Source organism: Pseudomonas sp. LBUM1648 (genome assembly GCF_059716145.1).
This window is the reverse complement of record NZ_CP166808.1, coordinates 3,590,775-3,821,460: the sequence shown is the minus strand read 5'-3', so window position 1 is coordinate 3,821,460 and position 230,686 is coordinate 3,590,775. Positions and strand designations below refer to the sequence as shown.

Annotated in this window: 199 protein-coding genes, 3 pseudogenes and 2 riboswitches (2 of these 204 only partly in view); of the genes and pseudogenes, 111 read left to right on the top strand and 91 right to left on the bottom strand. The window is 59.6% G+C overall.

Annotation, left to right across the window (positions count from 1 at the left end; translation table 11 throughout):
• On the bottom strand, positions 1–394 hold the 5' portion of the coding sequence (locus ACA043_RS17340; RefSeq protein ID WP_489881259.1) for a CAP domain-containing protein. It extends 458 nt beyond the left edge of the window; only the first 394 of its 852 coding nucleotides appear in the window; the start codon lies at positions 392–394; the stop codon falls past the left edge of the window.
• 199 nt (positions 395–593) lie between these two features.
• Between ACA043_RS17340 and ACA043_RS17335 the strand changes: the two genes are divergently transcribed.
• The gene (locus tag ACA043_RS17335; protein WP_497614426.1) at positions 594–1,214 is read left to right on the top strand and encodes a cell wall hydrolase; all 621 of its coding nucleotides are present in this window, start codon (positions 594–596) and stop codon (positions 1,212–1,214) included.
• On the opposite strand, the gene ACA043_RS17330 is transcribed toward ACA043_RS17335, so the two are convergent.
• Positions 1,211–2,098, bottom strand: a complete 888-nt coding sequence (locus ACA043_RS17330) for a LysR family transcriptional regulator (RefSeq protein WP_497657522.1) — start codon at positions 2,096–2,098, stop codon at positions 1,211–1,213. The two genes, ACA043_RS17335 and ACA043_RS17330, sit on opposite strands and share 4 nt — an antisense overlap.
• A 103-nt stretch (positions 2,099–2,201) precedes the next feature.
• Here ACA043_RS17330 and ACA043_RS17325 point away from each other — a divergent pair, with 103 nt between their 5' ends.
• A complete protein-coding gene (locus ACA043_RS17325) occupies positions 2,202–3,614 on the top strand; it encodes an MFS transporter (RefSeq protein WP_497657521.1) in 1,413 nt (470 codons plus the stop codon).
• 119 nt (positions 3,615–3,733) lie between these two features.
• Here ACA043_RS17325 and ACA043_RS17320 read toward each other — a convergent pair whose 3' ends face one another.
• The 3 genes from ACA043_RS17320 to ACA043_RS17310 are packed head-to-tail and all read right to left on the bottom strand — an operon-like array spanning position 3,734 to position 6,078.
• Positions 3,734–5,140, bottom strand: coding sequence for a heavy metal sensor histidine kinase (locus ACA043_RS17320; protein WP_497657520.1), 1,407 nt, complete (start codon positions 5,138–5,140; stop codon positions 3,734–3,736).
• Positions 5,137–5,808 (bottom strand): heavy metal response regulator transcription factor, encoded by a 672-nt coding sequence (locus ACA043_RS17315; RefSeq protein ID WP_187680525.1) that lies wholly within the window; start codon positions 5,806–5,808, stop codon positions 5,137–5,139. Before ACA043_RS17315 ends, ACA043_RS17320 begins: the two co-directional genes overlap by 4 nt.
• A gap of 12 nt (positions 5,809–5,820) precedes the next feature.
• Positions 5,821–6,078, bottom strand: coding sequence for a DUF2790 domain-containing protein (locus ACA043_RS17310; RefSeq protein ID WP_401269444.1), 258 nt, complete (start codon positions 6,076–6,078; stop codon positions 5,821–5,823).
• 448 nt (positions 6,079–6,526) lie between these two features.
• On the opposite strand from ACA043_RS17310, the gene ACA043_RS17305 reads away from it, so the two are divergent.
• A complete protein-coding gene (locus ACA043_RS17305) occupies positions 6,527–7,498 on the top strand; it encodes an IS110 family RNA-guided transposase (protein WP_497657519.1) in 972 nt (323 codons plus the stop codon).
• 34 nt (positions 7,499–7,532) lie between these two features.
• Here ACA043_RS17305 and ACA043_RS17300 read toward each other — a convergent pair whose 3' ends face one another.
• Positions 7,533–8,246, bottom strand: a complete 714-nt coding sequence (locus ACA043_RS17300; protein ID WP_187680527.1) for a murein L,D-transpeptidase catalytic domain family protein — start codon at positions 8,244–8,246, stop codon at positions 7,533–7,535.
• Between the two features lie 152 nt (positions 8,247–8,398).
• On the opposite strand from ACA043_RS17300, the gene ACA043_RS17295 reads away from it, so the two are divergent.
• The gene (locus ACA043_RS17295; protein WP_497657518.1) at positions 8,399–10,015 is read left to right on the top strand and encodes a L,D-transpeptidase family protein; all 1,617 of its coding nucleotides are present in this window, start codon (positions 8,399–8,401) and stop codon (positions 10,013–10,015) included.
• Positions 10,016–10,018: 3 nt separating this feature from the next.
• On the opposite strand, the gene ACA043_RS17290 is transcribed toward ACA043_RS17295, so the two are convergent.
• Positions 10,019–10,534, bottom strand: a complete 516-nt coding sequence (locus ACA043_RS17290) for an HvfX family Cu-binding RiPP maturation protein (protein ID WP_497657517.1) — start codon at positions 10,532–10,534, stop codon at positions 10,019–10,021.
• 198 nt (positions 10,535–10,732) lie between these two features.
• On the opposite strand from ACA043_RS17290, the gene ACA043_RS17285 reads away from it, so the two are divergent.
• From ACA043_RS17285 to ACA043_RS17275, 3 genes are all read left to right on the top strand, one after another.
• Entirely contained in the window at positions 10,733–11,617 is an 885-nt protein-coding gene (locus ACA043_RS17285) for a LysR substrate-binding domain-containing protein (RefSeq protein ID WP_497657516.1), read from the top strand.
• 99 nt (positions 11,618–11,716) lie between these two features.
• Entirely contained in the window at positions 11,717–12,832 is a 1,116-nt protein-coding gene (gene aguA / locus ACA043_RS17280; protein WP_497657515.1) for an agmatine deiminase, read from the top strand.
• Between the two features lie 2 nt (positions 12,833–12,834).
• A complete protein-coding gene (locus ACA043_RS17275) occupies positions 12,835–13,932 on the top strand; it encodes an extracellular solute-binding protein (protein WP_497657514.1) in 1,098 nt (365 codons plus the stop codon).
• Between the two features lie 99 nt (positions 13,933–14,031).
• Here the strand turns inward: ACA043_RS17275 and ACA043_RS17270 are convergent, their stop codons facing one another.
• The 3 genes from ACA043_RS17270 to ACA043_RS17260 are packed head-to-tail and all read right to left on the bottom strand — an operon-like array spanning position 14,032 to position 16,563.
• Positions 14,032–14,649, bottom strand: a complete 618-nt coding sequence (locus tag ACA043_RS17270; RefSeq protein ID WP_497657513.1) for a DNA-3-methyladenine glycosylase family protein — start codon at positions 14,647–14,649, stop codon at positions 14,032–14,034.
• Position 14,650: 1 nt separating this feature from the next.
• Positions 14,651–15,448, bottom strand: a complete 798-nt coding sequence (locus tag ACA043_RS17265; RefSeq protein WP_497657512.1) for an isocitrate lyase/PEP mutase family protein — start codon at positions 15,446–15,448, stop codon at positions 14,651–14,653.
• A gap of 32 nt (positions 15,449–15,480) precedes the next feature.
• The gene (locus ACA043_RS17260; protein ID WP_497657511.1) at positions 15,481–16,563 is read right to left on the bottom strand and encodes a bifunctional transcriptional activator/DNA repair enzyme AdaA; all 1,083 of its coding nucleotides are present in this window, start codon (positions 16,561–16,563) and stop codon (positions 15,481–15,483) included.
• Between the two features lie 109 nt (positions 16,564–16,672).
• Between ACA043_RS17260 and ACA043_RS17255 the strand changes: the two genes are divergently transcribed.
• From ACA043_RS17255 to ACA043_RS17235, 5 genes are all read left to right on the top strand, one after another.
• The gene (locus ACA043_RS17255) at positions 16,673–17,116 is read left to right on the top strand and encodes a VOC family protein (RefSeq protein WP_489881247.1); all 444 of its coding nucleotides are present in this window, start codon (positions 16,673–16,675) and stop codon (positions 17,114–17,116) included.
• Between the two features lie 130 nt (positions 17,117–17,246).
• On the top strand, positions 17,247–17,861 hold the full coding sequence (locus ACA043_RS17250; RefSeq protein WP_497657510.1) for a biliverdin-producing heme oxygenase: 615 nt from the start codon (positions 17,247–17,249) through the stop codon (positions 17,859–17,861).
• Positions 17,858–20,095: an ATP-binding protein gene (locus tag ACA043_RS17245; RefSeq protein ID WP_497657509.1), complete on the top strand. Its 2,238-nt coding sequence runs from the start codon at positions 17,858–17,860 to the stop codon at positions 20,093–20,095. The genes ACA043_RS17250 and ACA043_RS17245 overlap by 4 nt, the downstream gene beginning before the upstream one ends.
• A 147-nt stretch (positions 20,096–20,242) precedes the next feature.
• A complete protein-coding gene (locus ACA043_RS17240; RefSeq protein ID WP_497657508.1) occupies positions 20,243–20,830 on the top strand; it encodes a LysE family translocator in 588 nt (195 codons plus the stop codon).
• Between the two features lie 162 nt (positions 20,831–20,992).
• The gene (locus ACA043_RS17235) at positions 20,993–22,738 is read left to right on the top strand and encodes an immunoglobulin-like domain-containing protein (protein ID WP_497657507.1); all 1,746 of its coding nucleotides are present in this window, start codon (positions 20,993–20,995) and stop codon (positions 22,736–22,738) included.
• A 99-nt stretch (positions 22,739–22,837) separates the two neighbouring features.
• Here ACA043_RS17235 and ACA043_RS17230 read toward each other — a convergent pair whose 3' ends face one another.
• From ACA043_RS17230 to ACA043_RS17220, 3 genes are all read right to left on the bottom strand, one after another.
• On the bottom strand, positions 22,838–23,671 hold the full coding sequence (locus tag ACA043_RS17230) for a helix-turn-helix transcriptional regulator (RefSeq protein WP_489881242.1): 834 nt from the start codon (positions 23,669–23,671) through the stop codon (positions 22,838–22,840).
• A 62-nt stretch (positions 23,672–23,733) separates the two neighbouring features.
• Complete coding sequence (locus ACA043_RS17225; protein ID WP_401269475.1) at positions 23,734–24,402, bottom strand: class I SAM-dependent methyltransferase; 669 nt, start codon at positions 24,400–24,402, stop codon at positions 23,734–23,736.
• A 114-nt stretch (positions 24,403–24,516) separates the two neighbouring features.
• Complete coding sequence (locus ACA043_RS17220) at positions 24,517–24,882, bottom strand: DUF6124 family protein (protein ID WP_497657506.1); 366 nt, start codon at positions 24,880–24,882, stop codon at positions 24,517–24,519.
• Between the two features lie 401 nt (positions 24,883–25,283).
• Between ACA043_RS17220 and ACA043_RS17215 the strand changes: the two genes are divergently transcribed.
• A complete protein-coding gene (locus ACA043_RS17215) occupies positions 25,284–25,676 on the top strand; it encodes a GFA family protein (protein ID WP_497657505.1) in 393 nt (130 codons plus the stop codon).
• Positions 25,677–25,800: 124 nt separating this feature from the next.
• Here ACA043_RS17215 and ACA043_RS17210 read toward each other — a convergent pair whose 3' ends face one another.
• The gene (locus ACA043_RS17210) at positions 25,801–26,631 is read right to left on the bottom strand and encodes an alpha/beta fold hydrolase (RefSeq protein ID WP_401269483.1); all 831 of its coding nucleotides are present in this window, start codon (positions 26,629–26,631) and stop codon (positions 25,801–25,803) included.
• A 242-nt stretch (positions 26,632–26,873) separates the two neighbouring features.
• Here ACA043_RS17210 and ACA043_RS17205 point away from each other — a divergent pair, with 242 nt between their 5' ends.
• The 4 genes from ACA043_RS17205 (at position 26,874) to ACA043_RS17190 (ending at position 31,119) form a co-directional block, all read left to right on the top strand.
• Positions 26,874–27,329 carry a (2Fe-2S)-binding protein gene (locus tag ACA043_RS17205; protein ID WP_003224136.1) on the top strand — a complete coding sequence of 152 codons (456 nt, stop codon included), beginning with the start codon at positions 26,874–26,876 and terminating at the stop codon, positions 27,327–27,329.
• Between the two features lie 20 nt (positions 27,330–27,349).
• A complete protein-coding gene (locus ACA043_RS17200; protein ID WP_497657504.1) occupies positions 27,350–29,512 on the top strand; it encodes a xanthine dehydrogenase family protein molybdopterin-binding subunit in 2,163 nt (720 codons plus the stop codon).
• Position 29,513: 1 nt separating this feature from the next.
• A complete protein-coding gene (locus ACA043_RS17195) occupies positions 29,514–30,092 on the top strand; it encodes a hypothetical protein (protein WP_489881237.1) in 579 nt (192 codons plus the stop codon).
• 61 nt (positions 30,093–30,153) lie between these two features.
• Complete coding sequence (locus ACA043_RS17190; protein ID WP_497657503.1) at positions 30,154–31,119, top strand: sensor domain-containing diguanylate cyclase; 966 nt, start codon at positions 30,154–30,156, stop codon at positions 31,117–31,119.
• Positions 31,120–31,140: 21 nt separating this feature from the next.
• Here the strand turns inward: ACA043_RS17190 and ACA043_RS17185 are convergent, their stop codons facing one another.
• The 9 genes from ACA043_RS17185 to gloB form a co-directional block, all read right to left on the bottom strand.
• Positions 31,141–34,527: a hypothetical protein gene (locus ACA043_RS17185; protein ID WP_497657502.1), complete on the bottom strand. Its 3,387-nt coding sequence runs from the start codon at positions 34,525–34,527 to the stop codon at positions 31,141–31,143.
• A 206-nt stretch (positions 34,528–34,733) separates the two neighbouring features.
• Positions 34,734–35,528, bottom strand: a complete 795-nt coding sequence (gene fabI, locus ACA043_RS17180) for an enoyl-ACP reductase FabI (protein ID WP_095059904.1) — start codon at positions 35,526–35,528, stop codon at positions 34,734–34,736.
• A gap of 19 nt (positions 35,529–35,547) precedes the next feature.
• Positions 35,548–37,158, bottom strand: coding sequence for an ABC transporter ATP-binding protein (locus tag ACA043_RS17175; RefSeq protein ID WP_187678660.1), 1,611 nt, complete (start codon positions 37,156–37,158; stop codon positions 35,548–35,550).
• Position 37,159: 1 nt separating this feature from the next.
• Positions 37,160–38,179 carry an ABC transporter permease gene (locus tag ACA043_RS17170; protein ID WP_497657501.1) on the bottom strand — a complete coding sequence of 340 codons (1,020 nt, stop codon included), beginning with the start codon at positions 38,177–38,179 and terminating at the stop codon, positions 37,160–37,162.
• A gap of 1 nt (position 38,180) precedes the next feature.
• A complete protein-coding gene (locus ACA043_RS17165) occupies positions 38,181–39,254 on the bottom strand; it encodes a microcin C ABC transporter permease YejB (protein WP_095190979.1) in 1,074 nt (357 codons plus the stop codon).
• Positions 39,255–39,258: 4 nt separating this feature from the next.
• Positions 39,259–41,100 (bottom strand): extracellular solute-binding protein, encoded by a 1,842-nt coding sequence (locus ACA043_RS17160; protein ID WP_489881234.1) that lies wholly within the window; start codon positions 41,098–41,100, stop codon positions 39,259–39,261.
• Positions 41,097–42,929, bottom strand: a complete 1,833-nt coding sequence (locus ACA043_RS17155) for an extracellular solute-binding protein (RefSeq protein WP_305438356.1) — start codon at positions 42,927–42,929, stop codon at positions 41,097–41,099. Before ACA043_RS17155 ends, ACA043_RS17160 begins: the two co-directional genes overlap by 4 nt.
• A 202-nt stretch (positions 42,930–43,131) precedes the next feature.
• Positions 43,132–44,595 carry a LysM peptidoglycan-binding domain-containing protein gene (locus ACA043_RS17150; RefSeq protein ID WP_497657500.1) on the bottom strand — a complete coding sequence of 488 codons (1,464 nt, stop codon included), beginning with the start codon at positions 44,593–44,595 and terminating at the stop codon, positions 43,132–43,134.
• A 99-nt stretch (positions 44,596–44,694) separates the two neighbouring features.
• On the bottom strand, positions 44,695–45,462 hold the full coding sequence (gene gloB, locus ACA043_RS17145; protein WP_497657499.1) for a hydroxyacylglutathione hydrolase: 768 nt from the start codon (positions 45,460–45,462) through the stop codon (positions 44,695–44,697).
• A 66-nt stretch (positions 45,463–45,528) separates the two neighbouring features.
• Here gloB and ACA043_RS17140 point away from each other — a divergent pair, with 66 nt between their 5' ends.
• Both ACA043_RS17140 and rnhA read left to right on the top strand, forming a co-directional pair.
• Entirely contained in the window at positions 45,529–46,287 is a 759-nt protein-coding gene (locus ACA043_RS17140) for a class I SAM-dependent methyltransferase (protein ID WP_187678654.1), read from the top strand.
• Between the two features lie 92 nt (positions 46,288–46,379).
• Complete coding sequence (rnhA, locus tag ACA043_RS17135) at positions 46,380–46,841, top strand: ribonuclease HI (RefSeq protein ID WP_187678653.1); 462 nt, start codon at positions 46,380–46,382, stop codon at positions 46,839–46,841.
• A gap of 36 nt (positions 46,842–46,877) precedes the next feature.
• Here the strand turns inward: rnhA and ACA043_RS17130 are convergent, their stop codons facing one another.
• Together ACA043_RS17130 and ACA043_RS17125 are read right to left on the bottom strand one after the other, a co-directional pair.
• Positions 46,878–47,858, bottom strand: a complete 981-nt coding sequence (locus tag ACA043_RS17130) for a TerC family protein (protein ID WP_187678652.1) — start codon at positions 47,856–47,858, stop codon at positions 46,878–46,880.
• A gap of 172 nt (positions 47,859–48,030) precedes the next feature.
• Entirely contained in the window at positions 48,031–48,819 is a 789-nt protein-coding gene (locus tag ACA043_RS17125; RefSeq protein ID WP_187678651.1) for an AraC family transcriptional regulator, read from the bottom strand.
• An 84-nt stretch (positions 48,820–48,903) separates the two neighbouring features.
• Between ACA043_RS17125 and ACA043_RS17120 the strand changes: the two genes are divergently transcribed.
• Together ACA043_RS17120 and ppk2 are read left to right on the top strand one after the other, a co-directional pair.
• Positions 48,904–49,902 (top strand): bile acid:sodium symporter family protein, encoded by a 999-nt coding sequence (locus ACA043_RS17120; protein ID WP_497657498.1) that lies wholly within the window; start codon positions 48,904–48,906, stop codon positions 49,900–49,902.
• Between the two features lie 93 nt (positions 49,903–49,995).
• Positions 49,996–50,829: a polyphosphate kinase 2 gene (gene ppk2, locus ACA043_RS17115; RefSeq protein WP_187678649.1), complete on the top strand. Its 834-nt coding sequence runs from the start codon at positions 49,996–49,998 to the stop codon at positions 50,827–50,829.
• A gap of 135 nt (positions 50,830–50,964) precedes the next feature.
• On the opposite strand, the gene ACA043_RS17110 is transcribed toward ppk2, so the two are convergent.
• On the bottom strand, positions 50,965–51,573 hold the full coding sequence (locus ACA043_RS17110) for a LuxR C-terminal-related transcriptional regulator (protein WP_497657497.1): 609 nt from the start codon (positions 51,571–51,573) through the stop codon (positions 50,965–50,967).
• A gap of 113 nt (positions 51,574–51,686) precedes the next feature.
• Between ACA043_RS17110 and ACA043_RS17105 the strand changes: the two genes are divergently transcribed.
• On the top strand, positions 51,687–53,312 hold the full coding sequence (locus ACA043_RS17105; protein ID WP_497657496.1) for an ATP-binding response regulator: 1,626 nt from the start codon (positions 51,687–51,689) through the stop codon (positions 53,310–53,312).
• Position 53,313: 1 nt separating this feature from the next.
• Here the strand turns inward: ACA043_RS17105 and yecR are convergent, their stop codons facing one another.
• From yecR to ACA043_RS17070, 7 genes are all read right to left on the bottom strand, one after another.
• Positions 53,314–53,622 (bottom strand): YecR family lipoprotein, encoded by a 309-nt coding sequence (gene yecR / locus ACA043_RS17100; protein ID WP_187678647.1) that lies wholly within the window; start codon positions 53,620–53,622, stop codon positions 53,314–53,316.
• Positions 53,623–53,655: 33 nt separating this feature from the next.
• On the bottom strand, positions 53,656–53,970 hold the full coding sequence (locus tag ACA043_RS17095) for a hypothetical protein (protein ID WP_497657495.1): 315 nt from the start codon (positions 53,968–53,970) through the stop codon (positions 53,656–53,658).
• Between the two features lie 194 nt (positions 53,971–54,164).
• Positions 54,165–54,812, bottom strand: a complete 648-nt coding sequence (locus tag ACA043_RS17090; protein ID WP_497657494.1) for a hypothetical protein — start codon at positions 54,810–54,812, stop codon at positions 54,165–54,167.
• Between the two features lie 567 nt (positions 54,813–55,379).
• The gene (locus ACA043_RS17085; protein ID WP_401266994.1) at positions 55,380–56,552 is read right to left on the bottom strand and encodes a cystathionine gamma-synthase; all 1,173 of its coding nucleotides are present in this window, start codon (positions 56,550–56,552) and stop codon (positions 55,380–55,382) included.
• Positions 56,549–57,925: a pyridoxal-phosphate dependent enzyme gene (locus ACA043_RS17080; protein WP_497657493.1), complete on the bottom strand. Its 1,377-nt coding sequence runs from the start codon at positions 57,923–57,925 to the stop codon at positions 56,549–56,551. Before ACA043_RS17080 ends, ACA043_RS17085 begins: the two co-directional genes overlap by 4 nt.
• Positions 57,926–58,140: 215 nt before the next feature.
• Complete coding sequence (locus ACA043_RS17075; RefSeq protein WP_187678642.1) at positions 58,141–59,076, bottom strand: Ppx/GppA family phosphatase; 936 nt, start codon at positions 59,074–59,076, stop codon at positions 58,141–58,143.
• Between the two features lie 253 nt (positions 59,077–59,329).
• Positions 59,330–60,232 (bottom strand): LysR substrate-binding domain-containing protein, encoded by a 903-nt coding sequence (locus ACA043_RS17070; RefSeq protein ID WP_489881328.1) that lies wholly within the window; start codon positions 60,230–60,232, stop codon positions 59,330–59,332.
• A 142-nt stretch (positions 60,233–60,374) separates the two neighbouring features.
• On the opposite strand from ACA043_RS17070, the gene ACA043_RS17065 reads away from it, so the two are divergent.
• From ACA043_RS17065 to map, 12 genes are all read left to right on the top strand, one after another.
• A complete protein-coding gene (locus ACA043_RS17065; RefSeq protein ID WP_497657492.1) occupies positions 60,375–61,505 on the top strand; it encodes an MFS transporter in 1,131 nt (376 codons plus the stop codon).
• Between the two features lie 355 nt (positions 61,506–61,860).
• Positions 61,861–62,805 carry a phosphoenolpyruvate mutase gene (gene aepX, locus ACA043_RS17060; protein ID WP_497657491.1) on the top strand — a complete coding sequence of 315 codons (945 nt, stop codon included), beginning with the start codon at positions 61,861–61,863 and terminating at the stop codon, positions 62,803–62,805.
• On the top strand, positions 62,805–64,004 hold the full coding sequence (locus ACA043_RS17055; protein WP_497657490.1) for a pyridoxal phosphate-dependent aminotransferase: 1,200 nt from the start codon (positions 62,805–62,807) through the stop codon (positions 64,002–64,004). Before aepX ends, ACA043_RS17055 begins: the two co-directional genes overlap by 1 nt.
• A 13-nt stretch (positions 64,005–64,017) precedes the next feature.
• Positions 64,018–64,803, top strand: coding sequence for a phosphocholine cytidylyltransferase family protein (locus ACA043_RS17050; RefSeq protein ID WP_489881324.1), 786 nt, complete (start codon positions 64,018–64,020; stop codon positions 64,801–64,803).
• A gap of 8 nt (positions 64,804–64,811) precedes the next feature.
• Entirely contained in the window at positions 64,812–65,504 is a 693-nt protein-coding gene (locus ACA043_RS17045) for a YidC/Oxa1 family membrane protein insertase (protein WP_489881323.1), read from the top strand.
• A complete protein-coding gene (locus ACA043_RS17040; protein ID WP_497657489.1) occupies positions 65,497–67,341 on the top strand; it encodes a sulfatase-like hydrolase/transferase in 1,845 nt (614 codons plus the stop codon). The genes ACA043_RS17045 and ACA043_RS17040 overlap by 8 nt, the downstream gene beginning before the upstream one ends.
• Complete coding sequence (locus ACA043_RS17035) at positions 67,338–68,645, top strand: CDP-glycerol glycerophosphotransferase family protein (RefSeq protein WP_489881321.1); 1,308 nt, start codon at positions 67,338–67,340, stop codon at positions 68,643–68,645. Before ACA043_RS17040 ends, ACA043_RS17035 begins: the two co-directional genes overlap by 4 nt.
• 11 nt (positions 68,646–68,656) lie before the next feature.
• Entirely contained in the window at positions 68,657–69,298 is a 642-nt protein-coding gene (locus ACA043_RS17030) for a site-2 protease family protein (RefSeq protein WP_497657488.1), read from the top strand.
• Positions 69,291–69,899, top strand: a complete 609-nt coding sequence (locus tag ACA043_RS17025) for a LysE family translocator (RefSeq protein ID WP_497657487.1) — start codon at positions 69,291–69,293, stop codon at positions 69,897–69,899. Before ACA043_RS17030 ends, ACA043_RS17025 begins: the two co-directional genes overlap by 8 nt.
• A gap of 30 nt (positions 69,900–69,929) precedes the next feature.
• Positions 69,930–70,214: a helix-turn-helix domain-containing protein gene (locus ACA043_RS17020; RefSeq protein WP_497657486.1), complete on the top strand. Its 285-nt coding sequence runs from the start codon at positions 69,930–69,932 to the stop codon at positions 70,212–70,214.
• Positions 70,215–70,322: 108 nt separating this feature from the next.
• Complete coding sequence (locus tag ACA043_RS17015; protein WP_007918027.1) at positions 70,323–70,550, top strand: ParD-like family protein; 228 nt, start codon at positions 70,323–70,325, stop codon at positions 70,548–70,550.
• Positions 70,547–71,338, top strand: coding sequence for a type I methionyl aminopeptidase (gene map / locus ACA043_RS17010; RefSeq protein ID WP_497657485.1), 792 nt, complete (start codon positions 70,547–70,549; stop codon positions 71,336–71,338). The genes ACA043_RS17015 and map overlap by 4 nt, the downstream gene beginning before the upstream one ends.
• A 216-nt stretch (positions 71,339–71,554) precedes the next feature.
• On the opposite strand, the gene ACA043_RS17005 is transcribed toward map, so the two are convergent.
• The 5 genes from ACA043_RS17005 to ribBA form a co-directional block, all read right to left on the bottom strand.
• A complete protein-coding gene (locus tag ACA043_RS17005; RefSeq protein ID WP_187678633.1) occupies positions 71,555–72,709 on the bottom strand; it encodes an ABC transporter ATP-binding protein in 1,155 nt (384 codons plus the stop codon).
• 17 nt (positions 72,710–72,726) lie between these two features.
• On the bottom strand, positions 72,727–73,536 hold the full coding sequence (locus ACA043_RS17000) for an ABC transporter permease (RefSeq protein WP_007918021.1): 810 nt from the start codon (positions 73,534–73,536) through the stop codon (positions 72,727–72,729).
• 6 nt (positions 73,537–73,542) lie between these two features.
• A complete protein-coding gene (locus ACA043_RS16995) occupies positions 73,543–74,490 on the bottom strand; it encodes an ABC transporter permease (RefSeq protein WP_489881337.1) in 948 nt (315 codons plus the stop codon).
• A complete protein-coding gene (locus tag ACA043_RS16990; protein WP_401267023.1) occupies positions 74,487–75,512 on the bottom strand; it encodes an ABC transporter substrate-binding protein in 1,026 nt (341 codons plus the stop codon). Before ACA043_RS16990 ends, ACA043_RS16995 begins: the two co-directional genes overlap by 4 nt.
• 358 nt (positions 75,513–75,870) lie before the next feature.
• On the bottom strand, positions 75,871–76,980 hold the full coding sequence (gene ribBA, locus ACA043_RS16985; protein WP_401267025.1) for a bifunctional 3,4-dihydroxy-2-butanone-4-phosphate synthase/GTP cyclohydrolase II: 1,110 nt from the start codon (positions 76,978–76,980) through the stop codon (positions 75,871–75,873).
• Between the two features lie 68 nt (positions 76,981–77,048).
• On the opposite strand from ribBA, the gene ACA043_RS16980 reads away from it, so the two are divergent.
• Entirely contained in the window at positions 77,049–77,342 is a 294-nt protein-coding gene (locus tag ACA043_RS16980; protein WP_187678630.1) for a DUF1330 domain-containing protein, read from the top strand.
• Here ACA043_RS16980 and ACA043_RS16975 read toward each other — a convergent pair whose 3' ends face one another.
• From ACA043_RS16975 to ACA043_RS16945, 7 genes are all read right to left on the bottom strand, one after another.
• Positions 77,343–77,906 carry an NUDIX hydrolase gene (locus tag ACA043_RS16975; RefSeq protein WP_187678629.1) on the bottom strand — a complete coding sequence of 188 codons (564 nt, stop codon included), beginning with the start codon at positions 77,904–77,906 and terminating at the stop codon, positions 77,343–77,345.
• Between the two features lies 1 nt (position 77,907).
• Positions 77,908–78,660: a GntR family transcriptional regulator gene (locus ACA043_RS16970; RefSeq protein ID WP_187678628.1), complete on the bottom strand. Its 753-nt coding sequence runs from the start codon at positions 78,658–78,660 to the stop codon at positions 77,908–77,910.
• A 58-nt stretch (positions 78,661–78,718) separates the two neighbouring features.
• Positions 78,719–79,108, bottom strand: coding sequence for a carboxymuconolactone decarboxylase family protein (locus ACA043_RS16965; protein ID WP_095125671.1), 390 nt, complete (start codon positions 79,106–79,108; stop codon positions 78,719–78,721).
• Between the two features lie 124 nt (positions 79,109–79,232).
• The gene (locus ACA043_RS16960) at positions 79,233–79,718 is read right to left on the bottom strand and encodes a flavin reductase family protein (RefSeq protein WP_401267036.1); all 486 of its coding nucleotides are present in this window, start codon (positions 79,716–79,718) and stop codon (positions 79,233–79,235) included.
• Positions 79,719–79,730: 12 nt separating this feature from the next.
• Positions 79,731–81,212, bottom strand: coding sequence for an aldehyde dehydrogenase (locus tag ACA043_RS16955; protein ID WP_497657484.1), 1,482 nt, complete (start codon positions 81,210–81,212; stop codon positions 79,731–79,733).
• Positions 81,209–82,042 (bottom strand): alpha/beta fold hydrolase, encoded by an 834-nt coding sequence (locus tag ACA043_RS16950; RefSeq protein ID WP_401267039.1) that lies wholly within the window; start codon positions 82,040–82,042, stop codon positions 81,209–81,211. The genes ACA043_RS16955 and ACA043_RS16950 overlap by 4 nt, the downstream gene beginning before the upstream one ends.
• A gap of 31 nt (positions 82,043–82,073) precedes the next feature.
• Positions 82,074–82,664, bottom strand: coding sequence for an amino acid synthesis family protein (locus tag ACA043_RS16945; RefSeq protein WP_401267042.1), 591 nt, complete (start codon positions 82,662–82,664; stop codon positions 82,074–82,076).
• Positions 82,665–83,125: 461 nt separating this feature from the next.
• Between ACA043_RS16945 and ACA043_RS16940 the strand changes: the two genes are divergently transcribed.
• Positions 83,126–84,169 (top strand): WD40/YVTN/BNR-like repeat-containing protein, encoded by a 1,044-nt coding sequence (locus ACA043_RS16940; protein WP_401267044.1) that lies wholly within the window; start codon positions 83,126–83,128, stop codon positions 84,167–84,169.
• Complete coding sequence (locus ACA043_RS16935; protein WP_187678623.1) at positions 84,166–86,550, top strand: efflux RND transporter permease subunit; 2,385 nt, start codon at positions 84,166–84,168, stop codon at positions 86,548–86,550. Before ACA043_RS16940 ends, ACA043_RS16935 begins: the two co-directional genes overlap by 4 nt.
• Before the next feature lie 76 nt (positions 86,551–86,626).
• Here the strand turns inward: ACA043_RS16935 and ACA043_RS16930 are convergent, their stop codons facing one another.
• Together ACA043_RS16930 and ACA043_RS16925 are read right to left on the bottom strand one after the other, a co-directional pair.
• A complete protein-coding gene (locus tag ACA043_RS16930) occupies positions 86,627–87,346 on the bottom strand; it encodes a FadR/GntR family transcriptional regulator (RefSeq protein WP_016984384.1) in 720 nt (239 codons plus the stop codon).
• Between the two features lie 187 nt (positions 87,347–87,533).
• The gene (locus ACA043_RS16925) at positions 87,534–89,270 is read right to left on the bottom strand and encodes an IlvD/Edd family dehydratase (protein WP_187678622.1); all 1,737 of its coding nucleotides are present in this window, start codon (positions 89,268–89,270) and stop codon (positions 87,534–87,536) included.
• Positions 89,271–89,464: 194 nt separating this feature from the next.
• Here ACA043_RS16925 and ACA043_RS16920 point away from each other — a divergent pair, with 194 nt between their 5' ends.
• From ACA043_RS16920 to ACA043_RS16885, 8 genes are all read left to right on the top strand, one after another.
• Entirely contained in the window at positions 89,465–90,787 is a 1,323-nt protein-coding gene (locus ACA043_RS16920) for an MFS transporter (RefSeq protein WP_497614351.1), read from the top strand.
• Between the two features lie 53 nt (positions 90,788–90,840).
• On the top strand, positions 90,841–91,833 hold the full coding sequence (gene araD1, locus ACA043_RS16915; RefSeq protein ID WP_497657483.1) for an AraD1 family protein: 993 nt from the start codon (positions 90,841–90,843) through the stop codon (positions 91,831–91,833).
• A gap of 9 nt (positions 91,834–91,842) precedes the next feature.
• Complete coding sequence (locus ACA043_RS16910) at positions 91,843–93,423, top strand: aldehyde dehydrogenase (NADP(+)) (RefSeq protein WP_497657482.1); 1,581 nt, start codon at positions 91,843–91,845, stop codon at positions 93,421–93,423.
• Positions 93,424–93,590: 167 nt separating this feature from the next.
• Positions 93,591–93,881 carry a DUF5629 family protein gene (locus tag ACA043_RS16905; RefSeq protein ID WP_401267059.1) on the top strand — a complete coding sequence of 97 codons (291 nt, stop codon included), beginning with the start codon at positions 93,591–93,593 and terminating at the stop codon, positions 93,879–93,881.
• Entirely contained in the window at positions 93,868–95,043 is a 1,176-nt protein-coding gene (locus ACA043_RS16900; protein WP_401267062.1) for a lactonase family protein, read from the top strand. Before ACA043_RS16905 ends, ACA043_RS16900 begins: the two co-directional genes overlap by 14 nt.
• A gap of 156 nt (positions 95,044–95,199) precedes the next feature.
• A complete protein-coding gene (locus ACA043_RS16895; RefSeq protein ID WP_435036303.1) occupies positions 95,200–95,379 on the top strand; it encodes a hypothetical protein in 180 nt (59 codons plus the stop codon).
• A 253-nt stretch (positions 95,380–95,632) separates the two neighbouring features.
• Complete coding sequence (locus ACA043_RS16890) at positions 95,633–95,845, top strand: hypothetical protein (protein ID WP_187678616.1); 213 nt, start codon at positions 95,633–95,635, stop codon at positions 95,843–95,845.
• Positions 95,842–96,099 carry a hypothetical protein gene (locus ACA043_RS16885; protein ID WP_497657481.1) on the top strand — a complete coding sequence of 86 codons (258 nt, stop codon included), beginning with the start codon at positions 95,842–95,844 and terminating at the stop codon, positions 96,097–96,099. Before ACA043_RS16890 ends, ACA043_RS16885 begins: the two co-directional genes overlap by 4 nt.
• A gap of 176 nt (positions 96,100–96,275) precedes the next feature.
• On the opposite strand, the gene ACA043_RS16880 is transcribed toward ACA043_RS16885, so the two are convergent.
• Genes ACA043_RS16880 through ACA043_RS16870 form a run of 3 tightly spaced genes read right to left on the bottom strand, consistent with a single transcriptional unit; the run spans position 96,276 to position 101,739 of the window.
• Positions 96,276–96,860 carry a glutathione S-transferase gene (locus ACA043_RS16880; protein WP_497657480.1) on the bottom strand — a complete coding sequence of 195 codons (585 nt, stop codon included), beginning with the start codon at positions 96,858–96,860 and terminating at the stop codon, positions 96,276–96,278.
• A complete protein-coding gene (locus tag ACA043_RS16875) occupies positions 96,857–100,498 on the bottom strand; it encodes an SbcC/MukB-like Walker B domain-containing protein (RefSeq protein ID WP_497657479.1) in 3,642 nt (1,213 codons plus the stop codon). The genes ACA043_RS16880 and ACA043_RS16875 overlap by 4 nt, the downstream gene beginning before the upstream one ends.
• Positions 100,495–101,739, bottom strand: coding sequence for an exonuclease SbcCD subunit D C-terminal domain-containing protein (locus ACA043_RS16870; protein ID WP_497657478.1), 1,245 nt, complete (start codon positions 101,737–101,739; stop codon positions 100,495–100,497). Before ACA043_RS16870 ends, ACA043_RS16875 begins: the two co-directional genes overlap by 4 nt.
• Positions 101,740–102,193: 454 nt before the next feature.
• Between ACA043_RS16870 and ACA043_RS16865 the strand changes: the two genes are divergently transcribed.
• Together ACA043_RS16865 and ACA043_RS16860 are read left to right on the top strand one after the other, a co-directional pair.
• On the top strand, positions 102,194–102,667 hold the full coding sequence (locus ACA043_RS16865; protein WP_489881309.1) for a PM0498 family protein: 474 nt from the start codon (positions 102,194–102,196) through the stop codon (positions 102,665–102,667).
• Positions 102,668–102,716: 49 nt separating this feature from the next.
• Complete coding sequence (locus ACA043_RS16860; protein ID WP_497657477.1) at positions 102,717–103,064, top strand: DUF7957 family protein; 348 nt, start codon at positions 102,717–102,719, stop codon at positions 103,062–103,064.
• Between the two features lie 81 nt (positions 103,065–103,145).
• Here ACA043_RS16860 and ACA043_RS16855 read toward each other — a convergent pair whose 3' ends face one another.
• The 9 genes from ACA043_RS16855 to ACA043_RS16815 all read right to left on the bottom strand — a co-directional run bounded on the left by ACA043_RS16855 (position 103,146) and on the right by ACA043_RS16815 (position 114,033).
• Complete coding sequence (locus ACA043_RS16855) at positions 103,146–104,783, bottom strand: BatD family protein (protein ID WP_497657476.1); 1,638 nt, start codon at positions 104,781–104,783, stop codon at positions 103,146–103,148.
• Positions 104,780–106,516, bottom strand: a complete 1,737-nt coding sequence (locus ACA043_RS16850; protein WP_489879413.1) for a vWA domain-containing protein — start codon at positions 106,514–106,516, stop codon at positions 104,780–104,782. The genes ACA043_RS16855 and ACA043_RS16850 overlap by 4 nt, the downstream gene beginning before the upstream one ends.
• Complete coding sequence (locus ACA043_RS16845; protein ID WP_497657475.1) at positions 106,513–107,592, bottom strand: vWA domain-containing protein; 1,080 nt, start codon at positions 107,590–107,592, stop codon at positions 106,513–106,515. Before ACA043_RS16845 ends, ACA043_RS16850 begins: the two co-directional genes overlap by 4 nt.
• On the bottom strand, positions 107,585–108,082 hold the full coding sequence (locus ACA043_RS16840) for a DUF4381 domain-containing protein (RefSeq protein ID WP_187678608.1): 498 nt from the start codon (positions 108,080–108,082) through the stop codon (positions 107,585–107,587). Before ACA043_RS16840 ends, ACA043_RS16845 begins: the two co-directional genes overlap by 8 nt.
• Positions 108,079–109,023, bottom strand: a complete 945-nt coding sequence (locus tag ACA043_RS16835) for a DUF58 domain-containing protein (RefSeq protein WP_497657474.1) — start codon at positions 109,021–109,023, stop codon at positions 108,079–108,081. The genes ACA043_RS16840 and ACA043_RS16835 overlap by 4 nt, the downstream gene beginning before the upstream one ends.
• Positions 109,024–109,028: 5 nt before the next feature.
• Positions 109,029–109,988, bottom strand: coding sequence for an AAA family ATPase (locus ACA043_RS16830; RefSeq protein ID WP_003218556.1), 960 nt, complete (start codon positions 109,986–109,988; stop codon positions 109,029–109,031).
• Between the two features lie 214 nt (positions 109,989–110,202).
• Positions 110,203–111,912, bottom strand: coding sequence for an ATP-binding cassette domain-containing protein (locus ACA043_RS16825; RefSeq protein ID WP_497657473.1), 1,710 nt, complete (start codon positions 111,910–111,912; stop codon positions 110,203–110,205).
• Between the two features lie 26 nt (positions 111,913–111,938).
• A complete protein-coding gene (locus ACA043_RS16820) occupies positions 111,939–113,132 on the bottom strand; it encodes a YcaO-like family protein (RefSeq protein WP_497657472.1) in 1,194 nt (397 codons plus the stop codon).
• A 544-nt stretch (positions 113,133–113,676) separates the two neighbouring features.
• Complete coding sequence (locus ACA043_RS16815; protein WP_401267098.1) at positions 113,677–114,033, bottom strand: hypothetical protein; 357 nt, start codon at positions 114,031–114,033, stop codon at positions 113,677–113,679.
• On the opposite strand from ACA043_RS16815, the gene ACA043_RS16810 reads away from it, so the two are divergent.
• The 3 genes from ACA043_RS16810 (at position 114,032) to ACA043_RS16800 (ending at position 121,165) form a co-directional block, all read left to right on the top strand.
• Positions 114,032–114,181, top strand: a complete 150-nt coding sequence (locus tag ACA043_RS16810; RefSeq protein ID WP_497657471.1) for a hypothetical protein — start codon at positions 114,032–114,034, stop codon at positions 114,179–114,181. The genes ACA043_RS16815 and ACA043_RS16810 overlap by 2 nt on opposite strands.
• Positions 114,182–114,394: 213 nt before the next feature.
• Positions 114,395–115,789, top strand: a complete 1,395-nt coding sequence (locus tag ACA043_RS16805) for a hypothetical protein (RefSeq protein WP_497657470.1) — start codon at positions 114,395–114,397, stop codon at positions 115,787–115,789.
• 480 nt (positions 115,790–116,269) lie between these two features.
• Positions 116,270–121,165 carry an NAD-glutamate dehydrogenase gene (locus tag ACA043_RS16800; RefSeq protein ID WP_497657469.1) on the top strand — a complete coding sequence of 1,632 codons (4,896 nt, stop codon included), beginning with the start codon at positions 116,270–116,272 and terminating at the stop codon, positions 121,163–121,165.
• Between the two features lie 174 nt (positions 121,166–121,339).
• On the opposite strand, the gene ACA043_RS16795 is transcribed toward ACA043_RS16800, so the two are convergent.
• The 4 genes from ACA043_RS16795 to pdxR form a co-directional block, all read right to left on the bottom strand.
• The gene (locus tag ACA043_RS16795; protein WP_497657468.1) at positions 121,340–122,053 is read right to left on the bottom strand and encodes an ATPase; all 714 of its coding nucleotides are present in this window, start codon (positions 122,051–122,053) and stop codon (positions 121,340–121,342) included.
• A 237-nt stretch (positions 122,054–122,290) separates the two neighbouring features.
• Positions 122,291–122,692, bottom strand: a complete 402-nt coding sequence (locus ACA043_RS16790; RefSeq protein WP_497657467.1) for a cupin domain-containing protein — start codon at positions 122,690–122,692, stop codon at positions 122,291–122,293.
• Positions 122,693–122,832: 140 nt separating this feature from the next.
• Entirely contained in the window at positions 122,833–123,126 is a 294-nt protein-coding gene (locus ACA043_RS16785) for a putative quinol monooxygenase (RefSeq protein WP_401266946.1), read from the bottom strand.
• Between the two features lie 123 nt (positions 123,127–123,249).
• Entirely contained in the window at positions 123,250–124,683 is a 1,434-nt protein-coding gene (gene pdxR, locus ACA043_RS16780; RefSeq protein ID WP_497657466.1) for a MocR-like pyridoxine biosynthesis transcription factor PdxR, read from the bottom strand.
• Between the two features lie 314 nt (positions 124,684–124,997).
• On the opposite strand from pdxR, the gene ACA043_RS16775 reads away from it, so the two are divergent.
• On the top strand, positions 124,998–125,438 hold the full coding sequence (locus ACA043_RS16775; protein WP_497657465.1) for a carboxymuconolactone decarboxylase family protein: 441 nt from the start codon (positions 124,998–125,000) through the stop codon (positions 125,436–125,438).
• Positions 125,439–125,650: 212 nt separating this feature from the next.
• Here ACA043_RS16775 and ACA043_RS16770 read toward each other — a convergent pair whose 3' ends face one another.
• Entirely contained in the window at positions 125,651–125,995 is a 345-nt protein-coding gene (locus tag ACA043_RS16770) for a hypothetical protein (RefSeq protein WP_497657464.1), read from the bottom strand.
• 207 nt (positions 125,996–126,202) lie between these two features.
• On the opposite strand from ACA043_RS16770, the gene ACA043_RS16765 reads away from it, so the two are divergent.
• Genes ACA043_RS16765 through ACA043_RS16755 form a run of 3 tightly spaced genes read left to right on the top strand, consistent with a single transcriptional unit; the run spans position 126,203 to position 128,387 of the window.
• Complete coding sequence (locus ACA043_RS16765; RefSeq protein WP_497659660.1) at positions 126,203–126,868, top strand: secretin and TonB N-terminal domain-containing protein; 666 nt, start codon at positions 126,203–126,205, stop codon at positions 126,866–126,868.
• Positions 126,865–127,416, top strand: coding sequence for an RNA polymerase sigma factor (locus ACA043_RS16760; protein ID WP_187678595.1), 552 nt, complete (start codon positions 126,865–126,867; stop codon positions 127,414–127,416). Before ACA043_RS16765 ends, ACA043_RS16760 begins: the two co-directional genes overlap by 4 nt.
• A 32-nt stretch (positions 127,417–127,448) precedes the next feature.
• Positions 127,449–128,387, top strand: coding sequence for a FecR family protein (locus ACA043_RS16755; RefSeq protein WP_497657463.1), 939 nt, complete (start codon positions 127,449–127,451; stop codon positions 128,385–128,387).
• 495 nt (positions 128,388–128,882) lie between these two features.
• On the opposite strand, the gene ACA043_RS16750 is transcribed toward ACA043_RS16755, so the two are convergent.
• Both ACA043_RS16750 and gspH read right to left on the bottom strand, forming a co-directional pair.
• Positions 128,883–129,491: a type II secretion system protein GspJ gene (locus ACA043_RS16750; RefSeq protein WP_497657462.1), complete on the bottom strand. Its 609-nt coding sequence runs from the start codon at positions 129,489–129,491 to the stop codon at positions 128,883–128,885.
• Entirely contained in the window at positions 129,488–129,934 is a 447-nt protein-coding gene (gene gspH / locus ACA043_RS16745) for a type II secretion system minor pseudopilin GspH (RefSeq protein ID WP_187678592.1), read from the bottom strand. Before gspH ends, ACA043_RS16750 begins: the two co-directional genes overlap by 4 nt.
• A 120-nt stretch (positions 129,935–130,054) precedes the next feature.
• Between gspH and ACA043_RS16740 the strand changes: the two genes are divergently transcribed.
• The 3 genes from ACA043_RS16740 to ACA043_RS16730 all read left to right on the top strand — a co-directional run bounded on the left by ACA043_RS16740 (position 130,055) and on the right by ACA043_RS16730 (position 132,411).
• On the top strand, positions 130,055–130,486 hold the full coding sequence (locus ACA043_RS16740) for a type II secretion system protein N (protein WP_497657461.1): 432 nt from the start codon (positions 130,055–130,057) through the stop codon (positions 130,484–130,486).
• A gap of 409 nt (positions 130,487–130,895) precedes the next feature.
• Positions 130,896–131,783 (top strand): hypothetical protein, encoded by an 888-nt coding sequence (locus tag ACA043_RS16735; protein WP_497657460.1) that lies wholly within the window; start codon positions 130,896–130,898, stop codon positions 131,781–131,783.
• Positions 131,773–132,411 (top strand): hypothetical protein, encoded by a 639-nt coding sequence (locus tag ACA043_RS16730; protein ID WP_497657459.1) that lies wholly within the window; start codon positions 131,773–131,775, stop codon positions 132,409–132,411. Before ACA043_RS16735 ends, ACA043_RS16730 begins: the two co-directional genes overlap by 11 nt.
• Before the next feature lie 319 nt (positions 132,412–132,730).
• On the opposite strand, the gene ACA043_RS16725 is transcribed toward ACA043_RS16730, so the two are convergent.
• Complete coding sequence (locus tag ACA043_RS16725) at positions 132,731–133,714, bottom strand: DUF3644 domain-containing protein (protein WP_497657458.1); 984 nt, start codon at positions 133,712–133,714, stop codon at positions 132,731–132,733.
• Positions 133,715–134,259: 545 nt separating this feature from the next.
• Between ACA043_RS16725 and ACA043_RS16720 the strand changes: the two are divergent.
• The 6 genes and pseudogenes from ACA043_RS16720 to ACA043_RS16695 all read left to right on the top strand — a co-directional run.
• Positions 134,260–135,030, top strand: a pseudogene (locus tag ACA043_RS16720) (hypothetical protein); the annotation flags it as partial.
• A 63-nt stretch (positions 135,031–135,093) separates the two neighbouring features.
• Positions 135,094–136,256 (top strand): IS3 family transposase gene (locus ACA043_RS16715; RefSeq protein WP_497659659.1). Its coding sequence is split into 2 segments (ribosomal slippage): positions 135,094–135,349 and positions 135,349–136,256, totalling 1,164 coding nucleotides; the frame shifts between segments, so codons are not numbered across the junction.
• Positions 136,257–136,646, top strand: a pseudogene (locus tag ACA043_RS16710) (hypothetical protein); the annotation flags it as partial.
• Complete coding sequence (locus tag ACA043_RS16705) at positions 136,643–137,026, top strand: hypothetical protein (protein WP_401266916.1); 384 nt, start codon at positions 136,643–136,645, stop codon at positions 137,024–137,026. The pseudogene ACA043_RS16710 and the gene ACA043_RS16705, both read left to right, overlap by 4 nt.
• Positions 137,027–137,103: 77 nt before the next feature.
• Entirely contained in the window at positions 137,104–137,391 is a 288-nt protein-coding gene (locus ACA043_RS16700; protein ID WP_497657457.1) for a hypothetical protein, read from the top strand.
• Positions 137,392–137,855: 464 nt separating this feature from the next.
• A complete protein-coding gene (locus tag ACA043_RS16695) occupies positions 137,856–138,215 on the top strand; it encodes a DUF6124 family protein (RefSeq protein WP_497657456.1) in 360 nt (119 codons plus the stop codon).
• Between the two features lie 384 nt (positions 138,216–138,599).
• Here ACA043_RS16695 and ACA043_RS16690 read toward each other — a convergent pair whose 3' ends face one another.
• A complete protein-coding gene (locus ACA043_RS16690; RefSeq protein ID WP_497657455.1) occupies positions 138,600–139,628 on the bottom strand; it encodes a hypothetical protein in 1,029 nt (342 codons plus the stop codon).
• A 536-nt stretch (positions 139,629–140,164) separates the two neighbouring features.
• On the opposite strand from ACA043_RS16690, the gene ACA043_RS16685 reads away from it, so the two are divergent.
• Positions 140,165–140,524, top strand: a complete 360-nt coding sequence (locus ACA043_RS16685; RefSeq protein ID WP_497657454.1) for a DUF6124 family protein — start codon at positions 140,165–140,167, stop codon at positions 140,522–140,524.
• 180 nt (positions 140,525–140,704) lie between these two features.
• Here the strand turns inward: ACA043_RS16685 and ACA043_RS16680 are convergent, their stop codons facing one another.
• Complete coding sequence (locus ACA043_RS16680; RefSeq protein WP_497657453.1) at positions 140,705–141,646, bottom strand: aromatic alcohol reductase; 942 nt, start codon at positions 141,644–141,646, stop codon at positions 140,705–140,707.
• 96 nt (positions 141,647–141,742) lie between these two features.
• On the opposite strand from ACA043_RS16680, the gene ACA043_RS16675 reads away from it, so the two are divergent.
• Positions 141,743–142,216 (top strand): winged helix-turn-helix transcriptional regulator, encoded by a 474-nt coding sequence (locus ACA043_RS16675; RefSeq protein ID WP_497657452.1) that lies wholly within the window; start codon positions 141,743–141,745, stop codon positions 142,214–142,216.
• Positions 142,195–142,347 (top strand): annotated as a pseudogene (locus tag ACA043_RS16670) (transposase domain-containing protein); the annotation flags it as partial. The gene ACA043_RS16675 and the pseudogene ACA043_RS16670, both read left to right, overlap by 22 nt.
• Before the next feature lie 38 nt (positions 142,348–142,385).
• On the opposite strand, the gene ACA043_RS16665 reads toward ACA043_RS16670, so the two are convergent.
• A complete protein-coding gene (locus ACA043_RS16665) occupies positions 142,386–142,868 on the bottom strand; it encodes a GNAT family N-acetyltransferase (protein WP_497657451.1) in 483 nt (160 codons plus the stop codon).
• A 508-nt stretch (positions 142,869–143,376) separates the two neighbouring features.
• Between ACA043_RS16665 and ACA043_RS16660 the strand changes: the two genes are divergently transcribed.
• A complete protein-coding gene (locus ACA043_RS16660; protein ID WP_497657450.1) occupies positions 143,377–143,736 on the top strand; it encodes a DUF6124 family protein in 360 nt (119 codons plus the stop codon).
• A gap of 157 nt (positions 143,737–143,893) precedes the next feature.
• On the opposite strand, the gene ACA043_RS16655 is transcribed toward ACA043_RS16660, so the two are convergent.
• From ACA043_RS16655 to gspI, 3 genes are all read right to left on the bottom strand, one after another.
• The gene (locus ACA043_RS16655) at positions 143,894–144,283 is read right to left on the bottom strand and encodes a hypothetical protein (RefSeq protein ID WP_497657449.1); all 390 of its coding nucleotides are present in this window, start codon (positions 144,281–144,283) and stop codon (positions 143,894–143,896) included.
• Between the two features lie 67 nt (positions 144,284–144,350).
• Entirely contained in the window at positions 144,351–145,634 is a 1,284-nt protein-coding gene (locus ACA043_RS16650; RefSeq protein WP_497657448.1) for a hypothetical protein, read from the bottom strand.
• 111 nt (positions 145,635–145,745) lie between these two features.
• Positions 145,746–146,123: a type II secretion system minor pseudopilin GspI gene (gspI, locus tag ACA043_RS16645; RefSeq protein ID WP_497657447.1), complete on the bottom strand. Its 378-nt coding sequence runs from the start codon at positions 146,121–146,123 to the stop codon at positions 145,746–145,748.
• 148 nt (positions 146,124–146,271) lie between these two features.
• Here gspI and gspG point away from each other — a divergent pair, with 148 nt between their 5' ends.
• The 9 genes from gspG to ACA043_RS16600 all read left to right on the top strand — a co-directional run bounded on the left by gspG (position 146,272) and on the right by ACA043_RS16600 (position 168,772).
• A complete protein-coding gene (gspG, locus tag ACA043_RS16640; RefSeq protein WP_497657446.1) occupies positions 146,272–146,730 on the top strand; it encodes a type II secretion system major pseudopilin GspG in 459 nt (152 codons plus the stop codon).
• Between the two features lie 8 nt (positions 146,731–146,738).
• Positions 146,739–147,695 carry a type II secretion system minor pseudopilin GspK gene (gene gspK / locus ACA043_RS16635; protein ID WP_497657445.1) on the top strand — a complete coding sequence of 319 codons (957 nt, stop codon included), beginning with the start codon at positions 146,739–146,741 and terminating at the stop codon, positions 147,693–147,695.
• A complete protein-coding gene (gspL, locus tag ACA043_RS16630; RefSeq protein ID WP_497657444.1) occupies positions 147,692–148,870 on the top strand; it encodes a type II secretion system protein GspL in 1,179 nt (392 codons plus the stop codon). The genes gspK and gspL overlap by 4 nt, the downstream gene beginning before the upstream one ends.
• Positions 148,863–149,411, top strand: a complete 549-nt coding sequence (gspM, locus tag ACA043_RS16625) for a type II secretion system protein GspM (protein WP_497657443.1) — start codon at positions 148,863–148,865, stop codon at positions 149,409–149,411. Before gspL ends, gspM begins: the two co-directional genes overlap by 8 nt.
• Positions 149,408–151,786 (top strand): type II secretion system secretin GspD, encoded by a 2,379-nt coding sequence (gspD, locus tag ACA043_RS16620; RefSeq protein ID WP_497657442.1) that lies wholly within the window; start codon positions 149,408–149,410, stop codon positions 151,784–151,786. Before gspM ends, gspD begins: the two co-directional genes overlap by 4 nt.
• Before the next feature lie 220 nt (positions 151,787–152,006).
• Positions 152,007–153,413 (top strand): type II secretion system ATPase GspE, encoded by a 1,407-nt coding sequence (gspE, locus tag ACA043_RS16615; RefSeq protein WP_497614272.1) that lies wholly within the window; start codon positions 152,007–152,009, stop codon positions 153,411–153,413.
• On the top strand, positions 153,413–154,624 hold the full coding sequence (gene gspF, locus ACA043_RS16610) for a type II secretion system inner membrane protein GspF (RefSeq protein ID WP_489879448.1): 1,212 nt from the start codon (positions 153,413–153,415) through the stop codon (positions 154,622–154,624). The genes gspE and gspF overlap by 1 nt, the downstream gene beginning before the upstream one ends.
• 384 nt (positions 154,625–155,008) lie before the next feature.
• Positions 155,009–156,112, top strand: a complete 1,104-nt coding sequence (locus ACA043_RS16605) for a substrate-binding domain-containing protein (RefSeq protein WP_497657441.1) — start codon at positions 155,009–155,011, stop codon at positions 156,110–156,112.
• Positions 156,113–156,286: 174 nt separating this feature from the next.
• Positions 156,287–168,772: a filamentous hemagglutinin family protein gene (locus ACA043_RS16600; RefSeq protein ID WP_497657440.1), complete on the top strand. Its 12,486-nt coding sequence runs from the start codon at positions 156,287–156,289 to the stop codon at positions 168,770–168,772.
• 153 nt (positions 168,773–168,925) lie between these two features.
• Here the strand turns inward: ACA043_RS16600 and ACA043_RS16595 are convergent, their stop codons facing one another.
• Entirely contained in the window at positions 168,926–169,873 is a 948-nt protein-coding gene (locus ACA043_RS16595; RefSeq protein WP_497657439.1) for a SphA family protein, read from the bottom strand.
• Positions 169,874–170,084: 211 nt separating this feature from the next.
• Between ACA043_RS16595 and ACA043_RS16590 the strand changes: the two genes are divergently transcribed.
• The 11 genes from ACA043_RS16590 (at position 170,085) to ACA043_RS16540 (ending at position 180,830) form a co-directional block, all read left to right on the top strand.
• Positions 170,085–171,125 (top strand): AraC family transcriptional regulator, encoded by a 1,041-nt coding sequence (locus ACA043_RS16590; protein WP_497657438.1) that lies wholly within the window; start codon positions 170,085–170,087, stop codon positions 171,123–171,125.
• Positions 171,126–171,356: 231 nt separating this feature from the next.
• Positions 171,357–172,244 (top strand): Dyp-type peroxidase, encoded by an 888-nt coding sequence (locus ACA043_RS16585; protein WP_497657437.1) that lies wholly within the window; start codon positions 171,357–171,359, stop codon positions 172,242–172,244.
• Between the two features lie 12 nt (positions 172,245–172,256).
• Positions 172,257–173,225 (top strand): Gfo/Idh/MocA family protein, encoded by a 969-nt coding sequence (locus tag ACA043_RS16580; protein ID WP_497657436.1) that lies wholly within the window; start codon positions 172,257–172,259, stop codon positions 173,223–173,225.
• A gap of 220 nt (positions 173,226–173,445) precedes the next feature.
• Entirely contained in the window at positions 173,446–174,198 is a 753-nt protein-coding gene (locus tag ACA043_RS16575; protein ID WP_016774450.1) for a GntR family transcriptional regulator, read from the top strand.
• A complete protein-coding gene (locus ACA043_RS16570) occupies positions 174,195–175,925 on the top strand; it encodes a fumarate reductase/succinate dehydrogenase flavoprotein subunit (protein WP_497657435.1) in 1,731 nt (576 codons plus the stop codon). The genes ACA043_RS16575 and ACA043_RS16570 overlap by 4 nt, the downstream gene beginning before the upstream one ends.
• 26 nt (positions 175,926–175,951) lie before the next feature.
• Entirely contained in the window at positions 175,952–176,197 is a 246-nt protein-coding gene (locus tag ACA043_RS16565) for a 4Fe-4S dicluster domain-containing protein (RefSeq protein WP_003225615.1), read from the top strand.
• A gap of 122 nt (positions 176,198–176,319) precedes the next feature.
• Positions 176,320–177,744 carry an ABC transporter substrate-binding protein gene (locus ACA043_RS16560; RefSeq protein WP_497657434.1) on the top strand — a complete coding sequence of 475 codons (1,425 nt, stop codon included), beginning with the start codon at positions 176,320–176,322 and terminating at the stop codon, positions 177,742–177,744.
• 218 nt (positions 177,745–177,962) lie between these two features.
• Positions 177,963–178,748, top strand: coding sequence for an ABC transporter permease (locus ACA043_RS16555; RefSeq protein ID WP_489879456.1), 786 nt, complete (start codon positions 177,963–177,965; stop codon positions 178,746–178,748).
• Positions 178,748–179,596 (top strand): ABC transporter ATP-binding protein, encoded by an 849-nt coding sequence (locus tag ACA043_RS16550; RefSeq protein WP_497657433.1) that lies wholly within the window; start codon positions 178,748–178,750, stop codon positions 179,594–179,596. The genes ACA043_RS16555 and ACA043_RS16550 overlap by 1 nt, the downstream gene beginning before the upstream one ends.
• Positions 179,593–180,555, top strand: coding sequence for a HEAT repeat domain-containing protein (locus tag ACA043_RS16545; protein WP_497657432.1), 963 nt, complete (start codon positions 179,593–179,595; stop codon positions 180,553–180,555). Before ACA043_RS16550 ends, ACA043_RS16545 begins: the two co-directional genes overlap by 4 nt.
• Positions 180,552–180,830, top strand: a complete 279-nt coding sequence (locus ACA043_RS16540) for a DUF971 domain-containing protein (RefSeq protein WP_401266846.1) — start codon at positions 180,552–180,554, stop codon at positions 180,828–180,830. Before ACA043_RS16545 ends, ACA043_RS16540 begins: the two co-directional genes overlap by 4 nt.
• Positions 180,831–180,864: 34 nt before the next feature.
• Here the strand turns inward: ACA043_RS16540 and ACA043_RS16535 are convergent, their stop codons facing one another.
• Positions 180,865–181,602, bottom strand: a complete 738-nt coding sequence (locus ACA043_RS16535; RefSeq protein ID WP_497657431.1) for a TorF family putative porin — start codon at positions 181,600–181,602, stop codon at positions 180,865–180,867.
• A gap of 147 nt (positions 181,603–181,749) precedes the next feature.
• Positions 181,750–183,492, bottom strand: coding sequence for an amidohydrolase (locus ACA043_RS16530; protein WP_497657430.1), 1,743 nt, complete (start codon positions 183,490–183,492; stop codon positions 181,750–181,752).
• Between the two features lie 103 nt (positions 183,493–183,595).
• On the opposite strand from ACA043_RS16530, the gene ACA043_RS16525 reads away from it, so the two are divergent.
• The 12 genes from ACA043_RS16525 to ACA043_RS16470 all read left to right on the top strand — a co-directional run bounded on the left by ACA043_RS16525 (position 183,596) and on the right by ACA043_RS16470 (position 198,396).
• Entirely contained in the window at positions 183,596–184,513 is a 918-nt protein-coding gene (locus ACA043_RS16525) for a LysR family transcriptional regulator (RefSeq protein WP_497614251.1), read from the top strand.
• A gap of 38 nt (positions 184,514–184,551) precedes the next feature.
• Positions 184,552–185,169: a transcriptional repressor LexA gene (gene lexA / locus ACA043_RS16520; protein WP_187679794.1), complete on the top strand. Its 618-nt coding sequence runs from the start codon at positions 184,552–184,554 to the stop codon at positions 185,167–185,169.
• Positions 185,169–185,786 carry a translesion DNA synthesis-associated protein ImuA gene (gene imuA / locus ACA043_RS16515; protein WP_150705610.1) on the top strand — a complete coding sequence of 206 codons (618 nt, stop codon included), beginning with the start codon at positions 185,169–185,171 and terminating at the stop codon, positions 185,784–185,786. The genes lexA and imuA overlap by 1 nt, the downstream gene beginning before the upstream one ends.
• Before the next feature lie 7 nt (positions 185,787–185,793).
• Positions 185,794–187,209, top strand: a complete 1,416-nt coding sequence (locus tag ACA043_RS16510) for a Y-family DNA polymerase (protein ID WP_497657429.1) — start codon at positions 185,794–185,796, stop codon at positions 187,207–187,209.
• Positions 187,206–190,283 carry an error-prone DNA polymerase gene (locus ACA043_RS16505; RefSeq protein WP_497657428.1) on the top strand — a complete coding sequence of 1,026 codons (3,078 nt, stop codon included), beginning with the start codon at positions 187,206–187,208 and terminating at the stop codon, positions 190,281–190,283. Before ACA043_RS16510 ends, ACA043_RS16505 begins: the two co-directional genes overlap by 4 nt.
• A gap of 169 nt (positions 190,284–190,452) precedes the next feature.
• On the top strand, positions 190,453–191,139 hold the full coding sequence (locus ACA043_RS16500; RefSeq protein WP_161986630.1) for a CsgG/HfaB family protein: 687 nt from the start codon (positions 190,453–190,455) through the stop codon (positions 191,137–191,139).
• 29 nt (positions 191,140–191,168) lie between these two features.
• Complete coding sequence (locus ACA043_RS16495; RefSeq protein WP_489879464.1) at positions 191,169–191,537, top strand: DUF4810 domain-containing protein; 369 nt, start codon at positions 191,169–191,171, stop codon at positions 191,535–191,537.
• Entirely contained in the window at positions 191,534–192,193 is a 660-nt protein-coding gene (locus ACA043_RS16490; RefSeq protein WP_489879465.1) for a DUF799 domain-containing protein, read from the top strand. Before ACA043_RS16495 ends, ACA043_RS16490 begins: the two co-directional genes overlap by 4 nt.
• Before the next feature lie 213 nt (positions 192,194–192,406).
• Positions 192,407–193,096 carry a GntR family transcriptional regulator gene (locus tag ACA043_RS16485; protein WP_187679800.1) on the top strand — a complete coding sequence of 230 codons (690 nt, stop codon included), beginning with the start codon at positions 192,407–192,409 and terminating at the stop codon, positions 193,094–193,096.
• A gap of 134 nt (positions 193,097–193,230) precedes the next feature.
• Positions 193,231–195,342: a hybrid sensor histidine kinase/response regulator gene (locus ACA043_RS16480; RefSeq protein WP_497657427.1), complete on the top strand. Its 2,112-nt coding sequence runs from the start codon at positions 193,231–193,233 to the stop codon at positions 195,340–195,342.
• A 29-nt stretch (positions 195,343–195,371) separates the two neighbouring features.
• Entirely contained in the window at positions 195,372–198,005 is a 2,634-nt protein-coding gene (locus ACA043_RS16475) for an excinuclease ABC subunit UvrA (RefSeq protein WP_497657426.1), read from the top strand.
• 121 nt (positions 198,006–198,126) lie between these two features.
• Entirely contained in the window at positions 198,127–198,396 is a 270-nt protein-coding gene (locus ACA043_RS16470; RefSeq protein ID WP_497657425.1) for a hypothetical protein, read from the top strand.
• Between the two features lie 63 nt (positions 198,397–198,459).
• Here the strand turns inward: ACA043_RS16470 and ACA043_RS16465 are convergent, their stop codons facing one another.
• Positions 198,460–198,981 carry a DUF4142 domain-containing protein gene (locus ACA043_RS16465; protein WP_187679804.1) on the bottom strand — a complete coding sequence of 174 codons (522 nt, stop codon included), beginning with the start codon at positions 198,979–198,981 and terminating at the stop codon, positions 198,460–198,462.
• A 206-nt stretch (positions 198,982–199,187) separates the two neighbouring features.
• On the opposite strand from ACA043_RS16465, the gene ACA043_RS16460 reads away from it, so the two are divergent.
• Together ACA043_RS16460 and ACA043_RS16455 are read left to right on the top strand one after the other, a co-directional pair.
• Positions 199,188–199,430, top strand: a complete 243-nt coding sequence (locus ACA043_RS16460; protein WP_187679805.1) for a DUF465 domain-containing protein — start codon at positions 199,188–199,190, stop codon at positions 199,428–199,430.
• Between the two features lie 109 nt (positions 199,431–199,539).
• On the top strand, positions 199,540–199,704 hold the full coding sequence (locus ACA043_RS16455; protein ID WP_187679806.1) for a hypothetical protein: 165 nt from the start codon (positions 199,540–199,542) through the stop codon (positions 199,702–199,704).
• 62 nt (positions 199,705–199,766) lie between these two features.
• Here the strand turns inward: ACA043_RS16455 and ACA043_RS16450 are convergent, their stop codons facing one another.
• From ACA043_RS16450 to ACA043_RS16425, 6 genes are all read right to left on the bottom strand, one after another.
• The gene (locus ACA043_RS16450) at positions 199,767–200,843 is read right to left on the bottom strand and encodes an SMP-30/gluconolactonase/LRE family protein (protein WP_497657424.1); all 1,077 of its coding nucleotides are present in this window, start codon (positions 200,841–200,843) and stop codon (positions 199,767–199,769) included.
• Complete coding sequence (locus ACA043_RS16445; protein ID WP_497657423.1) at positions 200,840–201,985, bottom strand: sterol desaturase/SRPBCC family protein; 1,146 nt, start codon at positions 201,983–201,985, stop codon at positions 200,840–200,842. Before ACA043_RS16445 ends, ACA043_RS16450 begins: the two co-directional genes overlap by 4 nt.
• Before the next feature lie 112 nt (positions 201,986–202,097).
• Positions 202,098–202,961 carry a LysR family transcriptional regulator gene (locus ACA043_RS16440; RefSeq protein ID WP_187679828.1) on the bottom strand — a complete coding sequence of 288 codons (864 nt, stop codon included), beginning with the start codon at positions 202,959–202,961 and terminating at the stop codon, positions 202,098–202,100.
• A gap of 239 nt (positions 202,962–203,200) precedes the next feature.
• A complete protein-coding gene (locus tag ACA043_RS16435; protein WP_497657422.1) occupies positions 203,201–204,919 on the bottom strand; it encodes a hydrogenase maturation protein in 1,719 nt (572 codons plus the stop codon).
• A 195-nt stretch (positions 204,920–205,114) separates the two neighbouring features.
• Entirely contained in the window at positions 205,115–205,429 is a 315-nt protein-coding gene (locus tag ACA043_RS16430) for an SCP2 sterol-binding domain-containing protein (RefSeq protein ID WP_103302367.1), read from the bottom strand.
• A 64-nt stretch (positions 205,430–205,493) separates the two neighbouring features.
• Entirely contained in the window at positions 205,494–206,204 is a 711-nt protein-coding gene (locus ACA043_RS16425; RefSeq protein ID WP_497657421.1) for a histidine phosphatase family protein, read from the bottom strand.
• Between the two features lie 204 nt (positions 206,205–206,408).
• On the opposite strand from ACA043_RS16425, the gene sohB reads away from it, so the two are divergent.
• Positions 206,409–207,440, top strand: coding sequence for a protease SohB (gene sohB, locus ACA043_RS16420; protein ID WP_497614226.1), 1,032 nt, complete (start codon positions 206,409–206,411; stop codon positions 207,438–207,440).
• A gap of 64 nt (positions 207,441–207,504) precedes the next feature.
• Here the strand turns inward: sohB and ACA043_RS16415 are convergent, their stop codons facing one another.
• Positions 207,505–207,999: a DUF934 domain-containing protein gene (locus ACA043_RS16415; RefSeq protein ID WP_187679813.1), complete on the bottom strand. Its 495-nt coding sequence runs from the start codon at positions 207,997–207,999 to the stop codon at positions 207,505–207,507.
• A complete protein-coding gene (locus ACA043_RS16410; RefSeq protein WP_187679814.1) occupies positions 207,983–209,641 on the bottom strand; it encodes a nitrite/sulfite reductase in 1,659 nt (552 codons plus the stop codon). Before ACA043_RS16410 ends, ACA043_RS16415 begins: the two co-directional genes overlap by 17 nt.
• A gap of 523 nt (positions 209,642–210,164) precedes the next feature.
• Between ACA043_RS16410 and ACA043_RS16405 the strand changes: the two genes are divergently transcribed.
• Positions 210,165–211,238 (top strand): ABC transporter substrate-binding protein, encoded by a 1,074-nt coding sequence (locus ACA043_RS16405; RefSeq protein WP_497657420.1) that lies wholly within the window; start codon positions 210,165–210,167, stop codon positions 211,236–211,238.
• A 6-nt stretch (positions 211,239–211,244) separates the two neighbouring features.
• Here ACA043_RS16405 and ACA043_RS16400 read toward each other — a convergent pair whose 3' ends face one another.
• Both ACA043_RS16400 and metH read right to left on the bottom strand, forming a co-directional pair.
• Complete coding sequence (locus ACA043_RS16400) at positions 211,245–211,463, bottom strand: DUF2970 domain-containing protein (RefSeq protein ID WP_401266795.1); 219 nt, start codon at positions 211,461–211,463, stop codon at positions 211,245–211,247.
• A gap of 126 nt (positions 211,464–211,589) precedes the next feature.
• Positions 211,590–215,300, bottom strand: coding sequence for a methionine synthase (gene metH / locus ACA043_RS16395; RefSeq protein WP_497657419.1), 3,711 nt, complete (start codon positions 215,298–215,300; stop codon positions 211,590–211,592).
• Between the two features lie 156 nt (positions 215,301–215,456).
• Here metH and ACA043_RS16390 point away from each other — a divergent pair, with 156 nt between their 5' ends.
• From ACA043_RS16390 to nfuA, 3 genes are all read left to right on the top strand, one after another.
• Positions 215,457–217,739, top strand: a complete 2,283-nt coding sequence (locus ACA043_RS16390) for a fatty acid cis/trans isomerase (RefSeq protein WP_497657418.1) — start codon at positions 215,457–215,459, stop codon at positions 217,737–217,739.
• Positions 217,740–217,832: 93 nt separating this feature from the next.
• On the top strand, positions 217,833–218,834 hold the full coding sequence (locus ACA043_RS16385) for an acyltransferase family protein (protein ID WP_497657417.1): 1,002 nt from the start codon (positions 217,833–217,835) through the stop codon (positions 218,832–218,834).
• A gap of 92 nt (positions 218,835–218,926) precedes the next feature.
• Complete coding sequence (gene nfuA / locus ACA043_RS16380; RefSeq protein WP_003225494.1) at positions 218,927–219,511, top strand: Fe-S biogenesis protein NfuA; 585 nt, start codon at positions 218,927–218,929, stop codon at positions 219,509–219,511.
• A 208-nt stretch (positions 219,512–219,719) separates the two neighbouring features.
• On the opposite strand, the gene cobM is transcribed toward nfuA, so the two are convergent.
• The 4 genes from cobM to ACA043_RS16360 form a co-directional block, all read right to left on the bottom strand.
• Positions 219,720–220,466, bottom strand: a complete 747-nt coding sequence (gene cobM, locus ACA043_RS16375) for a precorrin-4 C(11)-methyltransferase (protein WP_489879480.1) — start codon at positions 220,464–220,466, stop codon at positions 219,720–219,722.
• Positions 220,467–220,546: 80 nt separating this feature from the next.
• Positions 220,547–220,960, bottom strand: a complete 414-nt coding sequence (locus tag ACA043_RS16370; protein ID WP_401263825.1) for a cobalamin biosynthesis protein — start codon at positions 220,958–220,960, stop codon at positions 220,547–220,549.
• Positions 220,957–221,658, bottom strand: a complete 702-nt coding sequence (locus ACA043_RS16365) for a CbtA family protein (RefSeq protein WP_489879481.1) — start codon at positions 221,656–221,658, stop codon at positions 220,957–220,959. The genes ACA043_RS16370 and ACA043_RS16365 overlap by 4 nt, the downstream gene beginning before the upstream one ends.
• 11 nt (positions 221,659–221,669) lie before the next feature.
• Positions 221,670–221,867 carry a CbtB domain-containing protein gene (locus ACA043_RS16360; protein WP_187679823.1) on the bottom strand — a complete coding sequence of 66 codons (198 nt, stop codon included), beginning with the start codon at positions 221,865–221,867 and terminating at the stop codon, positions 221,670–221,672.
• A gap of 121 nt (positions 221,868–221,988) precedes the next feature.
• Positions 221,989–222,211: riboswitch (cobalamin riboswitch) on the bottom strand.
• Between the two features lie 911 nt (positions 222,212–223,122).
• Positions 223,123–223,338, top strand: a riboswitch (cobalamin riboswitch).
• A 99-nt stretch (positions 223,339–223,437) separates the two neighbouring features.
• Here ACA043_RS16360 and cobW point away from each other — a divergent pair.
• The 5 genes from cobW to ACA043_RS16335 form a co-directional block, all read left to right on the top strand.
• Positions 223,438–224,508 carry a cobalamin biosynthesis protein CobW gene (cobW, locus tag ACA043_RS16355; protein WP_489879482.1) on the top strand — a complete coding sequence of 357 codons (1,071 nt, stop codon included), beginning with the start codon at positions 223,438–223,440 and terminating at the stop codon, positions 224,506–224,508.
• A gap of 3 nt (positions 224,509–224,511) precedes the next feature.
• Complete coding sequence (cobN, locus tag ACA043_RS16350) at positions 224,512–228,360, top strand: cobaltochelatase subunit CobN (protein ID WP_497657416.1); 3,849 nt, start codon at positions 224,512–224,514, stop codon at positions 228,358–228,360.
• 240 nt (positions 228,361–228,600) lie between these two features.
• Entirely contained in the window at positions 228,601–229,605 is a 1,005-nt protein-coding gene (locus ACA043_RS16345; protein WP_187679826.1) for a magnesium chelatase ATPase subunit I, read from the top strand.
• A 20-nt stretch (positions 229,606–229,625) separates the two neighbouring features.
• A complete protein-coding gene (locus ACA043_RS16340) occupies positions 229,626–230,279 on the top strand; it encodes a vWA domain-containing protein (RefSeq protein WP_497657415.1) in 654 nt (217 codons plus the stop codon).
• A 151-nt stretch (positions 230,280–230,430) separates the two neighbouring features.
• Positions 230,431–230,686: the start of a phospholipase D-like domain-containing protein gene (locus ACA043_RS16335; RefSeq protein WP_497657414.1), read on the top strand. Its footprint extends 1,391 nt past the window's final position; only the first 256 of its 1,647 coding nucleotides appear in the window; it begins with the start codon at positions 230,431–230,433; its stop codon lies off the right edge, out of view.

The following is a 230,686-nucleotide window of genomic DNA, read 5'->3' as shown; positions in this document are numbered from 1 at the left end:
CAACGCGCCAATCACGATCAGCGCGGCTGACACCGACATCGACGAACTGCGGATCGAGCACCACCTGACAGAAACTTTCTTGAATCGCCTGCATCGCCGACGCCGCATCGCGCGGGCCGTTGAGGGTGATCGCCTGTACGTTGACCATCGGGTAACTGGCGCTGGCCATGGCTTGCTGCAAATTGACAGCCCCACTGGCCGGTAGCCGCAGTCGCGGATCGGCCGACAGCGGTGGCAGTTCGCTGGATGCCTGAGCACCGCAACGTTGCGGTTCGCTGCGGTACTTGTTGATCGATTCGATCAGTTGCGACTCGTCGCTGGCCATGGTCGAGGCGGCAAAGGCCAGGCCGGCGGACAACGCGGCAAAGCGCAAAACGGATGGCATGAAGCGCATGGAGATCTCCCTTGAGCTGAATGCGCCCATGATGCGCGAAACGCCCCCGGTGGGTGCAATGTCTTTTTCTTGATTTGGCGGATTTTTCAGCGGAACGTTACCCGCGATTTTGCCGTCTACACTCAGCCAAGACCCCGGGATGCGGGCGTCTCCCCTACGTAACACCTTGCCCGACTCGGGCCCTGCCGGAAGAGCTGACATGGCATTGAAATGGTTGATTGGATGCGTTGCGTTAACCCTGTTGGCCGGCACTGCCATGGCCACCGATCAAACGCCGATCAAGGCAAAAGCCGAAGAGAAAGCCCAGGTGCTGGAAGAGAAAGCGGCGGACAAAGTCAGCGCGGCACCGGCGCCTAAATCCGAAGCCATCACCCCGACCGAAGTGCAAGCGGTGGACCCGGCAGGCGCCGCACCGCTGGATGATCCAATCACCTGTCTGGCGCGCAGTATCTACTGGGAAGCCAAAGGCAGGGACACACCGGAGATGGAAGCCGTGGCCAGCGTGGTAATGAATCGCCTCGGCCATGAAGGTTTTCCCGACACCGTTTGCGCCGTGGTCAAGCAAGGCTCGGAAACCAAAAGCTGCCAGTTTTCCTGGTGGTGTGACGGGCGTCCGGATCAGGTCAAAGAAGATGCCGAATACGCGCTGGCCAAGGAAATCGCCGGCAAGGCGTTGAACCGTCAGCTCAAGGATCGCACCAACGGCGCGTTGTATTTCCATGACCGCAACGTGCATCCGAGTTGGGCCAAGGAATACCGGAAAACCGCCGAGACGAAAAAATTCCTGTTCTACAAACCCGCTGGCGGTGACGCGCGTTAGGCACAGACTTCCCGCACGCAACTGCGCAACCAGCGGTGTGCCGGGTCGGCGTCCATGCGCGGATGCCAGAGCATGGACACACTGATTGGTGGCATCTGGAAGGGCAAGGCAAAACTGTGCAGGCCGGTGCGCAGTTTGCTGGTGTGACGTTCCGGCACAGTGGCAATCAGGTCTGATTCACGGACCAAAGTCAGTGCCGCTGAAAATCCGCCGAATGAAGTGACAATGTCCCGCGTCAGGCCCAAGGCGAGTAACGCTTCATCGACCGGGCCGCTGCTGCGTCCGCGTCGTGAAATGAGAATGTGCTGGCCGCCGGCAAAGCGCTTGGCGCTGATCTTGCCCGAACCCAATGGATGCCCCTCACGTACCACCCCGATCCAGTGATCTTCAAACAGGATGCGGCTGTGCAGCGTCGGGTCGGTGCTGTCGTCGACCACACCAGTCTCCAGATCCACCCGGCCTTCGCGCAGCGGCGTGCTGTCCTTGTCGGCTTTCTGCACAAAGCGCAGGCGCACGCCGGGCGCTTCTTGCGCGATGCGGGCGAGCAGGGCAGCGGCGAAGGTTTCGACAAAACCGTCGGTGTTGCGCAGGGTGAACGTGCGCTGCAACTGGCCGGGATCAAGCACTTCGGCGGGACGCAAGACCGCCTCGGCGTCCTGCACCAGATGACTGACCCGCTCGCGCAACTCCAGCGCGCGCGGGGTCGGCACCAGGCCACGACCGGCGCGCACCAGCAACGGATCGCCGGTGGTTTCGCGCAGACGGGCCAGAGCACGGCTCATGGCTGACGGGCTCAGGCGCAGGCATTTGGCGGCGCGGGCGACACTGCCTTCACGCAGCAGCACGTCGAGGGTGATCAGCAGGTTCAGATCCGGTGCAGTCATGATATGGCGTTCTGTGCAGGTATTAAGTGCAAAGCATGCGTCTTGCGCCTTGTATTGTCGAGGCTCAGGCTACGACACATTAACTTTGCACAGTGAATGCGCCATGCCTCGACCACCCCTGAACACCACAGCCCGCTGGGCCCTGACCAGTCTGGCGCTGTCGATGTTGATGCCGTCGCTGGACACCAGCATTGCCAACGCCGGGTTGCCGATACTGGCGGCGGCGTTTGAGGCGACGTTTCCACAGGTGCAGTGGATCGTTCTGGCCTACTTGCTGGCGATCACCACGTTGATTGTCAGTGTCGGGCGTTTAGGGGATGGCCTCGGGCGGCGGCGATTGCTGTTGATCGGCATTGGCATTTTTACTGCCGCGTCGTTGGCCTGCGCGCTGGCCCCGGGGCTGGGCTGGCTGATCGGCGCACGGGCGGTGCAAGGCCTTGGCGCGGCGATCATGTTCGCCTTGACGGTGGCGCTGGTGGCCGATGCGGTGCCCAAGTCCCGGGCGGGCAGTGCGATGGGGTTGTTGGCGACCATGTCGGCCACCGGCACCAGCCTCGGCCCGTCGCTGGGCGGGTTGTTGATGACGCATGCCGGCTGGCATTCGATTTTTCTGCTCAACGTGCCGTTGGGCTTGCTCAATGCGTGGCTGGTGTATCGCTATCTGCCGGCGGATCGGCCAGTCCGGGTGCGTATTGCGTTTGATTATTTCGGCACCGGGTTATTGATGCTGACGCTGGCGGCCTATGCGCTGGCGATGACCCTTGACGGATTCACCCCGGCGTTGCTGCTGATCAGCCTGTGCGGCGCGGGATTGTTCATTGCGGTCGAGATGAAGACCAAGGCACCGCTGATTCGCTTGTCACTGTTCGCCGACCTGCGTCTGAGTGGCAGTCTGGCGCTGACGCTGCTGGTGACGACGGTCATGATGACCACGCTGGTGGTTGGGCCGTTTTACCTGAGCCGAGGGTTGGGCCTGACCAGCACGGTGGTCGGATTGGTGTTGTCGGTCGGGCCTTTGTTGGCGGCGTTCGGCGGCGTACCGGCCGGGCGCTTGGTGGATCGCTTCGGCGCGCGGAGAGTGGTGCCCGGCGCGTTGCTCGGGATGGTCGGCGGTTGTGGCTTGTTGGCGCTGTTGCCGATGAGTTTCGGCCTGCCTGCGTACCTGCTGCCGATGACGGTGATCGCCGCTGGTTATGCGTTGTTCCAGGCAGCCAACAATACCGGTTTGATGGCTGGGGTCAGCCAGGATCAGCGCGGCGTGGTGTCGGCACTGCTCGGGTTGGCGCGCAATCTGGGCTTGATCACCGGGGCGGCGGCGATGGGCGCGGTGTTTGCCGTGGCCACCGGCGATCCGACCCAAGCCCCGGCTGCCGTTATTGCCACTGGGTTGCACATCACCTTCGGCGTCGCCACGGCCCTGATGGTCATGGCCCTGATCATCAGCCGAGCGCAGATCAACTGTAGGAGCGAGCCTGCTCGCGACAGCGGCGGCACAGTCAAAATCTCAGGTGACTGACCCACCACCACTTTCTGTAGGAGCTGCGGCACGCTGCGATCTTTTGATTGCAAAGATCAGGATCAAAAGATCGCAGCCTCGTTTCACTCGACAGCTCCTACAGGGACTTGTGGTGGATGTCAGCCCCGGGATTCGCGGGCGGGGAAAAACAGTTCGAAGCACGTCTCGCCATCGACGCTGCTCACAGCATAACGACCGTGATGCAACTGCATGATCGTCGCAACGATCGACAGGCCCAGCCCGTTCGATTGCGCAGAGCGCTCGCGAGACGGGTCAACGCGGTAGAAACGTTCGAACAGTCGCGCCAGATGTTCCGGCGCAATCGTCACGCCCCGGTTGCGCACCCGCAGATAACTGCCGTCAGCCTCGGCAAACGCCTCGACCTGTACCGTCGAATCCGCCGCGCCGTACTTGATCGCATTGGCGCACAGATTGGCCAGCGCCCGGCGCAGCAACATCGGCTCGGCCCAGATCACGCCGCTGCCTCGCGCCTCGATGCACACGCCGACATCCGCCGCCAAGCCTTCAAAATAATCGGCGATGCGCTGCATCTCATCGGCCGCGTCCAGCTCCTGACGTTGATTCAAGGCACTGGCCGGATCGGTGCGCGCCAGAAACAGCATGTTGTCGAGCATGCGCGTCAGCCGCTCAAGCTCCTCGACATTGGAGGCGAGCAACTGCTGATACGCCTCGACGCTGCGGTTCTGATGCAGCGCGACCTGAGTCTCGCCGAGCAGGTTATTGATCGGTGTGCGCAGTTCATGGGCCATGTCGGTGGACACCTGGCTCAACTGCGCAAAGCCCTTGGCGAGGCGGTCGAGCATGGCGTTGAACGCCTCGATCATCGGCTGCAACTCTCGCGGTGCGCCATGGCTGCCGAGACGCTCACCGAGGTTGCCGACGCCGATACCGTGGGCGTGGTTGGCCAAGCGCCGCAACGGTAACAGTCCGCGATACACCAGCAGACAGCCAATCACCGCCAACATCAGCGCCGCCAGCGACGCGAAGCCATAAACACTCAAACGATAATTGGCGAGCATCGCCGTGCGCTCGCTCATCAGGCGCCCGGACTGTACTTGCAGATTGCCCAGATCGCCGGAATCGATGCTTGCCGCCACGGCCGAAAACGGCACGCCGTTGACGTCGGGCAGATGCTGCACATCGTTCAGCGACAGCGGCCGGTCAATCGGCACCGCCGGCAAATTTGGCGTGGCCAGGTTGCCGGGATTGACCACCAACAGCGGCGGCTGGCCTGGCGCGCCGATGGTCAGCAGCGCTTCGTGGTTGCCGAGCATGTTCTGGAACAGCGCCGGTTTGTTCTTGATCAGCTCAAGGGTGTTGCTGTCGTTGAGGAAACTGCGCAACTGATCGACGCGACTGACCAGCGCCGTGTCGTCGCGCCGGATGAGTTGTTCTTCAAGCTCGCTGTACAGCGCCGCGCCGAGCCCGGCCAGTGAGGCAAAGGCGAGCAGGGCAAACACCAGTGCCAGGCGCAGGGTCAGGGAATACGGGCGATTCGTGCTCATGGCTGAGTATCGAAGCGGTAGCCGATCCCGCGCACGCTGTGGATCAGCTTGAGCTGGAACGGGTCGTCGATCTTCGCCCGCAAGCGGCGCACGGCGACGTCGACCACGTTGGTATCACTGTCGAAATTCATGTCCCACACCCGTGAAGCGATCAGTGAGCGCGCGAGCACTTGCCCGGTGTGGCTGGCGAACAGTTGCAGCAGGGCGAACTCCTTGTTGGTCAAGGTGATCCGCACCCCGGCGCGGGTCACGCGGCGCTTGAGCACGTCTATCTGCAGATCGGCCACTTGCAGTTGTTCGTCTTCATGAATCGGCCCGCGTCGGGTCAGGGTGCGCAGGCGCGCCACCAGTTCGGCGAAGGAAAACGGCTTGATCAGGTAATCGTCGGCGCCCAGTTCCAGGCCCTTGACCCGGTCGGCAATGTCATCGCGGGCGGTGAGGAAGAGCACCGGCGTGTCGGCTTCCTTGCGCAGCCGGCGCAGGACTTCCCAGCCATCCATTTTCGGCATCATCACATCCAGCACGATCACGTCGAAGCTGTGCTCCAGCGCCAGATGCAGTCCGTCGGCGCCATCCCGGGCCAGGCTTACGCTGTAGCCCAGTTCCTGCAAACCGTTGAGCAGATAATTGCCGGCCTTGGGTTCGTCTTCGACAACCAGAATATTCATGGGCGATCAGTCTCAATGGTCGTTGGTGCAGCCGGTGCCTTGTACTTGATAGTCCAGCACATGTTCACGGCCCTGATGATCGAGGTAGTTCAGTTGCGCCGGAATCACGCCGCAGGCCTGTGAAATATCGGTGCTGGACAGTACTTTGTCGACATCCAGGTGCACGAAGAAGCCGGTTTTGTCATGAATCACGGCGGTGGCAGGCGTATCGGCGGCGAATACTGAACCGGTGGCGAGGAGGGCGGAGAAGGCGAGGATCAGGGTTTTCATGATGAGTCACTCAGTGGCTGAAGTTGATCGGCATTGGCGCCGGGACAACGTCAGGCTACCGAGCGATCCGCACGGCAAACCGACAACTGAATGACAAAGTTGTAATGAAACGAATTGCACAACGTCACCCCTGTAGGAGCTGCCGAAGGCTGCGATCTTTTGATTTTTTCAAAAAAAACAGATCAATAGATCGCAGCCTTCGGCAGCTCCTTGTATCTCGACTATCGCTCCGTCAGGAGCGATAGTTCTCGACTGATCATCGAGGGAGGGACTTGGAAGCCGTGCAGCTCCTTAGGCTTTTTGCCTGTGATGTAGATCGTGCTCCAGCCCTCCACACTCACTCGTATAGTTCGAACGGTATCTTGGGCCCGTCTCTGGCGAGAGCCCGCATTCGCAAGGTTGGACAGAGTGCAGTGATGATCGAAAACGGATTAATGGAGAAACGGTCATGTCCAATTTCGTCGGCGTCGATGTCGCTAAAAACACCTTTGATATCGCTACTCACCTGCCAAACGGCAAGCACAAAACCAAAGCCAAACTGGCTAACGACTCAAAAGGTTTCAAAGAGTTTGACGCCTGGTTGAACAAGCAGGTCGAGCCTACAGCCCTGATCGTGATGGAAGCCACCAGCGTTTATCACCTGGAACTTGCCGAGTTCGTCTACAACAAGGGTTACCGGGTCTGCGTCGTCAATCCGGCTACGACCCACGCTTACGCCGACAGCGAGCTGCGCCGGATAAAAACCGACAAAAGCGACGCCAAATTGATCGCTGACTTTGCTCGGGAAAAGGCTGAAAAGCTTCAGCTTTGGGCTCCGGAGCCGCTGAAATATCGTCAGCTAAAGGCGATGGTACGTCGCTTGGATGACCTTCAGGAAATGGAGCAAATGGAGCTCAATCGCCTGGATGTGTCCGACGAAAAGGTCAAAGACTCGATCAACTCTGTGCTGCGTCACATCGAGAAAGAGATCGTTGAAACTCACAAAGCAATCAAAAAACACATCGACGATGATCCAGACATGCGCCAAATGCGCGACTTGATCGTGACCATCGACGGTATCGGCCAGAAAACCCTTGAGCGGCTGCTGGCCGAGTTGGGCGACCTGCGTAAATATGACGACCCTCGCAAGCTGGTCGCTGCCGCCGGGTTGAACCCAAAGCTGCAGGACTCGGGAAAATTCAAAGGCAGAACAGTGATTTCGAGGATCGGATCGGCTCGCGTTCGGGCGGGTCTATACATGCCTGGGTTGGTTGCACTGAAGCACAACAAGGCAATCATCGCCATGAAGGACCGCTTGAAGGCCAACGGCAAGGCCCCCAAGCAAATCATCTGTGCAGCGATGCGCAAACTCCTACATTTTGTCTACGCCGTTCTTAAATCGGGCCAACCATTTGACCCGAAAATTGCCCTTGCCCGATGAGGGGCAAGACGGTATCTACAGGGTTTTGCGGTGTTTAGCTGGCGTGAGTACTCAAAATGCTCGCCACCTGCTGCGGCTGGCAATTGAGGTACGGCGACTTTTTCAGCCAGCGCTGATCCGGGTACCACGAAAACATGAACTGGCCGTCCTTGAGTTTGTCGATCACCTGCTTGGCAATCTGCGGCCGAACCGCCGGGCAACCCTGACTGCGGCCGATGCGACCCTGACGTTTGCTCCACAACGGATTCACATAGTCGGCGGCGTGGATGACGATGGCGCGGTCGCGGGCCATGTCGTTGAAGCCCGGTTCCAGGCCGTCCATGCGCAACGAATAACCGTGGGTGCCGCTGTAGCTTTCCTGAGTGCGGAACAGGCCGAGGCTGGACTGATAACTGCCTTCGACATTGGAAAACTGCGTGGCGAAGTTTTCACCGGAATTGGAGCCGTGGGCGACCAGATCGCGCAGCACCAGTTTTTTTCGGTTGAGGTCGAAAATCCACAGTCGGCGCTCAGTGGACGGTTGCGAATAATCGATGATTGCCAGGTGGCGGGACGGTTTGGCGCCGTTGTTGACCGCACATTGCATGGCGCTCAAGGCACCTTTCAGCGCTTGGGCATTGAGTTCTGGCGCGGCGTGCGCGAGGCTGGTGAACAAAACCGGCGATGGTTTGCCGGCGGCGAAAGCTGGGCTGGTCACGGCGACAAGGGTCACGGTGCTCAGCAGAAGTCGGCGCAAAAACGTCAACATTTATAAAGTGTCCTCAGCTTGCTACTTATTTGGCACTTTGGCTCCTGACGTCCAGTCGTAACCTGCAGGCCGGAAGATTCGAGCCTGACTGTTCAGCGCACCTGATGTAAGGTTGGCCATCATCTGGATGGCCATGGATTGGAGTAAAGCAGTTGTTCAAAAAGTACGCATGCTACTTGAGCATTTGTTTGCTCGCTGCGCCGTTTGTCGCTTGTGCCGATGAGCCGCTGCCACCCTTGCAGACGCTGCCGACGCCACCGGCCGAAATGCCGGTCGAGCCGCAAAGCCCTTTGCAGGCCGTGATGATCGGTCTGCGACAGTCATGCCCGGCGATTGCAACGCAGCTCAATGGCCCGGCGCTGGAACAGTTAAAAGGCTTCTACCAACAGCAGGACTGGATGCCGGTGTGGGCCAGTGAGTCGGGACGATTGCAGGCGTTACAGGGGCAATTGCAGTTGTTGGCCGACGATGGCCTCAGCCCAAAACGCTATCCGGTCGCCACCACTGCACCGCAGGACGGCGAGTTGTGCGCTGACATCGACATCAGCCGCTATTACCTGCAAGCGCTGCAGGATCTGCATTACGGCCGTCTGCTGCAATCGCACTTCGAACCGCTGTGGCACGCCGACGAAGCGCCGCGTGACCGTCAGGCGGAATTGTTGTCGATTGCCGTACCGGGCATGCATGACATTCCGGCGGCGTTCGATCTCGCCCGGCCGCGTTTGACGCAATACCAGAATCTGCGTCAGCTCTATGCCGCGCAAAGGATCAAAGCCTTGCCGCAATGGCAGTCGGTCGGCAACGGCCCGCTGCTGCGCCCGTCCATGGAAGACAAACGCGTGCCGGAACTGGCGCTGCGTCTGCACAGCGAAGGCTATCTGACCGATTACATCGCCACGCCCGGCAATGCCTACGAAGGCTTGCTGGTGGAGGCGGTGAAAAGCTTCCAGGCCAACCATTCGTTGCAGGCTGACGGTGTGGTCGGGCCGGGCACGATTGCCGAACTGAACATAAGCCCGCTGACCCGTCGCGACCAACTGCGGGTCAACCTCGAACGTTTCCGTTGGATGGCCCAGGACATGGAGCCTGATGGGCTGCTGGTCAACGTCGCTGCGGCCGAGCTGATGCTGTATCAGGGCGGCCAGCCAGTCTGGCAGACACGCACCCAGGTTGGCCGTGCCGAGCGCCAGACACCGTTGCTCAAATCCCGCGTCACGCGTCTGACCCTGAACCCGACGTGGACGGTGCCGCCGACCATCTGGAAGGAAGACAAACTGCCGGAGATTCGCAAGGACCAGACCTTCCTCAGCCGCCAGAACCTGCAAGTGCTCGATGCCAACGGCCAGCCGCTGGCCGCTGCGGACATCGACTGGGACAATCCCGGCAATATTCTCCTGCGTCAGGACGCCGGGCCGCGCAATCCGTTGGGGCAGATGGTCATTCGCTTTCCCAATCCGTTCTCGGTGTACCTGCATGACACGCCGAGCAAGGCGCTGTTCGACAAGGGGCCTCGGGCATTCAGCTCCGGTTGTGTGCGGGTCGAGCACCCGATGCAACTGCGCGATCTGCTGCTCACACCGGCGGAAAAGGCCCGCACCGAGACCTTGCTCGCGACCGGCACCACCCATGAATTCCGCTTGTCGGCGCCGGTGCCGATCCTGATGACCTACTGGACCGCGCAAGTCGACAACGCCGGCCACGTGCGCTACGCGCCGGACATCTACAGCCGTGACAACGCGTTGTTGGTTGGGCTGGATCGCGCGCATTGAGTCTCAGCGGGTGCTTCGCTTCCAGAACACCCGCGCCAGCCAGGCATCGACACTCAACTTGCCGGCCCCGGCGAAGACCAGCGGCACCAAAGCGGCCAGGTAAATCGCCGGCAGCTTGAAGTTGCCGAAGCCCTTGTTGGTGATCGCATAACCCTGCGCCAGCTCGCTCAACGACGACCAGTCGGCGGGCCAATGCACGGCGGCGGTGGCAACGACAGTCACCACGATCAGCGCGATGGCCGAAATTCGTGTGCCGAAGCCAATCAGAATCGCCAAGGCACAAATCAGCTCGGCCCACATCGACAGTTCCCAGTTCAGCGTCGCCGGCAGGTGGTCGAAGGGAAACGGGAAGCGCTCCTGAATGTCTTCGAACCAGTTCTGGCCGTTGAATTTCTCCAGCCCCGACTCGAAAAATTCCCAGGCGATAAACAGGCGCAAAGTCAGCGGCGCGAGCCAGGTGCCGGCACGGTCGAGGTTCAGGTGCAAGCCTTTGAAGGCGGCGGAAAGGGTCGAGGTCATGGCAGTTCTCCGGTGGATTTTGGAAGTTGAATCGACCGGTGCATTTGAGCCTTGGGGTGTATCGGTGATGTGTCGTCGGGGTGGGGAATTGTGCGGTGGGTGTGTCTGCGGTGGGGCGATATACAGTGCGATACAGTCTGCACGCTGGACGCGCATCACCTGTCCGGTCAGCATGGCCGAAAAAACGGATCAAACCCCATGCGACGACTCCCCTCACTGGCCGCCCTGCGTACCTTCGAATGCGCCGCCCGCCATGCGCATTTCGGCCGGGCGGCGGCCGAGCTGTGTGTCACCGACAGCGCCGTCAGCCATCAGATCCGCCAGCTCGAAGAACAGCTCGGCGTCTCACTGTTCATCCGCGAAGGCCGGCAGATTCGCCCGACCATCGCCGCCGGGCGTCTGATGCAAAGCCTGCAACAGGCCTTTGAACTGATCGGCGATGCTTGCGATGAACTGCGCGACCCGTCTTCGCTGGCGGTACTGCGCCTGGCCGTCACCGCTGAGCTTTCGCAGAAGTGGTTGATGAGTCGCCTCAGCGATTTTTACGCGCGCTATCCGCACATCACTTTACACCTCTACGAACAACCCATCGACGCCAGCGCGCCGGGCGAGGATATCGATCTGGCGATCACCTACGGCACCGGCCCGGTGGACAGCAGCGCCTATTTCGTTCGCCCTTTGCCTGCGTTGCAATTCTTCCCGGTGTGCAGCCCCGGACTGTTCAACCAAGGCACCCTGAAAACCCCTAAGGATCTCGCGCGCCACTGCCTGCTGCACGACGATCAGGACGGCAAGACCTGGACCGCGTGGCTGACCAGCCATGCCGGCGATCAGCGTCCGCAACGTCAGTTGTATTTCGCCCACGCCGGGTTGGCGCTGGAGGCGGCGGCGCAAGGGCAGGGTGTGGCGATGGGCGACAATCTTACTGCCCAGGAAGATTTGCAGAACGGTCGGCTGGTGCGGCCATTCACTTCCAGCATGACGGCGCTGGGCCAATACGCGCTGGTTTGCGAACGGGTGCGACTGGAGCGTCCGGCAGTGGCGCAGATGCTTGAATGGTTCAACGATCAACTGGCTGATTGATGAGTTGAATTCAACTGTTCCGCAATAATCATCGTTGGCGGGCGTGCTGCGGACGACCTTAGCCTGTGGTCATTCCCATCCCGAAGACGAGGTTTGACCATGGCACGTTTGCTCGACTCCACCCCCAAACACGACGGCTTTCGTCTGCCCGGCGAATTCGAAGCCAAGTCTGGTTGCTGGCTCGGCTGGCCAGAGCGCACCGATGTCTGGCGCAACGGCGCCAAGCCAGCGCAGAAAGTCTGGGTGCAGATCGTCACGGCCATTTCGCAAAGCGAACCGGTCACCGTGTGCGCTTCTGCCGCGCAATTCGCTACCGCCCGCCGGCAGTTGCCGCCGCAAGTGCGCGTGGTGGAAATGACCTGCAACGACACCTGGTTCCGCGACAGCGGCCCATGCTTTGTGGTCAACGATCAGAGCGGTGAAGTGCGCGGTGTCGACTTCGAATTCAATGCCTACGGCGGTCTCGACGGCGGCCTGTATTACCCGTGGGACAAGGATGATCAGATCGCCAGCAAGATCCTTGAGATCGAACGCTTCGACCGTTATCGCGCGCCGTTGATTGCCGAACTTGGCGGCATCCAGAGCGACGGCCAGGGCAGCATCCTCACCACCGAACAATGCCTGCTCAACCGCAATCGCAACCAGCATCTGGGCAAGGACGAAGTCACCCGCCGCTTGACCGATTATCTCGGTGCCGAGCAAGTGATCTGGCTGCCACGGGGCTGCAAGTTCGATGAAACCGATGGCCATGTCGATGACCTTGCTTGCTTTGTTCGTCCCGGTGAAGTGGTCCTGCAATGGACCGACAACCGCGATGATCCGCAGTGGGAAATCTATCAGGAGGCCTACGACATCCTGCGTAGCACCCGCGACAGCCGTGGCCGCGAGTTGATCGTGCACAAATTGCCGCAGCCGGACGTGTTGGAGTGGACCGCCGAGGAGGCCGAAGGTCTCGATCAGCAAGACAGCACCCACACCCGGCAGGCCGGTACGAAAATCTGCGCGTCGTACATCAACTACTACGCCGGCAATAGTTCGATTGTCGTTCCCCTGTTTGGTGATCGCCAGGACAACATCGCCTTGGCGACCCTGGCCGAACTGTTCCCGCAGCACAAAATCTTCGGCATCGAAAACTCCCGGGAAATCCTCCTCGGCGGCGGCAACGTCGCGTGCATCACCATGCCGCAATACGCCGGCCTGAAGAAGGGAGCCTGAGCATGGGCCTGCACAAACTGACTCAAGCGTTAATGCTGGTGCTTGCACCCTTGTGTGTGCAGGCCGCCGACACCGCCAAACCGGTGGTCAATCTGTATATATGGGGTGAGTACCTGGCCCCGGATACCCTGAAGAATTTCGAGGCGAAAACCGGTATTCATGTGGTCGCCGATCACTTTGATTCGCTGGAAACGGTGGAGACCAAACTGCTCACCGGGCGCAGCGGTTACGACCTGGTGCTGACCGCTGGCCAGCACCTGTCGCGAGCCATCGAGAGCGGTGCGATCCAGCCGCTGGACAAGGCGAAAGTGCCGCACTTCGCCGGGGTTGGTGAGGAGTTTCGTCAGCACATGGCGGTGTTCGATCCCGGCAACCGTTATGCCGGGATTTACGCCTGGGGCACCACCGGTGTGGGGTATCAGGAGCAGGCGATCAAGCAGCGTTTGCCTGACGCGCCGACGGACAGTTGGGCGATGTTGTTTGATCCGGCGGTGGTCTCGAAATTCGCCGATTGTGGGGTGAGCCTGCTCAACGATCCCAATGAAGTGTTTGCTGCGGTCATGAAGTACATGGGCCTGGACATCAACCGGCAGAACCTCGATGACCTGAAACTTGCCGAGCAGCAACTGGCGAAAATCCGTCCGTATATTCGCTACTTCGACAACGACCTGAACATCAGCGACCTGGCCAACGGCAACACCTGCGTGGCGATGTCGTGGAATGGCAACGTCGCCATCGCCGGCGGGCAGGCGCAGGCGGCCGGCAAACCGTTCAAACTCAGTTATCGGATACCGAAGGAGGGCACGCTGATCTGGTTCGACGCCATGGTCATCCCCAAGGACGCACCGCATCCGCAGGCAGGGCTGGCGTTGATGGATTATCTGATGACGCCGGAGGTGATCGCGCCAATCACCGACACCATTCACTACGCCAATGCGATCACGGCGGCGGACGGGTTGGTGGAGGCGGCGATTCGCAATGATCCGGGGACGTATCCGTCGGCCGAGGTGAGGGCTTCGTTGTACAGCAAGAACGACAACGGCAAAGCGTTCAATCGGGCGTTGATTCGGGCGTTCAGTCGCTTGAAGTCTGGCCTGTAAATGGGTGTTAAATCGACTGACGCCTTCGCGAGCAGGCTCGCTCCCCAGGGAACTGCATTTCAAATGTGGGAGCCTGCTCGCGAAGAACGATAACGCGGTCTACGGCTTGGCCACCCGCCACAAATACCAAGCCGCTACGGTCCGATAGGGACTCCACGCCACCCCAATCTCGACCATTTGCCTGCGCGTCGGCTGCACCTCCAGCCCCTTCAGCCGCCGATAGCCCTCACGCACACCGAAATCATCTGCTGGCAACACATCCATCCGCTCCAGGCTGTAAATCAGCAGCATCTCGACAGTCCAGCGCCCGACGCCGCGCAAGCTGACCAGCCGCTCGATCAGCACTTCGTCGTCCATGGCCAGCGCCGTGGCGTAATCCGGCACCACGCCGTCCAGCGTGGCTTGGGCAATGCCCTGAATCGTCGCGATCTTGCCCGCCGAAAACCCGCAGCCGCGCATTCGATCAAAGTCGGTCGCAAGAATCTGCTCAGGCCGAGGAAACGACTGGCCGGGAAACAACCCGACCAGCCGCCCGATAATCGCATCCCCGGCCTTGGCATGCAGTTGCTGATAGGCAATCGCCCGCACTAGCGATTCGTAGGGATCGCGTGCCGGATGCGGTTGGTGCAGGCAGGGGCCGACAGCCGCGACGTGCCGCTGCCAATCAGCATCGAGCGCGGCCAGAAATTCAGTTGCAGCCTGATAGACCTCGGCCATGCTATTTCAGCAAGCCGTTGACTTCGCCGTAGGAGAACGCCTTCAAGTCGTGGGTATCGAGTTTGCCGCTGTCGAGGAAGCTTTTCACCAGCCCTGCCATGGCGCCATACATGAACTCGGCGATCCCGGAACCGGCGCTCAAGCGGCGTACGCCCAGTGCTTGCAGCTCGGCAGGCGAGGGCAGGCCGGCTAAGCCCAGCACGTTGACCGGCAACGCAGTGCCCTTGCAGATGGCTTCAATCTCGTAGGCAGCGGTGACGCCTGCAGCGAACAGACCATCGGCGCCGGCGGCCTGATACAACGCGGCACGACGCAGGGTTTCGGCGACGCGGTCTTCGGCTGGCACCAGACCTTTGAGGTAAACATCGGTACGGGCATTGATGAACAGCTTCACATCGCGTTTATTGGCGACTTGCCGCGCCAGTTCGATCTTGCGCGCCAGCAATTCGGGATCAGCCGATCCGTCCTCGATATTGATCCCGACGGCGCCCGCTGCAATGACCGCGTCGAGCACTTCGGCCACGCGCCCGAGGTCATCGGAGTAACCCGCCTCGACGTCGACGGTCAACGGCACGCTGATCACCCGGGCAATCGACTCCACGGTGGAAACCAGGCGTTCGAGGGGCAGGGTGTTGCCGTCCGGATAACCGTGCGCCCAGGCCACGGCGGCGCTGCTGGTGGCCACGGCTTTACCGCCCAGATGTTCGACCAGTCGCGCACCGGTGGCGTCGCCTACGTTGGTCAGGATCAGCAGGCCTTGCTGGTGCAATTGGTGAAACTGCGTGTCGAGCGCGTTCATCGAAATCCCTTCTTGTCGGTTGTGTCGAATCGTCAGAAAGCCAGTTGTTGCGTGATTTGCATCGCGGCGTTTTCCAGCCTCAGCAGAAACGCCTTGCGCGGCTGTCCTCCACCATAGCCGGTGAGCGAGCCATCCGCGCCGATCACCCGATGACACGGCACCACAATCGCCAATCGGTTGTGCCCGTTGGCCAGGCCGACTGCGCGACTGGCGCCGGGTTTGCCCAAACCGGCGGCAATCGCGCCGTAGGTGGCAGTGTGGCCATAGGGGATTTGCAGCAGATGCGCCCAGACCTGACGGTCGAACGGGCTGCCGGGCAAGTGCAGGGCGACCGTAAACGCGGTCAGTCGGCCGGCGAAATACTCCGCCAGTTCGCCTTCGATCTGCTGTAAATGCGCATTGTGTCCCGGGGCGACTGCGTAGCCGTAACGGTTCTGCAGCTCTTCTACTTCGCGGGTCAGCGCCGGCCGATCAAGAAACTCCAGCAATACAAGTCCACGACGCTCGGCCATGGCAATCATCGGCCCCAGCGGCGTGGTCAGACGCGTGAACAACAGCGGCTCGCTGGCCGCCGCACGGCCCGGGGTGATGTGGAACGACTTCTGGAACGCGTCGCGAAAGCCGCTGAGGGATTCGTAGCCGGAGTCGAACGCCGCGTGATCGATCGAGGTGCCTTGCCTGATCCCGCCCAGCGCCATGCCGAGCCGACGGGTGCGCAACCACGCATGAAAAGTCATACCGAAATGCTGCTTGAACCAGCGCCGCAGTTTCAGCGGCTCAATGCCTTCGGCGAGCAATTGCGCATCGCTCCAGCGCGTCTCGGGATCGGCCTCTACCGCGTTGAGCAGGCGCTGCACCCAGTCCGGCGCAATGGCCGCCGCGTCCAGCGGCTTGCAGCGCAAACACGCGCGATAGCCGGCAGACATGCATTCATCGGCATGGGCGAAGAATTCGACGTTTTCCGGTTTCGGCTTGCGCGCCGTGCAACTGGGGCGGCAGAAAATCCCGGTGGTTTTCACGGCCGTGAAGAACACGCCTTCATAGGCGGTGTCACTTTCGAGCATGGCGCGAACCATTTCGGCGTGGGGCGGCAGGGCAGCGGTTTGTATGTTCATGGCGTCAGAGTAAAACCGGTTTGTCGATGGCTCCACCGAAAAATCGACAGTGAATTTTTTTGTATTTGCACCACAATCAACGGGTCGCTGAATGTAAGGAATCCAACCCATGCAACCGTTCGTCATTCAACACATCGATCACATCGTATTGCGCGTCGCGGACCTGCAACGCAGCATCGACTTCTACGGCCGTGTGTTCGGCGCCGAAGTGGTCAAATACAACGAGCCGCTGGGGCTGGTGCACCTGCGCGCCGGCACTTCGTTGATCGACCTGATTGATCTCGCCGGCGAACTCGGGCGCAAGGGCGGCGGGGCGGCGGGTGCCGAGCGGCGCAACGTTGATCACTTCTGCCTGCGCATCGAGCCGTTCGATGAAGCGGCGCTGATCGCCCACTTGCAGGCACACGGCCTGAGCGTCGAAAAAGCCGCCACCCGCTTCGGCGCCGAGGGCAACGGCCTGTCGCTGTACTGTTTTGATCCGGATGGCAATCAGGTCGAACTCAAAGGCCCGTCCCCAGACAAGTCGAACTTTCCGGACACGAGCCGAGTCTGAACGGATCTGAGGGTGATGGTTGCGCCAGATAACGCTATCTATCCGGCGAGCATAGGCGTAAGCCATGTAAGTTCCGCCCTTGTGTTGCGAACCCGAATGGCCCCAGGCGGCCCCACCAAGAGCGATATACATGCCAGCAAAGGCCCGTGAAATTTATGTGCCTCCCGTGCTGCAAGATCTGCGAGCCGGCACTGCCGAACTGCACATCGCACTGGAAAAACGCCTTCCTTTTTTCTCCGATACCCTCGATGCGCAAGCTTTTGGGCGCCTGATGCAGGCCTATTACGGCTTCTACGCGCCTCTGGAAAACGCATTGCAGCGCAGCGGTTCAGTCCCCGACGATTTTGATCTGACGCCACGTCTCAAGACCCACACGCTGCGCGGCGACCTGCGTGCACTGGGTATGGCAGACGCCGCGCTGGCAAGCGTGCCGATCTGCCAGCAGTTGCCGCTGATCGACTCCAGCGCTGCCTGCCTTGGCGTGTTGTACGTGCTTGAAGGCGCAACCTTGGGCGGGCAGATCCTGCGCCGGGAAATCGCCGCGCGTCTGGCTGTGGATGCCGACAACGGCGCGGCGTTTCTGGATATTTACGGTGCCGCGACCGGTCGGCGCTGGCGTGATTTCATCGAATACCTGGGCAGTCGCCCGATGGACGCCGCCGAGCGTGAGGCCGTCGTGTGTGCCGCCCAATCTACATTCAGCTGTTTCGAGCGCTGGCTCGAAAGCCAGGAGGTGCTGGCGTGACCGAGCAAGAAAAAGCGACTTTTGAACAACTGCTGAGCAATTGTGCCGACGAGCCGATTCGTTTCCCCGGCGCGATCCAGCCCCACGGCTTGCTGCTGACCCTGAGCGAGCCTGCGCTGGACATCATTCAAGTCAGCGCCAACGTCGAAACCCTGCTGGCCCGCGCGCCAGAAGAGCTTATTGGTCAGCCGCTGGAGCGCCTGATCGGCGACGTGGATGCCCAGGCCGTGCGCGTGGCGTTGCTGCAACCGGCACTCTTCGATGTGCCACCGCTGCGTTTTCAGCTCAATGGCACGGCGTTCGAAGGTTTGCTGCATCGCCATCAAGGCGTGTTGATTCTGGAGCTGGAAATCCACGCGGAGAACTTCCAGCCACGCAACGTTGCCGGTAATCAAACCCACTTGGGGCGGATGCTCCAGCGCCTGCACGCGGCGACCACGTTGCAGGCGCTGTACGACATCAGCGTCCAGGAAATCCAGGCCCTGACTGGTTACGACCGGGTGCTGATCTACCGTTTCGAGGACGAGGGTCACGGTCAGGTCATCGCCGAAGCCTCCTCCCCGTCGATGGAAGTGTTCAATGGCCTGTTCTTCCCGGCCTCGGACATTCCCGAGCAGGCCCGCGAGTTGTACCGCACCAACTGGCTGCGGATCATCCCCAATGCCGACTATCAACCGGTGCCGCTGGTGCCGAAGCTGCGTCCTGATACGCAGACGCCGCTGGATTTGAGTTTTGCCACGCTGCGCAGCGTGTCGCCGATTCACTGCCAATACATGAAGAACATGGGCGTGCTGTCGTCGATGAGCATTTCCCTGCTCAAGGGCGACAAGCTGTGGGGCCTGATCAGTTGCGGCAACCGTCAGCCGTTGCATGTGCCGCATGAATTGCGCAGCGCATGCCAGACCATCGGCCAGGTGCTGTCGTTGCAGATCAGCGCGATGGAATCTCTGGAAATCAGCCGTCAGCGAGAAGAGAAGCTCGATGCGCTGGCGCTGCTCAACCAAGCGATGATCGATTCGCCGCAAAACGTTTTCGATGGCCTGGCAAACCTGCCGCAAACCCTCATGGCGCTGACCAATGCGGGCGGTGTCGCGATCATTGAAGGCAAGCAGATGCACCATTACGGTATCTGCCCGGAACCCGATGAGATCCGCGCCCTGCACAAATGGTTGCAAGAGAGCGGCCAGTCGGTGTTCGCCAGTCATCACCTGGCCAGCGTTTATCCGCCGGCCGCGCAATATCAGCAGGTAACCAGCGGCGTGCTTGCCATGAGTCTGCCCAAACCGGTGGAAAACGGCGTGCTGTGGTTCCGTCCCGAGGTGAAAGAAAACATCAACTGGAGCGGCGATCCGCGCAAACCGCTGGCGCTGGAAAATTCCGACGCCGGGTTGCATCTGCGTCCGCGCACGTCGTTCGAAATCTGGAAAGTCGAGATGGCCGGGATCTCCACCAAGTGGAGCCACGGCGACCTGTTCGCCGCCAACGACCTGCGCCGTTCGGCGCTGGAAAACGATCTGGCCCGCCAGGTGCGCCGCGAGCAGGATGCGGTGCACGCCCGTGATGAGTTGGTGGCGGTGGTCTCGCACGACCTGCGTAACCCGATGACGGTCATTTCGATGCTCTGCGGTCTGCTGCAAAAGGACTTCAGCTCCGAAGGTCACCATCCCTCGCGGCGCATCTCCACGGCCATCGACACCATGCAACAGGCCGCCGCACGCATGAATACGCTGCTGGAAGACTTGCTCGATACTTCGAAAATCGATGCCGGACGCTACACCATTACGCCGCAGCGGCTCGACGTGGGGCAGATGTTCGACGAAGCTCAAGCCTTGCTCGGGCCGCTGGCGCAGGACAAGGACATCCGCATTTCCTTTGAGGCCGATCCCGGCCTGCGTATCCATGCCGACCCCGAGCGCTTGTTTCAGGTGCTGTCGAATCTGGTCGGCAACGCGATCAAGTTCACCCCGCGCCTGGGCGCAGTCGATGTGCTGGCCAAATCCGTGGGCAGCGATATTGTTTTCACCGTGCGCGACAGTGGCGAAGGCATTCCCAAGGAAAACCTGGCCCGCGTCTTCGACCGTTACTGGACTGTGAAAGAGGGCAACCCGACCGGCACCGGCCTGGGTTTGTACATCAGCCAAGGCATTGTCGAAGCCCATGGCGGGCGGATTTTCGCCGAAAGCGAGGTGGGGCAGGGCAGCGAGTTCCGCTTCACCGTGCCGCGCCTGGACTGATCGCCGAAACACCTGAACCCCGTGTAGGAGCAACCTGCGGCAGCTCCTTTACAAAGTGTGTTGTTGGCAGGGTGATTTTCTTCAATACCGGGGGCGGGGCGCTGGTTACCGTGAGCGCCTTGTTCCCCGATTTGAAGCAGGTGTGCGATGAGTCTGATTGTTTCGATGGCGGCGTTTGCCCTGGCCGCGTCCATTACCCCCGGCCCGGTCAACATCGTCGCGCTGAGTTCCGGCGCGCAGTTCGGCTTTCGCGCCAGCCAGCGGCATGTCCTCGGTGCGACGCTGGGGTTTGTGCTGCTACTGGTGCTGATGGGGCTGGGCCTGCATGAAGTCCTCAAGCTCTGGCCGTTCATGACCCGCGTGGTGCAACTGGCCGGGGTGGCGTTTCTGCTGTTCATGGCCTGGAAGCTGGCGACCGACAACGGGCAGTTGAACGCCGGCGACTCGGGCCGCGCGCCATCGATGCTCTATGGCGCGGTCATGCAGTGGCTCAACCCGAAAGCCTGGCTGGCCTGCGTGGCCGGCATGGGCGCGTTTGTCGCCGATGGCGAGGCCCGGTTGGTCTGGCAGTTTGCGGCGGTGTATCTGGTGATCTGCTATCTGTCGGTGGGCTGCTGGGTGTATGCCGGGACGTTCTTGCGCGGCTATCTGAGCAACGCGGCGGGGATGCGCCTGTTCAACAGGCTGATGGCGGGGTTGTTGGTGGTGAGTGCGATTTATCTGTTGTTGCCGTAGCAGCCAGGCAAGGTCACCCGATTGCAGACTTTTTGGTGCTGACCGTCCGTCAGAAAACGCTGTCTACCTGTAATTTCTGACAGTGGGCGACACATTTGCTCCGGGTGTTTAATCCCTTGTATAGCGGCCGCCTTGCGGCCCCATTATCAAGGACGGTTCCTCATGACATCTGATCAAGCAATCCCTGGCGTGCTCGTGCTCTATCCGCTGAAATTCGCCGGGGCGACCTCTGGCGTGATTGTCGATCCCGCACCGCCGGCCGGGACGCCGGTTGAAGGGCTGCCGCAATCGAGTTTCAAGGAAGTCATCAGGCGTGATGGCAGTCGGGAAGGGGCGGTGCAGGCTATCGTAGACCCGCCGACGGGCGGCAGTTATCTCAATATTGCGCTGTATGTGAAGGGGCCCCGGGATACACAACGGCAGTTGCTGGAACGCAAACCGGTGCCAACGGCTGATCAGAATAAGCAGACGTCGTTCAACGTCTTCCAGTCATCGCTCAATGACGGTGTGCACGTGTTCACGTATGACGTCGAGCGCGTGAGCGGGAATGCCTCCACTTCGACGGAATCATGGGCGCTTTACTACCGAGACCTTCCCGGTGGCAACGATGTGCCCGGCAGCGGCGCTCACCCCGACCTGACGCTCAGCCTGCCGGCGGAGTTGGGCGATCCCCCGCAGATCGGCAAGGACGAGGTCGACAAGGGGGTCCCCATGACGTTGTCCTATCCATTCATGAGAGCGTATGACCTGATCACGCTTGAGTTGAGCCGGGAGCGCTTCACTTACACCGTACAACCCGGCCAGGAAGGCCGGCCTTACGTGATTACCGTGACCCGGGCGATGTTCGAACTGGCGGGTAGCAATGTGCGGTTTCCGATCGCCTACACCGTGGTCGATCAGGTCAACAACCCGACGGACAAGCGCCGTTGGTCAAGAACCATCGAGGCGAATGTCGACACCGAACTTGTCACGCTGCAACCAGCAATTCTTCGGGAAATACTGACTGAGAACAACGATGAATCAGCCGAAGTCGATCTGGGTAAAATGAATGGCGGGCCGTTATGGGCGTTGATCCATCTGGTTACGCAAATCTGGGCCACCGGTGATGAGATCCACCTGGTATTCACGGCTATGCTTGAGGGTAAACAAGTCGCCACTCATGAGGCGACATTGCCCATAACCCAAGTCCCTGGACAATTTTCATGGGATATCCCCAATGCCAAGGTCATTGAAGATGCCAAGGTGAGGGTGGTATATGAGCAACTTAAAGACGGCAAGGTGATCGGGATTTCGAGTGCAGCCGAGGCTCAAGTGACAGGTACAGGCGTGCCTGAATTTATCGTCGATACCCCTGTCAGGCTTTCCGGTCCCAATGTCTCGATCGCAGGTTCGGAATTGGAGAACCAATGGGTTCTCACTGGCGACTACCCTGCGGGCGCCACTGCAAAAATTAACGTGTCTGGCGGCGTTCGCCCTTACACGTTTGCAACATCAGACGCGCTCATCGTGTCTGTCAACTCTGAGGGATTTATTGAAAGTCAGGGAAATGGCGAGGCGATAATCACGGTGACGGATAGTGCGCTACAAAGAAGATCGGTAGAGGTTTTCTGCGAAAATGTTACGCGTGTTTTGTTTAGTTCAACGCTTATGACCCATACAGAATCAGTGCAATGGGTTCGCAATATGGGTGGAACAGTCATACCGCAGCAGGAAACTGATGCTCGTATACTTATTATCTCAAGGAAGTATTCTTATATTGTTGGTTACTTATATTATTGCGGAAATCCATCTGTAGATAGCAGTTGTTTTTTTTATCAGGGTGTAGAGCATTCTTCTAGTCCTTCAAAATGGTGGTCAGGGTACACCGGCGGCACAAACAGATTTCCTGTTCTGTGTTTTAAATCCTGATACTTAAAGTGTGAACAACCTATCGGTTTTATTTATCAGTGACGCACGTAGCGCAAGATGGAAATACGGGCATGAACAAGATCGTAGCTTCTCCCAAAGTCAGCCGCGATATTGGCCGGGGGTTGCCGCCAGATGCTGTTTGAACACCCGTTGAAAGTGCGCCTGATCGGCAAACCCCGCTTCAAGCGCCACATCGGCAATCAACCGTCCACTGCGCAAACGCTCGCGGGCGAACTGGATGCGCTGGTTGATCACAAACGCGTGCGGCGTCATGCCGTAATGCTGTTTGAAAGCGCGGATCAGGTAGGACGGTGACAGCTGCGCCGCGCTGCAAATGTCGTCGAGGCTCAGCAGCTCGGTGCAGTGTTCGCGGATGAAATCGGCGGCGCGTTCCAGCTTGAAATTCGGTTCTCGCACGGGCGCTTGCGCCGGGTTCAAGCGCAGTTGCAGATCGGTGAAAAACTCCACCGCGGCGCTGTGTTTGCGCAAGACATCCTGTTGGTCATTGACCAGCACCTCATACAACCCGTTGAGATCATTGAACAGCCTGGCGTCGTCGAGATGCGTGGTCGCGAAGCGACGAAATTCCACGTCGGCGGCAAACCCCAGTTGATGCTGCAAATCCGTCAGCCATGGCGTTTCCACGTACAGCATCACGTATGACCACGGCTGATCATCGATCGGATTGCACGCATGCACATCACCGGGATTCATCAGCACCACGGTGCCCGCCGCCACTTCGAACTGTGCCTGTTCATGCACATACGTGCTGCGCCCGGCGGTGATCGCACCGATAGAAAAATGCGCGTGAGAATGCCGCGCATAACAAACCTCGCGACCATCGGCGATGGCCCGCGCCTCGATAAAGGGCAGGGCGTCGTCGCGCCAGAAGCGTGGGGCTTTTTCAGGGTTTTTCGCGGCAGCGTGTTTCATCGAAGTCATCCCGGCGGGCCAGTGGCCGAGTGTATTAGCTCTGGCCGGCAAAGGCTCTGAAACTAGCACCGCTCAGCCACTAGCAGCAAAGACTGCGGCACAGGGCTTTGCGGATGCTGTGGCTCTTGCAGTGCGGCCAGTTGAAATCCGGCCATGTCCAGCGCGTTGACCCAGCTCGACAACGTACGAAAGTACCAGGGCATCGGTTGCCACTGGCCCTTGAACCCGGCGAACGTCTCTTCCCGCCAGCCGTCCTGATAATCACCCGCCGCGACGACCCAAGGGTGCAATGTCTGAATCACCAGTGCGCCGCCGGGCACCAGCAACGCGTTCATCGCGGCGAGCAACGGGATGATGTCCTGTTGCAGCAAAGAGAAATTCGCACAGATGAGGTCATAGTCGCGACCGATGTCCACCGTAGCCTCAACCAACGCTTCATAACTGGCGACATGCGCCTGCGATGCACCGGCCAGACGCGCCGCTTCCACCAGCGTCGCATCGCCATCCACGCCCGTCGCCTCAATGCCCCGATCCACCAGTGCCCGCAACAGCCAGCCTTCGCCGCAACCGAGGTCGAGCACCCGCTGCGATTGACGGCCCATGATCGCCAACAGAATCGCCTGATCGGTGACCTGTTGACGGCTTTCGATGGCGCCGCTGCGGATCACTTCGATCCAGGCGTGGGCGTTGTCGTGCCAGCTCTGCAAAAGGGTGGATTCGAGGGAGGGCATGTCGGTGTCCGGACAGTTGAGTGGAGGATGCCGTTTGCAAAAAATCAGTATGGACGCCGGACTCAAGATCGCCATGCAGGATGCACTGGCCCTGCATGGCGATCCGTCGGGTACCTAACGCGGCAGGCGCAGCTTATCCAGCAATCGGTTGACCAACAGCTCGTTCAACATGATCACCTGTTGCAGCGCCAGCAGCGGTTTACGCTCCGGGCCACCCACCGAGTCGGCGATGTTACCGGCCATGGCATGGGCGTATGACAGCGATTCACAGGCTTCGACCAGCAGGGTTTCGTCATCCAGCGTGGGGTCGACGAGAAAGACGGGGCGAGGCTTGGGCGAACTTGGCGGAGCCGCCAGGTTTTCGGGTTTGAGGTAGTAGTCGAGGGCGCGATCGGTCGCCTCTTTTACCTTTTGCGGGTCAAGCGCGGGGTCGTGGGGGATTGGATCGGTGTGTGGTGGGTTAGGCGTAACTTTGAACATATATCTAATTCCTAAAGTAGGGCCGCAACCGTTCTCTACTAAAAGAAGGGTGGCGGCTGTGCGCAGGTTAGTAGACCGGTGGAATTAGCAAGACCGGCGCGCCCGAGAGCGCCCTGCGCACAACCACCATCAAGTGCAGGAAAACGACCTACCTGACTGAATGGTGCTCATGCACTTACTAATACCAATCGGGCTACTAAACCCGACCACTGATCGGCAGTGGCAGGGAAACGATAGAGGTCGAGGACTAAGCGCACAAGCCGGCGGATTCTGGCGTACGCGTAGGTAACGGCGCAAGGTGTTGTAGCCTGTATGGCGTAACGCGGCGTGTCATTTAAACGCGCTCAGAGAATGATGTTTATGCATGAAAAATGTCGGATGGCGGAAGGAGGAGGTGCAACATGAACCCATTCACCGGCGGTTGCCTCTGCGGCGATGTCCGTTTCGAAGTGACAGGCCAGCCCTACCGCGTCGGCATCTGCCACTGCCTCGACTGCCGCAAGCGCCACGGCGCGCTGTTCGGTACCTCGGCCATATTTCCCGAGGATGCGTTGAAGGTCATCGGCGAAACCCGTGACTATAACGGGCGCTTTTTCTGCCCGCGCTGCGGCTCACCGGTGTTCACGCGTTCGGCAGATGAAGTCGAAGTCAACGTCGGGTCGCTCGATGAACCGAACCAGTGCAAGCCCACCTATGAGCTCTGGACCATTCGCCGTGAGGCGTGGCTACCGGCGCTGCCACTGGCTCACCATTACGAACGTGACCGTGAAGGCACAGAGCGCACAGAGCAATAGTGGACCCATTGTGGGAGCGAGCCTGCTCGCGAAAGCGGTGGGTCATTCAGCTCAAGTGCAACTGACAGATTGCTTTCGCGAGCAGGCTCGCTCCCACAGGGGAAGTGGATGGCTGCTGTTCAACTCAGCCGCGAATAAAGGCTAAAAGATCCGCGTTAATCGTCTCCGCCTCAGTCGTCGGCATCCCGTGCGGAAACCCCGGATACGACTTCAACGTGCCATTGGGCAGCAACTTGGCCGACAACGGCCCCGAGTTCGCATACGGCACAATCTGATCATCCTCGCCATGCATCACCAGCACCGGCACGGTTACCTTCTTCAAGTCTTCGGTGAAATCCGTCTGCGAGAACGCCACGATGCCGTCGTAATGCGCCTTGGCGCCGCCGATCATGCCCTGACGCCACCAGTTGGCGATGATGCCTTCCGACGGCGTGGCCCCCGGCCGGTTGTAGCCATAAAAAGGCCCACTCGGAATATCGCGATAAAACTGCGCCCGATTCGCCGCCAGTTGCGCCTGCAAATCATCGAACACTGATTTCGGCAAACCACCCGGATTGCTCTCGGTCTGCACCATCAATGGCGGCACGGCGCTTATGAGCACCCCTTTGGCGACGTTGTCCTGACCATGGCGGGCGATGTAATGGATGACTTCGCCGCCACCAGTGGAGTGGCCGACATGCACGACGTTTTTCACGCCCAGGTGGTTGACCACGGCCAGGGCATCATCGGCGTAGTGATCCATATCGTGGCCATCCCAGACCTGACTGGAGCGCCCATGGCCCCGGCGATCATGGGCAATCACCCGAAAGCCTTGCCCCAGAAAGAACAGCATCTGCGCGTCCCAGTCATCCGAACTCAGTGGCCAGCCGTGGTGGAAGTGGATGACCGGGGCGTCTTTCGGCCCCCAGTCCTTGTAGAAAATCTCGACGCCGTCTTTGGTGGTGACAAATCCCATGTTTGCTACTCCTGACCAGTGTGGAGGATCGGTTTGCATGACGAGCGTGCCCGCGCGCTCACTCGGGTGAGAGCCGTTATCAACTGTAGGATTAAAGCCGACATCTGCATGACCGGCGGTCGCCGCATCTGGCCTAAAACGCAAATTGCGCTTAGCTGAATGGGATAAGCCGAGGCGCGCGCAGGCATTGATGGCCGCAGCAACGCCCCTTCAGAACACCGTGAGTCTGAGGAAATTTCCCGATGCTGACCTTGAATATCAATGGCAAGGATCAGGAGCTCGATGTCCCCGCGGACATGCCGTTGCTCTGGGTCCTGCGCGATGTCGCGCACCTGACCGGTACCAAATTCGGCTGCGGCATGGCCCAGTGCGGCGCCTGTACCGTGCATGTCGATGGTGCGCCGTTGCGCGCCTGTATCACCCCGGCCACCGCCGTCGCCCATGGGCAGAAAATTCTCACCATCGAAGGCTTGTCCACGGACGGTTCGCACCCGGTGCAGCAAGCCTGGGCCGAACTTGATGTGGTGCAGTGCGGTTACTGTCAGTCCGGGCAGATCATGTCCGCCGCTGCTTTATTGGCGAAGATTCCCAAACCCACCGACAGCGATATCGATCAGGCGCTCTCCGGCAATATCTGCCGCTGCGGCACCTACCCAAGAATTCGTGCCGCGGTCAAACGTGCGTCCGAGATCGGTTGAACCTGACGGGGAGGTAGACCATGAACAGTCCCGTATCGCGTCGGGGTTTTCTCAAGGGCAGCGCCATGTTGGGCGGCGGTCTGGTGGTGGCGTTTGTCGTGCCCGGTGCCCATCGTTTTGCTTTGGCGGCAGAGAATGAAGGCAAGGTCTTCGCGCCGAACGCTTTCCTGCGTATCGCCGCTGATAACAGCGTCACCGTGCTGCTTGGCCATTCGGAAATGGGGCAGGGCATCTGGACTGGCCTGACCATGCTGATCGCCGAAGAGCTGGATGCCGACTGGTCGAAAATACGTGTCGAACATTCGCCGGCTTCGGCAGCGGATTACGGCATGCCCGGTTTTGGCGGCATGCAGATTACCGGTGGCTCGACGTCAACCTGGATGGAGTTCGACCGCTATCGGTTGGCGGGTGCTACGGCGCGGCAGATGCTGGTGGAAGCGGCGGCCAAGCGTTTTGAGGTGGCGCCTTCGACGATTCGCACTGAATCGGGCGTGGTGATCGCGGGTGATAAACGCGCGACTTATGGCGAATTGGCCGACGCCGCCGGGCAACTGCCAGTGCCGGACCCTAAATCCATCACGTTCAAAGAGGCCAAGGATTGGAAAGTCATTGGCAAACCCACCAAACGCCTCGACACCCCGGAGAAAATCACCGGTCGCGCCAAGTTCGGCATGGACGTGCAATTTGAAGGGTTGATGACCGCCATGGTCGCCCGCGCGCCAGCGTTCGGGGCCACGGTCAAATCCTTCGAAGGCGCCGAGGCGCTGGCGGTGCCGGGCGTGCATAAAGTGCTGCAAGTGCCGACCGGTGTGGCGGTGATCGCTGACCATTACTGGGCGGCGAAACTGGGTCGCGACGCGCTGAAGGTTGATTGGGATCTGGGGCCGCACGCGGATCTGAACAGTGAAAAACTGCTCGAGAGCTTTCGCAAACTGGCCGCGACACCGGGCACTTCGGCCAGTCAGGCCGGGGATGCCAAGGGTAATTTCAGCAAAGCGGCGAAGAAAGTCGACGTCGAATACAGCGTGCCTTATCTCGCCCATGCGCCGATGGAACCCTTGAATTGCACGGTAAAAATCAGCGCCGAGAAGTGTGAGATCTGGACGGGTACGCAGTTTCAGACGCTGGATCAGATGGTCGCCGGGAAAATCACCGGGCTGAAACCCGAGCAAGTGGAAATCCACACAGAATTCCTCGGCGGTGGTTTTGGCCGGCGGGCCAATCCGACCTCGGACTTTGTCGCCGAAGCGGTGGAGGTGGCGAAAGCGGCAGGCATGCCGGTAAAAACCGTGTGGTCGCGGGAGGATGACATTCGTGGCGGTTACTACCGTTCGATGTTCCTGCACCAGGCGCGTGTGGGGCTTGGTGCCGATGGGCTGCCGCTGGCCTGGCAGCATGTGCTGGTCGGCCAGTCAATCATGACCGGCACGTTGATGGAAGCGACCATGGTCAAAAATGGCATCGATCCGACCTCGGTCGAGGGCGTCGCCGACAGCCCTTACGTCAAAGACCTGGCCCATCATCAGGTCGAGCTGCACTCGCCGCAGACCGGCATCAATGTGTTGTGGATGCGTTCGGTGGGGCATACCCATACCGCGTTTGTCATGGAATCGCTGATCGATGAACTGGCCACAGCGGCGGGCAAGGACCCGCTGGAATATCGACGTACGCTGCTCAAGGCGCATCCGCGGCATCTCGGCGTGCTCAATCTGGCGGTGGAGAAGGCCAACTGGAAAGCGCCGTTGCCTGACGGCCATGCCTTGGGCGTGGCGGTACACGAGTCGTTCGGCAGTTATGTGGCGCAGGTGGCCGAGGTCTCGCAGGACAATCTGGCCATTCGTGTGCATCGGGTGGTGTGTGCGGTGGATTGTGGGATCGCGGTCAACCCGCAGAGCATCGCCGCGCAGATGGAGTCGTGCATCACCTTCGGCCTGGGCATGGCGTTGCACAATAAGCTCACGCTGAAGAACGGCGGGGTGGTGCAGTCCAACTATCACGATTATCAGGTGCTGCGGCTCAACGAGATGCCGGTGGTCGAGGTGCATATCGTGCCCAGCAGCGAGAAACCCGGCGGCATCGGCGAGGCCGGTGTGCCGCCGACCGCGCCGGCGGTGGCCAACGCGCTGTTTGCCTTGACCGGGCAACGCCTGCGCGAGCTGCCGCTGCAACTGTCGGGGGTGTGAGATGAAACGACATCTGCTGTTGGGAACGGTGGTTTTGCTTGGGTTGGGCGGCTACGCCTCAGACTTGTTCGCCGAGGATCAGGAAGCCTTGAAGGCGTTCGGCACGATTCAGAAAGTTTTCCAGAGCCCGCGCTGCCAGAACTGCCACATCCCCGGGGACTCACCGCTGCAGTTCGATGCCGGCACGCCACACGCGATGAACGTGGTGCGCGGCATGGACGGCAAAGGCGCCGCCGGTTTGCCCTGCGCGACCTGTCATGCCGAAAGCAATCCGCCGGCCAGTTACGGCCCCCACGCACCACCGGGCGCGCCGCACTGGAGCCTGCCACCGGCCGCGCACAAAATGGCCTGGATCGGCCTGCCGCCGGACAAGTTGTGCGCAATGATCAAGGACCGTTCCAGCAACGGTGACCGCGATTTTGCCGCGCTGATCAAACACGTCAGCGAGGACAAACTGGTGCTCTGGGGTTGGAATCCCGGAACAGGGCGTGCGCCGGTGCCGGTGCCGCACGACCTATTCGTGAACCAGTTCAAGCTCTGGGCTGATGCTGGCGGGCCATGTCCGGTGGCCGGGAGTTGACGGTGTGACCGGGCGGCGAATCAGGCTACTCTAAGGGCCACTGACCTCGATGGAGTGTGTGATGCTGGTTCCCGGAAAACCCGCCAATGAAGCCGCGCGAATTCAAGTGCTGCACGGCCTCGACCTTCTCGATTCGGCTCCCGAAGAGCGTTTCGACCGACTCACGCGACTGGCCAAGCGTCTGTTCAATGTGCCGATCGCCTTGGTGACGCTGGTGGACAAGGATCGTCAGTGGTTCAAGTCCTGTGTCGGGCTGAATGTCACTGAAACCTCGCGGGACGTGTCTTTCTGCGGCCACGCCATTCTCAAGAATGACTTGTTGCTGGTGCCTGATGCCCGCCAGGACGAGCGCTTTCACGACAATCCGCTAGTGACCGGCGAGCCGCACATTCGCTTCTATGCCGGCTATCCACTGACCGTGCCTACTGGCAACAAAATGGGCACGCTGTGCCTGATCGACACCAAACCCCGCGAACTCGACGACGAAGAGCGCGCGCTGCTGCGTGATCTGGCAGAGATGGCCGAGCAAGAGCTGACGGCCGTGCAAATGGCGAGCATGGACGAGCTGACGCTGCTCTCCAATCGTCGCGGTTTCAAGCAATTGGCCCAGCATGCACTGGACGCCTGCGCGCGGCTGAACCGGCCGGCCACTTTGCTGTTTTTCGACCTCAATGACTTCAAGCAGATCAACGATCTCTATGGCCATGCCGAGGGCGATGGTGCATTGAAGACCTTCGCTGATGTGCTGCGCATTGCCTTTCGCGAAAGTGATGTGGTCGGGCGTCTGGGCGGCGATGAGTTTGTGGCGTTGCTGACCGGCTCCAGTCATATCGAAACCACGGCGATCATGGCGCGGCTCAAGGAAATCCTCGAAGAGCGCAACGCTACGTTGCACCGTGGTTATGCCATTCGTTTCAGCGTCGGCCAGATCGAATATGACCCGCAGCGGCATGACACGGTGGATCGACTGCTGGCAGATGCAGATGGGGCGATGTATGCCCATAAACAGGCCTTGAAGCGCATCTGATCGGGGCTTTGTGGTTCAAAGTCAAACGGTCGATGCCTGGATGGATTGAAAAAACGCCATCCAGGCCTGATGAATACCTTCAGCTTCTTGGAGCTCGATCGCACGGTTGGCCCGTTCCAGGGCCGAGGCCTGTTGAACGGCGAACAGGCGTTCTACTGCTGTGCTGGCAATCGTCTGGATTCTTGATGACGTGAATGTTGCGGGGATTTGTTGATAGGCGCCAACTGCCAACTGTTCTTGCTCGATTTCGATTCTTTTGATCTGGCCACGACAGGTGCCTGGGCTTCTTGCCGTTGCGCCTTGCAGGTACGTCTCTGCGTCGAATGGCAGGCTTGTGCTGGTCGTTTTCGCGGATGCCGACACCAGCGTGGAATAGTTGATGTCCTGACGTAGATGAACGGCTCGCTCTCGAATGAATATCTCGTAAATTCGTGGCAGCTCACTTTGGCAGGAGACGATCATGGCAAACAATCCAGCCGCCGGATTCTGCTTATCTGCGACAGCCTGGCCCGGGGGTTGTGCTGTTACCGGATGCAGGGCGAAGAATCCCAGTGGGCCGGTCTCCAGATCGAGTCGTTGCTGAAGCGGTAATTCACAGAACGATTCCTTGATCAGGGCCACGTAGGCATCCTTCATTCGTTCCAGTCGGCTTTTGAGCTGCACTAGGAACGCGCCGGCAACCGATGTGAGCTGGTCAAACGACGGTGCCAGCAGCGATAGCTGCACTTGCGGGAGTGTCGAGCTCCAATTGCTCCATTCAGTGGTCAGCTTCTGCGCCATGTGCAACTCGACCAGCGAATACTTTTCGGTCGGCGCCGCGTCAGGCGCGGTCGGTGTGGCTGACTCTTTCCTGCATTTGGGCAGCCATATCAGGCACCTTTCTTCCAGGTACAACGCGTCAGGAAACACCTTGCGCAGATCTTGCAGGGCAACGGTGTACGGTGTTGCGAAGGGTGCGCGAAAGGCCAGCTCGGTATGGGTGAACATCCTCTGTCCATGCAGGACAAACGCATTGTCGGCTGCATTGAGTGTGGCGGCATCATAGAGCGCATCCGTCTGGACCGAGTCGCGTTGAATCACGCCTCTGGCAATGGCCCAACCGGCTACCAGAGAGACGGGTGCTTTCTTCGAGCGGAACTCCTGCAGGTGGGGAATCATGGGCAGGGCGGACAGTGTCATGATTTCGTTGTAACTCATCAAACGGGTCATGCCGGGGGCGTGGTTTTCGATGAAGAGCACCACTTGTTTGAGCTTCACCCATGAGTGCGCGGTCATGTAGGCGAGTGAAGCGGGGATGCCGCGGACTAGAAATTCCGGAGCGATACCTGAGAGCAGTAGATGTGTCGCCAGGGTTTTCTGCTTGATGCGATGCAGCGCGAATTGCCCATCGATAAAGCGTCGGACATCCTTGTACGACTCACCCCAAAAAAAGCTGTCATTGAGCGGCTGATCGATCACCTTGCCTGGCTGCTGGCCTGCCAGAGGATCGAGACTGAGGATCAAGGCAGTCAGTAACAGATACTCACGATTGGTGGCTATGTCTTCCATTCTCTTCCATTTTTCAGGATCAAGCTTTTCCAGCAGACGATTGCCCAATTGATGCGCACGTGGCGAAATCAGTATCTGGCTGAGCAGCGAATCGGCTTTGGCTTGCAGCACTGTGGCGCTCAGATCAGGTACCACGCCTTCGCTCAGATAATCGATCAATGCAACGCAAGTGTGCGCCAGGAATGCTGCGCTGGCGTCGATGATCAACTTGCGTCGCTCGGCGGTGAGGCCCGGCGAGCCGCTACCGGGGGAGCCGAGCATGTACCAGTGATTCGTAAAGCCTGGGGGGAGCAACTGGTAGGGTTTCATCCACTGCGCGATGATCCCGGCGACTTGCGCGTTTGCAGGCAGCGGGATTTCGTAGAAACCCATCATTTGCTTGAGTGTCACCAGTCCGTTGGTACGCAAGGCGCCGCCGGCCTTGTCGGCCAACAGCCGAAGTTCATCGCGTTTGGTTTTGAGCGTGCTGTTTTGTTCTACCTGCGTCGTCAGGTCCTCCCAGTTCTTTTTCTTCCCTGGTGTGCCGACATGACCTGAACGGTTCAGAAGCAGCGGGCTGTCGGCGGGCAGTTGGTTAGCCTTCAAGAGCCGCTGAAATTCGCTGCTATCTCTGAAACTCAGCAATCGTTGTTTGCCCGTCACTGTCTTTTCGCCCAATGCGGATTCCGGGTCTGGCGCACTGAGGTAGTAGAGGTCGATTTCGGCACCTGCCTCCTTGTTCCAGGCCAGTACTTCAAGGAGCAAATGGATATTGCGAAAGTCCTCAACATTTGCAAAAGCACGCTTGTAACGTTGGATGAGCTTGCGCGTCTGGATGTGTTCACTGACGTAGGGCAGGGGCGGCCATTTGTGCTGTCGCAGTCGAGTGAGCAAGTCGCGGGCGGCGTCGAGGGTGGCGGGTATCTCAAACCCATAACACTCAAGAAGTTGATCGAGGTTGAAAAACTCATCGCTGGCGATGACGCAACCCAGTTTTCCTGCTGCGCTTATCAGCTCAGCCAATGAGTCGTCTGGCAGACCGTCATCGAACAGACTTTGTGGGTGTTCAATGATCGAACCATCGTTGCAAGTGAACGAAAAGATCTGCTCCTTCAATGAGTAACGGCAGGTCACGAAGGGCGTGGCATCTGCGGCCAAGGTCAGAAACGCCTCATTGTGAACCAGTGCCATCATGGCCGTCGTCCCACGGTGCATGAGGGTGGTCAGCCAGGATCCGTGACGCAGACGTACGAGTGTAAGGTCCAACTGCAAGGGCTGGTTCTGTCTGAGGGTATTGATCGACTGCTCGAGCGCGGTAGCCAGAACCTGGTAGTCGGCCGTTTGCGCGTTGCGCTCGGCAACCACTGCCGACGTCGTGTGCGCGTCGCTTGCGATCGGCGCGAATCCGCTGGCTTTTAGCTCATCGATGATCACCTGAGCCTGCATACGGTTTTCCGGCTCGGGATAACCGTAAAACGCCAGCACGAGCGCCCGGGGAATCAGGCAAAGCGGGTTGGCGGATTTGCCGCCGACGGAGGGTAGACCCAGTCCTGCGGGGTCGATTTTGCGGGCGATGGACAAGGGCGGAAACGCGACTTTCCACCACAGGGAGTCATCTTGCTGGGTGAACGTGCGCGTGGTGAGGACGCCGTCCTTGAGGGTCGAGGCGTGCAGCGTGTCACCTTTGAGGCTGAGGGTGTCCAGGTCGATGTCGAACGTGCTGGCCCAATCGAGAAAGCTCGAGCGATCAAGGCTGACCCAGTAGAGCTCCATCCATTCACGCAGCAGGCTGTTGCGAGGGATATCGAGGGTTCGCGCGAGTGCGACCTCCGGCGTTGCGGTCGGGAGCGCCGAGAGCTCTTTGATCACGATCTGAACCATGGCAGGTTCGTGCTTTTCGTCAGGTGCAAGGGCTGGCTGAGGGGGCATGGGTGTTCTCCAGTAAGCAGCAAAAAGACTTGCTGGAGTGGATTGTCGAGCGGCAAGGAAAGCGGCTGGCGGTACATATGTATGCGTTGAGTAATGAGTTTTTTGCGAGCAAAAAAAACCCGCCTGAATCGGCGGGTTTTCTATCGGCTAACCGAAGATCACTCTTCGATGTTGCCCATGGCGGTGGTGTTGAAGCCGCCGTCCACGTACATGATTTCACCGCTGATGCCCGACGCCAGGTCGGAGCACAGGAAGGCGCCGGCGTTGCCGACTTCGTCGATGGTGACGTTGCGGCGCAGTGGGGTTTGCGCTTCGTTGGCGGCCAGCATCTTGCGGAAGTTCTTGATGCCCGAGGCTGCCAGAGTACGGATCGGGCCAGCCGATACGCAGTTGACGCGGGTGCCGTCCGGGCCCAGGGAGCCGGCCAGGTAACGCACGCCGGCTTCCAGCGAAGCCTTGGCCATGCCCATGACGTTGTAGTTCGGCATGGTGCGCTCGGCGCCCAGGTACGACAGGGTCAGCAGGCTGCCGTTGCGGCCTTTCATCATTTCGCGGCCAGCTTTGGCCAGGGCCACGAAGCTGTAGGCGCTGATGTCGTGAGCGATGCGGAAACCGTCACGGGTGGTGGCTTCGGTGAAGTCGCCGTCCAGTTGGTCGCCCGGGGCGAAGCCGACGGAGTGGACGATGCAGTCCAGGCCGTCCCACTTCTTGCTCAACTCTTCGAAGACCTTGGCGATTTCTTCATCGCTGGCCACGTCGCACGGGAAGCACAGCTCAGGGCTCGAACCCCAGCCTTGTGCGAACTCTTCGACACGACCTTTGAGTTTGTCGTTCTGATAAGTGAAGGCAAGCTCAGCGCCCTCGCGATGCATGGCGGCAGCGATGCCGGATGCGATGGACAGCTTGCTGGCGACACCGACGATCAGTACGCGCTTACCGGCGAGAAAACCCATGTGTTGCTCCTCTTTCAGGTTATTGCGCAGTGGCTGGTGCCAAAAAAGCGGCTTCCAGCAACTGCTGTGTATACGGATGTTGGGGGGCGGCAAAGATACTTTGCGCGTCTCCCTGTTCGACCACTTGGCCATGCTTTACCACCATCAACTGGTGGCTCAGCGCTTTAACAACAGCCAGGTCATGGCTGATAAACAAATACGTCAGGTTGTACTTGGCTTGCAGTGAACGCAACAGCTCCACCACTTGCCGCTGCACCGTCCGGTCGAGCGCCGAAGTCGGCTCGTCCAGCAGGATCAGCGCCGGCTTGAGCACCAAAGCCCGGGCAATGGCGATTCGTTGCCGTTGCCCACCGGAAAATTCGTGGGGGTAGCGGTGCCGGGTTTCCGGATCCAGACCTACCTCCTTCAATGCCGCAATAATCGCCGCTTCCTGCTCGGCGGCGGTGCCCATCTTGTGAATCCGCAGGCCTTCGCCAACGATGTCGCTCACGCACATCCGCGGGCTCAGGCTGCCAAACGGGTCCTGAAACACCACCTGCATCTCCCGACGCAACGGGCGCACCTCGTTCTGCGTCAGGCAGTCTAGCTGCTTGCCTTCAAAGCGGATGGCGCCTTTGCTGCCGATCAGCCGCAAAATCGCCAGACCCAGCGTGGATTTGCCGGAACCACTTTCCCCCACAATCCCCAGGGTCTGACCCTGAGGCAGGCTGAAATTGATGCCGTCCACTGCCTTGACGTGATCCACCGTGCGCTTGAGCAGGCCTTTCTTGATCGGGAACCAGACTTTCAGGTCCTCGACCTCAAGCAGCGGCGCCCCGATTTTATTGGTCGCCGGGCCTCCGCTGGGCTCCGCGCCGAGCAATTCCCGAGTGTACGGATGCTGCGGCGAACGGAACAGCTCTTCGCACGATGCCTGTTCGACGATGCAACCGCGCTGCATGACACATACGCGATGCGCAATTCTTCGCACCAGGTTCAAATCGTGACTGATCAGTAGCAGTGACATGCCCAATCGAGCCTGAAGTTCCTTGAGTAAATCGAGGATTTTCAGCTGAACGGTCACGTCCAGTGCGGTGGTCGGTTCGTCGGCAATCAGCAGTTCCGGCTCATTGGCCAGGGCCATGGCGATCATCACCCGTTGCCGTTGGCCGCCGGACAACTCGTGGGGCAGGGCCTTGAGGCGCTTGTGCGGCTCGGGGATGCCGACCATCTCCAGCAGTTCCAGCGTGCGTTTGGTCGCGACTTTGCCGGTCAGGCCCTTGTGGATGCCCAACACCTCGTTGATCTGCTTCTCGATCGAGTGCAGCGGGTTGAGCGAGGTCATCGGCTCCTGAAAGATCATCGCGATACGGTTGCCACGGATGTGGCGGATGGTCTTTTCGCTCAGGCCCAGCAGGTTTTGCCCGGAGTAGTTGATGCTGCCGGCCGGATGCCGCGCCAAAGGGTAGGGCAGCAGGCGCAGGATCGAGTGCGCCGTCACCGATTTGCCCGAGCCGGATTCACCGACCAAGGCCAGGGTCTCGCCGCGCTTGATATCGAAGCTGACGCCCTCGACCACCCGGTGTATGCGCTCGCCAAAGCCGAATTCGACGGCGAGGTCGCGCACTTCGATCAGATTGTCCTGATTCATTTCACTTCCTCGGGTCGAAGGCATCGCGAGCGGACTCGCCGATAAACACCAGCAAGCTCAACATCAGCGCGAGCACAGCGAACGCGCTCATGCCCAGCCACGGCGCTTGCAGGTTGGATTTGCCCTGCGCGACCAGTTCACCCAGCGACGGACTGCCGGCCGGCAAGCCGAAACCGAGGAAGTCCAAAGCGGTGAGGGTGCCGATGGCGCCGGTGAGGATGAACGGCATGAAGGTCATGGTCGAGACCATGGCGTTGGGCAGGATGTGGCGGAACATGATTGCGCCATTCTGCATGCCCAGCGCCCGTGCAGCTCGCACATATTCAAGGTTGCGGCCACGCAGGAACTCGGCGCGCACCACGTCGACCAGGCTCATCCACGAGAACAGCAGCATGATCCCCAGCAGCCACCAGAAATTCGGCTGGACGAAACTGGCGAGAATTATCAGCAGGTACAGCACCGGTAAACCCGACCAGATCTCCAGAAACCGCTGACCGGCCAGATCGACCCAGCCGCCGTAGAAACCCTGCAAGGCCCCGGCAATCACGCCGATGATCGAACTCAGCACGGTCAGCGTCAGGGCAAACAGCACCGAAATGCGGAAACCGTAAATCACCCGCGCCAACACATCGCGGCCCTGATCGTCAGTGCCCAGCCAGTTGTCCGCCGAGGGCGGGGCAGGGGCCGGGACTTTCAGGTCGTAATTGATGCTTTGATAGCTGTAGGGGATCGGCGCCCACAACACCCACGCATCCTTGGCCTTGAGCAGTTCACGGATGTACGGGCTCTTGTAGTTGGCTTCCAGCGGGAATTCGCCGCCGAAAGAGGTTTCCGGGTAGCGCTTGACCGCCGGGAAGTACCAGCTGTTGTCGTAGTGCACCACCAGCGGCTTGTCGTTGGCGATCAGCTCGGCGCCCAGGCTCAGGCCGAACAGGATCAGAAACAGCCACAGCGACCACCAGCCACGCTTGTTGGCCTTGAACAGTTCGAAGCGGCGGCGGTTGAGAGGGGACAGGTTCATCTCAATGCTCCCGGCTTTCGAAGTCGATGCGCGGATCGACCAGGGTGTAGGTGAGGTCGCCGATCAGTTTCACCACCAGCCCGAGCAGGGTGAAGATGAACAGGGTGCCGAACACCACCGGGTAATCGCGGTTGATCGCCGCTTCGAAACTCATCAGGCCCAGGCCGTCGAGGGAGAAGATCACTTCGACCAGCAACGAGCCGGTGAAAAAGATGCCAATGAACGCCGACGGGAAACCGGCAATCACCAGCAACATGGCGTTGCGGAACACGTGACCGTAGAGCACGCGATGGCGGGTCAGGCCCTTGGCCTTGGCGGTGACCACGTACTGTTTGTTGATCTCGTCGAGGAAGCTGTTTTTGGTCAGCAGGGTCATGGTCGCGAAGTTGCCGATCACCAGTGCGGTCACTGGCAGTGCCAAGTGCCAGAAGTAATCGAGGATCTTGCCGCCGAGGCTTAACTCATCAAAGTTGTTCGAGGTCAGGCCCCTTAGCGGGAACCAGTCCAGATAACTGCCGCCGGCAAACACCACGATCAGCAGAATCGCAAAGAGAAACGCCGGGATCGCATAGCCGACAATGATTGCCGAACTGGTCCAGACGTCGAAATGGCTGCCGTGTCGTGTGGCCTTGGCGATCCCCAGCGGGATCGACACCAGGTACATGATCAGCGTGCTCCACAAGCCCAGCGAGATCGACACCGGCATCTTTTCCTTGATCAGGTCGATGACCTTGGCGTCGCGGAAAAAACTGTCGCCGAAGTCCAGCGAGGCGTAGTTCTTGACCATGATCCACAGACGTTCCGGGGCCGATTTATCGAACCCGTACATGTGCTCGATTTCCTTGATCAGCGCCGGGTCCAGCCCTTGCGCGCCGCGATAAGAGGAACCGGCCACCGAGACTTCGGCACCGCCGCCCGCGATGCGACTTGTGGCGCCTTCGAAGCCTTCCAGCTTGGCAATCATCTGCTCTACCGGGCCACCAGGCGCAGCCTGGATGATCACGAAGTTGATCAGCAGAATGCCGAACAGGGTCGGGATGATCAGCAGCAGTCGCCGAAATATATACGCCAGCATCTGATTACTCCGTGCCCGCAGGGTCGGCTTGCAGTTTGGTTTCGACTTCTATTGCCGGTTTGGCATCGGGCTTGATCCACCAGGTATTCGTACCGATGTCGTACTTGGGGGAGACTTTCGGGTGACCGATGTGGTTCCAGTACGCCACGCGCCAGGTCTTGATGTGCCAGTTGGGGATCACGTAATAGCCCCACTGCAACACGCGGTCCAGCGCACGGGCGTGGGCCACCAGGCTTTTGCGCGAGTCGGCGTTGATCAGGTTCTCGACCAGTTGATCGACGATCGGATCTTTCAGACCCATGGTGTTGCGACTGCTCGGTTTGTCGGCGGCGGCGCTCATCCAGTATTCGCGCTGTTCGTTACCCGGCGAATTGGACTGCGCAAAGCTGCCGACCATCATGTCGAAATCCCGCGAACGCACGCGGTTGATGTACTGCGAGACGTCGACGCGGCGGATCACCAGTTCGATGCCAAGGTCGCTGAGGTTGCGCTTGAGCGGCAACAGCACGCGTTCAAAATCGGTCTGCGCCAGCAGGAACTCAATGACCACCGGTTTGCCGGTGGCGTCGACCATTTTGTCGTCGACGATCTTCCAGCCAGCCTCTTGCAGCAGTTGGTAGGCCTCACGTTGTTGGGTACGGATCATGCCGCTGGCGTCGGTCTTCGGGTTCTCGAAGGCTTCGCTGAATACCTGCGCTGGCAGTTTGCTGCGGAACGGGTCGAGGATCGCCACCTGGTCAGCGTCGGGCAATCCGGTGGCGGCCATTTCCGAGTTCTCGAAGTAGCTGCGCGTGCGTGTATACGCGCCGTTGAACAACTGCTTGTTGGTCCATTCGAAATCGAACAGCAGGCCCAGCGCCTGACGTACTCGGACATCCTGGAACACCGGGCGGCGCAGGTTGAAGACAAAACCCTGCATGCCAGTCGGGTTGCTGTTGGGGATCAATTCCTTGATCAGGCGACCTTCAGTCACCGCCGGGACGTTGTAGGCGTTGGCCCAGTTCTTGGCGGTCATTTCCAGCCAGTAGTCGAACTGTCCGGCTTTCAGCGCTTCCAGCGCGACAGTGTTGTCACGGTAGTAATCGGTGGTCATCGTGTCGAAGTTGTAGAACCCGCGATTGACCGGCAGATCCTTGCCCCAGTAGTCCTTGACTCGCTCGTAGCGCACCGAGCGGCCAGCCTTCACTTCGGTGACTTTGTACGGGCCGCTGCCCAGCGGAATTTCCAGATTGCCCTTGCTGAAGTCACGATCGGCCCACCAGTGTTTTGGCAACACGGGCAGTTGACCCAGGATCAGCGGCAGTTCGCGGTTGTTGGTGTGCTTGAACTTGAACAGTACCTTGAGCGGGTCTTCAGCGACAACTTCGGCGACGTCGTTGTAGTAGCCGCGAAACAGCGGTGAGCCTTCCTTGGTCAGGGTCTGGAAGCTGAACACCACATCGTCGGCGCGCACCGGGTGACCATCGTTGAAGCGTGCTTCGGGTCGCAGGTAAAACCGTACCCAGCTGTTGTCCGGGGCCTTTTCGATCTTGCCGGCGATCAAGCCGTATTCGGTAAAGGGCTCGTCGAGACTGTGCTTGGTCAGGGTGTCGTAGATCTGTCCGATGTCATCGGCCGGTACGCCTTTGCTGATGAACGGGTTGAGGCTGTCGAACCCGCCGAACCCGGCCTGGCGAAAGATCCCGCCCTTGGGCGCGTCGGGGTTCACGTAATCGAAATGCTTGAAATCGGCCGGGTATTTCGGCGGCTCGTTGTACAGGGTCACGGCGTGTTGCGGGGCGGCCAAGGCCAGCCCGGCGAACAGCATGCCGCTGGCCTGCAGGAGCAGGGCGCGGATAGGCTTCATTGATCTTTCTCCGAAGACTTCAGCCACCACGCACTCAGGCCCAGGGTATAGGGCGGCGTAGTGACGAAGGCCAACCGGTTGCGGTAGGCCAGACGGTGATAATTGATGTACCAGTTGGGAATGATGTAGTGCTGCCAGAGCAGCACGCGGTCGAGTGCCTTGCCGGCGGCGACCTGCTCATCGCGGGTTTGCGCGGCGAGCAATTGTTCAAGCAGGTGATCGACCACCGGGTTGGCGATGCCAGCGTAATTCTTGCTGCCCTTGACCCCGACCTGACTGGAATGGAAGTACTGCCATTGCTCAAGGCCCGGGCTGAGTGTCTGGTTGAGCGTCATCAGGATCATGTCGAAATCGAACTGGTCCAGACGTTGTTTGTACTGTGCGCGGTCTACCGTGCGCAGGCGGGCGTCGATGCCGATACTCTTGAGGTTCTCGATATACGGCTGAAGGATACGTTCCAGATTCGGGTTGACCAGCAGCAGTTCGAAACTCAGTGGCTGGCCGGCGGCGTTGCGCAGGCGCTGACCGTTGAGCTTCCAGCCAGCCTCTGCCAGCAGCGCCAGGGCATTGCGCATGGTTTCCCGCGGGATACCGCGCCCGTCGGTCTGCGCCAACGTGAACGGTTCGGTAAACAGTTTGGCCGGCAATTGGTCCTTGTACGGCTTGAGCATCAGCCATTCATGTCCGACCGGTACGCCGCTGGCGCTGAATTCGCTGTTGGGGTAGTAACTGGTGGTGCGTTTGTAGGCGTCGCTGAACAGCGCGCGATTGGTCCACTCGAAATCGAACATCAGGCCCAGGGCTTCGCGGGTTTTGACGTCGGCGAAGGTTGCACGCCGGGTGTTCATGAACAGGCCCTGACTCTGGGTCGGAATCTGATGCGGGATCTGCGCTTTGATCACCTCGCCACGGCGCACGGCCGGGAAGTTGTAGCCGTTGGCCCAATTCTTGGCCTGATGCTCAATGTAGATGTCGAACTCACCGGCCTTGAACGCTTCGAATGCCACGTCGCTGTCGCGGTAGAACTCGACCTCCATGCGATCGAAGTTGTACTTGCCGCGATTGACTGGCAAGTCCTTGCCCCAGTAGTCCTTGACCCGTTCGAAGATCAATTGGCGACCCGGCGTCACCGAGGTAATGCGATACGGCCCACTGCCCAGCGGCGGCTCGAAGGTCGTGGCCTTGAAGTCGCGATCCTTCCAATAGTGCTGCGCCAGCACCGGCAACTCACCGAGGCGCAGGATCAACAGGGGATTGCCGGAGCGCTTGAGCACGAAGCGGATGCGCTGTTTGTTGAGAATGTCGACCCGCAGCACTTCCTGTAGCGCCGTGCGGTATAGCGGGTGGCCTTCCTTGAGCAGCAGGCGATAGGAGAACGCCACGTCGTAGGCGGTGATCGGCGTGCCATCGTGAAAGTGTGCTTCAGGGCGCAGATTGAACACCACCCAGCTGCGATCCTCGCTGTACTCCACCGATTGCGCGATCAAGCCGTAACTGGAGGCCGGTTCATCGCCGGACGGCGAGTACTGGCCGGTGCCGACCATTAGCGGCTCGTTCAGTTCGTTGATGCCGTACTGAAGAAAATTCCCGGTGGATACAGGGCTGCTGCCCTTGAACGTGTACGGATTGACCGTATCGAAGGTGCCAAACGCCATCACCCGCAACGTACCGCCCTTGGGCGCTTGCGGGTTGACCCAGTCGAAATGGGTAAATCTGGCCGGGTACTTGAGCGTGCCGAACTGCGCATAACCGTGACTTTCGGTAATCGTCGCGCTTGCGGGTGAGCTCAAGGCCAGGCTGATCAGGAACAGGAGGAGGGGACGCTTCAAGTCAGATCCGATCCAGGCGGCTTGGGCTTTGTGGGCCGTACAGTAACAGCTTGTATGGACAGGAAAAAGATAGGCGGTTAATGCAGTGTTAATGCAAAAAAAATCGTCCGATCGCGGCCCTAGCCTTCGGCAGCTCCTACACGGATCAATGCAGGTGCTGCCGAAGGCTCGGGCCGCGATCGGACGATCTTTTGATTTCTACTCAGTGCGGCTGATAAACCGTGAGCATCTGCCCAGGCTTCAACGCTTTTCCGGCACCCGGATTCCAGCGTTTGAGATGTTGCATCTCAACGTTGAAGCGCTTGGCGACCACATACAGCGTGTCGCCGCGCTTGACCTTGTACTGGGTCTGCTGCGCGCTGTCGGCTTTGCCTTTAGTCTTGCTGTTGGCCGCGATCACGGTGTTGACCCGGCCACTGTTGCGCGAAGGGCTGCGTTTGGTGGTGTCCTGCATCACCAGCGTCTGGCCGACCTTGAGGTTTTTGCCACTCAGTTTGTTCCAGCGTTGCAGATCCTTCACTTCGACCTTGTTGGCCTTGGCGATGGAGCCGAGGTTGTCGCCACGCTTCACACGATAGGCGCGCTTGAGCTGTGCCACTTCGCTTGGATCGGCACCGTCGAACACCGGTTTCAGCGAGCGTGGGCTGATCAACTCTTCAGGACGCATGGTTTGCAGGCTGGCGGTCAGCAGTTGCGCCTTGGACGTCGGCACCAGCAAATGCTGAGGGCCGTCGATGGTGGTGCGCTGTTTGAACGCCGGGTTGAGCTGGAACAGTTCGTCTTCATCGATGTTGGCAACCGCAGCGACCTTGGACAGGTCCATACGCTGGTTGATTTCGACGACCTGGAAGTACGGTTCGTTGGCGATCGGGTTGAGGTTCACGCCGTAGGCTTCCGGCGCCAATACCACTTGCGACAGCGCCAGCAGCTTCGGCACGTAGGCCTGGGTTTCCGCCGGTAGCGGCAGGTTCCAGTAGTCGGTTGGCAGGCCGAGCTTCTCGTTGCGCTCGATGGCGCGGCTGACCGTACCTTCACCGGCGTTGTAGGCCGCAAGGGCCAGCAGCCAGTCGCCGTTGAACATGTCGTGCAGGCGGGTCAGGTAATCCATCGCTGCGGTGGTCGAAGCGGTGATATCGCGCCGGCCATCGTAGAAGCGGGTCTGGCGCAGGTTGAAGTAACGCCCGGTGGCCGGAACGAATTGCCACAGGCCTACCGCGTTGGCTCGGGAATAGGCCATTGGGTTGTAGGCGCTTTCAATCACTGGCAGCAGGGCCAGTTCCAGCGGCATGTTGCGTTCTTCGAGGCGTTCGACGATGTAGTGAATGTAAAGGCTGCCGCGTTCACCGGCATTCTCGAGAAAAGAGGGATTGCTGGCGAACCACAGGCGCTGTTGCTCGATACGCGGGTTCACGCCCAGGCCTTCTTGCAGCTGGAAACCCTGGCGCATGCGTTCCCAGATGTCCTGGGGAACCTGTGGGCTGGGCTTCTCGGTCAGCCAGATCGGCTTCTGCTTGGCTCGCGCAGCGATGTTCGGCGTATGCGTCGCTTCAGTCTGCGGAGCATGGCTGGAACAGCCCGCCAGCGTGGCGGACACAGCCACCGCGATGGCTTGCGCCAAGCGGGTCAATGCGTCTGAATTGACGGACTTACGTATGGATGACGACATTGGCTGGAAGTAAGTTCCGGGCAAAAATGTCGGGCGATTCTAGAAAGCGCACCCCCTGCGGTCAACCATTCAGAATTTTTGGACCCGGCGTCGAGGCACTTAGAACGTATCTTTCCATGCCCGCAGAGCCGCAAAAACCTCACTCGGCGCCCGGTTTTGAGCGCCTGCCCGTTCGTCCACTTTTTGTGTAACTAATGTTTCAGTGGTGCGCAAAAACGGATTTGTAAGCTTTTCCAGGGCCAGGGTCGAGGGCAGGGTCATGACACCGTTTTGCCGTTGCTGGGTGACTTTTTCCAGACGGGCGGCAATGTCCGGGTTGCCCGGCTCGACCGCTGCGGCAAACTTCAGATTGCTCAGGGTGTATTCATGGGTGCAGTAGACCAGCGTATCTTCTGGCAAGGCGGCGAGACGGCCGAGCGAATGATGCATCTGCTCCGGGGTGCCTTCGAACAACCGGCCGCACCCGGCGGCAAACAGCGTGTCGCCGCAGAACAGCAGGCCGTGGTGGTAATAGGCAATGTGTCCCAAGGTGTGACCGGGCACGGCATAGACATCGAAGTCCCAGCCGAGCACGCTGACCTTGTCGTTGTCCTTGAGGGCAATATCGCGCGCCGGGATGTTTTCGCTGGCCGGACCATAAACGGTCGCGCCGCTGTCCTGCTTCAGGCGTTCGACGCCGCCAACGTGGTCATGATGATGGTGGGTGATCAGGATGTCGCTCAGCACCCAGCCTGGATGCGCCGCTAGCCAAGCCTGTACGGGTGCGGCATCGCCCGGGTCGACCACGGCGCAGCGCTGGGTACGGTGATCCTGTAACAACCAGATGTAGTTGTCGGTGAACGCGGGCAGGGCACTGATCTGTATCATCGTCGGAATTCGCCAAGCGGAAAACATTGGCGCATCTTAGTAGTTCCTGGCGCGTTGGAGAATGACATGACCGATAAAGCGTTCGCTCAGGCTGATCCGGACTGGCTGGCGTTGATCAGCGCCGCCCGTGAATGGCTGTCGGGCCCGCTCGGGCAATTTCTGTTGGATGAAGAGCGGCGCATGCTCGAAGACGAGTTGGGCCGCTTCTTTGGCGGCTATCTCGTGCATTACGGCCCATCGGCCGACACCCCGCCGTCGGCACCGCAAGTGCAGCGCAACGTGCGGCTCGGTGCACCGCTGCCGGGTGTCGAGATCGTCTGCGAAGAGCAGGCGTGGCCATTGAGCGAACACGCCGCCGATGTGGTGGTCATGCAGCATGGTCTGGATTTCTGCCTGTCGCCCCATGGTCTGTTGCGCGAAGCCGCGAGCAGCGTGCGCCCCGGCGGGCACCTGCTGATCATCGGAATCAACCCATGGAGCACCTGGGGCCTGCGTCATGTATTCGCCCATGATGCGTTGCGCCAGGCCCGTTGCATCTCGCCGTCGCGGGTCGCCGACTGGCTCAATCTGCTGGGTTTTGCGCTGGAGAAACGCCGCTTCGGGTGCTATCGTCCGCCGCTTGCTTCGCCCAAGTGGCAGGCCCGACTGGCCGGCTGGGAACGCAAGGCCGGTGACTGGCAACTGTCGGGCGGCGGCTTCTATTTATTGGTGGCGCGCAAGATTGTGGTCGGGCTGCGGCCCCTGCGTCAGGAGCGTCGCGAGCCGATGGGCAAACTGATTCCGCTGCCGATGGCCAAGGTCAACCGCCGCCGTATCGAACCGTAAACCTTCTTTTTTACAGTGGCCGGACCTGCTCCGGCCGCGGTCATCGTCAATCCGCGATTGGCGAGGCATGTATTTTTTCTGGATAGATTGGCATGAGCGAAAGCGTCGATAACGTAGAACTGTTCACCGATGGCGCCTGCAAGGGCAACCCTGGCCCGGGTGGCTGGGGTGCTTTGCTGGTGTGCAAGGGCGTTGAGAAGGAGTTGTGGGGCGGCGAAGCCAACACAACCAACAACCGCATGGAACTGCTCGGCGCCATTCGCGGCCTTGAAGCTCTGAAGCGCCCATGTGAAGTGCTGCTGGTGACCGACTCGCAGTACGTCATGAAGGGCATCAACGAGTGGATGGCCAACTGGAAGAAGCGCGGCTGGAAAACCGCTGCCAAGGAACCGGTGAAGAACGCTGATCTGTGGAAAGAGCTGGATGAGCAGGTCAACCGCCACAAGGTCACGTGGAAGTGGGTGCGCGGACACATTGGCCATCACGGCAACGAGCGGGCTGACCAGTTGGCTAACCGTGGCGTTGATGAAGTGCGCGGTTACAAGCAGAGCTGATTGCCGGGAAATGAGCAGGCTTACTCGCACAGGTGCTTATGGTGACTGGTTCTCCGGCGTTTTGTCTCTGGTCAGCAGCAGACTCAACAACACCGACCCCAGGATCACACCACCCACCACCGCCAGCGACCACTCCACCGGCATGTGAAACCACGGCATCAGGGTCATCTTGCCACCAATGAATACCAGCACAATCGCCAAACCGTACTTGAGCAGATGAAAGCGGTCGGCCATGTCCGCCAGCAGGAAGTACAGCGCGCGCAGGCCCATGATCGCGAAGATGTTCGAGGTGAAGACGATAAACGGGTCAGTGGTGACGGCGAAGATCGCCGGGATGCTGTCGACCGCAAACATCAGATCGCTGGCCTCAATCAGCACCAGCACCAGGAACATTGGCGTCGCCCAGCGTACGCCGTTCTGCAACACGAAAAACCGTTCGCCATGAAAACCGCTGGTGACGCGCAGATGCCCGCGCACCCAGCGTAATAAAGGATTTTTTTCCAGATCCGGCTGCTGATCGGCGAACACCAGCATCTTGATCCCGGTGATGATCAGGAACACGCCGAAGGCATACAGAAGCCATTCAAACTGCGAGACCAGCCACACACCGGCGAAAATCATCACCGCGCGCATCACGATTGCCCCAAGCACACCGTACAGCAGCACCCGGCGCTGCAACTCCGGCGGCACTGCGAAGTAGCTGAAGATCATTACGAAGATGAACATGTTGTCGATCGACAGCGATTGCTCGATCAGATAACCGGTGAGGAATTCCAGGGTTTTCTGTCGGGCGATTTCGCCGCCGAACGTGCCGTGCAGATACCACCACAGCAGGGCTGCGAACGACAGGGCCAACAAGCACCAGGCAATGACCCAGGCCAAGGCTTCGCGAACGGATACTCGATGCGCCTTGCGCCCCCCGAACACAAACAAATCCAATGCCAGCATGGCAAGAACGAAGACGATGAAGGCACCCCACATCCAGGGTTCGCCGATATTGATGTTCGTGGCTGGCATGTCACGCTCCCTGTCTTTGGTTGTAAGAGGGTCAGACGAGGCCATGCTAACGACGAGTTTGTGGCAAAGAAAAATCGTTTATTTCTTGGTCAGAGTTCGATAAAACCGAAGTGTCGGAGGGTAAAGTGGCAACCCGATGCTTGCTCGTTTTCTGGAAAACATGTTTGGCGCCTCAACGAAAAAACTCCCCCGGCGTTTCACCAAACTGTTGACGAAACGCCGCGATAAACGCCGACGTCGAGTCATAACCACAGGCCAGCGCGACGTCCGTGACGCGCTCGCCTTTCTCCAGCGGTGTCAGGGCGCCGAGCAGGCGCAGGCGCTGGCGCCAGGCGCGGAAGGTCAGGCCGGTGTCGCGCAAAAACAGACGCGTGAGGGTTTTTTCGGTGACGCCGAGTTTCTCGCTCCAGTGGCTCAGCGTGGTTTGCTGTTCCGGGCGTTGCTCCAGGCTTTGGTAGATCTGCCGCAAGCGCGGGTCCTGCGGCAACGGCAGCATCAGGTCAATGTGCGGGGCATCGACCAGTTGATCGAGGATCACCTGCGCAAGGCGCCCATGCGCGCCGTTCTGGTCGTATTCCACCGGCACCTGACTGAACGCACGGATCAGTTCCCTGAGCAAATCGCTGACGCCGAGCACATGGCAATGCTCAACCGCCCAACCGACGACGCTGCAATCGATGTACAGGCTGCGCATCTCGGTATGTGGCGAGCTGAATACCCGATGCGGTACGCCGGCCGGAATCCACACCGCGCGCTCCGGCGGCGCAACGAACCGCCCGGCGCTGGTCTGCACCTCAAGCACACCCTGAATTGCGTAGGAGAGCTGCACCCAAGGATGACTGTGGCGCCGGGTCAGTGCGCGATTGGGCAGCGATTCGGTGCGTCCGTAAAGCGGGCGTGGCAGGCTTGGCAGCCCGGGAATACTGCGCCGGATACTTTTGTCATGTCCTTTAGGCGGCATCTGAAGGCTCTTCGGCGTTAGTCGGTAATTGGCTGTCACGTTAGAGTCGTCGTCACGCACTGGCAACCCCCGGATAAACACATCATGACGCGCCCAAGATTCCTCCCCGACAATTTCACCCTGACGCTGATAGGCGTCGTGCTGCTAGCCAGCTTCCTGCCCGCCAGCGGTCAGGTCGCGGTCGGCTTCGGCTGGCTGACCAACATTGCCATCGCGCTGCTGTTTTTCCTGCACGGCGCCAAACTGTCGCGGGAATCGATCATCGCCGGTGCCGGCCATTGGCGCCTGCACCTGTTGGTGTTCGGCCTGACTTTTGTCCTTTTCCCGCTATTGGGGCTGGCGCTGAAACCGCTGCTGTCGCCATTGATCGGCGACCAGTTGTACATGGGCATGCTTTACCTCTGTGCATTGCCGGCCACTGTGCAGTCAGCAATTGCCTTCACTTCGCTGGCGCGGGGCAATATTCCGGCTGCAATTTGCAGCGCGGCGGCGTCCAGCCTGTTCGGGATTTTCCTGACGCCGTTACTGGTGACACTGCTGCTCAATGTGCATGGCGACGGCGGTTCGACCCTCGATGCGATCCTGAAAATCAGCATGCAACTGCTGCTGCCATTCATTGCCGGTCAAATCGCCCGTCGCTGGATTGGCGCGTGGGTGGGGCGTAACAAGAATTGGCTGAAGTTTGTCGATCAGGGCTCGATTCTGCTGGTGGTCTACGGTGCGTTCAGCGAGGCGGTCAACGAGGGTATCTGGCGTCAGATTCCAGTCGTTGATCTGTTGGGCCTGGTGCTGGTCTGCTGCATCTTGCTGGCACTGGTGCTGGTGGCATCGACGCTGTTGGGCAAGGCGTTTGGCTTCAGCCAGGAAGACCGCATCACCATCCTGTTCTGCGGCTCGAAAAAGAGCCTGGCCACCGGCGTGCCGATGGCTCAGGTGTTGTTTGCCGGCAGTACCATCGGCGTGCTGATTTTGCCGCTGATGCTGTTCCACCAGATTCAACTGATGGTCTGTGCGGTGCTGGCGCAGCGTTATGCCAAACGGAAGGAATCGGTGCCGGAACTGATGGCGCAGGTAGACCCATAGGTCGTAGAGGGCGAGAAGAGCGGCGTCATTGGCCTAAAACCGCCTCTGCACCTACGCTGTTCAGCTACCGACGATTAAATGAGGTGTTGGGTTATGGCAAAGGTAAAAGACAAGGACAAGAAAAAAACCGCCAAACACCGCGCCATTGCACCGGCAAAGCTGAAAAACAAGGATTATCTCGAGCAGTTGCGCCGCCTGCATATCGAGGTGGTCAAGCTTCAGGAATGGGTCAAGGCCAAGGGCATCAAGATTTGCATCGTTTTTGAGGGTCGCGATGGTGCAGGCAAGGGCGGTACGATCAAGGCGCTGACCGAACGTGTCAGTCCGCGGGTCTTCCGTGTCGTAGCGCTGCCGGCACCGACTGATCGCGAAAAAAGTCAGATGTATATTCAACGGTACCTTCCACACTTGCCGGCCGCCGGCGAGGTGGTGATTTTTGATCGCAGTTGGTACAACCGTGCCGGCGTCGAACGTGTAATGGGATTTTGTAGTGAAGAGCAGGTGGACGGTTTCCTCAATGCTGTCCCGGCGGTGGAGCGTGCCATCGTCGATTCCGGCGTGATCCTGCTCAAGTACTGGCTGGAGGTAAGTGAGCAGGAGCAGACCCGACGCCTTCAAGCGCGTATCCAGGACGGGCGCAAGATCTGGAAACTGACGCCCATGGACCTCCAGTCCTACAGCCGCTGGTACGACTATTCACGGGCTCGTGATGCCATGTTTGCGGCAACGGATTCCGAACACGCCCCGTGGAGAGTGGCTGATTCGAACGACAAGCGCCGGGCACGCTTGAACATCATCACCGATCTGCTCAGCCGCATCCCGTACAAGGAAGTCGAGCGTGAGCCCGTGATTCTGCCCAAACGCCAAAAACCCGGTGACTATCAGGAGCTGGATCACCCCTTCAAACGTGTGCCGGAAAAATTCTGAAGGAGCGCTGGCGCATCTGCTCCAGCGGTAGTCCGGTGCAGCCGTTGCGCGCGCTTGAAACTACGGTTATGGCCGAGACTTCCTGTCAGGTCGTGATTGCGAACTCCATGCCAAACGCCAGTAATCGATAAAAGGTCATTCACCCACCCCGGAATAACGCACCGCCGCAGCCGCCCGCGATGGCACGTTCAGCGTGCGCAGCAACGAAGAGACATGAATCCGCACCGTGAACGGTGAAATATCCAGTTCACGGGCGATTTCCTTGTTGGTCTTGCCTTGGGCGATCAATCGCAACACGTCCTGCTGACGGGGCGTGAGGGCAGTGCCGGTCTCCAGCGGCAACAGGCCTGACGGGGCGAATTTCACCAACACTTCGCCTTCACGAATCGCCAGGATCGCCTGGCCAATCTCGCCCGGGGCAATGTTCTTGCCGATGAAACCGTCGATGCCGGCGGCCATGACTTCACTGATCAACGTTTCATCATCGACCATCGACACCACGATCAGGGTGGTACGCGGCAGGCGTCGGCGCAGTTCAGCGAACTGGCTGACGCAGGTGAGTCCGGGAAAGCGCAGATCCAGAATCAGCGTGTCCGGCTCGCCACCGCAGGGCAGCAGCGCCATTACGCTGGCCAGGTCGCCAGCCTCTTCGATACTCGCGTCGGGCAGCAGGCGCTGGACAGTGCGCAGCATGGCCTCGCGAAACATCGGGTGATCGTCGGCTATGATAATTCGGCATGTCATGGCGTGACCCTCCCTGGGTCAGGCTTGTTCTTGGCAAACACCTTAGCATTGGGCGCTTGGATTGCCTGTAGGCTCATTCCGAATATGACGATTGCGGCACAAGGACGTTAACGATGAAGTTCGAGAAAAACACCGAACTCGACCAGGCCAACCTGCGCATTATCATCGCTGGCATTGCCGTGGTTTATATCGGTGTACTGGGTTTTTTGCCGGGCCAACGCTTCGATACTTACCTGCCTGTGGTCACGTATATCTGTCTGTTTTTGCTGGCTTCGATTGTGCTGCGTCAGACGATTGTGCGCTGGCCGGGGCATTACCCGGCACGACGGATTTTCGCCATGGTTCACGATTACACCGGCACCTGTTTCGGGCTGGTGGTTGGCGGCGAAGCGGCGTTGCCGCTTTATGCGGTGATCATCTGGGTCAACCTCGGCAACGGCATGCGATACGGCTCGCGCTATCTGGCGATTGCCACAGTGTTGGCGTTGCTGGCGCTGCTCTGCGTTTATCGCCTGACGCCGGTGTGGCAGGCGCAACCGTTCATGGTGTTGATGCTGATGATCACCAGCACGGTGATCCCGTTCTACGCGCACCTGCTGCTGGAACGCACGCGCAAGGCCTCCGAGGAAGCGGTCGCGGCCAATCTGGAGAAGTCGCGGTTTCTCGCCCAGGCCAGCCATGATTTGCGTCAGCCGATTCACTCCATCGGCCTGTTTACCGCGTGCCTGCGTGAGTCGAGGCTGGGGGATGAGGAGCGGCGGCTGGTCGACAACATCGACCGTTCGCTGCTGAACGTGTCGCAGTTGTTCCGCTCGATTCTCGACCTGTACACCCTCGATAACGGGCGGATTCTGCCAAAACTGCAAACCCTGAATCTGGGCGAGTGGCTTGCCGATCTGATCCGCGAGAATGCCGAAGCCGCGCGTTGGGCTGGCGTGGAACTGCGCTTGCGACCCTGTCGTTACTGGGTTCGAACCGATCCGTCGCTGCTCGCGACCATGGTGCAGAACGTGCTTTCCAACTGTTTCAAATATGGTGCGCAGCGGCCGGTGCTGATCGGTGTGCGCACGCGCGGAGCAGGGCTGGCTATCGTGATTTACGATCAGGGCAGCGGCATTGCCGAAGAGCATTTGCCAAAGGTATTCGAGGAGTTCTACCGGGTTCGCCAAGTGCGTGACAAAGATGTCGAAGGTGTGGGGCTGGGCCTGTCGATCGTCAAGCGCCTGGGGCAGTTGATTGATCTAGATGTCGCGTTGCGCTCGCGAATCGGTCGGGGTACGGCTGTCATCATGTCGGGGCTGCCCACGACTGCGCCGTCGCAGCTATCGGTCAATCGCGATGAAGCGCGCCAGGTCGGCCTGTTGACCGGGCTGAAGGTGTGTCTGGTGGAGGACGATCGCAACGTATTTATGGCGACATCGGCGTTGCTGGAGCGCTGGGGCTGCGTGGTGCAGGCCGAGTTGACGGGGCAGGACTTGACCACCGATTGCGACATCATTGTTGCCGATTATGATCTTGGCGCCCATGCCACCGGTATCGAGTGTATTGACGAGGTGCGCCGCCAACGCGGCTGGGTGGTGCCGGCAGTGATCATCAGCGGGCATGACATTGAAAAAATACAGGCGGCCTTGCACGACCGCCAAATTGCCATCCTGTCCAAACCGGTACGCCCGGTCGAGTTGCGCGCGACCTTGCGTGCCCTGCGCGACCGGCAAACCGAGCCGGTCGAGCAGGTTTGAGTCAACGCTTGCAGAGGTAATCCTGAGTGATGGTGGTTTGCAGGCAGTTGTACTGACCCATGGTGCGGCAGATGTTTTTCTCCGAACCGGTGACCTCGGCGTTTTTGTAGCCCCAGGTCTTGCAGCGCTGTGCTGCGACGGTCAGGCCTTGTTCGGCGCTGGTCTGGCCGCTTTCGAACTGGCCCAGCTCGTAGGAGACCTGGACGACACCATCGTTCTTGCTGCCGCCAGTGGCTTCCCATTGTTTTGGTGTGGCGCAGCCGGTCAAAAAAAGGGAGGCGAGGGTGAGAGTTGCGATCAGGGTTTTCATGACGGAACGTAGTCCTTTACCGAGGAAGAGGCATTATTGAAATGGAAGCGGCGAGGCACCTTTCGGCAGGCATGACAGCGGTGGCTTCATGATGCCCATGCTCGCCACGGCGATGATTGCGCCGCTGGGCAACTGGCAGTTGTATTCACCGGCCGGGGTGTGGGCGGTGTAGTAGGTGAGGGTGCTGTCGTTACGGATGTTGTCGATTTTCGAGACCGGTTTACCGATGACGGTCTGGGCGCGCTCTTTCATGCTGGCTTCGGTGGGTTTCATGTTCTGGCAACCGGTGGTGCCCAGGAGCAGGGCACCGACGGCGACGATTTTGCTGAGGTGTGCATGCAGTTTCATGGTGTTTCTTCCTTGGTGTTGTTCTGATTTCCGAGCACAACGATCCTGAGCACCGCCAAGCGGCAGTGTTTAGGAACATTGGGGGTTGCGGGGGAATATAGCGCCGGGCGGCAGAGCGGTCGATTAGCACAAATGTGCTAGTGCGGCGCCGAACGGACGGCTCATCGGAGCCGACCGTTGGGTCGAGGGAGAATTTATTGAGGGCTGTTGAACTGGTCGGAATAACTGCCCGTCATCAATGCTGAGGCGACTCGATCCGAGCCGACACCCACGCGGGAATAGGCGAGGCGATTGGCGCCGACTCGATCAGCGCCATCAGACGCAACCGCACCCGCACCGACACGGTCAGCGCCATCCGCCGCAACAGCCCCGGCGCCGACACGGTCAGCGCCGTCCGCCGCAACAGCCCCGGCGCCGACACGGTCAGCGCCATCCGCCGCAACAGCCCCGGCGCCGACACGGTCAGCGCCGTCCGCCGCAACAGCCCCGGCACCGACACGGTCAGCGCCATCCGCCGCGACAGCCCCGGCACCGACCCGATCAGCGCCGTCCGCCGCAACAGCCCCGGCGCCGACCCGATCAGCGCCGTCCGCCGCAACAGCCCCGGCACCGACACGGTCAGCGCCGTCCGCCGCAACAGCCCCGGCACCGATACGGTCAGCGCCGTCCGCCGCAACAGCCCCGGCGCCGACACGGTCAGCGCCGTCCGCCGCAACAGCTCCGGCGCCGACACGATCCGACCCATCCGCAGCCACTGCTTGCGGCTGTGCTGCCCAGATCCCGGGCGCCGCAATCGTAGTCGCTACCGCTAATACAACGCCTGACAAAAGCTTGTGTTTCATGATCTTCTCCACGACCCATCAGCCACACCGCAATTGAGCAATGCCCGCCGTTAGATTTTTGGCGTTCGACTCACTGACTCGGGTCAAGCTGTTTGGCAATTGGCACGGGTGCACCGACTGGCGCACGGGTGTCGATGATTTCGATCGCACTTGGAAACGCAACTGGAGAAGTATAGATCGGCATTCGCTGCCCTTCCTGCGGGATGACAAGGATATGGGCGATAGTCGTTTCACTTCCTTGCAGGCAGGGGCAAGAAGGAAATCAGTCTAAAAACGCCGACCCGGTTTTCCGTGCGTTTGCTAGGCTCAAAGATGTAGGTGAAGACGCAGACTGATGCGCAATCGGATAGCAAGGGGGCGCGGGGCGCGTTCCGAAGGGTACACGGTTAGAAAGATCTCCGCGCTGAGATCCAGCCCTTACGCCGTGTGAAGCAGCCGAGGCACTACTTTTTCAAATTAGCCCGGTACTGTGAGAAGCCTGATAAACCTTGTAAGCCAGAGACCAGCGCTGGCCGCCTACTCGAACACCAAAGCCCGCATCGTGCGGGCTTTGTCGTTCTTGCAGGACTAGATCTGCTTGAGTGCGTGGGCCAGATCGGCGCGCAGGTCTTCGATGTCTTCGACACCCACGGACAAACGCACCAGCCCATCGCCGATCCCCAGTTTTGCGCGGGTTTCAGGGGGGATCGTGGCGTGGGTCATGATCGCCGGGTGCTCGATCAGACTCTCGACGCCGCCCAGGCTTTCGGCCAGAGCGAAGATCTTCACGTTCTCAAGAAAGCGTCGCGCGCCGGCCAGATCAGTGTTCAAGTCCACGGAAATCATCCCGCCGAAACCGCGCATCTGCCGCTTGGCCAACTCATGCTGAGGGTGTGATGCCAGACCCGGGTAGTAGACATGTTTGACCTGCGGCTGCTGCTCGAGCCACTGCGCCAGATCCAGTGCATTGCTGCAATGGCGCTCCATGCGCAGCGCCAGGGTTTTTACACCGCGCAACGTCAGAAATGCATCGAACGGCCCAGAAATCGCGCCGACCGCGTTTTGCAAAAAGCCCAGGCGCTCCGCCAGCTCGGCATTCTGCCCGACCACGGCAATACCGCCGATGACATCGGAGTGGCCGTTCAGATACTTGGTGGTCGAGTGCAGCACGATGTCGAAACCCAACTCCAGCGGCCGCTGGATATACGGGCTGGCAAAGGTGTTGTCGGCGACAGTGATGATGCCGCGCGCCCGGCAGATGCGTGCAATGGCGGCAAGATCCGACAGGCTCAACAAGGGGTTGGTCGGCGTCTCGACCATGACCATGCGCGTGTCGTCCTGCAGCGATGCTTCGAACGCTGACAGGTCAGTCAGATCGACGTAGCTGAAACGATGCCCGGCGCTGCGTTGGCGCACTTTGTCGAACAACCGGAAGGTGCCGCCGTACAGGTCATTGCCGGAAATGATGTGTGAACCGGCATCGAGCAGTTCCAGCACCGTGGAAATCGTCGCCAGCCCGGAAGCGAAGGCAAACGCCCGGGTGCCACCTTCCAGATCCGCCACGCAGCGCTCAAGGGCAAAACGCGTCGGGTTATGCGAGCGTCCGTAATCGAACCCCTTGTGCACACCGGGGCTGTCTTGCAGGTAGGTGGAGTTGGCGTAGATCGGCGGCATCAGCGCGCCAGTGGTCGGGTCAGGCTCTTGCCCGGCATGGATCACCCGGGTCGCGAAGCCTTGGGTGTTTTTGTCGTGCTGACTCATGCGAGGGATCTCCGTAATTGGTTGAGCATGTCGGTGCGGGTGATCAGGCCATGGAAGCCTGAAGCGTCGGCGATGATGGCGACGAGGCCGCGGCTGAGCACCGATTCCAGTTCAGCGAGAGGCGCGCCGGGGGCGAGGGTTTGCAGTTTGTCGGTCATCACGCTGGAGACCGATTGACTGAAGCGGGCGGCATCTTCGTGAACGGCCAGCAGAATGTCTGATTCGTCGATCACACCGACCAGTTCCTTGCCTTCAACCAGCACTGGCAATTGCGAAACGTCCGCCAGGCGCATGCGCTGGAACGCGGTCAGCAACGTGTCGTCTGGACCGACGCTGATGACGCGGCCGTCCTCGAAACGCCGGGCGATCAGATCGCGCAGGTCGCCATAGCCCTTGCGCTGTAACAGGCCTTGGTCGGTCATCCACTGGTCGTTGTAAACCTTCGACAAGTAGCGGGTGCCGGTGTCGCAGACAAAACTCACCACGCGTTTCGGCTCGGTCTGTTCGCGGCAATAACGCAATGCTGCGGCGAGCAGGGTGCCGGTGGATGAGCCGCCCAGAATGCCCTCGGCTTTGAGCAATTGGCGAGCGTGATCGAAGCTTTCTTCGTCACTGATCGAGTAAGCGTGGCGAACGCTGGAGAGATCGGTGATCGACGGAATGAAGTCTTCGCCAATGCCTTCGACCGCCCACGAACCGGGGGTCGGCAGCGAGCCGTCACGGCTGTATTGCGCCATCACCGAGCCAACCGGATCGGCCAGGACCATCTCCAGATCCGGCTGCACGCGCTTGAAGAACCGCGTCAGTCCGGTCAGGGTGCCTGCCGAGCCAACGCCGACCACGATCGCATCCAGGTCATGTTCGGTCTGCGCCCAGATCTCCGGCGCGGTGCTGCATTCATGGGCCAGTGGGTTGGCCGGGTTGTTGAACTGATCGGCAAAGAACGCGCCGGGAATGTCTTTCGCCAGTCGTGCGGCGACGTCCTGGTAGTACTCGGGATGGCCCTTGCCGACATCCGAGCGGGTGATGTGCACTTCAGCGCCCATGGCTTTCAAGTGCAGGACTTTCTCGGTGGACATTTTGTCCGGGACAACCAGCACCACGCGATAGCCTTTGGCACGGCCAACGAGCGCCAGACCCAGGCCGGTATTGCCGGCAGTGGCCTCGACGATGGTGCCGCCCGGTTTAAGGCGACCATCACGTTCAGCGGCGTCGATCATCGCCAGACCGATACGATCCTTGATCGAACCGCCAGGGTTTTGTGATTCGAGTTTGAGGAACAGTGTGCAGGGGCCGGTATCGAAGCGGGTGACTTGTACCAGCGGGGTATTTCCTATCAGCCCCAGGACAGCAGGGCGGGATTCCATTGACATTCTTCACCTCTTGTTGGTGATGGATCGCGTTCCGTTCGCGGGAAAAGCTCGCAAGCAACATAGGCTGTGAAGGGGGCTGCCGCAACCACCCGACGGGCGGAAAAGGCCAGCGATTTTGATCTAACTATAGAACTGAATTGGCGAGGGGATCTGGACGGGGATCGGCGGTGTTGCCGAACAAAAGCCGTGCGGCGGGCGGTGCATGTGGGACAGGATCAGTGTTTGCTCATCAAACCGTGCAAAACACCGAGGCGCAGACCTGGCTCGGACGGCACCATCTGCGCAATGCCGAACACCTTGAACGCCGCCAGCATCAGCACCAGCCCGCCGGGCAGGATGCTTTGGCGGTGGGGTTGCAGACCGGCGAGTTTGAGTTGCTGGACATTGGTCACTTTCAGCAGAAGCAGCGACAGACGCAAGAGTCCGGCGTAGGTAATGCCGTCCTGGCCGAAGTCGTTCAGGCGATTGGCCTTGAGCACCTTCGCCAGCATGCGCGCGGTGCCGGAAGAGCCAATGGTCTGTTGCCAGCCCTGAGCACGATAGCGCCGAGCGACTTTTTCAAATTGCAGGATGGCGAAGCGTTCGGCTTCTTGCAGGGCACCGGGGGAAACAGCGCCGTTGCGAAAAAACCGCGTACTCAAGGTGCCGCTGCCAATGGCAATGCTTTCGGTCAGCAACGGTTGCGAACCTTGGCCGAGAATCAGTTCGGTGGAACCGCCGCCGATATCGACCACCAGGCGCATGTCCTCGACCCCGGGCAAGGTGTGAGCCACACCGGCATACACCAGTCGCGCTTCTTCATCCCCGGAAATGACATCGATGCGAAAACCCAGATGCCGCTCTGCGCTGGCCAGAAACAACTGCGCATTGTCCGCCTCACGCACCGCGCTGGTGGCCACCGCTCGCACTCGTCCCGGCTCGAAACCGCGTAATTTCTTGCCGAAGCGGGCCAGCGCCTGCCAGCCGCGATCCAGAGCCGAAGTGTCCAGCGCACCGCCCTCAAAACCCTCGGCGAGCCGCACCGGTTCCCGCAAGGTTTTGACTTCCTGAATCATCAAGCCCTTCCGGCTGCGCACCGACTGGCCGATCATCAGGCGAAAGGCATTCGAACCCAGGTCGATGGCGGCAAACAGCGAGGCATCTTCTTTCATGGGAATCCTTGCAAAGCATCCGTCTAGGCTGGAGACGGTTTGCGAGGATTCTGCCGTGGGGTTGATGACATCCTGATGACGGCGCGGGGGCGACTGGCTGAATTCAGACCTGTCATGACACTGTCATTATCCGCCGACTAAGCTTGGGTCAACACATCGCGTGTTCTTAAAGTTTCTGCTGCCGTTTTTGGCAGCTTTTTTTTGCCTGCGATTTGGCGTTACCGGGTGACCGAGGCAAGGGGCGGGCGCAGGTTCATGACGAAACGCCCGCCGTGTCTTCATGAGCGAGGGAAAGCATCCAGTCAATAAAAATCCGGGTTTCGGCCGCAGATTCCCGGGCGACACCGTAGTAATAACGGGTCAGTGGCAAGCGCAGGGAAGGCAGCGGGCAGATCAACCGTCCAGTCGCCAGGTCCTTGCCGAGCAGGGACGCCGGGCACAGCGCTAGGCCGAGGCCATCGACGGCGGCTTGCAACACCAGGTGCATGTGATCGAATTGCAGGATGGGTTGCTGGCGCAACATCGCGATATCGGCGTGCTCGGCCCAGTTCTTCCAGTCCATCGCGCGCGTCTTGCCAGCCAGAAGGGTGTGGCGAGCAACGTCCTGCGCACTGTTCAACGGCACCGTTTGCAGGAGTGACGGCGCCGCCACCAGCATCATGTCATCTTCCAGCAATATTTGCGGTTGAACATTGGATGACCATCCGGCATCTCCCCGACGGATGACGACGTCGAATTTTTCCCGCGATTGATCAGGCGGCAGGGTGCTGGTGACCACTTCGGGCTGGATGTCCGGATACAGCGCCATGAAATTGGGTAAGCGCGGGATCAGCCATCGCACCGCAAAGGACGGACGTACGTTGATGATGACTTTGCGCAATGAAGCGCCACGGGTCAGCGCGGTGGCGGCGTTAGCGATCTGCGTCAGGGCTACGCTGATGTGCTCATAAAACGTCTGGCCGGCGGGCGTGAGCAAGGATTGGCGGGTTCGGCGCTCGAACAGCAATACCCCCAAATGCTCCTCCAGCAGCTTGATATGACGGCTGACGGCGCTGTGGCTGACATGCAGTTCTTCGGCTGCACGGCTGAAACTCTGGTAACGAGCGGCAGCGGCGAAGGCACGAACGGCGTTCAAGGGGGGGAGGTCTGAAATCATGTGTCTAATTTAGTCACATCTGCGGTGCAATTAAAGTGTTTGTCAGCGTTACGGCTTCACGCCAATCTGAAGGCCGCTCTTTGTCTTGCCGGCCGTTGATGAAATGTCAGTCCCAAATACCCCTGCAACTGATCGAGCGTCGATGCGTGCCGCCTCCATATTGGGGCTGTGCCTGCCCGCCGACACCTTGCTGTATCTGCTGTTGCCGATGCAGCCTGAGGCCTTTGGCGTCAACCTGGCGCAGGCGGGCGTGTTGCTGGCAGCCAACCGTCTGGTCAGAATTTTCGGTTACCGCTATGTCATGGCGTTTTATGCGAGTCGCGGTGATCGCCCGGCGTCGATGCTGGCCGCCGGCGTAGCGGCGATATGTGCATTGGGTTATGCGACGCTTTCCGGGTTCTGGGCATTGTTGCTGTTGCGCCTGGGCTGGGGGTTGTCCTACGCCGCACTGAACTTGTCCACGCAAGTCATGGCAACCGCCGAACCCACAGGCGCCGCGCGCCGCACCGGGCGTTCGCGGGCGCTGATTGCCGCCGGCCCGATGCTGGCCCTGCCGTTGGGCGCGCTGCTCTGCCTGGCCTATGGGCCACGGGTGATTTTTTACCTGATGGTCGTGACGTCATTGATCGGGTTGTGGCTGGCGCGCGGGTTGCCGTCGGCGGCGCATGCCATGTCGGGCCCGACACGTCGATTCCAGCGTCCCGACAGCGTGGCGGTGTGGTCGTTTATCGAGGGGTTGACCCTGGACGGGCTTTTTATCATCGGCCTTTCGTTACTGGCGCAACAGGTGATGGCGGGCGGCGACGCGGTGATGGTGGCGGGCGTACTTCTGGCTTTGCGTTACGTCTCGGAGATGCTGTTCAGTCCATTGGGCGGGGTCGCTGCGCAGCGGTGGGGGGCGACGCGGATGTTGATTGTCTTTTCGCTGCTGACCTCGATTGCCCTCGTCGGATTTGGCAGTCACTGGTTGGTGGTAGGCGCAGCCCTGGTGCTGTTGCTGCGCGCGCTGCAGTTGCCGCTGGTGGTGACGGTCGTTGCGCAACGCCATCCCGGAGCTGGACGGGTACGGGCATTGGCTGCGAATGCCGTCTGGCGGGACATCGGCGCGGGTGTGGGTCCTCTGCTGGCAGGCCTGGTGCTGCCATGGCTGCCGCCGGTGTGGGTGTATTCGTTGGCAGCACTGTGCCTGGCGCTCAGCGCACTGGCTTGCGCCCAACGTAACAAGGGAGAGATAGCTATTACGCAGCAGTCAGGGCGTGACTTGCAAGTTTAGCTATTCAACGCGGTGCGACTACTCAAGTTAAGCCATGTTGTGTTGTGAAAAAAACCGACACCGCCGCGTAGGTCGCGGGATGCAGCAGCGGCCTCTAGCGAGGTTCCAGGAAATAATAAGTAAACGAACCTTCTTGGCGGAGAAAGAACATGATTAACGCTGCTGGGGAAGTTTTAATAAAACTGTAATAAAATATTGCGCTCGTCCGGGGATTGTGGTTTTTTGTGGTGGTGTCTAGTGCACTTTCAATGAGATTGGCCAGTGATGAAGGGAATCATATGAATAAGTATCCTAGTTATTAGCCAGGCTTGAATTAAGTAACAACGTACGCTTCAAGTGTCGAACTTTCTTTTCGATGCTGCTGCCAACTATTGCCTGGGGAAAAGTAATGAGCCGTGAATCCGTGTCGAAGTTTGTTTCTGCTGATCATAGAAGGGCAACACTAAGAAACTTGTTGGCTGACAAGCGCTGCTTGCGCTTTCTCGAAGCCCACAATCCGATCTCCGCGATACTGGCGGAAAATGCATCGCAAACGGTTGCCGGCCAGACGCGCGAATATGACGGTTTCTGGTCCAGCTCGCTGACGGACTCCACCGCTCGCGGCAAGCCGGATATCGAAGTGCTTGCGATCAAGGACCGTTTGAGCAACGTCAACGATATTTTCGAAGTGACCCGCAAGCCGTTGATCATGGATGGTGATACCGGTGGCAAGCCTGAACACTTTGCCTACGACGTGCGCTCGCTTGAGCGACTGGGCGTCTCGGCGGTGATCATCGAAGACAAGACCGGGCTGAAGAAGAACTCGCTGTTCGGCAACGATGTATTCCAGCAGCAGGAAAGTATCGAGGACTTCTGCAACAAGATCAAAATCGGCAAGCAAGCACAAATATCCGAAGACTTCATGATTATTGCGCGCATCGAAAGTTTGATTCTCGATGCCGGTATCGAAGATGCGCTGACTCGCGCCGATGCGTATGTTGCAGCGGGCGCCGATGGGGTGATGATTCACAGTCGCAAAGAATCACCCGATGAAATATTCGAATTCGCCAAGCGTTTTAGACAGCAGCATCCAACGGTGCCACTGGTGTGCGTACCCACCAGTTATTCGAGTATTTCGTTCGAGGCGCTGGAAGCCGAAGGTTTTAACGTGGTTATTTATGCGAACCATATGTTGCGTTCGGCTTACATGGCAATGAGAACGGTGGCTGACAGTATTTTGTTTTCGGGGCGTACGCTTGAAGTTGAGCCGAACTGTCTGTCGATCAAAGAAATCCTTGAACTCATTCCGGGTACTAAATAATGAAGAAATTGTCTTTGGCCGATCGCAACGCTCAGGTTGTTTCACCCAGTACCTCACGCATGCGCAGCATCGCCAATGAGCTGAAAGAAAAGGGTGAGTCGATTATCAACTTCGCCGCTGGCGAACTTGATTTCGACACCCTCGACAGCCTGAAGCAAGCTGCGATAACGGCGATTCAGGGCAAGTGCAACGCCTACACCCCGGCGCTGGGCGAGAAGAAAATCCGCGAACAACTGGCCGCGCATATTTCGGCACAATTGGGTGTCGATTACGCCTGGAATGAAGTGGGGATGACGGCGGGTGCCAAGCAGGCGCTGTACAACACCGCCATGGTGCTGATCAATCCGGGTGATGAAGTCATCATTCCGATCCCTTACTGGGTCACGTTTCCGACCCAGATCGAGTTGGCGGGTGGCAAGCCGGTCCTGGTCGACACCAAACCGGATGCTTACAAGTTGACGGCCGAGCTGATCGGCGCAGCGATTACCCCGCGCACCAAGGCCATCCTGATCAATACGCCGAACAACCCGACCGGCGCCGTGTATGACGAGGACCAGCTACGCAGGATCGGTGAACTGGCGATCCGTCACGACCTGTGGATTATCTATGACGAGTGCTATTCCCGACTGATCCGCAATGGCGGGGAGCATCACAACATTGTATCGCTCATTCCGGCGTTGAAAGAGCGCACGGTGATTATCAACTCGTTCTCCAAGAGCATGGCATTGACCGGGTGGCGATTGGGTTACGCGAGTGGTCCGGCGGACGTGATCAAGGCAATGGAAAACCTGCAGGGGCACACCACTTCCAATCCGAACGTGGTTGCCCAGGTGGCGGTATCCAAGGCGCTTGACCAGTCTGCGGACTTCATCAGCACCGCCAATGCGATCCTTGATCGTCGTCTGCAGATTATTCAAAACGCGCTGCCACTTATCGAACATCTCGGAGCGGTCAAGGCAGAAGGTGCGTTTTACGTATTCGCCAACATCCAGTGGTTTATCGGCCGGCAATACAACGGCAAGACGGTTGAGAACACCGATGCGCTGGTCGAACTGATCCTGGCTGAAGCCAAGGTGGCCGTGGTGTCCGGTGCGGGCTTTGGCGACGCCAGCGGCATTCGGATTTCCTATGCGGTGAGCGATGCCGATGTGGAAACGGGTATGCAGCGGCTGGCCGAGTTTTTCGGCAAATTTAATTAAGGAGAGCGTCGAGATGAAAAAGGAAAACCCTGTTTCAGTGATTGTTCTGGCAGCGGGCCTGGGTTCTCGGCTGGAAGATCAGACCCTGTCCAAAAACAAATGCCTGATCGAAGTCGCCGGTAAAACCATCATTACCCGGTTGCTGACGCAACTGCAGTCGCACAACGTGGCGAACGTGATCATGGGCGTCGGATACCTGGCCGATGTGCTGGAAAGCTATATCCGCAGCAACCATCCCGAGATCTCGACGGTATTCGTGCAAAACCCGATTTATGCGCGCACTGGTTCGGTCTACTCCCTGAAGCTGTGCCTGAATGCCGTGCCACAAGCTCATGACGTGGTGGTGTTCGAGGGTGATGTGGTGGTCGAGGATTCGCTGGTTACGCGGTCGCTGGCGTCATTGCAGACGTTGGGCGAACAAGAGTTCTCGACAGTACTGGCGCCTTACTCGCCCGAGCTGACGGGCACCTTTGCCCTGATCGACAGCCAGAAAGTCACCGCGTGGCGGCATGAGTCGGTACGCGATGCCGACTTCCCACTGCTGACGTCGTTCAAGACGGTGAACATCACTGCGATGACTGCGCAGGCGGTGGGCACACTGTCCGAACATATCCAGGCCACCATCGAGCGTCACGGCGTCAAGGCGCCCCTGGAGTACGCGATGGACAGTCTGATCCAGAACGACTTTGTGATTCAGCCCGTCGTGGTCACCCACGAGAAGTGGTTCGAAGTCGATACCGCCGAGGACCTGGAAATCGCCAATGACATTTTCAGCACCCCGGCGCTGGCTCCGGCCTGAGGTGAACCATGTTTGCTGTTCTCTATGAGGTCTTGATCCTGCCCATCGCCCATTGTTTTCAATGGGTGCTGGACACCAGCTACACACACACCCAGAGCTTCGGCGCGTCCATCGTCATCCTCAGTCTGGTGTTTAACTTCGCGTTACTGCCGATCTATCACTTTGCAGAAAAAGTGCAGAACAAGGAGCGTGAAGCCCGGGCGAAAATGGAGCCGAAAGTTAAGGAATTCAAGCGCTGCTTCAGCGGTTACGAGCGGCACATGATGATCTCGGCGCTGTACCGCCAACATCATTACCACCCGGTCTTTGCGTTACGCGGATTTGTGCCATTGCTGATCCAGGTGCCGGTGTTCATTGCCGCTTACGGGTTGCTGAGCGACTACCCGCCGATCTGGGAGCAGAGCTACCTGGGCATCGCCAATCTCGGTGCGCCGGATGGTTTGGTGAACGGCATCAATGTGCTGCCGATCATCATGACGGTAATCAACCTGATCTCCGCTTATGTGTATAGCCGTGATCTTTCGGCTCAGGAACGAATGCAGACGTGGCTGGTGGCGATGTTGTTTTTTGTGCTGCTGTATACCTCGCCGGCGGGGCTGGTGCTGTACTGGATCTGCAACAACCTGTTTTCCCTGATGAAAAATATTGTCTATCGGGTCGCCCGGTCCGGCTCGACACTTCCAAGGATGACCAATGCTTAATTCGACGAGCCCTGCCTATGCCGCAAGGGCGAGCGCCGTGGCGCAATCCGGGGAAAAACCGCTGAAGCTTTTCCTTCTGGCGTACTCGGCGCTTTATCTGCTGGTGTTTCTGTCCAGTCCTCTGGCACTGATCAGTTTCGAAGATGACGTCACCGGCCTCAATGGCTATTTGACGATCTATGCCGCGACCCATGCGGTCGTATTTCTGGCCTGGCTGGCGCTGATCTTTGTCATCGGCGTGGTCGCCCATCGCAGGTTCCTGGCCTGCCTGACGGTACTGGGGGTGTGGGCGTTGATCGTGGGTATCGTCTACAGCTTCTTCCTGCCCCTGGATGCGGGGATGATCGACAACTTCAAGTTCTCTGATCCCAAGGCCCTGGTGTTTTCCCGGGAGCACGTGATCGTCGACTTTGCGGTGTGTGCCGGTGCATTGCTGGCGGCGCTGATCGTGTTGAAAGTGTTCGCTGAGCAGGTGGGCAAGTTTCTCACGCTTTTTGTCTTGATCTGCGCAGCCTACGCAGTGTTCTCGGGGTACACGCTGGCCTCGAAAATCGCGGCGATTCCCCCGCCGGGCAACGACGGCAAAGAAAAGATTTCTTTCTCGAAAACCGAGAAAAACATTGTGCTGTTGATGATTGACGGCTCCATGGCCGGCTACATCCCCAAGCTGCTGAAAAGTGATGCCGGTATGGCTGAACGCCTGAGTGGCTTCACCTGGTATTCCAACGTGGTGTCCACCGGCAACCGGACGTTCAACGCGCTACCGGCGGTGTTTGGCGGCTTCGATTACACCGCCGCCAACATCAATGATCGGCCGGGCAGTCTGGAAGAAAAGGTCAACCAGGCCTACATGCTATACCCGGAAAACTTCGCGGCCAAAGGCTACGGCGTTAAATACGTTGACCCGTTCTGGTATGGCTTCGCCCGCCGTGGTGACTGCAAGAAATTCATCGAAGGTCGCATCGGCGATTGCATTCATGTGATTGACACCCTCGGTCGCCTTGAAACCAACAAGCACATGTACAGCAAACACACCGAGTACTTGTGGGGGGTGTTCAAACAGTACCTGGCCATTTCGATTTACAAGGCCGTGCCCAATACCCTCAAGGAGCAGGTGTACGACGGCGGAAACTGGCAGGGTGCCTCACTGTCCTGGTGGAAGCGTGAAGACAAGTTTCTCGAGAACTACTTCTCGCTGTTGGCACTTCCGGGCATTTCCGATACCCAGGCGCCAGGGCCGACCTTCACGTTCATGGCCAACAACATCACCCGCGCGGTGCTCAAGCTCGATGAGAGCTGCGTGCCGAATAAAAGCCTGAAAACCACGCCCCAGGAACTTGAGACCTTCAAGAGCGAAGACACCGCCGAAATCTACGATACGTTTTATTGCGCGATGAAGGGCGTGACCCAATACCTGGACTGGTTCAAGCAGCAGGGGATCTACGACAACACAATGTTTGTGCTGGTCTCGGACCACGGCTGGCCTTCGCGCAATCCACTTCTGGACGGCTTCCACGACGCGGAAAAACAGGAAGTGTATTCGCAGTTTCAGAACTTGCTGTTAATCAAACCGTTCGGGGCGCGGGGGGCGCCGAAAGAGAGCCGTGAGTTCATTGCCAATGCCAGCGTTCCGGGCATTGTCTGTCAGGAGATCGGCGGTTGTGTGGACCGTCACACCGGCAACCGCATCACTTACAAGCCACTGACCGAGCCGGTGAAACTGTATGAAACCCCGTGGCAACCCCAAGGCCAGAACGCCGATTCCTACAAGATTCTCAGCATTTATGAAGTGAAGGAAGACGTATCGATTCCGGCCAACTGGAGCAAGTTGCAATGACGATCCTGCTGGAGCACGCCGTGACGATTCCGTATGTCGGTCTGTATCTTGATCCGGGTACTGGCAGTCTGCTTTTCTCGTTGATTGCCGGGGTGGTCACCACGGTTTTTTACTCCGCCAAAGGCCTCTACTACAAGTTCAGTGGCTCGGCCAAGGGCACAGTCGGCAGCGCCGAGCGCAGCGTGCTCGATAACTGGTCGGTGGTGATTTATTCCGAGGGGACGCGCTATTACGGCACCTTCAAGCCGCTGTTGGCGCAACTGGCCAACGCCCGCATAAAAACGCTGTACCTGACTTCCAACAGCAACGATCCGGGCCTGACGGGGCATGCTGGTGTGAATGCCTGCTTCATCGGCGACGGTCACAAGGCCTGGGCTCTGCTCGGCAGGCTCAAGGCCGATGTGTGCATCTCGACCACGCCCGGTCTGGATGTCATGCAGTTCAAGCGTTCCAAACAGGTGAAACACTACATGCACTTGGTGCACGCGCCGACTGACAAGGCGTTCAATCGACCGTATTCCTTTGATTACTTCGATTCCGTGGTGATCAACGGTCCGCATCAGCAACGCACCTTGCGTTTCCTCGAGAACCTGCGGGGTTCGGCACCCAAGCAACTGATCATGGGCGGGTGCCTCTATTACGATGATTTGGTCGAGCAGTTGCGCAACCTGACACCGGAGCAGGCCCGCACGACCAAAACCGTTCTGCTCGCACCCACCTGGGGGCGCAACAGTTTGTTGAAACTGCACGGCAGCCAACTGCTGCAAAGCCTGGCGCAGCAAGACATCAACCTGATCATTCGTCCTCACCCGCAAAGCCTGGTCTCGGAGCCGGCATTGATCGAAGGGTTGCAGGCACAGTTCCCGAACAGCCCGCGCCTGCAGTGGGACTTTTCGCCGATTCCTTTCGACGCGATGGCCAGCAGCGACGTGATGATCTCGGACATCTCGGGGGTGATTTTCGACTACGCGTTCCTGTTCGAGAAGCCGGTCATCACAGTAGGTATAGAACCTGTGCGCGAAGGCACCGAAGCCAGTGACCTGCCTTACGATCCCTGGGAGCTGACCGTGTTGAACGACATCGGTTTGCGCCTGACCGAGCAGGATGTCGAGCGGCTGGCGGACTACTTGCCGAGCCTCACTCAGGACGAGCGATACAAACACAACATTCGCGCCCTTCGCGCCGAGTACGTGTTGAATTTCGGCTGCGCGGTGCAGCCGATCATGGAGGCGATCAAGCCACTCATCGTGGCACGCGAAACCGTTGCGCCCGGGCTGGCTGCGCTTGAGCAGCAGGCAGAGTAGGGGCGCACGGCATGGCTGACGGGCTGGTGGAATTATGGGTGGTATTCCCGGCGCTGGTGGCGGCGGTGACCGTGCATGAAGCGGGTCACGCGCTGGTTGCTGCGCTGTTTGGCGACCCAGCGGCACGAGAGGGCGGCAGGGTGTCCCTCAACCCGCTCAGGCACTGTTCGCTGGTGGGGACGGCGGTGGTACCGATTTCGCTACTTGTCCTGACGTCCCTAATGGCGCTGCCCTTGACGCTGGTGGGGTGGGGCAAGGCCGTGCCGATCAGTGAGGATTTGACGGTACGCAAAGTCGGCCTGCTGTGCACTGCACTGGCGGGGCCGTTGGCCAATCTGGTGTTGGCCACGCTGTGCCTCGGTTTGCTCGGTCACGTACAGGACTCTGCCGGGATGAGCACGTTTCTGCAGACCTGTGTGTCGTTCAATCTTTTCCTGTGCGTGGTCAACTTGCTGCCCGTCATGCCGCTGGACGGCGCGACCTGTATTCGGGCCCTGAGCAGCGATCGGCTGTGGAATGAATTTCAGCAAATTCAGCCTTGCCTCTATGTCATCGGTGCCGGTTTGTTACTGACGGGTTTATTGAACCAATACATGATATGGGCCACTCACGGCCTCCTGAATGTCCTGCTTGGTGGAGTGATTTATGGCTAGTTATGGACTGTTTCTGATTCTGGCAACCCTGACTGTTCTCAGCCCCGGTCCCGGGGTGGTGCTGACGCTTTCCAATGCGCTGCGGCATGGCTGGACCGGTTCGCTGCCCGGCATCCTCGGCATTGCGACAGGTGCCTTTTTGGTGGCGGGTATTTCCGCCAGCAGCGTCGGATTGATCCTGGCGACCTCGGCCGTTGCATTCACGATCCTCAAATACATCGGTGCCCTGTATTTGTTGTACCTGGGGATAAAGATGTGGCGTACTCAGAGCTTCATCCCCGAACTCAAACTCACGTCGCCACGTCCGTGGCGTCGTTATGTCGAGGCGCTGTCGATTCAGTTGCTGAACCCCAAGGCCGGTTTCTTCTTCCTGGCCGTATTCCCTCAGTTCATCAAGCCGGAAGGTAATTACTACAGCCAGTTTTTCTTGCTGGTGTCCTCCTACAGCCTGCTCGTCGTGCTTGTGCACAGTGGCTACGCGCTGATGGCCAACGGCGCGCGGGGCTGGCTGTCGACGAACAAGGGCGCCAGAATTGTCGGCAAACTGTCGGGTATCACCTTTTTCTGCTTTGGCGTGCTTATGGCTTCGACCAGTAAGTAAAACGACTGAATTATTTGATCCGGAGGCAACATGGCCAAGAAGGCGATCCACTTTTTACTGGTGGACGAAGATCGCGAACGACTCAAGAAAATCGCTCGCTCCGGACTTCTGCCGTATAGAAGCGTCACCCGCGCGACGATCCTGCTGTTATTGGACAGCGGACTGTCCCCCAAGGAAGTCAGCTTCCGATTGAATATCTCGGCCCCGGTGGTATTCAAATGGCGCAGCCGTTATCTGGCTTTTGGCATCGATGGGCTTGAGGATCTTCCCCGCAATGGGTTGCAGAAGGTTTTGCCGATGGTGGCGAGCGGCTGACGAGCGCCGGTATTGACGTAACCCAAGGGTGGTGTGGCGAGCGGTTTGCCTTTTTCTGCAATATACGATTAATATATAAAACATATATGAATCGTATGGGAAGCCACAATGGGCATCGTCAAGATTTCAGAGGACATGCACGAAAATCTGCGCATCTCCAGCAATGCACTCAGCCGCTCGATCAACGCGCAGGCCGAGCACTGGATGCGCATCGGCATGCTCGCCGAGCTGCACCCCAACCTCGACCACAGTGCCATTTGCCGCTTGCTGATCCGCGCCGAGCAGAACGGTGGGCTGGATTTGCAACAACTGACTCAGGAAGCCGTCAGCGCATGAGAAACCAGATCAAGATCAACACCCCGGCCGAGATCGCGCAATCGCGCGCCGCTGGCCAACTCGCCGCCGAGGTACTGGCGATGCTGGTGCCCCACGTCAAGGCTGGCGTGACCACCGATGAGCTGGATCGGCTGTGCAACGACTACATCGTCAATGTGCAAAAAGCCATCCCGGCCAACGTCGGCTACCACGGCTTCCCGAAAACCGTCTGTGCCTCGGTCAACGACGTGGTGTGCCACGGCATTCCGTCAGGCACACCGTTGAAGGACGGTGACATCGTCAACCTCGACATCGCCGTGATCAAGGATGGCTGGTTTGGCGACACCAGCCGCATGTATGTGGTCGGTGAGGCTACGCCTGAGGCACAGCATCTGATCAAGACCACCTACGACGCCATGTGCGCCGGTATCCGCGCCGTGCGCCCGGGTGCGACGCTGGGGGATATCGGCCATGCGATTCAGAGCCTGGCGGAGAAGGAAGGCTTCAGCGTGGTGCGCGAGTATTGCGGGCACGGCATCGGCAAGATCTACCACGATGAACCGCAGATCCTGCATTACGGTTTCCCGAATCAGGGGATGAAGCTCAAGGCCGGGATGATCTTCACCATCGAGCCAATGCTCAATGCCGGCAAGCGTCATGTGAAGAACATGCCGGACGGCTGGACCGTGCTGACCAGGGACGGGTCGCTGTCGGCGCAGTGGGAGCATATGGTGGCGGTGACGGAGACCGGGTTTGAAGTGTTGACGGCGTGGCCGGATCAGATAGAGGGTTTTGCGGCTATTAAGTGATACCGCGTCGTCTGTTGCAATCACCCTAACCCTCTCCCAGGGGGAGAGGGGACTGACTGAGGTGAACGTTCGAGATACACCGACCTGAAATTCCGAGCCGAACTCAGGTCTTGAAGAACATGAATATCGGCTCCCTTTCCCCCTCGCCCCCTTGGGGGCGGTCCGACGTTTCGGGAGGGCTGGGGTGAGGGGGTAAATCCAACTGACACCCTACTATCAGTGGGCCCCGGCGGCTTTGTTGAGGTCGCTTTCAGTCCATTCGGTATAAACACAGGCATCCGCCGTAGCCCAACGCACCCGCACCTCATCGCCAGCCTTGAGCGGCATGCCCGCCGCCGACAGCGCCTTCACCGTCATCGACGTCCCGCCCGAAGTGACCACGCTGCACGTCTGGCTCTCACCCAGAAACAGCACCTCCACCACCTTCGCCGACACCTGATTCCAACCCGCCGCCAATGGCTCATCAGTCGCCTGCTGCACACTCAATGCCAGCGCTTTTTCCGGACGCACCATCAGCAACACATCCTGATCGGTGTGCAAACCCGAGGTCAGTCGAATCGACAGCGACTGCCCTTCAAAACTCGCCGCCGCGTTACCTTGCGCCTTGAGCTTGAGGAAGTTCGAATTGCCGAGAAACGAGGCGACAAAGGCATTCGGCGGATTCTGATAAAGGTCATAACCGCTGCCCAGACCGACAATCTTGCCGTGGCTGAAAATCGCAATGCGTTGCGACAAACGCATGGCCTCTTCCTGATCGTGGGTCACATAGACGATGGTGATGCCCAGGCGCCGATGCAGTTGGCGCAATTCATCTTGCAAATCCTCACGCAGTTTTTTATCCAGCGCACCCAGCGGTTCGTCCATCAGCAAAATGCGTGGCTCGTAGACCAGCGCTCGGGCAATGGCGACCCGTTGCTGTTGGCCACCGGACAGTTGCGAAGGGCGGCGATGGGCGAATTGTTCGAGTTGCACCAGTTTCAACATCGCATCGACGCGCTTGTTACGCTCGGCCGCCGCCAGTTTACGGATCGCCAACGGGAAGGCGATGTTGTCGCGTACAGACAGATGCGGGAACAGCGAATAGCGCTGGAACACCATGCCGATGTCGCGCTTGTGCGGTGGTACGTTGACCAGCGACTGGCCGTTGACGAGGATCTCGCCGCTGCTCGGCGTTTCGAAACCGGCGAGCATCGACAGCGTGGTGCTTTTACCGGAGCCGCTGGAGCCGAGGAAGGTCAGGAACTCGCCGTCCTTGATGTCCAGCGAGATGTTGTCCACGGCGGCGAAGTCGCCGTAGTGCTTGTTCAGGTTGCGCAGGCTGACCAGGGGTTTGTCGTTCTGCTGGGATGCGTCTTTGATCACGGCACTCATGTCGTACTCCTGGGCGCTCAGGCGCTGATTTCGTTGCGCCGACGCAGGGCGGCGGCGATCACCATGACTAAGACCGACAGGCCGATCAGCAGCGTCGAAGCGACGGCGATCACCGGAGTCAGGTCCTGGCGCAAGGTGGTCCACATTTTCACGGGAAGGGTTTGCAGGGTCGGGCTGGCCATCATCACGCTGAGCACCACTTCGTCCCACGAAACGAGAAAGGCGAAGAGGGCGCCGGCAACCATGCCCGGACGAATCGCCGGGAACGTCACCTTGAACACTGCTTGCAGGCGTGACGCACCGCAGATCACCGCCGCGTCTTCAATCGACTGATCGAACAGCTTCAGCGAGTTGATGATCGAGATGATGGTGAACGGCAGCGCGACGATCACATGGCTGACGACGAAGGCGAACATCGTCCCGGTGTAACCGAGCTTGAGGAACAGCGCGTACACCGCCACGGCGATGATCACCAGCGGCACGATCATCGGCAGGGTGAAGAGGCCGTAGAGCATTTCCCGGCCGGGAAAACGCCCGCGAACCAGCGCAAATGCGGTCGGCAAACCGAGGGCCACAGCGCAAATCGTGGTCAACACGGCGACTTTAAGGCTGGCCGCTGCGGCGTTCATCCAGTCCGGGTTGGAGAAGAACTGGCCGTACCATTTCAGCGTCCAGCCCGGTGGCGGGAACACCAACCACTGCGAAGAACCGAACGACAGCAGGACGATGAACACGATCGGCAACAGCAGGAACAAGCCGATCAACCCGGTGGTGGCGTAGAGGCCGAAGCGCATCCGGCGGCTCATGGCATTGGGAGTCAGGAGCATGTCGGCTTACCTCGCGTTACTGGCGCCAACCGGGGATTCCGGCTGAAGCTTCAGGTAGAAGTAGAACAGCACCAAAGTGATCGCGATCAGCAACGCGGCGCCGGCACTGGCCAGACCCCAATTGAGGAACGATTGCACCTGCTGAATGATGAACTCCGGCAACATCATGTTCTGCGCCCCGCCGAGCAGCGCCGGGGTGACGTAGTAACCGAGCGACATCACGAACACCATCAACCCGCCGGACGCCAGACCCGGCCGGCACAGCGGCAGGAACACCCGGAAAAAGTTGGTCCATGGGCTGGCGCCGCAGATCGAGCCGGCCTGCAGGATCATCGGGTCGATGGCCTGCATGGTCGCCTGCAACGGCAGGACGATGAACGGGATCATGATGTAGCTCATGCCGATCACCACGCCGGTCAGGTTATGCACCATTTCCAGCGGCTGATCGATGATGCCCATCGCCATCAAAGCCTTGTTGATCACGCCCGAAGCTTGCAGCAACACCAGCCACGAATAGGTGCGGGCGAGCAGGCTGGTCCACATCGACAACAGCACGATGTTGAGAATCCAGCGACCCCAGCCGCGCGGCACCAGCGTGATCGCCCAGGCGAGCGGAAAGCCCAGCAACAGGCTGAAAATCGTCACCAGCCCGGCCACCGAAAAGGTGTTGAGCAGCACCCGGGCATAGGCCGAGTTGGCGAACAGTTGTTCATAGTTGCCAAGGCCTGGTGTCGGCTCCAGCACGCCGCGCAACAGCAGGCCAATCAACGGCGCGAGAAAGAACAGGCCGAGGAACAGCAGCGCCGGAGCGAGGTTGCCGGCGCCGCGCCAGCGTTGTCTCAGGGACGGGGTTTGCGACATCGCGATCGCCTGTTTTCCTTCGGCCGAACCGGCAGCGCTTGCGGCGCTCCCGGTGGCAGTGGATGGACGGGGCGCGGTGGCCGCCATTTTCATTTGACCAGCCATTCGTTCCACCGTGTCGCGATGGTAGGGCCGTTTTTGGCCCAGTACGCGAAATCAAGAGTGATCTGATCCTTGGCGTAAGCAGTCGGCAGGTTGGGAGCCAGCGTCGAATCCAGACGCTCCACGCTGTCGAGGTTGACCGGGGCGTAAGCGGTCAGGTTGGAGAAGTCGGCCTGGCCTTTGGCACTGCTGGCGTTGGCCAGGAACTTCATCGCCGCGTCCTTGTTTTTCGAGCCCTTTGGAATCACCAGAATGTCGGCCATGACCAGGTTCTGTTTCCAGCTCACGCCCACCGGCGCGCCATCTTCTTGCAGGGCGTGAATGCGGCCGTTCCAGAACTGGCCCATGCTCGCTTCACCGGATGCCAGCAGTTGCTGCGACTGCGCGCCGCCGCCCCACCAGACGATGTCTTTCTTGATGGTGTCGAGTTTTTTGAAGGCGCGATCCAGATCCAGCGGGTAGAGCTTGTCGGCCGCTACGCCATCGGCCAGCAGGGCCAGTTCGAGCACGCCGGGGCTTGGCCATTTATAGAGGGCGCGTTTGCCGGGGTAGGTCTTGGTGTCGAACAGGGCGCTCCAGTCCTGCGGCTTGTTGGCGCCGAGTTTGCCCTCGTTGTAGCCGAGGACGAAGGAGAAGAAGAACGAGCCGACGCCGTGATCGCTGACAAAGCGCGGGTCGATCCTGTCGCGCTGGATGACTTTGAAATCGAGGGGTTCGAGCAGGCCTTCAGCGGCAGCGCGCAGGGCGAAATCGGCTTCGACGTCGACCACGTCCCATTGCACGTTACCGCTTTCGACCATGGCCTTGAGTTTGCCGTAGTCGGTCGGGCCATCCTGCACGACGGTAATGCCGCTGGCCTTGCTGAACGGATCAGCCCAAGCCTGTTTCTGCGCATCCTGGGTGCTTCCGCCCCAGCTGACGAAATTCACGCTTTCGGCGGCCATTGCAGCCTGGCCGGTCACGCTGAGCAGTCCCGCAAAAAAGATTGCGGTTGCAGCTTTGTTCAACACCATTTTCACGCCCTCATTGTTGTGTTTTTGAGCGGGCCTTGCGTTGTTGCCCGCCTGTCGGGAGCAGTAGATGGACGTTCGTGGGAGTGTCCGGTCTATGGAATATCATATTATGGTATTCCAAACTTTGTGCAAGCACTTTGCCTTACCGGTTATCTGGCGAAGTAGTTTTTTGGGGGGCACCGAAAATGTGCAGTGGATGAAATTGTGGCGAGGGGATTTATCCCCGTTGGGCTGCGGAGCAGCCCTGAAAGCGGAAAACGCGCTATTCCTGAAGGATCGCGTTGGCAGGATTTGGGGCCGCTTCGCAGCCCAACGGGGATAAATCCCCTCACCACAGGGGCTCATCGATAACTGTGGGTTATTCGGTGTAGGGGATACTCTCGACCACTTCCAGGTCATACCCGGTCAGGCCGGCGTACTTGAGGGGCGGCCCAAGGTGCCGCAGTTTGCCAACCCCAAGGTTCTGCAGAATCTGCGCTCCGGTCCCCACCTCCGAATAAATCCGTGACTGCGACCGACTGAACTGCCGTGGCGGCTGCGTCAGTTGCGGCACCCGCTCCAGCAACGCCTGCGACGATTCATGATTGGCCAGCACCACGACAACTCCATGGCCCTCGGCCGCGACCCGTTGCAACGCCGCCCACAGCGTCCAGTTTGTCGGCCCGCTGTATTCGGCGCCGACCAGATCTCGCAGCGGATCGATCACATGCACGCGCACCAGCGTTGGATGCTCACGGCGTAGATCGCCCATGACCATCGCCATGTGAACCCCACCTTCGATACGGTCTTCGAAAGTGATCAAACGGAAAGTGCCATGCACCGTCGGCAGCTCACGTTCGCCAATACGTTCGATGGTGTGTTCGGTACTCAGGCGATAGTGGATCAGGTCGGCGATGGTGCCGATCTTGATCCCGTGCTTGCGCGCGAAGACTTCCAGATCCGGGCGACGGGCCATGGTGCCGTCGTCGTTCATCACTTCGACGATGACCGACGCCGGGGTGAAACCGGCCAGCCTGGCCAGATCGCAACCGGCCTCGGTGTGACCGGCGCGGGTCAACACGCCACCTTCCTTGGCGCGCAGCGGAAAGATATGCCCGGGTTGCACCAGATCTTCGGCGCGGGCGTCTTTGGCCACGGCGGCGGCGACCGTGCAGGCACGATCGGCGGCGGAAATCCCGGTGGTGACGCCAACTGCCGCTTCAATCGACACAGTGAACGCGGTGCTGAAAACGCTGCCATTGCTTGGCACCATTTGCTCAAGACCCAAACGCTGGCAGTGTTCGTCTGTCAACGTAAGGCAAATCAGCCCGCGTGCCTCACGCGCCATGAAGCTGATCGCCTCGGGCGTGCAACAATCAGCGGCGAGTAACAGGTCGCCTTCGTTTTCCCGGTCTTCGTCATCGACCAGCAGAACCATTTTGCCGAGGCGATAATCTTCGATGATTTCTTCGATGCTGTTGAAGGCCATGCTGGACTCTCAGGGTTCGTTGGAAATATATTGGTATACCATAATACAAAATCAACAAAGAGGTCACTATGAAGGCGTACTGGATTGCTCACGTAGACATCACCGATCCTGACCAATACAGCCAATACACCCAGCGCGCGCCCAAGGCGTTCGCTGAGTTTGGCGGGCGGTTTCTGGCCAGAGGCGGGCGCAGCGAAGCGATGGAAGGGCGCAAGACGCCACAGCGCAGCGTGGTGATCGAGTTCGATAGCTACGAGCAAGCGGTCGCCTGCTACCGCTCGGCGGCGTATCAAGAGGCGAAGCGTTATCGCGAGGAATGGGCGAGGGCGGAAATCATCATTGTCGAAGGCATGGCGCCGTAATCAGCGGATGAAGTGGATCTTGCCGCTGTCATCATTGCCCATGTAGATCCCATACACCCCGGCCTGGCGTTCCTCGATATAGCGTTCGAGGATCTGCCGGATCGCCGGGTAGTAGATCTGCTCCCACGGGATGTCTTCGGGGGCGAAGAATTTGTAGTCGAGGGTTTCCGGGCCGTACTGGCCGGTAATCTCCAGGGCGATGGCGCGGAAGATGATGTACACCTCGCTGATCTTCGGCACGCTGAAGATCGAATACGGCGAGACGATTTCTGCACGCACGCCGCTTTCTTCCCAGACTTCACGCAAGGCCGCCTCTTCGGTGGTCTCGCCGCTTTCCATGAAACCGGCTGGCAGCGTCCAGGTGCCCGGACGCGGAGGGATCGCCCGTTGGCACAAGAGGTATTTGCCGTCCTGCTCGATGATGCAGCCGGCGATGATCTTCGGATTGACGTAGTGAATGTAGCCGCAGCCGCGGCACATCAGGCGCTCGTGCGTATCGCCCGGCGGCACCTGCTGACCGAGGTCAGGGCCACCGCATTTCGGGCAATAGCTCGGGCTGGACATGTCAGTGACCTATACGGGGTTCTTTCAGCGCGATGGGCAGGGTGATCGCAGGCACGTCGCCTGTTTCTTCCTGTTTGCGCTTGAGGTAGTCGAGGGCGACAGCAGCGGCGGCACGCACGTGATCGACGCACGCCTGATGCGCCGCCAGCGCATCGCCGCTCTTGATCGCCGCGACCATTTTTTCCATTTCCTGATTGCTTGCGCCGCGACGGTTTTGCTGGGACACCGAGGTCGCGCGCAGATAACTGATGCGCGCCTGCAACTGACGCAACTGAGTGGCCGCGACATGGTTGCCCGAACCTTCGAGCAGGACGTCGTAGAAGCCTTGTACCGAGTCGATCACCTGTTGCAACTCGCCGTCCTTGAGGGCCTTGCGGTTCTCATCGAGGGCTTTTTCCAGGGCTTTGATGTCCTTGGCTTTGGCGCGCAGGGTGAACAGCTGAACGATCAGGCCTTCGAGCACGCAACGCAATTCGTAGATATCGACGGCATCGGCGAGAGTGATGATCGCCACCCGTGGACCTTTGGCATCGGCGAACTCGACCAGACCTTCAGATTCCAGGTGACGCAAGGCTTCGCGAACCGAGGTGCGGCTGACGCCCAGGCGATCACACAGATCGCGTTCGACCAGACGATCCCCTGGCATGAGCTGGAAATTCATGATCGCGCTACGCAGTTTATCCAGCACGATTTCGCGCAGGGTAACGGGGTTGCGATTGACCTTGAAGCTGTCGTCGAGTGGCTGGCGTTTCATGGGGTCCGCTCTTTACTGTGGCTGTCCATGCCAGACGGGCATCAAAACAGCCGAGGGGTTAACTGGAGGCCTCGGCGTCGGCTTCGGCGAAGGCTTCACGGGCGAGCCGGAAACTGTCCACGGCCGCCGGGACGCCGCAATAAATGCCGACCTGAAGCAGAATTTCGCGTATTTGCTCACGACTCAGGCCGTTACGCAAGGCGCCACGCACATGCAGCTTGAGTTCGTGCGGGCGGTTGAGCGCCGAGATCATCGCCAGGTTGATCATGCTCCGCTCCTTGAGCGACAAGCCCTCGCGACCCCAGACGTGGCCCCAACAGTATTCGGTGACCATTTCCTGCAGGGGGCGGGTGAAGTCATCGGCGTTGTCGATTGAACGTTGCACGTAGGCTTCGCCGAGCACCTGGGTGCGAATCTTCAGGCCTTTTTCGTACTTTTCGTTATTCATCATTCCTCCTCACACACATTCCCCTGTAGGAGCTGCCGAAGGCTGCGATCTTTTGATCTTGTCTTTAAAAATCAAAGTCAAAGGATCGCAGCCTGCGGCAGCTCCTACACAGGGAGCGCGTTAATCAGGTCAGGGTGGGCAGGGCGCCCAACTTGCCCTTGTGATAAATCATCGGCGTCACCGGTTGCGCCGGCAGGATCAGATTCTTCACCGCGCCGACGATGATCGCGTGATCGCCACCATCGTATTCGCGCCACAATTCGCACTCGATGATCGCCGTGGCCTTGGCCAGGATCGGGTTGCCGAGTTCGCTCAAGTGCCATTCGATGCCTTTGGCTTTGTCCTTGCCTTTACCGGCGAAGGCGTAGGCCTCGGCGGTCTGCTCGGCGGACAGCAAATGGATCGCGAAACGCTTGCTGTCGCGCAGCACCGGGTAGGTGTCGGAGGCGTAGTTGGGGCAGAACAGCACCAGCGCCGGATCAATCGACAGCGCGCTGAAGGCGCTGGCGGTGATGCCGACGATGCCGCCCGCAGGGTCAAGGGTGGTGACCACCGTGACGCCGGACGGGAACGAACTCATGACGTCTTTGTAAATGCCGGGTTCGATCATTTCGCAGGACTCCTAGCGCATCACAAACGGATCAGGCATTGGCGCCTGAGAAAGATTGATCCACACCGTTTTCAGTTCGGTGTAGGCCAGCACCGAATCGATGCCGCTTTCGCGTCCATAGCCACTGTTCTTGAAGCCGCCGATCGGTGCCATCGCCGACACCGCGCGGTAAGTGTTGACCCAGATAATCCCCGAACGCACATCCCTGGCCAGGCGATGGGCACGGCCCAGATCCCGCGTCCAGATGCCAGCGGCGAGGCCGAACTGCGAGTCGTTGGCGATGGCCAGCGCTTCGGCTTCGTCCTTGAAACGGATGACGGATGCCACCGGGCCAAAGACTTCTTCCTGCATGATTTTCATCGAGTTGCGGTCGCACTCGAACAGCGTCGGCTCGTAAAACCAGCCCTCGCCGAGATTTGCAGGACGCTTGCCGCCCGTGCGCAAACGCGCACCTTCGGCGATGGCATCGGCGACCAGGCCTTCAACCACCGCCAATTGCTGCGCGGTGGCCATCGGGCCCATTTCGCTGTTGTCTTCCTGCGGGTTGCCGATGCGGATGCGTTTGGCGCGTTCCACCAGTCGGTTGACGAATTCGTCATAGATTTCGTCCTGCACCAACAGACGCGAACCCGACACGCAGCTCTGTCCGGAGGCGGCGTAGATCCCGGCAATCGCGCCGTTGATCGCGCTGTCCAGATCGGCGTCGGCGAAGATGATGTTCGGCGACTTGCCGCCCAGTTCCAGCGACAACTTGGCGAAGTTCTCGGCGCTGCTGCGCACCACATGCCGCGCGGTGGCGGCACCGCCGGTGAAGGCGATCTTGCGGATCAGCGGATGGCGGGTGAGAGCGGCGCCGGTGCTCGGGCCGTACCCGGTGACAACGTTGACAACACCCGGCGGAATCCCGGCTTCAAGGGCCAGCCGCGCCAGCTCCAGAATCGTCGCTGAAGCGTGCTCGGACGGCTTGATCACAATCGTGTTGCCGGCGGCGAGGGCCGGGGCCAGTTTAATGGCGGTCAGGTAAAGCGGGCTGTTCCACGGAATGATCGCGGCAACCACACCCATGGCTTCGTGCACGGTGTAGGCGAACAGGTCGGGCTTATCCAGCGGCAGGGTGCCGCCTTCGAGCTTGTCGGCCAAACCGGCGGTGTAGTGGAAGAACTCCGGCAGATAGCTGACCTGACCGCGGGTTTCGCGGATCAGCTTGCCGTTGTCGCGGCTTTCCAGCTGCGCCAGATGCTCTTTGTTTTCAGCAATCAAGTCTCCGAGGCGGCGTAGCAGTTTGCCGCGCGCGGTGGCGGTCAGGCCACGCCACGCGGGGCTGTCGAAGGCCTGTTGGGCGACTTGAACGGCGCGCTCGACATCGGCCTCATCGGCATCGGGCAGTTCGGCCCAGGCTTGGGCGGTGGCCGGGTTGAGGCTTTCGAAAGTCTTGCCGGAGAGGGCATCGACCCATTCTCCGCCGATGCACATCTGGAAGCGTGCGAGTGTCATGCAACGATCCCCTTTATATGGTTTTGTCGGGAGTGTGCGAATTCGAGAAATTCCAGCAACGTCTGGTTGACCAGTCGCGGGGACTCTACGGGCATCATATGCCGTTGCTCGGGCAGCACGGCAACCTTCGCGCCGGGGATGCGTCGGGCCAGTTGCTCGGCCATTTCCGGGGTCGAACCGGGGTCGAGTTCACCCGTGGCGATCAGCGTCGGCGCCTGAATACTGCCCAGATCATCGACGCGGTACATGTCTTGAGTGGCGAACAATTCGTAAGTGGTCAAGTAGCCCTGCGGATCATTGCCGGCGAGTGTCTGGCGGATCGCGGCGATCTGCGCCGGGTTGGCCGCCTGATATTCGCGGCTGAACCAGCGTGACAGCGCCGCTTCGGCATTGGCATCCGGGCCGTGTTCGGCAGCCTGAGCGGTGCGCGCGATGACCCCGGCACGCTGTTCTTCACTGCGGTTGAACACGCTGTTGAGTACCACCAGGCTTTGCAGGCGCTGCGGGTAATGCAGGGCAAACGCCCGCGCCACCAGCCCGCCCATGGAGAAACCGATCACCGCTGCCTCGGGCAGGTTCAGGTGATCGAGCAACTCCAGCAACTGATCGGCGTAACCGAGCAGGTTGGTGCCACTGGCCGGTCGCGGGCTGGCGCCGTGGCCGAGCATGTCGTAGGCGATCACCCGGTACTGGGTCGACAGGCCAACGATCTGGCCGCCCCACATTTCTTTATTCAGGCCCACGCCGTGGATCAAAACCACGGGCTGGCCTTGGCCGGTCGCCAGGTAACTGGTGCCCGCCGGGGTTAGTTCAGCGGTGAGCCGAATCATGGAGCGCTCCTGCAATGCCTTTTTATTGTGATTACTGGGCTTTTTCGGCGGCCAGTTCTTCCAGATCGATGTAGCGGTTACCGATGCGCGGGTGCAGGCGGCCACCGTCGGCGCAACCCAGCACCACGACGATTTCGTCGGCACGCGGCGCGTCTTCGATCTGCATTTCCAGAGTGATGTAGTGCGAACGCAGACCTTCGTCGTCCTTGTGCATCATCGGGATCTGAATCGAAGTGCCCGGGCCGCCGCGCTTGTTGGTGAAGCTCAGGTAGCTCTTGGCCTTGACCGCTTCGCGGTAGTGGTTGCCAAAGCGCAGGGTGTGGATCACGGCGGAGGCGTGTTCGATTTCGCCGTCAGCACCGACCACTGCCGCTTTACCGTAAGCCTCGATCTTCTCGGCACCGCCAATGATGCCGACCAGACGCTCGACCATCATGGCGCCCAGGTCGGAGCAGTTGGCGCGGATCTGCGGTTTCAGGTCTTCGACAAAGCCGTTACCCACCCAAGGGTTTTTCATCACGACAGCGAGGCCGACCATGGTCACTGGCTTATCAGTGGCTCTGCCGCCTTCGATGAAGGTTTCTTCGACATAGCTGACGATCTTGCGAATTTCGAAACTCATGAGCTGCTCCGTTGGGGGATTAAGAGTGTCTGTGCGTCTGATGGTATACCATAATACCGATCGCGCAAGTCCCCCTCGCAAGTTTTGCCTTATCCATCCGGCGAATGGCCATGCATTCACCCGCCACCGCAAATCCAAAGATCACCTCCGGCCCCTGTGGGAGCGAGCCTGCTCGCGAAAGCGGTGGGTCAGCCAACAAAGAGGGTGACTGTTACGCCGCCTTCGCGAGCAGGCTCGCTCCCACAGGGGAATTGCTTGGTTACAAGGGGCCGCTTTTGGTTAACAAAAGATAACGTGGCGCCGATTGTCAGACGTTTCTAAAGCCCGATAGGATGAGCCAGCTTCCGAAGGGGCTCTGGATTGCGGGTTTGAGGACTATGCTTCTTACCAGCGATTGGCGGAGCACCCTTGCGGCGCCCTTGAAGGCCAATGGCCTAACAATAATAAATAGGGGAAGGTCTATGAGTCGTTGCCGCCCGCCGGCGTTACGCAACACCGCGTTGCTGACCACAGCACTCGCGCTGCTGGGCTTTGCCACGTTGTCGGCACCTGTGATTGCCGCCGAGGCTCCGGCCGACGTGGTCTATGCCAGCGCATCCGCCAAAGCGGCGAAAAGCCTGATTCTCGATGTCGTCCACGCCGGAGCACGGTTGGTGGCGGTCGGGGATCGCGGGCACATTCTCTATTCCGATGACCAGGGCAAGACCTGGACTCAGGCCAAGGTGCCGAGCCGGCAGTTGCTGACGGCGGTTTACTTCGTCGATGACAAACACGGCTGGGCGGTCGGCCATGACGCGCAGATTCTCGCCAGCGAGGACGGCGGTCTGACCTGGACCAAGCAATTCGAGGACCTCAAACGCGAATCGCCGCTGCTCGACGTCTGGTTCAAGGACGTCAACAGCGGCCTCGCCGTGGGTGCTTACGGCGCACTGCTGGAAACGACCGATGGCGGCAAGAACTGGGAAGACGTCAGCGACCGCCTCGACAACGAAGACCAGTTCCACCTCAACGCCATCGCGGCGGTAAAAGACGCTGGGCTTTTTATCGTCGGCGAGTCGGGCAGCATGTTTCGCTCCGCCGACTGGGGCCAGACCTGGGAAAAACTCGAAGGCCCTTACGAAGGCTCGCTGTTCGGCGTGATCGGCACTGCGCAACCGCAGACGCTGCTGGCCTACGGCTTGCGCGGCAACCTCTACCGCTCCACTGATTTCGGCAGCACCTGGGAACAGGTTGAATTGAAGGCTGCACGCGGTTCGCTGGAGTTCGGTTTGTCCGGTGCCACGCTGCTTGAGGACGGCTCCATCGTCATCGTCGGCAACGGCGGCTCGGTGATCAGCAGCAGCGACAACGGCGAAACTTTCAGCGTGTTCAACCGCCCGGATCGCATTTCCCTGTCGTCGGTCACTGCTGCCGGCGACGGCAACCTGATTCTGACCGGGCAGGGTGGCGTCCACACCACACAGCCAAACGGCGCCGAGATCAACAATAAGAAGGCGGGGCTATGACTTCCTTGATTACTCCTCAGCAGGAAAAAGCGACGCTCCTCGAACGTCTGATTTTCAACAACCGCCCGGCCGTGATCCTGATCTGTCTGGTGGTCAGCATTTTCCTGTTCTGGCAGGCCACGCTGATCCGGCCGTCCACCAGTTTCGAAAAAATGATCCCGCTGCAGCATCCGTTCATCGAGAAGATGATGGAGCACCGCAACGATCTGGCGAACCTGGGCAACACCGTGCGTATTTCGGTGGAAGCCACCGATGGCGACATCTTCTCCAAGGAGTACATGGAGACCCTTCGTCAGATCAACGACGAGGTGTTCTACATCTCCGGTGTTGACCGCTCCGGTCTGAAGTCACTGTGGAGTCCGAGCGTGCGCTGGACCGAAGTGACCGAAGAGGGTTTCGCCGGCGGCGAAGTGATCCCGCAGAGCTACAACGGCTCGCAGGACAGCCTCGATCTGCTGCGCAACAATGTGCTCAAGTCCGGTCAGGTCGGGCGTCTGGTGGCCAACGACTTCAAATCGAGCATCGTCGACATCCCGCTGCTGGAGTCCTACCCCGACCCGCAGGATCAGGGCAAGTTGCTGGCGCTGGACTATCGCAAGTTCTCCCATGAGCTCGAAGACAAGATCCGCAACAAGTTCGAAGCGCAGAACCCCAACGTCAAAATTCACATCGTCGGTTTCGCCAAGAAAGTCGGCGACTTGATCGATGGCCTGGTGATGGTGGTGTTGTTCTTCGGCATCGCCTTCGTCATCACCCTGATTTTGCTGCTGTGGTTCACCAACTGCGTGCGCAGCACCATCGCGGTGTTGAGCACGACGCTGGTGGCGGTGGTCTGGCAACTGGGGTTGATGCACTTTTTCGGCTTTGGCCTCGATCCGTATTCGATGCTGGTGCCGTTCCTGATCTTCGCCATCGGCATTTCCCACGGCGTGCAGAAGATCAACGGTATCGCCCTGCAATCCAGTGAGGCGGACAACGCCCTGACTGCCGCGCGGCGCACGTTCCGGCAACTGTTCCTGCCGGGGATGATCGCGATTCTGGCGGATGCGGTGGGTTTCATCACGCTGCTGATCATCGACATCGGCGTGATCCGCGAACTGGCCATCGGCGCGTCCATTGGCGTGGCGGTGATTGTGTTCACCAACCTGATCCTGCTGCCGGTAGCGATTTCCTATGTCGGCATCAGCAAGCGGGCGATTGACAAGAGCAAGAAGGACGCAAACCGCGAACATCCGTTCTGGCGCCTGCTGTCGAACTTTGCCAGCCCGAAAGTTGCCCCCATCTCTGTGGCTCTGGCGCTGATCGCCTTCGGCGGCGGCCTCTGGTACAGCCAGAACCTGAAAATCGGCGACCTCGACCAGGGCGCGCCGGAGTTGCGTCCGGACTCGCGCTACAACAAGGACAACAACTTCATCATCAGCAACTACTCGACCAGTTCCGACGTACTGGTGGTGATGGTCAAGACCAAGGCTGAAGGTTGCTCACGCTTTGAGGCCATGGCGCCCATCGATGAGCTGATGTGGAAGATGCAGAACACCGAGGGCGTGCAGTCGGCGATCTCGCTGGTGACCGTGTCCAAGCAAATGATCAAGGGCATGAACGAGGGCAACCTGAAATGGGAAACCCTGTCACGCAACCCCGACGTGCTGAACAACTCGATTGCCCGCGCTGACGGTCTGTACAACAACAGCTGCTCGCTGGCCCCGGTGCTGGTGTTCCTCAACGATCACAAGGCGGAAACCCTTGATCGTGCGGTGCAGGCGGTGCAGGAATTCGCCAAGGACAACAACAAGGACGGTCTGGAATTCATCCTTGCTGCCGGTAATGCCGGGATCGAAGCGGCCACCAACGAAGTCATCAAACAGGCTGAGCTGACCATCCTGATTCTGGTGTACATCTGCGTGGCGGTGATGTGCATGATCACCTTCCGTTCGTGGGCGGCGACTTTGTGCATCGTCCTGCCGCTGGTGCTGACCTCGGTACTGGGCAACGCGCTGATGGCGTTCATGGGCATCGGCGTCAAAGTCGCGACCTTGCCAGTGGTGGCGCTCGGCGTGGGGATTGGCGTTGACTACGGCATCTACATCTACAGCCGTCTGGAAAGTTTCCTGCGGGCCGGCCTGCCGTTGCAGGAAGCCTATTACCAGACCCTGAAGTCCACCGGTAAAGCGGTGCTGTTCACCGGTCTGTGCCTGGCCATCGGCGTGTGCACCTGGATCTTCTCGGCGATCAAGTTTCAGGCCGACATGGGCCTGATGCTGACCTTCATGCTGCTATGGAACATGTTCGGTGCGCTGTGGCTACTGCCGGCACTGGCGAAGTTCCTGATCAAGCCGGAGAAACTGGCGGGGCAGAAGGGGAATTCGTTGTTTGCTCACTGAGTTGAGTGCCTGAAATGACAAAGCCGCAACCCAAGGGTTGCGGCTTTTTTGTGGGTCAAGATCTTTTGACTTTGCCCTAAGAAAGTTCAGTGCCAAGCACGACACTCAACGCACTGCGGGCATCATCGAGTTGCACGAGCGTCGCATGCCGGGCGCCGAGGGCATCCCGATTTTCAATAGCCGTCAAAATCGCCTTGTGCCGTGGCAACGCCAGCTCATGCAGATTCGGTCGCTGATTCGAATGCTTCAACGCCTCGGCAATCGCCACCGAGAGCATGTTGCACAGATTCGCCAGCAAGTCGTTGTGGGTCGCATCGGCAATCCGACTGTGAAAATCCAGATCCGGTTGCAGCAGGGCTTCCGGCGTCGGCGCAGCTTCCATGCGTTGGTAAGCCTCACCGATGGCGGCAATGTCGGCATCAGTCGCATGCTGAGCGGCGAGGGCAGCGGCGGCCGGTTCGATGATGCTGCGCACGCTGGTCAGCACATTGAAGAATTCATTCTGCGGGCTGCTTTGCATCAGCCAGTGCAGCACGTCCGGGTCGAGCATGTGCCATTCGCGGCGCGCCTTGACCACCGTGCCCACCCGCGGCTTGGAGTACACCAGTCCCTTGGCCACCAACACCCGTGTGGCTTCGCGCAATACCGGCCGGCTGACCGCGTATTCCTCGCACAACAAGGCTTCGGCGGGCAGTTTGTCGTCGGGCTTGAAGCGTCCGGAGACGATCTGCATGCCCAGTTCCTGGACGATGCGCGAGTGCATGCTTTTGCGGTCGGAAGGTTTGCGGTAATCCATGGGGAGCGGCGCGATCCTGAGCGATGGAGATGCCGCGCATCATAGCAGGCACCAGACAATCTTGAGGCAGACACAGAAATCAAATGTGGGAGCGAGCCTGCTCGCGAAGGCGGTATATCAGTCAAATAGGTGTCGACTGACACTCCCTCTTCGCGAGCAGGCTCGCTCCCACAGGGGAATTGTGTTGTCAGTGGGAGTGACGCGGTACTTCAGCCCCACGGCAGCCGACCAGGAAGTCGAAATCACAGCCCTGATCCGCCTGCAACACATGATCGATGTACAACTGACGATAACCACCCACCAACAGTTGCTGCGGCGGTTGCAGGTCAGCCATGCGCGCCGCCAGCTCGGCATCCGGAATATCCAGGTGCAACCGGCCAGTGGCGCAATCGAGTTCGATCCAGTCGCCTTCCTTCACCGTCGCCAAAGGCCCACCCGCAGCGGCTTCCGGCGCGACGTGCAACACCACGGTGCCGTAAGCGGTGCCGCTCATCCGTGCATCGGAAATGCGCACCATATCCGTCACGCCTTGGGCCAACAGCTTGGCCGGCAAACCCATGTTGCCGACTTCGGCCATGCCCGGATAACCCTTCGGCCCACAGTTTTTCATGACCAGAATCGAGTTGGCATCGACATCCAGTTCCGGGTCATTGATCCGCGCCTTGTACATGTCGAAGTTCTCGAACACCACTGCACGCCCGCGATGCTGCATCAGCTCGGGCGTGGCAGCAGACGGTTTGAGCACAGCGCCGAGCGGCGCCAGATTGCCGCGTAACACACAGATGCCGCCGTCGGCGCGAATCGGATTGTCGAGGGTGCGGATCACTTCGTCCTCACCGTAGATCGGCGCGTCTTTGGTGTTCTCGCCGATGGACTTGCCGTTGACCGTCAGTGCATTCGGATTGGGGATCAGATTGGCCTCCCCGAGGCGGCGCAGCACGGCAGGCAACCCACCGGCGTAGTAGAACTCTTCCATCAGGAAACGTCCGGACGGTTGCAGGTCGACGATGGTCGGCATGCCGCGACCGATGCGCGTCCAGTCATCCAGATCCAGCTCGACGCCGATGCGTCCGGCAATGGCCTTCAAGTGAATCACCGCGTTGGTCGAACCGCCGATGGCAGCGTTGACGCGAATGGCGTTTTCGAAGGCTTCCTTGGTCAGGATCTTCGACAGTTTCAAATCCTCACGAACCATCTCCACCGCACGCATGCCGGACATGTGCGCCAGCACGTATCGCCGCGCATCCACCGCCGGAATAGCCGCGTTATGGGGCAGGGAAGTGCCCAGTGCTTCCGCCATGCACGCCATGGTCGACGCGGTGCCCATGGTGTTGCAGGTGCCTGCTGAGCGCGACATGCCGCCCTCGGCCGCGAGGAAATCATCGATGGTGATCGTGCCGGCCTTGACCTGCTCGCTGAGCTGCCAGACCACGGTGCCGGAACCAATGTCCTTGCCCTTGTGCTTGCCATTGAGCATCGGGCCGCCAGTGACGACGATGGCCGGTACGTCGCAGCTGGCTGCGCCCATCAGCAGCGCCGGGGTGGTTTTATCGCAACCGGTCAGCAGCACCACACCGTCAATCGGGTTGCCGCGAATCGCTTCCTCAACGTCCATGCTCGCCAGGTTGCGGGTGAGCATGGCGGTCGGGCGCAGGTTCGATTCGCCGTTGGAGAACACCGGGAATTCCACCGGGAAGCCACCGGCCTCGATCACCCCGCGTTTGACGTGCTCCGCGATCTGGCGGAAATGCGCGTTGCACGGGGTCAGTTCCGACCAGGTATTGCAGATGCCGATGATCGGCTTGCCATGAAACTGGTGGTCGGCGATGCCCTGATTCTTCATCCAGCTGCGGTACATGAAGCCGTTCTTGTCGGCAGTGCCAAACCATTGGGCCGAGCGCAGGGTGGGTTTCTTCTCAGACATGATCGATTCTCTTATTGTATGACTATAGTGTTCGAGCTAAGGCCTAACATAAGCGCAAATTTGCCGCTTTGGAAGTGGTTGTTGGGTAAATAGTATTACTATATAGTCGTTTTCGACGGAGGGATGGCCCTGGCGATTTTCCGCGAGAGGCGTCCCCCGAGGTTCTATAAAAACAACAATCGGAGACCGATCCCATGAGCCAGGAGTTGCGGCTTATTCGTCGCATTACACTGAAACTGATTCCCTTCCTGATCCTGCTGTACCTGATCGCCTATGTGGATCGCTCTGCCGTCGGCTTCGCCAAGCTGCACATGGGCGCTGACATCGGCATTGGTGATGCGGCTTATGGCTTGGGCGCCGGGCTGTTTTTCATCGGCTATTTTCTTCTCGAGATTCCCAGCAACCTGATGCTCGAACGCTTCGGCGCGCGGCGCTGGTTCGCGCGGATCATGATCACCTGGGGCGCCATTACCATCGGCATGGCGTTCGTCCAGGGCCCGCACAGTTTCTACGTGATGCGCTTTCTGCTCGGCGCGGCGGAGGCGGGCTTCTTCCCCGGCGTTCTCTACTACATCACCCAATGGTTCCCGGTGCGCCATCGCGGCAAGATCCTCGGGCTGTTTATCCTCTCCCAACCCATCGCGATGATGATTACTGGCCCGGTGTCCGGCGGTTTGCTGGGCATGGACGGCATCCTCGGTCTGCACGGCTGGCAGTGGCTGTTCATCGTCATCGGCACCCCGGCGATCCTGCTGACCTGGCCGGTGCTGCGTTGGCTGCCGGATGGCCCGCAACAAGTGAAATGGATGGATCAGGCCGAGAAGGACTGGCTGACCGGCGAACTGAAAAAGGATCTGCAGGAATACGGCCAGACCCGCCATGGCAATCCGCTGCATGCGCTCAAAGACAAGCGTGTGTTGCTGCTGGCGCTGTTTTATCTGCCGGTGACCCTGAGCATTTATGGCCTGGGCCTGTGGCTGCCGACCTTGATCAAACAGTTTGGCGGCACTGATCTGGTGACCGGTTTCGTGTCGTCGGTGCCGTACATCTTCGGGATCATCGGTTTGCTGATCGTTCCGCGCAGTTCCGACCGCTTGAACGATCGCTATGGCCATCTGGCGGTGCTGTATGTGCTGGGCGCTATTGGTCTGTTCCTGAGTGCCTGGCTGTCGCTGCCGGTGGCGCAACTGGCAGCGCTGTGTCTGGTGGCGTTCGCGCTGTTTTCCTGCACGGCGGTGTTCTGGACCTTGCCGGGGCGGTTCTTTGCCGGCGCGAGTGCGGCGGCGGGGATCGCGTTGATCAATTCTGTGGGCAATCTCGGTGGCTACATCGGACCGTTCGTGATCGGGGCGTTGAAGGAGTACACCGGGAATCTGGCGTCGGGGTTGTACTTCCTGTCGGGCGTGATGGTGTTCGGCTTGATTCTCACAGGGATCGTCTACCGCGTGCTTGAGCGCAAACACGTGCTGCCGGTCGACCAGTTCGCTGCCAGTGCACGCGGCGCGACCCGAACCTGAATGGCTCACTCCTACAAGGGATCTGCGGTGTTTTTGATGAATAGGAGAAAAATATGCATCTGGTGCAATTCGAATTAAGCAACGGCGAGCGCCGCGTCGGCGTGGTCGAGGACGGTCTGGTGCGCGAAGTACAAGACGCTCGCACCACACGCGATCTGGCGCTGGCCGCCATCGAAGCTGGCGGCACTCTGGAGCAGCAAGTACAAACCCTCGGCCTGGGCAACAGTCATGACTATGCGCAATTGCTCAAAGACCTGCGCATCCTGCCGCCGCTCGATCACCCGGACCCCGCGCACCTGCTGGTCAGCGGCACTGGCCTGACCCATCTGGGCAGCGCCTCGGCGCGGGACAAAATGCACCAGCAGGCCGGCGACGAAGCGGCGATGACCGACACCATGCGCATCTTCAAGTGGGGCGTGGAGGGCGGTAAACCAGCAACAGGGCAGGCCGGTGTTCAGCCCGAATGGTTCTACAAGGGCGACGGCAGCATCGTCGTGCGTCCGGGCCAATCGTTCCCGCTGCCGCCATTTGCCGAAGACGCTGGCGAAGAGCCGGAGATGGCCGGCCTGTACATCATCGGTCACGACGGCAAGCCTTACCGCCTGGGTTTCGCGGTCGGCAACGAGTTCTCCGACCACGTCATGGAACGCAAGAATTACCTGTACCTGGCCCACTCGAAATTGCGCAGTTGCAGTTATGGCCCGGAACTTCGCGTCGGTGAGCTACCCCAACACCTTGCAGGCACCAGTCGCATCCTGCGTAACGGTGAAGTGTTGTGGCAGAACGAGTTCCTCAGCGGCGAGGCCAACATGTGCCACAGCCTGGCGAACCTCGAATACCACCACTTCAAGTACAGCCAGTTTTTGCGTCCCGGCGACGTGCACATTCATTTCTTCGGCACCGCGACGCTGTCGTTCGCCGATGGCATCCGCACTCAGCCGGGTGATGTGTTTGAAATCAGTCAGGCCGAATTCGGCGCGCCACTGGTCAACGGCATTGCTCCGGTCGAAGCGGCTTTCGAACCGGGCAGCATCGGCACCCTTTAAGGAGATCCCATGACTCAGATTCTCGGTCACAACTACATCGGCGGTCAGCGCAGCGCTGCCGGCAACGTCAAACTGCACAGCGTTGACGCCTCGACGGGGGAGCAACTGCCCCACGATTTCATTCAGGCCACCGAGCAGGAAGTCGACGCCGCCGCCAAGGCCGCCGCTGCCGCGTACCCGGCTTATCGCAGCCTCAGCGCTGAGCGTCGCGCGCAGTTCCTTGATGCGATTGCCGATGAGCTGGACGCGCTTGGTGATGATTTCGTTGCTGTAGTCTGCCGCGAAACCGCGCTGCCGGCCGGGCGTATCCAGGGCGAGCGCGGTCGCACCAGCGGCCAGATGCGCCTGTTTGCCAAAGTGCTGCGCCGTGGCGATTTCTATGGCGCGCGCATCGACCTGCCGCTGCCGGATCGTCAGCCATTGCCGCGTCCGGATCTGCGTCAGTACCGCATCGGCCTCGGCCCGGTTGCCGTGTTTGGTGCGAGCAACTTTCCGTTGGCGTTCTCCACCGCAGGCGGCGACACCGCTTCGGCACTGGCGGCCGGTTGCCCGGTGGTGTTCAAGGCCCACAGTGGCCACATGGCCACGGCTGAACTGGTCGCCGATGCGCTGATTCGCGCGGCGGAAAAAACCGAGATGCCGGCTGGCGTGTTCAACATGGTCTACGGCGGTGGCGTCGGCGAGTGGCTGGTCAAGCATCCGGCGATTCAGGCGGTGGGCTTCACCGGCTCGCTCAAGGGCGGTCGGGCGTTGTGCGACATGGCCGCTGCTCGCCCGCAACCGATTCCGGTGTTTGCCGAGATGTCGAGCATCAACCCGGTGATCGTCCTGCCCCAGGCGTTGGCTGCGCGTTCGGAAACCGTGGCTCGTGACCTCACCGCATCGGTGGTGCAGGGCTGCGGTCAGTTCTGTACCAATCCGGGCCTGGTCATAGGTATCCGCTCGCCGCAATTCACTGCGTTCGTGCAACAGGTCGCCGGGCTGATCGGCGATCAGCCGGCGCAAACCATGCTCAACGCCGGCACCCTCGGCAGTTACGGCAAAGGCTTGCAGAAACTCCTGGCGCATTCCGGCATCGAGCATCTGGCCGGTCATCCACAGCAGGGCAATCAGGCCCAGCCGCAGTTGTTCAAGGCTGATGTCAGCCTGTTGATCGATGGCGATGAAGTGCTGCAGGAAGAAGTGTTTGGCCCGACCACGGTGATTATCGAGGTCGCTGATCAGGCGCAGCTCAGCACTGCGCTCAATGGGCTGCATGGCCAGCTCACTGCGACCATCATCGGCGAGCCGGCGGACTTTGAGCAGTTCGCGGAGCTGACGCCGTTGCTGGAACAAAAGGTCGGACGAATTCTGCTCAACGGTTATCCGACTGGTGTAGAAGTGTGTGATTCGATGGTGCATGGCGGGCCATATCCAGCGACGTCCGATGCGCGCGGCACTTCCGTCGGCACACTCGCCATCGACCGCTTCCTGCGCCCGGTGTGCTTCCAGAATTACCCCGACAGCTTGCTGCCCGAGCCGCTGAAAAACGCCAATCCGCTGCGTATCCAGCGACTGGTCGACGGCAAACCGTCGCGCGATGCTCTGTAACTCACGCCGTCATTACCTGTAGGAGTGAGCCTGCTCGCGATCGCGGTCATTCAGTCGACCTCTCTGTTAACTGACACACCGCCATCGCGAGCAGGCTCACTCCTACAGGGGCCGGGTACGACAATGAGCTATCATTGGCGCTTTCCCCCCTAGAAAGACTGTTTGCCATGACTGCCCAAACCCTTCTCGACGTCCTCGAAAACAGCGATATGGTCGAAATCGATGGCCTGCACGCCTTCGAATTCTCCCTCGACGAAGACGACAATCTGCACATCGAATGCATTGATGGCCGAGCGGCCAAGCATTGGGTATTCACGCCTGCTCAGGTTGACGCAGCGATGTTTGATGTGACGCTGCAGAGCTGGTTGATCGTTGGCGATTCCGGCGAACACCGCCTGGTCTGCAGCGAAGCCTTTGGCGGCAGCAACGACGAGGAAGAAACTGATGACAATGCGTAAATTCTGGCCACTGTTGATGGCCGGCAGTGTCGGCGCGATGGGCCTTTCCACGGCATCTGCCGAAAGCTATCAATTGCTGGTCGGCTCCTACACCGCCGACACCAGCCAAGGCATCTATCGAATGAACTTCGACAGTGCCACCGGCCAGATTGCCGCCAAGCCGCTGCAAGTGGTCAAAAGCGAAAACCCGTCGTGGCTGACCCTGTCCAAAGACCAGAAACGTCTGTTCGTGGTCAACGAAAACGGCCCGGGCCAGACCGACCCGGTCGGTCGCGTCAGCAGTTACGCGATCGATCCGAAAACCCATGCCCTGAGCCTGATCAATCAGGTGCAAAGCCTGGGCAACGAGCCGACTCATTCGAGCCTGAGCGGTGACGCCAGCCATCTGTTCGTCAGCAACTATTCGGTGATGGAAGATCCGGGCGGCACCCTCGCAGTGTTGCCGGTCGGCGCCGACGGCAAACTCAAACCGGTGGTGCAGATGAGCGCCCACCCGGCGAGCCGGATCAATCCCGAGCGTCAGGCGTCGAACCATGTGCACTCGACGGTTTCTTCGCCGGACGGCCGTTACGTGTTCTCCAATGATTTGGGCGCGGACAAAGTCTTCGTCTATCTGTTCGATCCGAAGGCCAACCCGGACCTGCCACTGACCCCGGCGATGACGGCCGCAGTGGCCTTGCCGGCAGGCAGCGGCCCGCGTCACCTGCTGTTCAGCGCTGACGGTAAACACGCCTGGCTGACCATGGAAATGAGCGCCCAGGTTGCGGTGTTCGATTACAACGACGGCGTGCTGACCCAGACGCAAATGATCGATCTGGCGGCCGGCCAGCCGACTTCAGACAAGGCTGCGGCTGCGCTGCACGCGTCCGCCGACGGCAAATTCCTCTACGTCAGCAACCGTGGCACTGCCAATCAGGTGCTGGTGTTCGCTATCGATCCGGCGACCGGCCAGCTCAAAGAGCTGCAGCGACGTTCAGTGGAAGGTGATCACCCACGGGAATTCAGCCTCGATCCAAGCGGTAAATTCCTGCTGATCGCCAACCAGAAGAGCAACGAGATTGTCGTCGTCGAACGCGATGGCAAGACTGGTCTGCTCGGCAAAACGGTGCAGAAACTGCCGATGGACGCCCCGAGCGACCTCAAGTTTCTAGTGCGACAATAAGCCACAGGCCCCGGTTCACGGGGCCTGCCTCTTTGTATTAATCGCGCTGATAACTGCTAGTGCTACAAAGTATTTCAAGCGATCAACCCTCGAGCGTTAAGTTTGCTCCACAGCCCAACCGGGCAAGCAAGCCAACCGAACACGAGGGTTACCGCCATGAACTTCAATCTCTTCTCCGTGATTGCCGCTTCCGCCATCTCCGCTACCGTGGTTCTGCCAGCCAGCGCCAACGTTGAAATCAACAGCAAAAAATCCCACACCCAGAGCTACACCCAGAAATACCTGCAACAGAGCGCCAACTTCTACGCCGCGCTGGATCACAAAGTTCAACACTGAAATGCCCGACTCGCGCGACTCCCCGTAGGAGCTGCCGAAGGCTGCGATTTTTTGACTTTCAAGATCAAAAGATCGCAGCCTTCGGCAGCTCCTACACGTGTGCATAAAGCACCACGATAGGTTTCTTCAAGCACCCGGATAGACTGGCTAAATAATCAACGAAGCTGATGGTTACTATGGGAAACCCTGAGTGGTTACCGTGGCTTTTTTGATCGATTCTGTGGGCTCTGAAACATGCCCACGGGAGAACACCATGGCCAGCGCAATCATCTCTTCTGCCAAACGCGGCGCCTACCTGGCCATCGGTCTTTACCTGGCTCTGGTGCTGATCGTCAGCGTCTCATCGCAGATGGAACACAACTTCGACGCACCGATTCAAGTCGCCAACCCCGGCATCCAGTTTGAACACCGTTCGCAAAGCGTGATGGTCGATCGGGCTGAACTCGCAGGAGTCGGCGGAGCATGAAAGGTTACAGACTTTGGGTAATTGCTGGTTTAGCGCTGATGACCAACGGCGCTTCATTGCTGGGGATAGGGCAGGGCTCGGTCGGCGGCCTGGCCCGAGCCATAGAGGCCAACCACAACATCGCGCACAACATTGAGCGGGCCAATACCCTGGGGCTGATGGCCGGTAATCCACCGGTGAAAGTTGCCGGTGATTTTCTCGGGCCGTTTGAAGTGGATTGCATGGCACTTGGCATGTGCGGCGCGCTGGCGTAGACAACGCGATTTATTGTGGTGAGGGGATTTATCCCCGATGGGCTGCGAAGCAGCCCCAAACCCGAGACACCGGATTGTTCTGATACACCGAGGTGAATGATTTCAGGGCCGCTTCGCAGCCCATCGGGGATAAATCCCCTCGCCACAGGGTTACCCCTCTTGCAGGAGAACTGGCCTTACTTCTTCATGACTGCGGTGAAGAGCTCGGATTGCAGAAAGTGTTGTAACCACGCTTGCAAGCGTACGTAAGGCGTCTGCGCAAACCAATCGCGATCAACGTGGGCGAACTGGCGAACGAACGGCAGCAGTGCGATATCCGCCAGACATGGGCGATCAGCCAGCAAGTAATCGCGGTCCGTTAGCAACTCATCCAGCTTCTGCAGAAACAACGAACCCTGCGTGCGATAAACCTCCATCGGCTGCTCGGGATAACGCTCAGCGTACTTGTAGCGATTGAGATGAACCTTGAACACTTGATCATTGGCTTCGATCAAGTCGGTAATCCTAGCATCTCCCTCCAGCAGCCAATCCTGCGGATCATTCTGTGCCAACGCCCAGCGCATGATCTCCAGACTCTCATCGATCACCCGTCCGTCCGCATCCAGCACCGGTACCGTACCCTTGGGCGAGATCGCCAGCATCTCGGCCGGTTTGGCCTTGAGGCTGACCTCGACGATGTTCACCGGCACGCCCGAATAACGCAGCGCCATCCGTGCCCGCATCGCGTAAGGGCAGCGGCGGAAAGAATACAGCGTATTCATTTCACCTCCAGGGTGCTCAAACCGTTGCCCTGACGCTGCACCTGAATCTGCACCGGAATCCGCTCGTGCATTTCCTGCACGTGGGAAATCACCGCGACTTTGCGGCCCTGGGCCTGCAAGCCGTCGAGGGCGTCCATCGCCAGTTGCAGAGATTCCGGATCGAGGCTGCCAAAGCCTTCGTCGATAAACAGCGATTCGATTTTCAGCGTACTCGACGCCATCGACGCCAGGCCCAACGCGAGCGCCAGCGATACGAGGAACGTCTCGCCGCCGGACAACGAATGCACCGAGCGCAGCTCATCGCCCATTTCCGTGTCCATCACCAACAGGCCGAGCATGCTGCCGCCGCGCTTCAAACGATAGCGTTTGACCAGTTGGCGCAGTTGCACGTTGGCGTGATGTACCAGCAAGTCGAGGTTGTAGGCCTGGGCGATCTTGCGGAAGGTGTCGCCAGTGGCCGAACCGATCAACGCACTCAGGCGTGCCCAGCGCTGGTACTCGGCATAGGCGTCGGCGATCTGCTGCGCCAGTGCCTGATTGGCGTTCTGTCGGCGCTGGTCTTCGGCCTGTTCGGCACGCAGTTCAGCGCATTGCTGCTCGCTGACGTTGAATTGGTTTTGCACATCGGCGAGGGCGCCGGCCAGTTGCTCGGCATCGAGATTGCCGTTGTGCTGGGCCTGATGATCGAACAAGCGCTGGTCGCGCTCCTGCACCAGCACCATGGCCTGTTCGATGGCTTTTTCATTGAGCTGCAAGCGTTGGCGCAGCTCAGCGACTTGCCCATCGTCGACGCGCAGCAGATCTTCGAGGCCGCCGTCATCCAGCTCCGGATGACGGGCGCGCCAGTCGGCAATCTTGCTGGCCAGCTCCTTATCTTCAATTTCCAGCGCCTGCAAACGCTCCTGCTGCGCCTTGAGTTCGGCGGCGGTTTGCACGCGTTGCGTGCGCACGTTTTGCAGTTCCTGAGCGGTTGTGGTTTCAGCGTTGCGCGCCTGCTCCACGGCCTGTTCCAGTTGCTGCTGCCAGTGTTCGGCGCTGCTGTGCTCGCCAAGCAACTGCATGAGTTGTTGCTGGCAGGTTTGCTGCTGTTCGGCCAGGGCATTGAACTGCTGTTCGGCGTTTTGCAATTGCTGGACGCGGGTCTGCTGGCGATCCTGTTCTTTCTCCAGCGTCTGCTGGCGTTGCAGCTGTTCGGCCAGTTCTTCTTTCTGCTGATCGACTTGCGTCAGACGCTCGGCGATCTGCCGGTCGAGCTGCATGAACGTCGCCGCCGGCTCATGGCGTAGAGCCTCAACTGTGTCGGCCGGCAGCAGGTTACCGAACGCGCTGAGTTCTTCATCGAGGCGCTGGCGGTCGCTGCTCAACTCGCGCTGCTGATTGCTCAGATGCTGCGCCGCTTGCTGATGAGCTGTTTCGGCCTGACGCAACTGCTGGGTCAGACGCGCGGCGTCCTGTTGCAGGGTGAGCAGGGCGTTTTGCCGTTGTTCATCCTGCGTGATGCTCTGGTTCAACTGCTCGTTTTGCCGGGTCAGCCAGGCGTCGCGTTTGTCGGCGTCCTGGTTCATCAACTGCGCCGCTTGCGGGTGAGCATCGAGACTCGGCGCCAACGCTTGTTGCTGGGCGGCCAGTTGCTCCTGTTGTTGCAGCAGTTCTTTTTGCTGTGCGATGACGCCACCGACTTCGGCGCGCAGTTCGATGAGCTTTTCCTTGAGCTGATCGACCACTTGCTGGGCGTTGGCCTGTTCGCTTTCATCGTGTTTGCCGAGGCTTTCCAGCAGCGCTTCGGGTTGGTGATACGGATGTTCGTTGCTGCCGCACACCGGGCACGGCTGATCGTCCTGCAACTGCGCGCGCAGCTCTTCGACACTGGCACTGCGCGCCAGACGCTGACGCTCAAGCAGCTCGCGGGTGACGTTGAGGGTTTGCTCGGCGACGGTCAGTTCGGCCTTGGTTTTCACCCCGTCCTGAGTCAGGCGCTCGCGTTCTTGCTGAGCGCTGAGCTGGCGTTGTTGCAGGTCGGTGCTGCGTTTATCCAGATCCTGTCGGGTGGCCCACAGGCGTGACAGGTCTTCGATGGCTCGCAGCTGTTTGCGGTTGTCCTGTAACAAATTGCCGAGGATGCCGATCTGCTCGGCGACGGCATCCGGCTCGGCGCCAGCCTCTTTGAACAGCACTTCCAGTTGCTGTTTCTGCGTGGCGAAGGCTTCGGCGCTGCGAGTGGCGTTCTCTTCCAGCGAGGCCAGTTCGGTCTGGCCCTTGTTCAAGCGATTGCCGATCAACATCAGCTGTTGCAGACGATCGCGGTAGGCATTCCACGCATCGCTCAACGGCGCGAGATGTGCGCTCAGTTCCAGTTCGGCGGCAATCTTTTGCAGGCGTTCAGCGACTTGAGTCTGCTTTTCCAGCAGCGCCGCAATGGCGCTCTGGCCTTGAGTACAAGCCTGCTCTGCGTTCTGTTTCGCTTCGGCACTGAGGGCAACGTCCTTGACCAGACGGGCGAGGGTGCTTTGCTCTTCAAAGGCCTGACGCAGCAGCGGGGCACCTTCAGTTTGCCGTTGCTGTGCTTCGCTCAAAGCGAGTTTCGCGGCCTCGAGGTTTTGCTCCAGTTGCGTCTGGCGCTCAGTCAGTTCAGCGTGTTGCCGGGTGTGCGCGGCAATCTGCGCACCCAGCGGGGACAAGAGCGCGTCGAGTTCAGTCTTGCGGGCGAACTGGTGCCGCTGTGGGCCGAGCTGTTCCAGTCGCGTCAGTTTTACCCGTTCACCGGCCAGACCTTCCCTTTGCTGTTGCGCGCCGTGCAGTTGCTCGGCAGCGGCTTGCTGCGCGTCCTGCAACTGACGTAAATCCTTGAGCCAGCTGTGCTGCTGCTCAAGCTGCTTGAGTTGCGCCTGCTGCAACTTCATCTGTTGCTGCGCGGCGTTGTAGCGCTCATCCAGCTCGGCGCGTGCTTCGGGAGCCAGCGGCGTGACGCCGGTGGCCTGATCCTGCAACAGCTTGTGCGCTTCGCGGGCTTCTTTGGTCTTGTCGAAGGCGCGACGGCCGAGGCGGGTGTACAGCGCGGTGTCGGTGAGTTTTTCCAGCAGTTCGCTGCGGTCGTTGTCATTCGCTTTTAGGAAGGCACTAAATTCACTTTGGGCCAACATCACCGCACGAGTGAATTGGGCGAAGTTCAAGCCAAGTACAGTTTCAATCAGAGCCTTAAACTCTGTCTTTTGGCTAGCAAGCAGCTGATCCTGATCGATGTCGCGCAAGCTCTGACGGCTTACTTGCAGTTTACCGTTAGCCTTCTCACGCGCGCGGTTAGTCTCCCAGCGAGCACGGTACCGCCGTCCGTCGACGCCAACAAAATCGACTTCGGCAAAACCGTCACCTGTACCTCTACGTAGTAAGTTACGCGGATCCCCAGTGTTGATATCACCGTCAATCTCTGGTGTTTTGACGGTCAGAGGAATCTCAACCAGTCGTGGCACCGTTCCGAACAGCGCCAGGCACAAGGCGTCGAGCAGGGTACTTTTGCCGGCGCCGGTGGGGCCGGTGATTGCGAACAGACCGGCGCTGGCCAGTGGTTCAGCGGTGAAGTCGATCTCGAACGGGCCAGCCAGCGAGGCCAGGTTTTTCAAACGAATGGCGAGAATCTTCATGGCTGCTCGCCCTCCATTTGCACGTCTTGCAGCAGTTCGGCGAAGTCCTTGAGCGTCTGTTCATCGACTTCGTTGCCATAGTTGTCGAGCCACGCGCGGCTGAACAGTTCCTGCGGTGTGAGTTGATCCAGCTCGATCAACGCCGTGCCGTCCTCCACGCCATCAGCGCCACGGTTGCCGGCGTATTCAGCGGCGATACGCACCAGCCGCACGGCTTTGCCTTGCAGGGCAGTTTCCACTTGATGACGCAGATCCGGTTGCGGCTCATCGAGACGCACACGCACCTCCAGCCACGGCTGGCGTTGGGTTTCAGCCAGTAGATCGATGTTCGGCAAGTCCGCCAGTTGCAGCAGAATCTCCGCCAGCGGCGCCGGGCCGATGCGTTGCAGGTTGACCGAGCGCGGGATCAGTTTCGGCTCGACGCTGACCAAGGTTTCGCCATCAAGGGTGACGTCGAGAATCTGGTGCTGATAGCCGATCTCCGAAAACGACAGCGGAATCGGCGAGCCGCTGTAGCGGATACGTTCCTCACCGTTGACCTTCTGCGGCTTGTGCAAATGACCGAGGGCAACATAGCTGATGCTCGGCCCGAACAGGCTGGCGGGCAGCGCTTCGGCATTGCCGATGATCAGACTGCGCTCGGAATCCTCCGACACCGAACCGCCGGCCATGTGCGCGTGACTGATGGCGATCAGCGCCTGACCCGGCTGGCGCTTGGCATTCGCCGCCTCGATCAGCCATTCATGAACCTGACCGATACCGCGCAAATAGTTATCGCCCAAATGCACGCCAGTCACCTCCGCCGGGCGCAGGAATGGCAGCGCCAAGCACCACGCGGCGATTTCGCCCGATGCGTCCGGCAAAGGCAGTAAAAGACGTTCGGAGTCGAGTTGGCCGTCATCCAGCCACAACACCCGACCCAGCGCATGGGTGCGCAAACGCCGCATCAGCGGCGCGGGCAGTTCGATCCGCGAGCCGGAGTCGTGGTTGCCGGCGATCATCACGATGGTCAGCAACGGCTGCTGCTCGTGGGCGCTGACGATGAAATCGTAGAGGCGTTCCTGGGCTTTGACCGGCGGGTTGACCGTGTCGAAGATGTCCCCGGCAATCAGCAGCACATCCGGCTGCGCCAGTTTCAGTTGGCGCAGCAGCCATTCGAGAAAGCACGCATGCTCGAAATCGCGCTCCTGGCCGTGCAGGTTTTGCCCAAGGTGCCAGTCGGAGGTGTGAAACAGACGCAAGGCGGACTCCGCTACAGATAAAGAGGTGATGGCCGCCTGGGAAATGATGGGGCGGCGAAAGAGGGGAGAGTTTACAGATTATTGCGGCGGGAGGGCTTGTCGGTGGAGGGAGGGGCTGGCTATTTCGGTGAATCCATTAATTGACGCCCAAATAGCCGCTATCTAGTATTGAGCCATTATATTGATATCGATTCGGTTTGAACTGGCTTCTCACGACATCTCAGGAACTGAGCGGCTTTTAAATTATGTGAAGGTATATGACGTTTTTGGTCAATACGGAAATGGTGTGTCGCCAAGCGTATTTCTTCAACTGCGCGCCGTCATCGGATTTTCGTGGCGCATGGTGCTGAAGGAAAAATTTCCGGAAAAGTCATTTTTCGTAGACGTTTCGAATTCAGAACAGGGTTACGGCCCCGTTGTTACGTTCTTTCAATTGAAACGATGAGTGATAGGAATGCTGAAATACAACAAAGCAATGGCCCAAGCGCTATCTACATTGCAGCCATTGAATACACTTGCTGCCGAACTGACTTTAGTAGCCGGGAAAGGATTTTTCCATAAGGATGGTTGTAAGTTTTTAAAGCACTTCGAAGCAACAAGTACCAATGTTGGTTTGGGACATTTTCCAGATCGCACGGGTTATGAATGCTTTGTCAATTCGCTGCATGTCGATGACTACGTTGAATCGGAATGGTTGAGTAGCGCGCTTCAATTTGCCAGCCAGCTGCTTGAGGCTTGGTCAGTAACTTCGGATGCCGAAATACTAGAGGTCATTGTGTCAAGTGATGAGTTTGGTGCGGTGGTAAAAGCTCATATCGTGCGCGATGGTGAGTGTTGGCTGGTTGATGATTTGGACCAATATGATGGTCCGGTATTGCTGGCTACCTCTGAAGGATCGGAGCTTGGTGACCTATTGGATAACATGTAGGCCTGGCCGCCATTACACTGGCTGATTTGTAGAGATTGAGGCAAGTTCAGTGAGCGAAATTGATTTTTACGCCGAGAGTGGGAGGTTGTTTGCTGGAGGAACTCCCGTTGATCTTCCCTATGCGGTGGTAGAGATTTTACGGCTGGCAGACCTATGTGTGGTCAGAGTTGAGCCCCCTGCTAGTGTCGTTTTCAATAGAAACGTATTTGCCGTTGCTACGCATGGCGTGACCCGTTGGCAAATTGCCGAGAGCCCGCACGGAGCGCAGTTAGATAAGCCGTATATGAATATCACGTGTGACAAAGACGGGCGGCTCATTGCGGGGAATTGGATAGGTATCGATTATTTAGTGGGTCTGGAGACTGGTGAGGTTTCAGCTGTGACTTTTAATCGATAGCAGAATCAAAAGATCGCAGCCTGCGGCAGCTTCTGCAGGGATTAAGTGTAGGAACTGCCAAAGGCTGCGATCTTTTGCTTTTTACTTCGGATAAAGCGGCGGCAACCCGCTGTCACCCACCGGGTCCTGCACCCGTTCCGCCGCCGGAATCGTGCGGATTGCCCGCCACAAATCCTCACCCTGCCAATGCTGGCCCGTCTCGCTGTACAGCGCACCATTAAGCCCATCCAGCGCATCCGACAACGGTACAAACCGCGCCGCCATATCCGCCAGCGTTTCCGGCTGCTGACGCGCCCATGCGTCCAGCGCCTGACGAGTCGCCTGCGGGTCGTTGGCCTGGCTCGCACGCTTGATGTCGTCCATCAAGGTGCGTGGACTCGGGCCGGTTTGTGCGGCGCGATGGACTGCCGGTTGCCAGCGCGCGCGCCACCACAGGCCGAAGCCGAGGAGGGTAGTGCAGGCGAGGATCAGGGTGCTGAGTTTCCACCACCACAACACGTCGTTATCGACGGCGCTCACCGGCAGGCTGCCGGTCGGGGTATCGACTTGCAGGCTCGGGTTGTTCGCCACCTGCAGGGTACGCGCCGGCAGGCTGGTGTGTTCCAGATGATCTTCGAAGGTGTTCCACCACACCACATCGACTGTCGGTAATTCAATCGAGCCGCTGCGGCTGGCCACCAGTGCTTCTCGTTCTTCGCGGCTGCCGATCAGGCCACGGTCGCTGCTCTGGTTGTTCAGCACCGGTTGATCCGGGTAGCGGCGCAGGCCGTTGACTTCGGTGGCGGGCAGCGCGGGCAGTTGTGAACTGGCCAGGCCTTCGACTTTCAGCGTCAGGCTGCGTGTAAGGGAGTCGCCGACCTGCATGTGTTCCGGCTCGGGATTCCAGTTTTCGCTCAGGCTCAGGGCGCGCGCTGGCAGCCATGGCGCATCGGCGGGGTAGGTCAGTGGCTTGGGTTTGACCGTCAGCGGAATTTGCGTGGAGCTGACCCGCAGCAGCTTGCCCGGTTTCGGCCCTTGCGCGGTCGCGTCCTGGGAGGGCTGAGTGTCGACCAGCGTCGCGCTGAACGTCTGTGGGGCGATGGTCAGCAAACCGCTGTGCTGCGGATAGATCGCGTAGCGCATCTCGATCACGCCGTGGCGCACGCCGTTGATGTCTTTCTCGTAGGTGCGGGTGTCGCCGAGTTGCTCGACCCGCGCATCGGCGAGTTGCAGCGGCGTCAGGCTGCTGTCGTCGTAGAGCGACACCGAATGGTAGATGCGCAGGGTCAGGATCGCCTGGGCCTGCACGTAGACACTGGACTGGTCGAGGCTGGCCTCGATGAACACCGGATCAAGGCTGTTCTTGTCTTCGCGGGTATCGCTCTCGACCACTTGCACTGTGATGGGCTGGCTCTGTGCGTCACCCATTTGCAATGGCGGGATCACCACGCTGCCGTTCTCTTTCGGCAGCAGGGTGATAATCCAGCGTGTGGTCGCGCGGTCGGCGCCATTGAGCGTGTTGAGCTGGTTGACTTGCCGCGTGCCGCGCACTTCGAACTGTGTCTCCAGCGGCGTCAGGTCGGGTTTGCCGAACTGGGTGACATCGCTGGTTTCGAGGGTGAGCTCGACCGTCTCGCCGGAGTTCAGGCGACTGCGATCCACACTGGCCGTCAGCTCGGCCGCCTGGGCGGTGGCTGTGCAGATCAGCAGTGGCAGCAAGAGAGCGGTGAAGCGGGTCATCGAGTGTTTTCCTGATCCTGATGTTGTTGCTGTTCGTACCAGAATTTGCGTCGCAGCAGTTCGCCCGGGTCGTCCGGGATCTTGCCCAGCCATTGCTCCAGTGCCTGGCGTTGTTCGCCTTCGAGGTTGCCCTCGCCGGGATGCAGCAGCGGCACCTCGTTCTGTTCTTCGTCCGGTTCGCTGCCCGGCACTTCATTGGGGCCCGGTTGCGGCGGGGTAGTTGGCGGCGGTTCGTTGGCCGACTCGGCGGGCTGGGCCTCGCTCTGGGTTTCACTTTTTACTGCCGGTGGTGGCGTAGTCGCTGGCGGCGGTTCATCACCAGGCAGATTTTGCTCCGACGGTTGGGTCTCCGGCTCGCTGGGCGGCGGCGTGGTCTGCTGCTTCAGCAGTTTTTCCACCAGCGCCTTGTTGGTCTGCGCCGGGCGCAAGTCCGGTTGCAGTTCCAGTGCCTGCTCATAAGCATCAATTGCCGCTTCCAGCTCACCGCTTTTTGCCAGGGCATTGCCACGATTGTAGTGGGCGCGAGCATCGCTGCCTTCGGCGAAACGCTGGGCGGCGCCACTGTAGTCGCCGGCCTCGTACAACGCCACCCCTTGCCACTGGTGATCGTCAAAATGTTGCGCCGCTTCGGCCGGGCGCTTTTGTTTGAGCAAGTGCAGGCCTTGTTGATCGGGGCGTAGCCACAGGTCTTCGAAGTCAAAAGCGTAGCTGGGTTGCGGCAGGCAGAACAGCAACGGCAGGCAGAACAACCAGCCGCGTCGCCCCGCACACGCAGCCAGCAACAAGAGTGGCAACAGCAGCCAGTAACCTTGATCGGCCCAGGTATCCAGACGCACGGTCTGGCCGTCATCGCGCAAGCTGCGCGGGCCGTTGAGCAGACCGAGCGCACCCAGATCACCTTCGTCCAGGCGGGCTGGCTGGTATTCACCACCGACGCTGTTGAGGAACGCCGAAAGGCCCGGGCTGTCGAGTTGCGGCACGCGAATCGCGCCTTGTTCGTCCTTGAGGAAACTGCCGTCCTCCTGAGCGATCGGTGCCCCTTCGGCGGTGCCGATGCCGAGCATCAAAAATTGCGCCGATTGCCCGCTCAGTGCGCGGTGAATGCCTTGGCGTTCTTCCTCGCTCAGCGACGAGCCGATCAACAGGATCCGGCCCTGACCCAGCGCACCTTGTTTCAATAAGGCCAGCGCTTTGTCCACCGCAAGATCCGCACGATGTCCGCTTTGCGGCATCAACGACGGCTTGAGTGCATCGAGCAGGTTGCGACTGGTCGCCAGGTCATCTGACAGCGGCACCAGCGTGTGGGCGCTGCCGGCGTAAACGACGATAGCGGTTTGCGCATCGCTACGCGCTTGCAACAGGTCGAACAGCTTGCGCCGCGCCTGTTCCAGTCGCGTCGGCGGTGAATCGGTGGCGAGCATTTCCGGGGTCAGCTCCAGCACCACCACCAACGGGTCGGCGGGTTTCTGGCTGGTCTGTTCGACGCGCTCCCAACTCGGGCCGAGCAGCGCCAGAATCGTCAGCAACCACGCAACGCCAAGAGCGACCCACGGCAATTTGCTTTCACGACCGTTACCGCCACTGAGCAGAGTGGCGTGAAACGCTGGCGGCAGAATCATCTGCCAGCGTCCGGCGCGCTTTTGGCGGTGCCAGAGCTGCCAGATCAACCAGCCGAGCAGCGGCAGTAGCAACAACCACCACGGACGGAACCAGTGCGGCCAAAGGGCGATCATCGGCGCCTCCGCAGACGCAGGCGTTTGAGACGCTCGCGCCAGTCAGGCAGCGGACTTTGCAGATATAGCTGCTTGGTGAACAGGCGTTGCAACGGGTTGTCCGGCCACAATTCGCGGGCGACCAGTAACAAACTGAGCCACAGGGCCAGCGCCAGCGGCCACTGATACAAGGCTTGCGCCGGCCGCGCCTGGGTCGGTTGCTGGGTCACCGGCTCGAGCTGGTCGAGGGTTTCCTTGATCGCTTGCAGCTCTTTACCGTCGTGTGCGCGGAAATACTGGCCGCCGGTGACTTCGGCGATGGCTTTGAGTGAAGGCTCGTCAAGATCCAGGCTCGGATTGACCCCGAGCAACGCGGTGGAACCGCTTTCTTCAGGGTTGGCGCCGATGCCGATCGGGTAGATCTTCACGCCTTCGCTGGCGGCCAGTCTTGCGGCGGTCAGCGGATCGATTTCACCACCATTGTTGGCGCCGTCGGTGACCAGAATCAGCACGCGGCTCTGCGCCGGGCGCATGCGCAGGCGTTTCAGTGCCAGACCGATGGCATCGCCGATGGCGGTGTTCTTGCCGGCGATGCCAATCCGCGCTTCGTCGAGCCAGACGCGCACGGTGTGGCGGTCAAAGGTCAGCGGTGCTTGCAGGTAGGCCTGACTGCCAAACAGGATCAAGCCTACGCGGTCACCGTCGCGGCTTTCGAGGAAGTCGCCGAGCAGGTGTTGCACCAGAGTCAGTCGGCTGACGTCTTCGTCCTGCCATTGCATGTCGGGGAAATCCATCGAGCCGGACACGTCCACCGCCACCAACAGATCACGACCGCTGGCGGCAATCGGCAACGGTTCGCCGAGCCATTGCGGACGCGCGGCGGCGGTCAACAGCAACAGCCATAGCAGCATGAACGGTGCCTGCTGACGCCACGCCGGCAGGTTGGCCCGAGCACGGCGGCGGGCGAGACCTTCCAGATCAGACAGGAAACTGACTTTAAGCGCCGGCTCGCCGCTGTCGGCCACGGGCAGCACGAGGCGCATCACCCAAGGGAGCGGGAACAGGACAAAGATCCACGGCCAGGCGAATTCAAACATGCTTGCGAATCCACGTGTCGACCGCTTGGGTCAGGCCGGCGATGGCCTTGTCGTCGAGTTTGCATTCCGGTTTGTAGGCGCCTTCGACCAACACCATCCAGCGCGTCAGGCCCGCCGCCGGGCAGCGGTTGTCGAGAAACGCCAGCCACTTGCGGCCATTGAGCGTGTGGCTCTGGCTATAGGGGTAGTGGTTGCGGCACAGGCGTTTGAGCAAACCGTTGAGTTGTTGCAGCCACGCCCCGGCCGGCGCGCCGTCGTAAGGTTTGGGCATCTGCGCCAGTTCAGCGAGGGCGGCGATGCGCACTGGATCAAGGGGCTGTTCGGCTCGCACGATCGGGCGTTTCTTGATCGGGATGAAACGGCGCAGACGCCATACCGCGAAACCGAGCAGCGGTAGCAATAGAAGCAGCAACCACCAGCCCGGTGCCGGCGGCCAGAAGGCTATCGGCGGGGGGGACATCAGTGGTTGCAGTTGTTCGAGGCCGTTCATCGACCTTTCCCCGGACGCTGCGGATTGAGGAACTCGCGCATCTGCTCGACCATTTCACTCTGCGTGCTCAATGGCATCAGCAGCACCCGCAGCTTTTGTGCGAGCAATTCCCAGCGGGCGATGCGTGCTTCAGCCTGAGCGCGATAGGTCTGACGCAGGTCGAAGTTGAGGGTGTCGATTTCGAGTTGTGCGCTGCGCTCGGCGAATCTTAAAAGCCCGGCGGCAGGCAGGGCGTGATCAAGCGGATCGGACAGCGGCAGCATCAACAGATCGCAATGGCGCGACAACAGACTCAATTGCTGTTCGGCGCTGTCGGATAGCGCACGCTCATCGCAAATCACAATCACCAGACTGCCCGGGCGCAGCACTTCGCGGGCACGGCGCAGGGCGACGCCAAAGGAATCGCGATCCGGCACACGCTCGCTGTGCAGCGACTGATTGACCTTCACCAAACGGTTGAGCAATTGCAGCAGGCTTTGCTTGCTGCGCCGTGGCTTGATTTCGTAATGCTCGTTATCGCCGAACACCAGCCCGCCGACCCGGTCGTTATGGCCGAGCGCGGCCCAGCCAATCAGCGCCGCCACTTGCGCCGCCAGCACCGATTTGAACATCAGCCCGGAGCCGAAAAACAGCCGCGTGCTTTGCTCGACCATGATGAAGATCGGCCGTTCGCGTTCCTCATGGAACAGCTTGGTGTGCGGCTCTTGCGTGCGCGCCGTCACGCGCCAGTCGATAGTGCGCACGTCGTCGCCGGCCTGATAGACCCGCACCTGATCGAAGTCGACGCCACGCCCGCGGAATTTCGAGTGATGCAGGCCGATCAGCGGGCTGCGCTGACTCGGCGTGGAAAACAGCTGCACTTCGCGCACACGGTGGCGCATCTCGATCAGCTCGGCGAGGCTGATGCGGATGCCCGGTTCGGACGGCAGGGGGGCGTTCATGGGGGTCAAGCGACGGCTACGACGTCGAGAATCCGCTGCACCACCCGATCCTGATCGATGCCGGCGGCTTCGGCTTCAAACGACAGAATGATGCGATGACGCAACACGTCGAACAGCACGGCTTGAATGTCTTCCGGACTGACGAAATCACGCCCGGCCAACCAGGCGTGGGCCCGGGCGCAACGGTCGAGGGCGATCGAGCCGCGCGGGCTGGCGCCATAGGCGATCCACTCGGCCATTTCCGGATCGAACTTGGCCGGCGTGCGCGTGGCCATGACCAGTTGCACCAGGTATTCCTCCACGGCGTCGGCCATGTACAGACCGAGGATTTCCTTGCGCGCGGCGAAGATCGCCTGCTGGCTGACCCGGCGCTCGGGCTTGGTCTCGCCGTTCAGTGCTTCTCCGCGGGCCTGCTGGAGGATCCGGCGTTCAACGGCGGCATCGGGGAAACCAATCTTGACGTGCATCAGGAAGCGGTCGAGCTGCGCTTCCGGCAGCGGATAGGTGCCTTCCTGCTCGATCGGGTTCTGCGTGGCCATTACCAGAAACAGCGGCGATAGCTCGTAAGTGCTGCGTCCGACGCTGACCTGACGCTCGGCCATGGCCTCGAGCAAGGCCGACTGCACCTTGGCCGGGGCGCGGTTGATTTCGTCCGCCAGCACCAGATTGTGGAAGATCGGGCCTTGCTGGAACACGAAACTGCCGGTTTCCGGGCGATAGATCTCGGTGCCGGTGATATCGGCGGGCAACAGATCAGGGGTGAACTGAATGCGATGGAACTGGGCTTCGATGCCCTCGGCGAGCTCTTTGATCGCTTTGGTCTTGGCCAGACCCGGTGCGCCTTCGACCAGCATGTGGCCGTCGGCGAGCAGGGCGATGAGCAAACGCTCGATGAGTTTTTCCTGGCCGAGAATCTGCGTTGAAAGAAAGGTTCGCAGCGCCAGCAGCGCTTCACGATGTTCCATCGGTGACTGTTCCTGGAAAGGGTGGCCACGGGCGTTCGGATAACGCCGGGGCTGGGGGCGTTACTTTAATCCATCGCGGGGGGTGGCGACTAACGGCATTTTGCAGAAATGTGTGGAGGAGAGCGAAGATCAAAAGATCGCAGCCTTCGGCAGCGTCTACAGCAGATTGCATTCCAATGTGGTTGCTGCCGAAGGTTGCAATCTTTTCGCGCTTTTATTGCTCGGTAGTTTGAAGCTCATTGAGCAGCAACTTGATCGCTGCCCTGTCGATCAGATCATGCCAAGGGCCATCTTCAATGATTTCGCCGTTATGCATAACGATGACACGGTCGAATCGGTGTAGATGGCTGACATCGTGCGTAACACAAATCAAACCTTGCCCGGCAAACGTCTCGAAAAGCAAATCCCAAACCGGTGAGGCGAGCCTCGGCTCGATTGAAGCGCTCGGTTCGTCAAACAGGTTAAATTTACCCGGCCGATTAATCAGTCGCAGCAGCGAGAGGCGCTTGGCTTCACCGCCGGAAATATTGGTGGCATTTTCGCTGATGTCGCGGTGGCTGACGATCTCTTCAAGCTGTAAGCATTGGATCGCTCTGCGCAAATGCAGCGCAGGATTAACGCCGAACAGGACTGACCTGTCGAAGCTGCCCTCAAGGAATTGCGGGGATTGAGGGCAGTAACGCAGTATTTGCAGATGGCTTCGAGCGTTCAAACGATCAACGGGTATGTCATCAATGTTCAGTTGACTCCTCACTGAAGTGTTCAGTCCGGCCAGTGCTTCCAGCAGAGTGGACTTGCCAGCGCCGCTGGGGCCGGTGATCGCAACGGATTGCCCCTGTTTAAAGTCGATCGGGTTTGCGATTGATAGCCGGACGGCACCATTGTCGGTGATCACGCAGGGTTCCAGGCGTAACGTTGATTCTTCGTGCTCGGTCAGTTCGCTTTCACGGCCTTCGTGATCAAAATCGGCTGATTTGAGCAGCTGCTGGAGGCGGCGTTGATCCGCTAAAAACTGATCCAGCACTCGATAGCCTTCGGTCAGGGCTGAGATGTTGAGCAGGAAGGTCCCTGCGATGGAAAAAATCGCGACTAATTGCCCGACGCTGATGCTCGCTGACCCTGACAACTGATCGACAACTCCCCAACTTAGCAACCCTCCTGTGGAAAGGCTGATAAACAAGACTTTTGCCCCGCTCAACAAACCGCCGGATCCTGCGACGGTCACTGCCGCTTCGGCATATTGATTAAAGGCCCTGTTCAATGGTTGCAGTGCAGTGTGCTCAGCGCGCTCCAGTTTTATCGATTTTCCTGCCTTCAAGGTGTTGAACAGAACCGCGCTCAGTTCATCTTCCTGCTCATTCACGGCATCAATATGTTTTCTGCGCCACCTGATGATTCGATGGGTGGCAAACAGGTAAAGGACCCCAAGGCTCGCCATCGCAAGAAAAATCCAGGTGCCGCCCATGTACCAAAATGCGGCGGCAACGATCAGAAACTCCAGGCACAGTGGAAACCCCACTGTGACGAAGAATGTCAGCAGTTGTTCGTGGGCGGTGATTCCGCGCTCTACCGATTTGATGAAGTGACCGATGCGCCAGGTGCTAAATCGACAGAACTCCTTTCCCATCAATTGCGCCAACCATGTAATCGACGCGTTCATCACAATCCGTTGGACGAGTTTTGAAAGAAGCAGTGTCTGCAGGGGCGCAATAATCGACTGAGCACATCCGGCCAAGGTAAAGGCCGCCGTAAAGATAAGCAGTGTGTTGAGGGTGGTGTGGTCTGCGTTACTCAGCGAGTCGACAATGGCGCCCAGAAGCAATGGAGGCGCAAGGGCTAGCAGCTTTAGCGAAATAATGGCGGTGATTGTTGTGACCAATAGCAGTCGATGCTTTTTGCAAGCTGTACTAATGAGTATCCGCATGGAGATCTACCTGTTGGTCGTGTTTGTTAATTATCAGGTGCGGAAGTCTTAGTCTTATTTAGCAGGATGTGCTGCGGTGCTACCAATTGACCGTTTCTGATGATGTTGAATCTATCAAGGCCGGGTATGTATGTCTGGATGACGATGTTTGTGTTTGAGTACTGTGCGACAGTTCTATGGAAAATTGCTCTGTCGATGGCTTTCAATTTTCGCTGCAGTAATTCTATTTGTTGTGTGACGGAACTGGTCAATTTTTTTGAGAAGGGTTCAAGAACTCGGAGTTTCAGGTTTTTCACCGGGGCGAAGTCTATTAGGTTTTTTAAGGCGTCACAGCTTGAAAGCATGTCAAATGTTTTGCGGTCAGAGGCTTCTTCACTGACGTCATATAGTGTGCTTGACTGGAATTGTTCCGTGACTGCCCTTTGAACAGCAATGCAGATATCCAATGAGCATCCAGAGCCAATGGGGGAAATATGCAGGTCACCTGGTCCCATCTTGGGGAACGCAACCGAAAAATAGACACCGGACTCATCTCTGATAATTATAATTTGCAACTTGCTTGCTGCCTCTAAAGCATACGGGCGATGCAGCAATGCTTGAGCGAGTAATGCTTTGGAAGGCGTGTAAAGGTCCATTGCAGGCCGTATCGCGCAAACGGCGAGAAAAAAACACGACAACAAGTGTCTTTCTATGACTTCAAGAGCGCCATGGAGCAATGCCTCTGCCTTGGTGCATCCGAATGCGATCCCGGAGTTTGAGGCATAGCGGCTTAAGAAGCGGGTTTCTTGAGCAACTGTTTCGTTCTTGCCGGCATCTGGATGCAGGAGAATGCATGGCACAAATAGTTCGTGCTCGTCATCAAGGGCTGTAAGGCGAAAACACTCCAGAGATTCGCCGGTGCTTGGCAGGCTTGCAAGTAAGCCGTCGCATTGAGCATCCTGCTGAGCGGCGATCACATCGCAGCTTAAACCTGATCGCTGCGACTGCTTGCAGTGGAAGGTGCCGTAGTGTTCAAGGCTCTCGGCCAGCGCGCCGATGAGGGCATCAGGTCCCTTGCCTGCTCCAGACTCAATCAGTTTTTTGTCGTTGTCGTAAAGTTCAGCGATTGCAACCATATCGCCAGCGCCGACATAACGAACAAGTGCTTTGAGTCCTAACGCCTGGATGGAGTTGGTTATTTCTGTCAGTGCTCTGCTGGGTGTTAGTTCGCGCTCGGACATTGCATGCCTCATCGGATTTAAATGCCGAAAGCCAAACTTTCGGCATTTATCGTGGGCTGGTTGGTAGATCCAATCAGCGGGTTAATGAAGCGAAGAATTTCAACTCGGTTGCGAGGAAACCTTCTGAAAGACCTGTGATCTGTGACATGTCATCGAAGGTGTTTATTTCAGAGCGTTTTTTACCCATGGTAGTAACTCCATTTGATATTGAATTTTCGATGCTGTTGTGTCAGCGCCGAACTTGCGAGGTTGTCCGCAAGTGGGTTTATTAATAGCAATGAACGCACGGCCAAACAATCAGATGACGGCGTAAGACTTCCGATGGTTGCGTAGGGCAGTTCTGGTTGGGAAGTAGGAGGGAACTTTGCGGGAGTAAACGTGAAAGGTAGTGCGCTCGCGCACTTGGTGAGATTGATGGTCTCTGAGTGTTTAAGGCTTTCAGCGAAGGTTGATGCGAGACGTTCGTTACAGGACTGACAATGGCGCGACGCAATTTATTTGAGCGCCATCGCCATCCATTTTCCGAGTGAGGGAGATGGCCTGATCAGTTGAGCTCACTGATATAGGTGCCAGTACCATCGAGGATGTTCCTCAGGGTTTCCTCAACTTCGGCTAGATCATCCGCGCCGGTGCTGTGGGTGATCTCCAACACATCATCCCCATTCAAAGCATCGGCATCCCCTGCGGCAATCTCGATCTTCAGCAGAGTCGGAGTCAGGGTCACCTTGACGCCGTCCAGGGTCGAAGGCTCGCCATCCAGCGTGATCTCCAGCTCATCCTCGTCCGGGTAGCGGCTCATCAGGAACATGTCGCCCTTGTCGCTGTGGCAGCAGAGCATGGCCATGTTGTCTTCTTCGTCGTCGCACGGGTTGACGATCAGTAGGGCGGTGGTCATTTGCATGGGGGTATTCCTGGTGGGCGGCGTAATGAGTGCAAGGGAAAACGCGATTTTGCCAGTCACGGCGCATTTACGCTGCTGCCATGTTCAATTGCTTTTGGAAAAAAACCTGCACCACCCAATTGAAAAGCTGACTGAAGAGCTCGTTTGACGCTCAGTGGATGAAAAATGTAGGGGTGTTCCTTCATCCACTTCCGCTCACCGGTAGAGAAATATCCGACGGCATTGTAAGGCATTTGTTTTGACGGGGTTTTTCGGTGTTTTTATGGGTTTTCGCTTGTTTTCGCGGCACTTTAGCGATTAGTTTCGCCGTTCGAACGCAAAGGAGTGCTTAACGAAAACTGAAAGAAAAGGACCTCTTTTCATGCACCAATATTTTGAGCTCGCCGAAGAAGTCAGACACTTGACCGAAGAACAGATCGAGCAGGTTTATCAGCGTTATCTGGAGGGGGAAAAAAGTGCCGCACTCATGGCCGAATTCCGAATCCCCTCGACTGTGCGCAGCTTGTTGAAAGTGCTGCCGCCAATCGTCAGCCAAGACCTCACGTGCCCCTATTGCGATCTGCCGATGTGGGTTCGTCGGCATGCCAGGGGCACCCCTGTAACGCTGCGCAACCCGTTCAAGTGCGTACGTTGCGAGCATCGTTATTTTGCGACAGGCGTGAATGTTCGACGCACACCTTGTACGTGCAAGGAATGCTTCAAGGTTCGCCAGCAGCAATTGGCGGCTCAGGCAGAGCGCGATCGTCTCGAGCTTGAGGTTCGCTACGGAGCGTCAAGCCCCACAGTGCCTTACACAAAACTGGGTTTTGTACAAAAGCTGGCATTGCTGGCCTTGCTCGACGACGGCAATGGCGCCAATGTTCAATGGATTGCGCCGCTGAGCGCGCCATCCAGAGGCGAATCCCTTGCGCCGACCGACGAAGCCAGTGAGGAACTGCTGAAAGATCTTCACGAGACCGGCGTATTGGCTGTTGCGACGGATTCCGATATCAAAGCCTTTGATCGAACGGATGGCTGCTCTATCAGCGATTATTCAGCCGTGCGCTGGCGAACTAACGTTGCGGTGGAGGGGGATGTACGCAGTACGCGCGACAGTTTGTACCTGGCGCTGTATCAGGAATTGTCCGGGAGCGTTCAGCCAGCGTGGAAAACCGAGCTCTATTCGTTGATCTTCAATCTGGCCCGGGAGGAGTCGATTCAATACATCCATGTGTTGGCCAATGAAGTGAGTTTTGCATTCACCGCCGAAGCCCGTGCCGAAACGGTCGTGGGGCAGCTGTTGCAAGACTTTTCGGTGAGCCAGCTCTATTACTTCGCGCGCCTGGCGGTAAAAAATGCCGCGCATTTCTACGCAACCGGTAACTCCAAGGGGCGCAACCACGCGTCCAATACCATCCCGCGTAACATGCTCGGGACGGCACAGGATGCCCTGGCGCGAAACTGGCGCAAAAACGCTCACCGCGACTCGCGAGTGCCGCAATCAGCCCTGCATCGATTGTTGTATGACGTCGTGCTCAAAGACAGCGGAGCGGGGTTTTCCAAATCCCCGGGGATGTATTGGCGTGATGAGCTGGTGCCACAGTTCTTTTCTGGCACAGCTTTCGATGCTGATCTGGTCGGCCATCTGCAACTGTTCTGCCGCGAATGCGACTCGAGCAATATCGACGCCAGCATGGACAAGATGACCTTGCAGATGATGTGTTACGACTGCGCTACCGTGAGCAAATTCAAGGCTTACGAAGAGTTGCCGGACTGACCCGCGTCAACCGCTGGCGCTGAACCCGATGTCACGCTCAAGGTCGATAGAACGGCCTTGGGCGTTTTCGTTTCTGGATATGTAGCGGCAAAAGGTCTGCACCTGGCACGAATGTCCCGTAAATACGGGCATTCAGACCAGCGTTTTTCGCCCTGACTGCTAGTGTTTATCGGTGCCAAAGCCTCGGTTTACGTGCCAATGACCGAATATGTCGCAGCACCGCAAGCAGACACATTGTCGCACCCATTAAGCTGCGCATCGGATGAGCACCCGTAAAGGCATTGTCGGCGGTCCTGACAGTCGTTTTTGCAGATGCCCATTCAATGGAAGGTGAATGTGACCTGAGTGTCTCGTCCAGCTTCACCCACCTGTCCCCCTGTTTCCTCTGCCCGAGAATCAGGAGCAGGGTGACTCAAGCCCCGGAAGGGGTGTTGCACGCGACGCTTTCCATCAATAACAAGCTTAAGCGGAGTACCACAGATGGCGTTCTTCACCGCAGCCAGCAAAGCCGACTTCCAGCACCAACTGCAAGCGGCACTGGCGCAGCACATCAGTGAACAGGCACTGCCACAAGTGGCGCTGTTCGCTGAACAATTCTTCGGCATCATTTCCCTGGACGAGCTGACTCAACGTCGCCTCTCCGACCTCGCTGGCTGTACTCTTTCTGCGTGGCGCCTGCTTGAGCGCTTCGATCACGCGCAACCGCAAGTGCGCGTCTACAACCCCGATTACGAGCGTCATGGCTGGCAGTCGACCCACACCGCGGTCGAAGTGCTGCACCACGACCTGCCTTTTCTGGTCGACTCGGTCCGCACCGAACTGAACCGCCGCGGCTACAGCATCCACACCCTGCAAACCACCGTGCTCAGCGTGCGTCGTGGCAGCAAGGGCGAGTTGCTGGAAGTCCTGCCAAAAGGCAGCACCGGCGAAGGCGTCCTGCATGAGTCGCTGATGTACCTGGAAATCGACCGCTGCGCCAACGCGGCCGAATTGAATGTGCTGAGCAAAGAGCTGGAACAGGTTCTCGGTGAGGTCCGCGTCGCGGTCGCCGATTTCGAGCCGATGAAAGCCAAGGTGCAGGAAATCCTCGCCAAGCTCGACAACAGCGCTTTCGCCGTCGATGCCGACGAAAAGACCGAAATCAAAAGCTTCCTGGAATGGCTGGTGGGCAACCACTTCACCTTCCTCGGCTACGAAGAGTTCGTGGTCACCGATCAGGCCGATGGTGGCCACATCGAGTACGACCAGAACTCCTTCCTCGGCCTGACCAAACTGCTGCGCACCGGTCTGACCAACGAAGACCGTCACATCGAAGACTACGCGGTGAACTACCTGCGCGAGCCGACCCTGCTGTCGTTCGCCAAGGCTGCGCACCCGAGCCGCGTACACCGTCCGGCCTACCCGGACTACGTGTCGATCCGTGAAATCGACGCTGACGGCAAAGTCATCAAGGAACACCGCTTCATGGGCCTGTACACCTCCTCGGTGTATGGCGAGAGCGTGCGGGTTATCCCGTTCATCCGCCGCAAGGTCGAAGAGATCGAGCGCCGTTCCGGCTTCCAGTCCAAGGCTCACTTGGGCAAGGAACTGGCGCAGGTTCTCGAAGTACTGCCGCGTGATGACCTGTTCCAGACTCCGGTCGACGAACTGTTCACCACCGTGATGTCGATCGTGCAGATCCAGGAACGCAACAAGATCCGCGTGTTCCTGCGCAAAGACCCGTATGGTCGCTTCTGCTACTGCCTGGCCTACGTGCCGCGCGACATCTATTCCACCGAAGTGCGCCAGAAGATCCAGCAGGTTCTGATGGAGCGCCTGAAGGCCACCGACTGCGAGTTCTGGACGTTCTTCTCCGAGTCCGTGCTGGCCCGCGTGCAGTTGATCTTGCGTGTCGACCCGAAAAACCGCATCGACATGGACCCGCTGCTGCTGGAAAAAGAAGTCGTACAGGCTTGCCGCAGCTGGCAGGACGACTACGCCGCACTGACCGTCGAAAGCTTCGGCGAAGCCCACGGCACCAACGTGCTTGCGGACTTCCCGAAAGGCTTCCCGGCCGGCTACCGCGAGCGTTTCGCCGCGCATTCGGCCGTGGTCGACATGCAGCACCTGCTGAGCCTGAACGAAAAAAATCCGCTGGTGATGAGCTTCTATCAGCCGTTGGGCCAGGTATCTGGTCAACGCGAGCTGCATTGCAAGCTGTATCACGCTGACACCCCGCTGGCGCTGTCCGACGTTTTGCCGATTCTGGAAAACCTTGGCCTGCGCGTACTGGGCGAGTTCCCGTACCGCCTGCGTCACACCAATGGCCGCGAGTTCTGGATTCACGACTTCGCGTTCACTGCCGCTGAAGGCCTGGACCTCGACATCCAGCAACTCAACGACACCCTGCAGGACGCGTTCATCCACATCGTCAGCGGCGATGCCGAGAACGATGCGTTCAACCGTCTGGTACTGACTGCCGGCCTGCCATGGCGCGACGTGGCGCTGCTGCGCGCTTACGCCCGTTACCTGAAGCAGATCCGTCTGGGCTTCGATCTGGGTTACATCGCCAGCACCCTGAACAACCACACCGACATCGCTCGCGAGTTGACCCGGTTGTTCAAGACCCGTTTCTACCTGGCGCGCAAGCTCGGCAGCGATGATCTGGAAGACAAGCAGCAGCGTCTGGAGCAAGCGATTCTGACCGCACTGGACGACGTTCAAGTGCTCAACGAAGACCGCATCCTGCGTCGTTACCTCGACCTGATCAAAGCCACCCTGCGCACCAACTTCTATCAGACTGATGCCAACGGCCAGAACAAGTCGTACTTCAGCTTCAAGTTCAACCCGCACGCCATTCCTGAGTTGCCGAAGCCAGTACCGAAGTTCGAAATCTTCGTTTACTCGCCACGCGTTGAAGGCGTGCACCTGCGCTTCGGTAACGTGGCGCGTGGTGGTCTGCGCTGGTCCGATCGTGAAGAAGACTTCCGTACCGAAGTCCTCGGTCTGGTTAAAGCTCAACAAGTGAAGAACTCGGTCATCGTGCCAGTGGGTGCGAAGGGCGGCTTCCTGCCGCGTCGCTTGCCACTGGGCGGCAGCCGTGACGAGATCGCGGCCGAGGGCATCGCCTGCTACCGCATCTTCATTTCCGGTCTGTTGGACATCACCGACAACCTGAAAGACGGCGCGCTGGTACCGCCGGCCAACGTCGTGCGTCATGACGACGATGACCCGTACCTGGTGGTGGCAGCGGACAAGGGCACTGCAACCTTCTCCGACATCGCCAACGGCATCGCCATCGACTACGGCTTCTGGCTGGGTGACGCATTTGCGTCCGGTGGTTCGGCCGGTTACGACCACAAGAAAATGGGCATCACCGCCAAAGGCGCGTGGGTTGGCGTACAGCGCCACTTCCGCGAGCGCGGCATCAATGTTCAGGAAGACAGCATCACTGTGGTCGGTGTCGGCGACATGGCCGGTGACGTGTTCGGTAACGGCTTGCTGATGTCCGACAAGCTGCAACTGGTTGCCGCGTTCAACCACCTGCACATCTTCATCGATCCAAACCCGAACCCGGCGACCAGCTTCGTCGAGCGTCAGCGCATGTTCGATCTGCCGCGTTCGGCCTGGACCGACTACGACACCAGCATCATGTCCGAAGGCGGCGGCATCTTCTCGCGCAGCGCGAAGAGCATCGCCATCTCGCCGCAGATGAAAGAACGCTTCGACATCAAGGCGGACAAGCTGACCCCGACCGAACTGCTGAACGCCTTGCTCAAGGCACCGGTGGATCTGCTGTGGAACGGCGGTATCGGTACTTACGTCAAAGCCAGCACCGAAAGCCACGCCGATGTCGGCGACAAGGCCAACGATGCACTGCGCGTGAACGGCAACGAACTGCGCTGCAAGGTTGTGGGCGAGGGCGGTAACCTCGGCATGACCCAACTGGGTCGTGTGGAATTCGGTCTCAATGGCGGCGGTTCCAACACCGACTTCATCGACAACGCCGGTGGCGTGGACTGCTCCGACCACGAAGTAAACATCAAGATCCTGCTGAACGAAGTGGTTCAGGCCGGCGACATGACCGACAAGCAACGCAACCAGTTGCTGGCGAGCATGACCGACGAAGTCGGTGGTCTGGTGCTGGGCAACAACTACAAGCAGACTCAGGCCCTGTCCCTGGCGGCGCGTCGTGCCTACGAGCGCATCGCCGAGTACAAGCGTCTGATGGGCGATCTGGAAGGCCGTGGCAAGCTGGACCGTGCCATCGAGTTCCTGCCGACCGAAGAGCAGATCAACGAGCGCGTTGCGGCAGGCCATGGCCTGACCCGTCCTGAGCTGTCGGTGTTGATTTCGTACAGCAAGATCGACCTCAAGGAACAGCTGCTGGGTTCCTTGGTGCCGGACGACGATTACCTGACCCGCGACATGGAAACGGCGTTCCCGCCGACCCTGGTCAGCAAGTTCTCCGAAGCCATGCGTCGTCACCGCCTGAAGCGCGAGATCGTCAGCACCCAGATCGCCAACGATCTGGTCAACCACATGGGCATCACCTTCGTTCAACGACTCAAAGAGTCGACCGGCATGAGCCCGGCGAACGTGGCTGGCGCCTACGTGATCGTGCGTGACATCTTCCACCTCCCGCACTGGTTCCGTCAGATCGAAGCGCTGGACTACCAAGTCAGCGCTGACGTGCAACTGGAGCTGATGGACGAGCTGATGCGTCTGGGTCGCCGTGCTACGCGCTGGTTCCTGCGTGCCCGTCGTAACGAGCAGAACGCTGCCCGTGACACCGCGCACTTCGGTCCGCACCTGAAAGAGCTGGGTCTGAAGCTCGACGAACTGCTGAGCGGCGAAATCCGTGAAAACTGGCAGGCGCGTTATCAGGCGTACGTCGAAGCCGGTGTGCCGGAGTTGCTGGCGCGTATGGTCGCGGGTACCTCGCACCTGTACACCCTGCTGCCGATCATCGAAGCCTCCGACGTGACCGGCCAGAACCCCGCCGAAGTGGCCAAGGCCTACTTCGCCGTGGGCAGTGCGCTGGATGTCACCTGGTACCTGCAACAGATCAGCGCTCTGCCGGTTGAAAACAACTGGCAGGCCCTGGCCCGTGAAGCGTTCCGTGATGACGTCGACTGGCAGCAACGTGCGATCACCATCTCGGTCCTGCAACAGGGCGACGGCACTCAGGACGTGGAAGCACGCCTGGCGCTGTGGATGGAACAGCACGAAGGCATGATCTCGCGCTGGCGCGCCATGCTGGTGGAAATCCGTGCTGCGAGCGGCACTGACTACGCCATGTATGCGGTTGCCAACCGCGAGCTGCTGGATCTGGCATTGAGCGGGCAAGCGGTGGTGCCTGCGGTTGCTGCGAATGCCGAGCCTGAATTGGCGTAAGTAGTGGCTGAATGAGAAAGCCCCGGTATCGTGAGATGCCGGGGCTTTTTTATGTCTGAAGGTTTTGTGGTGTCTGGTCTGGCCCCTTCGCGAGCAGGCTCGCTCCCACATTGGTTTTGTGATCGACACAAGTCCCCTGTGGGAGCGAGCCTGCTCGCGAAAGGGCCCTTACATTCAATACAACTTCTGACCTTGTTTACTATCCAGCATCGACACTTTGTCCGCCGGTCTGGCCACTAAATTGTTGAGCGACTGGTCAAACTTCTGCAATGCCCTTACTTGAACGTCTTGTTGTTGATTGATGTCAGCAACAATCTCCTCCGAACGTTTGAAGTCCGCCCAGATCGGCGTCAGTTCTTTAGCTTCCGAGCCTTTAGCCGTGCCGATGTAGTTGAGTTGTGCATCATAAAAATCGGCACTCACGTCCGCCTTGATATCGGAACTGCGCGAGGTAATCAATTGGCTGTGGGTGCCAATGATTGCCACCACATCCGGTCTGGCCGCACGCAGGCTTTGCATGTCCGGGTAGACCGTTACCGAGCCGAACTGGCGCTGTAACGAGGCGTTGACCCATTCCACCGCCATGTCCGGTTTTGACGTCGCGACATAGGCGTCATGGATCGGTTGCACCAGCAGGCTCTGGCCGAAACCGGTGCCGGCATTGGCCTGATAGTCGCGCAGGTATTCACGATTGGTTTGGGTGCTTGGGCTGTAAACGACACCGAGCGCGACGCCGGGACCGCTTTTCACCTGAGTAGCGCTGCTGCGGCCGGTCGGATGGGGCAGTAGCGTGTCAAGGGATGAGACCGCTTGGGGAGCGGTGGGTACGGAACAGGCGGAGAGGGCTAAAACGGAAATTACCAACGTACTGGCCAACGCAAGTTTCATGGTGGATCTCCCGTGAAACAACCTCAGTCGGAAAGTTACAATTGCCGAGTTTTAAAAGGGCGCTCGGCGTTAATTCAGACTAAACCGGAGAACCTGTAAGGCAGCTGACAATTTGTCGGTTTATTAGCGCGTGGATAGTTTCATTTGCTTTAAACGGCATCGGTTAATTGCGCCGAGCAATAAAAAGGCTCAAATCAGTGATTTGAGCCTTTTTATTTATGGCTGGCCAGACAGCCATCAGTCTTTCAGGGGGATCAACACCTGCTCGTCCGGGGCCAACACCATAAACACCAGCAACTTCGCCGGTTTGCTCTTACTGGCATTTTTCGACACCAGATGTTCGGAGCCGGCCGGTTCGTACCAGAATTGACCCTTCTTGTAAGTTGTCGGCTGTTCACCCTTGACCTGGGAAATCACTTCGCCCTCCAGCACGTAAGCCATGGCGGTGCCCTCGTGTTTGTGGGCGATGGACGATTGGCCGGGCTTGTAGTCGACTTCGATCATCATGGCCTTTTTGCCGGGGGCGTTTTTCAGCATCTGGTCTTGCAGCACCGTGACTTTCTCGGACGAGTCATGGGCGAGCGCCGAGGCGGAAATCGTCAAGGCGAGGGCGGCGGCGAGGACGTGCAGGGCTTTCATGGCGGATCACCTGTGAAGTGGGGATTTAGGTGATCACAGTAGTGCGCGGGGTGGCGCATTCAAACGGCCAATATTCGGGAAGATCGGGTGACCAACCTGATCTGCGGGGTGATCAAAAGCAAAAGATCGCAGCCTTGCTTCTAAACGATAGGAAAACTGTTGAAATCCACGCTATTGGCCAGACGGCTGTCGATCAAGTCGATAAAGCCCTGCGCCTCGGGCCGGTTGAAATGCGCCTGCATCGCCGCTTCCGACTGCCAGTGGGCGCTGACCGTCCAGCGGTGGCTGTCATCGGGGCAGCGGTCGACCATATAGGAGTCGCAGCCCGGGGTTTCGCGCAGGGTTTCGACGATCTTCTGCAGTTGCCTGCCCAGTTCATCCGAGCGGCCGGCGGCAGCCTGCACCTGGACGGTGTTGATCACTTCGTTGGACATTGCTCACACTCCTGAATCAGGCCGGACGAATCCTGCTCATTGAGGGATAACGCCTGTGCAGGATAGGCCGGCCACCCCGTATCACCAATAACCAATCGGCGGTTAATCCGTTAGGCCAATCACTCAAGCGACTTGCTGAAGGATGTCGCGCAGGCGATCCAGTGCGATATCGATGTCCAGCGTCTCGATGGCGCCAAAGCCGAAGTACAGACCGCTTTTCACCGGTTGCTGATAATAGAAACCGTCGATGGCGTACAGCCCGACTTCGACCTTTTTCGCCAGCTCAATCACCAATGGCAGGTCGATCGGCTTCTTGCACAGCGCGGCCATGTGGAACCCGGCGCTGGGTGGCACGGCCTCAAGCCACGGCGACAGATCGCTGGCCATGCGCGCCAGAATCCGCTCGCGGCGCTGGGCGTAAATCGCATGGCAGCGCCGGATATGTTTGAGCAGGCAGCCCTCGGCGATGAACTTCGCCAGCGCCCATTGCGGCAGGGTAGAGGCGTGCAGGTCGGTGAGTTGCTTGGCGCGGATCACCGCTTCAAGAATCGCCGGCGGCAGGATCGCATAACCCAGCCGCAGCTCCGGCAGCAGTGTTTTAGAGAAGGTCCCGACGTAGGCGACGATGCCGCGCTGGTCGAGACTGAACAGTGAGTCGGTGGGCCGGCCCTCGTAGCGAAACTCGCTGTCATAGTCGTCCTCGATGATGATTGCGCCCAGTTCATGGGCGCGGGCCAGCAAGGCTTCGCGACGCGCCGGACTCATCGGCATGCTCAGGGGAAACTGGTGCGACGGGGTGACGTAAATCAGCCGCGTGCCCTCGGGAATGTGCTCAACCACAATGCCTTCGGCATCCACGGGCACGCCGACCACTTCCGCGCCGTGGGTGCCAAACAGCAGACGGGCCGGCGGGTAGCCCGGGTCTTCCATCGCCACCCGGCTGCCGGGGCTGATCAGTACACGAGTGATCAGATCCAGCGCTTGTTGCGCGCCGTTGCACACCACAATGTCTTCGTCCTGGCAGTTCACCCCACGGGAAAACGCGATGTGCCGGGCAATCGCATTGCGCAGCGCCGGCAAACCTTCGGGCGCGCTGTAGAAGCCTTTTGAACCGGCCATCTGGCGCATGGCGTGGGAGACACAGCGGCGCCAGTCGTCATGGGGAAACTGGCCTTTGCTGGTGGCACCGCCAATGAAGTCGTAGCGCAACGAGCCTTCCAGCGTCGGGTGGCGCAGGAACACCGGCAGGTTTCTCCAGCGCTCGATCACCTCGGCGCTGGCCAGCTCGGTGTGGCTTTGCTTGCGCTGGACTTGCGCCGGGCGTGCGTTGACGTAGGTGCCTTTGCCGATCACGCCGGTCAGGAAGTTTTCGTAGGTCAGTTGGGCGTAGGTGTCGGAAATGGTCTTGCGCGAAATCCCCAGTTGCTCGGCCAGCAAGCGGCTGGGCGGCAACTGTGTGCCAGCGGCCAGACGCCCGGATTCGATGGCACCACGCAGTTGTTGATACAACTGACCAGCCAGATCCTTGCGGCCGTTGATCACAACGTGAAGTTCCATACCGACGCGGCTCCGGGGGGCGAATTGACGTGTCGGCCAGATTACCGCTGTTGCCTGATCGGCAGTAGTTGCGCAGCCGAAAATCCCAAAATTGGCCCCAATCCCTGTAGGAGCTGCCGAAGGCTGCGATCTTTTGACTTTGGTTTTTTATAAACAAAAGCAAGATCAAAAGATCGCAGCCTTCGGCAGCTCCTACACGGGATTTGTGTTTGGCCGGGATGCAGTGGTGTGCCGGTTTTCCGTGCAATTGGGGCTGTAATGCGTCGCTGTCGGCGTTTACGGTGAAGTCATTATTCCGTCTACCGAGAACAGCCATGACCCCGCGCCTGGATTACTACAACGCTTCGCCCAAGGCGATGAAAGCCATGATTGCCATGGAGGCGCTGACCAGCAACCTGAGCATCGAGCAGCCGCTGCTGCAACTGATCAGGATCCGCGCCTCGCAACTCAACGGCTGCGCGTTCTGCACCGACATGCATTCGGTGGACGCGCGACGGGCCGGGGAGAGTGACCGGCGCTTGTATGCGATTGCGGTGTGGCGCGACAGCAACTTCTTCAATCCCCGCGAACGTGCGGCGCTGGGGTGGGCCGAGGCGGTAACGCTGCTCGCCGAAAGTCATGTGCCGGATGATGTTTATCAGCAGGCACGCGAGCAATTCAACGAAGGGGAAATGGTCGACCTGACGATGGCCGTCACCACCATCAACAGCTGGAACCGGCTGGCGGTGAGCTTTCGCCAAACCCCGAGCGACTGACTGACGCATAACTCTGTGACTGACGTATAACCCTGTGACTGAGGTATTTCCAGTGATTGAGGTATTCGTTGTGGTGAGGGGATTTATCCCCGATGGGCTGCGCAGCAGCCCCAAAACGTTGCGACTCGGTACATCAGGCACATCCCGTGTAACGGGTTCGCGACTGCTGCGCAGCCGATCGGGGATAAATCCCCTCGCCACAGGTGTTTGATTCATTTATTGATTATTGGTGAGGTTGCAGTGTTGGCTGGTGGGCGCTGCGGTTTCACCGAGGTGCCAAAGGTATTGCCCATCCGCGTGCTGGTCGCGGCCGGTGTCGCTAGGCCAACCTGATTCGGCGGTCGCTTGTTCACCGGCACGTTCAGCGCCTCTTGATTCTTTTCCGCCGCCGCCGCGCCTTCGGGGTTGTTACCCATCTGCTGGCTCAGGCAGTCGTAATTCGGCGCCTTGTAGCCGCCGACCGTCACTTCCACGCAGCCCAGCGGTTGCTCGGCTTGGGCGTTGACGAATGCACTCAGCAACAGTCCGCCAAGGGCGATTTTCCACAGTGATTTCATGTAGGCCTCCTGGCCGGCCCGAAGGGGCCGCGCTATGCAAGAAGTCTAGTGCACGCCGTGCGCAAATCCCGTGATGGTTTTTTTGCAGTGGCCGTCACACCAGATTCATAAACAGCCCTCAGGATGACGATTTTCAGGGATACGTCAGCCGTGCAGCGAGGCAGTTCCAGGGACGGTCTTCAGCGTTCAACGACTCTTGTGCGCCGGCTGGGTCTGGGGGTGCTGCTTGCCTGGCTGACGGGCACTGCGACAGCGGACCCGGTGCCGGCAGATATGCGCATGACGCTGCACATTCCTGCGCAGGATCTGGCCCGGGCGCTCGATCAGTACAGCCACGCCACCGGTGTGGCGGTGCTGGTCGACAGCCAGTTGAGTCGCGGTAGACGCTCCCTGGCGGTGGATGGCGAATACACCGCTGCAGACGCGCTGCGCCGCCTGCTCGGTGGTAGTGGTTTGATGGCGCGCTATGCCCGTGACGATGCGTTCACTTTGCAAGTGGCGCAGGTCGAAGACGTGCCAGCGCCGCCGCAAAAACAGTCGCCCGAAAGCGTGGCTGTCAGCCGCAGTTACGCCACGGCGGTACAAGCGGCGATCGAGCGCAACCTGTGCCGGTCGCCGCTGACCCGTCCGGGCAGTTATCGCGCGGTGTTGCAGGTCTGGGTCGGGCGCGATGGCCTGGTGCAACACAACCGGTTGGTCACTTCGACCGGCGATGTACGGCGCGATACCGCGCTGGTGGAAAGCTTTCGCAATCTCAGGATCGACCGGCCGACGCCCAGTGCCTTGCGTCAGCCGGTCACGTTCCTGTTGTTACCGGAGTCGTCAGGAAAACGCATGGAATGCACCACATGGGAAGGAGTTTCCGGGGGATGAAAGACACCGGACAAGGTTCGCTGGTCCAATTGTTCCTGACGTCCTACGAGGACTTTCGGGTGCGCCTGCGTCGGCGTCTGGGCTCGGAGGATCTGGCCAACGACGTGCTGCACGAAACCTACCTGCGCGTTGATCGCATGGAGACGCCGGCCAATATCGCCCGGCCCAACGCCTACCTCTATCGCATGGCCCTGAACATCGCCGCCGACCGGCGCCAGGCCGATGCGCGCCTGCTCACCGGCACCGAGGTCGAAGAGCTGCTGCAAATCGGTGACGAGGCGCTCGACCCGGCTCGGGTGGTCGGTGGGCAAAAGGAAATTCAGTCGTTGCTCAAGGCGCTATACGAACTGCCGGCGCGGCGACGGCGGATCTTCATCGCGGCACGTCTGGAAGAGGCGCCGCACCTGGAAATCTCCCAGCGCTTTGGCATTTCCACGCGCATGGTCGAGAAGGAAATCAAGGCTGCCTTGGGCCATTGCGCCGCCAAACTTGAAAGAAAAGTGTTTCAGCGGTTCGGTCGCGGGGCCGGAAAACCGTCTTCAGAGTAGTGCCCGATTAATCCGTTGAGAATCTGCGCGTCTTGAACATCTTTCGACTGACACCTGCCGAGCCTTCGGCCGCCGAGCGCCTGCAAAGCGAAGCCCGCGGCTGGCTGATCCTGCTGACCTCGGGCCGCGCCACCGTCGCCGACGCCCGGGCGTTACGCCAGTGGTGCGCGCAGAGTCCTGAACACGCGAGCGCATTCGAAGAGACCAAAGCCCTGTGGCATTTGCTGCAACCGGCGGCAGAAGGTTTGCAGGCGTCGCGTGGGTTTGGGCGGCGGGCGTTTCTGGGTGGCGCCATCGCCGCGTCGGCGGCGTTCTTTTTGGTGCGCGGGACGATACCCGGGGGCTTCGGCGGGTTGGGTGCCGATTTCATCACCGAGGTCGGGCAGCAGCGGCGTTTTGAACCGGTGGAGGGTATGAGCCTTGAGCTGAATACGCAGACCCGGATCAACCAGCGCGCGGTGGATGACGGTGTGCAGGGCTTTGAGTTGGTCAGTGGTGAAGTTGAGGTGCAGACGGCGCGGTTGCCGCTGGCGATGCAGGCCGGGGGCGGGTGGTTGCGGGCGAGTCAGGCGCGGTTCAATTTGCGTAATACCGATCAGCAGGTCTGTGTGACTTGCCTTGATGGTGCGGTGGAAGTGGATGTTGAAGGGCGCCGTTTGCGTCTGGAGCCGGGGCAGCAAGTGACTTATGACGCGCGGCAGGTTGGCAGTGTGCAGAGCGTTGACACGGCGGCGGTGATGAATTGGCGGCAGCAGGTGTTGGTGTTTAATGGGGCGACGTTGAGTCAGATGATTGACGAGATTAATCGCTACCGCCCCGGCATGTTGCTGCTGCTTAACCGTGAGCTTGGCCAGCGCCGGGTTCAGGCGCGGTTCAGTCTTGATCAACTCGCGGGCGTCGCGTTGTTGATTCGGGATGCTTATGGGGTTAAGTGCACCGAGTTGCCGGGTGGTGTCGTCGTCCTTAGCTAGTGGGGCGGATGGTGTACATATCCGTTGCTGCGGTAATGGCTGCTTAGGGTTCCGCCCTGACGGCGGGTCACTTTTGACAAACGCCTCAAAAGTAACCAAAAAGTCTTTGCCCTGACGTTCGGCCCTCGCCGTGGCTCGGGTTCCTTCGCTCCGGGATCGATCCGGGCGCATCGCCTCCGGTTTGCTGCGCTGCACCTCCTCTCGATGTGTTCGACTTCGTCGAACGGTCGCTTCGCTCCCACCCCCGGATCAATCCCTCCACTCAGCCTGCCGACGGGCTCTGAGATCAAAAGCGGTACTCGAGCTAACGCTCATTGTTTTGAGTGGGGCGGCATGCGCCGCGTGCGGGGGCACTCAATCCCAATGTAGGAGCTGCCGAAGGCTGCGATCTTTTGATTTTGTTTTTCAGAAGCAAAATCAAAAGATCGTCCGAACGCGGCCCGAGCCTTCGGCAGCTCCTACAGGGGGGAAGGGGTTGGGGATATCAGGCGGGACTCATTCCAACGGCCCAATCACCTGCCGATATTTCTCCACCCCCTGCGGCGTCTGCCGAGTCAACCGTATCTCCAGCCCTTGCGGATCCTCCCGCCGATTACCACTCAACTGCCGCCATCCCTTATCCGTTTCCCATACCCGAACCTGTGCATCGCTCACATCCTTCAGCACAGCAACCCCGTCAGTAGGCGCCGGCAACGGATACCGACTGCGCGCCGCCGCCACCGCCCGATACAGCGTGTCACCCTTGACCCACCAACGTACCCGCTGCAACGCCCCCGGCTGATCCGCCGCCGTGCGAATGATGTCCAGGCGAAAGCCCTTGCTGTCACTGCTGCGCACAGTAATCGCGGGCGGGGCGCTAGGCGGCTCATCATCCACACCGACTTTCTTCGGCTCGGTCAATTCAATCCCCGCGCGCATGTCCACATCCCGCTGCAACTGATTCAACGCCCGCAACAGACTGTCACTCTGCTCACTGCTGGCCTGCAAATGGCTGTCAGCCCGAGTCACGCTGTCAAGCCCACGCCAGGCAATCAAACTCACCACCGCCATCAGCAGAATCGCGACCATCACCTCAATCAGGGTAAAACCTTGTTGGTCTTTCATTGCACGCTGATCCGGCCGGCGCCATCGCGCAACACGCTCAGGCGATTGAAACCATCAGACAAGGTCAATTGCAGCGGCGGGTTGATCCATTCGGCGTTGAGCACGACTTTCTGTTTCGGCTCCACGCGAACCTCCATCTTCGGGCTCTGCCACGGCCGTGGGCGCAATTGCGGGTCCTGACTGAAATGCTCGAAACCCTTGCCGCTGTCACTGCGCCGACTGAAGCGAAACCCCTTGGCATCACTGACCCACACAATCGGCCGACCATCCGCCCGGGCCTCCGCCTGCGCTACCTGCAGCAACTGCGCCACACGCTCGGCGTCCTTGCGCAGCAATTGCAGCGGGTCGGGCTTGATGCTCAGGCTGATCGCCGCACTGGCGATACCGATGATCACCAGCACCACCATCAACTCGATCAGGGTAAAGCCCCGTTGCCTGTTCATCGATTGCGCGCTCCTTTGCGTTGAGGAACATCCTGCACGGCCAACATGTAAGACGTGTGAAATAAAACCGTGAGAATTGCCGCGTAGTCTGTGGGCAGGGACTAAAAGGAGATTCAGCCCATGATATTCACCGCACGCTTTTCCCCACCACAAATGGTTCAGGCCGTGGCGCTGCTCGCCGCACTGGTTGGCGTGGCGACTTGGTCGTCGCTGCTGCTGACCACCGCCGAATCCCACACCCCGCCGGCAGCCCCGCAATTGCTCGCAGTACGCAGTGACAGCCCGGCGTTGCAGTGGTTTTCCAATCAAACGGCGCCGGTGGATATCAAGGTGAGCGGGGTGATGGCGGGGAGTCGGGGGGCGGTGGCGATACTGAGTTTGAATGATGGGCCGCCGAGAAGTTTTTTGCAGGGGGAGAAGGTTGGGCCCGGGGTGAAGTTGTTGGCGGTGGAGGGGGATGGGGTGGTGATTGAGCAGGGTGGGGAGAGGGTAAGGTTGGGGGTGGAGAGGTTGGGGGAGGGGGTGGTGTTGCCGAGCCTTATGAGACCCTGATTTTTTTGGTTGGCATATATGCACCTCTGCAGCATGTTATGCCCGAGGCCGATAGCGGGTAGTCGAGAATGTCCGCTATCGGCCAGAAGCGGCCACTCAATCGAATCTAAAAATCTGGAACAAGCTCCTAGCCCCGATCGTAGGTGATGCGTTCCACTGATTCTGGTCCGTACGCTCCTTGTACAGCTCGACCGTTAGGGGCTAATGTTCAACCCGGCCAGCATGCTGGCAAAAGGACTAGCGCAGATAGCGCAATCCAGTGCTGATGCTGGGTCCCAGCGACAGAAGGCTAGGATGAAAGCCATGCGGGCTGGCTCAGACGAGCCAACAATCTTGGAATATTCGAATCTTCTTTTGCCTAATTACTAACTTAATAGCTATACGCTTAACAATAATACAGTGATAAAAAATGGACGCAGAGAAAATAATAAACTTACCGCGACATCACAAAAAAACTTTTGTCGCGCTACTGATTTCAATATATTTGATATCGCTAATTATAGCGCGCTATCAACTCGATCAGTCATTGAGCGATATAGTCCTTGACCAAGTGAAGTCGATTGCATCAGCTCTTATAACAGCGTTATTTGGACTACTTATAATAATGCCTTTTATCCCAAGCAAGGAAAAAGGGGAAATTGTCGAGATTCCTGCGCAAGAGATAACAGCTGAATTTGAGAAGTTGTTAGGTTCCGCTGCTCGCTGGAGATATCAAGGAAACTTCGGTCGCTATCTTAGAGGAAAAGTACTTCCCACGCTAGCTTCCAAGACCAACGTTCAAGTTCTAGTTTGCCTAATTGATCCGGCCAATCAAGACCTTTGTGCAAAGCATGCAGAATACAGGGGGAATATCAACGCAATTGACAAGGGAAAGAAGTACGACTCTGCCGCAGTCTCACTTGAGGTAATGGTTACCATTGTTATCGCTGCGTGGTATGCAAGAAATAAGGGAATGGACATCAACATATTCCTTTCTGGAAAATTTGATCCCATTCGAATTGATGGCAGCGATGAAGCGATGATTTTAACCGTAGAGGATCGCCGAAGCCCTGCCTTAATGATTACCCAAAAGCATTTTACGGTGAATCATTTCAACCTCCAAATGCAAACCGCGCGCGACCAAGCCCGAAAGATCAATTTGGGCGGGATGCGGCATGGCATTCAGCTTGCGGAAATTGACTCCAACGATGTTGAGAATGTGCTAGCAATAGCTGGATTGGCGGATATTTGCAGGCAGATTACAGCCCAATCAATCACTACGGCATGTAGAGTATCGAAAAACCCGTATGAAAACTAATGCTCTCGACCATATAAATGTCCTGCTAGATAATATCGATGAGTTTGCGGCTAGCATTCAACCATTGTGGCATCCTCTCGGATTTATCTCTTGTGTGATAAGAGATAATCCTGGCAAACTCATATTGCGGGTGCATTATTGGCCACCGAATGAGCGGCGCACCAAAAATCCGGACTGGCCTGTGCATACGCACTCATACGCTCTATCCAGTCTAGTCCTGCACGGGAATATCGAAGACATTCAGTGCGAAGTAACCGGCGGGGAAGAATTTTCTATATATAAAGTTTCATACTGTAATGGTGACTCTGAGATAACAAAGACAGATGAAAGGACAGGCATATTGAAATATGTTTCGGAAACGCGAATCGAAGGCGAGCAATATCGTGTCGAGCGCGGCGTTTTTCATCAGAGCGTGGTAAGGCTTTCTGAATCTGCCGTGACCTTTGTAGCCCTCACTGAATCATCGTGCGAAGCTCCACTTGTATTAGGTGAGAATGGAGACAATAAATATCCTTATGATCGAATGCCATTCAATCAAGAGTTATTTTGGTCTGCCGTTCGAAATGCGATTTCAAATCCAACAATTCAAAACTTGGCGAAGAGTCACCAATTATTGGGCCAATGCTGACACCGGTTAGCCTGCGTGCGAGAGGCCACTCTCGACTGCGAATTCAACGGTCGATGCAACGGTATAAAATAAAGGTAACCCCACTAGAGGTTCTAATAAGGCAACGGCTTCGGATCTACTACACCGGCACGCAGAAGGCCCTGAGGTGACGCCGTTGGCTTGCGGGAGACTCTCTCCAAACCATTGTCCAGCTGTTCGATCGCAATCATTCTCCGATCCAGCAGATTTTGACGGAAACTGGCGGCAGTTGACCTGCTCAGCGATCATAGTTCCCGCTAAGCATGATTTTTCGATTCAGGAACACTAGGCTGCGTGTACGTTAAGTGAATTCCTGTTTTCGAATCTCGCACTCGGCTAGTACATGTTCTAGCCATGACTCATACCAATACCATGTGTTCATGACGGTGACACCAAAACCTTTACCTTGTTTCTTTGCATCGTGGAATTGCCACATTTGCGTATGGTGTGTGATATTGAATCGTGGATAACCCGCTTTTTTAACCTTCTCAACAACTTTTGATGGTAGGAATTTGGGGCGCTCGATCTCTTTGATTTGTATGTACTTGGTATTCATTCCCTGAGCCATTTCAGAACCCGGCCTAATAAATTCAATAACCTGGTCGGCCTGGCCCTTATGATTCGCAGTTTTAGGAACAAAGAAAACACGATAAGAGAATTTCGGATCATTGAATTCTTCTTCGGTCAAAGTTAGATCGAATGAAGTAATATATGCTCGGATATTTTCAGGAAGGCCGTCTGCCTGGGATAGCCTGTCCACTTGGTCCTTGCTTAGCGAGGAGAATTGCAGGCTGAAAGATAGATGCTTATCAATGCCATGGATGTCTCCAAATAACGATTTCACAAGCTCATTATAGTTGAGGCAGCATGCTTGAAATCTAGCACTTAATAACTGATCTATTCTAGTCGTCATCTGGTGCTCGATCTCATGCCTCAATCCGATTAAGAATCTGAGGTTATTCGCGGCACTCACGTCGACTGGTGATTCTGGCTGATTCAAGCATTTCTCTAGCTCCCAATGTTTTACAGCGCCTTTAGCGGTTTTGTGGAATCTTTTTCGCGTGCCTACCATTTTAAAGTAGCGGTATTCAATCCCCTTTTTACGATAGAACGCGTGGAGGAGATAGGTCCAAGAAATCATCATCAGAACTATAAATATTTCGGACTTGAAGGTGAGTGCAGGATTGTTGAATATCTGAACTGAAGCGAGCGCCGCTTCCCTCGATTTTTTTATAAGTTCTCCGGCTACTGAACCGACGGATCGCACCCTTTTCTCTGCTGCCATCCTCATCACCCTTAATGCTACCTACATATTTTTAATATACGGCGATAGGCGAATGGTCATTGCGCTAGCTCGGACCAGCTTTCTCCTCCAGAAACCATAGTCATAGATGGTGAGAATTCCAGTTTGAGCTGTCGGTTGAATGTGTGAGTGGTGGGCCCGATCCGACATACATCCAATCATCGATTCGCACACGAAGCCATTTCCATAAGCTATCGACCTCCGATCTGCCCCAAAGCATCGTTTCAGTAGTGATGGGTTCTGGCCGGTAACATTCGCGTGCGAACGTCCGCTTTTGAACGAAAGCAGCCATCGAGTGTGAAAGATAGCTCAACGCACGCAATTCAGCTGGTAACGCTATGGGTGGCCATCTGCTGCCATACAACCATCTCCCCTCACCAGTTATCCTGCGCCCCCAGCGAATGACAGGAATCAGTCGTTTGGGCACAGCTTTTTAGGCTTTGTCCTACAGCCAGCATTTGGGCTTTTCGATAGCGTCAGACTGTCAGAACCCAAGTCGGGATTCCCGGAATGAACAAGGATGATGCATGAGTGAATATGGAAACGTACCAAGGCCCGCGCAACCTAACCCACCAAGAAACAAGGTCTACCGTGGCGTAGAACCGACCGACCTGCACGCCAAACACTGGGCAGAGTATCCAGAAGCTCCAGCCGAGAAACCGGCTGCTGCGAAGGAACCAGCGGAACCCGGTTTTTACATCGTTCAGCAAGTTATGCCGCGCTCTGCGCTGGAAGCAGCATTGTTCGATAAGCCGGATGGAGCAACGCTTGAGAAATTCACGCGGCTCAACCCTCACATCACTGGCTACGCCAAGCCCGGTCAGCTCATTGTGTTGAGCGATCCGAATAATCCCCAGTGCACACTTGAAGAAGCGATGCTCATGGAGGCGGCTCAGAAAGTCGACGCGGCACTCAAGCCCATGAGCGACGAAGAGGCCAGCTTCATGGTTCGCTATCAGAGCCAGATAGAATCCATTCTTTCGCAAGGCTCAACATCCATTGGCGTGGGTGAATCGATCTTTGCCAAGAATCTGGAAGATGTGAAAACCTCGCTGAAGGAAATCGAAAACCTGCACCAGAAAAGTTTTCAGCGTGATGGTCATTTGCGTAGCTCAGAGTTCTTTGATGAGCGTGCACGACTGTTTGCCAAGCTTGATAGACAGCTCACCGGGCTAACCAGAAAGGGTATCGGTTTCCCTGATCACCCAAGTCTGAAATCAGCGCTCGGCATCTCAAGCAAAAGCTTGGTGCATCACTGGACCCTGGCCGGTGCTCCGGGGCAGATTCCCGGTTACGCTGTAGTGGTCTAATGAAACCGGACACCCATTTAGGCGAGAATGCTCGCCAGATCGAGGTGTCAGATGACTAAACAACGCCGCTCCTTTACTCCTGAATTCAAGCGCGAGGCTGCTGACCTTGTGCTCAAACAAAACTACAGCTACATCGAAGCCAGCCGTTCGCTCGGCATTGGTGAGTCGGCATTGCGCCGCTGGGTTGACCAGATTCAGAAAGAACATAAAGGCGTCACTCCGCAGAGCAAGGCACTGACTCCGGAACAGCAAAAAATTCAGGAGCTGGAAGCCCGGATTGCTCGGCTTGAGCGAGAGAAATCAATACTAAAAAAGGCTACCGCGCTCTTGATGTCGGAAGATCACGAGCGTTCGCGCTGATTGACCAGTTGAGGGCACATGAGCCGGTTGATTGGCTGTGCAAGGTGTTTGACGTCACTCGCTCGTGTTACTACGCCCAGCGCCCGCGGCGCCGCACGCCGGATGTCGAACGGCTTCGATTGCGTAGTCGCGTAAGTGAGCTGTTCTCGCAAAGTCGCAGCTCTGCGGGCAGTCGCAGCATCCTGTCACTGATGCGTGAAGACGGTGAGCAACTCGGTCGATTCAAAGTGCGTAGCTTGATGCGCGAGCTTGATTTAGTCAGCAAACAACCCGGCTCCCATGCCTACAAACGAGCAACAGTAGAAAGACTGGATATCCCGAACACATTGAACCGCGAGTTCGACGTGCCTGCGCCCAATCAAGTCTGGTGCGGCGATATCACCTACATTTGGGCACAAGGAAAGTGGCATTACCTGGCTGTCGTCCTGGATCTTTGTACGCGTCGGATCGTGGGCTGGGCGCTGTCGGAAAAGCCAGACGCTGAGCTGGTGATCAAAGCGCTGGATATGGCTTACGAGCAGCGTGGCAGGCCTTCGGATCTGCTATTCCACTCGGACCAGGGATCGCAATATGCAAGCCGACTCTTTCGCCAGCGGTTGTGGCGATACCGCATGCGTCAGAGCATGAGTCGACGAGGAAACTGCTGGGATAACGCACCGATGGAGCGCGTATTTCGTAGCTTGAAAACAGAATGGATACCGACCGTGGGCTATCGAACTGCGCAGGAAGCACAGCGCGATATCAGCAACTTTTTGATGCATCGCTACAACTGGATTCGGCCTCACCAGTTCAACAAGGGGTTGGCACCAGCGCGGGCCGAGGAAAAACTTAACGTCGTGTCCGGGATTAGTTGACCACTACACGCCACTCACGCAGAAGGTGTCGCCAGAGCAGCCAAGGTTGTGAAGTACGGTGGCTGGATTGGTACAGCTGTAGGGGGCGGGGCGTCTTACATGAAGGTTCAAGAGGTCTGTGCGGCTGGTAATGAAGACGCATGTGAAAAGATTAAATACACCGAGGGAGGTAGTTTCATTGGTGGCGTGGCCGGTGGCGCAATGACAGGAGCAGCACTAACGGCTCCAGTGGTAGGTGCAATCTGTGTCGGACTTGGCGTACCTACTGGTGGATTGGGTACCCTCGCTTGCGGCGTGGTAGTTGTAGCGGCAGGCTCATATGCTGGCGGGGCGGTAGGAGGGGCCGGCGGTGAAATGTTCGGCGAAGTGATTTACGAGGTGACTAAATGAATACCGCTGAACTGATAGTCGGAGGGTTATGTGGCGTGGTGATTATCTCGATGATCATCTGGATCGGGATTGCTCTCTACATTGCACATATCAAGATGGACGTGATCCTTGAACACCTCAAAAACAGCTCTGCCGGCACGAGGTTAGCTGCGCTGAAGCACGGAGGTGCGTGGGGAAGATTGCTTCTAGTAGGTGGTGCCTCTGGTCTCGTTACGTTCACGAATTTCTACATGAGACGCGGCACGCTCAGCGCCGATGACGTAGAGAATTTTCCTTCCTCACTCAAGCAGAGACTTGTGTTGATGCAATGGAGCGCAATAGCGCTGCTTTCTGCGATGGTTGTACTGGTTGCTTTGGGGAAATCAGGAATACTCAAGTAACCGTCCAACCTAAGGCCTGAGCTGGTCGGAAACATCAGAGCCAAAACCCATCTGGTTCCACTACCGACGGCAAAGGAATGAAGAAGCTATTAATCGCAGCAATACTCGCCGTAGTGACCATGCTCTACGTCGGCTACTACGAAGCCCTTGAGGATGGTGACATCGAGACAATTGCCTTCATCAAGAAGCACCTTACGTTCCAGATGAAGTTCTACAACATCCACGCCAATGATGGAGAGATCAGGAAGGTAGAGCGCCTGACGGCGAAGGAGCGGGGGTGGATTATTGATTACTGCAGGTACCGGTTGGGAATCGATACAGACCTGAAAACTCAGGATGACGTCGAAATGTGCCGGAAGAAATAGCACTGTTCATTTGGCCGAGGTTGTCAGTTTCGACTGACAACCTCGTCCATTTTCTTTCGTATGTGGGGGTGATCTATTTAGGGATACGTAACGGAATGAGGCCTCGATAAACACCAATGTTTAAAAAGACATCTCCAGACACTCTCTCAGGCTACATATCCTTGCGCCTTTGCCTACAGCTACGCCAGAATCCGCCGGCTTGTGCGCTTTGTACCTGGTCTTTATTGTCTACGGGTCGCTGGCAACCCAGCGACCGGGTTTAGCGACCTGACCAGGTATAAGTACAACGACGCTCCAGTTTGTCGCAGCCGTTTGCGATGAAGATATGGTGGCTGTGCGTGGGAGACCTTCGGGTCTGCCGGGTCTTATACCTCTCGGTTCGCTAACCCGCGTACAGCTGCCACCCTTACTTGTTTAGCGACAGGTGTTGGTGGTTCCACCAGGTATAAAAATGGAGCTTCACCATGATCAAACCAACGCCCAACCCGCCCGAAACCGACTCGGTTTCTCCTTACGAATCCCTCGACTCCAGAAAACTCCACGAAGCCGCCGACCGCGCGCTCGACCATTACCTCTGTCCGCCCGGTTCCACGCCACCTCCACGTAAAAGCCGTGGGATGTATGCGGTGACGGCGGACCACAAGAATGAAGAACTGCTGATCGATGCCAGTGAAACACTCGCTTCGGCCCAAACCATCGCCCAGAACGTGGCCAGTCTGTTACCGGCGTCGCAGCGTCGGGCGTTGTTGGGGATTGCGCAGTTGATCATGCTGGGGGAGCTGGCGGTGAATCGGGCGTTGGATAATCTGCAATTGCCGGGGTGATGCGGAGTAGGGCTGGCAGCGATGGCACATGCGCTGTTTCTGCTGCCTGATACTCCGCTATCGCCAGCAGGCTGGCTCCCACAGGGTTTTGTGTTGGTCACGGACATCGTGTTCGGCGCTGAAAGCTGTGGAAGCGGGTCGGTTACTGTCCCGTGCCGTCTTCATGTGGTTATTGAGGCGCCTCAGGACATTCACGGGTCCATTGCGTAACCGTCATGTCATTCAACTGCTCTCCAATGGCATCGACGCGCGGGCAAGCCTTTTTCTTCGAGTAGTAGAGTGGCGGCGAAGTTGTGGAGCATTTCTGTCACTGGGCTAAGCGATTCGCTTGCGTTGCCCAGCAGGGAGTCGCTGTCGTAGGTCGTGTTGGCCAGGAACCCACTGCTATCCGGGTAGTATTTGTGTCCAAACCTTATCGCTCAGCACGTAATAGCGCCACCCACCGATTTCCCTGACACCAACGACAAATGCCCCAAAGGGCTTTTTGTTAAGCGCTTCGCGCGCATGGACATAACAAGTTTCCTCGAATTTATCTTTGATCGCCTCAATCGTACGGTCTTCCACTAACGCTATGTCTAACTTTCCTTTAATCAGTTCCCCTAGTTTAACTGTCGCGAGTTGAACTCTCGTGGGTGCATACGGAGTTGCAATATTCGATAAAACGTCCTCGACCTCTCGCGCAATGGCTAACGCATCTGTCCCGGCTTTCAACTTTCCAATTAACAGCGTAGGAACTGTACGTAATGCATGCCCCTTCAAGAGGACACCGTAGGCATCGGTGTGCGTCTGCGCATAGAAAATGGAACTCGGGCTTTCTGTTATGGACACGCTTCTGGCGCGTGTTCCCGACGGGAGGGAGATAGCCTCCCTTGCAGCAGCGTTCCGTGTGGACGTAGAGGGAGGTGTGCTGCCAGTGTCAGACGAGGCTCTGGCGTCCCATGCAACATGCATCACGTGGTCCTCTGTGAGAGTGAAACGACACCCACTCAGTTCGACCGTCATGAAAAAATCATGATCGTTTTCGTACACTGAACGCTCGACCCATTTAGTTGACAAGGCTTTATAGTTGAGCAGAAACACCCGCTGCGCTGTTGGGCCGGTAACACCAGAGGGGCCGGTGGCCAGGACATCCAGTTGCCATTGGCCTGTAGTCTGTCCCGTGGCACCAATATGCAAGGTGGTGCCCATTCCGTAAGCCACATTGCCCCTTTTCAAAGTATCGTCACACGCTATGACTTTGATCGCGCCCCGTGTGTCGCTGCTCTTGAGAAGATCCCAGAAGTTACGACCTTCTCGGGCCTCTTTCTCTTCATGCGCGCTACTTTGTGAATCGAATCCGAAGAGCGAGAAAGATGCAAAGTTGTCATCATCGGAATCGCCAGATTGAGTCTTGGGAGGAGTCTTGGGACGCACAAAAATATCTCCAGACAAAGTGATCACGGATGACTATAGACGGTAGATACGGAAATGGGCGTCCTTCTGCTGTGAGCAAACTTTAAGTCGGTTTGCTACGAAGCCCTTGAGGAAATACTGCAAGGACCGGTTGGGAGTCGATGCGGATCTACTTGCGAAGTCGTGGCGCAATGAGGCATCGATAAACGCCAATGTTTAAAAAGACATTTCCAAACACTCTCTCAGGCTACATATCCTTGCGCCTTTGCCTACAGCTACGCCAGAATCCGCCGGCTTGTGCGCCTTGGGGGCGGGTTTTATTGTGGTTCGGTTGCTGACGAATCAGCGATCGGATTTGACCGTCCGCCCAATATCAAGGCGCGCCAGCGTTCTGCACGTGTTCAGGCATTGTCTGAAATCATGTCGCGGTGGCTGTGCGTGGGACACCTTCGGGTGTGCCGGATTCCTTGATGTCCGGTCGGTCAACCCGCGTACAGCTGCCACCTTGTTTGTTTGACCGCGAACGGTGGCGGCTCCAGTCATCAAGGAGTTTCACCATGATCAAACCAACACCCAACCCGCCCGAAACCGACTCGGTTTCCCCTTACGAATCCCTCGACTCCAGAAAACTCCACGAAGCCGCCGACCGCGCGCTCGACCATTACCTCTGTCCGCCCGGTTCCACGCCGCCTCCACGTAAAAGCCGTGGGATGTATGCGGTGACGGCGGACCACAAGAATGAAGAACTGCTGATCGATGCCAGTGAAACACTCGCTTCGGCCCAAACCATCGCCCAGAACGTGGCCAGTCTGTTGCCGGCCTCGCAGCGTCGGGCGTTGTTGGGGATTGCGCAGTTGATCATGCTGGGGGAGCTGGCGGTGAGTCGGGCGTTGGATAATTTGCAGTTGCCGGGGTGATGCGGGTGCCGGGATCACCTGGTGATTGATCGGGTGTTCATTCTGGCGCCTTCGCGAGCAGGCTCGCTCCCACCTTTGAGTGTGTTCCAGGGTGGGAGTGCGCTGGCTCTTCAGCCGCGATAAGTTTCGCGACGATGTACGCCTATCTGTGCCCGCGAATGGCGGGCTGCTTTCTTTGCCTCAATCGACTGTCAGGTTATCCCGGGCCCACTGTTCAGCCGTAGTGACCTGAATCGACTGCTGTTCGTTGAAAGTCCCCGCTTTAGGCCACGACACACCTCTGCCTTGTGCAAATACGGCGCGGTATTTTTTGATGTGGTGAGTGGGGTCTTTTTCCAGTTCCTGCATCAGGTACGGAACCGTCCAGACGTTACGCTTGAACGGCCGCCCCAGCACGCGTTCAAGCAGGCTCGCCACCTGCCCGTACGTCACCGTGTCGCCAGACAGGTACACGATCTCATTGCGAAAGCGCGGTTCGTAGAAAACGATGTCCGCTGTCAGCTTACCGATGTCCTCCGGTGTCGTGAGCGTCACGCTGGTTTCCAGGCTGCCCAAGGCGTTGACGGTGTCGTTCTCAAAATCGACGACCTCAAATACCGGCTCGAACAAAAAGCTGGTGAACATGCCGGTCGAGATGATCACCCACTCGGTTTTATCCTGGGCGCGGAGCAACTCGCGCACGTCGAGTTGCGCATCGAACAAATCCTGCGGGCTGCCCCGGCCAATCACTTCGAAATCGACGCCAAACTGCCAAGGGAAATAGCGCTTCACGCCGGACCTGAGCGCTGCTGTCGCCAGTTTCATCGGCGTTTCACGGCCCGCGACCATGCCTGCGCAGCCTATGACGGTATCGAATGCCGCGAACACTTCGGCCAGTTGATCGATGGAGTCGTTGACCAGGTCTGCAGCGACCATCTGGATGCCCAGACCGCGCAGTTCATCGATTTCCCGCTTTTTCTCAGGGGCTTGCGTGTTGATGGTCGAATCCCTGAGCAAGACGCTGATGGTGCTGCCGGGCGAGCGCTTGGCTACCCGCGCAAGATTGCGCAGCACCGGCAGGCCGAGTTCGCCGGCGCCGAGTACAAGAATGGATTGTGGGGAAGGGTGGGTCGCTGCGGTCATGATGTCTCCTGAGATCCGTCGTCTGTATGATCTGCCGATGCTGGCACGAATGCGCAGCGCTCAGAAGAAGGCACACGCGTGATACCAGGGGGACACATGACCGATGAGGAAACCCTTAGCCAGGCAGAAGCGATCTGCCAGACGCTAAGACGAGACGATGATGGCGTGCGGCGCGAAGTCCTGGCTCACGCCGGTAGCCGCTGGTCACTGGGCATCCTGCATGCCCTGGGTGTGTACGGCACGATGCGCCATGCCGAGATCAAACGGCAAATGACCGGCGTGACTCAGCGCATGTTGACCAAGACGCTGCGTGCGCTGGAACGCGATGGTTTGCTGATACGGCGAGAGCTGGATCAAGTGCCGCCCCATGTCGAGTACGAGCTGACGCCGTTGGGTATGGAGTTGTTGGTCCGTATGTCGCCGATTTGGACGTGGGTTGTGGAGCACGTCGATGATTTTCGCGAGGCGCGTCGTGCGTTTGATAGTCAGAGTGGGAAAAAGCCTTCTTGGCAGGTTCCGGTGGTGGGGCTGGTCGATTCGGATGCGTCCGACGAGCGGCGGCGATCATGAGCTTGATCCAGTCTGCGCGGTTGAATGGTCATGATCCGTACGCGTATCTGAAGGATGTTCTCACGCTCCTGCCGACGCAGCGGGCGAATGAGATTACCGAACTACTGCCGCACAGGTGGATGCCCATCTAACGGTGCAACCTCTGACGGGGCACCGCAACAAGATCTGCCTAGTCGCCAAAATTAACGGCATTACCCTTAGCCCGGACATAATAATTATCGAATTCACCGCTTTCGACGAACACGAAGCCATGGCGAGTGTAAAAACGATTTGACGCGCTTTCCTTGAGAGCACCCACCTTGATGGGACGCCCGATCTCATCAGCCTCTCTGAAAATCCGAGTAAGCACTTCAGAGCCGATTCCTGCTCCTTGAGCACTGGGTATCACATACAAGTGGTCAAGCAGAAGTTCGCTCTGATGGTCTTTGATTACGACAAAACCGACCAGATCACCTGATACTTCTATGCGGCGTGTGCTGTTAGCGTCGAACCCATCAAGAAATCGTTCGCGCGCACGATCTGGGTTAAATCGTCCAAGCCGTTCAAGGCTCTCGCGCATGGCCTCAATCCTGATGGCTACCAGATCTTCCAGGTCGTTATTGGAAGCTGCGCATAAAACGACAGCGGAGTTTTGATCAGCGGAGGCTGGCATAACAAGCACCCTAAACATGGCCGGTGAGTGATTATAGAGAACAGAATCCGCATAACTGCTACTGCCCCGGTTGAATGGGGGCGATGGCTCCCTATCAGCTTCAGGGGGATGTATTCGCGTTGGGGCAAGTGGACGGACGCAATGAGGATTCCGATAAACACCAACGTTTAAAAAGACATCTCCAGACACTCTCTCAGGCTACACATCCTTGCGCCTTTGCCTACAGCTACGCCAGAATCCGCCGGCTTGTGCGCCTTGGGGGCGGGTTCTATTGTGGTTCGGTCGCTGACGAATCAGCGATCGGGTTTCGCAGCCCGGATCAATCAAGGCGCACAGCGCTCCCAATCTCGTTGCCATTTTCGGCAATGTTGCTTTATGGCGGCTGTGCGCGGGATACCTTCGGGTATGCCGGGTGCCTTGATTCCCGGTCTGCGAACCTGCGTACAGCTGCCACCTCCCTTCGTTTCGCAGCGAAATGTGGCGGCTCCAACAATCAAGGAGCTTCACCATGATCAAACCAACACCCAACCCGCCCGAAACCGACTCGGTTTCCCCTTACGAATCCCTCGATTCCAGAAAACTCCACGAAGCCGCCGACCGCGCGCTCGACCATTACCTCTGTCCGCCCGGTTCCACGCCGCCTCCACGTAAAACCCGTGGGATGTATGCGGTGACGGCGGACCACAAGAATGAAGAACTGCTGATCGATGCCAGTGAAACACTCGCTTCGGCGCAAACCATCGCCCAGAACGTGGCCAGCCTGTTGCCGGCATCGCAGCGTCGGGCGTTGTTGGGGATTGCGCAGTTGATCATGCTGGGGGAGCTGGCGGTGAATCGGGCGTTGGATAATTTGCAATTGCCGGGGTGATGCGGGTGCCGGGATCACCTGCTGATTGATCGGGTGTTCATTCTGGCGCCTTCGCGAGCAGGCTCGCTCCCACAGGGTTTTGTGCTGATTGCAGATGCTGTGTACGACGCTGAAACCTTTGGGAGCAGTTGATTATTACCGTGCCGTCTTCGTGTGGCTATTGAGACGCCTCGGGACATTCACGGGTCCATCGCGTCACCGTCATGTCATTGAATTGCTCACCGATGGTATCGACGCGTAGGCAAGTTCCTTTCTTCGCGTAGTACAAGATGCAGCGCGAGCTATCAAACGAGCAGGTATCCAGTTCGAAGAACTTGCGTACAGCCAGCTCGCGCTCCACGCCACTGTATTCATAGCCGTCGGTGGTATGCATCTGCGTCGGCTTCCATGCTTGTTTGACTAGCTTGGACTTGGCCGCCACCAAACGCTCACCGATGACGATGCCTGCTGGGCCGCGCTTGTCGTTTGGCGCCTGTGAGCCATCGGCAAACGCGGCGCTGATACCCATGCAATAAAGTGCGACAAGTACGAGGGTCGAAGCCTTCATTTGACAGTTCCTCCAGCCGCGCCCCCAAAGGGAAATTATCTTCAAGTACACCTTGAAAGTTGTATGTCTACTCCTTCGTCAGATTCTCCGCAGCACTGTGAGCGCTCATTACTTGTTCATAGTAGGGGCGCTGCTTTATCCAGCAATCGCACAGTTGGCAGTAGTTGGCAATGATGGAAAGTGTACCTAGCGCTTCATTGAAGTCAGGTCTTGGATCCTTGTCGTATTCCTCCATAAGTGCCTGGAGGTCCAGTTTTTGAGCGAATTCGGTGTTGCTTGGGTTTGAGGTTAAGACCCAGTCAAGAATGTCTATTTGATGCTGTGCATCTTTCCTGAGCTCAAGATGGTTAGCAAGCCATGTGTTAATTTCCATTTCTGTTGGAGTGACGGGTAAAGACCTCACCAGTTCTTCAGTTTTTTTCATTACAAGTTGCAGCTGGTTCGACGCTTCATCTGCAGCATTATAATGATGCTTTATGATTTCGCAGGTTTTAACGAAAAGCTTTACCTGCTTGTCAGCGGCGGGGCCGTCCTCGTGAAGGAATGTGGACTTGGCTCTCGGCTCCAGAAAATAATGGCGCCATGAGGCGCTGATATGTTCGATGGAAATGTCGGTCTTGGGAGAGTCGACCATCCGCTGGGTGATAGGCATCAAGTCTCCCTTTGCAGCGTCAATGAAATTCGTCATGCCCTCTAATTGGTCAATTAACTTATGAAACTGTTTGCTAGCATCGAACGCCTGCTTAGTTGTTGCAGCGACATAGTTATCTATTTTATGGGCGGCGAGAGTCATGGGGTAAGTCGTCTCATCAGAGTAGTGACTTATTCCAATTTCGACTTCGGAAAGCGGGCGGTGAATCCAATCTGGGCTCGACCTGGTAAAGGTGTGGATATCTATTGGGAGCGTTTTACGGCTCGATTTTTCTGAGCATTGTAGTTTGCAGTCTTGAAAAATTTGCGCGATGAACTGAGAACAAACCATGCCTTCGTTATCTGAAAATGTTGATTCGTTACCTATCAACGCAGTCAGTTTGTATTTCTGCCCATAGTAATAATTTGCTCGCTGAATCAGATCGCTAATCGCCGCTTGGTCTACCGTTTTATGCCTGACCAACAAAGAATTGGCAACGTCGTAGGTGTGATGCACATCATCCCATTGACGCAGGGTTATTCCGATGCGTGGATTTGCATCCATGATCAGGTTTTGCCCGGTCACTACGGCGACATGTGAATAGCTCGATCTTTGTAACCGTGTGATCGACTGAATCGTCATATTGGGCTTGGTCAACAGACTCTTTCCTCTCAGTAGCAGGATGTCACCAAGCTGAGGCAAGTCGTGATCAAAATCCATGAGGTTCGTCCTGATCCAAAAGGTGTCGATAGGGCACGTAAAACGCGGCCCTATATACTTTCAGAAAACAGGCTTTCAGGAAATCGATGGACACCCGAATTGCTAATGGCCTCAGTCCTGGGGCCTGTTCAGCAACGTCTCAAGCCTGGCCAACGGCGGCGCAACCTGACTACGGTCAAACACCTGCACGCCAACCTTGAGCAACCGCCCATTCTCCACCGTTGCGATCACTTGCTCGCAGCGCAGCAATAGTCTCCCCTGATCACACTCCACCGCTTTCATCCCCATCGGCAATCGCCCCTCCAACTGCAACTCCGCCATACGGCTTTGCCCCGCAATCAGGGCAATCGACCGATCCCGCAACACCCCATTGCTCTGCGTCATCAACCCCGCCACGCGCACGGCCGCTGACATCGCCACGGCAATAATCGCCAGTGCCACCAGCACTTCAATCAGGGTGAAACCCGCTTCTTGCGAACGCGCACGCATAAATGGCCCAAAACCAAAGCACAGCCCTCGACGCTAACCCCCGTCCTTGACGGCTTGACGACGAAAACTCCCGAGGATTTTCAACATCCCTGACATATCTTCTTGCAACACTGCGCGTCGAATCGAATCAAGCCAAAGGAATGTCGAGATGGATATCGCACCGTGCAAACCGCCTGAGCAGTTGCCGCGCAAGCCCCGTGGGCAGCAGGGTTTTACCCTGATCGAGATCATGGTGGTGGTGGTGATTTTGGGGATTCTGGCGGCGATGGTGGTGCCCAAGGTGCTCGACCGGCCGGATCAGGCGCGGGCGACGGCGGCGAAGCAGGACATTGGCGGGTTGATGCAGGCCTTGAAGTTGTATCGCCTCGATCACGGCACTTATCCGAGCATGAACCAGGGTTTGAAAGTGCTGGTGGAGCGGCCGGCGGATGCGAAGAACAGCAACTGGCGTTCGTACCTGGAGCGTTTGCCGAATGATCCGTGGGGCCGTCCTTATCAGTACCTCAACCCGGGTGCCAACGGCGAGATCGACATTTTCTCGCTCGGTGCCGACGGTCAGCCGGACGGCGACGGCGTGAATGCCGATATCGGTTCCTGGCAGCTGTAAGGCCGGCCATGAACAGACGTTCGCCTGATCTGGCGAAGCAACAAGGCATGGCGATTATCAGCGCGTTGCTGATTGCGGCCGTGGTGGCGGTGATTGCGGCGGGTATGTTGACGCGCCAGAGCGTTTCGACCCGTGCGCTGGAGGCCGATCAGCAGCGCGTGCAGGGGCGCTGGATTGTGCAGGGCGGCGTGGAGATCAGTCGCCAATTATTGTGGGACGCTCGCCAGCGCGATCCGCTGACCCGGCTCGATCAGCCGTGGGCGCAGCGCTTGGTGGCGCAGGGTTTCGAGGGGCGGCTGGAAGACGAGCAGGGCAAGTTCAACCTACGCAATCTGGTGGCCAACGAGCGTATTGATGAGGCGCAGGTGCAGGCGTTTCAGCGCTTGTGCGAGTTGATCGGGATCAGCGCCGGTTTGAGTCAGCGCATCCGTCAGCGGGTGATCGAGTCGTACCCGCGACTGTTGAATCCGCAGATGGCCGAGAACAATAACGGCGTCGACAGCGGTCGGGCCACATTGCCCAACGCCTCGCGCAAACCCCAAAATCCGACGTTGCCGATGCTGCGCAGTCTTGATGATTTGCGCAGCGTCGACGGCGTGAATGACGCGGTGATTGGCGAACTGGCGCCTTACCTGACGGTGATTCCCGCGACCACCTGGGTCAACGGCAACACGGCCACCGCGCCGGTGCTGGCGGCGTATGTGCCGGGGCTGTCGCTGGAGCGTGCGCAGGCGTTGATCAATGAGCGCGACGCCGGGCGCTGGTTCATCAACCGTGGCGACTTCGTCAACCGCTTGCGCATGCCGAATCTGGAAGTCAGCAGCGTCAAGATCGGCATCACCAGCGACTGGTTTCGCCTGCGCGGTGAGGCGCGACGCGAGCAGCGCCGGGTCAGCCTCGAGGCGTTGTTGCATCGCAGCCAGGATCGGTTGCCGCAGGTGATCTGGTCGCGGGTGGGCGTATGACTCAACTAAGGGTTGCGCTGCCGCCATTGGCGGAGCTGGAACTGGACAGTACGTTGAGTTGCGCCTGGCTGGATCGTCAGGGCCAGGTCAGCCGTGAAGACTGGCTGACGTTGGCGCAGTTGATTCAGCTGCCGAAACTGCCGCCACTGCTGTGTTTTTTGCACCCGGCGGACAGCCTCGTGGCGAGTATCGATTTACCGCCGCTGCCGGCCAACAAAACGGCGGCAGCGGTGCAGTGTGCGGCGCAGGCGCTGATGCTCGGCAACAGCAGCGAAATGCACATCGCCCACAGTCCGCGTGATGAAGCGGGGCGGGTGCAGATTGCGTGGGCGCCGCGTCAACACTTGCTGCACCTTGCGCAGCTACTCAAGCAATCCGGCCTGAACCTGCGCGGTTTGTACCCGGCGGCGTACAGCTTGCCGGTGCTGCCGGGCATGGTCGCGTGCGTGCAGGACGGCCATCTGTTGCTGCGCGAAAGTCTGCAATCGGCGCGGGTGCAACCGTTGTTTGATGAAGGCGTCGACAACACGCTGTGGGAGCCGGGCGTAACGCTGCACTGGATCGGCGCTGAGCCGCCACCGGGTGCCGAACTGCCGATGAGCGAAGCCCAGCGCTGGACCGGGCCGGTACCGGGTTGGGGCTTGCACGGCGTGCTGCAACAGCAAGTCACTGAACATCGTGGTTGGGGGCGGGCGCTCGGGTTGTCGGCGCTGGCCGTGGCGGTGTGGGTGATCGGTTTGAATCTGTATGCGGCTCGCGAAGCCAGTCAGGGGCAGCAGCTCAAGACGCAAATGAGTCTACGGGTGAAGCAGACGTTCCCCGAGTTGCCGGTGATCCTCAACCCGCTGCAGCAGGCCCGCCAGCAACTGGCGGCGCGGCAGCAAGGCGCGGTCGATGATCCGGCGCAGAACTTCAGTCGCCTGGTGTTGCAGGCGGGCACCGGCATGCCGTTCATGGCCGGTAGCGTCGAGCGTCTGGCCTATGTCGACGGGACGTTGCAACTGAGCCTGTTGAGCGATGCCCGTCGCACCGGCAATGACAAGGATTGGCAAAGCACCCTGACCCAGGCCGGGATCAGCGTGACGGCCGATGACGATGGCTGGACCTTACGTCCGGCCGCTGAAACCAGCACCAGTGAAAACCAAGACAACAGCAGCGAGGCAGACGATGAATAAGGCCGCGCTTGCGATGTACCGCGCCCGTTGGCAGGGCTTCAACCGTCAGTTGCAGGCGCGCTGGCAGCCGTTGGCGTTGCGTGAGAAACGCATGGTCGGCGGCATGGCAGTCGCGCTGCTCGGTTTGCTGATTTGGGTTGCGCTGATCCAGCCACCGCTGAAAAAAATCAGCTATTGGCAAACCGAAACCCCGAAGTTGCGCGCCCAGACCGAAGCGCTGGAAGTGCTGCTGCGTGACGTCAGCGTGCGCCCGAATGGGCAAAGCGTTGGCCAGTCACTGGAGCAAACCCTGCAGGCCAGTGGTCTGGCCGGGCACTATCAATTACAGGCGGCGGATGCCGGTTCATGGCAGTTGACCTTCGACGCCGCGCCAGCCGACGCAGTACTCGACTGGCTGCTGAGTCAGCCGTCGCAACTTTCTCTGCAAGTGGTCGAGGCCCGTCTGCAACGCGCGGAAAACGCTTCGACCGAAGTCACTGCCGGCACTTTGTCAGGCACCGTTCGCATGGATCAGGCGCTGGGCGCTAAGGAAGCTTCATGAAGGAGTCAAGGTCCAAACCGGCACGCATGGCACTGCCGATGCTGCTGATGGCGTTGAGCGCGTGCAGCAACACCAGCACACCGCCGAATCAGCCGCCGTTGCTGGTCGACAGCGAACTCGGCCGGCCGCTGGCCAACACTCAGCGCAGCGGTGACGCGGTACTGGATCGGGAGCGCGCGCAGGCCCAAGCCAGACCGGCGCCGAAGCAATTGCACAACATCACCGAGCGCAGCCGTGGCGGTGGCGTTGCTCGTGGAACCACATTGCCGAGCAATCCGTTGGGCGAGCAACCGGTGACGCTGAATTTTGTCGATGCCGATATTCAAGCGGTGGTGCGCGCGTTATCGCGCTCGACCGGCCAGCAGTTTCTCGTCGATCCACGGGTCAAAGGCAACATGACGCTGGTTTCAGAGGGGCAGGTGCCGGCGCGTCAGGCCTACGACATGCTGCTGTCGGCGCTGCGCATGCAAGGCTTCGCCGTGGTCGATGTCGGTGGCGTCGCCCAGGTGGTGCCGGAGGCCGACGCGAAACTGCTTGGCGGGCCGATCTATAACGCGGACAAACCGGCCGGCAATGGCATGCTCACGCGCACGTTCCGCCTGCAATACGAGAACGCGGTGAACCTGATCCCAGTGCTGCGGCCGATCGTCTCGCCGAACAACCCGATCAACGCTTACCCCGGCAATAACACCATTGTCGTCACCGATTACGCCGAGAACCTCAATCGTGTTGCGCAGTTGATCGCGGGCATCGACACACAGAGCGCCATCGACACCGACGTGGTGCAGATCCAGAACGGCATTGCCGCTGACATCGCGCCAATGGTGGCCGATTTGCTGGACGCGCCGGGCAACGACCCGACGCAGAAAATCGCCGTGATTGGCGATCCGCGTTCGAACACCATCATCATTCGTGCCGGCAGCCCTGAACGTACCGAGCTGGCGCGCAACCTGATCTACAAACTCGACAACGCGCAAAGCAATCCGAGCAACTTGCATGTGGTGTATCTGCGTAACGCGCAAGCGGCGAAACTGGCGCAGGCGTTGCGCGGTTTGCTCACTGGCGAGAGCGACAGCGGCACCAGCGACAGTGCACGTTCGGTGCTCAGTGCGATGGGCAGCAACGGTAGCAATGGCGGTTCGAGTGCTCAGAGCGGCACGCAAACCAGCGGCACGACCTCGACCACTTCCAGCAATGGCAGCACTGGCGGCAGTTATGCGCAGGGCAGCAGCCCGACCAGCAGCGGCGGCACCCAGACCAGCGAGCAAAACGTCGCCTTCAGCGCCGGCGGCGTGACGATTCAGGCTGACGCGACCACCAACACCTTGCTGATTTCGGCGCCGGAGCCGCTGTATCGCAACCTGCGTGAAGTCATCGACTTGCTCGACCAGCGCCGTGCGCAAGTGGTGATCGAAAGCCTGATCGTCGAAGTCGGCGAGGACGATGCCAGTGAGTTCGGTGTGCAGTGGCAGACCGGCAACCTGGGTGGCAATGGCGTGATTGGTGGCGCGAATCTTGGTGGTTCCGGCTTCAATCTCAGCGGTAAGACCAGCATTGATGCGCTGCCGCAGGGTTTGAACCTCGGCTACGTCAACGGTACGGTCGATATTCCCGGCATCGGCAAGATTCTTGATCTGAAAGTGTTGGCGCGAGCGCTGAAGAGCAAGGGCGGCACCAACGTGTTGTCGACGCCGAACCTGCTGACGCTGGACAACGAAGCGGCGAGTATTTTCGTCGGCCAGACCATTCCGTTTGTCAGCGGCAGTTATGTCACCGGCGGTGGCGGCACCAGCAACAACCCGTTCCAGACCGTGACCCGCGAAGAGGTGGGTTTGAAGCTCAACGTGCGTCCGCAGATTTCCGAGGGCGGCACGGTCAAGCTCGACATCTATCAGGAAGTCAGCAGCATTGACGAACGTGCCTCCGCCAGTTCGACCTCGGCGGGTATCGTCACCAACAAACGTGCAATCGACACCAGCATCCTGCTCGACGACGGCCAGATCATGGTGCTCGGCGGTTTGCTGCAGGATGGCTACAGCCAGAGCAATGACGCGGTGCCGTGGTTGTCGACCATTCCGGGCATCGGCGCGCTGTTTCGCAACGAACGGCGAGCGATCAGCAAGACCAACCTGATGGTGTTCCTGCGCCCGTACATCATTCGCGACAGCGAAGCGGGGCGCAGCATCACCCTCAATCGCTACGACTTCATGCGCCGCGCACAGGGTGGTTTGCAGCCGGAGCGCAGCTGGGCGATGCCCGATATGCAGGCGCCACAATTGCCTGCGGCGGCGCAAGGGGTTCCTGATTCGGTTCCGGCTTCGGGACCCCGTGCGACCATCAAAGCCGTGCCGATCAAAGCAGGCCCACGGTTATGAGCGCCGATCCCAAAGTTGCAGTGAATCCTGTGGTGAGGGGATTTATCCCCGACCGGCTGCGCAGCAGTCGTAAGTCCGGTAGACGCGGTGCATCTGGCAAAACGGAATTGCAGGTTTTGGGGCTGCTGCGCAGCCCATCGGGGATAAATCCCCTCGCCACAGGGAAAATCACTGCCCAACAGAAATCTTTTCCCACCGGGGATTGTGGGGGAGTGCCTAGATGAGTTCGTTGCCTTACGCCTGGGCCAAGGCCCAACGCATCTTGCTGCGCGACGGGGTGTTGACGGTGTGCCCGTCGACACCGGGGTGGTCGATCAGCGAGGTGCGCCGGCAGTTCGGTGCGGCCAAGGTCGAGCGGGTGCGCGACGATGAACTCGATGGGTTGCTCACCAGCGCTTACGCCGACACCGGCAGCGCCGCCGCTGTGGTCGGTGCCGCCGAAAACGAAGTCGACCTCGACCGCCTCATGCAGGACATGCCGGAGATCACCGACCTGCTCGACACCCAGGACGGCGCGCCGGTGATTCGCATGATCAACGCCTTGCTCACCCAGGCCGCCCGCGACGAGGCCAGCGACATTCACATCGAGCCGTTCGAAACCCATTCGGTGGTGCGCTATCGCGTCGACGGCACCCTTCGTGACGTGGTCTCGCCACGCAAGGCGCTGCACGGCGCGCTGGTGTCGCGGATCAAGATCATGGCGCAGCTCGATATCGCCGAAAAACGCCTGCCGCAGGATGGGCGGATTGCTTTGCGTGTGGCCGGGCGGCCGATTGATATTCGCGTCTCCACCGTGCCCACCGGCCACGGCGAACGGGTGGTCATGCGGCTGCTCGACAAACAGGCCGGGCGTTTGCATCTGGAAACGTTGGGCATGGACGCGCAGGTGTTGGCCAAGCTCGATCACCTGATCCGCCAGCCCCACGGCATCGTGCTGGTCACCGGGCCGACCGGTAGCGGCAAGACCACCAGCCTCTACGCGGCGCTGGCGCGGCTGGATGCGAGCACCAGCAACATCCTCACCGTGGAAGACCCGGTGGAATACGACTTGCCGGGCATCAGCCAGATTCAGGTCAATGCCAAGATCGACATGACCTTTGCCCTGGCGCTGCGGGCGATTCTGCGGCAAGACCCGGACATCATCATGATCGGCGAGATCCGCGATTTGGAAACCGCCCAAATCGCCGTGCAGGCCTCGTTGACTGGCCACTTGGTGCTGGCGACGCTGCACACCAACGACGCGGTGTCGGCGGTGAACCGTTTGATCGACATGGGCGTGGAGCCGTTTCTTTTGGCTTCGTCGATGCTCGGCGTGCTCGCGCAACGGTTGGTGCGACGGTTGTGCAACCAGTGCAAACAGGAAGACCCGGCCAGCCCCGGCACCTGGCGCCCGGTCGGTTGCGCAGCGTGCAATCACACCGGTTACAGCGGCCGCACCGGCATCCACGAATTGTTCTGCATCGACGACGACATCCGCACGCTGATTCACCAAGGGGCAGGGGAGCAGGCCTTGCGCGCGGCCGCGGCCAAGGCCGGGATGTTCAGCCTGCGCGAGGACGGTGAGCGCTGGATTCGCAGCGGCGCCACCGCGCCTGAAGAAATTCTGCGTGTGACACGGGACGCCTGATGAATCGCTATCGTTTTGAAGCCGCCGACGTGACCGGCAAGATCGAGTCCGGGCATCTGGAGGCCGAGAGTCAGACGGCCGCGTTCAGTGCCTTGCGTGGGCGCGGCTTGACTGCGTTGTCGGTGCAAAAGGAAAGCAACGTCGCCCACCACGGCGGTGGCGGATTGTTCAGCGCGAAACTCTCGGACAACGATCTGGCGTGGGCCACGCGGCAACTGGCGAGCCTGCTCGGCGCCAGTCTGCCACTGGAAGCGGCGTTGAGCGCCACGGTCGAGCAGGCCGAGAAAAAGCACATCGCCCACACCCTCAGCGCCGTGCGTGCCGACGTGCGCAGCGGCATGCGTCTGGCCGAATCGCTGGCGGCGCGGCCACGGGATTTTCCCGAGATCTACCGGGCGTTGATCGCGGCGGGGGAAGAGTCCGGCGATCTGGCGCAGGTGATGGAGCGGCTGGCCGATTACATCGAGGAGCGCAATAACCTGCGCGGCAAGATTCTCACCGCGTTTATCTATCCGGGCGTGGTCGGGCTGGTGTCGATCGGCATTGTGATTTTCCTGCTCAGCTACGTGGTGCCGCAGGTGGTCAGTGCGTTTTCCCAGGCGCGGCAGGATCTGCCGGGGCTGACGCTGGCGATGCTCACCGCCAGTGATTTCATTCGGGCGTGGGGCTGGTTGTGCGCTGCGGTCATGGCCGGGGCGTTCTGGAGTTGGCGTTTGTATCTGCGTAATCCGGCGGCGCGCCTGAGTTGGCATCATCGGGTGCTGAAGTTGCCGCTGTTCGGGCGTTTCATATTGGGCCTGAACACCGCGCGTTTCGCCTCGACCCTGGCGATTCTTGGTGGCGCCGGGGTGCCGTTGCTGCGGGCGCTGGAAGCAGCGCGGCAAACCTTGTCCAACGACCGCTTGAGCCTGAGCGTCAGCGATGCCACGGCCAAGGTGCGCGAAGGCGTGAACCTTGCGGCGGCGTTGCGGGTGGAGAATGTGTTCCCGCCGGTGTTGATTCACTTGATTGCCAGCGGCGAGAAAACCGGCTCGCTGCCACCGATGCTTGAACGCGCGGCGCAGACCTTGTCCCGGGATATCGAGCGCCGGGCGATGGGCATGACGGCGTTGCTTGAGCCGCTGATGATTGTGGTGATGGGCGGGGTGGTGCTGGTGATTGTGATGGCGGTGTTGTTGCCGATCATTGAGATCAATCAGTTGGTTCAGTAGTCGGGCTGATGTTTTGAGGGGCCAGTCAGGGCAATAAATAATCCAGATTTTTTCCCAGGACTTCAGCATCACCCGACCGTTGACTCAACCATCCTCGGGTTCTCCTTTCTGTCATCTGCAACGACCCGTCAATGGCTCCAGCCCGATTCAGCCAAAGCCTTGATCCAGACGCTGCGCATATCCCCCTGAACACCCGAGAAATCCCCCCGAAAATCACCGCGCACCTCCCGAGGTTTTTTCCTTTATCTGTCACCGGAAGCTGCGAATTTCTCAGTGCGACTTAACCAAGGCCAGCGCTAGCGAGGGCCCGGTGAGTCCTCCCGGTTTCATGCAAGTTCCCTGAAAACCTGTGTTCAAACACCAACGTTGAAAAGGAGATTCTTCATGTTCAAGCGCACTCTGATCGCAGCTTCCCTGACCGTCGCCGCCCTGGCCTCCGCTCAAGCCATGGCCGTTACCGGTGGTGGCGCTTCACTGCCTGCCGCTCTGTACAAAGGCTCTGCCAACAGCATCCTGCCTGCCAACTTCAGCTACGCCGTGACCGGTAGCGGCGTCGGCAAAAGTGCTTTCCTTACCAACAACGCTGCACAGTTCAGCACCACCGGCACTGTGCATTTCGCCGGTAGCGACTCGATCCTCAGCGCTTCGGAACTGAGCACCTACACCACCAACTTCGGTACTTCGTACGGTCCGCTGATCCAGTTGCCATCGGTGGCCACGTCGGTTGCCATTCCTTACAAAAAAACCGGTCAGACCGCACTTAACCTGACCAGCGCTCAACTGTGCGATGCGCTCTCGGGCACCGCGACCACTTGGGGCACTTTGCTGGGCACCGCCGACACCACGCCGATCCGTGTGGTTTACCGCAGCGTTTCCAGTGGCACCACTGAAATCCTCAGCCGCCACCTGAATGCCGTCTGCCCAGGCAAATTCGCCGTCAACTCCACCTTCACCAACGCTCGTCTGCCAGCCGGTTCTGCACTGCCATCGACTTGGGTTGGCGTAGCCAACACCGCTGAAGTGGCGACTGCCGTGAACGCTGTAGACGGTTCCATCGGTTATGTCGGTCCGGACGGCGTGAATGCCACCAGCAATGCCGTGGTTGCCCGCATCAATGGCGTTCAGCCAACCAACGCCAACGTGACGCTGGCGCTGAGCACCGCAGCCCTGCCAACCGCGCCTTCCAACCCTGCACAGTGGGCGCCAGTCGTGCCTAACCCGGCCAGCGGTTATCCAATCGTGGCTTACACCAACTTCATCTTCGGCCAGTGCTACAAGGACGCAGCCGTGGCCGCTGATGTCAAAGCCTTCCTGACCACTCACTACAGCAACCCGGGCAACAACGTTGCCACCGTCGCTCACAGCTTCACGCCGGTTCCAAACAACTGGAAAACCGCTGTGACCGCCAACTTCATCACCAACACCTCGGGCAACAACCTGGACATCAACAACGCCAACGCCTGCAACGGCATTGGTCGTCCTCAGTAAGCCTCGTTTCAAGCGCAATAAAACGGCAGCAGCCTTCGGGCTGCTGCTTTTTTTTGCCGATTTACACCTTGATCATGAAGTTTGTGTGACATCCGTTCGGTCGTGAGGCTCGCCAACCGCCTATGTCGTAACAGCAGGGCTGATCCGACCTGCCACCCAAAAGGACCTGTAGTGATGCTTGCTCGCACCTCCCGTCGCAGTACCCGTATCCAGCCGATCAAACGTGGCGTGGGCGATCCCGCACAGTGGCTGCTCAAGCCATTGGCGCAAGCCGTCGCCTTGTGTCTGGTGGCGGGCAGTGCCGAAGCGGCGACGGCGTTCAGTTCCGGTTGGTTTGCCGCCAAGGGGGCGGCGCAGCAGGCGGCGGCATCGCGTCCGGGTGTGGGCGGTCTGCCGGGGATGACCCCGCCGCTGGCGCAGCAGCAACGGGCCAGCCAGCAGCTGCAGCGTTCTTTGCAGACACTCAATAACACCGTGGCGGCGATCGCCGCTCAGCAGGCGGCACAAGCCGCTGGGCGTGCCGCCGCGTTGGGCAGCGTGCAGGTCGTTCCGGATGGATTGGGCGAGGGCGGCCTGAAGGTCGATAACAGCCTGTCTCAGGGTTGGATGAACGCCAAAGGCCCGCAACAAACCCAGGCGGACGGCAAGACCACGGTGAAGATCGAGCAGACCGCCGACAAGGCGATTCTCAACTGGGAAACCTTCAACGTCGGGCGCAATACCACGGTGGAGTTTGCCCAGCAGTCCAACTGGGCGGTGCTCAACCGCGTCAACGATCCGAGCGCACGGCCCAGCCAGATTCAGGGGCAGATCAAAGCGGACGGCACGGTGATGCTGATCAACCGCAACGGCATCGTGTTTAGCGGCAGTAGTCAGGTCAATGTGCGCAATCTGGTGGCGGCAGCCGCGAACATGAGCGATGCACAGTTTCGCGATCGGGGTCTGTATTTCGACAGCACCGGCAGTCAGCCGACGTTTACCGACGCCGCTGGCAATGTCCTGGTGGAGCGTGGCGCGTCGATACAAACGCATCAACCTGCGCTCTCGACCGACTCCGGTGGCTACACCTTGTTGCTTGGCCAGGAAGTGCACAACGACGGTTCTATCAGCACGGCCAAAGGTCAGACAGTGCTGGGCGCGGGCGACCGTTTCTACATCCGCAAGGGCTCGGGCACCGAAGGCAATGGTTATTCCACCACTTTGGGCAGCGAAGTCATTCCCGGTTTCAAGGCTGACAGCACTGGCAAGGTCAGCAACACCGGTCTGATTCAGGCGTCTACCGGCGATATCACCCTGACCGGCCGCGACGTTCGGCAGAACGGCGTGCTGTTGGCGAGCACCTCGGTCGCGACGCGCGGCACCGTGCATTTGCTCAATCCAGCCAGCGATGCTCAAGGCAGTGTGACGCTGGGTGAAGGCAGCGTCAGTGCGATCTTGCTCGACAGTAGCGATCTGACTGCGCTGGACAGTCAGCGCGAGGCGGCGTTGATCGGTGTGAATGCCAATAACCGGATTCGCAGCGACCAGTCGCGGATTGATATCGGCAGTGGCGGCACCGTCGAATTCAAAAGCGGCTCGATCACGCTCGCCACCGGCGGGCAGGTGGCGGTCGCCGCCGGACGACGCAGTCTGTTGCGCGAGGGGGCGGTGGTCGACGTGTCCGGCGCGCTGGGCGTGAAAGTGGCCATGGACGCCAATAACATCAAGATCAATGTGCAGGGCAACGAGCAGCGTGATGCGCCGGTCAATCGCGAGAAGGGTGCGCTCAACAGTAACGATATCTGGGTCGATGTCCGCGAACTGGTGTTCGTGCCGGCCGGCACCAACGGTTACGCTACCGACCGCTGGTACACCGCCGGTGGCTTGTTGGAGGTCGGCGGATACCTTGGCACTCAGGGCCATGGCATCGGTGAATGGATGGCTCAGGGCGGCGAGGTGCGTTTTTCCGGGAATGACGTGATCAGCGAAAAAGGTTCGCTGATCAATGTGTCCGGCGGCACGCTCGATGTGCAAGGCGGCGAGATTCGCCAGAGTTGGCTGCGCGGTACGGACGGGCGGTTATACGAAGTGTCGCGTGCGCCGGGCGATATTCTCTACAGCGGTCTTTACAAAGGTTACGAAAGTCACAGCGAGCGCTGGGGCCAGACTGAATATTTCTATAGTCCGCTGATCGCGCCGACACGTCGTCAGGAAGCCGGGTACACCGTGGGCCGTGACGCCGGACAGTTGGTGATCGCCACGAGCAACGCCGTGCTGGACGGCCAGTTGTTGGGTGAGGTGTTTCAGGGCGAACGGCAGAACCAGGCACCGCGCGCAGGCCTGGACGGTTATGCCCAGGCCCAAACCGCCCGGGCGCGGCGCGGGCAGTTGGTCATTGGCAGTTACGACGCCGCTTATGTTGCCGCCAGTGCGGGCGTGCTCTATCAGCTCAACCCGTTGCTCGATCAGGTGCAGGTGGGTGGCGAGCGTGCCAGCGCTGTGAGCGCAGGGCTGACAGACGCGGTTGCTGAAGAGCGTCAGGGCAAACTGTTTCTCGATGCCGGGCTGCTCAATGGTTTCCAGCTGGGGGCGCTGAAGATCTCGGCCAAAAACACGATTGAAGTCAATGACGGCGTGACGGTGGATCACGGGGCAGACATCACCCTGTTCAGCCCTGACGTGCAGATCAATGCCGATCTGGTTGCGCAGGGCGGCAGCCTGCATCTGGGCAACGTTTTGAACCAGCTCGCCACGGATCGGCGTGATGACACCGCTCTCCAGGTGCCAGCAGGCCAGCAGGCTCGCGTCACGGTTGCGCGAGGTGTGCAGCTGCAGACTCGCGGCCTGTGGAGCAACCTGTTGAGTAGCCCGGACGACGCTGCCAGCCTGGCCTACCTCAATGGCGGGACGGTGTCGATCCGCAGCAGCGGCGACATTCAGTTGGCCGGCGGCAGTCTGGTCGATGTCACCTCGGGCGGCGCTGTCTTGGCCAACGGCAAGACACGGGGCGGCAAGGGCGGCGACGTGACCCTGGAAGCCAGCGCCAACAGTGCGCCCGGCCAGTCACGCATGGTGCTCGATGGCGATGTGCAGGGTTATGGCGTGAGTGGCGGCGGTACGCTGACCGTGCAGGCCAACAAGGTCCTGATCGGGTCCTCCGGCAACGTTACCGATGAACAGACCTTGCGTCTGACTCCGGAGCTGTTCCGCACGGGGTTCAGCGCCTACAACATCATCGGTCTGAAGGGCCTGGAAGTGGCCGATCAAACCGCCGTCGATGTGCTGATGCCGGTCTATCGATTCGGCGAATCCGTCTCGACCCTTGCCTCCGGTACGTCGCCGCGCACGGCGTTTGAGCTGTGGACGCCTTCGCTGTTCCAGGAAAACCCGCTCAAGGGCGTATTGACGCAAAGGGCCGGCGCTTCTGTCGCCTTACAGGCAGGCGGGACGCTAGTGGGCTTGATTGATCCCGCCAACAGCCCGTTGTCGATTGGCGAGGGCGCACGTATCAGCGTCGATCCCGGCCAGCGCATCAGCGTGCGCGGGGCCGGTCAGATCACGGTTGACGGGGAACTCAACGCCTGGGGCGGCGCCATCGATATCCGTCAACAGCAATTCGGTTCGATTGATGTGGCGACGTCCTTGCAGGAGGCCGATCCGACGGCACACAACCGTTCGATCTGGATCGGTGAACATGCCGTGCTCGACGTGGCCGGCCGGGCAGCGACTGCTGTTGATGCGCTGGGCCGCGTTTACGGCCAGGTCGGCAAGGGTGGCTCGATCATCCTCGGTGGCGAGATTGATGCGAAGAAGATCACTGCGACCGCCGCCGACGCTTATGTCATCGTCCGTCAGGGTGCGCGCCTGGACGCGTCCGGTACGCAAGCCGTCCTCGACAACGGCGGACAAGGTCCCGCTCGCGTAGCCACCGATGGCGGCCGGATCACCCTGAGTTCCTACAATGGCCTGTTCATCGAGGGCAGCCTGCAGGCCAATGCCGGTGGTGCAGGGGCGGCGGGCGGGCGTCTGGAGATTGCTCTGGATACACCGGCGTACGGTGCTGCGAACTTGAGCAATGCGGTACGGGTGCCACGGGAACTGATCATCGGCCAAGGGCCGGCACAGGCACTGCCGCAGGCGCTGCAAGCGGGGCAAGCCTCGCCACTTTTGCGCTACGGACGTACGCGCTTGAGTGCTGATCAGTTGATGAGCGGCGGCTTCGATAGCGTGAGTCTGCTGAGCAATGGACTGATGACATTCGATGGCGATGTCGACCTGCACATGGGGCAGAGCCTGAGTCTGTTCGCCGGTTCCCTGTCCCTGGCCGAGTCGGCGAAAGACAGCGCCCGGATCAATCTCAGCGCACCTTATCTGCGCCTGTCAGGGCCGGGCACTTACCTGAGTTCGGACGCCAAGATTCGTCCACGGGTCCTGAGCAACCCGACCGCGCACTTGTCCAGCGCGCAATTCAATGCCAGCGCGAACCTGCTGGACCTGGGCAACTCGCTTTCATTCGGTACCGAGGGGACCCTCGTGCAATCGGGCGCACCCGCGCTTGCGGTCAGCCGAAGTGGCTTTGGTCTGGTGACGCTCGACAGCCAGGGTGATATGCGATTCCTCGCGCCGACCGATGAACAGCAGCGAAGCCGTCTGTGGACTCCGGGTGACATGCAGTTGCGGGCTGCGCAAATCTACCCGGCCAGCGGGGTCTCGGCTGAAGTGCGAGTGGGCTATCAGAGTCAGGCCGGATCGGTGCCGGAGCATACGTTGCGTATCGGCAGCCACGGGCCAGCGCCGACCACACTGCCTTATTCGGTGTTCGGCAGCCTGACACTCAGTGCAGGTCAGATCGAGCAGGGTGGCGTCATTCGTGCGCCTTTGGGGTTGATCTCCTTGGGTGACGACATCCTTGTCAAAACCCGTGAGCTTCATCTGCTGCCGGGGAGCGTGACGTCTGTCAGCGCCGCCGGACTGGTCATGCCTTATGGTGGCACCACCGACGGCATCGACTATCAATACAACGGCAAATCGGTGATTCTGAATGGCATCGCCGGTGCGGCCTCCGGGGTCATACTCGATGCGCAATACACCGATGTGCAGGCCGGAGCGCTGATCGATCTTTCGGGTGGCGGCGATTTGCGCGGGGCCGGTTTTGTTTCCGGGCGAGGCGGCTCTACCGACGCGCGTTTCAATCCGCTGGTACGCAATGCCACCGATGGCACCTTCAGTCTGCCGGGGCTGGCGAGCAACCCGGTGTATGCCATCGTCGCCGGTGACCAGAGCCGCTACGCGCCGATGCTGGCCGAGGCCGGTGCAGTCGATCCGCGTATCGGCCAGCAAATCACTCTCGGGGCGGGTATCGCAGGGCTGGCGCCAGGCACCTACACCTTGTTGCCATCGACCTTTGCCTTGTTACCCGGTGCCTTGCGGGTCGAAATCAATGCTCAGGCGATTGCCGGTCCCATGGGCAGTGCGTTGAAGTTGCGCAATGGTTCGTGGACCACGGCCGGGCAGATGTCGATTGCCAACACCGGTATTCGCGACAGCCTGCCCAGCCAGGTGACTGTGACGTCGGCCGATGTCCTGCGGCGCTATTCGCAGTACAACGAAACCGGGTTCACCCAATTTGTGCTCAACGATGCTGCGCGACGCGGTCTGCCGCGCGCCCGCACCCCGCTGGACGGCAACACGCTGCACCTGCGCATGGTCAGCGGTGGCGACCATGACTCGGCACTGGACTTCAACGGGCAAGTGCTGTTCAAGCCTGCCGACGGCGGGGTCATCGGCACTGCGGTTGTCCAGGGCGGTTATACCGGCGGTGAGTTCGAGATTCTCGGCGCCGGGCATACGCGAACGGCCGGGTTCGCCGGTGTATCGCTGTACGCCGACACCCTCAACGGGTTGAATGCCGGACGTCTGACCATCGGTGGCACCCCGACCGTGTATTACGGTTCGGAGGGCAGCTCGATCAAGGTGCTCAGCAATACCTCCGCCATCCGCCTGCGGGAGGGCGCGATCCTGTCAGCGCCGGAAGTTGTTTTGAGCACCAACAGCGAGAGTGGCGGCATCACCATTGATGCGGGAGCGGGCATCAATACCTTGGGGCGAGGTGCCGTCCCGTACGATGCGGCGGCCGGTTTCGTCTATGTACCGGAGCGTTCCAGCCTGCTGGTGGTCTCCAACGGTTGGACGCCGGTGCTTGCGCCTGCCGGGGGCGGAGGTGGCAGCATTCGTATCGGCAACTGTCCGACGGCTGAGTGCACCGCCCCGGCGTTGCTGTACTCCAACGGCAGCATCATCGCCGCCACCGACAAAGACTTCGAACTGGGCGAGAGCGTGCGCTTCGGCACCCGCCAACTCGGACTGTCGGTTGGCGTGGTCAATGCCGGCAGTACGCAAGCACTGGCAGCGGCCAGCGGCCGTATGCCGGCGGGCCTGACGCTTAACCAGAACGTGCTGGATCGGCTGTTGCAGGGCGACACGCAATTTGGCGCACCCGCCCTGGAAACCCTGAATCTGGTGGCCCGCGATGCCTTCAACTTTTTCGGCAGCGTTACCCTCGACACACTCGACCCACAGACCGGCGAGAGCCGCTTGCAGAATCTGGTGCTGGGCACCCCGGCCATTTACGGTTCGGGTGCGGCCAGTGACGTGGCGACGATCCGCACCCGGAATCTGATCTGGAACGGGGCGACTCAGGCTCCGGGAACGGTGGTCACGGATGGCGCCGGTAACGGGCACGGCACGCTGAATATTCAAGCGCAACGGATCGAACTGGGTTATGGCCCGAATCCGCAACCCAACGGGCTGGATCTCAACAACCGCCTGACCTTGGGTTTTGCCAACGTCAACCTCAATGCCAGCGAGCGCATCACCGCCAACCACAAGGGCAGCCTGGCGGTGTACGAGTCCCAAGGGGCTTACGACGCGGTCACGGGTTTGAGCTACAGCGGTGGCAATCTCAATCTGCGCACGCCACTGTTGACCGGGGAAGCCGCCTCGGTCAGTGAACTCAAGGCCGGCAACCTCCTGACCCTGAGCGGCACCGCGACAACGGCCGCGGCGGATGCCCTCGGTGCGCAACTGAGTCTGACGGCACGCAGCGTCGTGCTCGACAGCCGCATCGTCCTGGCCAGCGGCAAACTGCTGGTCAATGCCGAGGATGATCTGATCCTTGGCGACGGCGCGCAGGTGGACATGGCGGGTCGGGTTCTGCCGTTCAACGATGTGAAGAAATACAGTTGGGGCGGCGATGTGTCGTTGCACAGCAACAACGGCAATATTCGTCAGTCGGCCGGTTCGCGAATCGATCTGTCGGCCGTCAATAATCAGGCCGGTCAATTGAGCGTTGTGGCCCTGGCCAGCGGCGCCGGACAGGTTGATCTGCAAGGGCAGATTGTCGGCACCAGCAGCGGCTACTACGATGCCGGCGGCACGTGGGTACCGTACAAGGCCGGGGGGGTGGACATTCGTGCCCAGCGCCTGGACGGCGAGTTGAGCCCGGCCTTTGCCAGCCTCAACCAGCGCCTTAATTCGGGAGGGGTGACCGGCAGTCGCAGCTTTCAGTTCAAGCAGGGTGATCTGGTCATCGGTAACGAGCTCAAAGCAGGCGAGGTCAATGTCTCGGTGGACAGCGGTAGCCTGACCGTGGCCGGGCTGATCGATGCCAGTGGAGAGCGGGTCGGCAGCATTCGCCTGGCCGGCAAAAACGGTTTGAGCCTGACGGGCAACGCGGTGCTGGATGCCCATGGTCGCGTACTGCGTGTCGACAGCTACGGCAAGATCATCGACGCCCCGAACCGGGCCATGGTCGAACTCAACTCCGGTGATGGCGTGCTGACATTGGCGGCCGGCGCACGAATCGACCTGCGCCACGGCACCGATGCGCTGACTGGAAACCTGGCGGGACAACGCGATGGCTTGCCGCGGGGAACGCTGGAGCTGAATGCACCACGCCTGGGTGGCAATGACATTGCCATCGATGCCAGCGGTGCCGTCAATATTCAAGGTGCCCGCTCTATTGGGCTGAACGCCGTGCGTCGCTACAGCGATGCCGCCGACGGCACCGAACCGGCGGCCAGCGGTCGTCCGTATCAAGTGATCGATCAGGCCTACCTGGACCGCATTCACACGGACAGCGACGGCTTTATCAATGCGGCGCTGAACAACAGTGATCTGCTGCAACGCAAACTGGCCGGCCTCAACAATGCGGCCTATACGGATGTGTTTCACTTGCGCCCGGGTGTCGAAATCGTCAGCAAAACCGCCGAGGGTGATCTGGTGGTGCAGGGCGACCTCGACTTGTCCGGCTATCGTTATGCCAGCCTCAACCCGCACACTCGCCGCACTTCGGTGTATGGCAGCGGCGAAGCGGGCAGCCTGTTGATTCGTGCCGGCGGCAACCTCGATATCTACGGCAGCATCAACGACGGTTTCGCGCCGCCGCCGGAAACCGTGGACGACGCCGGCTGGAAACTGGTGCCGGGGATACAGCCGTTCGGTGGTGATCTCATCGTGCCGGGCGCCGGGGTCAGTCTTGCCCCTGGTACGCTTTTCCCGGTCGGCGCCACCTTGAACTACGACTTGCCGATTCAGGCCGCCACGCTGGCAGCGGGCACGGTGTTACCCGCACAGGGCACGCTGACCGCAGCCTATACGCTTCTGGCCGGAACCGTGCTGGCCGGTGATGTGCATGACGCGGCGGGCAATCTGCTGTATGCCGCCGGCACGTTGCTCGACAACGGTGTGACCCTGCCGGCCGGCAGTCGTTTGGGCGCGGGTATCCGCCTGAACAACGCCACCGCATTGCAGGCCCTGCTCTGGCCCAAAGGCGTGCCGCTGCCGGGCGCTGTTGATGCCGACAATAAAACGGTCGGTGTCATGCTGAGCACCACGCTGGAGCTGTTGCGTGGTTCGCTGATTCCCTCCATGACCGATGTGAAGCTGGCAGATGGCACTGTGTTCCTGGATCTGCGTCCCTCCAACGGCACACAACAAGGTCGCAACTGGGCCATCGCCAGCATGCTGCCGGCGGGCAGTGCGTCGTGGTCGATGCGCATGGTGGCAGGGGCTGATCTCTCGGCGGCCGACAGCCGTTCCGTGAGGCCTCAGGCCAGCGCCGGTCATTTGCAGTTGGCGGACACCCATTACGGTCTGACCATGGTCGAGGTGGCCGGCAAACTGGTCTGGGCCGTGGGTAACGAGTATGGCTTTACACCGTACGAGCCGGTTCCCGAGGAATACCTCGTGCTCTGTGACATCGCGCCAGCCTCCTGTGCGCCGATGGCGCGCACGGTGTGGGCGCCGGGTAACTGGATGGGCATGCCGGATTACACGCCGATGAACGATGACGAATTGTTCTGGTGCACCATCGATCCGGCGCTGTGCATTGAAAACAATCCCCGCAAGAGCGCCGAAGCCCATACGCAGATGTTCAGCGTTTTGCGCACCGGCACCGGCGACCTGGATCTGATGGCTGCCGGTAACGTGAGCATGGCTTCACCTTTTGGCGTGTACACCGCCGGCACTCAATCGAGCAACGTCGATGCGCGTTACAACCAGGCGCGAGGGCGCTTGTCGGCTGATGGTTCGGTGTTGGGCAGCGCCGGCAGCGATGCCGAAAAATGGGTCGATGGCGGCACTGCCAGCCTTTACCAGGCCTGGTATCCGCAGATGGGCGGTAATCTGACGATCAATGCCGGCGGGTCGGTGTCCGGTGATGTGCTCGGTCGTCGTGCGGTCGGCACGGGCGACGGTACCCGTGAGCAGGTTCCAAGCGTCGCGGTGGGCAATTGGCTGTGGCGCCAGGGCACCGGCAACAACGATGTGCCGACGGCCTGGTGGATCAATTTCGGCAGCTACGCAGCGCAGCCATTGCCAGAACAGGGCGTGGAAAGCAAACCGTATCTGGTGGGCTTTACCGGATTCGGCACGTTGGGCGGCGGTAACCTCAGCCTGAGTGCCGCCGGGGATGCCGGCATGCTCAAGGCCATGGGGGACGACAAGTATGCGTCGTACCCTCGCAGTCAGGGTTTGATCGTGGCTGTCGGCAGCACGGGGCGCGTGGACAGCGACGGCAACCTGCAACTGACCGGCGGCGGCGACCTGGATATTCGTCTGGGTGGCACCCTCAATCCCTCTCTGCAAGCACGTGCCGGCTTGTCGGGCAGCGGCACGCCGACGCATGACTTGCAGGGCGCGATCATCAACCTGCGCGGTGCAGCACAACTGACGGGCGCCGCATTGGGCGGGATCAATCTGCAGTACGGCGCGTCCGCGCTGTTTCACGATCCACGGGAAACGCGTGCCTTCGATCCGTTCAATTCGACGGCCAGTAATGCCAGTGGCGGGGTGGTGCTGATTCCCGGCGACTCGGGCATGCGCCTCAATACCCGAGGTGATCTGGTACTGGGTGGTGCGACTGACCCAGGCCGTGTGCGTTTGCAGAACTCCACACCGTTTACCACGGCCGATGGCGTTTACCACGCCGGTGGCGGCTTGACTGGTTTTTCGCTGTGGACCGATCACACCGCCATCGATTTGTTCTCGGCGGGCGGCAACCTGACGCCGAACACCCAGTTGCTGGAAACCACTGGGCAGGGTCCTGTCGCCGGGCTTAACACTTCGCCCACCGATGATCGCTACGTGATCCCGTCGATACTGCGCGCCGTCGCTGGCCAGGGTTCGATTTATCTCGGGCCGTCAGCGGCTTACGGTGTAGGCAACGCAGCACCGGCCTTGACCTATTCGCTGCTGCTGGCGCCTTCGAACGCGGGGCAGCTCGAACTGATCGCCGGTGATTCGATCTATGCCGGGGGCTACGCCATCAACCAGTCGGGTGCCAGCCCATCGGCGCTCGCCACACCGTTTACGCCTGCGTTCAATGGCTACGGCAACAACACATTCAGTCGCCCGATCATGACCAACGCCGGCAGTGACGGTGTGCTGGCGGAGACCAATTCGCGCTATCCACTCTTTGCTTTTGGTCCCGATAGCTACTCGGGTTTGAGCAGTGTTCAGGGGCCGGCGCGCTTCTATGCCTTGACCGGTGATCTGGTGGGTATTCGCACGGGTGAAACGCTGGCGTTCGCGACCACGAAACGCACCTGGTATGAATCGGCAGGCCCGGTCTGGATGGTGGCGGGGCGCGACATCGTGGCGTCCGGTACCAACTTGGGGCAACCCACGTTTGCGCCCACCGGGGGCATGGGGCGCAACAACGAACAGATCCAGTCTACGGGCAATCTGTTCGTGCACAGTCGGCCAGGCGATATCTCTCGGGTTTCGGCCGGGCGCGACATCCTTTACAGCAATTTCGACATCGCGGGGCCAGGGGTTCTGGACGTGAATGCCGGGCGCAACATCCTTATGGATAATCGCGCCAGCATCAACAGCATAGGGCCGGTGGTGGCGGGGGATAACCGGCCGGGTGCGAGCGTGGTGTTACAGGCTGGCGCGGGCGCACAAGGTCCGGACTATTCGCGCTTCATCGCCCGGTATCTGAACACGCAGAATCTCGCCAATCCGGATACCTCGTTGAGCGCTCAACCGGGCAAAGTGGTCAAGACCTACGTGGACGAATTGCAGAGCTGGCTGACCCTCGGCTACGACTTCAGTGGTGACGCAGAACAGGCGCAAGCCTTCTTCTCCGCACTGCCGAGCGCCGAGCAGGCGATCTTCGCCCGCCAGGTGTACTTCGCCGAACTGCGTGCCGGTGGCCTGGAATACAACGATGTCGATGGGCCGCGTCAGGGCAGTTATCTGCGTGGTCGCAACGCCATTGCGTCGTTGTTCCCGACGGTTGATGTGGCGGGCAATCCGATCCGCTACGACGGCGATATCACCCTGTACGGCGGCGCCGGGGTCAAGACCCTGTTCGGCGGCGACATCCAGATGCTTACGCCGGGCGGTGGTCAGGTGTTCGGCATCGAAGGCGCGGCGCCGCCCTCGACGGCGGGGATCATCACTCAGGGCTCGGGCAATATTCAGCTCTACTCGCAGGGCAGCATTTTGCTGGGGCAGAGCCGGATCATGACGACGTTTGGTGGCTCGATTCTCGGCTGGTCGGCCGAGGGTGATATCAACGCCGGTCGCGGCTCGAAAACTACTGTGGTCTACACACCGCCCAAACGCGTTTACGACACCTGGGGCAACGTGTCGCTGTCGCCATCGGTGCCGAGCACCGGTGCCGGTATCGCCACGCTTAATCCGATTGCGGAAGTGAAGCCGGGCGACATCGATCTGATCGCGCCGTTGGGTACCATCGATGCGGGCGAGGCGGGCATTCGTGTGTCGGGCAACGTCAACATCGCCGCGCTGACGGTGGTCAACGCCGCCAACATCTCGGTGCAGGGCAAGGCGACCGGCGTGCCGGTGGTTTCGGCGGTCAACACGGGCGCGATCACCTCGGCCAGTTCCGCCGCGTCGTCCGCCACCCAGGCTGCCGAAGATGTCGCGCGTCAGCAACAAGCGGCAGCGCGGCAGAACCAGGCGTCGGTATTCACCGTGCAGGTGTTGAGTTTCGGCAACGAACAACTGGCCCCGTCCCGCGATGGCGCCAGCCGCACACAGGCGCCGGGTTACAACCCGAACAGTCCGGTGCAAGTGCTGGGGGCGGGGGCGCTGGATGAACAGGCGAAACAGCAGTTGACCGAGGAGGAACGTGGGCAACTGACCTTGTAAAAGACTCTCGTGTAGTACGTTTGGGCGGCCAGTGGTCGCCCTTTTTTTTTCTTGCTACCTGTAGGAGCTGCCGAAGGCTGCGATCTTTTGATCTTGCTTTTGAGGATCAAAAGATCGCAGCCTTCGGCAGCTCCTACAGGGGGGCGTTGTCGATCAAAAGGCGTAAGGAATGCTGACTTTGGCCCAGAGCATCTCGCCCTCAGGCCGATTTTCCACGTCAAACTCCTTGGCCCAGCGAATCTCCGCGCTGGCGTATTTGAGGAAGGTGAAGTGCAGCGCCGGGCCGATGGCGAATACCTTGCCGCGCACGCCATCGTTCACGTCTTCGCCGGCAAACTGCACGGTGTGGCCGAACTGTTTGTCGTCGCTGGTTTGCTTGAGGTAGTAGCCATTGATGCCGAGCATCAGGTCGTCGGTGAGCTTGTAACTGGCCGAATAATCGAAGTGGAAGATCTGCCCGGACTTGTAATCGGTGTCCTTGTTCTTCTCGTTGAAGCTGTAGGTGGTCTTCATCGAGACCTCGGTCTTGTCCGTTGGCAGCCAGGTGAAGGAGAACAGCGGTTTGTAGGTGTAGAAGTTGTTGCTGGTGTTGGCCAGCCGATCGACGCTGTATTCACCGGTGGGCACGGTGATTTCCACGGCCGCGCCGAGGGTCAGATTCTTGCCCATGTCCCACAGAATGATCGGTGCGATGGTGGTGTCGCCCATGCCTTCGCGGGTGTCGCTCAAGCCGAATACCGAGACTTCCTGCTTCAGCCACGGCTGGGCGATATAGCCGGCCAGACGACCACCGAATACGCGCACCGGACTCAAATAGTCGATGCGCGGGATCACCGCCGTCGACTCGATCTCGACATTGGGCACCTTGCCGCCGAGCGAACTGATGTTGAGCTTTCGCGACTTGTAATGGTTGTAGTAGAGGTTGAACGCGACCATGTTCTCAGGAAGGCTGTCGACCTCCATCGGCAGCATGAAAAAGCCGTCGGTGCCGGTGCCGATGTTGTCGACGCCGGCTTCGGTGGCCAGGGCCGGCAGGGTTGCGGCGCAGCCAAGCAAAGTCAGGGCCAGGCGCAAGGGCGATGTCGCGCGATTCGGGTGCATATCCGTCCTCATTATTATTGTGGTGGGGCGCAACGCCGGCACGCAGAACGCCCGGCACTCTAGAAATAAGCGCTTGGCGCCCGACGGGGCAGGGTATTGGCGGACACTGAGGGGGGCTTCTGCGGACAGTCGACAAACCCTGTGCTAACTTCCTTCGACATAACCGGTAACAAAAATAACAATCAAGCGTGCTCCGGAATGTCTAGCCCCCATGAATGTAAAAGTCCAAGACCCGACCTTTGAGCTGGCGCTGGTCTCGCCGTTTCTTCTGCAAACCCTCGCCGAAGTCGCGCAGCGCAAGGGCGTCGAGGCCGAGAGCCTGTGTCGTGGCCTGGGATTTACCCTCGAAGACTTGCAGGACCCGACGCAGCGGATTTCCTATCGGCAGGCTGTGGCGATGATTCAGCGTGCGCTCAAAGTGCTGCCCAATCAGGGCCTGGGTTTGTGGGTCGGGGCACAGAATGTTCTCGGCACGCTCGGTTTGCTCGGCCATGTGCTGTCGCTGTGCAAGACCCTGCGCGATGCCTTTGCTCTGGGCATTCGCCATCAGCACACCACCGGCGGGATTGTGGTTTCCAGCGTCGATGTGGTCGGCGAGCACGTGCATCTGGATGCCGAATGCCGCTTGCCGTTCGCCGATGTGCAGGTGTTCGCGGTCGAGGAGTTTTTTGCCAGTCTGCTGGTGTACGGGCGGGCGTTGGCCGGTGCCGATTTCAAGCCGATAGCCGTGGAATTCGTGCATGCCACGCCGGATTACCTCAGCGAATATCACCGGTTGCTCGGCCCGGACGTGCGCTTCGGTTGCCTGCACAATCGCATGCTGATTGATGTGCGATGGCTGGACGTAAGCCTGCCCAATCATCATTCGCTGGCGTTGCGTCAGGCGGTGGCCTTGCTGGAGCTGGAAGCGGCGCAGGTGCACCAGAAGCTTGACCTGATTCAAGCGGTGGAGCGGGCGATCGCCCGGGATCTGAGCCGGGGCAGTCATATCGAGAAGATTGCCGGCGACCTGAACATGAGCAGCCGCACCTTGCGCCGGCGCCTGACCGAGCATTCGTTGACCTTTGAGGCGTTGCTGGAACAAGTGCGCCAGGCGCGGACGATGAGTCTGCTGGCCAATCCCGACATGCCGATCGAGCGCATTACCGAAGAGGTCGGTTACAGCGATGTGCGCAGCTTTCGCCGAGCGTTCAAGCGCTGGACGGGGATGAGCCCGAGTGCGTGGCGGCAAGAGAGTACCGCAACGGTTTAGATGAACCCTGTGGCGAGGGGATTCATCCCCGATGGGCAGCGAAGCGGCCCCAAAAACCTGCAAGCGCGGTTTTTCTGGAAGGCGGCATATACCTGTTTTGCGACGGCTGCGCCGCCGATCGGGGATAAATCCCCTCGCCACAAGGGAACTTCGTGCTCAGTACATCGGCGTTTCAACCCCACAAACCCTCCGGCCACAGGTAAACTCCGCGCACTTTCCCAAGGAGTTCACATGAGTTACTACCAGCCGGGCATTCTCGCCACCCCTGTTCCTGCGCAAGCACGTCATCTGTTTTTCGCCCTTGTGTCGGTTGAAGCACTGCCGCAGGCGATCGACAACCTGATGAATCTGGTGGACGGCAAGTCGGCGGTGGTCGGTTTCGGTGAATCCCTGGCCAAGGCACTCAACGTGCAAATCGACGGCCTGCGCAGCTTCCCGGCCATGACCGGCGTCGGTGTGGAGAACCCGTCGACCCAGCACGCCCTGTGGGTCTGGCTGCACGGCGTCGACCGTGGTGAACTGCTCAACCGCTGCAATGCTTTCGAAGCCGCACTGGCCCCGGCCCTGCGTCTGGTTGAGGCTCAGGAAGCCTTCCGCCACAAGGACGGCCACGACCTGACCGGCTACGAAGATGGCACCGAAAACCCCCACGATGACGCCGCTGTTGCCGCCGCCCTGCAAAGCGCGGGTGCCGACGGTCTGGTCGGTGGCAGCTTCGCCGCGATCCAGCAGTGGCAGCACGACCTCAAGGGTTTCCATAAGTTGTCCGCCGAAGACAAGGACAACATCATGGGCCGTCGCCTCAGCGACAACGAAGAGATTGACGACGCGCCGGTTTCCGCCCACGTCAAACGCACCGCGCAGGAAAGTTTCGCGCCTGAGGCGTTCGTCGTGCGCCGCTCGATGCCGTGGATCGAAGGCGATCGCGCGGGCTTGATGTTCCTCGCCTTCGGCTTCTCGCTGGATGCGTTCGAAGCGCAACTGCGGCGCATGAGCGGTCTGGAAGATGGCATCACCGATGGTCTCTATCGCATCAGCCGTCCGATTACCGGCGGTTACTACTGGTGTCCACCACTCAAGGACGGGCATCTGGATCTGCGCGCTTTGCGCATCGGCTAAGGAGCAAAACAAATGGACGTGGTGCGTTGGGGCATGATCGGTTGCGGTGACGTCACCGAGCGCAAGAGCGGGCCGGCCTTCTACAAGGCCCCCGGTTCGGCGTTGGTGGCGGTGATGGGGCGGCGTCTTGAAGCGGTGAGCGATTACGCCGCGCGCCACGGTATCGCCCGGGTCTACACCGACGTCGATGCACTGATCAACGATCCCGAGGTGGACGCGGTGTACATCGCCACGCCACCCGACAGCCACCACGCCTACAGCCTCAAAGTCGCCGCCGCCGGCAAGCATTGCTGCGTGGAAAAACCCATGGCACTCAACGCCGGGCAAAGCAGCCAGATGCAGCAGGCGTTTGCCGACGCCGGTTTGCACCTGTTCGTTTCCTACTACCGCCGTTCGTTGCCGCGCTTTCAACAAGTGCGCCAATGGCTGGAGGAAGGGCGCATCGGCGCGGTGCGGCACCTGAGCTGGACATTGACCAAGGCGCCGTCGGCGGCGGACCTGGAGGGCAGCAACAACTGGCGAACCGACCCCGCTGTGGCCGGTGGCGGCTACTTTGCCGACCTGGCCAGCCACGGTTTCGACCTGTTCCAGTACCTGCTCGGCGACATCGTTGAAGTCGCCGGATTCACCGCACGACAGGCTGGCTTGTATGCGGCGGAAGATGCGGTCAGCGCCAGTTGGCGGTTTTCATCCGGAGCGCTGGGCATGGGTTGCTGGAGCTTTGTTGCGGATCGGCGTGAAGATCGGGTCGAGATCATCGGCAGCGAAGGGCGAATCAGTTTTTCAGTGTTTGATGAGCACCCGGTGCAGTTATTTGCCGACGAACAGATCAGCCTGCAAATCCCGCATCACGCGCACATTCAGTGGCATCACGTATTGGGCATGAATGCGCATATCCGTGGTGACGCGCAGCATCCGGCGGTGGCCGAGCAGGCCGTGAAAACCGACTGGGTCATGGATCAGATCCTCAAGCGTTACTGATCCCCCTGACATACAACATCCCCTGTGGGAGCGAGCCTGCTCGCGAAGGCGTCGTGTCAGGTTCCCATTCGAATACTGACACACCGTCTTCGCGAGCAGGCTCGCTCCCACATTTGCTCCTGTGTTGTCGCATCTAAGGATATGCCCAAACAATATTTCTCAACCTTGTCATAACAACTCTAAGATCACGTCATAACTCGTTATAACAAGTGATCCGAAGATGACCGATAACGTTCTCTCCCTAAGCAGCGTTCCTCTGCACACCCAACTGCGCGACGTCCTCCGCGCGCGCATTCTCGATGGCGAATACCCGCAAGACAGCCAGATGCCGTCCGAAAGCGAACTCGGCGCGCTGTTCAAAGTCAGCCGCATCACCGTGCGCCAGGCGCTGGGTGATCTGCAAAAGGAAGGGCTGATCTTCAAGATCCACGGCAAAGGCACCTTCGTTGCCAAGCCGAAAACCTTCCAGAACGTCAGCAGCTTGCAAGGTCTCGCCGAGTCCATGACCGGTCGCGGCTACGAGGTGATCAACCGCCTGCGCAGCTTCAAATTCATCCCGGCCGACAAGCGCGTCGCCGAGCGTTTGCAGGTCGCCGAGGGCGAGATCGTCGCGCAGATCAAACGCGTGCGGTTGATCAACCGTGAGCCGATCTCGCTGGAAATCACCTACCTGCCCAAAGCCGTCGGCGAGCGGCTGGAGAAGGCTGATCTGGTTACTCGCGACATCTTCCTGATCCTCGAAAACGACTGCGGCATCGCCCTTGGCCACGCCGATCTGGCCATCGACGCGGTGCTCGCTGACAGCGACCTGACTCAGGCGCTGAACGTCGAGGCCGGCTCGCCGATCATGCGTATCGAACGTCTGACTCACGACGCGCAGGGGCAGCCGCTGGACTTTGAACACCTTTACTACCGTGGCGATGCGTTCCAGTACCGCCTGCGGATCGACCGGCAAAAAGGGGAGCAGGCATGACACGCAGCACGCTTGAGCAGGAATACGACATCGTCGTGATCGGCGGCGGCACTGCCGGCCCGATGGCCGCGATCAAGGCCAAAGAGAAGAACCGTGATCTGCGCGTGCTGCTGGTCGACAAGGCCAACGTCAAACGCAGCGGCGCGATCAGCATGGGCATGGACGGCCTGAACAACGCGATCATCCCCGGCCACTCGACGCCCGAGCAGTACACCAAGGAAATCACCATCGCCAACGACGGCATCGTCAATCAGGCGGCGGTGTACGCCTACGCCACCCACAGCTTCGAAACCATCGAGCAACTCGACCGCTGGGGTGTGAAGTTCGAGAAGGACGAAACCGGCGATTACGCGGTGAAAAAAGTCCACCACATGGGCGCCTACGTGCTGCCGATGCCGGAAGGTCACGACATCAAGAAAGTCCTTTATCGCCAGTTGAAGCGCGCGCGGGTCAGCATCACCAATCGACTGGTCTGCACCCGTTTGCTGACCGACGAAGAGGGCGCGGTCAACGGTGTGATGGGCTTCGATTGCCGCACCGCCGACTTCCATGTGATCAAGGCCAAAGCGGTGATCCTTGCCTGTGGCGCGGCCGGGCGCCTCGGTTTGCCATCGTCGGGCTATTTGATGGGCACCTACGAAAATCCGACCAATGCCGGCGACGGCTACGCGATGGCCTATCACGCCGGGGCCGAACTGGCGAACCTCGAATGCTTCCAGATCAACCCGCTGATCAAGGATTACAACGGCCCGGCGTGCGCCTACGTCACCGGCCCGCTGGGCGGCTACACCGCCAACAACAAGGGCGAACGCTTCATCGAGTGCGACTACTGGAGCGGGCAGATGATGTGGGAGTTCCACCAGGAACTGGAAAGCGGCAACGGCCCGGTATTCCTCAAACTCGATCATCTGGCAGAGGAAACCATCCAGAACATCGAGGAAATCCTGCACAGCAACGAACGCCCGAGCCGTGGCCAGTTTCACGCCAATCGCGGTACCGATTACCGCACGCAAATGGTCGAGATGCACATTTCCGAGATCGGGTTTTGCAGTGGTCACTCGGCGTCCGGTGTGTGGGTCAACGAGCGTGCCGAAACTTCGGTGAAAGGCTTGTACTCCGCTGGTGACATGGCTGCCGTGCCGCACAACTACATGCTCGGCGCGTTTACCTATGGCTGGTTCGCCGGGCACAACGCGGCGGAGTTTGTTGCCGGGCGCGAGTTCTCCGCGCTGGATGCCGGGCAGATCGAGAAAGAGAAAGCGCGGGTCTACGCACCGCTGGATCGCGAACACGGCCTGCCGCCGGCGCAGGTCGAGTACAAGCTGCGGCGCTTCGTCAACGACTACCTGCAACCGCCAAAAGTGACAAAGAAAATGCAGATCGGCCTGCAACGCTTCAGCGACATCGAACGTGATCTCGACCAGATGAAGGCCAGCAACGCCCACGAACTGATGCGCGCCATGGAAACCAGCGTGATCCGCGACTGCGCCGAAATGGCTGCCCGCGCTTCGCTGTTCCGCGCCGAAAGCCGCTGGGGGCTTTACCACTACCGGGTCGATCACCCGCAGCGCAACGACGCTGAATGGTTCTGCCATTGCCACCTGAAGAAGGGCGACGACGGCCAGATGACCAGTTTTAAAAAAGCCGTCGAGCCTTACATCATCCCGCTCGATGCCGAAGAAATGCAGGCTTACGACCGCTTGCGGGTCGGCGCTTTTGCCGCGTGATGCATCACCCATAGAGAACCCGAACCATGGCCTATCAAGCCCAGGAAATCTTCTTCCGCTCCAACGCCCCCGTCACCGTGGACGAGGACAAATGCATCGCCGAAAAGGGCTGCACCGTGTGCGTCGACGTCTGCCCGATGGATCTGCTGGCGATCAACCCGGCCACGCAAAAGGCCTACATGGCGTTCGATGAATGCTGGTACTGCATGCCGTGTGAGAAGGATTGTCCGACCGGTGCGGTGAAAGTCGATATCCCTTATCTCCTGCGTTGAAACCCGCTCCCACATTGGAACTGTGAGAACACAAAGCCATCCGGAAACCCCGGACGCTGGATTCAAAAACACCCCTCGTTTCCCACCGCGCCCTGATCGCGGCGGAGACGAACATCCTATAAATGATTCGAGGGGAAACACTCATGTTGCGTGCAGCAATCGCCAGTCTCGTACTGGCCTCGTTCACCTTCTCGGCCTCGGCCGAAACCATCCGTATTGCTATCGGCACCCAAGACACCACCATCAACTGCGCCGCCGGCGGTCTGTTGATTCGTGAGCTCGGCCTGCTCGACAAGTACCTGCCCCACGACGGCGCCTATAAAGACGCGAAATATGACGTGCAGTGGAAGAACTTCACCAGCGGCGCACCGCTGACCAACGAAATGGTCGCCGGCAAACTCGACTTTGGCGCCATGGCCGATTTCCCCGGTGCGTTCAATGGCGTGGCATTCGAAACCGCCGGCAAGCACAGCCTGTTCATCAGCGTGTTGTCGGGCAGCACCAAGGGCAGCGGCAACGGCATCGTCGTGCCGAGCGCGTCGGGCGTGCAGTCGCTGAGCGAACTCAAGGGCAAGACCATCTCCGTGCCGTTCGCTTCCACGGCGCACGGTATGTTGCTGCGTGCGGTGGCGGAGCAGGGCTGGGACCCACTCAAAGACGTGAACATCATCGCTCAGCCGCCAGAAGTCGCCGGCTCCGCGTTGCAGGCCGGCAAGATCGACGCCCATGCTGATTTTGTGCCGTTCGCCGAACTGTTCCCCAGCCGTGGTTTCGCTCGCAAGATCTACGACGGCGCCCAGGCCAATTCGCCGACCTTTCACGGTGCTCTGGTCGATCAGGCGTACGCGAAAAAGTACCCGGAAATCGTCGTCGCTTATCTGCGCGCAAGCATCGAGGCCAATCAGTTGCTGGCCGCCGAGCCTGAGAGGTACAGCGAGCTGATCGCCAAAGTCACTGGCGTCGATGCCGAGGTCAATTACCTGTTCCACGGTCCGCTTGGTGTGCAGACCCGAGATCTGAGCTGGAAGCCGGAATATCGCCAGGCAGTCGGAACGGCCATCGACACATTGAAACTGCTGAAAAAGGCTGATCGTGGACTCGATCTGAACAACTTCATCGACGACCAGTACATCCGCGCCGCATTCAAGGCTTCGAACCTGGATTACACCGCGCAACTCGCCAACTACGCGCAGACGCCTTTGAAAGCCGTGGATGCCACAACGGGTAAAGCCATCACGGACTTCAGCCACGTCGCCGAAATCTGGGTGCGCGGTGAAGACAAGGTACGCCAGTACGCCTCGGCCGAAGCCGCGTTCACCGCGTTAGCGGCTTTGAAACAGGAAGGTAAAAACATCCGTGCGGTGTATGCGCAGGCCAGTGACAGCGGGATCAAGTTGCTGGCGGATCAGGCGTGGTTTGCCAGTGATGCCAAGGGACGTCTGAGTGCATTCCTGCTCAAGGGCCAGGCCCAGCAATTTGCGGCGGCGCGGGGTGGGAAGGTTTTCGATTTTACTGATGCCACGACCCAGGCTGTGGTCGCTCGTTAAGGGCAGATCAAGAGCCCCTCACCCTAACCCTCTCCCGGAGGGAGAGGGGACTGACCGGGATGTTTGGGCGAGATACGCCGACCTGGAATACCGAGCCGAACTCAGGTTTGAAACACACAAAATCGGCTCCCTTTCCCCCTCGCCCCCTTGGGGGAGAGGGCTGGGGTGAGGGGGTAAATCTTAGCCGTCACACAGATCCGGAACTGGAAACCCGCTCCATGAAAACACCTTCCGCCTTGCGCTGGACATCAAGATCCGCCTCACTGCTGCTCTGCCTTCTATTCTGGCAACTCGCCGCCAGCCACCACTGGAACCTCGGCCTCGTCACCTTCGCCAATGTGCCTACGCCATTGGCGGTCATCGAAGCCGCACTCGGTCTGGGCGACTCCGGCAAGCTCCTGCAACACCTGACCGCCAGCCTCAGCCGCGTCTTCGCCGGCTACCTCGCTGCACTGGTCGTCGGCATCGCATTGGGCCTGGCCATCGGCCGTTCTAAATGGGCTGAAGACCTGTTGCTTCCACCGCTGGAAGTCCTGCGCCCGATCCCGGCCGTGGCATGGATTCCATTGGCGATCCTGATGTTCCCGTCCTCGGAGTTGTCGATGGTCTTCATCACCTTCACCGGCGCGTTGTTCCCGATCCTGCTCAACACTGTGCACGGCGTCGAAGGTGTCGATCCGCGCCTGATCGCTTCGGCGAAAAGCCTCGGAGCAGGGCGTCGGGCGATCCTGCTGGAAGTGATCCTGCCCGGTGCTGCGCCAAGTGTCATCACCGGCCTCGCCATCGGCATGGGCACGTCGTGGTTCTGTCTGGTGACCGCGGAAATGATCTCTGGCCAGTTCGGCATCGGTTACTACACCTGGGAGTCCTACACCATTCAGAACTACGCCGACATTGTCGTCGGCATGTTGCTGATCGGCGTACTGGGTATGGGCAGCAGTTTGTTGATCAAGCGTCTGGGTGGGTTGTTCACGCCTTGGCATCGTCCACGAGGTAAAGCCTGATGAGCATGATGCAAACCCCGGAAGGGCGGATTGATATCCGCAAGTTGTCCATCGTCCTCGGCGAAGGTCGGCACGCGTTTGAAGCGGTGCAGGGCCTCGATTGCCAGATCGAACCCGGCCAGTTCGTGTGCATTCTCGGCCCGTCCGGTTGCGGCAAATCGACCTTGCTCGGCGCCTTGGCCGGGCACTTGAACGCGCATGCCGGTAGCCTCAAAGTCGATGGCGCCGAGGTGTCCGGCCCGTCGCCGCAGCGCGGCATGGTGTTCCAGCATCACACGCTGTTCCCGTGGCGCACGGTGCGCGAAAACGTCGCCTTCGGCCTGAAAATGCAGGGCATCGGCAAGGCTGAACGTCATCGCGCCGCCGACGAAATTCTCAAACTGGTGGGCCTCGACGGTTTCGCCGAACGCTGGCCCGACCAACTCTCCGGCGGCATGCAGCAACGGGTGGAGATCGCCCGGGTGCTGGTCAATCGTCCACGGCTGTTGCTGATGGACGAGCCGTTCGGCGCGCTGGACGCCTTGACCCGGCTGAACATGCAGGAACTGTTGCTGGACATCTGGACGCGCATCCGCACCACCGTGGTGTTCGTCACCCACGACATCGACGAGGCGCTGTTTCTTGCCGACCGCTTGCTGGTGATGAGCGCGCGGCCGGGGCGAATCATCGAAGATATGCGCCTGGATTTTCCGCGTCCGCGCACTACTGAGCTGGTCACCAGCCATGAATTCTCGTGTCTGAAGCGCCACTGTCTCGACCTGTTACGCCACGACAACGACCGACCGCTGCCGCGCCTCAATCCGCTCGGCCTGCCTCCCGAAAACCCTTTGCCGCGATTTGCCCTATGACTTCTATTTTTGCTGTGACCGATAACCAAGACATTCTCGACCTGCAACCACGACTGACCGCTGAAGACGCTGGCGTGCGGCGCATCGCCCTGATTGATCTGGCGGATCTCGAAGAACCGGATGGCTTGCTCTGGCTGGTGGAGCGCCTCGCGCATGATCCCGCCGAAGAAGTCCGCGCCGAAGCCGCGCGGCTGCTGGAGGCCTGGGAAGACGAGCCTGTGGTCGCCGCCTTGTGTGACGCGCTGACCGATCCGTCGCCGGCCGTGCAATCTGCCGCCGCACAGAGCCTCAGTCTGCTCAAGACCGAAGCCGCCGGGCGGGTGATTCTGCCGTGGACTGATCACGCTGAAGTCAGTGTACGGATCGCCGCGTTCCGTGCTTTACGTGAGTTGCGTTTTGTCGCTGCCGCGCCCGCTGCAGTCGCCGCACTGCAGGATGCCGACGCCCATGTACGCCGCGAAGCCGTGGGCGTGCTCGGCTGGCTCAAACAACTCGACGCGCTGCCGGCATTGGCGCGACTGGCCAGCGCTGACCCTGACACCGAGGTGCGCCGCGGCGCCACCGGCGCTCTCGGTCTGGCCTCTGGCGCCGATGTGCTGCCGGCCCTGCGCCAAGCCTTGCAGGACGACGCCTGGCAAGTGCGCGAGGAAGCGGCGACTACGTTGGGCAAAGTCGGTCACATCGACGCCGGCCCGGCATTGATCGAAGCGCTGGGCGACGATTACTGGCAAGTTCGCCTGCGCGCCACCCGCAGCCTCGGTCGCTTGCGTTTCGCTCCTGCGCTCGACGCCTTGATCGAAACCCTTGGTCACCGCATCAGCAACCTGCGCAAGGAAGCCGCGTTGGCCTTGGGCGAGTTGAATGATCGCGGTGCAGTGGCGGCGTTGCAGGCGGCGCAAGACGATGGTGATCCGGAAGTGCGCAAAGCGGTGCGGATAGCCCTGAGTCAGCTGCAATGAGTCCGGTATCTGTTGGCAACTCGCAGAGTGAGCAGACCCTGCGACTAAGCTGGCCTGATGGCAGCGAATCGGTGCTCGATCACGCCGAACTGCGCCGCCAATGCCCCTGCTCGCAATGCCGCGCTTTTCGTCTGCGCGGCTTGACGCCGCTGGTGGATGAACGCGTGCGCCTCATCGAAATCAACCCCCAAGGCTATGGCGTGCAGCTGGTGTTCAGCGACGGGCACCAGCGCGGGATCTACCCGTGGCAATATCTCGCACAGCTCACTTCCTGAACCCACCAAAAGCCCAATGTAGGAGTGTGGTGTGTCAGAAAGATTTACTGACGCTGGCAACCACAGTCGCGGTGCACACGTCCTTGAATCCCCAGTTGCTCAAGCACTGGGTTTGCGACAGATCGGTGTCGATGTAGCTCAAACCCAGCAGCACTCCGGCCAGATTGTGGGTGACTTTCACTTCCCATTCGCGGTACGACGCTTCGCCATGCCCGGAGGCCGAATACACATGCGGATCCTTGAAATCCATATGGCCGTAACGCAACTTCAGGCCCGAATCGAACGGCAGTTCGGTTTCATAGCTGACGTAGCTGTAAAGCGAACTCTGCTGGCTATCGATGCCGGGCGCATCGCTTGAGTAATACGCCGCGAATTTCACCCCGTACACACCGAGAATCCCGTACACCTCACTCTGGTTGAACTGACTTTCCCCGGGATAGGCGTACTTGAGGTAGCCCAGATCAAGGCTGACCTCTTCGGTCGCCTGCCACAGCCAGCCGGCGTAGTAATCGACTTCCTGACGGGTTTTCAGACCTGCGCCGAAATCGACGTTCGAGCTCCATGCCCCCATGTAAAGGCCGCTGCTGTGGGCGAGGGTCAAACCGGCCTGCACGGTGGGGTCGTTCTGGGTTTGCGAGATGCCGCGAGTGCGGTAATCGCTGGCCACAGTCAAATCCACCAGCACGGCGAAGTCGTCGTTCAAGGGGATAGCGTGGCTGCTTAAAGGCAGCAGGCTCAAGAAACTCAGGGCGAACAGGGGCAAGGCTTTCATGTGAAGTCCCGATGTTGTGATTGTTATGGGGGCAGAAAGAGAAACCTGTAGGAGCTGCCGAAGGCTGCGATCTTTTGATCTTGTTTTTTACAATCAACATCAAAAGATCGCAGCCTTCGGCAGCTCCTACAGGGAAGGGCGGTGTTGTTATTGAGCGGCGGTATAGACCTGACGGCCGCCGAACCAGGTTTGCAGGACCTGGGTGTCATGCAGGGCTTTGTCGTCGACGCTGAACACGTCGCGATCAAGGACGATGAAATCCGCCTGTTTGCCCGGCGTCAGCGAACCGATCTGCTTGTCCAGGCCAATGGTTCGCGCGGCGTTGGCGGTGTAGGCGTAGAACATGGTTTCGCGGTCCAGACGCTCCTCGGCATTGAGCACGCCCAGCGGGCCGACGCGGGTGATGGCCTGGGCCATGGCGTTGAACGGGTTCGCTGACGACACCGGCCAGTCACTGGCGCCGGCAATCGTCGCGCCCTGTTTGAGCAGCGAGTGCGCCGGGTATTGATAACGGAAGGCGAGTGCGCTGACGTAGGGCTTGATCATGTCGGTGGTGTAATCGTCGGCACTGGCCCACAGCAGCTGCATCGAGGCGATCACGTTCAGTGGTTTGAAACGGGCGAATTCTTTCGGGTTGACCATTTGCAAGTGAGTGATCGAGTGCGTCACGCCGCTTTGCCGATCCTGGCGCGCCTGGGCGATGCCGTTCAACGCTTCGCGCACCGCACGGTCGCCGATGGCGTGGATGTGCACTAGCCAACCGCGTTGATCAATGGCGCTGACCAATGCGCCGAAATGCTGCGGGTCGATCAGCAGTTCGCCCTGTTTGTGCGAGTTGCTGTACGGGTCGATCATCGCCGCACTTTGCGCCGGGTATTCGATCACCCCGTCAGCGAAGATTTTGATGCCGGGCAGGGTGAGGTTGGGGATGCCCTGAAACTGCTGGCGAACCTTGTCGAGGGTATCGAGATCGGCAGGTACGCTTTTCGAATTGGCCACCAGCAGCGCGGCGACGTGCACGCTCATCTCGCCGCTTTCTGCCAGCGCCTTATAGGCCGGCAGCACGCCGACGGTTTTCTCGGTGGGTTTGAGAGCGAACACCGGCTCGCCCGGTGCGGCGTTGGCGGCGGGGTCCATCCACGCCGTAATGCCGAGGCTGTTGTTGTAGCGCACGGCGGACTTCGCCGCGTTGAGCATGGCGGCGGGGCTCGGCACCGGCATTTTCGAAGCGACCCGATCCCAACCGGCGTCGACCAGAAAACCGTTGGGTTCGCCGTTGGCCAGTTTGCCGATCGTATCTTTTTCCGCGTCTGGCAGGCTTTTCAGCAGCGCGGCGTCGATACCTGCGCGTTTGAGCATCACGTTGTTGGCCCACGCGGTGTGGTGGTCGCTGCCGGTGAACACCACCGGCACGTTGGCCCATTCACCGTTGTTGAAGGTTTTGCCCAAGGCTTCAGCCTGCGCCCAATACTTCGAACTCATGCCGGCAATGCTCAGCACATCGCCATGCCTGGCCGTGCCGTCGTCCCGCCAGTTGCGCAGGTTTTTTTCCAGTTCGTCGAGGGCAACGACTTCGTCTTCCATGTTCGCCGAGACCATTTCCAGACCACCGAAAATCGCGTGGGAATGGCTATCGATCAGGCCGGGCATCAGCGCTTTGCCGCCTAGATCGATAACTTTTGTGCCGGGTTCGATCAGCGCTTTGATCTGTGCATCCGTGCCGACTTTCAACACTTTGCCGTTCTCTACGGCCAGCGCCTGCACCTTGGGTTGAGCGCGGTCGGCGGTGAAAATCTTGCCATTGACCAACACCAGATCGGCAGCGGCCATGGCTTCCATCGAGGCAAAACTTACTGCAGCGACAAGCAGATTCGGGATGAATCTTTTCATTGAAGATTTCCTTGTTATTGCGTCTGATGGCCAGATTAGTGGCTGGCAACGACCGACAGAACGCCTCCCTCACGAAAAACGTTTTTGCCTGAATGGAAAAAGCATGGACAAGTTGGGTGCATTGAAAATGTTCGTGGTCACCGCGCAACTCGGCAGTTTCAGCCGCGCCGCCGAGCAACTGGGCAAGACGCCGTCGGCGCTTACCAAAGCGGTCAACCACCTGGAAGCCGAACTCGGGGCGCGGCTGTTTGAGCGCAGTACCCGGCGGATTTTGCTCACCGAAATCGGCCGGGTGTATCTGGAAACCGCACGCTTGGTGCTGCAGCGCCTGGAAGAGGCCAGCGAGGAAATCGAGCAACTGCAGCACGGTTTGCGCGGCAGCCTGAAAATCACCGCGCCGCTGGCGTACGGGCGGGCGTTTCTCGATCAAGTGTGCGACGGCTTTTTGCAGCAATACCCGCAGATCAGCCTGCAAGTGGATCTGTGCGACGAGTTCGTCAATCTGCTGGAAAGCGGCTACGACCTGGCCTTGCGCGAAGGTCACGATGACTTGCCGGGGCTGATCGCGCGGGTGGTCGGCAGCAATCGCCTGGCCCTGTGCGGCAGCCCTGAGTATCTGGCGCGCAAGGGCTTGCCGGTGAATCCGCAAACCCTAGATCAGCATGAATGGCTGCTGTACCGGCACCCGTTGCTCAGCCGTGAGTTCTGGTGGGCCGAGCGTGACGGTCAGCGCCTGAGCCTGCCGCAACCGGCAACGCCACGCTTGCGCAGTGACAATTACGACTTGCTGCTGGCCAGCGCTTTGGCCGGGCGCGGTTTGCTGCATACGCCGTTGTGGAGCGCTGCGCCGTTTATCGCTGACGGGCGACTGGTGCGGGTCATGGCTGACTACGAGATCGACCCGGACAGCTTCGGCCCGCACATTCTGGCGGTGTACCCGAGCCATCGGCGCGCCACGGCGAAAGTCGTGGCGTTTATCGATTACATCGCAGGGTTTCTGGCCGAGCGTGGTTTGAGCTGACTGGCGGTGCTTGTCAGAAAAATCCCACAGGAGTACAAATGTACTCCATGACGAACCTGACTCCCCGCCGTACCGCCATCCTGACCTTTATCCGCGAACGCATCGCCGAACACGGTCAGCCCCCAAGCCTCGCTGAAATCAGCGAGGCTTTTGGTTTTGCCTCGCGCAGCGTGGCGCGCAAGCATGTGCTGGCGCTCACCGAAGCCGGGTTTATCGAGGTCAACCCGCATCAGGCCCGGGGCATTCGCTTGCTCGGGCAACCGGCACGTGCGGAGTTGCTGGAGATTCCTGTACTCGGCCGGGTTGCCGCCGGTGCGCCGATTGGTGCTGATGCCGACATTCATAACCGCCTGATGCTCGACCCGGCGCTGTTCTCCCGCACACCCGATTACATGCTGCGAGTGCAAGGCGACTCGATGATCGAGGACGGCATTCTCGATGGTGATCTGGTCGGTGTGCGGCGCAATCCCGAGGCGCTCAACGGCCAGATCGTCGTGGCGCGGCTCGACGGTGAAGTCACCATCAAGCGTTTCGAGCGCGTCGGCGATGTGGTGCGGCTGTTACCGCGCAACCCGGCGTATCAGCCGATTGTCGTGCGTGACGATCAGGATCTGGCCATCGAAGGGGTGTTCTGCGGTCTGGTGAGGCAAGGCTGATGGGCGCCGTCGTTGCGTTGGATACCCTGTTCAATGGCGGCCAGGTCTGGAAGGGCCGTCCTGCGCCACCGGCCGCCAGCCCACAACCGACCGGGCATGCCGCGCTGGATGCAGCATTGCCCAGCGGTGGCTGGCCGGAAGCGGCATTGAGCGAAATTCTCCTGGCCGGCCCCGGTGTCGGTGAGCTGCAACTGGTGTGGCCGACGCTGGCGCGGTTGTCGGCGGCGGGTGAGCGCATCGTGCTGGTAGCGCCACCTTTCGTGCCGTACCCGCAGGCGTGGGAAAACGCCGGGGTCGACCTGCGTCAGTTGTCGGTGATTCAGGCCAGTGAACGCGATGCCTTGTGGGCGGCGGAACAATGCCTGCGTTCAGGCAGTTGCGGCGCCGTGCTGTGCTGGCCGCACAAGGCTGATGACCGAGCGTTGCGGCGTTTGCAGGTGGCGGCGGAAACCGGCCAGACCCTGGCCTTTGCGTGGCGCCCCTTAAGCGAAGCGATCAATCCGTCACCGGCAGCGTTGCGCATCGCCATCGACGCAAAACCGGCCCAATTGCGTGTACTCAAGTGCCGTGGCGGACTGGCGCGCGCGGCGCCGATTGCCTTTGCCGTGGGTCACTGAGGTCGTCATGCGCTGGGTGTGTATTCTGTTCCCGCAATTGGCCCTCGACGCCGTGTTGCGTCAGCGGCCCGATCCCGATGAGCCGTTGGTGTTGCTCAGCGGCCCGGCCCAGCGCCGGGTGCTGCAAGCGGTCAACCCGGCAGCGCGCAAACTCGGCTTGCGTCCCGGCCAGTCGATGACCGCTGCGCAAGCCCTGAGCAAAGGTTTTGCCACCGCCGATTATGAAGTGGCCGAGGTCGAACACCGGCAGCAGTTTCTGGCCGCGTGGGCCTACCGCTTCAGCGCGCAGGTCAGCGTGCATTACCCGCGCACCGTGGTGTTCGAAATCGAGTCCAGTCTTGGCCTGTTCGGTTCCTGGGCGCAGTTCGAAGCGCGGTTGCGCAAGGAACTGACCGATCTGGGTTTCCGTCATCGCATCGTCGCTGCACCCAACCCGGTGGCGGCACGCATTCTGGCCAACGCCTATGACGGACTGGTGGTGCCGGACGGCGAAGCCTTGCAGCATCATCTAGGGCAATTGCCCATCGACCGGGTCGGTCTGGAGCCGGGCGTGGCCACAGCATTGTCGCGCATGGGCCTGCGTAACCTGAGTCAGGTGCAGAGCCTGCCGCGTCAGGCACTGGCCCGACGCTTCGAAGCGCCGATGCTCAAACATCTCGACACCTTGTTCGGCGCGCGGCCGCTGGCGCTGGCGTTCTACCTGCCGCCGGATCGTTTCGATGTGCGCATCGAGCTCAATTTCGATGTGCAATCCCATCAGGCGCTGCTGTTCCCTTTACGACGCTTGACCGGCGATCTGTCGGCGTTTCTGTGTGGGCGCGACAGCGGCGTGCAGCGTTTCGACCTGCATCTGGAACACGCCGGGTTGCCGGACACCTTGATCAAGGTCGGCCTGCTCAGCGCCGAACGCGACCCGGCGATGCTCTTCGAACTGGCCCGTGGACGGCTGGAGCAGGTGCAGGTTGAGGCGCCAGTGCGCGGGTTCCGTCTGCGTGCCGAAGATTTGCCGAGTTTTGTGCCGCAGTTTCAGGAACTGTTCGATGACCGTCCGCAGCAGACCTTGCCTTGGGAGCAGTTGCGCGAACGCCTGCGCGCACGGCTGGGCGATGACGCCGTGCAAGGCCTGCGCTTTCAGGCCGATCATCGGCCCGAGTGCGCGTGGCAGAACGGCGTCGACAAACAACGTTGCGCCGGTTTGCCGAGTGTCTACCGCCCGGGCTGGTTGCTCGGTGAACCGCAGAGCGTGGCGCAAGGTTCGGCACGCATCCTCATGGGCCCTGAGCGCATCGAATCCGGCTGGTGGGACGGTGACGATGTGCGCCGCGATTACTACCTGATCCAGAACCGCGCCGGTCAGCAAGGCTGGGCCTATCGGGCGGTGGGCGAGGGTGGTCCGCTGTGGCTGCAGGGCTGGTTCGGATGAACGATGGCTACGCCGAACTGCATTGCCTGTCGAACTTCAGTTTCCAGCGCGGTGCGTCCAGTGCGCTGGAGTTGTTCCAGCGGGCGAAAAAGCACGGCTATCAGGCGCTGGCGATCACCGACGAATGCACGCTGGCGGGGATTGTCCGGGCCTGGCAAGCGGCGAAATCCGTTGAATTGCCGCTGATTATCGGCAGCGAGATTCGCATCGACAACGGCCCGAAACTGGTGCAGCTGGTGGAGAACCTTGAGGGGTATCAGGCGCTGTGCGGCTTGATCACCCGCGCCCGGCGGCGCACGCAAAAGGGCCAGTATCAGGTGCTGCGCGAGGACTTCAACGAAGCGCTGCCCGGGTTGTTGGTGTTGTGGGTGCCGGACTCGGTTGATGACGTGCAAGAGGGCCGTTGGCTGAAACAAACCTTCGGCGAACGGCTGTGGCTGGCGGTGCAGTTACATCGCGGGCAGGACGATCAGCGGCGGCTGGCGGCGTTATCGAGTCTGGCGGGTGAGTTGGGGATTCCTGCCGTGGCCAGTGGTGATGTACACATGCATGCCCGAGGCCGACGCGCCTTGCAGGACACCATGACTGCGATTCGTCATCACGTCCCGGTGGCGGAAGCCGGATTGCGCCTGCACCCCAATGGCGAGCGGCATTTGCGCAGTGTCGAGGTGTTGCGCGAACTGTATCCGCCGGCCTTGCTGGAGGCGTCGGTGAGTCTGGCCCGGCGCTGCACCTTTGATCTGGGCCAGTTGCGTTATCAATATCCCAAAGAGCTGGTGCCGGAGGGGCACAGCGCCAGTTCCTGGTTGCGCCACCTGACCGAAGAAGGCATCGCCTGGCGCTGGCCGAAAGGGCCACAGGCCAAAGTGCTCAAGCAGATCGACGATGAGCTGGAGTTGATCGCCGAACTCGGCTACGAAAGCTACTTCCTCACCGTGCATGACGTGGTGCGCTTCGCTCGCGAGCAGCACATCCTCTGTCAGGGCCGTGGTTCGGCCGCCAACTCGGCGGTGTGCTTTGCCTTGGGCATCACCGAAATCGACCCGGATCGCACTACGTTGCTGTTCGAACGCTTCATGTCGAAAGAGCGCAACGAGCCGCCGGATATCGACGTCGACTTCGAGCACGAACGCCGCGAGGAAGTCCTGCAATACGTGTTTCGCCGTTACGGCCGCCATCGCGCGGCGCTGACAGCGGTGGTCAGCACTTACCACGCCGCCGGTGCGGTGCGCGATGTGGCCAAGGCGTTGAGCCTGCCGCCGGATCAGATCAACGCGCTAGCCGATTGCTGCGGCCATTGGAGCGATGAAACACCGCCAGTGGCACGCCTGATTGAGGGCGGATTCGATCCCGACAGCCCGGTGCTGCGCCGGGTGTTGAGCCTGACCGGGCAACTGATCGGTTTCCCCCGGCACCTGTCGCAGCACCCCGGTGGTTTTGTGATTTCCGAGCAACCGCTGGACAGTCTGGTGCCGGTGGAAAACGCCGCCATGGCCGACCGCACGATCATTCAGTGGGACAAGGACGACCTCGACGCGGTCGGGCTGCTCAAGGTCGACATCCTCGCGCTGGGCATGCTCAGCGCGATTCGCCGCTGTTTCGATCTGCTGCGCCGTCATCGCCATCTGGATCTGACACTGGCGACGATTCCGGCCGAAGACAAACCGACCTACGACATGATCAGCCGCGCCGACACCATCGGCGTGTTCCAGATCGAGTCCCGTGCACAGATGTCGATGCTGCCGCGCCTGCGACCGGCGAAGTTCTACGATCTGGTGATTGAGGTGGCCATCGTCCGGCCGGGCCCGATTCAGGGCGGCATGGTCCATCCGTACCTGCGCCGGCGGAACAAGGAAGAGCCGGAAACCTATCCGTCGCCAGAACTCAAGGTCGTACTGGAAAGAACCCTCGGTGTGCCGCTGTTTCAGGAACAAGTAATGCAGATCGCCATCGTCGCCGCCGACTACAGCCCCGGCGAGGCCGATCAGTTGCGCCGCTCCATGGCCGCGTGGAAACGCCACGGCGGGCTTGAGCCGCACAAGGAGCGACTCGCCGCCGGCATGAAGAAAAACGGCTACACGCCGGAGTTCGCCGCGCAGATTTTCGAGCAGATCAAAGGCTTCGGCAGCTACGGTTTTCCCGAATCCCACGCGGCCAGTTTCGCCTTGCTGACCTACGCCAGTTGCTGGCTCAAGTGCCACGAACCGGCGGCGTTCGCTTGTGCGCTGATCAACAGTTGGCCGATGGGCTTCTACAGCCCCGACCAGATTCTTCAGGACGCCCGTCGGCATCAGCTGCAGATCCGCCCGGTGGACGTGCGCGCCAGTGACTGGGATTGCAGCCTGGAACCGATCAGCGGCGCACAACCGGCGATTCGCATGGGGCTGCGCATGATCAAGGGTTTTCGCGAGGACGATGCCCGACGCATTGAAGCGGCGCGGATGCGCGGGGCATTTGCCGATGTTGCCGATTTGGGCGAGCGGGCCGCACTCGACAGTCGGGCGCAGGCGCTGCTGGCAGATTCCGGAGCGTTGCGCGGCCTGGCCGGTCATCGGCATCGGGCGCGCTGGGAGGTGGCCGGGGTGCAGAAACAGCTGGGGTTGTTTGCCGGTTTGCCGAGTCAGGAAGAGCCTGACGTGGTGCTACCCAAGCCCAGTGTCGGTGAAGATCTGCACGCTGATTACAAGACGGTCGGCACCACCCTGGGGCCGCATCCGTTGGCGTTGTTGCGCGACGAACTGAAGGCGCGGCGTTGCCGCAGTTCGCAAGAATTACTCGACATTGAGCATGGTCGCCCGGTCAGCATTGCCGGACTGGTGACAGGCCGGCAACGACCGGGTACTGCCAGCGGCGTGACGTTTGTCACCCTGGAAGACGAGTTCGGCAACGTCAATGTGGTGGTCTGGCGCGACCTGGCCGAGCGTCAGCGCCAGGTACTGGTCGGCTCGCAATTGCTCAAGGTCGATGGCCGCTGGGAGCGCGAGGGCGACGTGCGCCACTTGATCGCCGGCCGCCTGAGCGACCTGAGTCCGCTGCTCAACGGCATCCGCGTGCAGAGCCGCGATTTCCACTGACATCACAAAATTCTCTGTCTGATCGTTCCCAGAGCAGCCAATCCATTGGCGTCAAAAAAAATCTGTCATCAATGATGGCACTTTGTCATAATGCCGCCCCTTTTCCGCTCCCCACCGCGTTGCTGTGCCGGGACACCCCCGTTTTTCAAGAAGGAAATACTCAGTGAGAATGATCTCCCGGATGCTGGTCTCAGGTGTTGCGATTGCCGTGCTGGGCACAATCGCCGGCACGCTCGCCGGTTGCGCGACCGAAAGCTCCCGCGCGCTGCCGGTGGCCAAGGTTGAAAGCGCCACGCAAGTCTGGACTGGCGTTCGCGTGCCGATGGCCGTGGGCAAGTTCGATAACCGCTCCAGCTATATGCGCGGGATCTTCTCCGACGGCGTCGACCGTCTCGGTGGTCAGGCCAAGACCATCCTGATCACGCACTTGCAGCAGACCAACCGTTTCTCCGTGCTGGATCGCGACAACATGGGCGAAATCCAGCAGGAAGCGGCGATCAAGGGCCAGGCCCAACGCCTCAAGGGCGCTGATTATGTGGTCACCGGTGATGTCACCGAGTTTGGCCGCAAAGAGACCGGCGACCACCAGTTGTTCGGCATTCTTGGTCGCGGCAAAACTCAAGTGGCCTACGCCAAGGTCAACTTGAACATCGTCAACATCAGCACTTCGGAAGTGGTGTATTCGACCCAGGGCGCCGGCGAATACGCCTTGTCCAATCGCGAAATCATCGGCTTCGGCGGCACCGCTGCCTACGACTCCACCCTCAACGGCAAAGTCCTGGATCTGGCCATGCGCGAGGCGATCAATCGCCTGGTTGATGGCATGAACGCCGGTGCCTGGAAACCGGGCAACTGATCGACGCCCATTGCAAGGAGCAACAACCCATGAATTTGAATCTGTCGCGGTCGCTGATGACCCTGACGCTGGCCGCCAGCGCCTTGCTGGCGGGTTGCGCCGGCCCGCAAACCCTGTACCAGTGGGAAGGCTACGAACCCCAGGTCTACGAGTATTTCAAAAGCGAAACACCGAAAGAAGCCCAGGCTGAAGCACTGGAAGCCGACCTGCAGAAGATCCGCTCCACGGGTAAGGCCGTACCACCGGGTTACCACGCGCACCTCGGTCTGCTGTACCTGAGCATGGGTAAGGACGATCAGATGGTGCAGCAGTTCCGTACCGAAAAGACCCTGTTTCCCGAGTCCGGCACGTACATGGATTTCCTGCTTAAAAACGCCAAGACCGGAGACGCCAAATGATCCCGCGTGCAGTGAAACTGCTGGTGGGCGTGCTGGCACTGACCCTTCTGGGGGGCTGCGTAAAACCCAAGACCGTGGATTACTCGGCGTATAAGCAAGCGCGTCCGAAGACCATTCTGGTGCTGCCGCCGCTGAACACCTCGCCGGACGTCAAGGCCTCCTACAGCCTGTTGTCGCAAGTGACGTTTCCGCTGGCCGAGGCCGGTTATTACGTGCTGCCGATCGCGCTGGTTGACGAGACGTTCCGCCAGAACGGCCTGACCACGCCGGATGATATCCATCAGGCACCGCCCGACAAACTGAAGGAAATCTTCGGCGCGGATGCGGCGCTGTACATCACCGTGACCGAGTACGGTACGCGTTACATGGTGATCAGCAGCGAAACCGCAGTGACCGCTACCGCAAGACTGGTCGATCTGAAATCCGGCACCACGCTGTGGACCGGTTCGGCGCGAGCCTCGAGCGAAGAGGGTAACAACGGTAACGCGGGTGGCCTGGTTGGCATGCTGATTACCGCAGCGGTGAAGCAGATCATCAACAGTTCTACCGACGCCGGTTATCCGATTGCCGGTGTCGCCAGCAATCGTCTGTTGTCGGCCGGACATCCGGCGGGCCTGCTGTACGGGCCACGTTCGCCGAAATACGGCACGGACTGACAGCGAAGATAAAAAGATCGCAGCCTGGGGTCGCTTCTTGTAAATACATTTGCGAGAAGCGGCAACAGGCTGCGATTTTTTTTGCCTGAACACTTCTCGACTTTCTTCGATATCGACTTGCAATCAAGACCCTGCATCTTGCGGCCGAAGGCGATATCCTGCGCGACAGTTCATGCGCCACGGCAACGTTGCCAGCACGGAAGGAGCTTTCGAGTGACCGAGAAGAAACCGGAAACCACCGTCGACCGCGTCTACCAAGGGGTTTACGAGGCGATCAGCAAGCGTTCGCTGCGTCCGGGGATGAAACTGGGCGAGGCTTCGCTGGCGGAGTTGTTTAATGTCAGCCGCACGTCGGTGCGCGCCGCGCTCAAGCATTTGGAGGCCGACGGACTGGTGACTACCGAGCCCAATAAAGGCGCATCGGTTTCGTTGCCCAGTAACGAAGAGATTCGTTCGCTGTTTGAAACCCGGCGCCTGATCGAGATCGGCATTGTCACCGAGCTATGCCGACGCAAAGACATCGCCGCCATGCAGGTCCTGCGCGAACACTTGCTGCTGGAAGATCAAGCCCATGAGGCCGGCGATCACGAGCGACTGATCTACCTGCTCGGGGAGTTCCACCTCAAGCTTGCCCGCAGCCTGAATAATCCGGTGCTGCTCGACTGGTTCCAGAAGCTGATTTCCCGCGCCTCGCTGTACATTGCCGCACTGGATGACGACAGCCACGAAGCCTGCCGCGACAATGAGCACCTGCGCTTGATCGAGTACATCGAGGCCGGCAATCAGAGCGCCGCCATCGAACTGACCTGCGTGCACCTGAACGGTATCGAGAAGGCCATTCTCGACGTCGCCGCCAAAATGAAAACTGGCTACCATCCGCTCAAACATCTGATCGGTGTTTAAACCTGAACGGCGTCTGAAATCGGCTATACATCTAATGAAACCAATACGCTCGGCGATGCTCGAAACAGACGGGCATCGCGTCCTTACGGCGTCGCGGTTTATCGGGCAATCAGCACAGGACACCGAGTCAACCGATGCAGTTTTTATCCGATAGCCACGGTTGTGACGGCTGGAAAGGCGAAATGGCCGGGCGCATTTGTGCGTTCGACTGGAGCCAGACTGACCTGGGGCCGCTGGATACCTGGCCCACCAGCTTGCGCAGCGCCGTGCAGATGCTGCTCGCTTCGCCGTTGCCGATGGTCATGCTGTGGGGGCGTGCTGGCTACATGATCTACAACGACGGTTATTCGGAGTTCGCGGGTGGCCGGCATCCCTACCTGCTGGGTTCACCGGTGGAACTGGGCTGGCCGGAAGTCGCCGAGTTCAACCGGCATGTGGTGGATACGTGTCTGGCCGGTGGCACCTTGTCTTACCGCAACAAGGAACTGGTATTACTGCGCGATGGCGTGCCCGAAGACGTCTGGATGGATCTGTATTACAACCCCGTACCCGACGACACGGGCGCGCCTGCCGGTGTGATGGCGACGGTGGTGGAAACCACTGAACGGGTGGTTGCCGAACAGCTGCGTCAGGCCGCCGAAGATGCCTACCGCGCCGATAACGAACGGGTGCGTCTGGCATTGAATGCCGGCGCCTTGCTCGGCTCGTTTGTCTGGGATGTGAAAAGCAACACGATGTCGGCAGACGAACGTTTCGCCCGGACGTTCTCTTATCCACCGAACCAGGATCTGAGCAACCTGGCGCAAGACGTCGCTCGCTCGCGCATCCACCCCGATGACTTGCCCTGGGTGCAGGAGCGGGTCGTCCATTCAATGCAGACCGGTGAGCCCTACAACGCCGAATACCGTGTACAGCGCAGCGATGGTAGTTATCTGTGGGTACTGGCCAGCGGTGCCTGCGAGTTCAATGAACAGGGTGAACCGTTTCGTTTTCCCGGCGTATTGATCGACATCCACGAGCGCAAGATCGCCGAAGAGTCGCTGCTCAAATTCACCCGCAACCTTGAACAACGGGTGGCCAGTGAAGTGGGTGCGCGGCTGGCCGCCGAGGAGCAATTGCGTCAGTCGCAGAAGCTCGAAGCGATCGGCGGATTGACTGGCGGCGTGGCCCATGACTTCAATAACCTGTTGCAAGTGATCGCCGGCAACCTGCACTTGCTGGCACGCCATGAGCCGGACAATGCCAACGTGCAACGGCGCGTCAGTGCCTCGCTGGCGGCAGTCGAGCGCGGTGCCAAGCTGTCCTCGCAATTGCTTGCGTTTGCCCGGCGTCAGCCGCTATCACCGGCAGTGTGCAAACCGCAGCAGATCTTCGACGGCGTGGGTGAGTTATTGCAACGGGCGTTGGGAGAAACCATTCAGATCGATATGCAGTTGCCGCAAGAACCGTGGCACATCAACGTCGACCGCAATCAACTGGAAAACGCGATTCTCAACCTGGCGATCAACGCCCGGGATGCGATGCAGGGTGAGGGCACCATTGTCCTCAGCGCCCTCAATACCCGACTCGACAGCACGTTTTGCGCCGGTAAAGGCATCTGCGCAGGCGATTTTGTGCGGGTGGCGGTCAGCGATACCGGTCCAGGCATTCCGCCGCAGATGCTGGAGCAGGTGTTTGAACCGTTCTTCACCACCAAGGCCGACGGCCAGGGCACCGGGCTGGGCCTGAGCATGGTGTTTGGTTTCGTCAAACAAAGTGGCGGGCACGTCGAGATCGACAGTACGCTCGGCGAGGGCACGCGGGTGCAGCTGTATTTCCCGCGCAGCCTGCGGCCGATCCGCGAAGAGTCACCGAGCATCGACAATCATCAGAGAGGTGGTCACGAGACGATTCTGGTGGTCGAGGACAACGACGCGGTGCGCACCTCGGCAGTAGAGTTGTTGCGTGAAGAAGGTTACCGGGTGTTGACCGCAGGCAACGGCGATGCGGCCATGCAGATGCTGCTGGAAGGCGTCGATGTCGATCTGATTTTCACCGACGTGGTCATGCCGGGGCTGATCAAGAGTTCCGATCTGGCCGCATGGGCCAAGGTGCAGGCACCACAGGTGGCAGTGCTGTTCACCTCCGGGCACACCCGAGACATCATTTCGCGCAATCACCAACTCAGCCCCGACACCCATTTGCTGGGCAAACCCTATGGCCCCGAAGCGCTATTGCAGATGATTCGTGCGGTGCTTAACGACTGAGCTGAAAACTCCCTCACCAAGGCAGGCTGATGACTTCCAAACGCACCTCCAAAGCACCCGCCGGTATGGTTCGGGTGCGTGGCGCCCGTGAGCACAATCTGAAGAACGTCGACGTCGACATCCCTCGCGATGCGCTGGTGGTGTTCACCGGCGTGTCCGGTTCGGGCAAGTCGTCGCTGGCGTTTTCCACCTTGTATGCCGAAGCCCAGCGCCGCTATTTCGAGTCAGTTGCGCCGTACGCGCGACGGCTGATCGATCAGGTGGGTGTGCCGGATGTCGATTCTATTGAAGGCTTGCCGCCCGCCGTGGCCCTGCAACAGCAGCGCGGTACGCCAAGCACACGCTCGTCGGTGGGCAGCGTGACCACGTTGTCGAGCCTGATCCGCATGCTTTATTCCCGCGCCGGCAGTTATCCGCCGGATCAGGCGATGTTGTACGCCGAGGCCTTTTCACCGAACACCCCGCAGGGCGCCTGTCCGGAGTGTCATGGGCTGGGCCGGGTGTATGAAGTCACCGAAGCACTGATGGTGCCTGATCCAGACCTGACCATCCGCCAACGGGCCGTCGCTTCCTGGCCGTTGGCCTGGCAGGGGCAGAACCTGCGCGACATCCTCGTGACCATGGGCATTGATGTCGATATCCCGTGGCGCAAACTGCCGAAAAAGCAACGCGACTGGATTCTCTTTACCGAAGAAACCCCGACCGTGCCGGTGTATGCCGGGCTGACGCCAGAAGAAACCCGCGTCGCCCTCAAGCGCAAAATGGAGCCGAATTATCAGGGCACGTTCACCGGTGCCCGTCGCTACATCCTGCACACCTTCACCCACTCGCAAAGTGCGCTGATGAAGAAGCGCGTTTCGCGGTACATGCTTGGCAGTCCTTGTCCGCTGTGCGATGGCAAACGCCTGAAGCGCGAAGCGTTGTCAGTGACGTTTGCCGGCTACGACATCGGTGAACTGTCGCAGATGCCGTTGCTGCAAGTCGCCGAAGTATTGAAACCGGTGGCGGCGGCCAGTTACCTGGAACACGTCGAAGAAAGCGGCGAAACCTTGAGCCATGCGCAGACCCGCGAAGCGCGCCAACAACGCGTCGTCCACGGTGCGAGCGGCCATGCCGGCGCGCCGGATGTGCGCCACACGCCGAACCTGTCGCTGGAAAAGCGTCTGGCGGCGCAGCGCATTGCCGAGGACCTGCTGGAGCGGGTGAGTACGCTGACCGATCTGGGGCTGGGTTATCTGGCGCTGGAGCGCAGCACACCGACCTTGTCGTCCGGTGAATTGCAGCGTTTGCGCCTGGCCACACAATTGGGTTCGCAGTTGTTTGGCGTGATCTACGTGCTCGACGAACCGTCCGCCGGGCTGCATCCCGCTGATGGCGAGGCGCTGTTCGAAGCCTTGCAGCGTTTGAAGGCCGACGGCAACACCCTGTTTGTGGTCGAGCATGATCTGGAAACCATGCGCCGCGCCGACTGGTTGATCGACGTTGGCCCGGCGGCGGGTGAGAAGGGTGGGCAGATCCTGTACAGCGGCCCGCCAGCGGGTCTGGCCGACATCGAGCAATCGCAGACCCGCGCTTATCTGTTCGCTGAGCAGCAGCGTCCGACACGAGCGGCGCGCAAGCCATCGGGCTGGCTGAAACTCGATGGCATCAGCCGCAATAACCTCAGTCATCTCAGCGCCGAATTTCCTTTGGGTTGCTTCACCTCGGTGACCGGCGTGTCCGGTTCCGGCAAGTCGAGTCTGGTCAGTCAGGCCTTACTGGAATTGGTCGGCGCGCAACTGGGGCGGCCGAGCGTTGATGCCGAACCTGAAGAACTCAGCCTTGAGGATGACGCGCCGCAGGTCAGCAGCGGTCAGGTCGTCGCCGGGCTGGAGTCGATCAAGCGCCTGGTGCAGGTCGATCAAAAGCCCATCGGCCGCACGCCACGCTCCAATCTGGCGACCTACACCGGTCTGTTCGACAACGTGCGCAAGCTGTTCGCCGCGACGCCCGAGGCGCAGGCGGCCGGTTATGACGCCGGGCAGTTTTCCTTCAACGTCGCCAAGGGCCGTTGCCCGACCTGCGAAGGAGAGGGTTTTGTCAGCGTCGAGTTGTTGTTTATGCCCAGCGTGTATGCGCCGTGCCCGACCTGTCATGGTGCGCGTTACAACCCGCAGACCCTGGCGATTCTCTGGGAAGGCTTGAGCATTGCCCAAGTGCTGCAATTGACGGTCGATGAAGCGGTGACGGTGTTTGCCGGACAGCCGGGTATTCGTCGTTCGCTGGAGGTGCTGCGTGATATCGGCCTCGGTTATCTGCGGCTGGGGCAACCGGCCACGGAACTGTCCGGCGGCGAGGCGCAGCGGATCAAACTGGCCACCGAACTGCAGCGCAACCAGCGCGGCGCGACCTTGTATGTGCTGGATGAACCGACCACCGGCCTGCATCCACGGGATGTCGATCGATTACTGGAACAGCTCGATACGCTGGTGACAGCGGGGCACACGGTGATCGTGGTCGAGCATGAAATGCGCGTGGTCGCCCAGAGTGACTGGGTGATCGACATCGGCCCGGGGGCGGGGGATCAGGGTGGCAAGATTGTTGTGGCGGGTACACCGCAGAAAGTCGCAGCGAGTAAAAAGAGCCGGACAGCGCCGTTTCTGGCCCGGGCCTTGAGCCGATAGTCGCGCGCGTCGATGGGCACGGCTGGCGAGTGCGATGTTTTGAACGTTGGCGCGGCGCCGGCTTCGAACTTTCAAGGCCCGACTGGTTTCAGTCGCGCTGGCTTTGAACAACGAGGTGCTTATGAACGAGCAACAGCAAAATCAGTCGGGGCAGCCGATCAATCGCAATGATCCGGCCATCGACCCGCAAGTGCCGGGGCAACCGGCGCCGACGCAACCTGCACAACGCCAGGGTGATACGGAGCAGGCGCAAAGTGCTGATCCGGCGGTGGATCAGAAGAACCAGCACACCGATAACGACAACGAGTTCAGCCCGGGTTTCGAGCCTGAGCCGGATCGTGCGAAACCGGGTGAGGAGACGGATGCTGATATAGACACGGATGGGGGTTAATCAGGGTCGCAAATAGCGAGGCCGCATCCATTGGATGCGGCCTCATTATTTGCAGCCGATCATTTATTTGCTCGGATGCTTGGCTTGCAGTTCCTTCGCCGCTGCCAGATGTTTTTCCAGCGCCGGCAGCATTTTTTGGGCGAACGCTTTCAGCTCAGTCGCGCCTTTGACCTTGTCATCCGTCACGGTGTTGGCCTGCTTCTTGAACAACTCGATGGTGTCTTCGTGAGCCTTCACCTGATTGTTGGCGTAGGCCGCGTCGAAGGACTCGTCGCGCATGTCGAGGATTTTCTCTTTGGCCTGCTTGACCAGCGTGGTGGTGTCCGGCACCTCGATGTCATGGGCCTTGGCAATCGTCGCCAGTTCATCATTGGCGTTGCCATGGTCGGTAATCATCATGGTGGCGAACGCCTTGATGTCCGCTGATTGGCTTTTTTCCAGAGCGAGGCGGCTGGTTTCGATTTCAGCAATGCCACCGGCAGCGGCGTTATCGACGAAGTTGTTGTCGGTGGCAGCGAAGGCGCTGCTCATGCCAGTGCTCAAAGCGACAGCCAGTACCAGATGACGCAGCTTGAATCCGTCCATTTGTGTATCTCCACGCAATTTGTTGTGAGCGTTATGCAGTGGAGGCAGGGCGACGGACAAAGGTTTTATCGCATTTGCGACAGGGCGACGAACGGCCACCGCTGGTCTGACAGGTGGTCGACAGAACGCCTCAACCGAGGCCATTCTGGTAACTGGCCAGCGCAATCGGTCGCGTTGGCCGCCCGATCAACTGATGGAGGTGTTCCATGCCGGTTCCCCATGACCTGTTACAGGACTTGAAGATTGCAAAGGAAGAGATCCAGCACAAACGCTCCAACGATCCGTTACTGGATTCATTGATCAACAAGTATGCCGAAGCTGATGCCGAAGTGGTCAAGGCCGAAACCGCCCAGTCGGATGCCCCCAGTGACGACGCACTGAAGAAACTCAAAGAGAAGCGCTTGCAGGTCAAAGACAAGATCGTCCAGCAGTTACAGGCGAAAGCCTGACCCCTGATTAACCTGCCGACCTACGGTTGCAGATTGACTGGAACGACGGCCACGCCCGGCACCTCGAATGTTCAGAGTCTTCCATCATCGACTCTTTGCGAGGTGCCTTATGAACGATCCCAAATTCCCCAGTGAAGAGCAGGGCGCATTCGACCCGGTTCCGACCCATCCCGAGCCTAATAGCCCGGCGCATACCACCGCATTCCCTGAAGAGCCGGTTGAAGAACTGCCGGAGGATGAAGACCCCGACAAGTTCGATAAATCCTCTAATTGACAGACCTCCATCGCTGGCAAGCCAGCGATGGCGTCAGTCAATCCAGCGCAAATTCAGCAGGCTTACTTCAGGGCTTCAGTCAGTGGCAAGCGCGCCATATGCGTTGCCTTGAGCGATCCGAAATACAACCAGTCCCCATACTCGCGCACCGTGGTGATCGGCGAATAATTGCCGCTGCTGGCATCCTGCAAATTGGCAATCACCTTGCCCTCAAGATCCAGCCCCAACACAAATCCGCGCTTTTCCACCGGTTTGGGGAGTACGGTCAGCGCCCGCACGATCATCGTGCGTACGAACGGATATCCGGCAGTGCCATCCAGTAACGCATTGCGCGGTGCATAGAGGGCGACCCAAAAGCGGTTGCTGCCATTGAACGCCAGGTTGTCCGGCAGCCCCGGCAAATTATCGATGAACACGTCGTGGGTGCCAGCCTTCGGCCCGGTCAGCCAGAAGCGGCTGATGCGGTAGGCGCCGGTCTCGTTGACCAGCACGTAGGCGTCATCCGGGCCGAGGGTTACACCGTTGGCGAACTCCAGTTTGTCCAGCAGTACGCTGGTTTTGCCAGTCTGGAAGTCATAGCGCAGCAGACGGCCGTCGCCGCCGTGCTCGATGATTGCCTCGCCGTCATGGCCGTAACCCCAACGACTGGAGGCATCGCTGAAATAGGCATAATGCCCGGATTTGTCGATCGCCACGTCGTCGGAGAAACCAAATTCAAGGTCGTTGGCAGCGGTGGTCAAGGGAATCAACTGGCCTTGAGCATCCAGCGAGAGCAAGCCTTTGACCCCGTCGGCGATCACCAGCAACCCGTTGGGATGCCGCGCCAGCCCCAACGGTCTTCCGCCGGTATCAGCCAGAACTTTGCGCGTCTTGCCGTCGAGACTGGTGCGGATCAGCCTGCCGTCATGCAGCCCGGTGATCAGGAAATCGCTCTCCAGTAGCAGCGCTTCCGGGCCTTCGATATCACTCGGCCCAACCTGTTCGGTCGCTTTGAGACGCTGGTTGTCGGCATAGACGCCTTCGCTGAGGGAGGGCGCCGACGCCGGTTTCCACGCGACCGGTTCCACCCGGGTGGGCATCAGCAGCAGATACGCGATGACGACAACAATCAGCAGCAATAAAAACCGCCGCCACCTCATGCGCTGGCCCTCACGGACGCCAGATGCTGTGCCGCTCTATCGCGCAACGCGAGCATCGATGCCGCCGACTCCCGCTCGATGCGGCGTTTGAGCAATAACTGATTGGCAATGCGCATGCCCAAACCGTCGAAGCGATAATCAAGCGTGCGCAAAAACCGTGTGCCGTTGCCTCCAGCCGAGCACTCGTAGGTCAGCAGCAACGACAAACCGTGATCGCCTTGCGCTCGCGCGCACCAGCGTCGGCCGGGCAAGTACTCGGTGACTTCCCAACTGAGGTGACCGGCACGTCCGCCGGCATGAATATCTTCTTCAAACCGTGACCCGGCGTGCAACGGGCCTTGCGCGCCGTCGATCTTTAATGACGACGGGTGCCACTCGGGCCAGTGGCTGACACTGGCGGCATAGGCGAGCACGGCAATCGGGTCGCCGGCGATATCGATCGTGTGCTGCATGCGGGTCATGGGCATTCTCGAATAGCTCGAAGGGGAGGTTTCCGGCTCCCAGTACAGGGTGCCGAACAGGTAGTCCATCAGTGGCAGGACGATATTGAAATTGCGCTCCTGCATGCGCTCGCGACGGTGATGCAGTTCGTGCAAACGCCGCATCTGGCGAATCCACGGCAGGCGCGTCAGCGGGTTGTCTGGCGGCAGGTGTTCAGCGGCGTGAAACACCTCGTAGGCCAGATAACCCAGGACCATGCAGCCGCCAAACAACCCGGCAACATTGGCGTTGACCTGCGCGAAAAGCCACCACAACGGCAGAGTGATGACCAGCGTGTGAATCACGATCAACCACGCCGGGAACAGAATCACTCGCCAATCCCGGGCGCTGTCGTAAGTCATGTGGCCGGGGGTGAAGAAGCTGTGATGGTCGCCCGCATGCCGAGCGTAGAACATTTTTGCGAAAGCTTTTTTATGGTGGCCGAGATGGCGATGGACCATGTACACGCCAAAGTTGAACAACAACAGCGTCAGCGGCACGGTCAGCCATTCCAGCCAACCGACCTGTTGCACGGTGCTCCAGAACGCACCGATGGCCAGTACACCGAACAGCAGCACGAAGACGCCGTGCAGCCACGGGTTGTAAAACGGATGGATCGCCGCGCGATAGCGGCTGCGAAATGCCTCGGTGGTCTGCCTCACTGCGTTCACCTGTGGGTATTGTTGTTATACCCGGCAGATTAGCCGATCCCGCCGTTTGTGCAGCCCAGACCTTGAGGCCACATGCGCCATGCTGCGCGGCAAATCGGTAGCGTCAGCTCAACGGGTTCCAGCGTTGTGACCAGTCGTCATCGGTGCGGATCACTTCGCGCAGCAGGTTGAAGGCTTGCTGCAGCGTCGCCGAGTCGCGATCGCGCGAGTACACCAGATAGGTCGGATAGCCGAATTCAGGGGCTTTGGTCACTGGTTCCAGTGCGCCGCTTTCCAGATAGGTGCGCACTACGCGCGTACGGAAGTAGCCGCTGCCGCCATTTTCGAGGATGTATTGCAGGGCCAGCGGGCCGAGATTGAAACTCAGCGCAGCTTTGGCTTTTTCCGGCAGAGCGGCATCATGCTGACGGCGGAAGTCCGGCCCCCAGTCGATGTAAACGTACGGATCGGGCCGATCCGGCGCACGCACCAGAATCAGTTTTTCTTCCAGCACCTGCTCGACCTGCAATCCCGGCCAGTATTCCGGTTGATAGACCAATGCGGCGTCGAGCACACCGAGTTCGAGTTGGCGCAGCAGGTTTTCGCCATCGCGGATTTCCATGCGCAGGGCATGGCCGGGGATTTTCTCGCGCAATTGGGCCGCCCAACTGAGCATCAACGGGTTGCACAGGCTGACTTCACCGCCGATGTGCAGCACGTTGTGATAACCCTCGGGCAGCGGCAAATCGCGGCGGGCGGCTTCCCAGGTCTGCACCAGTTGATTGGCGTAGACCACGAACGCTTCACCATTGGGCGTCAATTTCGCCCCGGCGCGATTGCGCACAAACAAGGTACTGCCCAACTGACTTTCGAGCTTTTGTACCCGGGCGGTGATCGCCGTTTGCGTGACGAACAACTTCTGCGCAGCGGCGGCGAGACTGCCGTGGCGGACGATTTCGAGGAAGGTGCGGGCGAGGTCGATGTCCATGGGCGGGCCGGTGTTTGAGGTGGCGAGCATTGTAAAGGCAAAAGCCCCTCACCCTAACCCTCTCCCTGAGGGAGAGGGGATTGACCGAGGTGTCTTGCGTCACACATCGACCTGAAAGATCGAATCGATTATGGATTCAAAGCAAGACCCTCAGGTCGGTTTAGATCGCCAATATCACCGGCTCGGTTCCCTCTCCCTCGGGAGAGGGCCAGGGTGAGGGGAAAGCGGTCACCACCGACTCAACTGGCCAACTCGACCGAACGCACCCGCGCCCAATCCTCCACCAGCCGCGCCGGGGTGCCACACGCCTTGCGCTTATAAACAAAATTGCGGCATTTCTCGGCAAACCCGTTGCGGTTGTAAAGCATGTCTTCCTGCATTTCCTGGAGTTCGGTTTCGCGGCATTGCTGGATCAGCACTTGATCAATCCGTGACTTGCGTTCACGCACAGCGGCGTAAGTCGGATCGCTCAAAACGCTGTTGGCCCGTTGCAACAACCACAATGAAAACTCATCAGGGCAACGCGGGCCGATTTCCTGAACCATGCCCAGTTGCAGCGCCTGGCTGGCACTCACCGGCAGACACGCTTGAGCCAATTGCTCGGCCATTGCCGGGCCGACGGCGCGGGGCAGGCTGTACGTCCAGTTTTCCGAGCCATACAGGCCCATGCTCTTGTAATGCGGATTGAGCACGATATCGGCCCGGGCAAACACGATATCGGCAGCCAGAGCGAGCATCACGCCACCGGCGCCGGCATTGCCCGTCACGCCGCTGACCACCAGTTGCCGTGCACTCAGCAACTCTTCACAGACATCATCGATCGCCTGAATATTCGCCCAGGCTTCAGCGCCCGGATCCTGCGCGGCCTGAATCACATTCAAATGCACACCGTTGGAAAAGCTCCCGCGCCCACCCTTGATCAGCAACACCTGAGTGTCGCGGGACTTGGCCCAGCGCAACGCTTCAACCATGCGCCGGCATTGCTCGGTGCTCATGGCGCCGTTGTAGAACTCGAAGGTCAGCTCGCCGACATGCCCGGACTCGCGGTAGCGAATCGGCTGATACGCCTCGTCGCTGAACGGCTGACTGGCAATCGACCAGTCCAGCGGCGGTACATCGACCAATTGCACGGCCAGCACGTGCCGCGCCGGTTGCTTGAAGGTTTCTTCGCCGGGCTGCGGTTTGCGCCGCAGCGAGCCGATCCAAACACTCTGATCACCGGCCGCGACCAGCACCGCATCGTCATGCACCGCGAGAATTTCGCCGGGCATGCCAGTGCGCGAGTCCAGGTGCGCGTCGTACACGTAATACTGCCCGCCGGCCAGGCTTGCCAGCACGCCGGGCTGGCCGTCCGCCGCGTCTATGCTGCGTTTGATGAAACGTGCGCAATCGTGCCAACTGAAGCTGCGATCAACCTGCTTCATGTTCGGCTGCAAACGCCCGCGTACTGTCGGGTCGGTGTAGTCCAGCACCACTGGCACGAAGCCTTCAACGAATTTTTCCACCACTTCGCGAATGCAGCGAATGGCCGCATCACTGACCCGACCGTTGTACAACTCGGATTTGCGCAATCCGGGCGGCAGATTGAATTCGCAGGTAGCCCAGACCGGCCCGGCGTCCATTTCCTCGACCGCTTGCAGCGCCGTCACGCCCCAGCGTGTCAGCTCGTTGGTAATCGCCCAGTCCAGCGCACTGGCGCCACGATCGCCAACGATGCCGGGATGGATGATCACCACCGGACGTTCGGTATTGCTCCACAGCGCTTGCGGGACGCGGTCCTTGAGGAACGGGCAGATCACCAGATCGGCGCCACTGTGTTCGATCTGCTCGCACACCGAAGCCTCGTCGGTAAACACCACGACACTGGGCGAATGCCCAGCTTCACGCAGGTCCAGCCAGGCACGTTGGGTCAATCCGTTAAACGCCGACGACAGCAGAATGATGTTGAGTGGTCGCATGAAAATTCTTCCTTGAATGGGATCAGCCGCAGGCTCCCGGTGAGCCTTCCCTGGCCTTCGATGGAGCCGGAAGATTAATCAGTGACCGCTCGCACACCAGTGATCGAGATCAACGTTGTGTCAGCCAATTTCCCTGGCGCTCAAACGCAAAATCCCGCCACAAGGGCGGGATTTGTTTGAAGCTGAACTGCAGTCTTACGAAGGGAACAGCTCGGACAGTTTCATGGCCAGCATCATGTCGCCTTCAGCGCGCAGTTTGCCGCCCATGAACGCTTGCATGCCGTCGGTCGAACCGTCGACGATGCCTTCCAGGGTTTCGCCGTCCATCACCAGAGTGACCTGTGCGTCCGGGTTCTCGCCTTCTTGCAGTTCACAGGTGCTGTCTTTGACGATCAGCGAGAAGTTTTTGGTCTCGTCGATGCGGAAACCGAAGACCAGATCCAGACCGGCAGCAGCGGCTGGGTTGAACTTGGCTTTCATTGCTTGTACGGCATCAGCTACGGAGGTCATGGTTCGATCCTTTCTTGGGTAATAAGAGCTGGTTGATTACAGCAAGGGTCACAGTAATCCGGACTCAGCGAAAAGTGATGAGTTCCGGGGCCTTCAACAGTTGCAGATGGGCATGACTGTTGAAGGAGGCCAACGCCACCTCGCGACCGCGGAATTTCAACTGGTTGAGCGAGGTGTTGACGATTTGCCAGTTCAGTTCAAAGGCCTGCTTGGCAGGCATTTGCGTAATCAGGTGGAGCAAAGCGGTGATGGTGCCGCCGGAAGTGAACACGGCGATCTTCTGTTTATCGCCGGCCTGTTCAAGAATTCGGTGCAATCCGGCCTGGACGCGTTCAACGAAACCCAGCCAGCTTTCCAGCCCCGGCGTGTCGTAGGTGCCGGCCAGCCAGCGTTCGATGATCAACGCGAAAATGCGCTGGAATTCACTGCGGTTTTGCGCGGCGTTGCGCAGGATATCGAGGGCTTCGGGTTCGTCCGCCAGCATCGCCGGGAGCAGGGCACGAATCACTGCGTCGGCATCGAACTCGTTGAAGGCGGCATCGGTTTCCAGGGTCGGTATCGACAGGCCTTTGGCGGTGAATTGCTCCAGCGCACTGGTGGCCGTGTGTTGCTGGCGGCGCAGATCACCTGCCAGGCAGCGATCGAAGCGGATCCCCAGTTCGGCGAGGTGTTGACCGAGGATTTCTGCCTGGCGCACACCGGTCGGCGACAGGACGTCATAGTCGTCTGCACCAAAGGAGGCCTGGCCATGTCGAATCAAGTAGATGCTGCCCACGTCCGCGTCATCCCGGTACGTTGAAGGTTTGGCGAGGTTATGAGGATGATGGAGAGCTGTCAATGAAAAAACATACGCTTGTTTGAAATGCCCGTTACAGGCGTGTTGCCAGAGGTTTCACGGCTGGCCGACGAGCCAGCGCATGGGTATGCTGGAGCCATCCCGCGTGTGTGTTACATCCACGCATCGTTTTAAGGAGTCTCTGTGGAGTTTTTGTCCGAATACGCCAGCTTCCTGGCCAAGACCGTCACTCTGGTGATCGCCATTCTGGTGGTGCTCGCCAGTTTTGCCGCATTGCGCAGCAAGGGTCGGCGCAAGTCGGCTGGCCAGTTGCAGGTCAGCAAGCTCAATGATTTCTATAAAGGCCTGCGTGAGCGCCTGGAGCAAACCCTGCTCGACAAGGATCAGCTCAAAGCCTTGCGCAAGAGCGAGGCCAAGGCCGAAAAAAGCGAGAAGAAACAGAAGAAAAAGCCTGAGGTTAAACCACGGGTGTTTGTGCTGGATTTCGACGGCGACATCAAAGCCTCGGCCACCGAGAGTCTGCGTCATGAGATCACTGCGCTGCTGACCCTCGCCACACCAAAGGACGAAGTCGTCCTGCGTCTGGAAAGCGGCGGTGGCATGGTGCACAGCTATGGACTGGCTTCGTCGCAACTGGCGCGAATCCGCGAAGCCGGCGTGCCGCTGACCGTGTGCATCGACAAGGTCGCGGCGAGCGGCGGCTACATGATGGCGTGCATCGGCGAAAAGATTATCAGCGCGCCGTTCGCGATTCTCGGCTCGATTGGCGTGGTCGCGCAATTGCCCAACGTCAACCGCTTGCTGAAAAAACACGACATCGATTTCGAAGTGCTGACCGCCGGTGAATACAAACGCACCCTGACCGTGTTTGGCGAAAATACCGAGAAAGGCCGCGAGAAATTCCAGGAAGACCTCGACATTACCCATCAACTGTTCAAGAACTTCGTTGCCCGCTACCGCCCGCAACTGGCTATCGATGACGTGGCGACCGGCGAAGTCTGGCTCGGCGTCGCGGCGCTGGACAAGCAATTGGTCGATGAACTCAAGACCAGCGATGAATACCTCGCACAGAAAGCCAAACAGGCCGAGGTTTATCACCTGCATTACGCCGAACGCAAAAGCCTGCAGGAACGCATTGGCATGGCGGCCAGCGGTTCGGTCGACCGCGTGCTGTTGAGTTGGTGGAGTCGTTTGACCCAGCAACGCTTCTGGTAAACAGTCAGGCATAAAAAACGCCGGTCAATGACCGGCGTTTTTTTGTGTCCAGTAAACCGCAGGCTTAGCGGCGACGGAACAGCGGCAGCGGTTCGTCAGTGGCGGCCTGATAGGTCACCGAGAAGTCCTTGAGACCCTCGAGGGCTTCATAGGGATCTTTGTCCGGACGTACGGCAAAGGCGTCGAAACCGCAGCGATGCATGTAGAACAGTTGGTCGCGCAGCACATCGCCAATCGCCCGCAGTTCACCTTTGAAACCGTAACGGTCACGCAGCAGACGCGCGTTGGAGTAGTTGCGGCCGTCGGTAAACGCCGGGAAGTTCAGCGCGATCACCTGGAAATCGGCGACGTCGTCACCAATCTCCTCGGCTTCTTCATCGGCGTCCAGCCATACGCCCAGGCCGCCGTCGCGGGCCTTGAGCATACGGCTATGTTCGCGCCACAACTGCAATGGCACGATCAGATCGTCACAGTTGCTGATCTCGTCGATGTTGAAATCCTTCGGCAGCAGATGCCAGGTTTCGTCGACGACTTCGTTGTTCTTAATGATTCGCTGCATAGACGCGTTCCTTGAAGAGGTCGATGCCAATACGCTGATAGGTGTCGATGAAGCGCTCGTCTTCGGTACGTTGTTCCACGTACACGTCGATCAGCTTCGAGATGACGTCAGGCATGGCTTCCTGAGCGAAGGACGGGCCGAGGATCTTGCCCAGACTCGCGTCACGGCTGGCGCTGCCGCCGAGGGACACCTGGTAGAACTCTTCGCCTTTCTTGTCCACCCCGAGGATGCCGATGTGGCCGACGTGGTGGTGACCACAGGCGTTCATGCAACCGGAGATGTTCAGGTCCAGTTCGCCGATGTCGAACAGATAGTCCAGGTCGTCGAAACGACGCTGGATCGATTCGGCAATCGGGATCGACTTGGCATTGGCCAGCGAGCAGAAATCACCGCCCGGGCAGCAGATGATGTCGGTCAGCAGGCCGATGTTCGGCGTGGCAAAACCGCCTTCACGCAGCTCGCCCCACAGGGTGAACAACTGGCTCTGCTCGACGTCAGCGAGAATGATGTTCTGCTCATGGGAGGTGCGCAGTTGACCGAAGCTGTAGCGGTCGGCCAGATCGGCGACGGCGTCAAGCTGCTTGTCGGTGATGTCGCCCGGCGCGACGCCAGTCGGTTTCAGCGACAGGGTCACGGCCACATAACCCGGCTTCTTGTGCGCCAGGGTATTGCGGGTGCGCCAGCGAGCGAAGCCTGGATGTTCTTTATCGAGATCGGCCAACTGGGTAGTCTGGTTTTCCAGCACCTTGTAGTCCGGGTCGACGAAGTGCTTGGCGACGCGATCCAGTTCGGCTTCGGTCAATGTGGTCTGGCCACCGCGCAGGTGTTCCATTTCCGCATCGACTTTTTGTGCAAACACTTCAGGCGTCAGTGCCTTGACGAGGATCTTGATCCGCGCCTTGTATTTGTTGTCGCGACGGCCGTAGCGGTTGTAGACCCGCAGGATCGCGTCGAGGTAGCTCAACAGGTCCTGCCACGGCAGGAACTCATTGATGAACGCGCCGACTACCGGGGTACGACCGAGGCCGCCGCCCACCAGCACGCGGAAACCCAGCTCGCCAGTTTCGTTGTGCACCGGCTCAAGGCCGATGTCGTGGACTTCGATGGCTGCACGGTCAGCGGTCGAACCGTTGACGGCGATCTTGAATTTACGCGGCAGGTAAGCGAATTCCGGGTGGAACGTGGTCCACTGACGGACGATTTCGCACCATGGGCGTGGGTCGATCACCTCGTCGGCGGCGACACCGGCGAACTGGTCAGTAGTGACGTTGCGCAGGCAGTTGCCACTGGTCTGGATCGCGTGCATCTGCACGGTGGCCAGTTCAGCGAGGATGTCCGGGATGTCTTCCACCGCCGGCCAGTTGAACTGCACGTTCTGCCGCGTACTGATGTGGGCGTAGCCCTTGTCGTAGTCACGGGCAATCTTGGCCATCATGCGGGTCTGACGCGAAGTCAGCTGGCCGTAAGGCACTGCCACACGCAACATCGGCGCAAAACGCTGGATGTACAGGCCATTTTGCAGGCGCAGGGGGCGGAACTCTTCTTCGCTCAGCTCACCTGCCAGATAGCGTCGGGTCTGATCACGGAACTGCTTGACGCGGTCCTCGATGATCCGCTGATCGTACTCGTCGTATACGTACATATAAGTCCTGTTCTCAGGCTTGGGCTACTCGGAAAACGCTGCGTTTTCGCTTGCTGGAGTCCGATTTTGCCTCTGCAATTCTGCGCGCACGGCCGCGCACTCACTAACGGAGCCGGGGCAATATACCCGTTTGCAGTTATGCGCAAAAGTGATGTTTGAGTATATGTAAAGAACCAAATCGCCTAACGAGAACGGTTATTAGCTAATCCACATTTGTCGTGCGGACAATCATCGTCTTAACTGTGGACGAGTCTTTCTGCAATCACCGATAAAACCGATAAGAGGCGATGCAATGAGCAATCCGACCAAAGCAAGGAAAAGCGATAGCAGCGTTGATGCCTGGGCAATTCTGTTCCTGATCATTCTGGTAGTAGGGACGGCGGTATTCTGGGTCAGTCATCAGTAAACGACCCGTCCGGGCCCGGCCCCGACGATTGTCGGACAAAAAACGGGATCAGGCGTCAATAGCCGGTGATTGAATGGCTATAATGCGCGGCCATTTTTCCTCGGGCCCGGATGCTTCATGTGCAAGTTTCTTCACCTCAGTCTGCTGCTGTTCGGCGCGTTTTTCACAACCTGCGCACGGGCGGAGTCGGTGCTGTTCCTCAATCCGGGCTCGACCCAGGAAGCCTTCTGGGTCAGCTATTCGCAATTCATGCAGGCGGCCGCTCGGGACCTGGGCATCGATCTACAAATCCTCTATTCACAGCGCCAGCCCGAACTGACGCTGGCTCAGGCCCGCGTTGCGTTGCAGGGGCCGAATCGTCCCGATTACCTGATATTCGTCAACGAACAGTATGTCGCGCCGCAGATTCTGCGTCTGGCCGATAACAGCGGGGTGAAGCTGTTCATGGTCAATGCCGCCCTGACGTCTGATCAGCAGGCTTTGGTGGGCGAACGCAGCGACCGGGTCGGCAGTCTGGTGCCGAACGACGAGGAGGGCGGGTATTTGATGATGAAGGAATTGATTCGTCTGCACCCGCCCGTGGCTCCGAATGAGCCTATCGAACTGCTCGCGTTTTCCGGGTTGAAGATCACCCCGTCTGCGCAGTTGCGGGAGCGCGGTATGCAGCGCGCGTTGGCCGAGCATCCGCAGGTGCGCTTGCGCCAATTGGTCTACAGCGGCTGGACGCAGCAACGTGCCTATGAACAGGCGAAACAGTTGTTCGCCCGCTATCCGAACGTGTCACTGGTGTGGTCGGCCAATGATGAAATGGCGTTTGGTGCGATGCGGGCGTTTTCCGAGACTGGCAAGAACCCAGGCAAAGATGCGTTATTCAGCGCGGTCAATTCCTCACCCGCAGCATTGCAGGCACTGATCGACGGCCGCTTGAGCGCGTTGCTGGGCGGACACTTCACCTTGGGTGGCTGGGCGCTGGTAGAGCTGCATGATCATGAGCAGGGCGTCGATCTGGAGCAGTACGGCGGTCGCGATCGTCAGTTGCCATTGATGCAACTGATCGACAAGGCTCACGCCCGGCGAATGCTGGCCATGGGGGTCTCGCCGAATTACGGCGTGAATTTCCGCAAGCTCTCGGCCAAGGGGCGCCCGGCCTCGTACCGCTATCCGTTCAGCTTGCAGACCCTGATGCACTGAAGCGCGTCAGACACCGGCGAAATGCACCACCAGTTTGACGATGGCAAATAGCGTCAAGGCAAACACCGCAGTGAACAGAATGCCCAACATCACGAAATGGCTGGGCTTGCCATGGGTGAAGTCCCTTGCCCGATTCTTTCCGCTCTGCACCCCGAACGCCGCCGCCATCACGCTGTGCAGCATCTGCCAGAAGCTCGGCGGTTTGTTGTCGACTGGATCGTCCATAAATCCCTCGTCTGCCGTGTGTGTCAGACAAGCATAGCCAACCCCTGAAAAAAAGATCGCAGCCTCCGGCAGCTCCTGCACTGGAATGAGTTCACCCTGCAGGAGCTGCCGAAGGCTGCGATCTTTTTAGTTGTCGTAACCCAGGTTCGGCGCCAACCACCGCTCGGTCACACTCAACTCCTGACCTTTGCGCGAGGTGTAACTCGCCACCTGATCCTTGTCGACCTTGCCCACGGCAAAGTACTGCGCCTGCGGGTGGGCGAAATACCAGCCGCTGACCGCTGCGGCCGGGAACATCGCGTAGTGTTCGGTGAGGAACACACCGCTGCGTCCGGCGCGCATTTCCTGTGCCTCGGGATCGAGCAGGGCAAACAACGCGGCTTTTTCGGTGTGATCCGGGCAGGCCGGGTAGCCTGGAGCAGGGCGGATGCCGCTGTATTGCTCTTTGATCAGCGCTTCGTTGTCGAGGGTTTCGTCCTTGGCATAACCCCAGTGCTCTTTACGCACCTGCTGGTGCAGCCACTCGGCGCAAGCTTCGGCCAAACGGTCGGCCAGAGCCTTGACCATGATCGAGTTGTAATCGTCGCCGGCGTCCTGATAGGCCTTGGCCACTTCTTCGGCGCCAATGCCGGCGGTGGTGATGAAGCCGCCGACATAGTCGGTCACTTCGCTGTCTTTTGGCGCTACAAAGTCGGCCAGCGAGAAGTTCGGCTTGCCGTCGGTCTTGATAATCTGCTGGCGCAGGTGATGCAGCTTGGCCAATGGCTTGCCGTCGTCACCGTACAGCTCGATATCGTCGTCATGCACCTGATTGGCCGGCCAGAAACCGAACACGGCGCGGGCACTGATCAGTTTCTCGTCGATCAGCTTGGCAAGCATCTCTTGCGCGTCCTTGTACAGCGAGGTGGCGGCTTCACCGACCACTTCGTCTTCGAGGATGCGCGGGAACTTGCCGGCCAGATCCCAGGAAATGAAGAACGGCGTCCAGTCGATGTATTCGGCCAACACCTTGAGATCAATGTTATCCAGCACCTTGCTGCCGGTGAACGTCGGTTTGACCGGCTCGTAAGTCGCCCAGTCGAACTGCGGCTTCTTGGCGATGGCGGCGGCGTAGCTCAGGCGCTCGGTACGGGCGCTGCGGTTGGCGGTGCGCTCGCGCACTTCGACGTATTCGGCACGGGTTCTTTCGACAAACCCGGCTTTCAATTCTTTCGACAGCAACTGCGTCGCCACGCCCACGGCGCGGGAGGCGTCGGTCACGTAGACCACCGCGTCGTTGCTGTACTTCGGCTCGATCTTCACGGCGGTGTGCGCCTTGGAAGTGGTCGCACCACCGATCATCAGCGGCAAATGGAAATCCTGACGTTGCATCTCGCGGGCCACGTGAACCATTTCATCCAGCGACGGCGTGATCAGGCCGGACAGGCCGATGATGTCGCATTTCTGCTCTTTGGCCACTTGCAGGATCTTCTCCGCCGGCACCATCACGCCGAGGTCGACGATGTCGTAGCCGTTGCAACCGAGCACCACGCCGACAATGTTCTTGCCGATGTCGTGCACGTCACCCTTTACGGTGGCCATGAGGATCTTGCCCTTGGCCTCCGGCTTGTCGCCTTTTTCCAGTTCGATGAACGGGATCAGGTGCGCTACGGCCTGTTTCATCACGCGGGCGGATTTCACCACTTGCGGCAGGAACATTTTGCCGGCGCCGAACAGGTCGCCGACGATGTTCATACCCGACATCAGCGGACCTTCGATCACCTCGATCGGACGGGTGAACGACTGGCGCGATTCTTCGGTGTCTTCGACGATGTGTGTGGTGATGCCCTTGACCAGCGCATGCTCCAGGCGCTTGTTGACGTCCCAGTTGCGCCACTCCTCGGTCTCGGCTTCCTTGACGCTGCCGTCGCCCTTGTACTTGTCGGCGATGGCGAGGAGGGCGTCGGTGCCGTTCGGGGTGCGGTTGAGCACCACGTCTTCGACGGCGTCGCGCAGCTCCACAGGGATCTGGTCATAGATTTCCAGCTGCCCGGCGTTGACGATACCCATGGTCAGGCCGGCGCGGATCGCATACAGCAGAAACACCGAGTGAATCGCTTCACGCACCGGGTTGTTGCCTCGGAACGAGAACGACACGTTGGACACGCCGCCGGAGGTCAGCGCATACGGCAGTTCGTCGCGGATGTAGGCGCAGGCATTGATGAAGTCCACAGCGTAGTTGTTGTGTTCTTCGATGCCGGTGGCCACGGCGAAGATGTTCGGGTCGAAGATGATGTCTTCCGGCGGGAAGCCGACTTCATTGACCAGAATGTCGTAGGAGCGTTTGCAGATCTCTTTCTTGCGCGCTTCGGTGTCGGCCTGACCCGCTTCGTCGAACGCCATCACCACCACGGCGGCGCCGTAGCGCTTGCACAGCTTGGCGTGATGGATGAACTGCTCGACGCCTTCCTTCATGCTGATCGAGTTGACGATGCCCTTGCCCTGAATGCACTTGAGGCCGGCTTCGATCACTTCCCATTTCGAGGAGTCGATCATGATCGGTACGCGGGAGATGTCCGGCTCACCGGCAATCAGATTGAGGAAGGTCACCATGGCCTTCTTCGAATCGAGCATCCCTTCGTCCATGTTGATGTCGATCACCTGCGCGCCAGCCTCGACCTGTTGCAGGGCGACTTCCAGCGCTTCGGTGTAGTTGTCTTCACGGATCAGACGGGCGAATTTGGCGGAACCGGTGATGTTGGTGCGCTCGCCGACGTTGACGAACAACGAGCTGCGATCGATGGTAAACGGCTCCAGACCCGACAGGCGGCATGCCTTGGGAATGTCCGGAATCTGTCGCGGCGCATAACCGGCCACGGCTTTGGCGATGGCTTCGATGTGCCCCGGCGTGGTGCCGCAGCAACCGCCGACAATATTGAGGAAGCCGCTTTGAGCGAACTCTTCGATGACCATGGCGGTTTGCGACGGCAGTTCGTCGTACTCACCGAATTCGTTCGGCAGGCCGGCGTTCGGGTGCGCGGAAACGTGGGTGCTGGCCTTGTTCGACAGCTCTTCGAGGTACGGACGCAACTCACTGGCGCCCAGCGCGCAGTTGAGACCGACCGAAATCGGCTTGGCGTGCGCCACGGAGTTCCAGAACGCTTCGGTGGTCTGGCCCGACAGCGTACGGCCGGAGGCGTCAGTAATGGTGCCGGAAATCATGATCGGCAGTTCGATGTGCAGCTCTTCGAACACGCCTTGCACCGCGAAGATGGCTGCTTTGGCGTTGAGGGTGTCGAAAATGGTTTCGATCAGGATCAGGTCGGCGCCGCCCTCGATCAGACCTTTGGTGGCTTCGGTGTAGTTTTCCACCAGCTCATCAAAGGTGACGTTGCGGTAGCCGGGGTTGTTGACGTCAGGCGACAGCGAGCAGGTTCGGCTGGTCGGGCCGAGCACGCCGGCGACGAAACGCGGCTTGTCCGGGTTCTCGGCGGTCTTGGCATCGGCGATCTTGCGTGCCAGGCGCGCGCCTTCTACGTTGAGTTCGTAAGCCAGTTCTTCCATGCCGTAGTCGGCCATGGAAATGCGCGTGGCGTTGAAGGTGTTGGTTTCCAGAATGTCGGCGCCGGCATCCAGGTAAGCTTTTTCGATGCCACCGATCACGTCCGGACGGGTGATCACCAAGAGGTCGTTGTTGCCTTTGACGTCACTCGGCCAGTCCGCAAAGCGTTTGCCGCGATAATCCTGCTCTTCGAGCTTGTAGCTCTGGATCATCGTGCCCATACCGCCGTCGAGTATCAGGATGCGCTCTTTGAGGGCTTGCTTGAGAGCTTGAAGGCGGACACTGCGATCGGACATGTGGACTACTCGGAAAGACCATTACGAAGGAGCGGGATCATAACAAACCTGTGCGCTTTTAGAGCATGCAGGGGTTTTTCATGAATATCGCTCATGTTGGTACGAACGTCATACTGTAGAATCGCGGCGTTTTTCTTCAGGATCGGGATCAAGGGCATGTCGTACCGCGTCATCAGCATTGTGTTGCTGTTTTTAAGCTGGGGCGCCGTTGCGCAAGAGCCCACGATCTCTTATAGCCGCGATATCCAACCGATATTCACCGAGAAGTGCGTTGCTTGCCATGCGTGCTACGACTCCGCTTGTCAGCTCAATCTGGGCAGTGGCGAAGGGGTGGGCCGTGGCGCAAGCAAGATGCCGGTCTACGACGGCGAGCGCACTGAGGCGGCGCCGACTACCCGATTGTTTTACGACGCCTTCGGCAAACGTGCCTGGCAGCAGAAAGGCTTCTATTCGGTGCTCGATGCCCAGGGCAGTCAGGCCGCGCTGATGGCGCGCATGTTGGAGCTGGGGCACAAAACTCCTTTGACGCCCAACGCCAAATTGCCGGAAGACATTGTGCTCGGCCTCAATCGTGAAAACATGTGTGCAATGCCCGCCGAGTTTGACGGCTATGCCGGTGCTCACCCGAAAGAGGGCATGCCGCTGGCCGTGACCGGGCTGACCAATCAGCAATACCAGACCCTGCAACGCTGGCTGGCGTCCGGCGCGCCGATTGACGAACAAGGCCTGGCGCCGAGCGCCAAAGAGGCGATGCAAATCGTCCAATGGGAAAACCTGCTCAACACTCCCGGCGCCCGACAAAGTCTGGTCGGGCGCTGGTTGTTCGAACACTGGTATCTCGCGCACATCTATTTCAAGGATGGCGAGCCGGGGCATTACTTTCAGTGGGTGCGATCGCGCACGCCGACCGGTCAGCCGATCGACCTGATCGCCACCCGTCGCCCCAACGATGATCCGGGGACGCAGGTGTATTACCGCTTGTGGCCGGTGCAAGGGGTGATCGTGCACAAAACCCACATCACTTATCCGCTGAGCGCGGCGAAGATGGCGCGGGTCAAAAGCCTGTTCTACAGCGGCAACTGGCAAGTCAGCGCCTTGCCGGGCTATGGGCCACAGAGCCGGGCCAATCCGTTTGCCACGTTTGAGGCGATTCCGGCGCAGGCGCGCTATCAGTTCATGCTCGATAACGCCGAATACTTCGTCCGCACGTTTATTCGCGGTCCGGTGTGCCGTGGCCAGATCGCCACCGACGTGATCCGCGATAACTTCTGGGCGCTGTTCCAGGCGCCGGAGCATGACCTCTATATCACCGACCCGAACTATCGCGGCCAGGCCACACCGTTGCTGGCGATGCCCGGGCAGAACGACGATGTCGGCAGCGTCCTGGGCTTGTGGCGCAATTACCGTGACAAACGTAACGAATACGAAGCCCTGCGCCGCGACAGCTATGCCGATTTGCCGGCGCCGAGCTGGTCGACCCTGTGGGCCGGCAACGACAACGCGCTGCTGAGCATTTTTCGTCACTTCGACAGCGCCTCGGTGACCAAAGGCTTGATCGGCGAGGTGCCGCAAACCATGTGGCTGTTTGACTATCCGCTGCTGGAGCGCACTTATTACCAGTTGGCGGTCAACTTCGATGTGTTCGGCAACGTCTCACATCAGGCGCAAACACGCCTGTATTTCGACCTGATCCGCAACGGCGCCGAGCAGAACTTCCTGCGCCTGATGCCAGCCGACTCCCGCGAGGACTACCTCGACGATTGGTATCAGAGCGGCGGCCAGTTCAAGATGTGGCTCGATTACGAAGCCATCGACGACGACAAGCCGACCGGGCTGAAACTGGATGAGAAGAACCCGAAATACGATTTCGCCATGCAATTGTTGTCTCGCTATGGCGATCTCAATGCCCGGCCTGATCCGATCAACCGTTGCGACGGCGCCTACTGCTCGCGGCCAAATATCGACCCTGCGCTGCAAAATGCCGAACAAGCGCTGAGTCGGCTGGCATCGCGTCCGGCCGCTGGCCTGAAGGTTATCGAACAGTTACCGGAAGCGACGATGTTGCGCATCGAGACTGCCAGCGGCAAACGCGAGGTCTACAGCCTGTTGCGCAATCGCGCGCACAGCAACGTGGCGTTTTTGCTTGGTGAGTCGCTGCGGTATCAGCCAGGTTTGGACACCTTGACCATTTATCCCGGCGTGCTGAGCAGCTATCCGAACTTCATGTTCAACATTCCCGCAGACCAGGTCTCTGAGTTTGTCGATGCGATGGAAAACGCCAAGGACGCCAATCGTTTCGAGAAAATCGTCGAGCGCTGGGGAATTCGGCGCAGTCATCCGCAATTCTGGTTCTATTTCCACGATCTGAGCCAATCCATGCACGAGACCGAACCGGTGGAAGAGGGTGTGCTGGACATGAACCGCTATGAGAATCTTTGATCGATTAAGGTGCGCGGGCAGTCCCAACTTCTTGAGGCGCCCGTAGCCCCTACAAAGTGGTCAATTATAAAGTTTTGCAATGGAGGGCCGTCGATGTTGATTTCAGTGCAAGCGCTGCGCGCACTGGCCGCCTGGATGGTGGTGGGGCATCACGTCATGCAGATTTTCTATAACTTCGAGCCTGATGGGCCAGTAGGTCGAGTGTTTGTCGACCAAGGGGCGGCGGGCGTCGATATATTTTTCGTCATCAGTGGCCTGGTGATGTATTTGTCGACGGCGGACAAAGACCTGACACCCAGGCAATTCATGACAATGCGGTTGATGCGTATCGCGCCGGCTTACTGGTTTTACACGCTCCTGGCGGCACTGTTGCTGATGGTAATTCCGGAGGCGTTCCCCGATGAACGGCTGGGCTGGACGAATTTTCTGTTGTCGCTGTTGTTCGTCGCCAGCGAAAACCCCGGCGGCTTCGGTGTTTACCCGACGTTGAACGTCGGATGGACGCTGAACTTCGAAATGCTTTTTTACCTGCTGTTTGCCGGCGCATTGCTGTTCCCGCTCAATGCGCGGATAGCAGTGGTCGCGTTTCTGTTGTTATGCGTTTGCTATGGGCTGACCGCCTTGGGCTGGATCAGTGAGTTTTACCATTCGGAACTGGTCTTCGAGTTTTTGCTGGGAATGGGCGTTGGCATGCTTTATCACCGCGGCTGGATCAGGCCGGGTCTTTGGCTGCCGATTCTGGCAATCGCCATGGCACTGCTGGCGATCTATTACTGGTTCGGCGAATCGCAGGTATTGGCCTGGGGCGTTCCGGGTGCAGTGCTGGTGACGGCGGCGCTGTCCCTTGAGCGCTTTGCCAAAAACAGTCGGCTGCTCAAAGCGTTGGGCGACTGCTCCTATTCCGTCTATCTACTGCATACGCTGGTGTTGATGCTTGGGCATTATCTGGCACAGCGTCACTCGCTCAACCCGCACGGGGTGATCGCGGTTTGTCTGGTGCTGATCGCCGGCGGCAGCTGGGCCAGTTACCGCTGGATCGAAAGGGCCGGATATCGGCACTTGCAGCATTGGCGTGAGCGACCGTCGCCAGCCTGATGCGTCTGGTTCGCTTTCCTGACAAAAATACTGGGACTTTGTCCGGCGCGCCGATTGGCGTAAACTCCGCCACAAGCCTGCGAGGAGTTTCCATGACCGCTATTACCATTACCGACGCCGCCCACGATTACCTGGCCGATCTGCTCTCCAAGCAGAACACCCCGGGTATCGGTATCCGCGTCTTCATCACCCAGCCTGGCACCCAGTACGCCGAAACCTGCATTGCCTACTGCAAGCCGGGCGAAGAAAAACCTGAAGACACCGCGCTGGGGCTGAAAAGCTTCACCGCTTATATCGATTCGTTCAGCGAAGCATTCCTGGATGACGCGGTAGTCGACTACGCCACTGATCGCATGGGCGGCCAGCTGACCATCAAGGCGCCAAACGCCAAAGTACCGATGGTCAACGCCGACAGCCCGGTCAACGAGCGCATCAATTACTACCTGCAAACCGAAATCAACCCGGGGCTGGCCAGCCACGGCGGTCAGGTCAGCCTGATCGATGTGGTTGAAGACGGCATTGCCGTGCTGCAGTTCGGCGGCGGTTGCCAAGGCTGCGGTCAGGCCGACGTGACGTTGAAGGAAGGCATCGAGCGCACATTGCTCGAGCGTATTCCTGAGCTCAAGGGCGTTCGCGATGTGACCGACCACACGCAGAAAGAAAACGCCTACTACTAAGTAAGGTGTTCACTGCGAACATAAAAAACGGCGCCCCGTGAGCGCCGTTTTTTGTGCCTGCGATTAATGAGTGACTAATGACTTTGTGGCGAGGGGATTTATCCCCGATCGGGTGCGAAGCAGCCGCAAAACTGGAACTGCTGCGCAGTTCATCGGGGATAAATCCCCTCTCCACAGGTTTTGTGTCTGGCCACAAAAGTCCTTCAAATCAGGGTCGATAAAGATGCGCATGCCCCGCGCGATACAGCGATGACTCGCTAAACACCTCACTCCCCAACACCCGCCCAACCAGAATCAATGCCGTGCGCCGAAACCCCTTGGCCACTACCTTCTCGGCAATATCCTCGATTGTTCCCACCACCCAATCCTGATCCGGCCATGTTGCCCGGTGAATCACTGCAATCGGGCAATCCGCGCCGTAATGGGGGAGTAGTTCAGCGAGGATCTTCTCCAAATGATTGACCCCCAGATGAATCGCCATCGTCGCGCCATGCTGCGCCAAACTGCCCAGCTCCTCGCCCGCCGGCATTGCGGTTTTGTCGGCATAGCGGGTCAGAATCACGCTCTGTGAGACATCGGGCAGAGTCAGTTCGGCACCCAGCAATGCTGCGCACGCGGCGGTAGCCGTCACCCCTGGAATGATTTCGAACGGAATATCCAGCTCACGCAAATAGCGAATCTGCTCGCCAATCGCGCCATACAGGCTCGGATCGCCGGAATGTACTCGCGCCACATCCTGGCCCTTGGCATGGGCGGCTTTGATCAGGTCGATGATCTGTTCCAGATGCAGCTCGGCGCTGTTTATCACGGTTTCTGCCTGATGACCGTCGAGCACCGCCGCCGGCACCAGCGAACCTGCGTAGATGATCACCGGGCAACTGCGGATCAGCCGCTGACCTTTGACAGTGATCAGTTCCGGGTCGCCGGGGCCGGCGCCGATGAAGTAAACAGTCATCGTTGAATCCTTTGGAAAAGAGGCGCAGCAATGCTTCAGATGAAGATCGCTCATGATCGATGGCAGGGATTATCGGGATTTTACGCGGCGCCGGCCAATGCGAGCGTCGCCTGCGCGTACTTTTGCCGGGAGATCAGCAGTTTGGCCGGTGCCTGAATCAGTTGTTCAGCCAGTGCCAACGCCGCACTTTCCGCTACTCCATAGCAACCGGTGCGTTCATAGGCGATCTGCGAGTGGTGACTGAGCTGTTGCTGGTAACTGGCCAATTGTTCACTGCTGAAGTACAGCAACGGCAAGGCCAATTGTGCGGCGAGTTCTTGTAAGCCCGGCTCATCACGCTTCAAGTCGATACTGGCCAGGGCTTTGACTGCTTCCAGTTCGATGCGATGGGCCTGCAAGGCTTGATCGAGTAACGCGCGCAGCGTGCTGGCGGGGCAGCCGCGCTGGCAGCCCAGACCGACCACGAAAGTCGGCGCTGCGCGGTTATTCGTCATGCGTGGTAGTGGCCATCGCTTTTGCGGCGGAACAACCAGGCACTGATCAGGCCCAAGGCCAGCCAGAACGCTACGTTGGTCAACTGCGAAGCGATTTTGAACTGTGCTTCGAGGGCTTCTGGCGCCAGCATCGAATGCACTTCCGGTTGCGGGGCGCCAATCACATGCGGCACTGCAAGGATCGCCACACCGAGGATCTTCATCAGCCAGTGACGGCTGAACGCGATCAACGCCAGACCTGCGGCGGTGGAGGCGGCAGTGCTGATCCACCAGAGCTGCCGGGAAGCCAGATCCGCCGCAGCAGTGCCTGGCAATTCAGGCGGCAAGCCCAGGGTCGGTGCCAGAACGAACGTAGCGTAACCGGCCAGACCCCAGAGCAGACCTTGCGAAGTTTTGGTCGGTGCACGCAGGGTGTACAGGCCGGCAAGCATCAGGGCAAAACCCACGGCCACTACCAGATTGCCGCCGGTGGTCGATACCACGCGCTGCCAGCCGTCTTCCGGCTCCCACGCTTCAGCATCGTGAGTATGGGCAGTGGCACCGGCAGCGTGTTCGTGAACCTCAGCCGCCGGTTCGGATTTTTCGTAGGTCTCGGCCTGCAGAATCAGCGGCGAAACCCAGAAACTTTGCAGCAGCGTAAGGAGCAGGGCGGCCAGAAGACCGGTGAAACCTGCGGTTTGCGCAATTCGCTTGATCATGTCGGCAGGTCTCAGTGGCACGGGAACGCGGCGCTGTGGCGGGTATCGTGGGCGGCGTTGTGCACTGCTTCGATGTGCGAGAAACCGGCGAAGTAAACCAGGCTGGCGCCGAGGATCGACGCGAAGATGGCGGCGGTCAGGCGTTGGCTCAGGGTGCTGGTGCTGGCGATTTTATCCGTGTTGCTGCCGGTGCTGCTGATGATCGACATGGCGCTTCCCTCTGGAATGTCAGCGGGGTAATAGAGCGCATGAAAACCCCTGCGAATCGGGCACGCAGGGGTTCGAACAGCGCCCGCCCACCGCGGGTTTGTTATGTTCAGCGACGCAAGTGCGCACTGTGTGTTGCGGGCCGGTCTCCGGGCTCACGAGGGGTTGGCGTCAGGCCGACCTGCAAGCGTCACCTTCCCATGCCGTCATGGCACAGTGGATTCGACGCTTCTCTCGCTTACCGTTGCGGGGGCAGCACCGGACTGACATGGCTTTAGAGTAAAGCACATGATTCACCGGTTTCCCGTTTCACCCTGTGAAGGGCACCCGTAACAAGTTGCGTAGGAGAGCATGTTGGGGGGATTTGAGTCAATTGAATGGGGGCATATCCGTTGCTGCGGTGATGGCTTATTACGGTTCCGCCCTTACGGCGGGTCACTTTGGCAAACGCCCCAAAGTAACCAAAGGTCTGTGCCCTGACGTTCGGCCCTCGCTGTGGCTCGGGTTCCTTCGCTCCGGGATTGATCCGGGCGCATCGCTTCCGGTTTGCTTCGCTGCACCTCCTTTCGATGTGTTTGGCTTCGCCAAACGGTCGCTGCGCTCCCACCCCCGGATCAATCCCTCCGCTCAGCCTGCCGACGGGCGTTTTAGGTCAAGAGCGGTACTCGAGCTAACGCTCATTGTGTTGAGTGGGGCGGCATGCGCCGCAGGGTTCGCGCGGCTCGAAACTGTGGGAGCCAGCCTGCTGGCGATGGCGGCCTACGAGCCGACCAATCTCTATCAAATGTACCCAATCCCTGTGGGAGCTGGCTTGCCAGCGATGGCGGCCTGACAGCCGACCAAGCTCTGGTGGGTGTACTCATTCCTTGCGAGCTTCCGAAGCTGCGATCTTTTGATCTGTTTTGGCTTTGGCTTTGGCTTTGGCTTTGGCTTTGGCTTTTGATCTTGCTCTTCAGCCCATCGGCAGGCCGAGCGAAGGTGTTCATCCGGGGGGTTGGCGCGCAGCGCCGTGCGGCGAAGCCGCATCCATCGAGAGGAGGTGCAGCGAAGCAAACCGTAGGCGATGCCCCCGGATGGACACCGTAGCGAGGGAACACTGAGCCTAGGCGAAGTGCCGTACGTCAGGGGGCAGCCTTTTTGGTTACTTTTTCGGCGTCTGGAAAAAGTGACCCGCCGTAAGGGCGGAACCCTAATCAGCAACACCCGCAGCAACGGATATGCCCCCAAACCAAACATTGACCCATAAGCAAGCCATGCGTAGCCTTGCGCTTTCGAGGTTCTTCGGCGCGTGCCGAAGCTAAGAAGGGAACGCGGTCAAAGCCGCGGCTGCCCCCGCAACTGTGAACGGTGATGTTCGCTGCCACGCCACTGCCAGCCCCTGCAAAAGGGCGCCAGCGGGAAGGCGCAGCAAACGCCAGGCCCCAACGCCTGAACACCGTCAGCCAGGAGACCTGCCTCGTCACAGATTCTCACTACAACCGGGCGGGGTGATCCGGTGGCGAATGCTTCCGGCGCGTGCTCGCGTTGCCGGTTCTCGTCCCGTATGCCCGCCACCTTGCCAAAGGGCATCCGATGAAAACACTGGCCAAACTCCCCGTCACCATCGTCACCGGCTTCCTCGGCTCGGGCAAAACCACGTTGCTGCGGCACATGCTCGACAACGCTCAGGGCCGCCGCATCGCGGTGATCGTCAACGAGTTCGGCGAGCTGGGCATCGATGGTGAGATCCTCAAGCAATGCACCATCGGTTGCACCGAAGAAGAAGCCACCGGCCGCGTTTACGAACTGGCCAACGGCTGCCTGTGCTGCACCGTTCAGGAAGAGTTCTTCCCGGTGATGCGCGAACTGGTTGCCCGTCGCGGCGACCTCGACCACATCCTCATCGAAACCTCCGGTCTGGCCCTGCCAAAACCACTGGTACAAGCCTTCCAATGGCCGGAAATCCGCAGCGCCTGCACCGTTGACGCGGTGATCACCGTGGTCGACAGCCCGGCCGTGGCTGCTGGCACCTTCGCCGCGTTCCCGGATCAGGTCGACGCCCAGCGCAAACTCGACCCGAACCTGGACCACGAATCGCCGCTGCACGAGCTGTTCGCCGACCAACTGGCCAGCGCCGATCTGGTCATCCTCAACAAGGCCGATCAGACCAGCCCGGAAGACCTTGCGCGCGTACGCCTTGAAGTCGCCGAAGAACTGCCGCCAGCAGTCAAAATCGTCGAAGCCAGCAACGGTCGCCTGCCGCTGGACGTGCTGATCGGCCTCGGCGCCGGTTCCGAAGAACACATCGACAGCCGCCACAGCCATCACGATCACCACCACGACGGTGACGACGACCATGATGACCACGATCACGACGCTTTCGATTCGATCTCCATCGAGCTGCCGCAAGCCGACGAAAGCCTGCTGCTCGACGCCCTGACGCAACTGGTGGTCCAGCACGGCATCCTGCGCGTGAAGGGGTTTGCAGCGATCCCGAACAAGCCGATGCGCTTGCTGATTCAAGGCGTGGGCACGCGTTTCGACAAGCATTTCGACCGTCAGTGGGGCGCCGAAGAAGCGCGCGTCACGCGTCTGGTGCTGATCGGTCAGGAACTCGACGCCGCTCAACTCGAAGCGCAACTGCGCGCTGCGCTTAGCGTTTAAGCCATGCACCTGCTCAGGACCCAGCCCGGCGGTTTCGTGTCGGATGACAACATTGCCGACCTTGGCCAAACCCCCGCCGAGCTGGTGATCCTGTGCAGCGGCGACTCCAGCCTGGCGCTGCTCGCCGAAGCCGCGCAGCAGTTGCCCGAGGATTATCCGAGCCTGCGTCTGGCCAACCCGATGCAGGTGCAGAATCACGCCTCGGTCGATTTGTACGTCGACGAAGTGTTGCGCCATGCCAAGGTGATTCTGATCTCGCTGCACGGCGGCATTGCGTATTGGCGCTACGGTGTCGAGCGTTTGGTCGAGCTCGCCGAGCGTGGCGTGCAGGTGATCATGGTCCCGGGCTGCGATCGCCCCGATCCGGAACTCAGCGATCTGAGCACCGTCGCAGCCGAGGATCGCGACCGGCTCTGGCAGTTCTTGCGCCAGGGCGGCATGGGCAACGCGCTGGATTTCTTCAGCTGTCTGGCCAACCGTTGGCTGGCCCGTGATTACACCTGGGGCGAGCCGCAAACCCTGCCGCGCACGGCGATTTACCATCCGCAAAAAACCTCCGCCGCACTGAGTGACTGGCAAGCCGAATGGCTGCCCGAGCAACCGGTGGCGGCGGTGCTGTTTTACCGCTCGCATCTGCAAGCGGCGAACACGGCGTTCATCGATGTTTTCTGCCAGCGTTTGCAAGCAGCGGGATTGAATCCGTTGCCGATCGCGGTAGCCAGTTTGAAAGAGCCCGGCTGCCTCTCGGTGGTCGAGGATTGGCTGGATGAAGTCGAGGCGGGGGTGATTCTCAACACCACCGGTTTTGCTCAATCCAGTCCTGAAGCACCGGATCTGCGGCCGTTTCGTCGCAACATTCCGGTGATTCAGGCGATCTGCGCCCAGGACAACGAACCCGGCTGGCGTGATAGCGAGCAGGGCCTCGGCCCTCGCGATCTGGCAATGCACATTGCCTTGCCGGAACTTGACGGGCGCATCATCAGTCGGCCGATCAGTTTCAAGGATCTGGCCTGGCGCAGCGAGCGCAGCCAGTCCGATGTGGTCTGCTATCGGGCGCAACCCGAGCGCATGGATTTCGTCGCCGAACTGGCGCGCCGCTGGATCGATCTGGCCCGGGTGCCGAATGCCGAGAAACGGATTGCACTGATTCTCGCCAACTACCCGACCCGCGACGGACGCATCGGTAACGGCGTCGGCCTCGACACGCCGGCGGCGGCGCTGAATATCCTTCGCGCATTGCAAGCTGAGGGTTATCCGGTCACGGCAGAGTTGCCGGATACCGGCACCGAGTTGATTCAGCAATTGCTCGGCGGCGTCAGCAACGATCTCGACACGATTGATCTGCGTCCATGCCAGCAAAGTCTGGCGATGGACGACTATCTGTTGATGTTCAACGCGCTCCCCGAGGCCAATCGCGCTGCGGTAGTCGCGCGTTGGGGCTCGCCGCAAAACGATCCGATGTATCGCGACGGGCGAATGATGATCGCCGGCCTGCGCTTTGGCCTGACCTTCGTTGGCATCCAGCCGGCGCGGGGTTATCAGGTCGATCCGAGTGCGGTCTATCACGACCCGGATCTGGTGCCGCCCCACGGTTATCTGGCGTTCTATTTCTGGCTGCGCAACACCTACGGCGCCCACGGTGTGATCCACGTCGGCAAGCACGGCAACCTCGAATGGCTGCCGGGCAAAGGCGTGGGGCTGTCGGAAAACTGCTGGCCGGATGCGTTGCTCGGGCCGCTGCCAAACATCTACCCATTTATCGTCAACGATCCGGGCGAGGGCGCCCAGGCCAAACGGCGCACGCAAGCGGTGATCATCGACCACCTGATGCCGCCACTGACTCGCGCCGAAACCTATGGGCCGCTGCGTAATCTGGAACTGCTGGCGGACGAATATTACGAGGCGCAACTGCTTGATCCGCGTCGTGCCCGCGAGTTGCAACGGGACATTCTGCAACTGGTGCGTGACACGCAGATCGACCGTGAACTGCAACTCGACGCGGCGCTGGACAGCGACGCCGATGCGGCGATCTGGCTGCCGCGTCTCGACACCTATTTGTGTGATCTGAAGGAATCGCAGATCCGCGATGGCCTGCACATCTTTGGCGAATCGCCGAGCGGGCGGTTGCGCATCGATACCTTGCTGGCGCTGCTGCGCATTCCTCGGGGCGACGGCAAAGGTGCGCAGTCGAGTCTGCTGCGGGCGTTGGCCAAGGCGTTTGAGTTGGGTTTTGATCCGCTTGATTGCGCACTGGCTGATCCGTGGACGGGCCCGCGTCCTGTTGAACTGCAAGCGGTCAGCGATGAAGTCTGGCGTACTGCCGGCGATACCCGCGAGCGCCTGGAGTTGTTCGCCACTGAGTTGATCGCAAAGACACTGCACAACCCCTGTAAGAGTGAGCCTGCTCGCGAAGGCGTTATGTCAGCTGACATCTCTTCCACAGAAACACCGCTATCGCGAGCAGGCTCACTCCTACAGGAAGCGGGTTGGGGGCAAGTCAGCGCCATCATCGACAACCTGCGTGAAGTTGTCGCCCCTCGCCTGGACGCCTGTGGCCCGGCGGAAATGCGCGGATTGCTCGATGCCCTCAGCGGCCGTTTCGTCCCCGCCGGCCCGAGCGGCGCGCCAAGTCGCGGTCGTCTCGACGTATTGCCCACCGGCCGCAACTTCTACTCGGTCGACGTGCGCAACCTGCCGACCACCACCGCGTGGCGCATCGGTTTCCAGTCGGCCACGCTGATTCTCGAACGGCACTTGCAGGATCACGGCGATCACTTGCGTCAGCTAGGCCTGTCGGTGTGGGGCACCGCGACCATGCGCACCGGTGGCGATGATATCGCCCAGGCCATGGCGCTGATGGGCGTGCGGCCGGTGTGGGCCACCGGCAGTCAGCGCGTCGATGATTTCGAGATTCTGCCGCTGAGTTTGCTGGACCGACCACGGGTCGACGTGACGTTGCGAGTTTCAGGATTCTTCCGCGATGCGTTTGCCAACCTGATTCGTTTGTTCGATGCGGCCGTGCAAGCGGTGGCTGCGCTGGACGAGCCGGATGATCTCAACCCGTTGGCCGCCAAGGTGCGCGCCGAGCGTGAGGCTCTGTTGCAATCGGGTCTGGATGAAGAGGCCGCGCGGCGTCAGGCCGGGTGGCGAATCTTCGGCGCCAAACCGGGTGCCTACGGCGCGGGCGTGCAGGGCGCCATCGACGGTCGTTTGTGGCAGAGTCGCGAAGATCTCGCTGAGGTTTACCTGAACTGGGGCGCCTACGCTTATGGCGGTTCTGATGAGGGCACCAATGCTCGCGAACAATTCGTCCAGCGCCTGAGTCAGGTACAAGCGGTTCTGCAAAACCAGGACAACCGGGAGCACGACTTGCTCGATTCCAACGACTATTACCAGTTCCAGGGCGGCATGCTCGCTGCCGTCGAGACTTTGCGGGGCGAAGCGGCGGCCAGTTATCACGGCGATCACAGCCAGCCGGATCTGCCGAAGATCCGCACTCTGAAAGAAGAGCTGAACCGGGTGATCCGCTCGCGGGCGGCGAATCCAAAATGGATCGACGGGGTCAAGCGTCACGGCTATAAAGGCGCGTTCGAAATGGCGGCGACCGTGGATAACCTGTTTGCCTTCGATGCCACCACGCAGTTGATCGACGATCACCAGTACGCGCTGCTGGCCGATGCTTATCTGCTCGATCCGGCAACGCGGGATTTTGTTCGTGAGCATAATCCGCATGCGCTGCGGGACATGACCGAGCGCATGCTGGAAGCGCAACAGCGCGGGATGTGGCAGGAGCCGGGGGCCTATAAAGAGGCGCTGGAGAATTTGTTGCTGGATATAGAAGAAGACATGTAGCGCTTCAATAAAGCCACCCCCTCACCCCAGCCCTCTCCCCCAAGGGGGAGAGGGGGAAAGGGAGCCGATTTGCAGGGCGTTCAAAACTTGAGTTCGACTCGACAGTTCAGGTCGGTGGACCTTGAAAGAGCACCTCGGTCAGTTCCCTCTCCCACTGGGAGAGGGCTAGGGTGAGGGCAACTCCACCTGACACACCAAAACTCTCAAGAACACCGACGACCACGACAGAGATCAATCCAAATGACCGACACCCCACATTTCCCACTCTCCGCCGTGGTCGGCGCCGACGATCTGAAACTCGCCCTGTGCCTCACCGCCATCGACCCGAAAATCGGCGGCGTGCTGATCGAAGGCCCGCGCGGCATGGCTAAAACCACTCTGGCGCGAGGCCTGGCGGATCTGCTCGCCAGCGGCCAGTTCGTCACGCTACCGCTGGGCGCCACCGAAGAGCGGCTGGTCGGCACGCTCGATCTCGACGCGGCCCTGAGCGACGGTCGCGCGCAGTTTTCCCCCGGTGTGCTGGCCAAGGCCGATGGCGGCGTGCTCTACGTCGATGAAGTCAACTTGTTGCCTGATCACTTGGTGGATCTGCTGCTCGATGTCGCTGCCAGCGGCACCAACCTGATCGAGCGCGACGGCATCTCCCATCGGCATTCGGCGAAGTTCGTCCTCATCGGCACCATGAACCCGGAAGAGGGTGAGTTGCGCCCGCAACTGCTCGACCGCTTTGGTCTGAATGTCGCCCTCAGTGGCCACACTGCACCGACCGAGCGTGGGCAGATCATCCGTCGTCGTCTCGACTTCGATAGCGACCCGCAAGCGTTCTGCGCGCTTTGGGAAACCGAGCAGCAAACCCTTCGCGAACGTTGTGAACATGCCCGAGTCACCTTGGCCGATATTCCTCTGGATGATGCGGCGCTGGCGCAAATCACCGAGCGTTGTTTTGCCGCTGGCGTCGATGGTTTGCGCGCGGATCTGGTGTGGTTGCGCGCTGCCCGCGCTCACGCGGCATGGCGAGGAGCTGAAGTGATCGGCGAAGAAGATATCGACGCGGTGGCCGAATTTGCCTTGCGCCATCGTCGTCGTGAACAAACCCCGTCGAGTCCTCAGCAACAACCCGCGCAATCCCCAGCCAACGCGCAGGCCAACCCGAACGAAGGGCAGGGCCAGTGGGGCGACATGCCGGCTCCAGCGCTTGCCACCGGCAGCCGTCGCGAAGTGCCGAGCTGGCCAAAAAAGATGTAGGCATTCGCCCCCGGTCTGATGTGGGGGCGAATGCCAGACCCCGTGCCGGACAACTCGACAACGGACGCCAGGGCAAACGTCATGCAGCCCGCAGTGGCTCGGTGAACTGGCCGGGAACGCTGCTCAATGGCCGTCCGCAAAGCCGTGAAGATCTGCTGTTTCAACTGCGCACGCGTTCGCCCCATGAGTTGTGGCTGGTGATCGTCGATGCCTCGGCCTCAACGCGCCGTCATAACGCACTGAGCGATGCCAAAGGCCTGCTTGCGCAATTGTTTGATGATGCCTATCGCCAGCGCGCGCGTTTGGCGTTGTTGACCGCCAGCGGTGCGGCGCCGCAATGGCAGGTGCAGGGTTTGAAGGCGTCCAGCGGTTTACGCATCTGGCTGGATGAATTGGGCGCGGGCGGCGGTACGCCGTTGCTGGCAGCGCTGAATCAGGCGCAGCAATGGCTGACGGTGCGGCGCAAGCGCTTTCCCGCCGAGCAACAGCGGTTGCTGGTAGTCACGGATGGACGTTTGAAGGCGTGGTCGGGATTGCCGGCGCTGGGGTGTCCGGGGCTGTTGATCGATATCGAGCGTGGGCCGATCCGGTTGGGTCGGGCGAAGGATCTGGCGGGAGCGCTGGAGGCGCAGTATCGGCATATCGATGAGCTGATTGAGCTCTGGTACCTGTAGGAGCTGCCGAAGGCTGCGATCTTTTGACTTTGATCTTAAAAAACAATATCAAAAGATCGCAGCCTTCGGCAGCTCCTACAGTGTTTGGCATGATTAGCCAATTTTGCTTCTTGCTCTATGCTGCACCCAGCCCAATCACAAGGAGTGATCGATGCGCGTGTTGGTCAAGAATGCTCAAGACGATTTCCGCGTCAAAGCCTACGCCGGCACCAATGGCGTGCTGTTGGCGATGGACCTCGCGGAGCCGCGTCGCAAAGGCTTGCTAGGGTTCGCCATCGAAAAGCAGCAAGGCGCCAAGCCGTGGCTGTTCCTCTTCAACAGCCTGACGTTCCCCGGCAAAGCCCACACTTTCCCGCAGTTTCACGCCACGCCCAGCGATAAAGCCCCGCTGCAAAAATTCCGCTGGG

Coding starts and splice junctions, on each gene's coding strand:
- ACA043_RS17240 (WP_497657508.1), top strand. CDS start 20,243: ATGAGTCTGATTGTTTCGATGGCGGCGTTTGCCCTGGCCGCGTCCATT.
- ACA043_RS16740 (WP_497657461.1), top strand. CDS start 130,055: ATGATATTCACCGCACGCTTTTCCCCACCACAAATGGTTCAGGCCGTG.
- ACA043_RS16535 (WP_497657431.1), bottom strand. CDS start 181,602: ATGAAAGCCTTGCCCCTGTTCGCCCTGAGTTTCTTGAGCCTGCTGCCT.
- gspM (WP_497657443.1), top strand. CDS start 148,863: ATGAATAAGGCCGCGCTTGCGATGTACCGCGCCCGTTGGCAGGGCTTC.
- ACA043_RS17220 (WP_497657506.1), bottom strand. CDS start 24,882: ATGTTCAAAGTTACGCCTAACCCACCACACACCGATCCAATCCCCCAC.
- ACA043_RS17310 (WP_401269444.1), bottom strand. CDS start 6,078: ATGAAAACCCTGATCCTCGCCTTCTCCGCCCTCCTCGCCACCGGTTCA.
- metH (WP_497657419.1), bottom strand. CDS start 215,300: ATGTCCGATCGCAGTGTCCGCCTTCAAGCTCTCAAGCAAGCCCTCAAA.
- ACA043_RS16430 (WP_103302367.1), bottom strand. CDS start 205,429: ATGACCTCCGTAGCTGATGCCGTACAAGCAATGAAAGCCAAGTTCAAC.
- cobM (WP_489879480.1), bottom strand. CDS start 220,466: ATGACTGTTTACTTCATCGGCGCCGGCCCCGGCGACCCGGAACTGATC.
- ACA043_RS16900 (WP_401267062.1), top strand. CDS start 93,868: ATGACAATGCGTAAATTCTGGCCACTGTTGATGGCCGGCAGTGTCGGC.
- ACA043_RS17230 (WP_489881242.1), bottom strand. CDS start 23,671: ATGAAACACGCTGCCGCGAAAAACCCTGAAAAAGCCCCACGCTTCTGG.
- ACA043_RS17015 (WP_007918027.1), top strand. CDS start 70,323: ATGGGCATCGTCAAGATTTCAGAGGACATGCACGAAAATCTGCGCATC.
- ACA043_RS16590 (WP_497657438.1), top strand. CDS start 170,085: ATGAATGTAAAAGTCCAAGACCCGACCTTTGAGCTGGCGCTGGTCTCG.
- ACA043_RS16750 (WP_497657462.1), bottom strand. CDS start 129,491: ATGAAAGACCAACAAGGTTTTACCCTGATTGAGGTGATGGTCGCGATT.
- ACA043_RS17005 (WP_187678633.1), bottom strand. CDS start 72,709: ATGAGTGCCGTGATCAAAGACGCATCCCAGCAGAACGACAAACCCCTG.
- ACA043_RS17170 (WP_497657501.1), bottom strand. CDS start 38,179: ATGAACCTGTCCCCTCTCAACCGCCGCCGCTTCGAACTGTTCAAGGCC.
- ACA043_RS16455 (WP_187679806.1), top strand. CDS start 199,540: ATGAACGATCCCAAATTCCCCAGTGAAGAGCAGGGCGCATTCGACCCG.
- gspL (WP_497657444.1), top strand. CDS start 147,692: ATGACTCAACTAAGGGTTGCGCTGCCGCCATTGGCGGAGCTGGAACTG.
- ACA043_RS17255 (WP_489881247.1), top strand. CDS start 16,673: ATGCAACCGTTCGTCATTCAACACATCGATCACATCGTATTGCGCGTC.
- ACA043_RS16955 (WP_497657484.1), bottom strand. CDS start 81,212: ATGACACTCGCACGCTTCCAGATGTGCATCGGCGGAGAATGGGTCGAT.
- fabI (WP_095059904.1), bottom strand. CDS start 35,528: ATGGGTTTTCTCGCCGGTAAGCGCGTACTGATCGTCGGTGTCGCCAGC.
- ACA043_RS17085 (WP_401266994.1), bottom strand. CDS start 56,552: ATGAGTCAGCACGACAAAAACACCCAAGGCTTCGCGACCCGGGTGATC.
- ACA043_RS16845 (WP_497657475.1), bottom strand. CDS start 107,592: ATGTTTGAATTCGCCTGGCCGTGGATCTTTGTCCTGTTCCCGCTCCCT.
- ACA043_RS16895 (WP_435036303.1), top strand. CDS start 95,200: ATGAACTTCAATCTCTTCTCCGTGATTGCCGCTTCCGCCATCTCCGCT.
- gspE (WP_497614272.1), top strand. CDS start 152,007: ATGAGTTCGTTGCCTTACGCCTGGGCCAAGGCCCAACGCATCTTGCTG.
- ACA043_RS16460 (WP_187679805.1), top strand. CDS start 199,188: ATGCCGGTTCCCCATGACCTGTTACAGGACTTGAAGATTGCAAAGGAA.
- pdxR (WP_497657466.1), bottom strand. CDS start 124,683: ATGGAACTTCACGTTGTGATCAACGGCCGCAAGGATCTGGCTGGTCAG.
- ACA043_RS17165 (WP_095190979.1), bottom strand. CDS start 39,254: ATGCTGGCGTATATATTTCGGCGACTGCTGCTGATCATCCCGACCCTG.
- ACA043_RS16405 (WP_497657420.1), top strand. CDS start 210,165: ATGTGCAAGTTTCTTCACCTCAGTCTGCTGCTGTTCGGCGCGTTTTTC.
- lexA (WP_187679794.1), top strand. CDS start 184,552: ATGTACTCCATGACGAACCTGACTCCCCGCCGTACCGCCATCCTGACC.
- ACA043_RS17185 (WP_497657502.1), bottom strand. CDS start 34,527: ATGGTTCAGATCGTGATCAAAGAGCTCTCGGCGCTCCCGACCGCAACG.
- ACA043_RS16400 (WP_401266795.1), bottom strand. CDS start 211,463: ATGGACGATCCAGTCGACAACAAACCGCCGAGCTTCTGGCAGATGCTG.
- gspK (WP_497657445.1), top strand. CDS start 146,739: ATGAACAGACGTTCGCCTGATCTGGCGAAGCAACAAGGCATGGCGATT.
- ACA043_RS16995 (WP_489881337.1), bottom strand. CDS start 74,490: ATGAAAATGGCGGCCACCGCGCCCCGTCCATCCACTGCCACCGGGAGC.
- ACA043_RS17120 (WP_497657498.1), top strand. CDS start 48,904: ATGACGCGCCCAAGATTCCTCCCCGACAATTTCACCCTGACGCTGATA.
- ACA043_RS16475 (WP_497657426.1), top strand. CDS start 195,372: ATGACTTCCAAACGCACCTCCAAAGCACCCGCCGGTATGGTTCGGGTG.
- ACA043_RS16600 (WP_497657440.1), top strand. CDS start 156,287: ATGCTTGCTCGCACCTCCCGTCGCAGTACCCGTATCCAGCCGATCAAA.
- ACA043_RS16840 (WP_187678608.1), bottom strand. CDS start 108,082: ATGAACGGCCTCGAACAACTGCAACCACTGATGTCCCCCCCGCCGATA.
- ACA043_RS16450 (WP_497657424.1), bottom strand. CDS start 200,843: ATGAGGTGGCGGCGGTTTTTATTGCTGCTGATTGTTGTCGTCATCGCG.
- ACA043_RS16385 (WP_497657417.1), top strand. CDS start 217,833: ATGTTGATTTCAGTGCAAGCGCTGCGCGCACTGGCCGCCTGGATGGTG.
- ACA043_RS16365 (WP_489879481.1), bottom strand. CDS start 221,658: ATGATCAAGCGAATTGCGCAAACCGCAGGTTTCACCGGTCTTCTGGCC.
- ACA043_RS16970 (WP_187678628.1), bottom strand. CDS start 78,660: ATGAAACGCCAGCCACTCGACGACAGCTTCAAGGTCAATCGCAACCCC.
- ACA043_RS16705 (WP_401266916.1), top strand. CDS start 136,643: ATGAATACCGCTGAACTGATAGTCGGAGGGTTATGTGGCGTGGTGATT.
- ACA043_RS17070 (WP_489881328.1), bottom strand. CDS start 60,232: ATGATTTCAGACCTCCCCCCCTTGAACGCCGTTCGTGCCTTCGCCGCT.
- ACA043_RS16965 (WP_095125671.1), bottom strand. CDS start 79,108: ATGAATAACGAAAAGTACGAAAAAGGCCTGAAGATTCGCACCCAGGTG.
- cobN (WP_497657416.1), top strand. CDS start 224,512: ATGCACCTGCTCAGGACCCAGCCCGGCGGTTTCGTGTCGGATGACAAC.
- nfuA (WP_003225494.1), top strand. CDS start 218,927: ATGACCGCTATTACCATTACCGACGCCGCCCACGATTACCTGGCCGAT.
- ACA043_RS16685 (WP_497657454.1), top strand. CDS start 140,165: ATGATCAAACCAACACCCAACCCGCCCGAAACCGACTCGGTTTCCCCT.
- ACA043_RS16730 (WP_497657459.1), top strand. CDS start 131,773: ATGAAAACTAATGCTCTCGACCATATAAATGTCCTGCTAGATAATATC.
- ACA043_RS16345 (WP_187679826.1), top strand. CDS start 228,601: ATGACCGACACCCCACATTTCCCACTCTCCGCCGTGGTCGGCGCCGAC.
- gspF (WP_489879448.1), top strand. CDS start 153,413: ATGAATCGCTATCGTTTTGAAGCCGCCGACGTGACCGGCAAGATCGAG.
- ACA043_RS17050 (WP_489881324.1), top strand. CDS start 64,018: ATGAAAAAGGAAAACCCTGTTTCAGTGATTGTTCTGGCAGCGGGCCTG.
- ACA043_RS16950 (WP_401267039.1), bottom strand. CDS start 82,042: ATGATTCGGCTCACCGCTGAACTAACCCCGGCGGGCACCAGTTACCTG.
- ACA043_RS16660 (WP_497657450.1), top strand. CDS start 143,377: ATGATCAAACCAACACCCAACCCGCCCGAAACCGACTCGGTTTCCCCT.
- ACA043_RS16440 (WP_187679828.1), bottom strand. CDS start 202,961: ATGGACATCGACCTCGCCCGCACCTTCCTCGAAATCGTCCGCCACGGC.
- ACA043_RS17035 (WP_489881321.1), top strand. CDS start 67,338: ATGACGATCCTGCTGGAGCACGCCGTGACGATTCCGTATGTCGGTCTG.
- ACA043_RS16370 (WP_401263825.1), bottom strand. CDS start 220,960: ATGACGAATAACCGCGCAGCGCCGACTTTCGTGGTCGGTCTGGGCTGC.
- ACA043_RS17195 (WP_489881237.1), top strand. CDS start 29,514: ATGAAACGACATCTGCTGTTGGGAACGGTGGTTTTGCTTGGGTTGGGC.
- ACA043_RS16545 (WP_497657432.1), top strand. CDS start 179,593: ATGACTTCTATTTTTGCTGTGACCGATAACCAAGACATTCTCGACCTG.
- ACA043_RS17205 (WP_003224136.1), top strand. CDS start 26,874: ATGCTGACCTTGAATATCAATGGCAAGGATCAGGAGCTCGATGTCCCC.
- yecR (WP_187678647.1), bottom strand. CDS start 53,622: ATGAAAACCCTGATCGCAACTCTCACCCTCGCCTCCCTTTTTTTGACC.
- ACA043_RS16960 (WP_401267036.1), bottom strand. CDS start 79,718: ATGATCGAACCCGGCATTTACAAAGACGTCATGAGTTCGTTCCCGTCC.
- ACA043_RS16850 (WP_489879413.1), bottom strand. CDS start 106,516: ATGATCGCCCTTTGGCCGCACTGGTTCCGTCCGTGGTGGTTGTTGCTA.
- ACA043_RS17020 (WP_497657486.1), top strand. CDS start 69,930: ATGGCCAAGAAGGCGATCCACTTTTTACTGGTGGACGAAGATCGCGAA.
- ACA043_RS16775 (WP_497657465.1), top strand. CDS start 124,998: ATGACCCCGCGCCTGGATTACTACAACGCTTCGCCCAAGGCGATGAAA.
- ACA043_RS17110 (WP_497657497.1), bottom strand. CDS start 51,573: ATGACATGCCGAATTATCATAGCCGACGATCACCCGATGTTTCGCGAG.
- ACA043_RS17160 (WP_489881234.1), bottom strand. CDS start 41,100: ATGAAGCCTATCCGCGCCCTGCTCCTGCAGGCCAGCGGCATGCTGTTC.
- ACA043_RS16760 (WP_187678595.1), top strand. CDS start 126,865: ATGAAAGACACCGGACAAGGTTCGCTGGTCCAATTGTTCCTGACGTCC.
- ACA043_RS16390 (WP_497657418.1), top strand. CDS start 215,457: ATGTCGTACCGCGTCATCAGCATTGTGTTGCTGTTTTTAAGCTGGGGC.
- ACA043_RS16500 (WP_161986630.1), top strand. CDS start 190,453: ATGATCTCCCGGATGCTGGTCTCAGGTGTTGCGATTGCCGTGCTGGGC.
- ACA043_RS16580 (WP_497657436.1), top strand. CDS start 172,257: ATGGACGTGGTGCGTTGGGGCATGATCGGTTGCGGTGACGTCACCGAG.
- ACA043_RS17125 (WP_187678651.1), bottom strand. CDS start 48,819: ATGCCGCCTAAAGGACATGACAAAAGTATCCGGCGCAGTATTCCCGGG.
- ACA043_RS16810 (WP_497657471.1), top strand. CDS start 114,032: ATGGGGGTATTCCTGGTGGGCGGCGTAATGAGTGCAAGGGAAAACGCG.
- ACA043_RS17275 (WP_497657514.1), top strand. CDS start 12,835: ATGGGCCTGCACAAACTGACTCAAGCGTTAATGCTGGTGCTTGCACCC.
- ACA043_RS17335 (WP_497614426.1), top strand. CDS start 594: ATGGCATTGAAATGGTTGATTGGATGCGTTGCGTTAACCCTGTTGGCC.
- ACA043_RS17190 (WP_497657503.1), top strand. CDS start 30,154: ATGCTGGTTCCCGGAAAACCCGCCAATGAAGCCGCGCGAATTCAAGTG.
- ACA043_RS17225 (WP_401269475.1), bottom strand. CDS start 24,402: ATGCCCTCCCTCGAATCCACCCTTTTGCAGAGCTGGCACGACAACGCC.
- aepX (WP_497657491.1), top strand. CDS start 61,861: ATGCTGCTGCCAACTATTGCCTGGGGAAAAGTAATGAGCCGTGAATCC.
- ACA043_RS17130 (WP_187678652.1), bottom strand. CDS start 47,858: ATGCCAGCCACGAACATCAATATCGGCGAACCCTGGATGTGGGGTGCC.
- ACA043_RS17290 (WP_497657517.1), bottom strand. CDS start 10,534: ATGACCTCGACCCTTTCCGCCGCCTTCAAAGGCTTGCACCTGAACCTC.
- ACA043_RS16795 (WP_497657468.1), bottom strand. CDS start 122,053: ATGAAACTTGCGTTGGCCAGTACGTTGGTAATTTCCGTTTTAGCCCTC.
- aguA (WP_497657515.1), top strand. CDS start 11,717: ATGGCACGTTTGCTCGACTCCACCCCCAAACACGACGGCTTTCGTCTG.
- ACA043_RS16820 (WP_497657472.1), bottom strand. CDS start 113,132: ATGTCCGAGCGCGAACTAACACCCAGCAGAGCACTGACAGAAATAACC.
- ACA043_RS16560 (WP_497657434.1), top strand. CDS start 176,320: ATGATTCGAGGGGAAACACTCATGTTGCGTGCAGCAATCGCCAGTCTC.
- ACA043_RS16830 (WP_003218556.1), bottom strand. CDS start 109,988: ATGGAACATCGTGAAGCGCTGCTGGCGCTGCGAACCTTTCTTTCAACG.
- ACA043_RS16930 (WP_016984384.1), bottom strand. CDS start 87,346: ATGGATTACCGCAAACCTTCCGACCGCAAAAGCATGCACTCGCGCATC.
- ACA043_RS16525 (WP_497614251.1), top strand. CDS start 183,596: ATGGACAAGTTGGGTGCATTGAAAATGTTCGTGGTCACCGCGCAACTC.
- ribBA (WP_401267025.1), bottom strand. CDS start 76,980: ATGGCCTTCAACAGCATCGAAGAAATCATCGAAGATTATCGCCTCGGC.
- ACA043_RS17075 (WP_187678642.1), bottom strand. CDS start 59,076: ATGAAAGAAGATGCCTCGCTGTTTGCCGCCATCGACCTGGGTTCGAAT.
- ACA043_RS16885 (WP_497657481.1), top strand. CDS start 95,842: ATGAAAGGTTACAGACTTTGGGTAATTGCTGGTTTAGCGCTGATGACC.
- ACA043_RS16790 (WP_497657467.1), bottom strand. CDS start 122,692: ATGAAAGCCCTGCACGTCCTCGCCGCCGCCCTCGCCTTGACGATTTCC.
- ACA043_RS17235 (WP_497657507.1), top strand. CDS start 20,993: ATGACATCTGATCAAGCAATCCCTGGCGTGCTCGTGCTCTATCCGCTG.
- araD1 (WP_497657483.1), top strand. CDS start 90,841: ATGCATCTGGTGCAATTCGAATTAAGCAACGGCGAGCGCCGCGTCGGC.
- ACA043_RS16650 (WP_497657448.1), bottom strand. CDS start 145,634: ATGGATTTTGATCACGACTTGCCTCAGCTTGGTGACATCCTGCTACTG.
- ACA043_RS16570 (WP_497657435.1), top strand. CDS start 174,195: ATGACACGCAGCACGCTTGAGCAGGAATACGACATCGTCGTGATCGGC.
- ACA043_RS16550 (WP_497657433.1), top strand. CDS start 178,748: ATGAGCATGATGCAAACCCCGGAAGGGCGGATTGATATCCGCAAGTTG.
- ACA043_RS16510 (WP_497657429.1), top strand. CDS start 185,794: ATGCGCTGGGTGTGTATTCTGTTCCCGCAATTGGCCCTCGACGCCGTG.
- ACA043_RS17045 (WP_489881323.1), top strand. CDS start 64,812: ATGTTTGCTGTTCTCTATGAGGTCTTGATCCTGCCCATCGCCCATTGT.
- gspG (WP_497657446.1), top strand. CDS start 146,272: ATGGATATCGCACCGTGCAAACCGCCTGAGCAGTTGCCGCGCAAGCCC.
- ACA043_RS17105 (WP_497657496.1), top strand. CDS start 51,687: ATGAAGTTCGAGAAAAACACCGAACTCGACCAGGCCAACCTGCGCATT.
- ACA043_RS16945 (WP_401267042.1), bottom strand. CDS start 82,664: ATGAGTTTCGAAATTCGCAAGATCGTCAGCTATGTCGAAGAAACCTTC.
- gspI (WP_497657447.1), bottom strand. CDS start 146,123: ATGCGTGCGCGTTCGCAAGAAGCGGGTTTCACCCTGATTGAAGTGCTG.
- ACA043_RS16925 (WP_187678622.1), bottom strand. CDS start 89,270: ATGTCTGAGAAGAAACCCACCCTGCGCTCGGCCCAATGGTTTGGCACT.
- ACA043_RS17140 (WP_187678654.1), top strand. CDS start 45,529: ATGACCGATAAAGCGTTCGCTCAGGCTGATCCGGACTGGCTGGCGTTG.
- ACA043_RS17040 (WP_497657489.1), top strand. CDS start 65,497: ATGCTTAATTCGACGAGCCCTGCCTATGCCGCAAGGGCGAGCGCCGTG.
- ACA043_RS17150 (WP_497657500.1), bottom strand. CDS start 44,595: ATGTCGTCATCCATACGTAAGTCCGTCAATTCAGACGCATTGACCCGC.
- ACA043_RS16470 (WP_497657425.1), top strand. CDS start 198,127: ATGAACGAGCAACAGCAAAATCAGTCGGGGCAGCCGATCAATCGCAAT.
- ACA043_RS16725 (WP_497657458.1), bottom strand. CDS start 133,714: ATGGCAGCAGAGAAAAGGGTGCGATCCGTCGGTTCAGTAGCCGGAGAA.
- ACA043_RS16530 (WP_497657430.1), bottom strand. CDS start 183,492: ATGAAAAGATTCATCCCGAATCTGCTTGTCGCTGCAGTAAGTTTTGCC.
- ACA043_RS16905 (WP_401267059.1), top strand. CDS start 93,591: ATGACTGCCCAAACCCTTCTCGACGTCCTCGAAAACAGCGATATGGTC.
- ACA043_RS16800 (WP_497657469.1), top strand. CDS start 116,270: ATGGCGTTCTTCACCGCAGCCAGCAAAGCCGACTTCCAGCACCAACTG.
- ACA043_RS16815 (WP_401267098.1), bottom strand. CDS start 114,033: ATGCAAATGACCACCGCCCTACTGATCGTCAACCCGTGCGACGACGAA.
- ACA043_RS16575 (WP_016774450.1), top strand. CDS start 173,446: ATGACCGATAACGTTCTCTCCCTAAGCAGCGTTCCTCTGCACACCCAA.
- ACA043_RS17210 (WP_401269483.1), bottom strand. CDS start 26,631: ATGGGATTTGTCACCACCAAAGACGGCGTCGAGATTTTCTACAAGGAC.
- ACA043_RS17320 (WP_497657520.1), bottom strand. CDS start 5,140: ATGAGCACGAATCGCCCGTATTCCCTGACCCTGCGCCTGGCACTGGTG.
- ACA043_RS16565 (WP_003225615.1), top strand. CDS start 175,952: ATGGCCTATCAAGCCCAGGAAATCTTCTTCCGCTCCAACGCCCCCGTC.
- ACA043_RS17080 (WP_497657493.1), bottom strand. CDS start 57,925: ATGTCAATGGAATCCCGCCCTGCTGTCCTGGGGCTGATAGGAAATACC.
- ACA043_RS16655 (WP_497657449.1), bottom strand. CDS start 144,283: ATGAAGGCTTCGACCCTCGTACTTGTCGCACTTTATTGCATGGGTATC.
- ACA043_RS16785 (WP_401266946.1), bottom strand. CDS start 123,126: ATGTCCAACGAAGTGATCAACACCGTCCAGGTGCAGGCTGCCGCCGGC.
- ACA043_RS17300 (WP_187680527.1), bottom strand. CDS start 8,246: ATGTTGACGTTTTTGCGCCGACTTCTGCTGAGCACCGTGACCCTTGTC.
- imuA (WP_150705610.1), top strand. CDS start 185,169: ATGGGCGCCGTCGTTGCGTTGGATACCCTGTTCAATGGCGGCCAGGTC.
- ACA043_RS16675 (WP_497657452.1), top strand. CDS start 141,743: ATGACCGATGAGGAAACCCTTAGCCAGGCAGAAGCGATCTGCCAGACG.
- ACA043_RS16855 (WP_497657476.1), bottom strand. CDS start 104,783: ATGACCCGCTTCACCGCTCTCTTGCTGCCACTGCTGATCTGCACAGCC.
- ACA043_RS16835 (WP_497657474.1), bottom strand. CDS start 109,023: ATGAACGCCCCCCTGCCGTCCGAACCGGGCATCCGCATCAGCCTCGCC.
- ACA043_RS16805 (WP_497657470.1), top strand. CDS start 114,395: ATGCACCAATATTTTGAGCTCGCCGAAGAAGTCAGACACTTGACCGAA.
- ACA043_RS16695 (WP_497657456.1), top strand. CDS start 137,856: ATGATCAAACCAACGCCCAACCCGCCCGAAACCGACTCGGTTTCTCCT.
- ACA043_RS16505 (WP_497657428.1), top strand. CDS start 187,206: ATGAACGATGGCTACGCCGAACTGCATTGCCTGTCGAACTTCAGTTTC.
- gspH (WP_187678592.1), bottom strand. CDS start 129,934: ATGAACAGGCAACGGGGCTTTACCCTGATCGAGTTGATGGTGGTGCTG.
- ACA043_RS16360 (WP_187679823.1), bottom strand. CDS start 221,867: ATGTCGATCATCAGCAGCACCGGCAGCAACACGGATAAAATCGCCAGC.
- ppk2 (WP_187678649.1), top strand. CDS start 49,996: ATGGCAAAGGTAAAAGACAAGGACAAGAAAAAAACCGCCAAACACCGC.
- ACA043_RS17030 (WP_497657488.1), top strand. CDS start 68,657: ATGGCTGACGGGCTGGTGGAATTATGGGTGGTATTCCCGGCGCTGGTG.
- ACA043_RS17065 (WP_497657492.1), top strand. CDS start 60,375: ATGCGTGCCGCCTCCATATTGGGGCTGTGCCTGCCCGCCGACACCTTG.
- ACA043_RS16415 (WP_187679813.1), bottom strand. CDS start 207,999: ATGCAGCGAATCATTAAGAACAACGAAGTCGTCGACGAAACCTGGCAT.
- ACA043_RS17200 (WP_497657504.1), top strand. CDS start 27,350: ATGAACAGTCCCGTATCGCGTCGGGGTTTTCTCAAGGGCAGCGCCATG.
- ACA043_RS16880 (WP_497657480.1), bottom strand. CDS start 96,860: ATGAATACGCTGTATTCTTTCCGCCGCTGCCCTTACGCGATGCGGGCA.
- ACA043_RS16540 (WP_401266846.1), top strand. CDS start 180,552: ATGAGTCCGGTATCTGTTGGCAACTCGCAGAGTGAGCAGACCCTGCGA.
- gloB (WP_497657499.1), bottom strand. CDS start 45,462: ATGATACAGATCAGTGCCCTGCCCGCGTTCACCGACAACTACATCTGG.
- ACA043_RS16495 (WP_489879464.1), top strand. CDS start 191,169: ATGAATTTGAATCTGTCGCGGTCGCTGATGACCCTGACGCTGGCCGCC.
- ACA043_RS17315 (WP_187680525.1), bottom strand. CDS start 5,808: ATGAATATTCTGGTTGTCGAAGACGAACCCAAGGCCGGCAATTATCTG.
- ACA043_RS17095 (WP_497657495.1), bottom strand. CDS start 53,970: ATGAAACTGCATGCACACCTCAGCAAAATCGTCGCCGTCGGTGCCCTG.
- ACA043_RS17025 (WP_497657487.1), top strand. CDS start 69,291: ATGGCTAGTTATGGACTGTTTCTGATTCTGGCAACCCTGACTGTTCTC.
- ACA043_RS17305 (WP_497657519.1), top strand. CDS start 6,527: ATGTCCAATTTCGTCGGCGTCGATGTCGCTAAAAACACCTTTGATATC.
- ACA043_RS16770 (WP_497657464.1), bottom strand. CDS start 125,995: ATGAAATCACTGTGGAAAATCGCCCTTGGCGGACTGTTGCTGAGTGCA.
- ACA043_RS17090 (WP_497657494.1), bottom strand. CDS start 54,812: ATGAAACACAAGCTTTTGTCAGGCGTTGTATTAGCGGTAGCGACTACG.
- ACA043_RS16410 (WP_187679814.1), bottom strand. CDS start 209,641: ATGTACGTATACGACGAGTACGATCAGCGGATCATCGAGGACCGCGTC.
- ACA043_RS16825 (WP_497657473.1), bottom strand. CDS start 111,912: ATGCGGATACTCATTAGTACAGCTTGCAAAAAGCATCGACTGCTATTG.
- ACA043_RS16865 (WP_489881309.1), top strand. CDS start 102,194: ATGCTGAAATACAACAAAGCAATGGCCCAAGCGCTATCTACATTGCAG.
- ACA043_RS17000 (WP_007918021.1), bottom strand. CDS start 73,536: ATGCTCCTGACTCCCAATGCCATGAGCCGCCGGATGCGCTTCGGCCTC.
- ACA043_RS16990 (WP_401267023.1), bottom strand. CDS start 75,512: ATGGTGTTGAACAAAGCTGCAACCGCAATCTTTTTTGCGGGACTGCTC.
- ACA043_RS16920 (WP_497614351.1), top strand. CDS start 89,465: ATGAGCCAGGAGTTGCGGCTTATTCGTCGCATTACACTGAAACTGATT.
- ACA043_RS16735 (WP_497657460.1), top strand. CDS start 130,896: ATGGACGCAGAGAAAATAATAAACTTACCGCGACATCACAAAAAAACT.
- ACA043_RS16480 (WP_497657427.1), top strand. CDS start 193,231: ATGCAGTTTTTATCCGATAGCCACGGTTGTGACGGCTGGAAAGGCGAA.
- cobW (WP_489879482.1), top strand. CDS start 223,438: ATGAAAACACTGGCCAAACTCCCCGTCACCATCGTCACCGGCTTCCTC.
- gspD (WP_497657442.1), top strand. CDS start 149,408: ATGAAGGAGTCAAGGTCCAAACCGGCACGCATGGCACTGCCGATGCTG.
- ACA043_RS17285 (WP_497657516.1), top strand. CDS start 10,733: ATGCGACGACTCCCCTCACTGGCCGCCCTGCGTACCTTCGAATGCGCC.
- ACA043_RS17260 (WP_497657511.1), bottom strand. CDS start 16,563: ATGAACATACAAACCGCTGCCCTGCCGCCCCACGCCGAAATGGTTCGC.
- ACA043_RS16555 (WP_489879456.1), top strand. CDS start 177,963: ATGAAAACACCTTCCGCCTTGCGCTGGACATCAAGATCCGCCTCACTG.
- ACA043_RS17215 (WP_497657505.1), top strand. CDS start 25,284: ATGAACCCATTCACCGGCGGTTGCCTCTGCGGCGATGTCCGTTTCGAA.
- ACA043_RS17175 (WP_187678660.1), bottom strand. CDS start 37,158: ATGAATCAGGACAATCTGATCGAAGTGCGCGACCTCGCCGTCGAATTC.
- ACA043_RS17330 (WP_497657522.1), bottom strand. CDS start 2,098: ATGACTGCACCGGATCTGAACCTGCTGATCACCCTCGACGTGCTGCTG.
- ACA043_RS16940 (WP_401267044.1), top strand. CDS start 83,126: ATGAGTCGTTGCCGCCCGCCGGCGTTACGCAACACCGCGTTGCTGACC.
- ACA043_RS16890 (WP_187678616.1), top strand. CDS start 95,633: ATGGCCAGCGCAATCATCTCTTCTGCCAAACGCGGCGCCTACCTGGCC.
- ACA043_RS17265 (WP_497657512.1), bottom strand. CDS start 15,448: ATGAACGCGCTCGACACGCAGTTTCACCAATTGCACCAGCAAGGCCTG.
- ACA043_RS16680 (WP_497657453.1), bottom strand. CDS start 141,646: ATGACCGCAGCGACCCACCCTTCCCCACAATCCATTCTTGTACTCGGC.
- ACA043_RS16935 (WP_187678623.1), top strand. CDS start 84,166: ATGACTTCCTTGATTACTCCTCAGCAGGAAAAAGCGACGCTCCTCGAA.
- ACA043_RS17270 (WP_497657513.1), bottom strand. CDS start 14,649: ATGGCCGAGGTCTATCAGGCTGCAACTGAATTTCTGGCCGCGCTCGAT.
- ACA043_RS16875 (WP_497657479.1), bottom strand. CDS start 100,498: ATGAAGATTCTCGCCATTCGTTTGAAAAACCTGGCCTCGCTGGCTGGC.
- ACA043_RS16465 (WP_187679804.1), bottom strand. CDS start 198,981: ATGGACGGATTCAAGCTGCGTCATCTGGTACTGGCTGTCGCTTTGAGC.
- ACA043_RS17250 (WP_497657510.1), top strand. CDS start 17,247: ATGCCAGCAAAGGCCCGTGAAATTTATGTGCCTCCCGTGCTGCAAGAT.
- ACA043_RS16665 (WP_497657451.1), bottom strand. CDS start 142,868: ATGCCAGCCTCCGCTGATCAAAACTCCGCTGTCGTTTTATGCGCAGCT.
- ACA043_RS17055 (WP_497657490.1), top strand. CDS start 62,805: ATGAAGAAATTGTCTTTGGCCGATCGCAACGCTCAGGTTGTTTCACCC.
- ACA043_RS16605 (WP_497657441.1), top strand. CDS start 155,009: ATGTTCAAGCGCACTCTGATCGCAGCTTCCCTGACCGTCGCCGCCCTG.
- map (WP_497657485.1), top strand. CDS start 70,547: ATGAGAAACCAGATCAAGATCAACACCCCGGCCGAGATCGCGCAATCG.
- rnhA (WP_187678653.1), top strand. CDS start 46,380: ATGAGCGAAAGCGTCGATAACGTAGAACTGTTCACCGATGGCGCCTGC.
- ACA043_RS17325 (WP_497657521.1), top strand. CDS start 2,202: ATGCCTCGACCACCCCTGAACACCACAGCCCGCTGGGCCCTGACCAGT.
- ACA043_RS16435 (WP_497657422.1), bottom strand. CDS start 204,919: ATGCGACCACTCAACATCATTCTGCTGTCGTCGGCGTTTAACGGATTG.
- ACA043_RS16585 (WP_497657437.1), top strand. CDS start 171,357: ATGAGTTACTACCAGCCGGGCATTCTCGCCACCCCTGTTCCTGCGCAA.
- ACA043_RS16980 (WP_187678630.1), top strand. CDS start 77,049: ATGAAGGCGTACTGGATTGCTCACGTAGACATCACCGATCCTGACCAA.
- ACA043_RS16910 (WP_497657482.1), top strand. CDS start 91,843: ATGACTCAGATTCTCGGTCACAACTACATCGGCGGTCAGCGCAGCGCT.
- ACA043_RS16700 (WP_497657457.1), top strand. CDS start 137,104: ATGAAGAAGCTATTAATCGCAGCAATACTCGCCGTAGTGACCATGCTC.
- ACA043_RS16975 (WP_187678629.1), bottom strand. CDS start 77,906: ATGTCCAGCCCGAGCTATTGCCCGAAATGCGGTGGCCCTGACCTCGGT.
- ACA043_RS16595 (WP_497657439.1), bottom strand. CDS start 169,873: ATGCACCCGAATCGCGCGACATCGCCCTTGCGCCTGGCCCTGACTTTG.
- ACA043_RS16490 (WP_489879465.1), top strand. CDS start 191,534: ATGATCCCGCGTGCAGTGAAACTGCTGGTGGGCGTGCTGGCACTGACC.